Annotated in this window: 204 protein-coding genes, 8 tRNA genes, 3 rRNA genes, 1 pseudogene and 1 riboswitch (2 of these 217 running past the window's edge); of the genes and pseudogenes, 131 read left to right on the forward strand and 85 right to left on the reverse strand. The window is 43.3% G+C overall.

The genetic code is table 11. The features are described from left to right. The 5 genes from O4M77_RS01610 to dmpG form a co-directional block, all read left to right on the forward strand. Positions 1-20 carry the final stretch of an RluA family pseudouridine synthase gene (locus tag O4M77_RS01610; RefSeq protein ID WP_004781807.1) on the forward strand. 949 nt of this gene lie to the left of the window's left edge, so only the last 20 of its 969 coding nucleotides appear in the window; its start codon lies off the left edge, out of view; the stop codon is at positions 18-20. Between the two features lie 320 nt (positions 21-340). Then, complete coding sequence (locus O4M77_RS01615) at positions 341-1,009, forward strand: HAD-IA family hydrolase (RefSeq protein ID WP_323713728.1); 669 nt, start codon at positions 341-343, stop codon at positions 1,007-1,009. A 408-nt stretch (positions 1,010-1,417) separates the two neighbouring features. Continuing rightward, the gene (locus O4M77_RS01620) at positions 1,418-2,215 is read left to right on the forward strand and encodes a 2-keto-4-pentenoate hydratase (RefSeq protein ID WP_323713729.1); all 798 of its coding nucleotides are present in this window, start codon (positions 1,418-1,420) and stop codon (positions 2,213-2,215) included. A 22-nt stretch (positions 2,216-2,237) separates the two neighbouring features. Then, positions 2,238-3,134, forward strand: coding sequence for an acetaldehyde dehydrogenase (acetylating) (locus O4M77_RS01625; RefSeq protein ID WP_034706478.1), 897 nt, complete (start codon positions 2,238-2,240; stop codon positions 3,132-3,134). An 11-nt stretch (positions 3,135-3,145) separates the two neighbouring features. Further along, positions 3,146-4,165: a 4-hydroxy-2-oxovalerate aldolase gene (dmpG, locus tag O4M77_RS01630; RefSeq protein ID WP_312156414.1), complete on the forward strand. Its 1,020-nt coding sequence runs from the start codon at positions 3,146-3,148 to the stop codon at positions 4,163-4,165. 52 nt (positions 4,166-4,217) lie between these two features. Here the strand turns inward: dmpG and O4M77_RS01635 are convergent, their stop codons facing one another. Further along, positions 4,218-5,522, reverse strand: a complete 1,305-nt coding sequence (locus O4M77_RS01635; RefSeq protein WP_159124594.1) for an IS4 family transposase — start codon at positions 5,520-5,522, stop codon at positions 4,218-4,220. Positions 5,523-5,982: 460 nt separating this feature from the next. Here O4M77_RS01635 and O4M77_RS01640 point away from each other — a divergent pair, with 460 nt between their 5' ends. After that, positions 5,983-7,257, forward strand: coding sequence for an OprD family outer membrane porin (locus O4M77_RS01640; RefSeq protein ID WP_180167886.1), 1,275 nt, complete (start codon positions 5,983-5,985; stop codon positions 7,255-7,257). A 283-nt stretch (positions 7,258-7,540) separates the two neighbouring features. Next, the gene (locus O4M77_RS01645; RefSeq protein ID WP_159123908.1) at positions 7,541-8,401 is read left to right on the forward strand and encodes an alpha/beta fold hydrolase; all 861 of its coding nucleotides are present in this window, start codon (positions 7,541-7,543) and stop codon (positions 8,399-8,401) included. Between the two features lie 377 nt (positions 8,402-8,778). On the opposite strand, the gene hcaR is transcribed toward O4M77_RS01645, so the two are convergent. After that, positions 8,779-9,687 (reverse strand): DNA-binding transcriptional regulator HcaR, encoded by a 909-nt coding sequence (hcaR, locus tag O4M77_RS01650; protein ID WP_159123907.1) that lies wholly within the window; start codon positions 9,685-9,687, stop codon positions 8,779-8,781. A gap of 280 nt (positions 9,688-9,967) precedes the next feature. Between hcaR and hcaE the strand changes: the two genes are divergently transcribed. From hcaE to O4M77_RS01685, 7 genes are all read left to right on the forward strand, one after another. After that, positions 9,968-11,335, forward strand: a complete 1,368-nt coding sequence (gene hcaE, locus O4M77_RS01655; RefSeq protein ID WP_004781815.1) for a 3-phenylpropionate/cinnamic acid dioxygenase subunit alpha — start codon at positions 9,968-9,970, stop codon at positions 11,333-11,335. Then, entirely contained in the window at positions 11,332-11,850 is a 519-nt protein-coding gene (gene hcaF / locus O4M77_RS01660) for a 3-phenylpropionate/cinnamic acid dioxygenase subunit beta (RefSeq protein ID WP_004781816.1), read from the forward strand. Before hcaE ends, hcaF begins: the two co-directional genes overlap by 4 nt. Further along, positions 11,850-12,176: a 3-phenylpropionate/cinnamic acid dioxygenase ferredoxin subunit gene (gene hcaC / locus O4M77_RS01665; protein ID WP_004781817.1), complete on the forward strand. Its 327-nt coding sequence runs from the start codon at positions 11,850-11,852 to the stop codon at positions 12,174-12,176. The genes hcaF and hcaC overlap by 1 nt, the downstream gene beginning before the upstream one ends. 2 nt (positions 12,177-12,178) lie before the next feature. Then, entirely contained in the window at positions 12,179-12,994 is an 816-nt protein-coding gene (gene hcaB, locus O4M77_RS01670) for a 3-phenylpropionate-dihydrodiol/cinnamic acid-dihydrodiol dehydrogenase (RefSeq protein ID WP_004781818.1), read from the forward strand. 66 nt (positions 12,995-13,060) lie between these two features. After that, positions 13,061-14,026, forward strand: a complete 966-nt coding sequence (locus O4M77_RS01675) for a 3-carboxyethylcatechol 2,3-dioxygenase (RefSeq protein WP_004781819.1) — start codon at positions 13,061-13,063, stop codon at positions 14,024-14,026. A 4-nt stretch (positions 14,027-14,030) separates the two neighbouring features. Beyond that, the gene (gene hcaD / locus O4M77_RS01680) at positions 14,031-15,260 is read left to right on the forward strand and encodes a 3-phenylpropionate/cinnamic acid dioxygenase ferredoxin--NAD(+) reductase subunit (RefSeq protein ID WP_302700064.1); all 1,230 of its coding nucleotides are present in this window, start codon (positions 14,031-14,033) and stop codon (positions 15,258-15,260) included. A gap of 297 nt (positions 15,261-15,557) precedes the next feature. After that, a complete protein-coding gene (locus O4M77_RS01685) occupies positions 15,558-16,466 on the forward strand; it encodes a DMT family transporter (protein ID WP_125279397.1) in 909 nt (302 codons plus the stop codon). A gap of 54 nt (positions 16,467-16,520) precedes the next feature. Here the strand turns inward: O4M77_RS01685 and O4M77_RS01690 are convergent, their stop codons facing one another. Further along, positions 16,521-16,958, reverse strand: a complete 438-nt coding sequence (locus O4M77_RS01690) for a GNAT family N-acetyltransferase (protein ID WP_323713730.1) — start codon at positions 16,956-16,958, stop codon at positions 16,521-16,523. A gap of 132 nt (positions 16,959-17,090) precedes the next feature. Between O4M77_RS01690 and O4M77_RS01695 the strand changes: the two genes are divergently transcribed. The 3 genes and pseudogenes from O4M77_RS01695 to O4M77_RS01705 all read left to right on the forward strand — a co-directional run. After that, positions 17,091-18,029 carry a cation diffusion facilitator family transporter gene (locus O4M77_RS01695; RefSeq protein WP_323713731.1) on the forward strand — a complete coding sequence of 313 codons (939 nt, stop codon included), beginning with the start codon at positions 17,091-17,093 and terminating at the stop codon, positions 18,027-18,029. A gap of 411 nt (positions 18,030-18,440) precedes the next feature. After that, a complete protein-coding gene (locus O4M77_RS01700) occupies positions 18,441-19,496 on the forward strand; it encodes an MBL fold metallo-hydrolase (protein ID WP_323713732.1) in 1,056 nt (351 codons plus the stop codon). A gap of 84 nt (positions 19,497-19,580) precedes the next feature. Then, a pseudogene (locus tag O4M77_RS01705) lies at positions 19,581-19,700 on the forward strand (catalase-peroxidase 2); the annotation flags it as partial. A 143-nt stretch (positions 19,701-19,843) separates the two neighbouring features. Here the strand turns inward: O4M77_RS01705 and O4M77_RS01710 are convergent. After that, a complete protein-coding gene (locus O4M77_RS01710; RefSeq protein WP_323713733.1) occupies positions 19,844-21,364 on the reverse strand; it encodes a catalase in 1,521 nt (506 codons plus the stop codon). Positions 21,365-21,984: 620 nt separating this feature from the next. On the opposite strand from O4M77_RS01710, the gene O4M77_RS01715 reads away from it, so the two are divergent. Next, positions 21,985-22,164, forward strand: coding sequence for a hypothetical protein (locus tag O4M77_RS01715; RefSeq protein WP_005232372.1), 180 nt, complete (start codon positions 21,985-21,987; stop codon positions 22,162-22,164). Here O4M77_RS01715 and O4M77_RS01720 read toward each other — a convergent pair. The 3 genes from O4M77_RS01720 to O4M77_RS01730 all read right to left on the reverse strand — a co-directional run bounded on the left by O4M77_RS01720 (position 22,161) and on the right by O4M77_RS01730 (position 25,575). After that, positions 22,161-22,661 carry a hypothetical protein gene (locus O4M77_RS01720; protein WP_323713734.1) on the reverse strand — a complete coding sequence of 167 codons (501 nt, stop codon included), beginning with the start codon at positions 22,659-22,661 and terminating at the stop codon, positions 22,161-22,163. The genes O4M77_RS01715 and O4M77_RS01720 overlap by 4 nt on opposite strands. 42 nt (positions 22,662-22,703) lie before the next feature. Beyond that, complete coding sequence (gene ptsP / locus O4M77_RS01725; protein ID WP_323713735.1) at positions 22,704-25,001, reverse strand: phosphoenolpyruvate--protein phosphotransferase; 2,298 nt, start codon at positions 24,999-25,001, stop codon at positions 22,704-22,706. 91 nt (positions 25,002-25,092) lie between these two features. Further along, positions 25,093-25,575, reverse strand: a complete 483-nt coding sequence (locus O4M77_RS01730) for an RNA pyrophosphohydrolase (protein WP_004781838.1) — start codon at positions 25,573-25,575, stop codon at positions 25,093-25,095. A gap of 182 nt (positions 25,576-25,757) precedes the next feature. On the opposite strand from O4M77_RS01730, the gene O4M77_RS01735 reads away from it, so the two are divergent. Further along, on the forward strand, positions 25,758-26,408 hold the full coding sequence (locus tag O4M77_RS01735) for an HAD family hydrolase (RefSeq protein WP_180053344.1): 651 nt from the start codon (positions 25,758-25,760) through the stop codon (positions 26,406-26,408). 156 nt (positions 26,409-26,564) lie between these two features. Further along, on the forward strand, positions 26,565-26,816 hold the full coding sequence (locus O4M77_RS01740) for a DUF2789 domain-containing protein (protein WP_004781841.1): 252 nt from the start codon (positions 26,565-26,567) through the stop codon (positions 26,814-26,816). 44 nt (positions 26,817-26,860) lie between these two features. Here O4M77_RS01740 and ovoA read toward each other — a convergent pair whose 3' ends face one another. From ovoA to O4M77_RS01755, 3 genes are all read right to left on the reverse strand, one after another. Then, positions 26,861-28,984, reverse strand: a complete 2,124-nt coding sequence (gene ovoA, locus O4M77_RS01745; RefSeq protein WP_323714079.1) for a 5-histidylcysteine sulfoxide synthase — start codon at positions 28,982-28,984, stop codon at positions 26,861-26,863. A 217-nt stretch (positions 28,985-29,201) separates the two neighbouring features. Further along, on the reverse strand, positions 29,202-30,071 hold the full coding sequence (locus O4M77_RS01750) for a LysR family transcriptional regulator (RefSeq protein WP_004781845.1): 870 nt from the start codon (positions 30,069-30,071) through the stop codon (positions 29,202-29,204). 185 nt (positions 30,072-30,256) lie between these two features. Continuing rightward, entirely contained in the window at positions 30,257-30,493 is a 237-nt protein-coding gene (locus tag O4M77_RS01755) for a DUF2061 domain-containing protein (protein ID WP_159123642.1), read from the reverse strand. Between the two features lie 262 nt (positions 30,494-30,755). Here O4M77_RS01755 and leuC point away from each other — a divergent pair, with 262 nt between their 5' ends. The 4 genes from leuC to leuB all read left to right on the forward strand — a co-directional run bounded on the left by leuC (position 30,756) and on the right by leuB (position 34,633). Further along, positions 30,756-32,189 carry a 3-isopropylmalate dehydratase large subunit gene (gene leuC / locus O4M77_RS01760; RefSeq protein ID WP_004781848.1) on the forward strand — a complete coding sequence of 478 codons (1,434 nt, stop codon included), beginning with the start codon at positions 30,756-30,758 and terminating at the stop codon, positions 32,187-32,189. Positions 32,190-32,210: 21 nt separating this feature from the next. Beyond that, on the forward strand, positions 32,211-32,861 hold the full coding sequence (gene leuD, locus O4M77_RS01765) for a 3-isopropylmalate dehydratase small subunit (RefSeq protein ID WP_005232352.1): 651 nt from the start codon (positions 32,211-32,213) through the stop codon (positions 32,859-32,861). A gap of 87 nt (positions 32,862-32,948) precedes the next feature. Then, positions 32,949-33,512, forward strand: a complete 564-nt coding sequence (locus O4M77_RS01770; protein ID WP_200229641.1) for a hypothetical protein — start codon at positions 32,949-32,951, stop codon at positions 33,510-33,512. A 41-nt stretch (positions 33,513-33,553) separates the two neighbouring features. Then, positions 33,554-34,633 (forward strand): 3-isopropylmalate dehydrogenase, encoded by a 1,080-nt coding sequence (gene leuB, locus O4M77_RS01775; protein WP_004781852.1) that lies wholly within the window; start codon positions 33,554-33,556, stop codon positions 34,631-34,633. A 63-nt stretch (positions 34,634-34,696) separates the two neighbouring features. On the opposite strand, the gene O4M77_RS01780 is transcribed toward leuB, so the two are convergent. From O4M77_RS01780 to infA, 3 genes are all read right to left on the reverse strand, one after another. Then, complete coding sequence (locus tag O4M77_RS01780) at positions 34,697-35,110, reverse strand: hypothetical protein (protein ID WP_166136213.1); 414 nt, start codon at positions 35,108-35,110, stop codon at positions 34,697-34,699. A 206-nt stretch (positions 35,111-35,316) separates the two neighbouring features. Next, a complete protein-coding gene (locus tag O4M77_RS01785; protein WP_323713736.1) occupies positions 35,317-35,712 on the reverse strand; it encodes a hypothetical protein in 396 nt (131 codons plus the stop codon). Positions 35,713-35,846: 134 nt separating this feature from the next. Further along, positions 35,847-36,068, reverse strand: coding sequence for a translation initiation factor IF-1 (gene infA / locus O4M77_RS01790; protein ID WP_001284370.1), 222 nt, complete (start codon positions 36,066-36,068; stop codon positions 35,847-35,849). A 231-nt stretch (positions 36,069-36,299) separates the two neighbouring features. Between infA and O4M77_RS01795 the strand changes: the two genes are divergently transcribed. Continuing rightward, a complete protein-coding gene (locus O4M77_RS01795) occupies positions 36,300-37,307 on the forward strand; it encodes an AraC family transcriptional regulator (protein ID WP_004781856.1) in 1,008 nt (335 codons plus the stop codon). Positions 37,308-37,434: 127 nt separating this feature from the next. Here the strand turns inward: O4M77_RS01795 and truA are convergent, their stop codons facing one another. The 5 genes from truA to asd all read right to left on the reverse strand — a co-directional run bounded on the left by truA (position 37,435) and on the right by asd (position 43,504). Continuing rightward, a complete protein-coding gene (gene truA, locus O4M77_RS01800) occupies positions 37,435-38,232 on the reverse strand; it encodes a tRNA pseudouridine(38-40) synthase TruA (RefSeq protein ID WP_323713737.1) in 798 nt (265 codons plus the stop codon). Positions 38,233-38,250: 18 nt separating this feature from the next. Then, positions 38,251-39,222, reverse strand: coding sequence for an asparaginase domain-containing protein (locus tag O4M77_RS01805; RefSeq protein WP_180053346.1), 972 nt, complete (start codon positions 39,220-39,222; stop codon positions 38,251-38,253). Between the two features lie 47 nt (positions 39,223-39,269). Further along, complete coding sequence (locus O4M77_RS01810; RefSeq protein ID WP_323713738.1) at positions 39,270-40,577, reverse strand: fimbrial protein FimV; 1,308 nt, start codon at positions 40,575-40,577, stop codon at positions 39,270-39,272. 65 nt (positions 40,578-40,642) lie between these two features. Beyond that, positions 40,643-42,247, reverse strand: a complete 1,605-nt coding sequence (locus tag O4M77_RS01815) for a hypothetical protein (protein WP_323713739.1) — start codon at positions 42,245-42,247, stop codon at positions 40,643-40,645. Between the two features lie 138 nt (positions 42,248-42,385). Next, positions 42,386-43,504, reverse strand: coding sequence for an aspartate-semialdehyde dehydrogenase (asd, locus tag O4M77_RS01820; RefSeq protein WP_323713740.1), 1,119 nt, complete (start codon positions 43,502-43,504; stop codon positions 42,386-42,388). Positions 43,505-43,692: 188 nt separating this feature from the next. Here asd and O4M77_RS01825 point away from each other — a divergent pair, with 188 nt between their 5' ends. Both O4M77_RS01825 and O4M77_RS01830 read left to right on the forward strand, forming a co-directional pair. Beyond that, positions 43,693-44,823 carry an endonuclease/exonuclease/phosphatase family protein gene (locus O4M77_RS01825; protein WP_323713741.1) on the forward strand — a complete coding sequence of 377 codons (1,131 nt, stop codon included), beginning with the start codon at positions 43,693-43,695 and terminating at the stop codon, positions 44,821-44,823. A gap of 336 nt (positions 44,824-45,159) precedes the next feature. After that, complete coding sequence (locus O4M77_RS01830) at positions 45,160-45,567, forward strand: GNAT family N-acetyltransferase (protein ID WP_159123632.1); 408 nt, start codon at positions 45,160-45,162, stop codon at positions 45,565-45,567. 40 nt (positions 45,568-45,607) lie between these two features. On the opposite strand, the gene O4M77_RS01835 is transcribed toward O4M77_RS01830, so the two are convergent. Both O4M77_RS01835 and O4M77_RS01840 read right to left on the reverse strand, forming a co-directional pair. Then, on the reverse strand, positions 45,608-46,543 hold the full coding sequence (locus O4M77_RS01835; RefSeq protein WP_323713742.1) for a lauroyl acyltransferase: 936 nt from the start codon (positions 46,541-46,543) through the stop codon (positions 45,608-45,610). 123 nt (positions 46,544-46,666) lie between these two features. Beyond that, positions 46,667-48,574, reverse strand: coding sequence for an ATP-binding cassette domain-containing protein (locus O4M77_RS01840; RefSeq protein WP_180137817.1), 1,908 nt, complete (start codon positions 48,572-48,574; stop codon positions 46,667-46,669). A gap of 39 nt (positions 48,575-48,613) precedes the next feature. On the opposite strand from O4M77_RS01840, the gene O4M77_RS01845 reads away from it, so the two are divergent. From O4M77_RS01845 to O4M77_RS01905, 13 genes are all read left to right on the forward strand, one after another. Then, a complete protein-coding gene (locus tag O4M77_RS01845) occupies positions 48,614-48,859 on the forward strand; it encodes a SlyX family protein (RefSeq protein WP_004781873.1) in 246 nt (81 codons plus the stop codon). Positions 48,860-49,084: 225 nt separating this feature from the next. Beyond that, positions 49,085-50,086, forward strand: a complete 1,002-nt coding sequence (locus O4M77_RS01850; RefSeq protein ID WP_323713743.1) for a hypothetical protein — start codon at positions 49,085-49,087, stop codon at positions 50,084-50,086. A 19-nt stretch (positions 50,087-50,105) separates the two neighbouring features. Beyond that, positions 50,106-51,116: a PIN domain-containing protein gene (locus tag O4M77_RS01855; protein ID WP_323713744.1), complete on the forward strand. Its 1,011-nt coding sequence runs from the start codon at positions 50,106-50,108 to the stop codon at positions 51,114-51,116. A gap of 71 nt (positions 51,117-51,187) precedes the next feature. Then, on the forward strand, positions 51,188-51,637 hold the full coding sequence (locus O4M77_RS01860; RefSeq protein WP_179993121.1) for an ammonium transporter: 450 nt from the start codon (positions 51,188-51,190) through the stop codon (positions 51,635-51,637). Positions 51,638-51,668: 31 nt separating this feature from the next. Continuing rightward, positions 51,669-54,311: a type I DNA topoisomerase gene (gene topA / locus O4M77_RS01865; protein WP_005232311.1), complete on the forward strand. Its 2,643-nt coding sequence runs from the start codon at positions 51,669-51,671 to the stop codon at positions 54,309-54,311. A gap of 124 nt (positions 54,312-54,435) precedes the next feature. Continuing rightward, a complete protein-coding gene (locus O4M77_RS01870) occupies positions 54,436-54,633 on the forward strand; it encodes a hypothetical protein (protein ID WP_159123625.1) in 198 nt (65 codons plus the stop codon). Positions 54,634-54,665: 32 nt separating this feature from the next. After that, positions 54,666-55,424, forward strand: coding sequence for a hypothetical protein (locus O4M77_RS01875; RefSeq protein WP_159123624.1), 759 nt, complete (start codon positions 54,666-54,668; stop codon positions 55,422-55,424). 125 nt (positions 55,425-55,549) lie between these two features. Further along, the gene (locus tag O4M77_RS01880; RefSeq protein WP_323713745.1) at positions 55,550-56,122 is read left to right on the forward strand and encodes an HdeD family acid-resistance protein; all 573 of its coding nucleotides are present in this window, start codon (positions 55,550-55,552) and stop codon (positions 56,120-56,122) included. A gap of 123 nt (positions 56,123-56,245) precedes the next feature. Further along, a complete protein-coding gene (locus O4M77_RS01885; protein ID WP_323713746.1) occupies positions 56,246-57,391 on the forward strand; it encodes a glycerate kinase in 1,146 nt (381 codons plus the stop codon). Between the two features lie 274 nt (positions 57,392-57,665). Beyond that, on the forward strand, positions 57,666-59,654 hold the full coding sequence (locus tag O4M77_RS01890; RefSeq protein WP_323713747.1) for an ATP-dependent helicase: 1,989 nt from the start codon (positions 57,666-57,668) through the stop codon (positions 59,652-59,654). Positions 59,655-59,737: 83 nt separating this feature from the next. Then, a complete protein-coding gene (locus O4M77_RS01895; protein WP_004781890.1) occupies positions 59,738-59,989 on the forward strand; it encodes an RNA recognition motif domain-containing protein in 252 nt (83 codons plus the stop codon). 209 nt (positions 59,990-60,198) lie between these two features. Then, positions 60,199-60,702, forward strand: coding sequence for a DUF6586 family protein (locus O4M77_RS01900; RefSeq protein ID WP_159123620.1), 504 nt, complete (start codon positions 60,199-60,201; stop codon positions 60,700-60,702). 104 nt (positions 60,703-60,806) lie between these two features. After that, positions 60,807-61,085 (forward strand): hypothetical protein, encoded by a 279-nt coding sequence (locus O4M77_RS01905; protein ID WP_004781893.1) that lies wholly within the window; start codon positions 60,807-60,809, stop codon positions 61,083-61,085. Between the two features lie 202 nt (positions 61,086-61,287). Here the strand turns inward: O4M77_RS01905 and O4M77_RS01910 are convergent, their stop codons facing one another. From O4M77_RS01910 to O4M77_RS01925, 4 genes are all read right to left on the reverse strand, one after another. Next, positions 61,288-63,015, reverse strand: a complete 1,728-nt coding sequence (locus tag O4M77_RS01910) for a cation:proton antiporter (RefSeq protein ID WP_323713748.1) — start codon at positions 63,013-63,015, stop codon at positions 61,288-61,290. Between the two features lie 153 nt (positions 63,016-63,168). Further along, positions 63,169-63,324, reverse strand: a complete 156-nt coding sequence (gene rpmG / locus O4M77_RS01915; protein WP_001205031.1) for a 50S ribosomal protein L33 — start codon at positions 63,322-63,324, stop codon at positions 63,169-63,171. Between the two features lie 16 nt (positions 63,325-63,340). Further along, on the reverse strand, positions 63,341-63,577 hold the full coding sequence (rpmB, locus tag O4M77_RS01920; protein ID WP_000048256.1) for a 50S ribosomal protein L28: 237 nt from the start codon (positions 63,575-63,577) through the stop codon (positions 63,341-63,343). Between the two features lie 165 nt (positions 63,578-63,742). Next, entirely contained in the window at positions 63,743-65,191 is a 1,449-nt protein-coding gene (locus O4M77_RS01925) for a coniferyl aldehyde dehydrogenase (RefSeq protein ID WP_159123618.1), read from the reverse strand. 114 nt (positions 65,192-65,305) lie between these two features. Here O4M77_RS01925 and O4M77_RS01930 point away from each other — a divergent pair, with 114 nt between their 5' ends. The 5 genes from O4M77_RS01930 (at position 65,306) to O4M77_RS01950 (ending at position 68,976) form a co-directional block, all read left to right on the forward strand. Further along, positions 65,306-66,025, forward strand: a complete 720-nt coding sequence (locus O4M77_RS01930) for a TetR/AcrR family transcriptional regulator (RefSeq protein ID WP_034580311.1) — start codon at positions 65,306-65,308, stop codon at positions 66,023-66,025. A 61-nt stretch (positions 66,026-66,086) separates the two neighbouring features. Then, positions 66,087-66,953 carry a formyltetrahydrofolate deformylase gene (gene purU / locus O4M77_RS01935; protein ID WP_004781900.1) on the forward strand — a complete coding sequence of 289 codons (867 nt, stop codon included), beginning with the start codon at positions 66,087-66,089 and terminating at the stop codon, positions 66,951-66,953. Between the two features lie 193 nt (positions 66,954-67,146). Next, positions 67,147-67,923, forward strand: coding sequence for a hypothetical protein (locus O4M77_RS01940; RefSeq protein WP_004781901.1), 777 nt, complete (start codon positions 67,147-67,149; stop codon positions 67,921-67,923). Positions 67,924-67,948: 25 nt separating this feature from the next. Continuing rightward, positions 67,949-68,572 carry a MotA/TolQ/ExbB proton channel family protein gene (locus O4M77_RS01945; RefSeq protein WP_034702346.1) on the forward strand — a complete coding sequence of 208 codons (624 nt, stop codon included), beginning with the start codon at positions 67,949-67,951 and terminating at the stop codon, positions 68,570-68,572. Further along, positions 68,572-68,976: an ExbD/TolR family protein gene (locus O4M77_RS01950; protein ID WP_004781905.1), complete on the forward strand. Its 405-nt coding sequence runs from the start codon at positions 68,572-68,574 to the stop codon at positions 68,974-68,976. The genes O4M77_RS01945 and O4M77_RS01950 overlap by 1 nt, the downstream gene beginning before the upstream one ends. Before the next feature lie 89 nt (positions 68,977-69,065). Here O4M77_RS01950 and msrA read toward each other — a convergent pair whose 3' ends face one another. The 6 genes from msrA to O4M77_RS01980 all read right to left on the reverse strand — a co-directional run bounded on the left by msrA (position 69,066) and on the right by O4M77_RS01980 (position 73,443). Further along, positions 69,066-69,590, reverse strand: a complete 525-nt coding sequence (gene msrA, locus O4M77_RS01955; protein ID WP_004781907.1) for a peptide-methionine (S)-S-oxide reductase MsrA — start codon at positions 69,588-69,590, stop codon at positions 69,066-69,068. A gap of 98 nt (positions 69,591-69,688) precedes the next feature. Beyond that, the gene (locus O4M77_RS01960; protein ID WP_180057617.1) at positions 69,689-70,150 is read right to left on the reverse strand and encodes an META domain-containing protein; all 462 of its coding nucleotides are present in this window, start codon (positions 70,148-70,150) and stop codon (positions 69,689-69,691) included. Between the two features lie 103 nt (positions 70,151-70,253). After that, positions 70,254-71,300, reverse strand: a complete 1,047-nt coding sequence (locus O4M77_RS01965; RefSeq protein ID WP_180057614.1) for a DUF4105 domain-containing protein — start codon at positions 71,298-71,300, stop codon at positions 70,254-70,256. Positions 71,301-71,326: 26 nt separating this feature from the next. After that, positions 71,327-71,839, reverse strand: coding sequence for a trimethoprim-resistant dihydrofolate reductase DfrA40 (gene dfrA40 / locus O4M77_RS01970; protein WP_180057611.1), 513 nt, complete (start codon positions 71,837-71,839; stop codon positions 71,327-71,329). A gap of 98 nt (positions 71,840-71,937) precedes the next feature. Beyond that, entirely contained in the window at positions 71,938-72,780 is an 843-nt protein-coding gene (gene thyA, locus O4M77_RS01975; protein ID WP_180010908.1) for a thymidylate synthase, read from the reverse strand. A gap of 171 nt (positions 72,781-72,951) precedes the next feature. Further along, a complete protein-coding gene (locus tag O4M77_RS01980) occupies positions 72,952-73,443 on the reverse strand; it encodes a lipocalin family protein (RefSeq protein ID WP_179992413.1) in 492 nt (163 codons plus the stop codon). A gap of 388 nt (positions 73,444-73,831) precedes the next feature. On the opposite strand from O4M77_RS01980, the gene O4M77_RS01985 reads away from it, so the two are divergent. After that, complete coding sequence (locus O4M77_RS01985) at positions 73,832-74,377, forward strand: CHAP domain-containing protein (RefSeq protein ID WP_166136276.1); 546 nt, start codon at positions 73,832-73,834, stop codon at positions 74,375-74,377. Between the two features lie 49 nt (positions 74,378-74,426). On the opposite strand, the gene O4M77_RS01990 is transcribed toward O4M77_RS01985, so the two are convergent. The 3 genes from O4M77_RS01990 to lgt form a co-directional block, all read right to left on the reverse strand. Then, entirely contained in the window at positions 74,427-74,813 is a 387-nt protein-coding gene (locus tag O4M77_RS01990; RefSeq protein WP_312208840.1) for a hypothetical protein, read from the reverse strand. Beyond that, the gene (locus tag O4M77_RS01995; protein ID WP_034169880.1) at positions 74,806-75,198 is read right to left on the reverse strand and encodes a hypothetical protein; all 393 of its coding nucleotides are present in this window, start codon (positions 75,196-75,198) and stop codon (positions 74,806-74,808) included. Before O4M77_RS01995 ends, O4M77_RS01990 begins: the two co-directional genes overlap by 8 nt. Before the next feature lie 89 nt (positions 75,199-75,287). After that, positions 75,288-76,100 carry a prolipoprotein diacylglyceryl transferase gene (gene lgt / locus O4M77_RS02000; RefSeq protein ID WP_180033533.1) on the reverse strand — a complete coding sequence of 271 codons (813 nt, stop codon included), beginning with the start codon at positions 76,098-76,100 and terminating at the stop codon, positions 75,288-75,290. 93 nt (positions 76,101-76,193) lie between these two features. Between lgt and O4M77_RS02005 the strand changes: the two genes are divergently transcribed. Then, positions 76,194-76,976 carry an NRDE family protein gene (locus tag O4M77_RS02005; RefSeq protein WP_180032210.1) on the forward strand — a complete coding sequence of 261 codons (783 nt, stop codon included), beginning with the start codon at positions 76,194-76,196 and terminating at the stop codon, positions 76,974-76,976. Between the two features lie 113 nt (positions 76,977-77,089). Then, entirely contained in the window at positions 77,090-77,971 is an 882-nt protein-coding gene (locus tag O4M77_RS02010) for a permease (protein ID WP_180032208.1), read from the forward strand. A 166-nt stretch (positions 77,972-78,137) separates the two neighbouring features. Here O4M77_RS02010 and rdgB read toward each other — a convergent pair whose 3' ends face one another. From rdgB to O4M77_RS02060, 10 genes are all read right to left on the reverse strand, one after another. Next, positions 78,138-78,764, reverse strand: a complete 627-nt coding sequence (gene rdgB, locus O4M77_RS02015) for an RdgB/HAM1 family non-canonical purine NTP pyrophosphatase (protein ID WP_180138092.1) — start codon at positions 78,762-78,764, stop codon at positions 78,138-78,140. 104 nt (positions 78,765-78,868) lie between these two features. Continuing rightward, positions 78,869-79,459 (reverse strand): tetratricopeptide repeat protein, encoded by a 591-nt coding sequence (locus O4M77_RS02020; protein WP_166136288.1) that lies wholly within the window; start codon positions 79,457-79,459, stop codon positions 78,869-78,871. Continuing rightward, positions 79,456-80,049 carry a methionine biosynthesis protein MetW gene (gene metW / locus O4M77_RS02025; RefSeq protein WP_004781976.1) on the reverse strand — a complete coding sequence of 198 codons (594 nt, stop codon included), beginning with the start codon at positions 80,047-80,049 and terminating at the stop codon, positions 79,456-79,458. Before metW ends, O4M77_RS02020 begins: the two co-directional genes overlap by 4 nt. Next, complete coding sequence (gene metX / locus O4M77_RS02030; RefSeq protein ID WP_034704397.1) at positions 80,049-81,209, reverse strand: homoserine O-succinyltransferase MetX; 1,161 nt, start codon at positions 81,207-81,209, stop codon at positions 80,049-80,051. Before metX ends, metW begins: the two co-directional genes overlap by 1 nt. 112 nt (positions 81,210-81,321) lie before the next feature. Then, a complete protein-coding gene (leuA, locus tag O4M77_RS02035) occupies positions 81,322-83,019 on the reverse strand; it encodes a 2-isopropylmalate synthase (RefSeq protein WP_034704399.1) in 1,698 nt (565 codons plus the stop codon). Positions 83,020-83,483: 464 nt separating this feature from the next. Further along, positions 83,484-85,802, reverse strand: a complete 2,319-nt coding sequence (locus O4M77_RS02040; protein WP_323713749.1) for a TonB-dependent siderophore receptor — start codon at positions 85,800-85,802, stop codon at positions 83,484-83,486. A gap of 316 nt (positions 85,803-86,118) precedes the next feature. Then, positions 86,119-87,225 (reverse strand): alpha-hydroxy acid oxidase, encoded by a 1,107-nt coding sequence (locus tag O4M77_RS02045; RefSeq protein ID WP_323713750.1) that lies wholly within the window; start codon positions 87,223-87,225, stop codon positions 86,119-86,121. Beyond that, positions 87,225-87,908, reverse strand: coding sequence for a Fe2+-dependent dioxygenase (locus O4M77_RS02050; RefSeq protein WP_034704407.1), 684 nt, complete (start codon positions 87,906-87,908; stop codon positions 87,225-87,227). Before O4M77_RS02050 ends, O4M77_RS02045 begins: the two co-directional genes overlap by 1 nt. A 79-nt stretch (positions 87,909-87,987) precedes the next feature. After that, positions 87,988-90,243, reverse strand: a complete 2,256-nt coding sequence (locus O4M77_RS02055) for a catecholate siderophore receptor Fiu (protein WP_179992401.1) — start codon at positions 90,241-90,243, stop codon at positions 87,988-87,990. A gap of 412 nt (positions 90,244-90,655) precedes the next feature. Beyond that, positions 90,656-92,893, reverse strand: a complete 2,238-nt coding sequence (locus O4M77_RS02060; RefSeq protein ID WP_180104543.1) for a TonB-dependent receptor — start codon at positions 92,891-92,893, stop codon at positions 90,656-90,658. 503 nt (positions 92,894-93,396) lie between these two features. Here O4M77_RS02060 and tig point away from each other — a divergent pair. The 4 genes from tig (at position 93,397) to O4M77_RS02080 (ending at position 97,748) form a co-directional block, all read left to right on the forward strand. Continuing rightward, positions 93,397-94,728: a trigger factor gene (gene tig, locus O4M77_RS02065; protein WP_004781984.1), complete on the forward strand. Its 1,332-nt coding sequence runs from the start codon at positions 93,397-93,399 to the stop codon at positions 94,726-94,728. Positions 94,729-94,918: 190 nt separating this feature from the next. Then, positions 94,919-95,524 carry an ATP-dependent Clp endopeptidase proteolytic subunit ClpP gene (gene clpP / locus O4M77_RS02070; protein WP_004781985.1) on the forward strand — a complete coding sequence of 202 codons (606 nt, stop codon included), beginning with the start codon at positions 94,919-94,921 and terminating at the stop codon, positions 95,522-95,524. Positions 95,525-95,553: 29 nt separating this feature from the next. Further along, positions 95,554-96,864, forward strand: coding sequence for an ATP-dependent protease ATP-binding subunit ClpX (gene clpX / locus O4M77_RS02075; protein ID WP_004781987.1), 1,311 nt, complete (start codon positions 95,554-95,556; stop codon positions 96,862-96,864). Between the two features lie 167 nt (positions 96,865-97,031). Continuing rightward, positions 97,032-97,748: a DUF2846 domain-containing protein gene (locus tag O4M77_RS02080; protein WP_004781989.1), complete on the forward strand. Its 717-nt coding sequence runs from the start codon at positions 97,032-97,034 to the stop codon at positions 97,746-97,748. A 59-nt stretch (positions 97,749-97,807) separates the two neighbouring features. On the opposite strand, the gene O4M77_RS02085 is transcribed toward O4M77_RS02080, so the two are convergent. Together O4M77_RS02085 and O4M77_RS02090 are read right to left on the reverse strand one after the other, a co-directional pair. Beyond that, the gene (locus O4M77_RS02085; RefSeq protein WP_323713751.1) at positions 97,808-98,959 is read right to left on the reverse strand and encodes an IS4-like element ISAbe18 family transposase; all 1,152 of its coding nucleotides are present in this window, start codon (positions 98,957-98,959) and stop codon (positions 97,808-97,810) included. 128 nt (positions 98,960-99,087) lie between these two features. Further along, a complete protein-coding gene (locus tag O4M77_RS02090) occupies positions 99,088-100,614 on the reverse strand; it encodes a fumarate hydratase (RefSeq protein ID WP_005232211.1) in 1,527 nt (508 codons plus the stop codon). Between the two features lie 809 nt (positions 100,615-101,423). Between O4M77_RS02090 and O4M77_RS02095 the strand changes: the two genes are divergently transcribed. After that, the gene (locus tag O4M77_RS02095) at positions 101,424-101,663 is read left to right on the forward strand and encodes a DUF2171 domain-containing protein (protein ID WP_166136309.1); all 240 of its coding nucleotides are present in this window, start codon (positions 101,424-101,426) and stop codon (positions 101,661-101,663) included. A gap of 307 nt (positions 101,664-101,970) precedes the next feature. On the opposite strand, the gene pta is transcribed toward O4M77_RS02095, so the two are convergent. The 3 genes from pta to O4M77_RS02110 form a co-directional block, all read right to left on the reverse strand. After that, positions 101,971-104,109, reverse strand: a complete 2,139-nt coding sequence (pta, locus tag O4M77_RS02100; RefSeq protein WP_323713752.1) for a phosphate acetyltransferase — start codon at positions 104,107-104,109, stop codon at positions 101,971-101,973. 53 nt (positions 104,110-104,162) lie between these two features. Then, the gene (locus O4M77_RS02105; RefSeq protein WP_166136315.1) at positions 104,163-105,386 is read right to left on the reverse strand and encodes an acetate/propionate family kinase; all 1,224 of its coding nucleotides are present in this window, start codon (positions 105,384-105,386) and stop codon (positions 104,163-104,165) included. 406 nt (positions 105,387-105,792) lie between these two features. Then, positions 105,793-107,058 (reverse strand): glutamate-5-semialdehyde dehydrogenase, encoded by a 1,266-nt coding sequence (locus tag O4M77_RS02110; protein WP_180010888.1) that lies wholly within the window; start codon positions 107,056-107,058, stop codon positions 105,793-105,795. A 324-nt stretch (positions 107,059-107,382) separates the two neighbouring features. On the opposite strand from O4M77_RS02110, the gene O4M77_RS02115 reads away from it, so the two are divergent. After that, positions 107,383-108,720 (forward strand): alpha/beta fold hydrolase, encoded by a 1,338-nt coding sequence (locus tag O4M77_RS02115; protein WP_166136318.1) that lies wholly within the window; start codon positions 107,383-107,385, stop codon positions 108,718-108,720. Between the two features lie 30 nt (positions 108,721-108,750). On the opposite strand, the gene O4M77_RS02120 is transcribed toward O4M77_RS02115, so the two are convergent. Together O4M77_RS02120 and nagZ are read right to left on the reverse strand one after the other, a co-directional pair. Beyond that, complete coding sequence (locus O4M77_RS02120) at positions 108,751-109,614, reverse strand: class I SAM-dependent methyltransferase (RefSeq protein WP_180010887.1); 864 nt, start codon at positions 109,612-109,614, stop codon at positions 108,751-108,753. 123 nt (positions 109,615-109,737) lie between these two features. After that, positions 109,738-110,760 (reverse strand): beta-N-acetylhexosaminidase, encoded by a 1,023-nt coding sequence (gene nagZ, locus O4M77_RS02125; RefSeq protein WP_323713753.1) that lies wholly within the window; start codon positions 110,758-110,760, stop codon positions 109,738-109,740. Positions 110,761-110,959: 199 nt separating this feature from the next. On the opposite strand from nagZ, the gene O4M77_RS02130 reads away from it, so the two are divergent. The 8 genes from O4M77_RS02130 to O4M77_RS02165 all read left to right on the forward strand — a co-directional run bounded on the left by O4M77_RS02130 (position 110,960) and on the right by O4M77_RS02165 (position 121,789). After that, a complete protein-coding gene (locus O4M77_RS02130) occupies positions 110,960-113,149 on the forward strand; it encodes a carboxy terminal-processing peptidase (protein ID WP_166136328.1) in 2,190 nt (729 codons plus the stop codon). 426 nt (positions 113,150-113,575) lie between these two features. After that, entirely contained in the window at positions 113,576-115,633 is a 2,058-nt protein-coding gene (locus tag O4M77_RS02135) for an EAL domain-containing protein (RefSeq protein WP_180010881.1), read from the forward strand. Between the two features lie 287 nt (positions 115,634-115,920). Further along, positions 115,921-117,513 carry a peptide chain release factor 3 gene (locus tag O4M77_RS02140; protein ID WP_034703223.1) on the forward strand — a complete coding sequence of 531 codons (1,593 nt, stop codon included), beginning with the start codon at positions 115,921-115,923 and terminating at the stop codon, positions 117,511-117,513. Between the two features lie 95 nt (positions 117,514-117,608). Then, a complete protein-coding gene (locus O4M77_RS02145) occupies positions 117,609-118,436 on the forward strand; it encodes a hypothetical protein (RefSeq protein ID WP_180031500.1) in 828 nt (275 codons plus the stop codon). Between the two features lie 49 nt (positions 118,437-118,485). Beyond that, a complete protein-coding gene (locus O4M77_RS02150; protein ID WP_180017199.1) occupies positions 118,486-119,448 on the forward strand; it encodes an RsiV family protein in 963 nt (320 codons plus the stop codon). After that, positions 119,445-120,266, forward strand: a complete 822-nt coding sequence (locus O4M77_RS02155) for a TatD family hydrolase (RefSeq protein ID WP_180017238.1) — start codon at positions 119,445-119,447, stop codon at positions 120,264-120,266. Before O4M77_RS02150 ends, O4M77_RS02155 begins: the two co-directional genes overlap by 4 nt. A gap of 128 nt (positions 120,267-120,394) precedes the next feature. Further along, positions 120,395-121,201 carry an enoyl-ACP reductase FabI gene (locus O4M77_RS02160; RefSeq protein WP_180068656.1) on the forward strand — a complete coding sequence of 269 codons (807 nt, stop codon included), beginning with the start codon at positions 120,395-120,397 and terminating at the stop codon, positions 121,199-121,201. A gap of 189 nt (positions 121,202-121,390) precedes the next feature. Further along, positions 121,391-121,789: a cytochrome b562 gene (locus O4M77_RS02165; RefSeq protein ID WP_180010873.1), complete on the forward strand. Its 399-nt coding sequence runs from the start codon at positions 121,391-121,393 to the stop codon at positions 121,787-121,789. A gap of 51 nt (positions 121,790-121,840) precedes the next feature. Here the strand turns inward: O4M77_RS02165 and secB are convergent, their stop codons facing one another. The 4 genes from secB to rsgA all read right to left on the reverse strand — a co-directional run bounded on the left by secB (position 121,841) and on the right by rsgA (position 124,170). Continuing rightward, positions 121,841-122,299 (reverse strand): protein-export chaperone SecB, encoded by a 459-nt coding sequence (secB, locus tag O4M77_RS02170; protein WP_004782070.1) that lies wholly within the window; start codon positions 122,297-122,299, stop codon positions 121,841-121,843. Positions 122,300-122,334: 35 nt separating this feature from the next. Beyond that, positions 122,335-122,589, reverse strand: a complete 255-nt coding sequence (gene grxC / locus O4M77_RS02175) for a glutaredoxin 3 (protein ID WP_004782071.1) — start codon at positions 122,587-122,589, stop codon at positions 122,335-122,337. Between the two features lie 21 nt (positions 122,590-122,610). Next, positions 122,611-123,018 (reverse strand): rhodanese-like domain-containing protein, encoded by a 408-nt coding sequence (locus O4M77_RS02180; RefSeq protein ID WP_005232169.1) that lies wholly within the window; start codon positions 123,016-123,018, stop codon positions 122,611-122,613. Positions 123,019-123,111: 93 nt separating this feature from the next. Next, positions 123,112-124,170, reverse strand: coding sequence for a ribosome small subunit-dependent GTPase A (rsgA, locus tag O4M77_RS02185; RefSeq protein ID WP_179992385.1), 1,059 nt, complete (start codon positions 124,168-124,170; stop codon positions 123,112-123,114). 125 nt (positions 124,171-124,295) lie between these two features. Here rsgA and orn point away from each other — a divergent pair, with 125 nt between their 5' ends. After that, positions 124,296-124,850: an oligoribonuclease gene (gene orn / locus O4M77_RS02190; RefSeq protein WP_004782074.1), complete on the forward strand. Its 555-nt coding sequence runs from the start codon at positions 124,296-124,298 to the stop codon at positions 124,848-124,850. 35 nt (positions 124,851-124,885) lie between these two features. Here the strand turns inward: orn and O4M77_RS02195 are convergent, their stop codons facing one another. Continuing rightward, a complete protein-coding gene (locus tag O4M77_RS02195) occupies positions 124,886-125,134 on the reverse strand; it encodes a hypothetical protein (protein WP_159124233.1) in 249 nt (82 codons plus the stop codon). 198 nt (positions 125,135-125,332) lie between these two features. On the opposite strand from O4M77_RS02195, the gene O4M77_RS02200 reads away from it, so the two are divergent. Together O4M77_RS02200 and O4M77_RS02205 are read left to right on the forward strand one after the other, a co-directional pair. Then, entirely contained in the window at positions 125,333-126,103 is a 771-nt protein-coding gene (locus O4M77_RS02200) for a ThiF family adenylyltransferase (RefSeq protein ID WP_180010872.1), read from the forward strand. Positions 126,104-126,206: 103 nt separating this feature from the next. After that, positions 126,207-128,021 carry a tetratricopeptide repeat protein gene (locus O4M77_RS02205; RefSeq protein ID WP_200229714.1) on the forward strand — a complete coding sequence of 605 codons (1,815 nt, stop codon included), beginning with the start codon at positions 126,207-126,209 and terminating at the stop codon, positions 128,019-128,021. Positions 128,022-128,077: 56 nt separating this feature from the next. On the opposite strand, the gene O4M77_RS02210 is transcribed toward O4M77_RS02205, so the two are convergent. From O4M77_RS02210 to O4M77_RS02220, 3 genes are read right to left on the reverse strand one after another with little or no spacing between them, the layout of a single operon-like run. Beyond that, positions 128,078-129,490: an efflux transporter outer membrane subunit gene (locus O4M77_RS02210; protein WP_180010868.1), complete on the reverse strand. Its 1,413-nt coding sequence runs from the start codon at positions 129,488-129,490 to the stop codon at positions 128,078-128,080. Between the two features lie 10 nt (positions 129,491-129,500). After that, positions 129,501-131,477, reverse strand: coding sequence for a MacB family efflux pump subunit (locus O4M77_RS02215; RefSeq protein WP_200229715.1), 1,977 nt, complete (start codon positions 131,475-131,477; stop codon positions 129,501-129,503). Between the two features lie 2 nt (positions 131,478-131,479). Continuing rightward, positions 131,480-132,853, reverse strand: coding sequence for a MacA family efflux pump subunit (locus tag O4M77_RS02220; RefSeq protein WP_180052454.1), 1,374 nt, complete (start codon positions 132,851-132,853; stop codon positions 131,480-131,482). A gap of 600 nt (positions 132,854-133,453) precedes the next feature. Between O4M77_RS02220 and O4M77_RS02225 the strand changes: the two genes are divergently transcribed. Continuing rightward, positions 133,454-133,903, forward strand: coding sequence for a bacteriohemerythrin (locus O4M77_RS02225; RefSeq protein WP_180017185.1), 450 nt, complete (start codon positions 133,454-133,456; stop codon positions 133,901-133,903). Here O4M77_RS02225 and holA read toward each other — a convergent pair. From holA to O4M77_RS02245, 4 genes are all read right to left on the reverse strand, one after another. Further along, entirely contained in the window at positions 133,900-134,898 is a 999-nt protein-coding gene (gene holA, locus O4M77_RS02230) for a DNA polymerase III subunit delta (RefSeq protein WP_179992379.1), read from the reverse strand. The genes O4M77_RS02225 and holA overlap by 4 nt on opposite strands. Before the next feature lie 9 nt (positions 134,899-134,907). Further along, entirely contained in the window at positions 134,908-135,441 is a 534-nt protein-coding gene (locus O4M77_RS02235; RefSeq protein WP_180033794.1) for a hypothetical protein, read from the reverse strand. A 277-nt stretch (positions 135,442-135,718) separates the two neighbouring features. Next, positions 135,719-138,340: a leucine--tRNA ligase gene (gene leuS / locus O4M77_RS02240; protein WP_200229723.1), complete on the reverse strand. Its 2,622-nt coding sequence runs from the start codon at positions 138,338-138,340 to the stop codon at positions 135,719-135,721. 122 nt (positions 138,341-138,462) lie between these two features. After that, on the reverse strand, positions 138,463-138,813 hold the full coding sequence (locus O4M77_RS02245; RefSeq protein ID WP_159124240.1) for a DUF4124 domain-containing protein: 351 nt from the start codon (positions 138,811-138,813) through the stop codon (positions 138,463-138,465). A 681-nt stretch (positions 138,814-139,494) separates the two neighbouring features. On the opposite strand from O4M77_RS02245, the gene O4M77_RS02250 reads away from it, so the two are divergent. From O4M77_RS02250 to der, 14 genes are all read left to right on the forward strand, one after another. Continuing rightward, complete coding sequence (locus tag O4M77_RS02250) at positions 139,495-141,222, forward strand: acetolactate synthase 3 large subunit (RefSeq protein ID WP_004782089.1); 1,728 nt, start codon at positions 139,495-139,497, stop codon at positions 141,220-141,222. Then, positions 141,219-141,710, forward strand: coding sequence for an acetolactate synthase small subunit (ilvN, locus tag O4M77_RS02255; RefSeq protein ID WP_004782091.1), 492 nt, complete (start codon positions 141,219-141,221; stop codon positions 141,708-141,710). Before O4M77_RS02250 ends, ilvN begins: the two co-directional genes overlap by 4 nt. 107 nt (positions 141,711-141,817) lie before the next feature. Continuing rightward, positions 141,818-142,834: a ketol-acid reductoisomerase gene (gene ilvC, locus O4M77_RS02260; protein WP_005232140.1), complete on the forward strand. Its 1,017-nt coding sequence runs from the start codon at positions 141,818-141,820 to the stop codon at positions 142,832-142,834. 1,140 nt (positions 142,835-143,974) lie between these two features. Beyond that, on the forward strand, positions 143,975-144,526 hold the full coding sequence (locus tag O4M77_RS02265) for a phosphatase PAP2 family protein (RefSeq protein WP_004782094.1): 552 nt from the start codon (positions 143,975-143,977) through the stop codon (positions 144,524-144,526). Positions 144,527-144,614: 88 nt separating this feature from the next. Further along, a complete protein-coding gene (gene iscX, locus O4M77_RS02270; protein ID WP_005232138.1) occupies positions 144,615-144,815 on the forward strand; it encodes a Fe-S cluster assembly protein IscX in 201 nt (66 codons plus the stop codon). A 110-nt stretch (positions 144,816-144,925) separates the two neighbouring features. Then, entirely contained in the window at positions 144,926-145,357 is a 432-nt protein-coding gene (gene ndk / locus O4M77_RS02275; protein ID WP_004782097.1) for a nucleoside-diphosphate kinase, read from the forward strand. A gap of 121 nt (positions 145,358-145,478) precedes the next feature. Further along, positions 145,479-146,714, forward strand: a complete 1,236-nt coding sequence (gene rlmN / locus O4M77_RS02280; RefSeq protein WP_005232136.1) for a 23S rRNA (adenine(2503)-C(2))-methyltransferase RlmN — start codon at positions 145,479-145,481, stop codon at positions 146,712-146,714. Positions 146,715-146,728: 14 nt separating this feature from the next. Next, entirely contained in the window at positions 146,729-147,529 is an 801-nt protein-coding gene (gene pilW, locus O4M77_RS02285) for a type IV pilus biogenesis/stability protein PilW (protein WP_004782101.1), read from the forward strand. Further along, positions 147,520-148,305 carry a RodZ domain-containing protein gene (locus O4M77_RS02290; protein WP_323713754.1) on the forward strand — a complete coding sequence of 262 codons (786 nt, stop codon included), beginning with the start codon at positions 147,520-147,522 and terminating at the stop codon, positions 148,303-148,305. Before pilW ends, O4M77_RS02290 begins: the two co-directional genes overlap by 10 nt. A 23-nt stretch (positions 148,306-148,328) precedes the next feature. Then, complete coding sequence (gene ispG, locus O4M77_RS02295) at positions 148,329-149,450, forward strand: flavodoxin-dependent (E)-4-hydroxy-3-methylbut-2-enyl-diphosphate synthase (RefSeq protein ID WP_004782104.1); 1,122 nt, start codon at positions 148,329-148,331, stop codon at positions 149,448-149,450. Between the two features lie 3 nt (positions 149,451-149,453). Further along, positions 149,454-150,749 (forward strand): histidine--tRNA ligase, encoded by a 1,296-nt coding sequence (hisS, locus tag O4M77_RS02300; protein WP_125279599.1) that lies wholly within the window; start codon positions 149,454-149,456, stop codon positions 150,747-150,749. A gap of 30 nt (positions 150,750-150,779) precedes the next feature. After that, positions 150,780-151,478 (forward strand): YfgM family protein, encoded by a 699-nt coding sequence (locus O4M77_RS02305; RefSeq protein WP_323713755.1) that lies wholly within the window; start codon positions 150,780-150,782, stop codon positions 151,476-151,478. Further along, positions 151,475-152,623 carry an outer membrane protein assembly factor BamB gene (bamB, locus tag O4M77_RS02310; RefSeq protein WP_179992372.1) on the forward strand — a complete coding sequence of 383 codons (1,149 nt, stop codon included), beginning with the start codon at positions 151,475-151,477 and terminating at the stop codon, positions 152,621-152,623. The genes O4M77_RS02305 and bamB overlap by 4 nt, the downstream gene beginning before the upstream one ends. Positions 152,624-152,799: 176 nt before the next feature. After that, complete coding sequence (gene der / locus O4M77_RS02315) at positions 152,800-154,212, forward strand: ribosome biogenesis GTPase Der (protein WP_004782108.1); 1,413 nt, start codon at positions 152,800-152,802, stop codon at positions 154,210-154,212. Positions 154,213-154,268: 56 nt separating this feature from the next. Here the strand turns inward: der and O4M77_RS02320 are convergent, their stop codons facing one another. After that, positions 154,269-154,838, reverse strand: a complete 570-nt coding sequence (locus tag O4M77_RS02320; protein WP_159124108.1) for a hypothetical protein — start codon at positions 154,836-154,838, stop codon at positions 154,269-154,271. A 262-nt stretch (positions 154,839-155,100) separates the two neighbouring features. Here O4M77_RS02320 and O4M77_RS02325 point away from each other — a divergent pair, with 262 nt between their 5' ends. After that, positions 155,101-155,721 carry a 4'-phosphopantetheinyl transferase family protein gene (locus tag O4M77_RS02325; RefSeq protein ID WP_180011836.1) on the forward strand — a complete coding sequence of 207 codons (621 nt, stop codon included), beginning with the start codon at positions 155,101-155,103 and terminating at the stop codon, positions 155,719-155,721. Between the two features lie 25 nt (positions 155,722-155,746). On the opposite strand, the gene O4M77_RS02330 is transcribed toward O4M77_RS02325, so the two are convergent. Further along, complete coding sequence (locus tag O4M77_RS02330) at positions 155,747-156,517, reverse strand: SDR family oxidoreductase (protein WP_159124107.1); 771 nt, start codon at positions 156,515-156,517, stop codon at positions 155,747-155,749. An 89-nt stretch (positions 156,518-156,606) separates the two neighbouring features. Between O4M77_RS02330 and mazG the strand changes: the two genes are divergently transcribed. From mazG to O4M77_RS02415, 17 genes are all read left to right on the forward strand, one after another. After that, complete coding sequence (mazG, locus tag O4M77_RS02335) at positions 156,607-157,419, forward strand: nucleoside triphosphate pyrophosphohydrolase (RefSeq protein ID WP_323713756.1); 813 nt, start codon at positions 156,607-156,609, stop codon at positions 157,417-157,419. Beyond that, on the forward strand, positions 157,379-157,807 hold the full coding sequence (locus O4M77_RS02340) for a ComEA family DNA-binding protein (RefSeq protein WP_291358557.1): 429 nt from the start codon (positions 157,379-157,381) through the stop codon (positions 157,805-157,807). The genes mazG and O4M77_RS02340 overlap by 41 nt, the downstream gene beginning before the upstream one ends. A gap of 136 nt (positions 157,808-157,943) precedes the next feature. Next, a complete protein-coding gene (gene pcnB, locus O4M77_RS02345) occupies positions 157,944-159,419 on the forward strand; it encodes a polynucleotide adenylyltransferase PcnB (RefSeq protein ID WP_323713757.1) in 1,476 nt (491 codons plus the stop codon). Further along, positions 159,416-159,901 carry a 2-amino-4-hydroxy-6-hydroxymethyldihydropteridine diphosphokinase gene (gene folK / locus O4M77_RS02350; protein ID WP_180017164.1) on the forward strand — a complete coding sequence of 162 codons (486 nt, stop codon included), beginning with the start codon at positions 159,416-159,418 and terminating at the stop codon, positions 159,899-159,901. Before pcnB ends, folK begins: the two co-directional genes overlap by 4 nt. Before the next feature lie 50 nt (positions 159,902-159,951). Beyond that, positions 159,952-160,761 carry a 3-methyl-2-oxobutanoate hydroxymethyltransferase gene (gene panB, locus O4M77_RS02355; RefSeq protein WP_004782128.1) on the forward strand — a complete coding sequence of 270 codons (810 nt, stop codon included), beginning with the start codon at positions 159,952-159,954 and terminating at the stop codon, positions 160,759-160,761. 1 nt (position 160,762) lies between these two features. After that, the gene (gene panC / locus O4M77_RS02360) at positions 160,763-161,611 is read left to right on the forward strand and encodes a pantoate--beta-alanine ligase (protein WP_159124101.1); all 849 of its coding nucleotides are present in this window, start codon (positions 160,763-160,765) and stop codon (positions 161,609-161,611) included. Between the two features lie 18 nt (positions 161,612-161,629). Next, positions 161,630-162,481, forward strand: a complete 852-nt coding sequence (rapZ, locus tag O4M77_RS02365) for an RNase adapter RapZ (protein WP_004782131.1) — start codon at positions 161,630-161,632, stop codon at positions 162,479-162,481. Beyond that, complete coding sequence (locus O4M77_RS02370) at positions 162,478-162,747, forward strand: HPr family phosphocarrier protein (protein ID WP_034169914.1); 270 nt, start codon at positions 162,478-162,480, stop codon at positions 162,745-162,747. Before rapZ ends, O4M77_RS02370 begins: the two co-directional genes overlap by 4 nt. A 2-nt stretch (positions 162,748-162,749) precedes the next feature. Beyond that, positions 162,750-163,283 (forward strand): ribosome biogenesis factor YjgA, encoded by a 534-nt coding sequence (gene yjgA, locus O4M77_RS02375; RefSeq protein ID WP_005232100.1) that lies wholly within the window; start codon positions 162,750-162,752, stop codon positions 163,281-163,283. 654 nt (positions 163,284-163,937) lie between these two features. Next, positions 163,938-165,206, forward strand: coding sequence for a sensor histidine kinase (locus tag O4M77_RS02380; protein ID WP_159124100.1), 1,269 nt, complete (start codon positions 163,938-163,940; stop codon positions 165,204-165,206). Between the two features lie 86 nt (positions 165,207-165,292). Then, positions 165,293-168,043, forward strand: a complete 2,751-nt coding sequence (glnE, locus tag O4M77_RS02385; protein ID WP_180159462.1) for a bifunctional [glutamate--ammonia ligase]-adenylyl-L-tyrosine phosphorylase/[glutamate--ammonia-ligase] adenylyltransferase — start codon at positions 165,293-165,295, stop codon at positions 168,041-168,043. A 24-nt stretch (positions 168,044-168,067) separates the two neighbouring features. Continuing rightward, the gene (locus tag O4M77_RS02390; RefSeq protein ID WP_005232095.1) at positions 168,068-168,994 is read left to right on the forward strand and encodes a branched-chain amino acid transaminase; all 927 of its coding nucleotides are present in this window, start codon (positions 168,068-168,070) and stop codon (positions 168,992-168,994) included. 394 nt (positions 168,995-169,388) lie between these two features. After that, entirely contained in the window at positions 169,389-170,159 is a 771-nt protein-coding gene (locus tag O4M77_RS02395; protein ID WP_323713758.1) for a glycosyltransferase, read from the forward strand. Positions 170,160-170,180: 21 nt separating this feature from the next. Then, positions 170,181-170,924 (forward strand): hypothetical protein, encoded by a 744-nt coding sequence (locus O4M77_RS02400; RefSeq protein WP_159124097.1) that lies wholly within the window; start codon positions 170,181-170,183, stop codon positions 170,922-170,924. Between the two features lie 2 nt (positions 170,925-170,926). Further along, positions 170,927-171,733 carry a glycosyltransferase family 25 protein gene (locus O4M77_RS02405; protein ID WP_323713759.1) on the forward strand — a complete coding sequence of 269 codons (807 nt, stop codon included), beginning with the start codon at positions 170,927-170,929 and terminating at the stop codon, positions 171,731-171,733. 11 nt (positions 171,734-171,744) lie between these two features. Next, positions 171,745-172,794, forward strand: coding sequence for a glycosyltransferase (locus O4M77_RS02410; RefSeq protein ID WP_323713760.1), 1,050 nt, complete (start codon positions 171,745-171,747; stop codon positions 172,792-172,794). 32 nt (positions 172,795-172,826) lie between these two features. Then, a complete protein-coding gene (locus tag O4M77_RS02415) occupies positions 172,827-173,804 on the forward strand; it encodes a glycosyltransferase family 2 protein (RefSeq protein ID WP_323713761.1) in 978 nt (325 codons plus the stop codon). Here O4M77_RS02415 and O4M77_RS02420 read toward each other — a convergent pair. From O4M77_RS02420 to O4M77_RS02440, 5 genes are all read right to left on the reverse strand, one after another. Beyond that, positions 173,801-174,697, reverse strand: coding sequence for a glycosyltransferase family 32 protein (locus tag O4M77_RS02420; RefSeq protein WP_323713762.1), 897 nt, complete (start codon positions 174,695-174,697; stop codon positions 173,801-173,803). The two genes, O4M77_RS02415 and O4M77_RS02420, sit on opposite strands and share 4 nt — an antisense overlap. Positions 174,698-174,782: 85 nt before the next feature. After that, positions 174,783-175,646 carry a lysophospholipid acyltransferase family protein gene (locus tag O4M77_RS02425; RefSeq protein ID WP_323713763.1) on the reverse strand — a complete coding sequence of 288 codons (864 nt, stop codon included), beginning with the start codon at positions 175,644-175,646 and terminating at the stop codon, positions 174,783-174,785. Positions 175,647-175,664: 18 nt separating this feature from the next. Then, entirely contained in the window at positions 175,665-175,886 is a 222-nt protein-coding gene (locus O4M77_RS02430; protein WP_005232078.1) for a hypothetical protein, read from the reverse strand. Between the two features lie 115 nt (positions 175,887-176,001). Further along, positions 176,002-177,786 carry an aspartate--tRNA ligase gene (gene aspS, locus O4M77_RS02435; RefSeq protein WP_034704264.1) on the reverse strand — a complete coding sequence of 595 codons (1,785 nt, stop codon included), beginning with the start codon at positions 177,784-177,786 and terminating at the stop codon, positions 176,002-176,004. 158 nt (positions 177,787-177,944) lie between these two features. Then, positions 177,945-178,718: a DUF4184 family protein gene (locus O4M77_RS02440; RefSeq protein WP_180031535.1), complete on the reverse strand. Its 774-nt coding sequence runs from the start codon at positions 178,716-178,718 to the stop codon at positions 177,945-177,947. 150 nt (positions 178,719-178,868) lie between these two features. Between O4M77_RS02440 and znuD the strand changes: the two genes are divergently transcribed. Both znuD and O4M77_RS02450 read left to right on the forward strand, forming a co-directional pair. After that, complete coding sequence (gene znuD / locus O4M77_RS02445) at positions 178,869-180,995, forward strand: zinc piracy TonB-dependent receptor ZnuD (RefSeq protein ID WP_180168051.1); 2,127 nt, start codon at positions 178,869-178,871, stop codon at positions 180,993-180,995. A 105-nt stretch (positions 180,996-181,100) separates the two neighbouring features. Then, complete coding sequence (locus O4M77_RS02450; RefSeq protein WP_180033782.1) at positions 181,101-182,564, forward strand: phospholipase D family protein; 1,464 nt, start codon at positions 181,101-181,103, stop codon at positions 182,562-182,564. Positions 182,565-182,646: 82 nt separating this feature from the next. Here O4M77_RS02450 and O4M77_RS02455 read toward each other — a convergent pair whose 3' ends face one another. Continuing rightward, positions 182,647-183,105, reverse strand: a complete 459-nt coding sequence (locus O4M77_RS02455) for a hypothetical protein (protein WP_004782151.1) — start codon at positions 183,103-183,105, stop codon at positions 182,647-182,649. A gap of 178 nt (positions 183,106-183,283) precedes the next feature. Here O4M77_RS02455 and O4M77_RS02460 point away from each other — a divergent pair, with 178 nt between their 5' ends. Beyond that, entirely contained in the window at positions 183,284-183,724 is a 441-nt protein-coding gene (locus O4M77_RS02460) for an RcnB family protein (RefSeq protein WP_159124086.1), read from the forward strand. Between the two features lie 91 nt (positions 183,725-183,815). Here O4M77_RS02460 and O4M77_RS02465 read toward each other — a convergent pair whose 3' ends face one another. After that, entirely contained in the window at positions 183,816-184,313 is a 498-nt protein-coding gene (locus O4M77_RS02465) for a phosphate-starvation-inducible protein PsiE (protein WP_159124143.1), read from the reverse strand. A gap of 173 nt (positions 184,314-184,486) precedes the next feature. Between O4M77_RS02465 and O4M77_RS02470 the strand changes: the two genes are divergently transcribed. Beyond that, the gene (locus tag O4M77_RS02470) at positions 184,487-184,693 is read left to right on the forward strand and encodes a hypothetical protein (RefSeq protein WP_125279369.1); all 207 of its coding nucleotides are present in this window, start codon (positions 184,487-184,489) and stop codon (positions 184,691-184,693) included. 52 nt (positions 184,694-184,745) lie between these two features. On the opposite strand, the gene O4M77_RS02475 is transcribed toward O4M77_RS02470, so the two are convergent. The 3 genes from O4M77_RS02475 to O4M77_RS02485 form a co-directional block, all read right to left on the reverse strand. Further along, on the reverse strand, positions 184,746-186,527 hold the full coding sequence (locus tag O4M77_RS02475) for an acyl-CoA dehydrogenase C-terminal domain-containing protein (RefSeq protein WP_159124144.1): 1,782 nt from the start codon (positions 186,525-186,527) through the stop codon (positions 184,746-184,748). Positions 186,528-186,698: 171 nt separating this feature from the next. Beyond that, positions 186,699-188,501, reverse strand: coding sequence for an acyl-CoA dehydrogenase C-terminal domain-containing protein (locus O4M77_RS02480; RefSeq protein ID WP_323713764.1), 1,803 nt, complete (start codon positions 188,499-188,501; stop codon positions 186,699-186,701). 310 nt (positions 188,502-188,811) lie between these two features. Further along, entirely contained in the window at positions 188,812-189,441 is a 630-nt protein-coding gene (locus tag O4M77_RS02485) for a hypothetical protein (RefSeq protein ID WP_159124146.1), read from the reverse strand. Between the two features lie 137 nt (positions 189,442-189,578). Between O4M77_RS02485 and baeS the strand changes: the two genes are divergently transcribed. From baeS to O4M77_RS02505, 4 genes are all read left to right on the forward strand, one after another. After that, positions 189,579-191,243 (forward strand): sensor histidine kinase efflux regulator BaeS, encoded by a 1,665-nt coding sequence (baeS, locus tag O4M77_RS02490; RefSeq protein ID WP_179993261.1) that lies wholly within the window; start codon positions 189,579-189,581, stop codon positions 191,241-191,243. A 14-nt stretch (positions 191,244-191,257) separates the two neighbouring features. Next, entirely contained in the window at positions 191,258-191,944 is a 687-nt protein-coding gene (locus O4M77_RS02495) for a response regulator (RefSeq protein ID WP_034704234.1), read from the forward strand. Between the two features lie 90 nt (positions 191,945-192,034). Beyond that, positions 192,035-192,541 carry an N-acetyltransferase gene (locus tag O4M77_RS02500; RefSeq protein ID WP_323713765.1) on the forward strand — a complete coding sequence of 169 codons (507 nt, stop codon included), beginning with the start codon at positions 192,035-192,037 and terminating at the stop codon, positions 192,539-192,541. Positions 192,542-192,760: 219 nt separating this feature from the next. After that, positions 192,761-194,116 carry an amino acid permease gene (locus O4M77_RS02505; RefSeq protein ID WP_323713766.1) on the forward strand — a complete coding sequence of 452 codons (1,356 nt, stop codon included), beginning with the start codon at positions 192,761-192,763 and terminating at the stop codon, positions 194,114-194,116. 93 nt (positions 194,117-194,209) lie between these two features. Here the strand turns inward: O4M77_RS02505 and O4M77_RS02510 are convergent, their stop codons facing one another. The 7 genes from O4M77_RS02510 to O4M77_RS02540 form a co-directional block, all read right to left on the reverse strand. Next, the gene (locus tag O4M77_RS02510) at positions 194,210-194,764 is read right to left on the reverse strand and encodes a GNAT family N-acetyltransferase (protein ID WP_323713767.1); all 555 of its coding nucleotides are present in this window, start codon (positions 194,762-194,764) and stop codon (positions 194,210-194,212) included. A gap of 15 nt (positions 194,765-194,779) precedes the next feature. Then, complete coding sequence (locus O4M77_RS02515) at positions 194,780-195,154, reverse strand: MmcQ/YjbR family DNA-binding protein (protein ID WP_323713768.1); 375 nt, start codon at positions 195,152-195,154, stop codon at positions 194,780-194,782. A gap of 76 nt (positions 195,155-195,230) precedes the next feature. After that, the gene (locus O4M77_RS02520; RefSeq protein WP_323713769.1) at positions 195,231-196,676 is read right to left on the reverse strand and encodes a protein adenylyltransferase SelO; all 1,446 of its coding nucleotides are present in this window, start codon (positions 196,674-196,676) and stop codon (positions 195,231-195,233) included. 138 nt (positions 196,677-196,814) lie between these two features. After that, the gene (locus O4M77_RS02525; protein ID WP_104495369.1) at positions 196,815-197,981 is read right to left on the reverse strand and encodes an acyl-CoA desaturase; all 1,167 of its coding nucleotides are present in this window, start codon (positions 197,979-197,981) and stop codon (positions 196,815-196,817) included. A 424-nt stretch (positions 197,982-198,405) separates the two neighbouring features. After that, positions 198,406-199,119: a glycerophosphodiester phosphodiesterase gene (locus O4M77_RS02530; RefSeq protein WP_104495371.1), complete on the reverse strand. Its 714-nt coding sequence runs from the start codon at positions 199,117-199,119 to the stop codon at positions 198,406-198,408. Between the two features lie 145 nt (positions 199,120-199,264). Continuing rightward, positions 199,265-199,849, reverse strand: coding sequence for a cob(I)yrinic acid a,c-diamide adenosyltransferase (locus O4M77_RS02535; protein ID WP_159124153.1), 585 nt, complete (start codon positions 199,847-199,849; stop codon positions 199,265-199,267). A 92-nt stretch (positions 199,850-199,941) separates the two neighbouring features. Beyond that, positions 199,942-201,825: a TonB-dependent receptor plug domain-containing protein gene (locus O4M77_RS02540; RefSeq protein WP_323713770.1), complete on the reverse strand. Its 1,884-nt coding sequence runs from the start codon at positions 201,823-201,825 to the stop codon at positions 199,942-199,944. A gap of 37 nt (positions 201,826-201,862) precedes the next feature. Next, positions 201,863-202,073: riboswitch (cobalamin riboswitch) on the reverse strand. A gap of 143 nt (positions 202,074-202,216) precedes the next feature. Here O4M77_RS02540 and O4M77_RS02545 point away from each other — a divergent pair. The 3 genes from O4M77_RS02545 (at position 202,217) to O4M77_RS02555 (ending at position 205,440) form a co-directional block, all read left to right on the forward strand. After that, the gene (locus O4M77_RS02545) at positions 202,217-202,861 is read left to right on the forward strand and encodes a phosphoribosylanthranilate isomerase (protein ID WP_323713771.1); all 645 of its coding nucleotides are present in this window, start codon (positions 202,217-202,219) and stop codon (positions 202,859-202,861) included. Next, positions 202,842-204,086 (forward strand): tryptophan synthase subunit beta, encoded by a 1,245-nt coding sequence (trpB, locus tag O4M77_RS02550; RefSeq protein WP_004782182.1) that lies wholly within the window; start codon positions 202,842-202,844, stop codon positions 204,084-204,086. The genes O4M77_RS02545 and trpB overlap by 20 nt, the downstream gene beginning before the upstream one ends. 361 nt (positions 204,087-204,447) lie before the next feature. Beyond that, on the forward strand, positions 204,448-205,440 hold the full coding sequence (locus O4M77_RS02555; protein ID WP_180048146.1) for a DUF2804 domain-containing protein: 993 nt from the start codon (positions 204,448-204,450) through the stop codon (positions 205,438-205,440). A gap of 66 nt (positions 205,441-205,506) precedes the next feature. On the opposite strand, the gene O4M77_RS02560 is transcribed toward O4M77_RS02555, so the two are convergent. After that, positions 205,507-206,385, reverse strand: coding sequence for a metal-dependent hydrolase (locus tag O4M77_RS02560; protein ID WP_180011772.1), 879 nt, complete (start codon positions 206,383-206,385; stop codon positions 205,507-205,509). A gap of 140 nt (positions 206,386-206,525) precedes the next feature. On the opposite strand from O4M77_RS02560, the gene O4M77_RS02565 reads away from it, so the two are divergent. Further along, on the forward strand, positions 206,526-207,563 hold the full coding sequence (locus O4M77_RS02565; protein ID WP_323713772.1) for a helix-turn-helix transcriptional regulator: 1,038 nt from the start codon (positions 206,526-206,528) through the stop codon (positions 207,561-207,563). Positions 207,564-207,603: 40 nt separating this feature from the next. Here the strand turns inward: O4M77_RS02565 and O4M77_RS02570 are convergent, their stop codons facing one another. Beyond that, positions 207,604-208,935, reverse strand: a complete 1,332-nt coding sequence (locus O4M77_RS02570) for a Na+/H+ antiporter NhaC family protein (protein WP_323713773.1) — start codon at positions 208,933-208,935, stop codon at positions 207,604-207,606. A 365-nt stretch (positions 208,936-209,300) separates the two neighbouring features. Here O4M77_RS02570 and trpA point away from each other — a divergent pair, with 365 nt between their 5' ends. The 4 genes from trpA to O4M77_RS02590 are packed head-to-tail and all read left to right on the forward strand — an operon-like array spanning position 209,301 to position 213,298. Then, the gene (trpA, locus tag O4M77_RS02575; protein WP_004782187.1) at positions 209,301-210,101 is read left to right on the forward strand and encodes a tryptophan synthase subunit alpha; all 801 of its coding nucleotides are present in this window, start codon (positions 209,301-209,303) and stop codon (positions 210,099-210,101) included. A gap of 1 nt (position 210,102) precedes the next feature. Next, positions 210,103-210,999 (forward strand): acetyl-CoA carboxylase, carboxyltransferase subunit beta, encoded by an 897-nt coding sequence (gene accD / locus O4M77_RS02580; protein ID WP_034169942.1) that lies wholly within the window; start codon positions 210,103-210,105, stop codon positions 210,997-210,999. Further along, positions 210,996-212,279, forward strand: a complete 1,284-nt coding sequence (folC, locus tag O4M77_RS02585) for a bifunctional tetrahydrofolate synthase/dihydrofolate synthase (RefSeq protein WP_179993249.1) — start codon at positions 210,996-210,998, stop codon at positions 212,277-212,279. The genes accD and folC overlap by 4 nt, the downstream gene beginning before the upstream one ends. Continuing rightward, positions 212,270-213,298, forward strand: a complete 1,029-nt coding sequence (locus tag O4M77_RS02590; RefSeq protein ID WP_411580945.1) for an SPOR domain-containing protein — start codon at positions 212,270-212,272, stop codon at positions 213,296-213,298. The genes folC and O4M77_RS02590 overlap by 10 nt, the downstream gene beginning before the upstream one ends. A 5-nt stretch (positions 213,299-213,303) precedes the next feature. Here O4M77_RS02590 and O4M77_RS02595 read toward each other — a convergent pair whose 3' ends face one another. Then, complete coding sequence (locus O4M77_RS02595) at positions 213,304-213,894, reverse strand: dual specificity protein phosphatase family protein (protein ID WP_180138164.1); 591 nt, start codon at positions 213,892-213,894, stop codon at positions 213,304-213,306. Positions 213,895-214,541: 647 nt separating this feature from the next. Beyond that, positions 214,542-215,183 carry a peroxiredoxin gene (locus tag O4M77_RS02600; protein WP_104426585.1) on the reverse strand — a complete coding sequence of 214 codons (642 nt, stop codon included), beginning with the start codon at positions 215,181-215,183 and terminating at the stop codon, positions 214,542-214,544. 331 nt (positions 215,184-215,514) lie between these two features. Here O4M77_RS02600 and secA point away from each other — a divergent pair, with 331 nt between their 5' ends. The 17 genes from secA to hpf all read left to right on the forward strand — a co-directional run. Next, positions 215,515-218,241: a preprotein translocase subunit SecA gene (gene secA, locus O4M77_RS02605; protein WP_323713774.1), complete on the forward strand. Its 2,727-nt coding sequence runs from the start codon at positions 215,515-215,517 to the stop codon at positions 218,239-218,241. Positions 218,242-218,394: 153 nt separating this feature from the next. Next, a complete protein-coding gene (locus tag O4M77_RS02610) occupies positions 218,395-218,748 on the forward strand; it encodes a hypothetical protein (protein WP_323713775.1) in 354 nt (117 codons plus the stop codon). Between the two features lie 154 nt (positions 218,749-218,902). Then, on the forward strand, positions 218,903-220,123 hold the full coding sequence (gene argJ, locus O4M77_RS02615; protein ID WP_179993244.1) for a bifunctional glutamate N-acetyltransferase/amino-acid acetyltransferase ArgJ: 1,221 nt from the start codon (positions 218,903-218,905) through the stop codon (positions 220,121-220,123). 152 nt (positions 220,124-220,275) lie between these two features. Beyond that, on the forward strand, positions 220,276-221,343 hold the full coding sequence (nadA, locus tag O4M77_RS02620; RefSeq protein ID WP_179993243.1) for a quinolinate synthase NadA: 1,068 nt from the start codon (positions 220,276-220,278) through the stop codon (positions 221,341-221,343). Positions 221,344-221,497: 154 nt separating this feature from the next. Next, a tRNA-Pro gene (locus O4M77_RS02625) sits at positions 221,498-221,574 on the forward strand. Positions 221,575-221,609: 35 nt separating this feature from the next. Then, positions 221,610-221,686 (forward strand) — tRNA-Arg (locus tag O4M77_RS02630). Between the two features lie 36 nt (positions 221,687-221,722). Next, positions 221,723-221,798 (forward strand) — tRNA-His (locus O4M77_RS02635). Between the two features lie 18 nt (positions 221,799-221,816). After that, positions 221,817-221,893: transfer RNA gene (locus O4M77_RS02640), tRNA-Pro, on the forward strand. A gap of 78 nt (positions 221,894-221,971) precedes the next feature. Then, positions 221,972-222,047 (forward strand) — tRNA-His (locus O4M77_RS02645). Positions 222,048-222,065: 18 nt separating this feature from the next. Continuing rightward, positions 222,066-222,142 (forward strand) — tRNA-Pro (locus O4M77_RS02650). Between the two features lie 912 nt (positions 222,143-223,054). After that, positions 223,055-224,592 (forward strand): 16S ribosomal RNA (locus tag O4M77_RS02655). A 61-nt stretch (positions 224,593-224,653) separates the two neighbouring features. After that, a tRNA-Ile gene (locus O4M77_RS02660) sits at positions 224,654-224,730 on the forward strand. Positions 224,731-224,800: 70 nt separating this feature from the next. Then, positions 224,801-224,876: transfer RNA gene (locus O4M77_RS02665), tRNA-Ala, on the forward strand. A gap of 474 nt (positions 224,877-225,350) precedes the next feature. Continuing rightward, positions 225,351-228,242: ribosomal RNA gene (locus O4M77_RS02670) — 23S ribosomal RNA — on the forward strand. A 234-nt stretch (positions 228,243-228,476) separates the two neighbouring features. Then, a 5S ribosomal RNA gene (gene rrf / locus O4M77_RS02675) occupies positions 228,477-228,591 on the forward strand. The 16S, 23S and 5S rRNA genes sit together here with 2 tRNA genes alongside, the layout of an rRNA operon. Before the next feature lie 267 nt (positions 228,592-228,858). Further along, positions 228,859-230,304, forward strand: coding sequence for an RNA polymerase factor sigma-54 (locus tag O4M77_RS02680; RefSeq protein ID WP_125279334.1), 1,446 nt, complete (start codon positions 228,859-228,861; stop codon positions 230,302-230,304). A 185-nt stretch (positions 230,305-230,489) separates the two neighbouring features. Next, positions 230,490-230,686: the 5' portion of a ribosome hibernation-promoting factor, HPF/YfiA family gene (gene hpf, locus O4M77_RS02685; protein ID WP_004783414.1), read on the forward strand. 136 nt of this gene lie beyond the right edge of the window; only the first 197 of its 333 coding nucleotides appear in the window; the start codon lies at positions 230,490-230,492; its stop codon lies beyond the right edge, outside the window.

The raw sequence follows: 230,686 nt of genomic DNA on the forward strand, positions 1-230,686 counted from the left end.
CTACGGAAGATGACGAGTAATTTTTAGCTTTTTAATGAGTCTTATCTTGCTTTACTTGAGTGGGAGAAATTTCCCTCTTTATTAGAGATGATTCAAGACAATTTCTAAATCAATGAAGGGCGACATGGATGTCGCTGTTACTCTGTGGTACAGGGACGTGCCATCAGAGTAACAAAGGATTTTTGCTACTTTTCATCCTTGAAAAGTAGATAATACCTATACGAAAACAGCTGCTCACTGATGTTAATTGTGGTGGGGAATTAATTTAACTCACCTCTCCCAAACCCTCTCCTAGAAGGAGAGGGCTTAAAGACACTGAATCAAATACTAGGAACCTTATATGAATTCACCTGTAAAACTGGTCATTTTTGATTGGGATGGCACTTTATTTGATTCAGTGGGTCAGATCGTGTCGAGTTTACAGTTTGCTGCGCAACAGTTTCAGCAACCTTTAACTGATGCAGATGCGAAAAGTATTATCGGATTAGGTTTGCCAGAAGTCGCACAACGGCTATTCCCAAGTGTGCCAGAATTACATGCGGATATTTTGCAGGCCTATTCAGATCATTATGTGGCGAATTCAGTGAATGATGCTTGGTTTGAGGGTGTTTCTGAAATGCTGTATAGCTTAAAAGACGAAGGCATCAAACTGGCAGTGGCGACAGGTAAAAGCCGGAAAGGATTGGATCGTGTATTAAAGCAGACCAAAAGTATGGACCTGTTTCATGCCACCCGTGCTGCGAGTGAAACCCGTTCCAAACCTGATCCTTTAATGCTGGCTGAAATTTTAGCTGAAACAGGTACACATGCTCATGAAGCGATTATGGTCGGTGACACTTCTTATGATCTGGAAATGGCGATGAACATTGCCATGCCAAGTGTAGGTGTGACTTATGGCGTACATACACCGGAAACTTTGGCACAGTTTAATCCACTGTCGATTGTAAAGGATGTCAGCAGTTTGCATGACTTTTTATTGGCTAAAGTCCAATGGAAGGAAGCGATTTAATTCAGTATCTTAGTCATTCTTCAAGATCCGGCATTTTCTGAAATAGAAGATGCGGATCAATGCGGTAGATTTGAACAACTGGTCTTATCTTTTAGTCTAAAGTTGTGATTACAGTGGTTTTGTTCTGTCATGATTGTTGAGTTATTTAGTTGGATATAACTTAATTCATAATTATAAGATTATGTTTTTAATTGATTTTTATAAATTTAATTTATAGATAATAGCTATTGCAAAAAATAAAATAACTATTGGCATTCACGTCGTATTTTTCCCATCCTAAAACTGTTTATTCATATGCCCGTACTAGGCGCAATTGTTTATTGGAATGATCGAAATGATCAGGTCAGAACATTTTGCCTGTCTTAGTTCTCGGCATAAGCCTCATTTTTGCAGTTTAAGGAAACATTGATGTCGAATTCTGCTGTTGTTGAATCAGTTGCACAAGCATTACGTACTGCTGAACTCTCAAAAACTGCGATCGCACCGATTCGCCCGGAACTTGGTGGTGAAAGTGCTGACGTAGATATTGCCTATGCCGTTCAGGAAGTAAATACCGAGCGTGCTCTGGCGGAAGGTCGCCGTCTGGTAGGTCGTAAAATTGGTTTGACATCGAAAGTGGTTCAAGCACAGCTTGGCGTAGATCAGCCTGACTTCGGTATGTTGTTTGCCGACATGGCCTATGGCGATGGTGAAGCAATCCCTGCAGGTTTGCTGATTCAACCGAAAGTTGAAGCTGAAATCGCATTGGTCATCAAAGAAGATCTGACTAAAGCAAAACACACTTATGCAGACATCATTAGTGCAACTGACTATGCACTTCCTGCTGTAGAAGTGGTCGATAGCCGCATCGAAAACTGGAAAATCAGCCTGATTGATACCGTAGCTGATAACGCATCTTCTGCTGCATTCGTTCTGGGCTCTAAACCGGTCAAACTGGAAAACCTTGATCTTGTGAACTGCAAGATGGTTATGACACGTGGCGACGAAGTCGTTTCTCAAGGCGTAGGTAAAGCATGTCTTTCAAACCCATTAAATGCTGCTGTATGGCTGGCTGATGAAATGGTACGTCGTGGTCGCCCATTATTAAAAGGCGACATCATTTTGACTGGTGCTTTAGGTCCAATGGTTGTGGCTCAGCCGGGCGATGAATTCAAAGTTGAAATTGAAGGCTTTGGTTCAGTAACAGCTGCTTTTGCTGCTGAATAAGGGAATACAAGAGAGTACATTCATGAAAAAGATTAAATGTGCATTGATCGGTCCAGGTAATATTGGTACTGATTTGCTTTATAAACTGCAACGCAGCGAATGGTTAGAACCAGTATGGATGGTGGGGATTGACCCAACTTCTGAAGGTCTAGCACGTGCAGCAAAAATGGGTTTAAAAACCACTGCTGAAGGCGTAGACGGTTTGCTGCCTCACGTAGTTGAAGATGACATCAAAATCGCCTTCGATGCAACTTCTGCTTATGTACATGCTGAAAACAGCCGTAAGCTGAACGAACTTGGCGTGTTAATGATTGACTTAACACCAGCTGCAATTGGTCCTTACTGCGTACCACCTGTCAACCTTGAAGCATTGCTTGAACAAGGTGAAGTGCCAAACGTCAATATGGTAACTTGTGGCGGTCAGGCAACGATTCCTATGGTTGCAGCGATTTCTCGCGTTCAGCCTGTGAACTATGGCGAAATTATCGCAACTGTATCGACTAAATCAGTCGGTCCTGGTACGCGTAAAAACATCGACGAATTCACCCGTACTACTGCTGGTGCGATTGAGAAAGTGGGTGGCGCGAAACAAGGTAAAGCGATCATCATTATTAACCCTGCTGAGCCACCACTGATGATGCGTGACACTGTTCACTGTCTAGTAGAAGGTGAGCCAGATCAGGCAGCGATCACTGAATCTGTACATGCAATGATTAAAGAAGTTCAAAAATACGTACCAGGTTACAAACTGGTGAATGGTCCAGTATTTGATGGCAACCGCGTATCGATCTTCCTTGAAGTTGAAGGTCTGGGTGACTTCCTGCCGAAATATGCAGGTAACCTCGACATTATGACTGCAGCAGCTGCACGTACCGCAGAAATGTTCGCAGAACGTGTTTTAAATGCAGTTGAAGCTTAAGGAGCACCTTCATGTCTAAGATTATTATTAATGATATGACTTTACGTGATGGTATGCATCCCATGCGCCATCAAACTACACCTGAGCAAATGGTTGCGATTGCAACTGCTCTGGATGATGCAGGTGTACCGCTGATTGAAGTAACACACGGTGACGGCCTTGGCGGTAACTCTGTGAACTACGGTTTCGCAGCTGCAACTGATGAAGAATACCTGAAAGCGGTGATTCCAAACCTGAAACAAGCGAAAGTATCTGCACTTTTACTTCCTGGTATCGGTACGGTTGATCACCTGAAAATGGCGTATGATGTAGGTGTAGCAACCATCCGTGTTGCAACTCACTCTACTGAAGCAGACGTTTCTGAACAGCACATTACTGCTGCTCGTAAACTGGGTATGGATACTGTGGGCTTCCTGATGATGGCACACATGGCTTCTCCAGAAAAACTGCTTGAAGAAGCGCAAAAAATGGTGTCTTACGGCGCCAACTGTATCTATGTAACTGACTCTGCAGGTTATATGCTGCCGCAAGACGTGACTGACCGTGTTGGTATTTTACGTGCTAACTTAGGTTCAGACATCGAAATCGGTTTCCATGGTCACCATAACCTAGGTATGGGTGTTGCGAACTCTGTTTCAGCAGTGCAAGCAGGTGCAACACGTGTTGACTTGGCATCAGCTGGTCTGGGTGCTGGTGCAGGTAATACGCCACTTGAACTGTTTGTTGCGGTTGCCAATCGTATGCAAATGGAAACTGGTGTTGACCTGTTTAAAGTACAAGACGTTGCAGAAGATCTGATCATTCCAATGATGACTCATCAGATCCGTGCGGACCGTGATGCTGCAACTTTAGGTTATGCGGGTGTTTACTCTTCATTCCTGCTGTTCGCTAAACGTGCTGAAGCAAAATATGGCGTATCTGCTCGTGAAATTCTGCTTGAGCTTGGTCGTCGTGGCACCGTTGGTGGTCAGGAAGATATGATTGAAGATTTGGCATTGACTATGTCTAAAGCGAAAGAGCTTCAAGCTTAATAGTTAAAAGCTAAATTTTAAAAAAAGCGTCCGAAAGGGTAATGCCAGTCAGTTAAGAGATTGACTGGCTTTTTCTTGGGTATTTTTGAGGTTTTCCTTTTACAACCCTTGGATAACTCCTCACTCTTCTCTCAGGTATAACATACCGATTAGATTTCTCCATTAAACTTTCCAGATGTTTGGGGAGATTACCTGCAGAAGCCAAAGAGTCGAATCTGAGTAAATTAAGAAGGGCAATAGATGCAATATGAAAACTGATTCTCAAAGGACTTACTTTAGCTCGTTGAGCCATATGTTTCATTTGTCGTCTCAGAACATTATAGGCAATCAAGACACCCCATAATTCTTGATAAATTAAGTCTGGTTGCTTGCTTCTTAAGAGCTTACCTTTCTGCAAATTGCTTTTAATTTCTCGGTAACACATTTCAATTTCCCAACGCTGAGCATATAACTTTGCCAAGGCTATAAGTGGGTATGTCTTTGAATCTAATAATGAAGTAATGTAACGTCTGATTTTTCCTGCCTGCTCAACTTCAATCAAACGTGCCTCCCAATAATCCCCTAACGTTGGGTTAAGCTTCTTGGCTCTAGGTGATATTGGCATCCTGATATGAAAATCATGTGGGGAATTCCGTTTAATAATTTCATAACGTAAATTATCTTTTGCTCGCATCAGCCAATGACTTGATTCTGCACGTGTTTGCCACCCTATTAGAAAATCAGCAGAGAAATAAGCTCGATCAAATAATGTAATACTTTGTGCTGGAGGAGATAATTGATTTGCTAATGTGAGTTCACCCTGATCCATACTGCCTATTTGGGCATCTATGATTTCATGGGTATTGGTATTGACTAGGCACGTGGCTCTCACTTGTGGGTAAGGTGCTACAGCAGTTTTACCTTTAGATGAGCCAAAATGATTAAAGTTCTCTTCGGTCAGCGGCATAGACCAAACCACCCCATCAACAGCACATATGCTAAGTCCTTGAAAGTTTGAATATTGTTGCTGTGTTTCATCAAACCATGCTTGGCTGAGCAGAGAGAATAAGGTACTTAAAGGCTCTTGTCCTAAACGTTGTCGTGCTTGGACTGCTGCACTAGGAACACAATATTCTGTTGTACCAAACACGAGGTTTAATTGCTCTACAACATAGCTGATGGGTTGATTTCGAAACAAGGCAAGCCCAATAACAAGCCAAACCACATGCTCAGCAGGTAATTTTCTCCTTCTGATTGATGCCTTACCTGTTTGATGCAGGCTTGTTTCAATCCAATTTAAATCAATAAGTTCACAAAAATGGTTGAGTGATGGGAGAGAATGTTCAAGAGTGGATTCTAAATGTTCAGATAAAGACATAAAAAAATGAGCGTATTTACATACACTCATTTTTACTACATTTTACTAAAATTTGCTTAACTGACTGGCATTAGTCCGAAAGGGCGCTTTTTTATTTATTTGAATAAAATGAATAAGATATTAAAACGATAGAATAAGATATTTTAATTATTACTATTTATTTTAAGAAAATAATCAAACACATTTCCTTAAACATAAAAACGATAAATAAAAAGTTATTTTTAAATTATAAAAAAATAATGGCTGTTTATATAAGAGAAAACATGGATTTATATTGATTATCTGGTTAATTTTTTATTTTAGTTAATTGTTTATAAATATAAGTCTTTTTCAAATTTCAGCATACTTATTCTATCTATAGAGATTAATAGAAAAATTTTAATACTGTAGTCGGATTTTTAAAAAAAATAGAGTTGAGCATGATAGCGGCATAGCTTAATTTGATTACTAGGAATAAGCCATGCGTCGTCAAAACTTATGGATAGCAATGCTTGCTGCAACAGCAAGTTTAGGAACAACTGCAGCGAATGCAGATTTTATTGACGATAGTAATGTCCAGCTTAAATTTAAAAACTTTTATCTAGATCGTCAGTATCAAGATGATTTTTCTTCACGTAATTGGGGTTCTTGGTCACAAGGCGTGACTTTGGATGCGAAATCAGGCTATCACGATATCGGTGGTGGGGTACAGGTTGGTGCAGATGTTCTGGTTCAACATGCAGTTAAACTCAAAGGCCGTGATCAAAATCCGGATTGGGTGTTGCCTCATGATGGTAAAGAATCTAAAGATCATTTTGGTAAAGTTGGCGCAACCTTAAAAGCTAAAGTTTCTGAGACTGAGCTGAAAGTGGGTGAGTTATTGCCTGTATCTCCAGTGCTAGTATTTGATCCATCTCGTCAGCTCATCACTACTTATAGCGGTGCATGGTTAGAATCTAAAGAGATTAAAGATACCAAACTGACTTTGGCTTATATTGATAAAATTAATAATCGTTACGACAATCAGTTCCGTGATTTAGCTTTATTTTCTCCAGGTAGAACTTTACCTGATGGTAGACAAGGTCATTATGACTTAGGTCCTGAATCTGATGGTATGTGGATTGCCGGTGTAGATCACCAGTTCACGCCTGAAATTGGTGGTAGCTACTGGTATGCAGATGTTCAAGACATCTACCAACAGCATTACTTGGGTGTGAATTACAAAACTGCGCTAGGCGAAAAAACCAAATTAGATAGCCATGTGCGTTATTTTGATAACTCAGATTCAGGTGACAAACTGTATGGTGATATTGATAATCAGGCATTGTCAGTAGGGGCAAAAGTTAATCATGGTGCGCATACCGTAGGTCTGGGTTATCAGCAAATGTTTGGTGATACTGCATTTCCAACACTCGGTGGCTGGGTGCCGCAGCCTTATCTGGTGAACTGGGGCGTTGCAACCTTTACTGCACTAGAAGAAAAGTCATGGAATGTTTCTTATGGCTATGACTTCTCTGAAATGGGTGCCAAAGGATTAAACGCAACTGCGGTTTATTTCAAAGGTTATGATGCTCAATCAGGTGATCAAAACTTTAATACTGATGAGTTAAATCTGATTGCGAATTACACTGTTCCAGAGGGTAAGTTAAAAGGATTAGGCATTCAAGCGATGTATATCGATGTGAATTTTGCTAATCCTACTAAACCAGATCTTCAAGAATACCGCGTAGCGACGACTTATACCCATAAATTCTAAGTTAAGCGCATTTTAAGGGCAGTCAGTATTCTGACTGCTTTTTTTTGAGTTAAGAACTTAATCAAAGCCTTAAATTAAACAGGGTTTTAAATTTAAAATAATTAATTAAAACAAATACTTAAATAATATATTTTTTGTAGTATGCAATCGTAATTTTATATCAGTTGAAGACAGTAGAGCGGTTAATATAAGACGGTAAAAAGATCATTTTTAATGAGTCAACTTGACGTCGAGTTCTCGTCATCGAGGAACACGCAAGCAAGAAACTGTAAGAGGAATCATGATGAGCACTGTTCAAATCCCTGATTATAAAACAGATCCTTTCTTCGGCTTAGAAGACAAATGGATTGAAACTGCAGAAGGTGAGTTGACTCACTACCATGAAATTGGTGAAGGTACGCCTATTCTGTTCCTGCACGGTTCAGGTACGGGTGTGTCTGCTGCTGCAAACTGGTGGTTAAACCTACCTTCAATTGGTGAACAAGCACGTTGTATCGCAATCGATACCATTGGTTATGGTCAAACTGTGGTTGCACCAGGTACTGCTTATGGTATCCGTGCATGGGTCGATCACGCTGTACGTACTTTAGACGCTTTAGGTATCGAAAAAACCTGGTTAGTGGGTAACTCGTTGGGTGGCTGGTTGGCATTCCAGTTGGCACTTGATTATCCTGAACGTGTTCTAGGTATCGTGTCTATGGGTACTGGCGGTGCAAAACAGACTGCTGCACTAAAAGCACATGCAAACCCTGTATTAACTGAAGAAGGCATCAAGAAAACACTTTCTATGTTTGTCGTGAACAAAGACCTGATCACTGACGAACTGGTGAAAGTACGTTTTGCTTCTGCTGCAAATGACTATGCATCAAATCGTTTGATGGATGTAGTGGGCGCACGTGACCGTGACCGTTTCGAATTCCCGTTAGACTTCGAAAAAATGAAAGACATCACTGTACCTGTATTATTGATTCATGGTACTCAAGACGTGGTCATTCCGGTTTCTCGTACTTGGGACATCCTGAACATCGTGCCAAATGCTGATGCACACATCTTCAGTCAATGTGGTCACTGGTCTCAAGTTGAAAAATCAGATGAGTTCAACACTGTGATCAAAAATTACCTGGCTGTACACGGCGTAAAATAAGTCGTACTCAGTTTAAAAAAGGATGGCTTCGGTCATCCTTTTTTTCTTTCTAAAATATTAGATTTACAGCTGCCAAATGAACACCATTTCATTCAGTGAGTTTTTTAAACATTTTTAATGCTTTTTAGCTATTAATCAGAATTTCAAAAATTAAAAATGGGCCCTAGACTTCTTATTAGACTTAAGTTGTAAAAGAAGCCTAATTTGAGCAAAAATTAAACCTAATAAGCCATGGTCGGAGATGTTGGAAGCCAAGCTAGATGTGGTCTGTCATAGGAAAAATGAATATAAAATGAAATTTTGATCAGAAAAAATAAAAACAAAAAAGCACACGTATTCTCAGAGGAAATTACGTGTGCTGCTATAAAAATAGAAAATTAATGTGGTTCGTCGCGGTTAATGTCTAGGTAGAATACGCGAGTCAGGAGTTCCAGGAACTTCTTCACTGCGACTGAATTACTATCCTTGCGATAGCTAACATAAAGATCTAAAAAGGGAAGTTCTACATCTAGCGGGCGGATTACAGTATTGTTCATGGTCAATGGTGCGATATAGCCTGGCAGAATGGCACAGCCCAAGCCCATTCCAATCGAGTTGATATTGAACAGGATATTATCCGCCTTTTGCACAATATTAAGCTCAATGCCATTGGTCTTGGCAAATTCCATAATCGTATTGTGCAGGGTGAGTGACTGTTCTGCAGATGGAATAATAAAATCTATACCATTCAGTAATTTAACTGGAATACGGTCGTATTTCGCTAAAGGATGATCCTTCGGCAAAATGAAGATCAATGGCTCACGAATCACAAACTGGCTTTCAATTTCATCACTATGGAAATTGTGACGGGTAAAGGTCAGATCCAGTTCGCCTTTCTTCAATAATCGCATTTGCTCATTATTGTTCAGACTGAGCAATTCAATTTTTAAATCAGGGTTTTGCACGCGCAGATTCGGCAGGATATACGGGAAGATTTTCATTTCCGCGACAGGGACGAAACCGATGCGTAGCATCTGCTGCTTGGCTTGTGAGACCTGACGGGCCATGGCAATCGCCTTATCAGCTTGTGCCAGCGTCAGGCGGGCCTGTTCTAGGAATACAGCACCTTCTTCGGTCAGTTCGACTTTACGCTTGGTACGGTGTAGCAGTTTGACACCGACATCTTCTTCCAAATCTTTGATTTGCTGACTAAGTGATGGCTGAGCCGTGTAAAGTTTGAGTGCTGCCTTACTGAAGTTGAGTTCTTCAGCCACAGTAATGAAGTAGCGGAGGTGTCGTAATTCCATATCATCAGCCCGTCGAGTAATCCAAAAAATGTCTTACTATAATTTCAGAAGAGTATAATCTATAAACAACTATGTCGTGAAGATTATTTTGTCATTTAGAAAGTAAATGCTTTGGAGGGATTGATTAGTGTTTTAATATAAAAATACACGCCTAGAATAATTGCTTAAAACTATTAATTGAAACAAAAAAAATATTTCCCCAAAACCGCCCTAAAATCCATCATCGTTGAAAAGTTGAGTCTATTACTTTGTGCCATAACTGGTCACAGGAGAGCTTTTCATGAGTGGAAAAATTGATGTGCGCGAAATCGACGCTTTAGTCGATGCACAAAATGGACGTATCACGCCATCTATCTATACAGATCCTGACATTTACGAATTAGAACTTGAACGTGTCTTCGGTCGTACATGGTTATTCCTTTGCCATGAAAGCCAAATTCCTAAGGCTGGCGATTTCTTCAATACCTACATGGGTGAAGATCCAATCATCGTGGCACGCCAAAAAGATGGCTCAATCAAAGCATTCTTAAACCAATGCCGTCACCGTTCTATGCGCGTAAGCTTCGCAGACTGTGGTAACACACGTGCGTTCACTTGCCCATACCACGGCTGGTCATACGGTATTGACGGTTCTCTAAAAGACATCCCGCTTGAAGATCGTGCTTACCCACATGGTGCATGTAAAGAACAATGGGGTCTGGTAGAAGTTAACCGTGTTAAATCATACAAAGGCCTGATTTTCGGATGCTGGGATGAAACTACGCCAGATCTAGAAGAATACATGGGCGATATCGCTTGGTACCTGGACGGTGTTGTCGATCGTCGTGAAGGCGGTACTGTGATCGTGGGTGGTGTACACAAATGGGAAATCGAGTGTAACTGGAAATTTGCAGCTGAACAGTTCGCATCTGACCAATACCACGCGTTGTTCTCTCACGCATCTGCAATTCAGGTACTTGGTGCAAAACCAGACGACGAATCTTCTAAGAAATTAGGTGCTGCACAAACTGCTCGTCCAGTTTGGGAAACTGCGAAAGACGCGATCCAATACGGTTCACGTGGTCACGGTTCAGGCTTCTTCTTCACAGAGAAACCAGATGCAAACGTATGGGTTGACGGTGAAGTAGCGAACTACTTCCGTGAAACTTACGAAGAAGTGAAAGAACGCCTAGGTGAAACTCGTGCGCTTCGTTTAGCGGGTCACAACACCATGTTCCCTACATTGTCTTGGTTGAACGGTACTGCGACTCTTCGTGTATGGCACCCACGTGGTCCAAACAAAACTGAAGTTTGGGCATTCTGTATCTGTGATGCGGACGCACCAGAAGATGTACAAGCAGCATTTGAACGTTCTGCAACTCGTGCCTTCGGTCCTGCAGGCTTCCTGGAGCAAGATGACTCTGAAAACTGGATCGAAATCCAAAAAGTTTTACGTGGTTACAAAGCGCGTCAAAACAAACTCATTATGGAAATGGGTAAAGGTAACGAGAAAGTACGTGAAGATGGTATCCCGGGTATCACTAACTATATTTTCTCTGAAACTGCAGCACGTGGTATGTACCGCCGTTGGGCAGATTTATTGATTCATGAAAAATGGGAAGACGTTGAAGCTGCGGCTGACGAATATGAGAAGGAGCTTATGAAATGAGTCAAATCAGTTTAGAACTTCATCACCAAATTAGTCAGTTCCTGTATCAAGAAGCCAAGCTTCTTGATGACTGGAAATTCCGCGAGTGGTTAGACACGCTAGCTGAAGATATTTCTTACACGCTACGTACTACACCAAACGCTCAAACGCGTGACCGTCGTCGTTCAGTTGAACCACCTACTACCTGGGTATTCAACGATACGAAAGATCTTCTGGAACGTCGTGTTGCACGTCTGGAAACTGGTATGGCTTGGGCTGAAGAGCCTCCATCACGTACTACTCACATGGTGAGCAACGTGATTGTTGAGCCGACTGAAGTTGAAGGCGAATACGATGTATACGTGACATACCTACTGTACCGTACTCAGAAAGAGAAAGACGTTACGATTTACTGTGGTAAACGTCATGACAAGATCCGCAAAGTTGAAGGCGGCCTGGGCTTCCAGATCTTCAACCGTAAGATCACGCTTGACCAAGTTACCTATAACTCACATAACCTGAGTGTGTTCTTCTAATGAATAAGATTTTTGTTTGCCAAGTTGACGAATTAGACGAAGGCGAAGCGTTAAAAGTGGATTGCGGCGTAAACGGTATCGAAGCGCTTGCAGTATTCAACAACGGTGGCGAATTCTTCGCAATGAACGACCGCTGTTCACACGGTAATGCTTCTATGTCTGAAGGCTACCTTGAAGACGACGGTACAGTGGAATGTCCACTTCATGCAGCTCGTTTCTGTTTGAAAACAGGTCAGGCACTTTGCTTACCAGCAACTGACCCAATTCAAACATTCCCAGTTGTACTTGAAGATGGTGCGTTATACGTAGAGATGGCAGGAGAGTAATCATGGGTTGGCTACAAGGCGAAGTTGCACTGATCACTGGTGGTGGTTCAGGTCTCGGTTGGGCACTGGTAGAACGTTTCCTGGAAGAGGGTGCACAAGTGGCCGTTCTTCAACGTTCACAGTCTAAAGTCGATGCACTGAATGCACATTTTGGTGATCGCGTGCTGGCAATCGCAGGTGATGTGGCCAGCTATGAAGACAACGTCCGCGCTGTTAAAGCGACTGTAGAGCGTTACGGTAAACTCGACTGTTTCGTGGGTAATGCCGGTATCTGGGATCACTATGCCGATATCGTCAATACTTCAGGTGAGCAGCTGGAAAAAGCCTTTGATGAGATTATGGGGATTAATACCAAATCTCTGATCTTGGGTGCCAAAGCTGCACTTGATGAGCTCGTGAAATCTGAAGGTTCGATCATTTTCACACTGTCAAATTCTGCACTTTATTCTGCAGGTGGCGGTCCGGTTTACACTGCATCAAAACATGCCGGTGTAGGCATTATGAAAGAACTGGCTTATGAACTTGCACCTAAAGTCCGAGTCAATGCCGTTGCGCCATCAGGTATGAATGTGAATATCAAAGGTGCTGCATCTTTGGGTCAGGAAAATCTTGGCCTGCTCGATGCACGTGATCCTGAGAAAATCGCCCGTGGCATGCCACTGAATTTCTTACCTGAGCCGGAAGATATGACAGGTTCATATGTGCTCTTGGCATCTCGTCAAAATAACCGTCCTTTGACTGGCGTTCTGATCAATGCAGAATGCGGTCTGGGTATTCGCGGCTTACGTCAGCCACGTGCCGGTTTCTTTGACGAATAAAAATCTAGTCTGAAATGGACTTTTCGGCAGCCTGTTCTTGGCTGCCTTCCTTTTAAGGAGTCTCTCATGGCCGTTAAACTTATTTGTGCGTCGCACAGTCCTTTAATGGAATTTGCTTCACCGCAGGAAAAACGCAAAGAACAGGCTGTTCGTGAAGCGTTTGAAAAACTGTCTGCTGAAGTAAAAGCTTACGACCCAACCCTGATCATTACCTTTGGTCCTGACCATTTCAATGGTTTCTTCTATGACCTGATGCCAAGCTTCTGTGTGGGCATTCGCGCGACTGCTGCAGGTGACTGGGACTATGGTAAAGACAATGCACACATTGATGTACCAGAAGACAAAGCACTGGGCTTAGTGCGTCGTGTACTCGATGAGGGCGTGGACGTTGCGTATTCTTACCGTATGCAAGCTGACCATGGTGTGACTCAGCCATTGCACTTCCTGTGCGACGGCAAACTTGATCGTTATCCAACGATTCCAATTTTCATTAATGGCGCTGCAGCACCGATGCCAACTACGAAGCGTACCATCGCTTTAGGCCGTGCTGTAGGTCAGTTCATCAAATCTCTGAACCTTGAAAATGAGCGTGTACTTGTCCTAGGTACAGGTGGTCTGTCACACGATCCACCAACTCCGCAAATGGGTTCTGTACCACCAGAAGTGGAAGAGTTCCTGATTGCAGGTCGTAACCCGACACCTGAAGCACGTAACGCGCGTCAGTCAAAAATCATTGCAGTGGGCCAGAAACTGGCAGCGGGCGATACCTCTGTTGCAGTTCCTCTGAATGCTGAATGGGATATCGCATTGCTTGAAAAATTCAAGAATGCCGACTTCGCTGCACTAGAAGCCATGACTGAAGCTGAAATCCGCCGTGATGGTGGCCGTGGTGGTCAGGAAGTCCGTTCGTGGATGGCGGCATTTGCTGCTTTAAGCGAAATGGGCGAGTACGAAATGACAACGCACTGTTATGAAGAAATCAGTGAATGGATTGCGGGCTTCGGCATCGTATCTGCAGAGTTAAAAGGTTAAAGACATGAGCAACATCGAAACCATCGTAATTGTAGGTGCTGGCCAGGCAGGTGCAAGCGCGATTTTAGAACTTCGTGGCAACAAATACGAAGGTAAAATCATTCTGATCGGTGATGAAACGCATCTTCCTTATGAGCGTCCACCACTGTCTAAAGACGTGATTCTAAAACCTGAAGAGACCAAGATTGAAATCCTGTCAGAAGAAAAACTGGCGGAACTTGGTGTAGAAACCATTCGTGGCAATGGCGTGAAAAAAATCAACGCTGAAGCGAAAACGGTTGAACTTCAAAATGGTGACGTTGTTGCTTATGACAAACTGTTGCTTGCTACAGGCGGCGCAGCTCGTCGTCTGCCGAACTTCGATGCGCTGGGTAAACATGTTTATACGCTACGTAACCTAGAAGATTCACAAGCACTGGTTCCAGTATTGCAATCAGGCCGTCGTATTGTCCTGATTGGTGGTGGCGTGATCGGTCTGGAACTGGCTTCTTCAGCACGTTTCAAAGAGTGTCAGGTAACTGTGATCGAAATGGGTCCTATGGTGATGGGCCGTTGTTCACCTCGTATCCTGAGCGAATTCCTGCTTGAACAACAACGTTTGGCAGGGATCGACGTTCGTCTGGAAACCAAAATTGCAGATTGCAAACTGGATGGTGAAGAAGTGGTGATTACCCTTGAGGGTGGTGAAGAGCTTCGTGCTGATGCTGTAGTTTATGGTATTGGTATCGTGCCAAATGCACAATTGGCTGTAGAAGCTGGCCTGGATGTTGATTTCGCGATTAAAGTGAATGAAAACTGCCAGACTTCAAATTCAGACATTTATGCAGCGGGTGATGTGGCAACTCAACTTCGTAACTGCGGTAACCACCGTCGTGTAGAAACCTGGGAAAATGCCAACCTTCAAGCAGGCATCTTTGCGCGCCATGTGATGGGCGTTGAGCATCCGACACCTAACCCGGCATGGTTCTGGACAGATCAGTTGGACATCAATTATCAGTTCGTAGGTGACATGGCGGCTGCTGAATGGCAAGTTCGTGGTGAAATCAATCCAGAGCTTCGCGCTGAATCATCATTCGTGATGTTTGGTGTGACTGATGGCGTTATTGTCGGCGGTATTACGGTAAATGCGGCAAAAGAAATGCGTCACCTGAAAAAGCTGATCAGCAAGAATGCAGCGTTTGAAGCAGATAAATATTTAGATCTCAGCCAGGATCTTCGTAAACTTGTGAAATAACTTTGTTTTATTGATAAGTTTACAAAAGGGCAGACCTTGGGCAACTTGGGTCTGCTTTTTTATGTCTGTCAGATTGTGCTGTCATGACCTCACATTCTATTGTGATTTGAAATGGCTTTGTGTAGGTTTGGCTTACTTTTCAAAGATGAAAAGTAATAAAAATCTTTTGCTAAACTGAGGATATATCCCTATATCCCAGTTTAGCGGCGGCATCCCTGCCGCCATCAGTATTGTCGATTGTGGATTTGAACGAGAAGTTAGTTCAATTCTTTCTAAAAAAATTTAATTGAGTCTTTTATGAATTCAAATTCATCTCCCATGCTGGTGACGGCAAGTATTTATGCCTTGCTGGTGCTGATCTGGGCAGCAACGCCACTGGCGATTGTCTGGAGCGTGCAGGAAGTGCACCCGATGTGGGTGCTGATCATCCGTTATTTCGGCGCTTCTCTGCTGGCGCTGGCGATCTTGGCTGCCATGCGTAATCCATTGCCATTTGATCGAACCTCCATGATGAGCTATGTAGCAGGTAGCCTGAACTTGATCGGCGCGCAGTTATTTATCTACCTGGCTGCGAATTATTTGACCTCTGGCTTAATGGCCTTAATTTTCGGTTTCTCACCACTGGTTGCAGGTCTGATCGGGCATGTCATCCTGAAAACCAACCGTCTGATCTGGCTGCAATGGCTCGGTATGGCAGTTGCCGTCGGTGGTTTAAGTTTTGTCTTTGCGGAGTCAGCAGATAGTAAAGTGAATCCGTGGGGTGTGGTGCTAATGCTGATTAGCATGGTGTCTTATATCAGCTCGATTTTCTGGGTGAAGCAGATCAATGCACCGTTAAAACCGATGTCCCAAGCCACCGGTTCTTTGATTGTTTCCTCATTGGGATCATTGCTAATCATTCCATTTATCTGGCAATCTTTCCCAACACAAATGCCAAGTATGCAGGCGCTGTTCGGCTTTGGTTTTACCATGATCCTGTCTTCGATTGTGGCGATGCTGTGTTACTTCTGGCTGATTCGCCGTCTGGCTGCATCCACCGTATCCCTCAGCAATGTGATGACGCCAATCATTGCCCTGATTCTCGGTGCAACCCTGAATAACGAAGTGATCAGCAGTCATGCCTTTGCTGGTATTGCGGTAGTGATGTTCGGGATCGTGATGTACTTCTGGAAAGAATGGCGCGAGCAGTATTTTTCTAAATCTTAAAATAGATTGTTCAAGTTAAATTCAGACCTAAAAGGAAGCTTTGGCTTCCTTTTTTTATTTTTGCAGTTTTAGATGCAGTATTGGGTAGGGATTACCTTCAGCATCGGTTTCTGAGCGGCTGATGATCTTGAAACCATGTTTTAAATAGAAAGCAATCGCATTAGGGTTGTGCTCATTCACATCAACTTCAGTCACACCCAGAGCAAGAGCATGTTGCAATAACTGGCTGCCAATACCTTGCCGGAAGGCCAAAGGGGAAATAAACAGCATTTCCAGTTTGTTGCCTGCAATGCCCATAAAACCCAGAATCTGCTGCTGATGTTCCACATGGAACAATTGCACGTGGGTGAAATAATTATGATCAATAATCTGCTGACGGATCTTTAGGATCTGCGCGTCATTTAGGAAATGATGCGTAGCACGGACGGATTGTTCCCACAATTCTAGGAGCTGAGGATGCCGATCGGCAGAAGTATGGACAATTACAGGCATGAAGATTCCGATTAAAAATGAGAACAACAAAACAATAAACAATTTATCGCAGCAGTTTATTAAGATGCAAAGAGATAAAATGAAAAATCAAATAGATCCATCTGTTTGAGAAAAAAATTAGGACAAATTTGAATGTCGTCTGAATCGAATAAAATTGTGGTATATGCAGCGCTGTTTGGTAATCTGGCAATCGCGCTGGTGAAATTTGTCGCAGCCTATATCACCAACAGTTCTGCCATGCTGAGTGAGGCGATTCACTCGGTTGTTGATACACTGAATGAAATTCTGCTGCTGTATGGTATGAAAAAGGCTGAGCAGCGCCCTGATGCCTTGCATCCTTTCGGCTATGGACGTGAACTGTACTTCTGGGCCTTTATCGTGGCCTTGATGGTCTTTGCTCTAGGTGCCATTGTGTCGATCTATCAGGGCATCCAGCACATTATTCATCCTGAAGAAATGCAGGATCCGATGATCAACTATATCGTGCTGGGTATTGCGATTCTGTGTGAAGGATTCTCCTGGACCGTAGCTTTAAGAACCTTCCGTAAAATGAAAGGGAAGATGGGCTATTTTGAAGCTTTTAGGCGCAGTAAAGATCCGACCACCTTTACTGTGTTATTTGAAGATACTGCTGCGCTAGTGGGTCTTTTTATTGCCCTGACCGGGATTTTCCTGGCTCATCAACTCAATATCCCTGAGCTGGATGGTGCTGCCTCTATTCTGATTGGTGTGGTACTGGCAGTATCAGCCTGGTTGCTGGCACGTGAAACCAAAGGCTTATTGCTGGGTGAAACAGCAGATCCTAGACTGCGTGAAAATGTACTTAACATTGCCCAGCAGGATGCTGCGGTCTATAGCGCCAATGGGGTGCTGACTGAGCAAATGGGCGCGCATCAGGTGATTGCCTCCTTAAGTCTGGAATTTAAAGATGATCTTACTTCTGATGAAATCGAAGCTTGCGTCAACCGGATTGAAGCGCAGATCAAACAGCTACACCCTGAAATTATTACTCTGTTTGTGAAACCTCAAACCAAAGCGGTATGGCTGGAACGGACCCAAGGTCGTATTTGAGGAAGTGAAGATTTCAGCAGATAACTTTCGTCGGATAGTCAGGAGGGCATCAAGCGTGATTACATGAATACGGGATAAAAATTTAGGTCATGAAATCATGTACAGTCAGGTATGGAGTGAGAATTATCGGATGAATATCGATCATTCTCCTGTCTTTTTAGAAAGAAGAATGGACACAAACTTGATCTCGAGTATTCATTTTTTTAGAAGCTTTTCATCGGTTTTAGTCTTTCCATGGGCTCGATGTTTTGCTAAAAATAACAAAAACATAAATGAATCTTAGGCACGTATTTCATACTATGCTGAAATACCGAAGTATATAAGTTTGTATGCGATTTAAAGAGATGCTCCGTTTGAAAATTCCAGGTGGATGCTGTCTTGCATATAACAAATAATAAATAGTGGATATTTATGCAAGATCTTTTCAAGACTAAAAAATTTCAGCTTGAGACTGAGTCCAGTTGGAAACATCTCTGGTCCAAGCCGGTATTTGATTATCTACATTCCGATCATTTTGATGGTGAGCGGTTTAAGAATCTGGAGCATCATTCGCTCGAGCAGAGTCGCTTTGACTTGTATAAATGGTTATTCACCAGAAAATCCAGAACTTGGGAAGTAAATCTGGAACAGGAACGTACCGAGTTTTTTTCACGTCCGCGTGCTTTACCACAAAATCGGCCGGAAGCCACTTTAGATGACTGGCAAATCTGGTTTATTGGGCATGCTACCGCTCTGATCCAGATCGGGCCGTATAATTTTCTGACTGATCCGGTCTGGTGTGAATATGCCAGTCCTTCTGCATCCCGAGGGCCACAGCGCGTCATTCCTGCTGGCATTGCCCTGGATGAGCTGCCGCATATTGATGCCGTATTGCTCAGCCATAACCATTATGATCATATGGATCTGGCGACCTTGGCCTGGCTGCATCAGACCTATCAAATGCCGATCTATACCGGCCTTGGTAATGGCTGGTACCTGCCTAAAGACTATAATGTCATTGAAATGGACTGGTGGGAAAATGCATTTTTTGAAGATATCCAGATTGTCTATTCGCCAGCACAGCACGCTTCAGGACGTGGAATGCGTGACCAGAACTGCGCATTATGGGGCGGTTTTTCCTTATTGAATGGCAAGGATCATTGCTATTTTGCTGGGGATAGCGGCTATGCGCCGCATTTCAAGGAAATTCGCAAACGCCTTGGACCACCACGAATTGCGCTGTTGCCGATCGGTGCCTATGAACCGCGTGAACTGATGCGCAATATTCATATGAATCCGGAAGATGCTTTTCATGCCCATCAGGACTTAATGGCACGTTGTTCTATGGCCATTCATTATCGGACCTTCCAGCTCACCGATGAAGCACGTGACCAGCCTGAAAATGAATTGCAGCATATTATCCAGCATTCCTCCAAGCTGATTAACCCGTTTTACTGTATTCGTGAGGGCAAACGGATTATTGTCTAAGGGCTTAAGATCACTCCTGTATAACGATTGAGTCGTTAGCTAGCATATAGAGTAGCTCTCATTTGTATAGGATTAAATCCTATGCTGAAGGGTACAGGTGCCAATCGTGGTGGAAACAAGCATGGCATACTGACTGATCGGGTGGGTATGTTGAGCAATGATTTCTTCGTGAATCTGATGGATATGAAAAAGATCTGGGTACCGGTAGAAGAACCTTTTTGAAATCCGTGACCGTCAAACACATGACCTGAAATGAACTGCAACTCATATTCCTAATGCTTTAATTTAACACCAATAAAAAACCACCCTCGGGTGGTTTTTTATTCGCTCAGTTCAAGCTAAAAAACTTAGAGAAAGCTTGGTAGGCCTTTAGCTGGATCAGTTGCTCGAGCCATCTGGGCATCAGCTACGCTCATCCCAAGAGCTTGAGCAATACCTTCACCATAGGCGGGATCACAGGCATAACAGTTACGGATATGACGGTACTTGATGAAATCAAGCGCATCACCCATTGCGGCTGCGGTATTATTAAATAGAGCCTGTTTCTGCTCATCATTCATCAGGTTGAACAGGGCACGTGGCTGGCTGAAGTAGTCATTATCATCTTTGCGATAATCCCAGAAATCTGCATCACCCGTGATTTTGAGGGGGGGCTCTCTGAATTCTGGCTGTTCCTGCCACTGGCTGAAACTGTTCGGCTCATAATGCGGCAATGAACCATAGTTGCCATCCATACGGCCCAAACCATCACGGTGATTTGAATGTACCGGGCAACGTGCGGCATTGACCGGAATCTGGGCATGATTCACACCTACACGGTAACGCGCTGCATCAGCATAATTGACCAAACGTGCCTGTAGCATGCGATCCGGTGAGTAACTAATGCCTGGTACCAGATTGCTTGGCGCAAAAGCGGCTTGTTCTACGTCCTGGAAATAGTTTTCCGGATTACGGTTCAGCTCAAATTCACCTACTTCAATCAGTGGATAATCGCCTTTCGGCCAGACTTTGGTCAGGTCAAACGGATGATAAGGCACTTTCTCGGCATCTGTTTCAGGCATGATCTGAACGTACATTTTCCATTTCGGATAATCGCCACGTTCAATCGCATCAAACAGGTCGGTTTGACTGCTTTCACGGTCTTTAGCAATCAACTCTGCTGCCTCAGCATCAGTCAGATTCTTGATACCTTGCTGGGTACGCATATGGAATTTTACCCAAAAGCGTTCATTTTGGGCATTGATAAAACTGTAGGTATGACTGCCGAAACCGTGCATATGACGGTAACCAGCCGGAATCCCACGATCGGACATTACGATGGTAACTTGATGTAGTGCTTCCGGCAATAAAGTCCAGAAATCCCAGTTATTGGTGGCGCTACGTTTATTGGTTTTCGGATCACGTTTTACTGCTTTGTTTAAGTCAGGAAATTTACGTGGATCACGCAGGAAGAATACCGGTGTATTGTTACCGACTAGGTCCCAGTTCCCTTCTTCGGTATAGAATTTCAGGGCAAAACCACGAATGTCACGTTCTGCATCAGCTGCACCGCGTTCACCGGCGACGGTCGAAAAACGGGCAAAGAGTTCGGTTTTTTTACCGACTTCCGAGAAAATTTTTGCACAGGTATATTCAGTAATGTCATTGGTCACAGTAAAAGTACCAAATGCACCTGAACCTTTTGCGTGCATACGGCGCTCAGGAATCACTTCACGAACAAAGTTAGCCAGTTTTTCATTCAGCCATAAATCCTGAGCAAGTAAAGGTCCACGCGCACCTGCCGTCATACTATTCTGGTTATCGACCACAGGCGCACCAGCTTCAGTGGTCAGGTGGGTGACAGGGCATTTTTTAAAATCTTGGCTCATCTTTCCTCTCCAAGTTTTGAATATCTTGTGTCGTTTATCTAGTATTCATAAAATATTGAAATATATGCTAATCAGATCAGGTTTCACTATATTTACAATATCTTTAAATAAAGGGTGTCACAGCACAAAATGGAATTCAGGATATAATTGAGTGAGCTCACTCAAAAAATATTTTTAAAGTTAATAAAGTTTAAAATATTGAAAATTAAATGGTTACTCTTAAAAAATTAACGGGTTTTCCACTCTCTGACAATATCAAATTCTATATATTTTGAATAACTCGAATAATGAATGGGATTAAACGAAAATAACAATATCTAAGTCCATAATATGTTTTTATCAAAGGATAAAAAGAATAAGTGAAAAGTAGTATTTAAAATGAATTTTATAACTGGTTTATTTTAAATGGTTTTTTAATTGAGTTTTGTTTGGCTGAAGAAACCCATAACAATAATGAATGGAATAAGGGTATTTTCTGGTTATAGCTCGCATTTTTGCATACAGAAAATCCTAGCTAAATGGGCTTTATTTTTAAAAAAGCATTGGCAAATATGCTTGAAAATTAGTCAGTCAGCCCTATAATTATCTCACTCCTTCCTCCAAGTCACATAGAGAGCAAAATGGCCAAGAAAAAAACAGCCAAGCAGGTGGTGATCCACAATTTTGTGGCCAAACATATGCATGAAGTCAATAAAAGCCAGGTTTTTGTAGATCGGAAGAAAAATGCAAAACGTGGTTATACCAAGCACAAACAAGGGCGATATCAACAAGATGATCGCCCTTTTTTATGGGCAGCTTAGGGCGGCCAGGAAGAAGTGGATCTGTTCTGGACGGGAGCTGATTTTAAGGGATTCTGTGGGGTATAGTGAAAAGATGAATTTCTTTTCGAAGAATGCGGTGAAGTCCGCCGGGTGGTTGAAGAAGCTTCTTCGGGAAACATATTTTGAAAAAAACGGGGCAGGGTCGCAGAACTCGAAGATCTATTTGGATCAGCATCAGCCATAGGCCGGGTCTGTTGAAAACTGGCAAATTTTCCTAGCTGTTGCCGATACAGTTTTGCCGCAATGACCGATGGATCATTCTTGCCTAAACGCCGTTGCTGGGTACGAGAAATTTCAATTCCCCATAAGGGACAGGCTTTAGGACGTTCAGTTTCACGGATATACTGGTGACTCGAGCTGGCATTATTACGATCACGAGAAGATGTATCTCTGGATTTTTGCGAACGTAAGGCCGGTGCAACAATAATAAAATAAAACGCTGCAGCCAGCATAAGCAGGATAAGCACAAATTCCATAAGTACCTCGACTAATGCAGAGGAACCTGGAAAAGTTCCTCCTTAAGCGCTGACCATACGGGTGGTGGATTTCACCATGTCTCCTAAACCATGTGTTCTAAAATAATGCTCCATCCAGCTTTTTACCATGAGTGGATTGTCCAGTTTTAGTACATGTTTGAGTAATTCCTGTGCATCCGGCATCGGTACATGACAGATCGTTTTTCGGACTCTCAAAATATTACTGGAACTCATGGACAGGGTATTAAATCCCATGGCCATTAATAGTACGGCGGAGAGAGGATCACCGGCCATTTCACCACAGATACTGATCGGTTTGTTATTACGGTGACAGTCTTCTACCAGGCGGGTCAGGGCGCGCAGAATGGCTGGATGCAAATGCGAATAGACATTGGCCACACGTGGGTTATTCCGGTCTACGGCAAGTAAATACTGGGTTAAATCGTTAGAACCGACCGAAAAGAAATCAACCAGTTCAGAAAACTCATCAATCTGATGCAGTACGCTCGGTACTTCCACCATAATCCCGATTTGTGGTTTGGTAATCTTCACCTGTTCTTCTTCCTGAACGGCATGATGATCACGCTCTAATAGATACAGCGCTTCTTCAACCTCACTGACACTGGTCACCATCGGCAACAGGATGTGCAGATTATTCAGGCCGATACTGGCTTTCAGCATGGCGCGAATCTGGGAAGAGAAGATTTCAGGATGATCCAGTGTGAAACGGATACCACGCCAGCCCAGTGCTGAATTCTCTTCTTCAATCGAGAAATACGGCAGGTCTTTGTCTGCACCAATATCCAGTGTTCGCATCACCACTGGTTTATTGGCAAAGTGACTGAGCTGTTGCCGGTAAATGGCACGTTGTTCCTCTTCACCCGGGAATCGGTCACGTAGCATGAACGGGATTTCAGAGCGGTACAGGCCAACACCTTTGGCACCACGCTGTACACCACGAACCACGTCAATCATCAAGCCGGTATTTACAAACAGACGTACAGCAGTCCCATCCGGTGTAATTGCATCTTTGGTCTCGTATTGACGTAGATCTTTGGCAATCTGTTCCTCTTCTTTCTGAATTTCTTTATAACGGGTACGCAAACGGCGTGGTGGATTAATAAAGATGCGGCCCTGATGCGCATCGACAATCATCTCTACGTCATCCAGGGTATTGATGGGCAGTTCGGTCACACCCACGACAGTCGGAATACCCAGCGCGCGTGCCACAATCACCATGTGTGAATTCATGGCACCTTCAGTGGTGACAATTGCTGCAATCTTATCGACAGGTAATTCCACCAGCGCAGCTGTTGAAATTTCTTCACCAATCAGGATGCTTTCATCCGTCAGTTCGCGATGGCTTTCATCAGCTTCCTGTAATTTGGCCAGAATACGGCGCCCTAGATCTTTCAGATCAGCGACACGTTCACGCAGGTAATCATCTTCCATCTGCGCAAACTGCGCGACATGGTTATCAATCACGATGCGAACTGCACCTTGCGCCCAGTGACCATCACGAATCAAGGCTTTAATTTCCGATGGCAAAGCATTTTCATCCAGCATACGCAGGAACACACTGAACAAGGCGCGTTCTTCGGCCATCAGCGCATCCTGCATTTTGTCATCCAGGAACTGAATTTCTTCACGTACCGAATTTAAGGCATTATCCAGTAAAGCCAGTTCTTCGCTAATATCATCTGCTTCACGATCCGGAACGGCACCCAGATCTGCAGGTGGATAAAGCACAATGGCGCGGCCGAGTGCGATACCGCCAGAACCGGATACACCCTGGAAGGTTTTATATGCCGGTAAATTATTTGGCTTGCGGAATACATCAATATTGCCGACTGCATGGGCGTGAGCGATTACGCCCGAAAGCTGGGCACATAGCGTAACCAGGAACGATTCAGCCGCTTCACTAAAATCTTGGGATTCTTTATTTTGGACAACCAGTACGCCCATGACCTTACGGCGATACATGACCGGAACGCCCAGAAAGGAATTATAAATTTCTTCGCCCGTTTCCGGTAAATACAGGAAACGATCATGCTTAGGGGCATTGTCGAGGTTAACGATTTCCTCACGCTGACCGACCAGACCGACCAGACCTTCACCGGTATGTAGAGACACATGACCGACAGCTTCAGGCTTCAGGCCTTTAGATGCCATTAACAGATAGCGCTGGTTGCGTTCATCGAGCAGATAAATGGAGCAAACATCCACATGCATGGCCTCAGCGACCTGATTGACCATAATATCGAGTGATTCATGCAAACTGGTAGACGCATTAATCTCTTGGACAATGCGTCTCAGGGTATCCAGTTGCATATTCGACATAGGAGCTGCTCCGTATTTTTTTAGAAGTCCGGTAATTTAGTTTATTTATAACAATAGCCGAGCAAAAAATCTGCACATGCACGCGATTTTTTTAAGGTTTTTGTTGTGGTAATTGCTGACAGAGTTCAATCATGGCCTTGCGATAAACATCGCGTTTAAAATTCACCACTTGGCCTAATGGATACCAGTAACTGACCCATTGCCATTGATCAAATTCGGGCGGATCGGACAGATCAAGTTGAATGTTCTGTACGGGCGCCGTCAGTTTGAGTAAAAACCACTTCTGTTTTTGACCGATACATACCGGATCTGAATCCGTGCGAATGTATCGATACGGCAAACGATAACGCAACCATCCTTTGGTCTGCGCGATAATCTGGACGTGTTCAGGCAGTAAGCCAACTTCTTCTCTCAGCTCACGATAAAGTGCCTGCTCAGGGGTTTCTCCATATTGGATACCTCCTTGTGGAAATTGCCATGCATTATGACCAATGCGTTTTGCCCATAAAACCTGTCCAGCATCGTTTGCCAAAATGATCCCGACATTCGGTCGGAAACCTTCTGAGTCGATCATTTGGCTACCTAAAATTGTTTAATTTATGCCTTTGCTTTCGGGGAATATTATTTCTTTATCCAACTCGAAAAAAAGCAAAGTTTAAAAATGTTAAAATTGCTATGATCTTAACGAATTTCTATCGACTAGCGGAGATAGATTTACAATTTTTTTCTTAAATTTCAGTTTTTACGAGTATTTTCATGAAATTGGCGCTATTTGATCTCGATCACACCCTGTTAAACACCGATTCGGATCATTCCTGGGGGGAATTCCTGGTCAATGAAGGCTTGGTGGATCCCGTTCATCACCGCGCCATGAATGACAAGTTTTATGAGGACTATAAAAAGGGTCAACTGGATCCCTATGCCTATAATGAATTTGTGTTCCAGTTTTTAACTCAACATGACCATGATTATCTGACCGAATTACATCAACTGTTCATGCAAAAAGTCATTCGCCCACAGATGCGTCCGGAAGGTTTTAAGGCCATTCAGTGCCATAAAGATGCGGGACATGAAATTGTTGGTATTACTGCAACCTCGGACTTTATTACCGCACCGATCTTCCGTGAGTTTGGGATTACTGAAATTATTGCCACCAATGCTGAAGTCATTGACGGTAAATATACCGGTAAGGTGACCAATATCGCCTGCTATCAGCAAGGCAAATTGACCCGTCTGAATCAATGGTTGGCTGGTCGTGGCGTGACTGAGTCTTGGGCCTATTCAGATTCAATCAATGACCGTTTTCTGCTGGAATATGCCGATCATGCCATTGCCGTAAATCCGGATGAGCGTCTGGAAGCACTGGCCAAAGAACAGGGCTGGGAAATTCAGGACTGGTCGATTTAAGCAATTCTTTTGATTTAATCAGGCACAACTTCGGTTGTGCTTTTTTATAAGCAGAATAGGGTACTTTTTGACATGCCCGTTGCTGAATAAACATGCTATGCTCAGAATAAATAAAGCAAGTCGACAATAACGATAGCAAGCGCTGAGGTAATGAAAATGACCCAAGTTAGACCGCGTATGACTCATCTATTTGCACAGTTAGGTCTGGATTCGAGTGCAGAAGGGATTGCCCAATTTATTCATGAGCATCAATTACCCAAAGATGTAAACCTGATGGAGGCGCCGTATTGGTCAGATGCACAGCGCCAGTTCCTGGCTGAAAAAATTGCTTCAGATGGAGAATGGGCCATTGTGGTAGATCAGCTTAATGAATCTCTGCATGAAGATGCTACCAGTGGGATGGAATAGCGAACAAAAAGCCAATCAACTGATTGGCTTTTTCATTTGGGGCATTACTGTGTCCGTTTCCATAAAGTTACTTGGGACAGGGTATGTTGATATTTACGCGCTGTTTCTCGGATCACAAAAGGCACATCCACAGGTTCGTCCAGCATTTCAAAATGTGGACTTAGCAAAGCTTTGATACCCTCTAAGGTACTCAGGTTTTCTCCCGCCTGCTTAAATCCGCCGATCCATTCACTGCGTGCTGTATGTTCTTCCAGCCAGGTATAAGGCGAGGCTAGCATCAGGATTCCGCCCATATTCAGCCGATTATGAATCTCACTTAGAAAAGCTTTAGGATGATGCAGGCGATCAATCAGGTTGGCTGCCAGAATAAAATCATAATCTTTAAACTGCGGTTTCAGGTTGCAGGCATCGGCCTGATAAAACTCGACCTTATTGGCAACCTGTTTAAGTTCAAGTTCTGCCAGTGAGCAGGATTTATATTCCACCAGTTCACCCTCAACAGGAATGCTATAGCGCAGGGTCTCTCCTTGCGCCAGCACCACACCTTGCTGAATAAAACGGGCTGAAAAGTCTAAACCGGTGACCTGATCAAAATCTTGGGCCAGTTCAAAGCTGGCGCGTCCGGTGGCACAACCGATATCCAGCGCTTTATGACACGGAATGTTTTGAAAATAAGGACGGGCCAGTTGAATGAGGCTTTGGGCAAAGTTTGGAACAGCAAAATATTCCGCCCCATACTGGAATTCCAGATATTGGGAAATCAGCTGATCACTTTCATATTGAGAGTGAAACTGCGGTGATGTCTCTTCCGCGGCAACATAGCGAAAACCGGCATGCTGGAAAAAATGTCGCCGGAACGCATAGCGTGAACTGTGCAGGGCTTCATTACCGGCTGAAATCCAGGAACCGCCTTTAATCAGATGATGTTGGCCATCGAAGGTTGGGGTACTAAAATCATCATAGAAAGGATGGACTTGAAAGCCTTCGAAAGGATAAATCGGGGTCTCGGTCCATTGCCAGACATTGCCCTGAACATCATAAAAATCGCCATGCTGAAAATGATCCACCGGAAAAGAGTTAGGGCCATATTTTAATTCAATATTGGCTTTCTCAGGACTTGGTAATTTTGGATCCAGTCCTGAAACTGCATACAATCGATACCATTCATCCTCAGTGGGCAGACGAATGGATTCTCCGGTCTGTGTTGATTTCCAGTTACAGAAAGCTTTGGCTTCATGATAATTCACTTCGACTGGCCAGTCCCAAGGCATTGGAACTTCTTCCAGCATCAGTCTTAAGGACCAACCCAGTTCCGTTTTGACCCAGAAGGTAGGATGTGTGGCTTGAGAAAATGCTAACCATTGCTGGCCCTCTTCAGTCCAGTAGTCAGCTGTCTGATAACCTTCTGCTTCAACAAAGGCTAAAAACTCCTGATTGGACACCAGATATTTAGAGGCTTCGAATTCTGCAATTTCGGCATGATGGTGGCCGTATTCATTGTCCCAGCCATAAAAAGCATGTTCGAAATTTTTATGTAAATTGACCTGACCTGCGGGTACCTTTATCAGACTATTTTCAGGCGCAATGCCGGTAATGACATTGGCACGCCACTGCGGATGATTTTGTACATAACGTAACTGATGCTGGCGGATTAAAACCGAAGACGTTTCCAGATGAATCCGTTCATGCTCAATACCCATGATGATGGTCCACCAGGGATTGTGCCAGTTCAATGGAAGTTGTAGCGGCGCATGTTCTATCACTTTCAAGACCAGGGCACGCACCTGATGCCGGTAATCACGTACCGCCTGAATGCTAGGCCAGTGATAGTTCTGTTCATCCAGATCATCCCAGCTCATTTCATCTACACCAATCGCGAAGATACTTTCCAGATGCGGATTTAAACGTTCCGGGATCAGTTGAGCCAGCAATAGCTTATTGATAAAAAAAGTGGCAGTATGACCAAAATAAAAGATCAGTGGATGACGTAAGGCAATCGGTTTGTCATAAAAGGCTTCTTCATTTTTCAGACAGTCAAACAGTTGCTCATAGGTGTCAAAGGTATTTAGAAAATAATCACGTAATACGGCACGCGCTGTCGGTTCATCTTCAAAATCAAGGTTGGGAGTCGGGTGTAGCGTTGGTTTAAGCGGTTTCCATAAACCCATTTCTTCGAGCTGGTCATGAGAAGAAGATAATAAAGTTTTGGAATCAGAAGATTTGATCTGCATTCTGTGCTTCCTTGAATACGTTTTAATTTTTCATCTTCAGGAAAATGAATTTGATACTTTTAAAAGTACTTGAAAGGAAGCAACTGATGCGATGTATTTAGGTAACAAAATGCTGCATCGATATCGATGCAGCAGAGAAATGTGAAAATTAATTTTAAATTGACGGGCCTTGCATCAGTTGAACCAATGCTTCAGCCGCCTTCGATTGAGTACGACCCGGATGCCAGACCATACCGAGCTGACGGTTCATTTCCAGATTCAGATCCAGTTCTTGCAGGTCATGATTGACCAGGGTTTTGGGCAAAACAGACCAGCCTAAACCAATCGAAACCAGCATCCGGATGGATTCAAGCGGGTTATTGCTCATGGTCGTTTTCGGCTTGATACCCTGTTTTTCAAACTCGGCCATCGTAATCTGCGTGGTATAGGTCTGCGCAGAAGGCAGCAGGCTTGGGTAATTCACCAGATCTTCAAGAGACAGGTTTTTTTGCTGAGCCAGTGGATGGAATGGTGCGACCACAAAAACCAGAGGATCATTCCAGATAGTGACATATTTTAGGCGTTCATCACCATGCGGTGGCAAGGTCAGGAAAGCCAGTTCCAGATCACCAGCAATGACCTGTTCATGCGCCTGTTCAGAATCTACAAAATGTACATCTAGCGTCACATTTGGATATTGCTGTACATATTCACGCAGATGGCTCGGTAAATGATGCAGGCCAATATGATGGCTGGTGCCAATTTTCAGTTTGCCTTGGACCTGACCTTGTTCATGACTCAGGGTGTAGTGAATATCACCCAACTCGTTCAGCCAGTTTTTTACCTTAGGCAGCAGGGAATGTGCCGCATGAGTGGCCTGAACACCACGGCCCGCAGATTCAAATAATTTCACCCCAAAATATTCTTCCAGACTGTGAATACGTTTGGTCACAGCCGGTTGGGTAATAAAAAGCTGATCTGCAGCCAAAGAAATCGAACCTGTTTCCATGACTTTTACAAAGGCTTCAAAAGCTGCGAGATTCATCTTGATCACCTATAAAGTTTTTTTATGCTTAAGTTTATTATTGTAATAATTTAAGAATAAATCAAAGTAAAAATATAGAACTATTGGTTTAATGTTGAATTAATACACATTTTTAAATGTTTTATTTTATGTCATAAAAAAAGCCACCGAGGGTAGGTGGCTCAAAAAGGAAGATCGACAAAAAATTATGCGGTGATTTCCTCATCCTGTTGCTGGCTTTTTGCTTCCCAGATTTTCTCGTGGAAGAAGAAAGCAACTGCCTGTACAGTCGGTTCTAATAAACTCAAGGCAATCGCCATGGTTAAACTGCCTGTGACAAAATAGCCCACTAACATCGCGACAGTGATGTGCATGATGTAATAGCTAAATGTCTTTTTGAACATGCGCTGATTGTTGTCTACGAAACGTTGAATATGTGCCATGTGGATCTTCCTCAAAACAAATGATCTGTGCCGATGAGGAAATAATAATAATTCTCATTTAATTTGTAAAAACGAATATTTTTAATAAAACGATCGGAAAATTAGATTTATAAAAAGAGAGCTAAACCATGATTTAATTTAAGTTTTAAAAGATTCCAAAAAGTTTTTTAACTAATAAAAATGATAAATTAGATTTATGTGAATGCAGCGATATAATCAAAATTAGCGAAAGAATTTACCCAGTCCAGTGGAGCACATCGACATGGCAGGCGAGACCCAAACAGCAAAAACATTATACGATAAGTTATGGGATGACCATTTAGTAAAACAACGAGATGATGGTTCAGCTCTACTTTATATCGACCGTCATTTATTGCATGAAGTGACTTCGCCACAAGCCTTTGAAGGCTTGCAACTTGCTGGCCGTAAGCCATGGCGTTTAAGTGCCAATATTGCGACACCTGACCATAACGTACCGACCTCTAAAAAAGAGCGTGAGCAGGGCGTGGCTGGGATTGAAGATGATACTTCACGTATCCAAGTACAAACCTTGGATGATAACTGTAAGACGTTCGATATTGTTGAATTTGATATTAACGATATTCGTCAAGGCATCGCGCACGTTGTTGGTCCTGAGCAAGGCTTAACCTTGCCAGGTATGACCGTTGTATGTGGTGACTCACATACTGCAACACATGGTGCATTTGGCTGCTTGGCACACGGGATTGGAACATCAGAAGTTGAACATGTATTGGCAACCCAATGCCTGGTTCAGAAGAAAATGAAAAATATGTTGGTACGCGTTGACGGTAAATTGGGTCAAGGCGTAACACCGAAAGATGTGGTTTTAGCCATTATCGGTAAAATCGGAACTGCAGGCGGTACAGGTCACGCGATTGAATTTGGTGGTCAGGTGTTCCGTGACATGTCGATTGAAGGCCGTATGACCGTGTGTAACATGGCAATCGAAGCGGGTGCACGTGTCGGTATGGTCGCAGTCGATGAAAAAACCATTGAGTATGTTAAAGACCGTCCATATGCACCGAAAGGCGAGCAATGGGATCAGGCGGTTGCGTACTGGAATACTTTGCACTCCGACGAAGGTGCTCACTTCGATACAGTTGTAGTGTTACAAGGTGAAGAGATTGAACCGCAAGTGTCTTGGGGGACTTCTCCTGAGATGGTGATTCCGGTGTCTCAAGCGGTTCCAACTTTGGAACAGGCCAAAGATGATGTACAGCGCAATGACTGGAACCGTGCTTATCAATATATGGGCTTAACTGCAGGTCAGCCTTTAGCAGATATTCAGTTAGACCGTGTATTCATCGGTTCTTGCACCAACTCACGTATCGAAGATATTCGTGCTGCGGCTGAAGTAATCAAAGGCCGTAAAGTGGCTTCTAGCATTAAGCAGGCCATGGTCGTTCCGGGTTCGGGTTTAGTGAAACAGCAGGCAGAATCTGAAGGTTTGGACAAAGTCTTTATCGAAGCTGGTTTTGAATGGCGTGAACCAGGCTGTTCTATGTGCTTGGCAATGAATGCTGACAAGTTGCAGCCAGGCGAACATTGTGCCTCAACTTCAAACCGTAACTTTGAAGGTCGTCAGGGTAATGGCGGTCGTACCCACTTGGTGAGTCCAGCCATGGCGGCGGCGGCAGCGATTGCCGGTCACTTTGTTGATGTCCGTTCATTTTAATTGGTACGCAGGAGCAGAAATATGAAAGCTTATACCGTTGAACAAGGTATTGTTGCACCCTTAGACCGTGCCAATGTCGATACAGATTTAATTATTCCAAAACAGTTTTTGAAATCGATCAAACGTACCGGTTTCGGTGAAAACCTGTTTGATGAATTGCGTTATTTGGATGAAGGTTATCCGGGTCAGGATAACTCGGTTCGTCCGATTAACCCGGACTTCGTGTTAAACCAGCCACGTTATCAAGGTGCATCCATCTTAATTTCTCGTGCTAACTTCGGTTGCGGTTCAAGCCGTGAGCATGCGCCGTGGGCATTGAATGAATACGGTTTCCGTACTGTGATTGCACCAAGCTTTGCTGATATTTTCTTTAATAACTGTTTTAAAAATGGCATGTTGCCGGTAATTTTGCCGGAAGAAACGGTTGATCAGTTATTTAAAGAATGTGCAGCAGCTGAAGGTTATCAGCTAACGATTGATCTGGAAGCGCAGGAAGTTCGTACACCAAATGGCGAAAGCTTCAAGTTTGAAGTGGACCCATTCCGTAAGCATTGTTTGTTAAATGGTTTGGATGATATTGGCTTAACTTTGCAGGCGGCAGATGATATTCGGGCCTATGAAGAAAAAACCAAACAATCACGCCCATGGGTATTTGCTGAAATTCATTCATAAAACAGCAAAAATTGTCATGGCATGACTGCGAAGGCCTTGCTAATATCAGAAGATTATTAATTTTTTTGATAGGTTAATACAGACATCATGGCAACGTATTGGAAACAGTGGCTTGCTCTAAGTGCAGTATCAGTGCTGATGACCGCGTGTCAGAGCATTGATACCATCAAACTTAAACACGCCAAAGAAGATGCAGAAAGCAAATCCAATGCCTTGATTTATTGTGCAGGCACACCGGATTGTCAGTTTGAACGTTTAGATCGGACCATGATTGTGGATGAGTCCACCAAACGAATCAGCCCAGAAGCGCTGGATCAGCGTCTGGTTCGTTTGCAGGCCAAAAACCTGAAACAGGATAATCCGATTTATTTATCTGTGCCGGAAGGGCAGCATGAACTGGTGGTGCGTTTCTATCCGATTAGCAAGGATAAGGCTGAGACCTTGCATCTGTTCCAGCAGTTTAAGGCGAATAAACGCTATACCCTGAAAATGTTCCGTGACCGAAATGCACGTAGCACCAGTTTATTAAATGCCTCTGCACCTGATCCATTGTGTGTGGACCTGTTGCAAGAGCAGAAAGTGATTCGTCGTTTTTGCAAACCTTATAATGTCATCAATGGCATTGCAGAGTTTGTAGAAAAAAAAATTTAACCTAGTCAGGTGGATGCCTGACCTTATAAATGGAAAAGCTCATGTCTAAACAAATTTTGATTTTAGCTGGTGACGGTATTGGCCCTGAGATTGTAAAAGCCGCAGAACAGGTGCTTACACGAGTTAATGAAAAATTCAATCTGGGTTTAACATGGGAACAAGGTCTGTTGGGCGGTGCTGCGATTGATGCACACGGTTCACCTTATCCAGACGTAACGTCTGAACAGGCGAAAAAAGCAGACGCGATTCTGCTTGGTGCTGTAGGCGGTCCAAAGTGGGATACGATTGAGCGTTCAATCCGTCCAGAACGTGGCCTGTTAAAACTACGTAGTGAATTGAATCTGTTTGCGAACTTGCGTCCAGCAATTCTTTATCCGCAATTGGCTGATGCCTCTAGCTTGAAACCGGAAATCGTCTCTGGTCTGGATATCCTGATCGTACGTGAATTGACTGGTGGTATTTACTTCGGTCAGCCACGCGGGATCCGTGAACTGGAAAATGGCGAAAAACAAGGTTTCAACACTGACGTTTATGCAGAATCTGAAATCAAACGTATTGCCAAGGTTGCGTTCGAACTTGCTGGTCTGCGTGGCGGTAAAGTATGTTCAGTTGATAAAGCCAACGTGCTTGAAGTGACTGAGCTTTGGAAACAAACCGTGACTGCACTGAAAGAAGAGCAATATCCGGACATTAACCTGTCTCATATGTATGTAGACAATGCTGCGATGCAGTTAGTACGTGCGCCTAAACAGTTTGACGTGATCGTAACGTCTAACCTGTTCGGTGACATCCTGTCTGATGAAGCTGCAATGCTGACTGGTTCAATCGGTATGTTGCCATCAGCTTCATTGGATGAAAATGGTAAAGGGATGTACGAACCTTGCCATGGTTCTGCACCAGACATCGCAGGTCAAAACCTGGCAAACCCATTGGCAACCATTCTGTCTGTAGCCATGATGCTGCGTTATACCTTCCGTGAAGAAGCAGCCGCTAAAGCGATTGAAGATGCAGTAGGGAATGTTTTAGACCAAGGTCTGCGTACTGCTGACATCATGTCTGAAGGCATGACTAAAGTGGGTACAGTGGAAATGGGTCAGGCAGTGGTAACTGCATTGAACTGAGTTACTCATTAGTTCCACGTAAAAAACGCAGCCTTGAGCTGCGTTTTTTACGACTGATTTTGATTAACAGGTTCGACCCGAAAGGCTGACAGAAGTTGCAATATTGTCTTTGAGCAAAAAGGTAATCTTGCATTGCAAATTCACATCATAACCTGATGCAGGACTCACAGTGACTGGAACCGGAACTGTGCCAGTACCTGCTGCCGGAAACTGGGCAATCGGTAAGGGAACGGTCACAGGACGTTCCACGACATAGCTGAGCTGTTGGGAGCTGAGCTCAGGTTCACTGATTTGCTGATAACCCAAACGTTTCAGATCTAAATTGCGATCAATATACTGGCTACTCTGCCCAATAAATTGCTGTAAATAAGTTTCACGGTCAGTCTGGCTGATCTTAGGTGTTTGTGCACACCCTGACAGACCGAGCAACAGGATGCTCAAGCCCAATACCAGAGAAGTACCTTTGCTTAACAACATCACATCACTCCTACTCAAGGAACGCTTAAAAACAGTGTAGTAGCAAAGTGTGAGAGGAACTGTTGTAATTTATTATTAGGCAAGACAGGATCAATCAGGCAGTTAGATGTTAGCTGTAGCTGTCAAATTCAAGACAACTTAGAACGCTCTTATATCCACCTCAAAATGAATAAAAAGCAAAAATGAATAAAAAGCAAAAATGAATCTTAACAGGCACGTCCGCTATATTGCACGGATTGGGCAATCCCTTGTTCTAGCTGAAAATGAATCTGACAGGACATTTCAACCTGATAACCCGGGCCGGGTGCAGTTGCGAGTCGTACAGGAGCACCTATACTGACACTTTGCTGAATGGCCGGTGTTCCCAGTGGCAGTTCAATGGTGCGAAGTACGGTATAACTCAGACGTTTTTCCGTTTGTAGAGGTACTTTTGAGGTTTTAAAACCGAGTGCAGTTAGATCCAGATCCTTGCGAATTGACTTTGCAGATTGACCGATATATTGCTGTAGTTGCTGATCTAGTTGTCGTGATTTTGTCGAATTTATAGTGGCGCAGGCAGTCAGGCTGATTCCTAGGATCAGAGAAAGCAAGATTTTTTGCATGAATGATTCACTGTTTTTATTAGAGGAAAAATAGAAATTATTATCTTCGAATGCAGTATAGGGAATGTGCAAGGGAATTAATATAAAAGAAATAAAAAAGCCACTGGATGAGTGGCTTTTGCTTCCGCTAAAACTTAGCGCGCACGGTATGTGATACGACCCTTAGTCAAATCATAAGGTGTCATTTCGACCTTCACGCTATCGCCAGTCAAAATACGAATATAGTGTTTACGCATTTTACCAGAAATATGGGCAATTACTTCGTGACCGTTTTCTAAACGTACACGGAACATAGTATTAGGAAGCGTCTCGGTGACAACGCCTTCGAACTCGATGAGTTCCTCTTTATTGGCCATAGCCTACCTGAATGAATAAATTGGAAAGGCGCAAATTATAGTCAATTTTTTCGCAAAACACAAGGTGTAACGGGCGTTAGACTGATCATCTGTCAGTAAAATAAGCGAAGTATGAGTTTAAACTTTTTAACTAAAAAGCGTATGGTATCTGTTGTCAGTTTGGTCAATCACAGTTAATCTAATTTCAATCTTTTTAAGTATAAATGAAGTACATACAAGGAAGGTTTTTGAGTGAGTCAGCTAACGGATGCATCAGTCGTATTGCGTTTAGGCTATCAGGCGATTCGTCGTGCAGGTTTGCCAACAGAAGAACTTCTGACGAAAGCAGGAGTCGCTTTAAATCAGGTGGAGACCAATGACCGTACTCCGCTTAGTGCTCAGTATGCCTTCTGGGTTGCCGCAGAAGAGGTCAGTAAGGACCCGGATATCGGATTGCATCTGGGTGAACATTTGCCACTCTATCGCGGACAGGTGATTGAGCATCTGTTTATTTCATCAGAGAATTTTGGTGAAGGCTTGAAACGTGCACTGGCTTATCAGCGTCTGATCAGTGATGCCTTTCATGCCAAGCTGGTGGTCGAAGATGATCGCTGCTATCTGACCAATGGTGAACAGCCTTTTGCTGAAAGTCTGGTCAATCGTCACTTTACCGAATGTGCGATGTCAGGTGTGTTGCGTTTCTTTAAATTTATTACTGAAGGCCGTTTTGAACCGATCTATATCGATTTTAATTTTTCCAAAGGCGCGGCAGATGAAGAATATTTCCGGGTTTATGAATGTCCGGTAAGTTTGGGGCAGAAAGAAACCCGTTTGTATTTTGATCCCAGCATTCTGGATTTTCCACTTTGGCAGGCAGAACCGGAACTGTTGCAGCTACATGAACAGCTGGCGATTGAAAAATTACAGGAACTGGCTCGTTACGATTTAGTCGGAGAAGTGCGTCGCGCAATCGGTTCTACTTTAGAAAGTGGTGAAACGACTTTGGAAACTGTAGCCGCTCAACTGAATATTACTCCACGTCGTTTACGTACCCAGCTCAGCGAAGCGAATACCAGTTTCCAGCAGATTCTGTCTGATTATCGCTGTCGTCTGGCTAAACGTTTATTGGCGAGTACAAATGAAAGTGTAGAACGTATTGTTTATCTGACTGGATTCTCGGAACCAAGTACCTTCTACCGTGCTTTTAAACGCTGGACCAATGAAACGCCGGTGGAATATCGGAAGCGCAAGCAGCGTTAATTACCATCCTAAGTCCCTCCTTTCTTGCGCTTCAGCTTAAAGCAGTGCTTAAGCTTTGCTCAGGAGGAGAGTTCCTCCCTTTTTCAAAGGGAGGTTAGGAGGGATTTAAAAATTAAAAATAATTAGCTTATTCCGGCATATTTAACCAGTATGGACCCAAAGGTACTTTGGGTAGGTCAAAATACTCTGGATATTCAGCCTGGATAAAATACAGACCGTCCGGTGGTGCGGTAACACCGGCTGCTTTACGATCTTCTGCTGCAAAAATATGGTCAATATGGTCAACCTCATACATGCCTTGGCCGATTTCCAGCAAACAGCCCATGATATTTCGCACCATATGATGCAGGAAGCCATCAGCCTGAATATCTAGAATCAGATAAGGCCCATGCTGGATCAGGCGGCAATGACGGACATGACGTACCGGCTGATTGGACTGGCAGGCTGCTGCACGGAAACTCTCAAAGTTATGCGTGCCTTCAAATTTTGCAGCTGCCTCAATCATTTTCTCGACATCAAGTGGATAGTAAATATGCGTGACCTGTTTATGCAGCAAGGCAGGGCGTACCGGATGGTTATAGACAATATAACGATAACGGCGTGCCTGTGCTTTAAAGCGTGCATGGAAGCCATCATCCATCTCCTTGATCCATTGGATCGAGATATCCTTAGGTAACTGGCTATTTGAGCCCATTAACCAGCCTCGCTCAGAGCGCAAGGCATGGGTATCAAAATGTGCGACCATATTAGTCGCATGCACGCCGGCATCGGTTCGGCCTGCACCATGCAGAATAATCGGTTCATCGGCAATTTTACTGAGAACCTTCTCGATGGTTTCCTGAACACTGATTACGCCCGGTTGTTGAGTCTGCCAACCTCGATAATTCGTTCCACAAAACTCAATTCCCACCGCAAAACGCTGCATAATGACCTCAAAACCTGACTAATCGTACCAATGGGCATGCCATTGTTCTACCGTGTCATATTGTAAATACATTTTTAGGGCTTTTGCATAAAGATCAGCATGGCCATAACTTTCATTGAGTAGAATTTTGCAATCATGCACCCATTCAGCAATGGCATAACGCTGATCGGTGGCACCGAAAGGCACTTGAGTAGTTAAGACCGAGATACAGCCTTTGGCATAGAGCTGATTGATAAAATCTACGATCTCTGGATTGACGGCTAGATTGCCGGTTCCAAAGCCTTGCAGGAATAGAAAATGCGGAGGATAGGCCAAAATATTTTTCAGATTATTGAACTGTTGAACTAAATCGATCGGCTGCATCATCAAGCTCATACAGTTAAAATCCAGAGCTTTGGCAATATCGTCTGCTGTAACCTGATGACTTTGCTGGTTGGCCTGAATAGCGATATGCGCATCCAGACCAGTAAAGGCATTCAGCTCAGTGGTATGTTGCTTTAAGGCAGTTTGAGCATGAATCAGTTGCTGATGAAAAGCCAGATAAACACCTGCATTACACTGAGTTACTGAAGAGAGCGCAAAGCTCAGATTGTCCATGGCATCGCTAAATTCGCGTTGCGCATCGCCTTCAGCATTCAGGAGGGGATACTGGCTGCCAGTCAGCACAATATGAGCCGAATTCCCCATAAAATGTGCCAATACTGCGCTGGCATAGCTCAGGGTATCTGTCCCGTGAATAATCACAAAATGTTGTATCTGCTGTTCAGATTGCAGATTTTGGATAAATTGCACCAGTTCTAACCAGTCTGTAGCAGTACAGGCACTGCTGTCCTTAATCACAGGAGCGCAGTAATACTGAATCAACGGTTGATCCGTAGCAAGCAGCTGTTCCAGTTTTGGAATAAATAAATCGGCAGACATAGGGGCGAGCGGGTCACCGACACAGCCAAAGGTGCCGCCCATATAAATCAGTGCAATATCTTTCATCATAAAAAAAGCAGCCAAATGTTGACTGCTTTAGTGTAAAGGGAAATTGATTAAGATGCGATTTGATTCAGCAACTGATCAGCTTGCTGACGTTGTGCTGCTGTATATTCAGCTTCACGTTCAGCTATGACTTCACGGGCAGCTGCATAAGCGCCTAACTGGATATATTGTTGTGCCAGCTCCAGGTTAAGGTCCGCTTCATTAACTTCCATCAGCTCAGGGAAAGACTGCACCAATGGATCATGTTGATCGATTGCTGTAGTTACTGGCGCTGTCGGAATCTCAAAATTCACTCCTGTAGAAACAGGAGCTTCTTTTACAGCTTCGACATTATCAAGTTTGAAATCTAGTCCAGGTGTTTCAGTTGCAGGCGTTGCAATATCGAGGCTAGACAGATCAAACTCAGTCGCAGGTTCGGCTGTTTTTTCCACTGCAGGTGTTGGAGTGTCTAGAGAGAAAGAAAAATCTAAAGGCTGGATTTCTTCTGTAGTTGCAGGCGCTGATTCTGTTTCTAAAGATACAGATGGTTCAAGCTCAAGTTTAAAATCTTGAACAGGCGTTGATTCTGTTGTTGTTGAGGTAAGCTGATTTTCGGTTATTTTATTTTGAAAATCAAATTCTAAAGCGTTATCTAGAGTTGAAGATATATCTTCTGACTTAACTGGTTGAGCTACTGGATTTACCGGCTCAAAATTAAACTCTAGAGGCTCAACATTTGTTGCAGATTCGGCTGCAGAAATTGGTTTACTTGGTTGAATTTCCTGCTGCATTTGTTCAAATGCAAGTTCATTTGAGGGGGAAGAGGTAGTTAAATCTGCAAATGCATCTATAGATACTGAATTTTCATCCTTAGAAAAACCTTCTACTGCTGAGTTTGAAAAATTGTTTGTATCTTGAGCTATTGTAGTAGCACTTTCAAATTCACGTTTTTTGACTTCAGCCTGAGCCAGAATATCTTCCAGTCCTAGAGAACGGACATGATTAATCAGCTGTGAAATCGCAAATTCATCTTTTTGCAGGATATGAATGTCGAGCAGTAGTAAATACAATTCATGTTGAGAATTATCGCGATTCAGTGCCTGATTGATTTGCGCTTCAGCAGCAAAGAAATTACGTTCCTGAACCAGACCTTCAATTTTTTTGCGTGTCTCTGCTGATAGAGGCGTTGCTGATTTTTTAACGACTCCGGCTGGCTCCACCACTTTGGTTCTTTGGGAGGTGGATTTTGACGCAGCGCCAAGTTTTTTCGCTTTTACAGTTTTAGTTTTTGCTTTATCTGATTCTTGAGCATCTTGTCGTTTTTTTACAACAATTAATACGATGATCAATATCACTAATGGAATCACATAAATCAGCATGTTTTACCCCTTGGGGATAGAGTCCTTAAGTTCGCCTATCCCAATAAATCGTCATGTGTAACTTTTTAATTAATTGGCTTTTTATCTGCCTGTTGTGCTTTAAGCTGTTGTTGCAGCTGGGCAAGACGAGCATTTAATAATTGAATTCTGTGATCCTTCTGATTGAGTGCCAATTCTAGTTCAGTTACGTTTCTCTGTAATTTAACGGTTTTTTCACGGGCTGTCATAACTTTTAATGACAACTCTTTCGAAGTTCGATTTTCTTTTGTGTTTGAGTTGGCAGAAACCTGGCCGGAATCACGCTGACTCTCGGCAACCAGGCTCATTTCAGCCTCATTCAGGCGATATTTGGTTTTTGCAGCAGGTTTAGAGGGTGCTTGAGCAGACTTAATTGCTGAGGCCTGTATCGGAGTTTTCGCAGTATGAACGGTCGCTAAATTAAGTGCTGCGCCTTTACGCAAGCGGTTAGCATCACCCCCAATAAAAGCATGTTCATTCTCACGCTTGATCTGCTGCATGACCTCACTTACTGGACGCTGCTGTTCATTGGCAATCCTGGAAGCAATGCCCCAAAGCGACTCATTTGACTGTACCACATACGTCGGCTTGATCTGGGTTGAGGTGCTTTGTTTGATGGCTGCCGGCTGTGCCTGAGTTTTAGTCGCTAAATTTGGTTTGTCCTGTGCAGTGCTGGATGCCGCCTGCTTGCGAGCCTGTTGTTCTGCATATTTTTTGACAAGTGGATCACTGGACACCATCTGGTTTTCAGTGCTTGTCGGTGCAGAAACTTGCGCTGAGGCTGCATTTTTATTTGTTGGATCTATTGTAATTTCAGCTGGTTTTGTTTCAGCCTGAATTTTTGTAGCTGCAGCCTGTAAGTTTGACGTTGCATCTGCTTGAGCCGCAGTCGCGTGAGCTGCTTTGGATGAAGTATTCACTGGCGCAGTGTTTACATTGCCAGCTTGCTGTGAACTATGACTTGTCGCTGCTACCGCAGTTTCAGTATTAAGTTTTGTTGGGCTTGTGACTTGAGCTGCAATACTCGATGTCGGCTCATGGGTCACAGCAGCTAACGCTGTTTTAGGGATAGAGCTGGCTGATAATGCAGGAGGTACTGTGTTTTGTAAGGCTAACGGTTTTTCTGCCACAAACGGGGTGGTTGGTTTGGATTGTGCATTGGTATAACGCGTACTCACCGGTAAGTTCAGGGCAATATCTTTTTCACTCACGACTACGACAGGCGCGAGGGGCTGTTCAGTCTGTTTCAGGCTGGCCTGTAACAAATCAGTTTTAGGTCTTAATGCAGTACGGATATGCTGTAGGCGTGCTGCATTGCCTTCTTTGATTTTAACAATGATATTTAATTCACGATCAGTAACCGGGCGCGAGGAGGTAATGGTAATAACCCCAGTTCCATTACTGTTGCGACGGGTGAAAAAATTCAAATGACCCGGTGGCTGATGCGATGCGCCCATAGAAATCAGGTCTTCTGGCGAGGCTAAACTTACTTCAATGGGCAAGTTAATATCTGATTGATGGAAATTCATTTCCGCATAAAGCAATTCCCCAGGTGCAGACTGGATTTGTACCGAATCTACATTAATCGCATAGATATTTTGTGAAGCAACAATGGCTAAAATGGCAAGCTTTAATTTGTTATATACAGTCATCTGTGAGCTCAGTCATTATCGCATAGCGAAAATTATAGATTAACGGGATGTTTGTTTTTTGTAAAATACTTACGCAATAGTTACACAAAAAAGCCGATCAATAAAGATCGGCTTCATGCTTTATTTCCTGACGGAAACTTAAGAGTTTTTATAGTCAATCAAGATGCGCAGCATACGACGTAAAGGTTCTGCAGCACCCCAAAGTAACTGGTCACCTACTGTGAATGCACCTAGGTATTCTTTACCCATGTTCAGTTTACGCAGACGACCAACAGGTACAGTTAATGTACCAGTGACTGCAACAGGAGTTAGGTCAGTCATTGATGCTTCACGAGTGTTTGGCACAACTTTAGACCAGTCATTTGCATTTGCAATGATATCTTCGATCTCATCCAGTGGAACGTCTTTGCGAAGTTTCAGCGTTAATGCCTGAGAGTGACAACGCATTGCGCCGATACGTACACAGTGACCATCAATTGGCACGATCTGCTGGTTGCCCAGAATCTTGTTGGTTTCAACCTGACCTTTCCATTCTTCTTTCGACTGGCCGCTTTCCAGTTGCTTGTCGATATAAGGAATGAGTGAACCAGCCAAAGGAACGCCAAAGTTTGCAGACGGGAAGCCTTCACCACGTTGTAATTCAGCAATTCTAGAGTCGATATCCAGAATTGGAGAACGCGGATCATTTAGCAACTCTTTGGTATTGTTATATAAATAACCCATACCATTGATCAGTTCACGCATGTTTTGCGCGCCTGCACCTGAAGCGGCCTGATAGGTCATTGACGTTGCCCATTCCACCAGATTGTTCTGGAATAGACCACCTAAGCCCATCAACATCAGGGAAACAGTACAGTTACCGCCCACGAAAGTTTTGGTGCCTTTGACCAGACCGTCTTTGATCACATGCATGTTCACCGGATCAAGTACGATGATTGCTTCATCATCCATACGCAGGGTAGATGCTGCATCAATCCAGTAGCCATCCCAGCCTTCAGCTTTGATTTTTGGGAAAACTTCAGTGGTGTAATCGCCACCTTGACAGGTAATAATGACATCCATTTGCTTCAGACTGTTAATGTCTGTTGCATCCATAAGTGCTGGGGCAGTCTTACCACCAAATGCCGGAGCTTCACCACCCGCATTACTGGTAGAAAAATAGAATGGCTCAAAATGAGCAAAATCATTCTCTTCAACCATACGTTGCATAAGGACGGAACCCACCATCCCGCGCCAACCGACCAGACCTACTTTCATGTCACTTTGCCTCGGTGCGTTAAAAAATCAAAAGGGATTCGAGTGTATCAAAAAGGGACGTGACTGCAAGAGCTACACAATCAAAACATCAATATTCTTGAGCGAAATATCTGCTTTATGATACATACAAAATTGATAAAGCAATTTTTCTTTTAGAAAAAATAATAACTTAGTAAAGAGTGTATCTTATGGTAGGGTTTATCCAGATCATGGCAATCGTGGTCATCTGGTTAAGTTTCTGGTCGCTGATTCCCCGAGATGAATGGTGGATTCGTGGTGCAGATTTTCCACGTTTACAGATTCTGGTTTTGGGCTTCATTGCCTTTGTTCTTTTTCTCCTGGTCGATTACCCATGGACGGCCTTCAATCAGCTGCTTTTTGTCGGCCTGATCGCTGCTTTGGCGTATCAGCTGAAAATGGTCTTGCCTTATACCTTTGTTTGGAAAAAACAGGTCAAGCAGGTCAAGCAGGATCAGCTGGATCCGGATCGTCAGATTTCCCTGATTGTTTCAAATGTTCTGACCACCAATACTAAATATCATTTACTGATTGAACAGATCCAGACCCATCAGCCAGACTTGGTCTTAACGCTGGAAACCGATCATGCATGGCAGGATGCGCTGGCCGTCATTGAGCCAGATTACCCCTATCGGGTACCTGTACCTTTGGATAATCTGTATGGCATGCATCTGTACAGCAAACTTGAGCTGAGTGAAACCGAGGTTAAATTTATTCTGAGTGATGAAATTCCCTCGATTCATACCAAGGTCTTGTTACGTTCCGGACAGCCGGTACAGCTTTATTGTCTGCATCCGAAACCACCAAGCCCAACTGAAGCCAAAGATTCAACCTTACGTGATGCGGAATTGCTGATTGTAGGGGACCAGATTAAGGATCTGGATGAAAGCTGCATTGTGATGGGAGATCTGAATGATGTGGCCTGGTCACGCACGACACGTTTATTTCAGCGTATTAGTGGTTTGCTGGATCCGCGTGTTGGCCGACGCTATGTAAATACCTTTCATGCCGATTATCCCTTATTGCGCTGGTCACTTGACCATGTGTTTCACAGCACCGATTTTGCCCTGGTGCATATGGAGCGTTTAAAACACGTCGGATCAGATCATTTTCCGGTTTATCTGGTTTTACAAACTGGGCGGGTATTTGAGCATCATCAGGAAGAACTGGAAGAAACGGATCAGGATGATCAGGAAGCCAAAGAAGCCATTCAGGAAGGAATTGAAAAGGCAGAGAAAGAAGAGAAGAAAGTCACTGATAAGATTACGATGGCTTATAAGAATGAGGAGAAATTCTTATAGTTTTAGCTGAAAAGTGTACGATATTGCTTACAGCAGTTTCCGCTTCTTGCGAATGGGCAGTACAGAGGAATCCACGTATTCTAAGCTCATCAGCACAGGGAGTCGAGAAAGGATATTCTCATAAGGAAGACGAAGCTGAATGAAAACATCATGGAAATGATGCTGAAAGGGAAATCGCAACAACGAAGAAGCAATTATAACATATGAAAGCACAACCTCATTAACCCGGGTTTTACAGGATGTAGAACCCGGGTTAAATTATTTTTGGCTCATTTTTTTATTATAATTAATTGATTATTAAAATAAAATTTAAATTAAAAAATGGATATTACCTGAATGGAAGTTATGATTTCCGATCATGATTCAGTCAATGAATTCGAAGTGCTGCAGCTCTATCTTGTCAATCAATGGTCAGCTGCAGAAAAACCTCAATTGCTTTTAAAGGCTTTGCAGCATTCTCATAGTCTGGTGACGGCACGTATCAACGGTCGGCTGGTCGGCTTGGGAAATGCGATTTCAGATGGTTATCTGGTGGTGTATTTCCCACATTTATTGGTTCACCCGGAGGTGCAGCGACAGGCTATTGGTCGTCTGATCATGCAAGAAATGCTGCAACGTTATTCAGGATTTCATCAGAAAATTCTGGTGGCTGATCAGCATGCCACTGAATTTTATAAAGCTCTAGGTTTTGAGCGTGCAGGACATACAGAAGCGATGTGGATTTATCAAGGAACGGATCATTGAGTTGTCTTGCCAATAATACCGTCCATATTTTTTCTAGTTTTTAATAGATTTTATCATAGCCTTCAGGACGGGTCTTAAAGCGACGGTGGAACCACATATATTGCGTCGGTGCAATGCGCAACTGGCGTTCAATAATCAGATTTACCCGGGTTGCATCATCGACTTCATCCGCACTTGGCAGGTTCTCTACCGCAGGCTCGATCAACACACAGTAGCATGGATCTTTAATATCACCAGTTCGATAAAAATAGAGTGGAATGGCAGCGGCTTTGGTCATTTTGAGTAAGCGACGATGTGCAGTGACTGTGGCTGCAGGTACTCCAAAAAAGGGTGCCATCACACCCTGTTTTAAACCAAAATCCTGATCCGGACTGTACCAGATAGCATGGCCATTTTTCAGGTTACGCACCAGACCGCGCATATCATCATGGTCAATCTGGTTGGCATAAATGGTGGCACGGCAGCGGTAAATCAGCATATCGAGCAAGGGATTATTTTGTGGTCGATACACCACATCCGGCTCAAAATACTGTGCACATAAATAACCACCAGCATCCAGCAAAGTCGAGTGGGTACCGAGCAATAAAGCCCCTTTACCTTCTGCCTGAGCCTGCTGGATATGTTCCAGCCCTTCAATCTGTACCCGGCCTTTAAACCATTTTGGACAGTACCAGGCATTCAAGGTCTCAAATACACCGAGCATCTGGTCAATAAAGACCATACGAGCATTGTCCTGAACTTCTTGAGCTGACCATTCAGGGAAACAAACTTCCAGATTGCGAAGCGTGGTTTCACGGCGAGATTTCAAATATTTAAATGCCATCTGGCCGAGTAGACGTGCCAGACGATGCTGAATTGCCCAAGGTAAGATAGCCAGAATCATCACAAATACAATACCCACCCAGATGCCCCAGTATTGCGGCAACAGGAATGACCATTGAAATTCACCGGGTTTGTATTCTGGCGTTCGACTCATAAATTCAATATTTGAAATCAAAGATGTCAGCAGTGTAGCAGAAGAGCTTTTTGAAATAAAAAACTGTAAAATAAAAAAGCACCTGTACGAATACAGATGCTTAGTGACTAGGCGATTTAAAGATTAGCCTTTGGTCATATTTTCCAGTTGGTCCCAACGTTCCATTTTTTCCAGCAAAATCTCATCAATTTCGCCTAAACGTTCAGATGCTTTGGTCGCTGCTGCGGCATCTGTGACAAACCACGAGCCATCCGCCAGTTTATCGGAAAGTTCAGCTTGTTCTTTTTCCAGTGCTTCAATTTCAGCCGGTAACATTTCCAGTTCACGCTGATCTTTGTAGCTGAGTTTTTTCTTTGGCGCAGGTGCTACAGGTGTAGCCGCTGCTTCGGCTTTGGCCTGAGCTTTTTTGACTGCCATTTTCTGGTCAACCACAGTCTGATCTGGACGTTGCTCCAGATAATCTTGATAACCACCGACATATTCATCAATATTGCCTTTGCCATCAAAGACCCAGGTCGATGTGACGACGTTGTCCATAAAGGCACGGTCATGCGAGATCAGTAGCAGAGTGCCTTTGTATTCAGCTAGCATTTCTTCCAGTAGTTCCAATGTCACCATATCCAGATCGTTGGTCGGTTCGTCCATCACGATCAGGTTTGATGGTTTCAGTAACAGCTTAGCCAGCAGAATACGGTTACGTTCACCGCCAGATAGAGCTTTAACTGGCGTACGTGCACGTTCTGGCGAGAACAGGAAGTCTTGCAGATAGCTATAGATATGACGACGTTGGCCATTCACATCGACATGATCTGAACCTTCCGAAACGTTATCTTTAACTGATTTTTCCAGATCCAGCACATTACGTAGCTGGTCAAAATACGCAATTTCCAGCTGGGTCCCGGTTTTGACTGTACCGCCATGCTCGATTTCTCCCAGAATGGCTTTGATCAGTGTGGTTTTACCGACACCATTATCACCCACCAGACCAATACGGTCACCACGCATTACCAGCGCCGAGAAGTCATTGATGATCGGTGCATTGTCACTAAACTTCACGCTCAGATGTTCAATCTCGAACACCACTTTACCTGAACGCTGTGCTTCCTGAGTCGACATGTTGACTTTGCCTTGCTGGAAGCGGCGTGCTTTAGACTCTTCACGCAATTCTTTCAGAGCACGAACACGACCTTCGTTACGGGTACGGCGCGCTTTAATACCTTGACGAATCCAGGCTTCTTCTTCAGCCAGTTTTTTCTCGAACAGGGCATTCTGTTTTTCTTCTGCTTCCAGCTGCTGAGCTTTCAGGTCGAGGTAACGTGAATAGTTGCCTTCATAGCTACGCAAAATACCACGGTCCAGCTCGACAATACGGGTCGCAATACTGTCCACAAAGGCACGGTCATGCGAAATAAACAGTAAGGTCAGGTTGTTCTGCTCGAGCAGGAATTTTTCCAGCCACTCGATACTTTCGACATCCAGATGGTTGGTCGGTTCGTCGAGTAACAGCACATCAGGTTGGGTGAGCAGGGCACGTGCCAACAGGACACGGCGTTTACGACCACCGGATAAATCGGCCAGATCCGCTTCAGGATCCAGTCCCATTTTACTCAGGATTGAGTTGACCTTAGTTTCCAAAGCCCAGCCATCCAGCTGATCCATCTGATGCTGCAAATGTCCCATGCGATCACAGGCTTCCATATCGCCCAGCACACAGGCTTCACTGGCTTCATGATAGGCACGCAACACTTCTGAAGCTTCACCAGCGCCGTCGGCAACAATATCTGCAACCTTGCCGGAATCCATTGGCACGTCTTGGGCCAGCATGGAAATGGTGATGCCATTTTGTAACGAAACTTCACCACTATCCGGGAGTAAACTTCCTTCAATCAGTTTAAGTAAGGTAGACTTACCCTCACCATTACGGCCAATCAAACATACTCGTTCACCGCGTTCCAAATTAAAGTTGGCGCCGTCGAGCAAGGCAGGTCCGCCAAATGCCAGTTGGACATCCCTTAAAGTAATATAGGCCATAATGTTAATGTTTCCTGAAATCCCAAATGAGGACTTAAAATGACTAAACAACAAAATCTAAATGATCAGGCGTCATTTTCCGCACCCATTGAAGATTTGCAAGTGCGAATTGCATTTTTAGATGATTTAGTTGAACAGCTGAATCAGCAGGTCACTCGCCAGAATCTGGAAATTGCCGATTTAAAAAAACAAATGCAGTTGTTATATCAACGTGTTGAGTCTGCAGATTTGTCCGAAGGGATTGATGCTTTTGATCCGGTCACCAACCGTCCACCGCATTATTAATTTACAAATAATTTTTAAAAAGAAAACAAAAAGAAAGCCCTCCAGTCGTGAGGGTTTTCTTTTAAGTAGGTGAAGCTCGATAAACCTAAACCAAGTCGCCACTTTTACTTCGTCCAAGATGATCTTTAAAATCTAAATATCGTCATGGAAGGAGGAAACTATTTGACCTTTCACACACTTCCTACTCTAATAGTATTTTTCTAGCTCAGTTTTTAATCTTGCCTTATGCGCCAAAAAGTTGTCCTTCTTGATCTCGAAAATAACTTTCCTACAGCCAAACTGTTACGTGACATTGTTGAACATTATCCGACCTTGTATTTGTTTAACTGTGCCGGAAAATTCGAGTTTGCTCTAGAAGAACTGACTGAGTTGGCGAGCTGGATCAGCAGTGGACAAATTATCATTCTGGATGTCCCGGAAGCAGAGCATAAGGAATATGAATATGCCGTGATTGTGGGCCAGTTGATGGCTTTGCTGGAAGCAGATACTCAGGTCGAGCTGATCTCTGCGATGGATAGCAGTGAAATGCTAATGCAGATGCTACAGGCTTCAGATATTGATTGCAGCCTGATTCAGGTGTTGCCAGAGGATGCATCAACAGAGACTCAAGATAAACCCAAAATCCAGTTGCCAAGTATTGAAGCCATTAAAGCTAAACCGGCTTTGCAGCTGGTGAAAAAATATTGTGATGCGCTCGGCAAGATGAGTGGTAAACCGACCACGCTCGAAACCTTAAAAAATTCTGTCACCAATATTCTGCAAGTTTTACCAGGCAAAGCCCAGCATGTAGTTGGCATGCTGATTAATCTGAAAATAGTCAAACGTTATGACGAGCAAATCAGTTTCCGTAAAAAAGTGCTGAAACAGTGGGTGCAGCTGGATCTCAATGAACATGTACCCATTGAAAAACCAGCTTTGAATCAGGTGATCTCGAAGCTTAATCCTGAAGAGCCTGTTGTTGAACCTGCTCAATCTCTAATCCAGTCTGCCCAGCAAGGCCTGTTCAAAAACTTTAATAAAATTGATCCGGTACAGCTCGAAGTTGCACGCAAGCTGCGCGAATTACAGGGAAATAAGCCTAAAGATATTTATGAATTACGTGATTTGCTCGAGCAGTTATTTCCAAAATCCGATGTCCGTCTTTTACTTAAAGAGTTGATTGAAAAAGGATATATTTATTGGAATGGTCACGAAATGTTATATAGTCATGAGATGTTTCTAAATTAGAATAATCTCATGAGGGCATATGAAAAAAATACTGTTATTGGATATTGAAAACTTACCTAAAACTGAAACAGAGCTCCTTCAATATCTTGCCCAATATCAATATGTTTATCTGGTCTATGCCAAAACGCCCATGGGGTTTAGTCTGGATGGTGTCGTCAGGCTTGCACCTGCAATCAGTGCAGGAAAACTAAAAGTCCTGAAGATGCCTAAAATAGGTAAAGACGCTGCTGATTTTGGCCTATGTTTTATTGCTGGACAGCTTTCTACCCAATATAAAAGCTCTGAAGTTTGCTTCGAGATTATGTCGAATGACTTTTCTATGGAATATGTGGCGGACTTACTTAAAATTGCGAAATTTCAGGCTAAAGTTATTTCAGCTAAACCATTAGTCAATCCAAATATTGCTCAGCAAATAAAAGCAGAAATAGACATTCAAAAACTGATTTTTCAATACTGCTCCAATTTAGTGAGAAGTAACTTTTCTAAGCCTGCAAAAGTAGAAACTTTAATCAACTCGCTTAAAGCCAATTTAAAAGTGGAAGAAAAATATGCTCAGCTTTTAGTAGATGAATTAATTAGAATAAAAATTATTAAAAATCAGTCTGGTAAGCTTCAATATCAGACTGCAGCAATTGAAAAATTTTATAAACAGCATTTAGCTACCGTCGAAACCGTCGAAACCGTCGAAACCGTCGAAACCGTCGAAACCGTCGAAACCGTCGAAACCGTCGAAACCGTCGAAACCGTCGAAACCGTCGAAACCGTCGAAACCGTCGAAACCGTCGAAACCGTCGAAACTCAAGATGAAGTGACTGAAAGAAAATTAAGTCATTTACGTCTGCGCCTGATGCCTTATCTCAATGTTTTTGCAGAACGTCGGCCTAAATTTATTGCCAGTTTCGAGGCGTTACTAGAGCGATGCGTGCCTAAGGAAGAGGTACGAGAATCACTCGATTTACTCATCAAACATCAGCTAATACAGTTAAATAAACGGGAAATTATTTATAGTCCGCAGCTGCTGGGAAATTAAATTTATCCAGCGGTGCTTGCCTTTTATAGCGGGCTTATGCAAATCTAATATAAGAACATAAAGGTTGAACTATGGAAAATACCGGAATCTGGGTGGCAGTTGTCATCATCGTTTTCGTACTGGGGTCTATTTTTGGTCTGCGTGTGAGTCCTAGAGAAAAGGCATTAGGACTTATGCGTGATAAAGCCCGCAAGATGGGCTTACATCCACGTCTGGTGGTTGCACCGGACTGGACCAACATTCCCAAGGCGACTGAAAGTCGTGCCAGTATGGTGGCCTATTATAGTGTGCTGCTTCCAGATGCCCGTTTACCGCTGATGCGTGCCCGCGTGGTTGATAACAAACTTGAACTGGTGTATGGGGATGACAAATTTAAAGATTTTCCCATTGCATTAAAGGGCATTTATGCTATTGATATGCAGGCAAACTGTGTAGGACTCTATTGGGATGAAGAATCTGATCTTAGAGCCACACAACTTGATGACATCAAGGCACTATTACATTCTTTGGCTGAACTTTAATTTTAGAAATAAACAGGATTAAACGGTTAATATGGCGAACGCTCCTCGGTCCACATCAAAAAGCAGCACGGCGAAGTCTTCCGACGCTGGAAGTAAACGTGCCTTGGTGATTGTGGAGTCGCCTGCAAAAGCGAAAACAATCAACAAGTATCTCGGTTCAAACTACATCGTGAAATCCTCGGTGGGTCATGTGCGTGACTTGCCAACGGGCGGCTCTGCGAAAACTGCAGAGAAAAAACCGGTGACCCGAACCAAGCTGACTGAAGCAGAAAAAGCGGAAAAATCACAGCAGGCGTTGATTAACCGGATGGGTGTCGATCCAGAACATGACTGGAAAGCCAAATATGAAGTCCTTCCGGGCAAGGAAGGCGTAGTCGCTGAACTGAAAAAACTGGCATCGCAAGTCGATGAAGTGTATCTCGCAACGGATTTGGACCGTGAAGGGGAAGCGATTGCCTGGCATTTAAAAGAAGTGATCGGCGGCGATGATTCACGCTATCAACGTGTGGTCTTTAACGAAATTACCAAAAATGCCATTCAGGAAGCGTTTAAACAGCCCTCACGTCTAGATACCAATAAGGTCAATGCCCAGCAGGCACGCCGTTTCCTGGATCGTGTCGTCGGCTTCATGATTTCGCCACTGCTATGGGAAAAAATTGCCCGTGGTCTGTCTGCGGGGCGTGTACAGTCTGTCGCTGTAAAGCTGGTCGTGGAACGCGAACGTGAAATTCGTAAGTTCATTCCTGAAGAATACTGGCAGGTTTTTGCAGATACCAAATCCAAGAAAGATGATATTCGTCTGGAAGCGGTCAAGCAAAATGGCAAGACTTTAAAGCTGCATAATAAAGCTGAAACAGATGCTTTACTGAATCTGATTAAAGACGCTGAATATAAAGTTATTAGCCGTGAAGATAAGCCGACCAAGGTGAATCCAAGTGCGCCGTATATCACGTCTACCTTGCAACAGGCCGCAAGTACCCGTCTAGGTTTCTCGGTAAAGAAAACCATGATGCTGGCACAGCGCCTGTATGAAGCTGGTTTCATTACCTATATGCGTACTGACTCCACCTTCCTGAGTGATGATGCAGTCAATATGGTGCGTGGTCATATCGAGTCTGAATATGGCGAGAAATATCTGCCAGCCAAGCCGAACCGTTATGGTAATAAAGCTGGTGCGCAGGAAGCCCATGAGGCCATTCGTCCATCCAATGTGGCATTGAAAGGCGATAGTCTGGCTGGAGTGGAACGTGATGCACAGCGTCTGTATGACCTGATCTGGCGTCAATTTGTAGCTTGTCAGATGACACCAGCAGAATATTTATCATCGACTATTTTAGTGGATGCGAATGGTGTTGAACTGAAAGCCAAAGGTCGTACTCTGGTATTTGATGGTTTCACCAAAGTTCGTGGCCAGAACAAATCTGATGATGATGTACTGTTGCCTGCTGTGAAAGTTGGTGAAGTGCTGAAGCTGGAAAAACTAGATCCATCTCAACATTTTACCAAACCACCGGCACGTTTTACTGAAGCATCATTGGTAAAAGAGCTTGAGAAAAAAGGTATTGGTCGTCCTTCGACTTATGCTGCCATTATCTCGACCATTCAGGATCGTGGTTACGTAAAACTGGAGAACCGTCGTCTCTTTGCTGAGAAGATGGGTGAGATCGTCACCGATCGTCTGGATGAAAGCTTCAATAACCTGATGAATTATGACTTTACTGCAGACCTTGAAGGTCAGCTGGATAAAGTGGCAGATGGTGAGCGTAACTGGAAAGATCTGTTAGATAGCTTCTATGGTGACTTCAAAAAACGTCTGACCAATGCTCAGGGTGAAAACGGCATGCGCCGCAATCAGCCTGTAGAAGTTGAAGCTGTACACTGTAAAGAATGTGACCGTCCGATGCAGATCCGTACCGGAACAACGGGTGTATTCCTGGGCTGTTCGGGTTATAACTTGCCACCGAAAGAACGTTGTAAAGGTACATTGAACCTGACTCCGGTTGAATCTCTGGCAGCACTGTCTGATGATGATGCAGCAGAAACTGCTGACCTGATGTCGAAAAAACGTTGTCCAGTCTGTGGCACTGCAATGGACAGCTATGTGATTGATGGCGGCCGTAAACTGCATATCTGTGGTAATAACCCGGACTGTACAGGTTATGAGCTGGAAGAAGGCGAATTCAAGATTAAGGGTTATGATGGCCCAACCATTCCATGTGATAAATGTGATGGTGAAATGCAGCTGAAAACTGGCCGTTTTGGTCCATATTTTGCCTGTACCAGCTGTGAGAATACCCGTAAAGTCTTGAAGAATGGTCAACCTGCGCCTCCGCGTGTTGATCCGATCAAGATGGAACACTTACGTTCAACCAAGCATGATGACTTCTTTGTTCTGCGTGATGGTGCCGCCGGTCTGTTCCTGGCCGCGAGCAAGTTCCCGAAAGTCCGTGAAACTCGCGCACCGAAGGTTGCAGAACTGCGTACTGTAGCGGATCAGCTAGATCCAAAATATCAGTTTATTTTGCAGGCACCAGATGTGGATCCTGAAGGAAATCCAACCTTGGTGAAATTCAGCCGTAAGAACCAGTCTCAATATATTGGTTCGGAAACCCCTGAAGGCAAGCAAACCAAATGGTCGCTGGTCTATCAGGATGGCAAATGGGTTGAGGCCTAAGCTATAAGACATCAAGAAAATGCTGACGAAAGTCGGCATTTTTTTATGACTAAGTATTTTTGATCAACACAGTTCTAGGATATTCTAGGCGTTAAATAATAAAAGATTAAAATAGGAATCATGCATGACTTGGCTAGATAAATTCCTGTTCTTAAGTATTGGATTAGGATCTATCCTCTATTTCATGCTTGGAAAGATTAATGAAATGGGTATTCCTATGGATCGGGGAATGCTGATGATTCTGGTGATTATTATGTCACTGGTTAGTTTGAGCTGTGTTTTATATCTGCGCTCTGAAGATCAAAAAACGAAACAAAAATAACATTTAAATTAACTCTCTATTGGCATGTTCATATGTGGAAAAAAATCCGAATCCTGATTTTATTGATGATTTTGTTTGTGGTGGCAGTAAATGCTTATCGAGATCAGAATCAGGACTGGAACAAACCAATCTTTGTTCTGTTGCATCCGATCAATGCAGATGGATTGGCGACCACACAGCAATATATCCAGCAATTGTCTGCTCAGGATCTAAAAGGAACACAAGAATATCTGGAAAAAGCGGCCCAGCAGTACCGTGGACAGCCCACTTATTTTTATTTTAATCTGGGGCGTGAACTTAAAGAATTGCCGCCTAAAGTGCCGGAGCAGGCCTCCTTACTTGGCAATATTTTATGGAGTCTGAAATTCCGTTTCTATGCCTGGCAACAGCAGCAAGGTTCAGATCCTTCATCGAATGTTACTCTCTTTTTAAATTATTATGATCCTGCACACACCCAGCAATTAAAACATTCAACGGCTCTGCAAAAAGGCCGAATCGGTTCAGTCAATCTATTTGCTTCAAGCAGACAGTCTGACCAGAATAAGATTGTCCTAGTGCATGAATTACTGCATGCCTTTGGCGCTTCAGATAAATATGATCTCGCCACAGGCCAGCCGATATACCCAGTGGGTTATGCCAATCCCAATCAGCAGCCTTTATTTCCCCAAACCAAAGCTGAGCTGATGGCAGGGCACATTCCGGTATCGCAAAGTACCAGTAAAATGCCGGAATCTTTAAATCAGACCCTGATTAATGAAATCACGGCGATTGAACTTGGCTGGAAAAAATAATTAACAAAGTGCTGAATAAACCGGCATAACTTACTATTTTTATAGATAAACTCAGTAAATTTCTAACAAATTTCTCCATGATTTAAGAGCATAATCAAAGTCATAGCTAATAATTTGAGAAGAATATGAAGACTGTTGGAAATGATCTGGTTCGGCATCAATTGCATGAAAACCGTAAATGGTATTTAGGCCTAGGTACCTTATTAGTGTTATTTGGAATCGTACTGTTAACGTCGCTGCCTTTTGCCACCTTATCCATCGTATTCCTGTTTGGGGTCCTGATGATGATAGGTGGGGTGGTTCATCTGATCGCCGGGATTAAAATCTTCGATGGGGCATTTCGCTGGCTCTGGCTGCTATTCGGTATTATCTATTTTATTGCGGGCTATTATGCCTTTAGCACGCCAGCGAAAACTGCGATTGTACTGACCAATCTGCTTGCGATTGCTTTGCTTGCGGCGGGAATAATTCGCATCTTCAATGCTTTTATCTTTAAAGCATTCCGTGGCTGGGGCTGGACTTTATTTTCCGGGATTTTAACTTTAGCTACAGGTATCCTGATTCTATTGTCACCGAATGCACCGTTCTGGGTTCTAGGTGCTTTTCTGGCAATCGATATTTTGTTTCAGGGGATTAACTATCTGACTTTGGCTTCCTATATCAAGCATCGTGTGCCAAAAAGCTCCGCAGATCTTTAAGTAAGACCAGTATAAAAAAGAGCGCGAATCAGCGCTCTTTTTTATTGGCATGTTCAGCTTTGCCTGTAAGATGGGTATGCATTTCAAATTAGTATAAAACCTATAACGCGGCCGATCATATTCATGAAAACCTTTGTTCTAGCTCCAGATTCTTTTAAGGAAAGTATGACTGCCGAGCAGGCTTGTCAGGCGATGCAGCGTGGTATTTTGCAGGTCTTTCCGGATGCAAATTGTATTACTTTACCCATGGCAGATGGTGGTGAGGGAACTGTGGATGCATTAATCTCAAGCCTAAAGGGTGAACGAGTAACGTGCCAAGTCACTGGGCCATTAGCCAGTCAGTCGATCGAAACTTACTTTGGCCTGGTTGATGCTGGTCAGACCGCAGTGATTGAAATGGCGAAAGCCAATGGGATTCATCTGCTCGAACCTGCTCGGCGTAATCCCATGCTCACCTCGACTTATGGCACAGGGGAAATGATCAAACAGGCACTGGAGCTTGGCGTAAAGAAAATCATTATCGGGCTTGGTGGTAGTGTTACCAATGACGGTGGTGCTGGAATGGCTCAGGCTTTAGGAGCTCGATTCTTAAATACTGCGGGAGAATCAATTCAGGTCTGTGGTGGTAATCTGGATCAGATTGATCAAATTGATTTTTCCCAACTCGATACTCGTTTAAAAAATACAGAAATCCTGATTGCTTCAGATGTGAATAATCCATTGTGTGGACCGAATGGTGCTTCAGTGATCTTTGGGCCGCAGAAAGGTGCAACATCGGAAATGGTACAGCAGCTGGATCGAAATCTAAGACATTTTGCTGATCTGGTTGAAACAAGCTTAGATATTTCTTCTAAAAACCTTCCCGGCGCAGGGGCAGCCGGTGGGTTAGGTTTTGGGTTAATGGCGTTTGCAGGAGCAAAGCTGCAATCCGGTGTAGCGTTAATTATGGAACAGAATAAACTGGCACAAAAAATTGCGAATGTAGATTATGTTTTCACTGGCGAGGGCAAGATTGATCATCAGACTGCTTTAGGAAAAACACCATTTGGTGTGGCTCAGGTCGCCCAGCAATTGAATAAACCGGTAATTGCTTTTGCAGGTTTGGTCGGTGAGGGGATTGAGTCGCTGTATGAGGCTGGATTTAGTCAGATTGTCGGGATTAATCCACCAGGTTGTTTATTGGAAGAAGCATTAAAAAATGCTGAGCAAAACCTAGAGCAAGCGTGTGCTCGTGTTATGAAAGAAATTAAAACAAAGTTTGAACAATAAGATAGATAAATTTTTATGAGCTAACTTAGCTTAATGCACGACCTCATTTACGGTTTAGTAAACTTATGCGTGCGGGTTACGTAGGTACATTGTTACTTTGACGGAGCAAAGTAACCAAACTCCAGTGTTATTCAGATGATGCATCCCTGCATCACTGAATAACGGCGGCATCCATGCCGCCTGGCCGGAATCAAATGCTTTCTAGAATATTGAGGATACGTTTTCTAGGAACAGCTCTGTTAAACTACACCTATCCACAAATTGATGAGTGACCATGAGTTTAGCCTCCCTGATTGATGAACTGAATCCGCAACAAAAGCAAGCTGCGACAACAGAAGCAAAGCACAGTTTGGTTTTGGCTGGGGCAGGCTGTGGCAAGACCAAAACTATCGTGGCGCGTGCAGCTTATCTGATTGATCAGGGCGTACCAGCGAATCAGATTCAGATTCTGACCTTTACTCGTCGTGCGGCGAGTGAAATCGTGGCACGGGTGGAACTGGCACTCGGTGAACAGGCCAAAGGCTTACGTGCATCTACGTTTCATACCTTCTGTATGTATCTGCTGCGCCGGATTCCAAAGGCTTTTGGTCTTGAACAGTTTTCAATTATTGACCGTGATGATCAGCTGATGATGTTCCGCCTGATTCGCGGGCGTGATGACAAGAAAAATCCGAATTACCTGCCGAAGCCACAGGAACTCTGTGACCTATATTCCTTTGCGCGGAATACCCGGCAAAAACTGAGTCTGGCTTTGGAGAAACAGATGCCGGAATATCTGGCGCTGAAAGACCAGATTGCCGACATCATGAAAGAATATGAAGCGCGTAAGCGTGCGCGTAGTTTTCTGGATTATGATGATATCCTCGCTGTGGTAGCGACTGCTTTGGCACAGTCCGAAGGTCTGGTGGACTATGTGGCTTCGATCTGTCGGCATATGCTGGTGGATGAAATGCAGGATACCAATCCATTGCAATGGGCATTACTCGAACCGCTGAAAGATCAGATTAGCCTGTTCTGTGTTGGGGATGATGCCCAGTCGATTTATGGTTTCCGTGGTGCCGATTTTGAAAATATTCATCATTTCAAAGAGCGTGTTCCTGATGCCCAGATTTTTAAACTAGAAAAGAATTACCGTTCTACGCAGGAAATTCTGGATCTATCCAACTGGCTATTAGATCAGTCCGAAATTAAATATGACAAGCGGCTGGATGCGCATCGCGGTGAAGGCATCAAGCCAAAGATGCATATTTTCCCGAACGAGTTTGATGAAGCTAAATGGATCGCGATTGATATAAAAGAGCGGCATTACTTGCAAGGCAGCAAATGGTCCGATCACATGGTGCTGGTACGTTCCAGTTATGCAGCGCGACATATTGAAGCAGCCTGTATCGCGGCCAATGTTCCGTATCGATTCATCGGCGGGATGAAACTCTTAGAAACTGCACATGTAAAAGATCTGCTCAGCCTGTTGCGTGTGGTGGCGAATCCTCTGGATGATATTGCCTGGATGCGCTTTTTGACCTTATGGAATGGTGTGGGTGATGTCGGGGCGAGTAAGCTGTCTCAGCAGCTTTTAGCTGAGCCAGAGATCGATATCATTGCCGACAAGCTAAAAAAATTTGGCAAGATTCCACTGGAAACCATTCTGATTATGAAGCAAATGGCGGTACTCAAAACCGAAGTACAGGCCTGTGTTGGTCTGGCAGTCCAAGCCATTGAAGCACAACTGGCCGAGAACTATAAAAAAGACTGGAATCGCCGTCAGGGAGATTTTGAATTGGTAAAACAGCTGGCTTCCAAGCATGCTCAAGTGAGTGAGTTTCTGGAAGAGTATGTGCTCGATCCGGTCTCTATTTCCGAAATTGAACGCCAGTCGGATACGGATGTGGTGACCCTCATTACCATTCACTCGGCCAAGGGTACGGAACAGAAAGTCTGTTATGTGGCTAATGTTACGCCGGGACAATATCCGCATGCACGGGCACAAGGGGATTTTGATGATGTCGAGGAAGAGCGGCGTGTATTGTATGTGGCGCTGACTCGTGCACAGAATGAACTGATTCTGACCAAGCAAAACCTGAATCACTGGGCGCGTGAAACGGTAGATGAGCAGGGGCGTAAAATTGAAAGCTATTTTCTCAATGATTTGACCCGCAATTTATGTGTCACAGAAACTCATTACAAAACCCGTCAACAGACTGTGAAAAGTGCTTTAATTGAGCGCCAGTCGATTAATTTAGATTTTGGGATTGATCTCGATTAAACTATCCCTTCTGGGTTTGACGCAAAAAGTAGAGTAGGCACGTGCTTTTTGATTATTTTTGCCTATCTTCTTAAGGTTATCCGATGAAAATTTTAGTTCGTAACTTGGCGCGCACTGTAACAGAAGCTGAATTGCTGACCCTGTTTCAGCAATATGGTACTGTTGAGTCTTGTACGCTGGTCATGGATGCAGAAACAGGCAAGTCTAAAGGTTTTGCCTTTGTAGAAATGCCACATGGCCGTGAAGCTGTTAAAGCGATTAAAGGTTTAAATACACTGCGCCTGCATGGTCAGGGGATTCGTGTGAAGCAAGCTGAAGAAAAGCCACAGGCTTAAATAACAGCTGATAAAAAAGAGCATGTATGATGCTCTTTTTTTTGCCTTTAAAAAGGCCTAGATTTTTACTGAAGGGTTAATATCAGCAGTCTGAAGTATCAAGATCATGCAGAATAGATCGACAGCGTAGACAATCTTGCATTGCGTAATGCGAGCGGACGTTTTACTTTATAAGAGCCAAAATTTGTTTTAATGCTTAGGAAATCTCGATGACACGAGTTGCTCGCTATCATGCGGACCGTACCAATCAAAAACTTTATTTCGCCCGTATGGCCTGTCAGCAGGCTGAACAGACTGATCATGTGCAGCAGGCACAAGCTCATCGTGAAGCTGCCGTATTCCATCTGCATGGGGCGCTGCTGGCCTTTTTGCAGGAACTGGTACGCTATTACCGTCTGAATGACCTGAGCCCGACGCTGAAATCGATTGAAGAGCTTATGGCGGCTAAGGGGCAGGTATCACCTGAAGTGACCGTATTACAGCATTTATCCAAAGATGGTTTTCTTGCTGAACTGAAACGTGCTTACCGTCTCTGCCAATATGCGCCAGAGCCAAGTTCGCCACAACCCGAAGACGAAACTTCTTCAAATCTCATCATTAAAGTCACACAGACACCACAAGCCTGGTTACCTGATACTGCTATATTACGAGAATGGCATCGTGACCTGACGCAGCTTATTGATGGTTTTCGTAATGAGATGGTTGAATTTTAATCTGATCAGCTGTACTTGAAATTGCGATTATTAACCCTATATCAATTACTCTAATGATGCAAAGTGCAATCGCTCTTTGCCACCATGTTGAACATGGAGGATATATGTCTATAGAACAGTTGAAAGATTTATTTGGTAATCAAGACGCGATTTTGGAACTCGTTCAACTTGAAGGTGGCGCGTTGGCATTACGAAATGCAGGCTCAAAAAAACAGCCATTAGTCATGATTCAGTTTAATGACGAGGTCAAAGCCCTGTTGGGTGATCAAACGCCTGTGATTGCACAACACATGATTCAGGCCGCTTTATATGGTTTGCTGGAACAGCAGGTCAATGAATGGCAAGCTGAAGTTGTGGATGAAGAGCCCAAATATATGAGTTAAATTGCCTACCCTGGCGAGCAGGAAAGCACACTTGAAGTGTGCTTTTTTTGTGTTTATAAAATGAGAAAAATAGAGAATAAGAGAAAAATTAAGTCGGTTAGATTAGAGAAGTAATTTTAAATTTTATTAACTTAAGATCTGATAAATTTCAGCTAAATCAATAAAAAAAGAAGTTGCCAATTTTGACAACTTCTTTAAGAAATCAGCCTGAATAATGCGTAGGTGGATGGTTATGCGCAATCTCGATCTGGTTCAAAATATGATTGCTCATATTTCTCGCCATTTCCTCTTTGGCATAGTACACCTCGCCAATATTGTCACGGCGAATCACTTCGGCTTCTTCCTTGCTTTCCGCACATAGCAGAATCTGAATAGCAGGGTTTAGGGTCTTGGCAATATCCACGATTTTATGGATATCAATAATATCCATCGGTGAGATCACCAATAGACGTGCATGCTGAATGTGAGCCTGAATCAACACACCGGGTTCAGTTGCGACACCAGAAACTGCCGCAATGCCTTTTTTACGCAAGTTCTCTACGATCTCACGGTTTTCTTCGGCAATGACTACCTTAATATCTTGCTCCATTAGAGATAAGGTAATTCGACGACCGACTTCACCATGACCCACAATCACCACCTGATCACGCAGATAGTCCTGCGAGACCTCATCCGGTAGCATGGCAAGCGGATCACCACTACGCTCCAATAAGCGCGCCAGAGACGAACGTTCGCGGATCCATTTTTGTACCGGTTCTACTGCTGAGAAAATAAACGAGTTCAGGGTAATCGAAATCAGGGCACCCGCCAGAATCAGGTTTTGTCCATCGAGTGACAATAGATTTAGCGATACACCAAGTGCGGCCAGAATAAAAGAGAATTCACCGATTTGTGCCAGAGATGCACCGACGGTGAGTGCCGTATTGATTGGGTAGCGGAAGAACAGCACCAGTGCCATCGCTGCGATGGTTTTACCAATCATGATAATACCGAGCACCGCCAACACATGAAGTGGCTGATCCATCAGGATACGCGGATCAAACAGCATACCGACGGACACAAAGAACAGAATCGAGAAGATTTCACGCAGCGGTAAGGTTTCTTCTTCGGCACGGTGGCTGAAGTCAGACTCTTTCACTACCATCCCGGCAAAGAACGCACCGAGTGCCATGGATACGCCAAAGACCTTATAAGCCCCAAAGGCAATCGATACGGCTGCAGCTACGACGGTTAAGGTAAATAGCTCACGTGAGCCTAAACGTGCCACCACCTGCATGATCATTGGCACTAAACGTTTACCAATAATCAGCATGAAAGCAATAAAGCCGGCTACTTTGAGCAAGGTAATGCCTAAGGTGATCCAGACATTCTGATCGCTACTACTGCCTTCCAGAGCCTGACCACCGAGCAGTACTACAGTTGCGGGTAATAATACCAGTGCCAGCACCATAACCAGATCTTCAACTAGAAGCCAGCCGACTGCAATTTTCCCGTTAATGGATTCGAGCAGCCCACGATCTCCTAGGGCTTTGAGAAGCACGACGGTACTGGCACAAGACAGGCTTAAACCAAAGATCAGGGCAGAGCCAAAATTCCAGCCCCAGAGCATGGAGACCCCGACTCCGAGGAGTGTTGCGACTGCAATCTGCAATACCGCACCCGGCAAGGCAATACGCCTGACCTGCATCAGGTCATTCAGAGAAAAGTGCATCCCGACACCAAACATCAGGAACATGACGCCAAGTTCGGCCAGCTGGTTCGCCAGATGCACATCTCCGACCACGCCTGGGGTGTTCGGGCTAATCAGAATCCCGGCAACCAGATAACCAATCAGTGGGGGAAGGCGTAGACGTGCAGCGATATAGCCAAAAACCAGGGCCAAGCCAAAACCGACAGCTAACAGGATAATGAGCTCTACGTCATGTGGCACTAAACACTCCTTTAAAATAAATTTTATGAAATTTCAGTTTTTTATGGGAAATAAGCACAGAAAATGCCAGAAGAAACAGAAAGTTTATCAAGCCGCATAAAAAAAATGCAAAAAAAAACGACCGGGAAGGTCGCTTTTTTCAAAAAACTAAAATTATTTGATTTTAGCTTCTTTGAAGATTACGTGTTGACGGATTTTTGGATCAAATTTTTTGATTTCCATTTTTTCCGGCATAGTACGTTTGTTCTTAGTAGTGGTATAGAAATAACCTGTACCAGCTGAAGAAACTAAGCGAATCTTATCACGCATTGTCCTGACTCCTTACTTAGATCTTTTGACCTTGAGCACGAAGGTCAGCAACAACCTTTTCAATGCCCAATTTGTCGATAATACGCATACCTTTAGTGGTTAAACGAAGACGTACAAAACGTTTTTCGCTTTCTAACCAGAAACGGTGGTGGTGCAGGTTCGGCTCGAACCGGCGCTTAGTTTTGTTGTTGGCGTGTGAGACGTTGTTACCAACGACTGGACGCTTGCCGGTAACTTGGCAAACCTTAGACATGGTGTAACTCCATTGATTTAGCCAACAGCAAATCTGTATGGCCAGTCAAAAATAAACGGATTGAATTCATTCAAGGGGCGTTTTATATCAAAAATGCGCTTAAAAGACAAGCGATTTTGTCTAAAACGAAGCATGAGCCCGTGTGATAGCTCATGCCTTGATCATTTATCGAAGAAGTGTCTTCGAAATCAGCTTATGGATCGGCTTATTAAACGGAGGCAGAATGTATTTCAAGCTATACAGCTTAGGATTCGACATTACAGACCGTTCATGCGACAAACTGAAGAAGCCTTCTGGCCCATGATATTTACCCATACCGGAAGCACCGACACCACCAAATGGCAGGTCATCCTGTGCGACATGGGTTAATACAGTGTTTTGCCCGAAATGCCCTGAATGGGTACGCTGTGCGACATAATCAGCACGCGCCTGATCAAAGTCGAAATAGTATAATGCAAGTGGACGCGGACGGCTATTAATAAAGTCGATAACGTCGTCAATTTGATCATATTCCATGATCGGCAGGAGCGGCCCAAAGATTTCATGCTGCATGATCTGCATGCTTGGCATAACATTGGTCACGATGGTCGGTGCAATTTTACGCAGGTCTGCTGGCGATTCATTACGTGGATTGATTTCAATAATCTGCGCGCCTTGCTCACGGGCATCATCCAGATAACCTTGCAAACGATTGTACTGCTTGTCATTGATAATCGAGGTGTAATCCTGATTATGGCTGATGTCCGGATACATGCTTTCGACACAGGCTTTAAAATGATCGATAAACTCGGCAGTTTTGCCACGCGGCAGGAACATATAATCCGGTGCCACGCAGGTTTGGCCCGCATTCCAGAGCTTGCCCACGGCAATACGCTGAGCTACATCACGCAGGTCAATGGATGGATGCACTAGTACAGGGGATTTGCCACCCAGTTCCAGAATCACAGGTACCAGATTTTCCGCAGCTGCTGCCATCACGGTTTTACCCACAGCCGTTGAGCCGGTAAAAATCATCTTGTCAAAAGCCAGTCGGCAGAAGGCATCAGATACCGTACCGCCACCATTCACCACGGCAACCAGTTCTTTAGGAAAGGCTTCAGCTAAGGCTTTTTCCAGTACCTTGCCAAAAGCAGCCGATGAACTGGAAATTTTGATCATGGCATGGTTGCCCGCAGCTAACGCACAGATCAGAGGACCAATGGATAATAATAAAGGGTAGTTCCACGGTGCGATGATGCCGATCACGCCTAGAGGTTGATACTGTACCCAGGCTTTTGCCGGCTGGTGAATAATACCGACATGACGCTTGGACGGTTTCATCCAGCCGGTCAGGTTTTTGCTGTAATATTTAATATGTTCAAGACAAGTCAGTAACTCGCCAATTTTGGTTTCCCCGATAGAGCGGTTACCATAGTCTTGATTAATTGCATCGGCAAATTGATCTTGATACTTAACTAAGATACGCTTAAGCCGAGCTAAACGATCGATACGTTCCTTTGCAGTCGGCAGTGGGTAGCGTAAGTAGGCGTGTTTTTGTTGAGCCAGAATTTCATTGAGGTGCTGGCTATCAAGAAAATGTGGTGTCATTGAAGTTGTTTTTGTGTGACTGTTCATGCCGCACTACCATTATTCAAAATCGATTAATTAATTTTTAGAGCAAATACTCTAATTAGTCAAGTTACTTTGTGTGTTAGTCTACTAATGCATGAACTGAATGGTTATTTTAGGATGTCCCAAACCAAAACGTTAAAAACCAAAGAGCGTATCTTACAGCTCAGCTTGCAGTTGTTTAATGAACGTGGCGAACGATCTGTAACCACCAACCATATTGCTGCTGAACTCGGCATGAGTCCGGGTAATCTGTATTACCATTTCCGTAATAAAAATGAAATTATCAAGGAACTGATGGAGCAGTATCAGCATCAGACGCTGGAAATGCTGGCACTTCCGGAAGACCGTGCTCTGGATGCCAATGACAAGATTCATTATTTTCAGGTACTGAGCAGTCAGCTTTGGGCTTATCGTTTTCTGCACCGTGATGTATACCATCTGGTCGAAAATAACGAAGATTTCCGCAAGCTTTATCCGCGTTTTGCCGGACAGGTGATGCAGCAGGGACAAAAAATTTATAAAGCCTTCGTAAATGCCGGCCTGATGGAAATGACCGATTCAGAAATTGAAGCGCTGATCATTAACCTCTGGATCGTGCTGACCAACTGGACCAACTTCCTGTATATGTCGGGTCATATTACCGATTCCAACACTCTGGAAGAAAAATGGGTCTGGCAGGCACTGCGTCAGATGGTGTTCCTGGAAGGTGCTTATCTGCGTGGTGAAAGCCGTCAGACGTATGAAAGCTTACTTAACTCGTTCGGTTCTTCAGAGCTGTTTGCCAGTCTGTCGTCGCCTAAACCGCCTGAATCTGAACAAACTATTCAGAATATCTAAGAAACGCGTTAGAATACTCGGCTTATTTTTTTAATTTAACTAATTAGTGACCTTAACCAACATGAATATGACGACTGCTAATACCGCACGTTTATTGATTACTTGTGAAGACAAGCCAGGCATCGTGCAGGCTGTTTCAAGCTTCTTGTATCATCAGGGTGCCAACATTACGGCGCTTGATCAATACGCGACAGCAGCGCAGGGCGGACGTTACTTCATGCGTGTTGAGTTTGAACTGGACAATCTGCAAAGCCGTAAAGAAAGCCTGTTGCAGACTTTTGCTGGCAATGTTGCAGAGCGCTATGGCATGCACTGGCGTCTGGCACTGGTCAGTGATGTGAAGAAGGTCGGTATTCTGGTTTCTAAAGTCGACCATGCATTGCTTGAACTGCTATGGCGTCATGCACGCGGCGGTCTGCCATGTGAAATCACTAAAGTGGTATCTAACCACGAAACTCTACGTGAATCAGTAGAAAACTTTGGTATTCCGTTTGAAGTGGTTCCTGTGACCAAAGAGAACAAACGTGAAGCCTATGCACAGATTGATGAACTGATGCAGGGCAACGATCTGCTGGTATTAGCCCGTTATATGCAGATTCTCGATGAAGAGTTCGTAAGTAAATGGGAAATGAAAGTGATCAATATTCACCATTCATTCCTGCCAGCGTTTGTGGGTGCTAATCCTTACAAACAGGCTTATGACAAAGGTGTAAAACTGATCGGTGCAACTGCACACTATGTGACAGCTGATCTGGATCAGGGTCCAATCATCGAGCAGGATGTAGAGCGTGTGAACCATGACTTTACTGTTGAACAGCTGCGTGAATTGGGTCAGGATGTTGAACGTAATGTGCTGGCACGTGCAGTGAGATGGCATCTGGAAGACCGTGTGATTGTCGACGGCAATAAAACTGTCGTGTTCCAATAAGCGCTTGCATCTCGGTTTAAAAAAGGCATACTTTAAGTATGCCTTTTTTGTTTGAAACAAAAATAATGGAGAAAAGTGGGATTAGTAGTTGCAAATGAAAACACTTCTCATTTATTATTGGCGTACTTTAATTGTGCTAACCGATGAGCTTGATAGTTTGTTTCGCATCATCTCTTCGAGGTAAATAGATTTAATGAGTCAAGTTGCTGCTCCCATGACACCACCACCGTCAAATCAGATGAAAAAGAAAGTCGTTTCTATTCTGGCGGCGGTTCTGGTTGGACACGTGGGTCTCTTATGGGCAGTCAGCCAGATGGAAGCACCTGAACTGAAACAGGTCGATAAAGAACCTTTAAAGGTTCGTTTCGTCAAACTTCAGGAAGCCCCAAAACCTTTACCACCGAAGCCAAAGCCGCCAGAGCCTAAACAAGAGCCACCAAAGCCGAAAGAAGTTAAAATTGTAGAAAAACCGCTGCCACCGCCACCCAAAAAAGTAGAAAAAATTGAGCAGGTGAAAAAAGCAGAAACGCCTAAACCTGTTACTGCACCGCCAGTTGAAGCCAAACCGGCACCAAGTCCAGTGGTTCCTGCGGTCGTGACTGAAACTAAAAAAATGGCACCTGCACCTGTGCCGGTTGCGCCACCCGCACCTGTCGCACCGCCGACTCCACCTGCACCGCCAGCACCGAAAAGTGTTGCAATTGGCGGCGGCGTATCTTGGCAGCGTGCACCAAAAGTGTCGCTCTCGGCAGGAGAGTTAAAATCAGCCTGTTCGCTAGTGGTGGATGTATCTGCAAATGAGCAGGGGAAAGTGGTCTCTGCGACCGCACGAAATTCGAGTTGTAGCCCGGCCGTTACGCGCAAAGTTGAATCAGCGGTACGTCGTGCACAACTGACCAAATATGTTGAAAATGGTGTGGCTTATCCAACCCGTGTGGAACAGCCTTTCGATTTTCAGATTACCAAATAACGGCTAACCCATTAGGAGTTCGAATATGAACTTTTCAGTTTATTGGCAACACGCTGATGCAGTCAGTAAAACACTGTATTTCGTGTTATTGGCAATGTCGATTGCGACATGGACCATTTTTGTGCTGCGTTTGATGGGCACTCGCCAACTTAAACAGATTGCCTATGCTCAATTATCTAAAGCATTAGGACAATTGAAAAATAAAATGACTCCTTTGGCATTTGAACAACGTAAAGCTGTAGCTGAGCAGGCTTTATTGCGTCAGATCGCATTAGAAAAAGGTAATGCGGAAAAAGGTGTATCTGTCTTGGGTACCATCGCTTCAATTTCACCCTTTGTCGGTCTGTTCGGTACAGTATGGGGGATCTTCCACGCACTGGTTGCCGTGGGTAAGAGCGGTCAGGCAGGTCTGGCACAAGTAGCCACTCCCGTGGGTGAAGCGCTGATCATGACCGGTCTGGGTCTGGCTGTGGCGATTCCTGCAGTACTTGCATATAACATCTGTGTACGTGTCAACCGTACTTTAAGCAATGAACTGCAAGACCATGCGCATAGCTTATTGATTGATACCATGTTGCAGCAGGACTCTTCTGCAAAGAAGGCTGATGCGAAAGTAACACAAGACAGTTTAGTTGGAGGTCAAGCTTAATGGCTTTTCAATTGGGTGAAGACAACGATACAGGCATGAATGAGATGAATCTCATTCCCCTGATCGACATTATGTTGGTATTGATGATCATCTTTCTGGTGACAGCGACCGTTGCGAACCCATCAATTCCATTAACCTTGCCGCAAACCACTGCAGAAATTATTGACCTGCCACCTGAAAATGTCACCATCAGCATCAATGCCAAAGGTGATGTAGCGTGGAATGGTGATGTACTGACCCTGGATCAACTTGAAACCCGTTTCAATGAGGCGAGCCAGGCACAGCGTCAACCGACCATCGTATTGAAAGCAGATAAAGAATCACGTTATGACACCGTTGCTCAAGTGATGTCACGCGCGAGTGGAGCCGGACTCAGCGATATTGCCTTTGCAACTGATAACTAATTTTTTACTCTCAATGAAAAAAGCGACTGATCTCAGTCGCTTTTTTATTACCTTAATTTAAGAGGGCATTTGATCAAGCCGCATCCAGATTAATGAGTTTTGAGCAGCGTCATAAACTTATGTTGTAATTTGTTCAGCTTGGGCGGAATCGCGAAATTACAGTAGCCCTGATTCGGATTCTTGGCAAAGAAATTCTGGTGATATTCTTCGGCAGGGTAGAAAGTCGGTGCAGGGCTAAGTTCAGTCACAATATTCAATCCTTCAGCTTTCAATGAGTCTATTGTGAGCTGTGCAGTTTCTTTCTGCTCATCATTAAAATAATAAATTACAGAACGATATTGCGTGCCGACATCATTGCCCTGACGGTTTAATGTCGTTGGATCATGGGTTGCGAAAAAGACTTCGAGCAACTGACTATACGTAATCTGATTTTCATCGAAATCGATCAGGATCACTTCGGCATGATTGGTATCACCGCCGCAGACTTGCTCATAGGTCGGATTAGGATTTTGTCCACCCGCATAGCCGCTGACGACCTTCTGTACGCCCTGAAGCTGTAAAAATACTGCTTCGGTACACCAAAAGCATCCACCACCAAATAGTGCTTGTTGCATGGTTAAGTCCTCATCATTGTAGAGTGCTGATTATTGAATGTTCATATGAGTATGAAAGATATAAAGCCTGCACGACACAGGTTTTTTGTAGTCAAAACTTAGCGAGGCTGTACTGCACTTTCTAACTGAATGAGTAAATTGCCATGACGGTCCATTAATTTCAGGGTTTTACCATAGACCTGATAATGAGTCACTTTGCTCAGTGTCTCCTTAAATTTCTGATCCAGACCTGCATTATCCAGACAAGCCATTTCGGTACTCGCCATCTGGCTTAAGTTAAGGGTGTCTTTGCCGGCAGTGTAGCTGCCCATGATACGGTTACAGCCATCTGCGCCAGACACGCGTTGAGTCGCTGCATCGAATTGCAGACTTGGAATATTGCGTGTTGTCGGTGTTGTAGTAATTTCGGTATTACCAATCTGGTTCACAATCCAGGTACGATTTTGCAGGAGCTGTAAATTATTTTCAGTTTTGACTGATGAGGTACTAGGTACGGTTTCACAACCTGATATAGCAAAGACTGAACCTAAAATCATGATTGCTGTTAATTTTTTTAGCATGAGAGAGACTCTAATTCTGAGTTAGCTATTTGTATATAAACAAAAAAATGCAATATATGCCAGTTGATTTTGTATCTTTCTTTAAGTTGGATAGCTTAGAAAATTATCTGGAACTCGGCTCAGGTAGGCCTTGACGCAGGCGTTGTGAATACTCCTGACTGGAGATCTGACCGATATCTTTAACCCGTGGATTAACGTGTGCACGCTGATACCAGGTTTGTATATCCCAGCGCTGATCTAGCGCTTTTAAATCATATAGATAATCGGGTAAATATCCAGAAGCCAGCAGACGGTAATCTGAAGGAAGCTGTTGTTGAGATACTGCCTGAGCCATATCAAAGACCAGCGTCGTGCAGTTACTGCTCAAGGTGTTATACCATTTAGGTTCTTTGGCCAGTTCATCAGCCTTACGCAGATATTCTTTAAATAGGGCCTGAGCTTCTGCTTGCGGCATTTTGACCGGAAAAAAGTAAACCTGCTCACCACGAATATTGCTACGCGTATATACAATATCTTTCTCATCTGAGGCGACCAAACTCAGTTCATATTTTCGGAAGAAGCCACCAATAGCAGAAAATTTCTCATCCTTTTCTTTGCGAATTTCGATCGAGAAGGCGAGCGGTTTCTGATTGGCAAAATCAAAACTGACCAGCGTATGGGCAATTTTAGGTCCCATCCAGTAAGAGGTAATAATGTTTACCCCGGTAATGTCGTTTAGATCAAAACTCCGGCTTTCCCAGCGTTCAGTATATTGACCCTCTGCTTGCCAGTCAAAATTACGGATATTGTGCAAGGTGACTTGATTGCCTTGCTGCTCATAGGAGAGCAGTCGGGAAACTTCAGGATTCCAGTCACGATCCTGACGAGGTTCTATGCTTAAATAAGCCAGTAAGCTGACCAGAAAGGCTAGCAGATAAAGCACTGTATCCACCTGGCGGGAAATCAGATGCTTGGTGAAATAAATGCCCAAGACCACACAGGCAAATAGAAGCCAGAGACCGATCAGAATGATGCTGCCAATTTTACCCAAGGGTTGTTGCACCCAGAGCATCAGGCTCAGCCAAAGACTTGAACACAGGACAAATACACTAAACAGACTCCCTAATAACCACAGGCTCCAATGCTTTTCTGAATTTTCTTGTCCTTGCATGTTCAATCTTTTATAGAAAATAGGCTTTATTTTCTGTATGTTGCGAACTCAAATGCAATACCGGTTTTGTCATCGATATGTTGTTCTGATGCAACTTTTTTGAACTCGGCTGGAATTTCCGGATAGTAGGCGTGACCCTGTACATCCAGTTCAACATGGGTCAGTTCCAGACGATCAGCGATCTCCAGAGTCTGTTTAAAGATTTCCCCACCGCCAATGATAAAAATAGCATTCGGTTTTTCTGAAGTCTGCACATCGGCCACGGCTTGAGTCAAGGCATCTTCAATCGTATGCGCGACTTTGACGCCTTCAAAAGACCAGTCAGGATCGCGGGTAATCACCCAGTTCACACGTTTAGGCAGCGCACGGCCCATCGACTCAAGCGTTTTACGGCCCATGACAATCACGCCACCCTGGGTAATTTCCTTAAAGTGCTTGAGATCTGCTGAGATATGCCAAGGCAGATCATTGTCTTTACCAATACAGCGCTGCTGATCCATTGCCACGACATGAACGACTTCTAAATCCTGAAATGCCATACCCATACTCAAAAACAGATAAAAATTATTGCTATTAAAATGCAAAATCCCACTTTAAGCAAAGTGGGATTTGAATATTTTCCGGGGCTTAACCAGAATTAAACTGCAACTGGTGCTTTAATTCCTGGATGTGATTCATAACCCACAATTTCAATATCTTCAAATTTGAAATCAAACAAGTCTTTAACTTCAGGATTCAGTTTTAACTGGCACAGGCCTAAAGGCTCACGACTGAGTTGAAGTTTGGCCTGTTCAAAATGATTGGCATATAAATGCGTATCACCACCCGTCCAGACAAAATCACCGACATCCAGATCACACACCTGTGCAATCATATGAGTCAATAGAGCATAGCTAGCAATATTAAACGGAACGCCAAGGAAAACGTCAGCACTACGTTGATAAAGCTGGCAAGACAATTTGCCATTATGTACAAAGAACTGGAACAGGGTATGGCAAGGCGGTAAAGCCACCTGACTCGCTTCATTTGGATTCCAGCCAGACACAATCAGACGGCGTGAATTAGGATTAGTCTTGATTTCATTGATCAGCCATTTGATCTGGTCAAAACCATCCTGATTGTAGCTGCCATCCGTATTTTGAGTAGCACCAAAATTACGCCACTGATGGCCGTAGACTGGACCGAGTTCACCTTCTGGACGACCAAAACGCGCGGTCTGTTCCGCAGTTGCCCATTCATCCCAGATGGTCACTTTATTATCCTGAAGATACTTTACATGGGTATCGCCTTTCAGGAACCACAGCAGTTCAATCACGATCGAACGGAAATGAACTTTTTTAGTGGTGAGTAAAGGGAAGCCCTTGGAAAGATCAAAGCGCATCTGATGACCAAATACCGAGCGTGTACCTGTGCCGGTACGGTCGCCTTTATCGCCGCCGTTGTCGAGGATATGTTGTAAAAGGTCAAGATATTGGCGCATAGGTCTCTCTTAAAATCTGTTGCAAATTGCTTTTCTTTGAATTGGGCAATTTAAAATTGCGCTCATCATAACATTTTTTTTGAGCACTTCCGCATAGCAGTGAAAATGATTAAACATAAGAGAAAAGGGCATAAAAAAGCATCCATGATGGATGCTTTTTTATCATCTTTTTTAAGCTGTTGGCTTACCGGTATGTACCGTATGGATCAGATCAGACAGGTCATAACCCAGAGATTTAGCATAGGCCAGATATTCCTGTTTGGTTGCTTCATCCAGTGTCGGCTTACGATGCAGGAGCCATAGATATTTCATGTTTGGCTCACCAACCAATGCAGTTTCATAATTGTCATCCAGTTTGAGAATCCAGTAATCCCCTTTGGTAAAAGGTACCCAGCGCAAACCTTCAGGCAAGAAACTGACTTCCAGTTTCCCATGCTCAGCATCCACAATGGTGGCTTCCCCAATAGATTCATCCAGTTTGCCCGCACCATCTAGACAACGGTTCTGGACGCGGACTGTGCCATTTTCATTCAGGCTGTAGGCTGCGGAAATATCAGTACTGTCTTCAGGTTGGTGTTTCATAGGCAGACGGGCAATTTCGTACCAGATCCCTAAATATTGTTCTAAATTGAAATTTGAAATAGTCTTTACATCATGACTCATATTTTTCTTCCTCATCATCTCAATTTAAATTTACTAAATCAGTCTAATACGAGAGTTGTTAGCCGGAATGATGTAATCCTGTAGTGAAATGTTGACTTTATTATCGTGAGTAAAATTACAGATTTAGTCATAAAGGCACTCAAATATTGATTTAGAAATAGTCTGAGCAGGATCGGTAATAAATTTGAAAAGTGGTGAATTTATAACTTTTTTGTGAAAATTGTAAATTTTATAAATATAAAAGAAATAACAAGTTAAGTAAAATTAAATAAATATGGAAAAATATATTTACATTTTTAACGTGAAAAGTAACATTTAAGCGTCTAGTATTCACCGCGTGTTGAAGATTTGAAAGCCAAACTTACAGGCGAGGAGTACTTGGTCCAATATGATTTATGATCATCAAGTGAATATGAGCGAAGTGCATGCTCCTGTTCAAGCGAACGTCATAATTCGTTCCCAATCGGGACAAAATTCCAAACGTCAGCCTCAGCGCTATACCTCTGTGTCAGCTCGTAACAAAAGCTCTGAATCTCGCAAGACTTTTAGTGCAATGAACGGCCAGCGTTTCGATATTGAAAAATTCACCAGCTACCTGCAAGGCATTACCCGCAGTACCAGTACACAGAAATGTGCACGCAGTATTCGCGTCGGTTTGCAGTCTTCAGGCGCAAAAATTGTGAATCATCCTGTTGCCGCAGCTGACTGGGGCAATACCCTCCAGCAATTAGGCTATCGAAAAATCAACCTGTCTTTTGACCGTCCGAAAAAAGGTGATATCTACATTATCGACCGGACTTCACAGCATCAGTATGGTCATATTGCAGCATATTCTGGTTCGGCCTGGGTTTCTGATTTTAAACAGAATGGCTATGCGGTCTATCGTAATTCCGATGTGAAATATACGTATTACCGTCTAGATTCATATCTTTAAATCAGACGCTGAAAATTTCAGAACTTAAAAATGAAAGTCGCGAAATGGTTCAATCTTCGAAGCGTTTCGCACGTTTATTATAAATCGACAAGATAAACAGTCCAATCGCCACAAAACCCAAGCATTGTAGACCTAGCGCTATAGTTTCCCAGATCTCACCCGTTTTAGGTAAATAACCGATCAGGCTAATTACTGCCACAATCGGAATCGCCATCGTTAAAGCACGAAAACCTTCGGCATAAGGATTTTCAGGAGCAAGCTTTAATCTGAATTCACGCAAGACGTGCATCAGCATTCCAATCGCCAGACTGATTCCAACAAATATCGAACCCAGTTTCGTTACAGTCGATGCTATGTAAATTACGATACATACCGCAATAATAATGATGAGCTTGAGCTGACGGTTGCAGCGTTCGGAGTACCAGAACTCAAGCATGTGGGGAACCTGAATCCGACTTGTTCTGATTAAGCAAAGACAGAGGCGAAAACAGGCAGATTGTCAAAGCCATAAAGGCAATTCCCTGAGCGCCTGGCAGCAAGATTTCACCCTGTTTCATGTTCATAAAAATCAGGCTGATTAATAAGGCAATCGGAATCCAGGTCAGGACACGATAGAACAGGCCAGTCGGATTTTTTGCTGCGAAATGAATTTTGCAGTAACGACAAATCAGAAAAATAATTCCGGTACCGGCAAACATCAGGATGGCATCTAAAGGCAAAGGTTCCATCCAGTACAGACCTACGGCAATTGCAGCAATCACAACAAAGAACAGCAGTTTTTTCAGGAGCGACACCTGCGGATTGAACCAGAACTCAAGCATGATGATGTATGAACAGAAAAGATAAAAAGCACTTTAGCATATTTTAAATATAAAAAAGCGAGGCAGATGCCTCGCAATATTTAGGAAAATTATCCGTTATTTTTCTGTGGACCCCAGTCATAAACTTTCTTCTGATAGGCATACCAAAGCATCCACAGACCAACCAGGATCATTGGCAGGCTCAGGAATTGTCCTTTACTCATCCAACCAATAAATAGCTGACCATTATCCGGTTCACGGAAGAACTCGACGATAAAACGGGCTAGACCATAGCCGGTCAGGAATACCGCAGAAACTGCCATACGTGGACGTGGCTTGCTACTAAACCACCACAGTACGATAAACAGAATCAAGCCTTCACAGAGCGCCTGATACAGTTGTGAGGGATGACGTACCAGCTGCAGCGGATCGGTTGGGAAAATCATGCCCAAGGCAAAATTTGGATCAGTGACTTGACGACCATAGAGTTCACCACCAATAAAGTTACCAATTCGGCCAAACATCAGGCCTGTCGGAACGCAGGGCGCAATAAAGTCCAGTGTCTGGAACCAGGCCATCTTATATTTCTTGCACCACCACAACATGGCCAGGATTACGCCGAGGAAGCCGCCGTGGAAACTCATCCCACCGGTCCAGATCTGGAACAGCCAGAGTGGATTTTCCAAAAACTGAGAAAAACCGTAGAATAAAACATAACCGACCCGGCCGCCGATGATCACACCCAAAGCCCCAAAGAAAATCAGATCCGAGACCATATCTGGTGTCCAGCCGCGTTGTTTAGCGCGATAAGTCGCCAGTCCCCAGGCAAATAAAAAAGCCAAGAGATACATCAGTCCATACCAGTGGACTTGCAAAGGCCCGAGCGAAATTGCAACGGGATCTATGTTTGGATAGGTGAGCATTCCTGTTCCTTGTGATTCTGTTTTGCACAGATTTTAGCTGAAAGCGAAGAAAATTGTTGTACATTCAATGTGTAAAGATCGAGAGCATCAATTATGTGTATTGTGGCACTGGCTTGGCGAGTTCTGGATGAAACGCCTTTATGTCTGATTTCAAATCGTGATGAGTTCTATCAACGTCCAACACAGGCATTATATGAATGGGAGAACAGTCCGATTATTGCCGGGCAGGATCTGCAGTCTGGTGGTACTTGGATGGGTATAACTGCTTCAGGACGATGGGCAGTGATTACCAATTTCAGGGATGGTAATGACAAGAATAACTACCCAACTTCACGTGGACATATCATTCAGCATTTTCTGGAATCTGAATTGAAACCTATCCGGTTTGCTCAAGAGTTGGAAAAACGTCAATGTGATTATGCGGGCTTTAACCTGTTTGTCGGTGATCGTGATCAAGCCGTCTATATGAGTAATCGTGGTGAGGCGCCACAAGTACTGGCACATGGGGTATATGTAGTCTCAAATGGCCTAATGAGCGAAGACTGGCAAAAGACCAGGCATTTGCGCAAGCGCTTTACTCAGGAGCTTCTGCCGATGCTTCAACAGAACAACATTCCACAAGCAGACATTTATCATGCTGCCTGGGATATTCTGGAAGATGAGCGTAAAGTGATTCCGGCACTATTGCCCAAAACCGGAATTAACGAGGAGATGGAAGAACTCCTATCATCTACATTTATTCAGAGTCCGGTCTACGGCACACGTTGTTCCAATTTTCTAAGATTGCATCAGCAGCATTGGCAATGGCTGGAAAAATCCCAGCAGGGAGAGAGTGCAGGGCAGATCGTAGAAAAAGTCATTCAGATCATTGTATAAATAATAGTATTCATGATGATCTTGATAAAAAGCTTAGTTTAAACAGTGAACTCTGAGAGTAGATAGGTGTGCTAGGATAAAGCCCATCTATCTATGCAATTTTCAGCTCTCCTATGGCACTGCTCCTTCCGCTTATTTCATTTCTGATTGGATTCTGGGGCGTTCATTATTTAAAGTCGATCCGTCCATTCATGGCGGCCTTGCTGGCACGTCTTTTGATTCCCTTGATTGTCATTTACAACATGGTGTTTTATAAGCCGGGCAGTCTGTGGCTGATCGGTTTTAGTATCTTTAGCTCACTGTTTCTGTTTAGCCTGTTCTTTCTTTTCTCCAAAGATAAGTTGCGGGCATTATGTTTTAGTTATTTAAACGGGGTCTGGCTCGGCTTTCCTTTTGCCTTAGCTGTATTTGGTCCGGATGCCTTAAATACCATTGTGGCTCTTTATATTGGCGGTTCTTTATTTGGCAATGTCAGTGCTGTAGTCGCTGTTAGTCCTGATAAACAGGATCCCCAATTCATTATTAAAAATATGCTGAAATCCCCGCCAGTGATTGCGCTTTCTATTGCAGCGATTTTGTCCTTCTGGGATTTTACTACCTATGAAGCGCATCCGCTGATTCAATGGGGCTATGCCACGAACAAGTTTCTAGTGACTTTTGCCGGTATGTGTATTCTGGGAATGTGGTTGAGTAAAGTCAGGATTCAACTGAGTGATTTAAAACGTAGTTTGATCTTGATCAGCGGTCGTTTTGTGCTAGCTCTAGGTCTGGCAGCAGGGGCTTATTTCTTATTACCGATTCCACATCAAGCCCTGATCTATGCTGTGATGATGATGTATTTCCTGCTTCCACCCGCCGCGAATATTGTGGCACTGGAAACCCATTATCAGGGCACAGGTTATTCAGCGAAATATATTGCCTCAGGAACGATTGCGAGTGCAATTTTGATTGGGGTGTATGGGATGGTGGTACATGCGGTGGTGCCAACGTTATGAAAGTTCCCTCTCCTTGTAGGAGAGGGTTAGGGAGAGGTAATTTACTATTTAAATCCCTCCCAACCTCCCTTTGAAAAAGGGAGGGGCTCCTTCTCCCCAAGGGTGAGGAAATGGCCTCCCTCTAACTCCCTCCTAAAAGGAGGGAGGACTCCTTTAGGAATTAGATTTATTTTTCCAAACTCGCCTTAAACAGTTTCATCGCCTGACCACGATGGCTGATTTTATTTTTCTCTTCCTTGCTCATTTCTGCGCTGGAAATTCCTAGTTCTGGTAACCAGAACAATGGATCATAACCAAAGCCATTTTCACCGCGTGCTGCTTCCAGAATTTCACCTTTCCAGATGCCCTGGAAGATTTGTGGTAATGGGTCTTCGGCATGTTGAACTAAGGCCAGTACACACACAAACATGCCTTCAATCGGTTCACCGTCTTTACGCAGTGGTTTCAGGTCAGCCAGTAATTTTTCGTTGTTCGCTGCATCATCACCATGTTCACCCGCATAACGTGCAGAGTAAATTCCAGGTGCACCGCCCAGAACTGGTACACAAATCCCTGAATCATCAGCAATCGCAGGTTTGCCAGAAATACGTGAGGCATGACGTGCCTTGATAATGGCATTTTCAACAAAGCTCAAACCATCTTCAATTGCGTCTTCAATATTCAGCTGACCTTGAGGAATCACTTCAACCGGAAGTTTAAGCTCAGCAAACATCTTTTCGAATTCTGCAATCTTGCCCTTATTATTACTTGCCAATACCAGTGTGCCTTGGGAGAGCCAGTCAGTTGAAGTCATATTAATTACTCATCTTTCAAATTACATATATGTAGTGTAGCAACTTGCTGCAGTTTTTAGGCCATAAAAAAAAGCACCCGAAGGCGCTCTTTTGCAGATCCAGCTTATTGTGCCTGAATCCAACGGTCTGCACGATCACGTGCTTGACGGATCTGTTCCTGGGTCAAGTTGGCTGCCAATGCAGTTTTTTTGCCTTCAGATAAAGTAATCACTTTATTGTCCAGCATGCCGTCACGGGTAGAGAGTTCATACCACTGATAAGCACCCATATAGTTTTTCTTTTTCTCTTCCATCATCGCCAGGTTAAAGCTGGCACGATTATCACCGCGGCTGGCTGCTTTTTCAAAGTACTGGCGAGCCAGTGTTTCATCTTTCTTGGTGCCAATACCATCTGCCAGCATACGGCCAACATTCAGTTGAGCCACTGCCAGACCTTGATCTGCTGCTGCTTTATACCAGGCAAAAGCCTGACGTTCATCTTTCTGAATGTCTTTACCATACTGGTATTTTGTTGCTAAATAAAATTGTGCACCAGGCTGACCTGCTTTAGCCGCTTTAGTCAGACTATGAATGTCCATTACTGAATATTGCGCTGCTTGGCTGGCCACAGAAGGCGTTGGTGCAACGTAATCGGCATGGGCCTGCATGCCAAAAAGTCCAGCCAGTAGCGTCGTACTTAATAATAATTTTTTCATAGAGCGCTCACTCGATAAATTGCGACTTCACCAAACAGATTTGGGAGATGTTTGCTAAGCAAACTATCTTCTTGATTCCCATTCACAGCGAGTCGATTAATAATTTTGATGTTGTTTTCCGCGCATAATGCTTCAAAGTCACGGAAGGTACATAGGTGAATATTCGGGGTGTTATACCACATATAGGGTAAGGCTTCCGAAACCGGCATTTTCCCTTTTAATGCCAAGAAAGAACGAGTCTTCCAGTGCGCAAAGTTTGGAAAGGTAATAATGGCCTGTTTCCCTACACGCACCATGTCACGCAATAATACGTCTGGTGCATCTACAGCTTGCAAAGCTTGTGCCATCACCACATAGTCAAAAGACTGGTCAGCAAAACGGCTTAAACCGAGGTTTAAGTCCTGCTGGATGATATTTAACCCGCGACTGATCGCAATTGCAATCTTTTCTTGATCAATTTCTAATCCATATGCACGAATATTGTGCTTTTTGCTCATATGGGCCAGCAGTTCGCCATCACCACAACCGAGGTCGAGGATACGTGAACCGGGCTTGATCCATTTCTCAGCAAGTTGTTGGTCAATACGCATTACACAGCCTCCTTCGGTGTTGATCGCAGATGTTCTTCACCGCCTAGAAAGGCGCGCAAGGATTTTACATACAGGGGAATCGGGAACAGGAAGGAGTCATGGCCTTGTTCAGCATCAATATCGACATAGCTGACCGGCTTATGATTGGTAATGAGGGCATCCACGATTTCAACAGAACGTGAAGGCGAGAAACGCCAATCGGTCGTGAAAGAAACTACTAGGAACTTACATTTGGTTTGTGCCATCGCTTTGACCAGTGACTGCTGATATTCACGTGAAGGATCAAAGTAGTCCAGTGCCTTGGTCATGATCAGGTAAGTGTTGGCATCAAAGTTACGGCTAAACTGTTCACCCTGGTAACGCAGATAGCTTTCGACCTGGAATTCTACATCGAAGCCATACATGAATTTGCCAGATTTTAAATCACGGCCAAATTTCTGCTTCATGGCTTCTTCAGACAGATAGGTAATATGACCGACCATACGTGCCAGAATCAGGCCACGTTTTGGATAGCTGTCATTTTCTAGATAACGGCCATGATGGAAGTCCGGATCTGACAGAATCGACTGACGCGCGACTTCGTTAAAGGCAATATTTTGTGCAGACAGTTTTGGTGCGCTGGCAATAATCACACATTTTTGCAGACGGTCCGGATAATCTACCGACCATTGCAAGGCCTGCATGCCCCCGAGTGAGCCGCCAATGATGGAATACCACACATCAATCCCCAGACGGTCAGACAGCATCGCCTGTGTTTTTACCCAGTCACGCACAGTGACTAGCGGAAAGTCTGGACCATATGGACGGTTATCATTTTCGGGATTAGGAGAGGTAGGACCAGTAGAACCATTACAACCGCCGATATTATTCAGCGCCACCACAAAGAATTTATTGGTATCGATTGCCTTGCCCGGGCCAATACAGGCATCCCACCAGCCTGGTTTTTTGTCATCTTCATGATGATAACCGGCAGCATGGTGATGGCCAGACAGGGCATGGCAGATCAAAATGGCATTGGACTTATCGGCATTCAGTTCGCCATAAGTTTCTACCATCAGTTCAAAACGTGGGAGGATGCGACCGCATTCAAGCTCTAACGGCTGTTCGAATTGGAACTTTTGTGGGACAACAAGGCCCACTGAGTCAGCTGGAAAAGACACGGGAATGATTCGCCTTAAATCTTTAGTATGAATAAATAAAAGGATACCATTTGCAGGTATCCTTCTAAAGTCTTTTTAATGCTATGAATTATTGCTAATTCAAATACCGGATTTAGACGGCAGCAGCAATCACCTGTTCAGTGCTTAACACATCCTGATCGATCAGACGGTTGGTACATGCAATAATTGCTTCAATCGAAGAGGTCACGATGTTGTCATGCACGCCCGCACCAAAGGCAGATTTACCTGTGCCTTTTACTTGAAGTTCAACCAATGCCAAGGCTTTGGCATGTGCACCTGAGCTGATGCTACGTTCTTCATAGTTCAAGACATCGATTGGCAATTGTAAAGCATCCAAGATTGCAGAGATCGGACCGTTACCTTCACCACGTAAGTGCTGGGTTTCACCATTGACTTCAATATCCAGCTCAATGACCTGATTGCCATTTTCATCTGACAATTTGTAGTTTTTGGCAGAGTAATGAGCATCTTTCGCGGCAACATACGTCTCTTTGAACAAGCTCCAGATCGCTTGTGCTGAAATCTCAGTACCATCTTCATCAGTTTTTTGCTGCACGATTTGCGAGAATTCGATCTGTAAACGACGTGGCAAGGTCACGTTGTAGTTCGATTCTAACAAGTAAGCGATACCGCCTTTACCAGACTGTGAGTTCACGCGAATGACAGCGTCATAGTCACGGCCCAAGTCTTTCGGATCGATCGGCAAGTATGGCATATCCCAGATTTCTTCGTTTTTCTGGAATTCGAAACCTTTTTTGATTGCATCCTGGTGTGAACCAGAGAATGCTGTGAACACCAAGTCACCCGCATATGGATGACGTGGGTGGACTGGCAAGCCCGTACATTCTTCAACAGTCGCAATGATTTCGTTGATGTTCGAGAAATCCAAGTTTGGCGCAACACCCTGGGTATACATGTTCAAGGCAATTGCCGCTACGTCCACGTTACCGGTACGCTCACCATTACCGAATACACAACCTTCAACACGGTCAGCACCGGCCATAATTGCTAATTCAGACGCTGCAATCCCACAGCCACGGTCATTATGGCAGTGAACTGAAATGATCACGCCGTCACGACGCTCGATGTTACGGTGCATCCATTCCACCTGATCGGCATATACGTTTGGTGTAGAGACTTCGACAGTGGCTGGCAAGTTCAAGATCACTTTGTTTTCTGGAGATGCTTCCCAGATTTCAGTCACAGCGTCGCAGACATCTTTGGCAACTTCTAATTCAGTTGCAGAGAAACATTCAGGACTGTACTGGAAGACAAATTCAGTTTCAGGCTGTTTTGCTGCGTATTCTTTCACTTTTTGCGCTGCATTTATCGCTAACTGTTTTGCACCTTCAACGTCTACGTTCAACACTTTTTGACGGAAGGTTGGAGAGTTAGAGTTGTAGATATGCACGATTGCGCGTTTCGCACCTTGTAAAGATTCAAAAGTACGTGCAATTAAATGGTCACGTGCCTGAACCAATACTTCGATGTAGACGTCATCCGGAATATGACCTTCTTCAATCAATTTACGAGTGAAGTCGAAATCAATTTGAGAGGCAGACGGGAAGCCGATTTCAATATGTTTGAAACCGATTTTTACCAACATCTGGAACATTTTGAACTTCTGCTCAATGTTCATTGGCTCGAAGATCGCCTGGTTACCATCACGCAGGTCAGTACTCATCCAGATTGGCGCTTTAGTAATTTCATTATTCGGCCATTGACGGTCTGGTAAGTCCACACGTTGATACATGCGACGGTATTTTTTACTTGGATCAGCCAACATCATGAGAGAGCTCCTTAGGTAGCCTGGCATACTTGCTTGGTGTAGCAGTTGCTCGGTCTACAGCATAGATTTTGTCTATATATTCGTTTACAGGCAGGTGAGGGTAAATTAGATCAATCCTGTCTTTTTTAAGTTTTGATCATCAGGATCAACCAGACACCTGCATGGTGAACCTATAATTAAATTTTAGTCCAGAAAACGTGAAAAGTTTTTGCTTTTTCTATGGATTTTAGTCGTATCTTAAAAAAGATTTTCTTATAAAGTTATTAATTGGAAAAATATTTCTATAATCTATTTTAATTTTGTTGGATTTTCCTGTAATTAAGCGATAAGGCTAAAATATTTCTTTATATAATAGCTTTGTTGGAAGTTCTTAAGCAATGCATACATGAAATCTTTCATATCAAAAAATAAAGGCTAGTTTGATGAATCCAGACTAGCCCTTAATATCATGAAGATTGCTCAGATCAGTATTTAAAATGCAGGCCTAAAACGGCACTGATGCCTTCTGCTTCAGTGGCATAGTGGGAAGAATAGGCTTTGGTAAAATAACGCGTATCGGACAGGTTATTGATATTCAGCTGTAAATCTACATTGGAGTTCACCTGATAACGTGCCATGGCATCGTAACGCACATAACCGGGAACAAATTTGGTATTGGCGGCATTGCCATAAATTTTATCCATTGCCACAGCACCGGCACCCAATGTCAGTTGAGGCATGACCTGATAGGTCGTCCATAGGGTTGCACTGTTTTCTGCTACGTTCTGAACCCGATTGCCATTGTTCGAGCTTGGTACATAGATGGGATCTGCTGTAGTTCCAATATTTTCAAAGCCACCATCAATCAGTTCACTATCCAAATAGGTATAGCCTGCGGAAATTGCCCATTTCTCGGTGACATTTCCATTGATACCCAGCTCAATCCCATCGACACGGGTCTCACCAATATTACGGGTGGTGCCATCAGCATCGGTGGCGCGGGTATTGGTCTTTTCAGTACGGAAAATGGCAGCCGTCAGATTCAGTTCATCTTCCAGAAGATCCCATTTAGTTCCCAGTTCCATGGTGCGAACTTTTTCAGCTTTTAAATTTTCAATAGCTGCGCTAATACTTTCAGAGCCATCACCGCCATCGATACCGACCGGATTTGAGGAAGTGGCATAGCTGACATAAATACTGCCATTTTCTCTTGGCTTAAAGACTAGACCTGCCTGATAATTAAAAAAGTCTTCTTCATTTTCGAGGGTCAGCTGATCACCTGGAACGGCGGTAATCGGCGTATTGTTTGCACCTGTCACCGCATTATTGAATCGTCCATAGGTCAAGGTTTGCTGGGTTTTATAATCATCCCAACGTACACCCAGATCCAGAATCCATTGTGGATGCAATTCGATACTGTCCAGTAAGTAGATCGACTTTGATTTGGTCTCGATACCATAACGGTCCGCACCATCTGTGCTAATTGTCCCCGTCCAGGCGCCCCGGTCTGGATTGTCTACAGAAGTACACCAACCTAAGGCCACATTGGCAGAAGTACCACAGGCCGCAAAAGAGCTTCCAGTAGCATTCAGACCATTAATAATATATTGGGTACGTTCGGTATCCTGATTTGAATATTCTGCACCTAGGTTAAAGCTGTGTTGAATAGCACCAGTATCAAATTTGCCTGTTAAAGCCAGTAGGTCAGTAAAGGTATCGGTATCTGCGATACGTGAATTGGCCCGCGCCCAGACATTGCCATTCAAAATGAAGTTCCCACGTGAATCATCGGGGTTGGTCCAGAGATAATCATTTTTAGAGCGGTTAAATACCGCCGTATTACTCAGAGTTAGATTGTCATTCAGGTTATGTTCCAATTTAAGGGTACCAATCTGGTTTTCCTGTTTCTGGAAATCACGATCTTTCCAGCCATAGTATTGGCCAGCTTTCACATCAATTGGTTTCCCATTGCCATTTAAAGCGACATTGGCATTGGTCGCTGCAAATGGATTGTTATAGGGAATGCCAGAGTCTGGAATATCATCAGTTCTTAGATAGTAATAACTGAAAGTACCACGCGTTGCGCTGTCCAGGCCGAAACTGAAGCTGGGTGCAATACCAGCACGTTTATATTCAGCACCGTCATGTTGACCCGCTTTTTCATTCTGGTGGCCCATGACCGCGATACGAGTCGCCATGCCATTGCCGAAGTCCTTGTTAGCATCCAGAGTGATACGTGCATACATATCTGTACCACCCGCAACAGAGCCTTCCAGCGCATCTCCCTTTTTCGCCACTTTGGAGATCATATTAATACTGCCACCCGTAGTGCCCGCACCGCCCATGGCAGAAGCAGAACCTTTGGTAACTTCGACCTGCTCAATGGCAAACATTTCTCGGTTTTGTGAAGTCGAATTTCGTACGCCATCGACGTACATCGAACTTTCCGAGTTATAGCCTCGAATAAAAGGCCGGTCCCCATTCGGATTGCCGCCTTCACCTGCGCCTAAAGTAATACCTGGTACGGTACGCAAAGCATCAGCCAGCGTAGTGACCTGCGTATCTTCAATCAGTTGTTGGGGAATCACGACCACAGATTTTGGCGTATCCAGGAGTGGCGCAACAAACTTGCTATTGGCTGACTGATCGACTTTTAGACCCGGCACGGGTTCAGCTTGTACTTCCTGATGAATGGTCTCAAGCTGCACCACATTTTCTTGTGCAATCGTGTGTGCAGATGCAAAAGAAAGGGAAGAAACGATGGCTGAAGAAACTATTTTTTTACGAGATTTTATATAACTCATAATCATTCTTTTTTATTTTTAAGTTTGGATTCGCAAATAATAATTATTATTGTTATCGTTGCTATCCTTCTTGCATTGATATTGGCAATGAACAAAATTTAATCAATTTAAAAAATAGATAGACTAGAGTGCGAACTGAGAATTAAAACCATGTTTTTAATATAGATTGATTAAATATGGATCTTATTTGGTTTTTATTGATAATAGCTATTGATAGATAAAGCTATGTTGAATTGCCTTTAAAGACGCTTCAAGGAGTTAAGGGTAAGATATTTAACTAATTTATTTTTCATTTTTATTTTCAATTAAATCCTAATTAATCAATTCCCCTAAATAGACAGCTCGGTTGAATATCTGCCACGGTCGCTGTTCCCATTAAGGCCATGATAATCTCAAATTCTTCTTTCAGGATTTTGATCACATGCGCTACGCCCAAAGCTCCGGCAGTCGCCAGACCATAAATATAAGGACGGCCAATCAGGACAGCAGAAGCACCTAGGGCAATTGCCTTGAATACATCCGATCCACGACGGATGCCGCCATCATAGAGCAGAGGAAAATCTGCTGGCACCACCTTTTTAATCAGCTGTAAGGCAATGAGAGGAGAAATGCAGGTATCCAGCACGCGACCGCCATGATTGGAAATGATCAGGCCTTTTACCCCATGCTGAATCGCCAGCTGGGCATCCTGAGGATGCACAATGCCTTTCAGAATCACAGGTAAGTGAGTCTGCTGTACCATCCAGGCAATATCTTCCCAAGTTGGGGCAATTTTCATTAGTCCGTTAAAGACAGGATGATCACCTTCCTTTAATTCTGGTAGGGGAATATGGGTAGGTGTATGCGGATGTTGCATGCCTTCCGGTAAATGGAAAAAAGCACGACGTTCACGATCGCGGATGCCAGTATGCGGTGAATCTACCGTAATCACTAGCGCCGTATAATTATGCGCTTCAGCCATTTTGATCAAAGCTAAAGATTTTTCCCGATCCCCTTGCCAATACAGCTGAAACCATTTGCGTGGATTGTCCTGTTTCAATGCGCGCATATCGGTATTGGTAAACGTACTGAGAATCATATTGCTGCCCATCACTTCTGCCGCAAGTGCAGAAGCGGCTTCGGCTTCAGGATGAAACTGCTGCTGATGTCCAATCGGTGCCAAAAAAATCGGATGCGGAAATTTCTGTCCGAACATTTCAAGTTCAGTACTGCCTTGGGTCAGATCTTTCAGCATACGTGGCAGAAGCTGAATATCCTGAAACTGCTGTAAATTATCCTGGACACTGATTTCATCCATGGAGCCACCTTGCAGATAGTTCCAGACCATACTGGAGAGATGTTTTTCTGCTTCGACCTCATAATCGGCGATGGTTTGTAGGTAGGCCGGGATCTGGGTTAATGGCGCCATTGGTTCACGTGACATTATAAATCACCCCATTGACGAATCAGGTTGTGATAATGATGGGTCAGTTGTAGGACTTCTTCAGTATCGCCAATCTGCTGGCGTAGTTTGATAATGGTCATGTCCAGATCAAACAACATACTGCGTTTAGCATCTTCACGGATCATACTTTGAATCCAGGTTACGGCAGCAATACGTTTGCCTTGAGTTACTGGTTCAACCCGATGCAGGCTGGTCGATGGATAAACAATCACATCACCCGCATCCAGCTTGACTTCATGGCAGCCATACTGGTCTTCAACGACCAGCTCACCACCTTCATATTCATCGATTTCAGATAAGAATAAAGTTAGTGACACATCGGTACGAATGGCCTGTCCGAGTAGAGGAGAGTAATGAATGGCATTATCGACATGATTGCCATAGGTACCAGAATCCTGATAGCAGTTAAACAGGGGCGGCAGGATATGTTTCGGTAGGGCAGCAGAGGTAATTAAATGATGACTTTTAAGCGCTTGTAAAATGATAGGGCTAATCTGCTGATACAGGACAGAAGAAGAATCCAGCTGCAGGTTCTTTTTGATTTTCTGTGCCTGACTCCCGGCGCTGAGTTGCCCATTCATCCAGTGTTCTGAACGATCTAGTTGTTGTCTCAGTTCGGCAACTTGTGCTTTGCTTAATACTGCCGGGATATGTAACATCATTTTAAAAGCATTCCTGCAATTGAAAATATCGTGCATTCAAGAGAATACACGATATTGATAGATAGAGATAAAAGCTGAATTAAAATTTATAGTTCAGGGTTAAAGCTGCTGAACGTGGTTGGCCTAAGATCACACGGCCACCTCCATTATTCAGCGTGCTGATGTACTCTTTATCTGCCAGATTATAAACATTCAGGTTTAAGGAAGTTTGGTCATTAAAGGTATAACCGGCCATAGCATCAAATACCACATAGCTTGGAATACTTGGCATATTCGCTGCTGCAGTACTATCGGTAATCACACGTTTTTGCTCATCTACATAACGTGCGCCCAAGCCCAGTTTTAAACCGGCAATGTTATAGGTCGTCCATAAAGAAGCGGTCCATTCAGGTGACCAACGTACACTATTGGTCTGGGTCACTACGCCCGTGTTGGAATTGACACTGAACTGGTCTTTTTGCTCGGTTTTCATATGGGCAACACCTGCTGAAATATTCCAGGCATCAGTAATTTTACCGACAGCACCCAATTCGATTCCTTTAACTGTAGTTTTACCTTCCTGAACAGACTCGCGGGTAATTGGATCTTGGGTAAACTGGTTTTCATTTTCGGTGTAGTATGCCGCAGCATTTAAAGCCAGATCACCCTCTAGCAGATCCCATTTGGTGCCAATTTCATAATGATGAGTTTCTTGAGGGTCTGCGGCTGAGCTGTTTATTCCTGTGGATGAAAGGCTAAAGTTACTGCTACCCGGTGGTGTCAGGGATTTGGCATAAGATGCATAGACACTGCTGTAGGCGGTTGGCTTATATAAACCACCGAGCTTCCAGCTGAATAAAGTGTCATGGGCTTTTAAATCTGTTTTGGTTTCAGTCACTGCTAGTGTCGTACTGTCGGTTGAGTAACCCAGCGCATCGTAATTAGTATCGTAATAATCGACACGGACGCCACCATTAAGTTGAAAACGTTCGCCAAACTTGAGCGTATCGAAAAGATAAGCAGCCGCCGTTTGGGTTTCACCATCCGAATAAGCGCCCGTATACACAGGATCAGGCAGATTCTGGTGACGGTCAGGATGATATAGATTCGCGGGTGGTGTGGTGTTGCTTGGCTGTCCCGGCATTTGTGTGGCCAGTGTTCTGGAATGTTGCTGCTCTTTTAATAGTTCTACACCAGCGACCAGATCATGCTCCACTGAACCGGTTTTGACATTCCAGTTCACCGTGCTCTGATTAGCCAGAATTTTATTTTCCTGATCGACACCCTGGCGTGAACGGCTTACTGTCCAGTCTTGAGGATTGGTAGAGTCATTTCTTGAAAGGCTATTAATCCCCGTCAAAGTACGCTGCATATGGGTATTACCCAGACGGGTAATATTGGTAAATTTCAGATTTTCAGCCCAGTCACTTTCGATTTTTGCTGTATACATGTCAGCATCAACATCTTCATGGTCATCGGTATGGCCATAATAATTTTCACGGTCTACTTTAGGTGCACTGGCAATCAGTGGGTCAGCATTCCAGAAACCTTTCATGCCAATCGTTGGAATACCGCCATCCGGAATGTTACGTTGGCGGATATGCTGGGAATAAAGATACAGGCGAGTATCACTATCCAGACCAAAGGCGATAGAAGGGGCAACAGCCCAGCCTTGATTCTGGATAAAGTCGCGGCCTTCTACACCGCCATCTTGACCCATTGCATTTAAACGGACAGCAACGCTGTCATTGATCGCCTGATTAATGTCAGTGGCAAGACGCGTATGTTCAGCCGTATTGTAGGTGGCAGAGACTTCACGACTGTTTTCCAAATGAGGCAATTTGCTGACCAGATTCACATAACCAGACGCCGTACCACGCCCACCTTCGGCACCCGCAGGGCCTTTTACGACTTCCACCTGTTCCAGGTTAAACACATCACGACTTACAGCGCCGAGGTCACGAATGCCATCCAGATAGGTGGAGCTTTGAGTTGAAAAGCCGCGCATCTGGAAGGCATCGCCAGCACTGGTATTCCCATTCTCACCGAGTTGTAGGGTAATTCCTGGCGTATTACGTAAGGCTTCAACCAGGGTGGTTGCACCTTGTTCTTTTAATAAGTTTTTGTTGATAATCGAAACAGTCTGAGGCGTATCTACTAAAGCTTGGCTAGATTTAGCAGAACTCAATTGATCTACTTTATATTCATTTGCAGTTTTATTCTTAACTGTAATTTCTGGAAGCTGAATAACGCCTTCATTGGTGATGTTATCTGCATGAGTGATCAGTGGCAAAGTTGCAGCAAGTGCGACCAATGAAGTCTTGTAATGATGTTTTCGGCTTTTGATATGCGCCATGTGACAGAATTCCTGAATTGAATAATATTTCCCTTACCACCTTGATATGCTCGAGTTCATCAAATAGCAGCAATTATGGAGTTATTGTTATGGCCTTTAACAATTTTGCGAATTGTAGTGATAATAATTATCATTAACAATATTTAATTAAATCATTCTTATGAATTTATGGATGAAATTACTGTTTAATATTCAAACTTTAATCTGGGATTTCTATTAAGAAAAATTTCAAAATAAACTTATTTTTCAGTTTTTTACCTAAGATTAAAAAATGTAATTATTTTCTATTTAAAGCTTTTTATCAAAAGGTTTATAAATACAACTAAATCTAGATTTAAAGTTTTATATCTTTCAGAAAATAAAAATAGCCTCACGAATGAGGCTATTTTTTGATGAGGGAAGAAGCTAAAACTTAGTATTTAAAGTTCAGAGAAAGAACTGCGTTACGGCCTTCTGCTTCAGTTGCATAGTGAGATGCATAAGCTTTAGTGAAATAACGTTCATCAGATAAGTTATTTACATTTAACTGCAGGTCAACATTTTGATTTACGTTATAACGTGCCATGGCATCATAGCGTACATAACCTGGAACATATTTAGTATTCGCTAGGTCACCATACACTTTGTCCATCGCAACTGCACCAGCACCGATTGTTAACGCAGGGGTTAGATCATAAGTCGTCCAAAGTGTGGCTGAGTTTTTCGCAACGTTAGGCATTTTATTTCCATTGTATGGACTATCTTCATTTGTACATACAGTTGGTCGACCGCTACATTTTTTTCCATTATCAACAGCTTCACTGTCTAGGTATGTATAGCCCGCAGAGACTGCCCATTTATCAGTAAGATTACCGTTTAAACCAAGCTCAAAGCCATCTACCTTACTTTCACCAACGTTAGCATAAGTAGTCGGTGTTAACTGAACTCGAGCATTCTGTTTTTCAGTACGGAAAATTGCAGCAGTCAAATTCAATTTGTCATTAAATAGATCCCATTTCGTACCAATTTCAAATGTGCGGCTTTCTTCAGGATCGAGATTGCTATAATTTTCTGCAATACCTTCTGAACCATCACCTGAGTCAACACCTACAGGGTTGGCTGAAGTAGCGAAGCTTGTGTAAATAGATCCATTTTCACGCGGTTTAAAAGTAAGACCTGCCTGGTAAGTGAAGAAATCAGCGTCACTTGAAATGGTTTCACCTGAAGCATTGGTTTTTTGCTTGGTATCAAAGTCATCCCAACGCAATCCTAAGTCCAATAACCATTGCGGATTGAGTTCAATGTTATCCAGTAAATAAATAGAAGCTGTTTCTGTGGTAGTGGTCGTGGTAGCTCTGTTGGCTGTACGAGCACCTAACCATTGATCACGTGAGTTTGGATTGGTTAAAGAAGTACACCATGCATCATTATTTGCACAATCACTGTTAAATCCACCTGTCGTGCTATCAGGGTAGCCAGGGTAGGTGGTTGAATAGTTACCTTTATCAGATTCTTGTTTAGAGTATTCAACACCTGTATTAAAGCTATGCTTTAGAGCACCGGTATTAAACTTACCTGCTAAAGAAAGTTGATCGCTAAAGGTTTCTGTATCTGTAATCCGTGAGTTAATACGACGCCATACTTTATCATTGAGTACGTTACCTTTTGAGTCATCAGGCTGCGTCCATAGATAATCATTTTTTGACTTGCTATAAATAGCAGTATTACTCAAAGTCAAATCATCAGTCAGATCATGTTCTAATTTAAGTGTACCAATCTGATTTTCTTGTTTCTGGAAATCACGATTTAATAAACCATAGTAGATGCCTTGTTTAACATCGATAGGTTTACCGACAGTCGCTTTTTTATCTTTGTCATAATTATATGGAACACCAGCATCAGGCGTATCATCAGATTTTAAGTAGTAATAGCTTAAAGTCCCACGAGTAGGAGTATCCAGGCCAAAACTGATACTTGGTGCAATACCTACACGTTTATATTCAGCGCCGTCTTTCTGACCTGCTTTTTCATTTTGATGACCCATCATAGCAATACGCGCTGCAATGCCATTACCGAAATCTTTGTTGCCATCTAAAGTGATGCGCTGGTAATTATCGGTACCTTGTGCAATGGAACCTTCTAAAGAATCACCAGCTTTAGCAACCTTAGAGATCATGTTGATGCTACCGCCAGTCGTACCGGCACCGCCCATTGCAGAAGAAGAGCCTTTGGTCACTTCAACCTGTTCGACCGCAAACATTTCACGGTTTTGTGAAGTCGCGCTACGAACTCCATCTACATACATTGAGCTTTCAGAGTTATAACCACGAATAAATGGACGATCGCCATTCGGGTTGCCACCTTCACCCGCACCCAAAGTAATACCAGGTACAGTACGTAAAGCATCAGAAAGTGTAGTGACTTGAGTGTCTTCAATCAGTTGCTTAGAAATGACTGATACAGATTTAGGTGTATCCAGTAAAGGTGCAACAAATTTCTTATTTGCGGAATTATCTACTTTTAAACTTGGTGTCTGTTCAGCTTTAACTTCTTGATGAATAGTTTCGAGCTTGACCACATTTTCATCAGCCACAGCATTTACGGTTACAATCGAGAGGGAAGAGGCAATCGCCGATGAAACGAGTTTTTTACGTGATTTGATAAACGACATGTGGGAACCCGAAAAAAAGCTTAAAATTTATGTATGCGAATAATAATAATTCTTATTTAAATTAAGAATTACTTGCCGATAGGAAATGACGATTTTAAGGATTGTATTAATTGGTTTGATCAATGTGATAGTGTATCAAAATGTTTCTAAGTTAATGTATTTAAAATAGATCTGATTAATAGATTATTATCGTTACTTTTATTGAGATTATTAGAGTTTAAAAATTTTGAAGAAAAGATAAAGAAAAGTTTACTAAAAGTCCTATAAAAATCCATAAATGCCGATGAATGAGATGATCTGTCCAGTTTGAGTAATCAATATATCTACTCTTATTTGAGGGAAGGGATATTTAATCAAAGAAAAATGAATTTGACTGAATAAATTTGATTATTACAGCATCAATAAAGACGATTCAAGTATTGTGTTTTGTATATCTGCAAATGTTGTCATATAATGTGGCACATTTTTATAAACCTGTTATTACCAAATATATAGAGGAAGCCATGCAAGTAACTTCTGAAGCGGTTTCGGGCGTTGCCCGTCGTTTAAATGTTTCTGTACCGACGAGCCGTATTAATGAGCAATTTGAAGCTCGTTTAAAACGCACTGCTAAAACTGCGAAGATCAACGGCTTCCGTCCAGGTAAAGTACCTGTAAACGTAGTTCGTCGTGAATACGGCGCTGGTATCTACCAAGAAGTTGTCAACGACATCATTCGCGACACAGTTTTCGAAGCAATCCAACAAGAAAAAATCAACGCTGTTGGTATGCCAAACATCGAAAAAACTGAAATGAAAGATGATGCTTTAGTTTATGAAGCGACTGTTGAAGTTTATCCAGAAGTTGAAGTGAAATTCGAAGGTCTGGAAGTTGAACGTAAAGCGTCTGAAGTAAATGATAAAGACGTTGAGAAGATGATTGAAAATCTTCAAAAACAACGCGCTTCTTGGGCTGAAACTAAAGGCATGGCTAAAAAAGACATGCAAGTAACTTTCGACTTCGAAGGTACTGTTGATGGCGAAAAATTTGAAGGCGGCGCTGCGCAAGACTTTAAACTTGTTTTAGGTTCTGGTCGTATGATCCCTGGCTTCGAAGATGGCATCATCGGTATGAAGAAAGGCGAAGAGAAAGTGATCGATGTTACTTTCCCTGAAGATTACCAAGCTGAAAACCTTGCTGGTAAACAAGCTCAATTCAAAATCAATGTGAAACTTGTTGAAAAACAAAAACTTCCAGAAATTGATGCTGAATTCCTGAAAATCTTCGGTATTTCTGAAGAAGATGGCGTTGAAAAACTGAAAGCCGACGTTCGTAAAAACATGGAACGTGAAGTGAAAAACGGCCTGCGTAACCAGGTTAAAGGCGCAACTTTCGATGCACTTGTAGCTGCAAACGAAGTTGAACTTCCATCTGCAATGGTTGCTCAAGAAATTGACCGTCAACGTCAACAAATGATCCAGCAGTTCACTCAACAGTTCGGTGCTCAAGGCGCGAAAGCATTTGATTCAAGCATGCTTCCAGATGACCTGTTTAAAGAACAAGCTGAGAAATCAGTTAAACTTGGCGTATTGGTAAGCCGTATTCTTGCTGATGCGAAAATCGAAGTAGATCAAGCGCGCGTTGAAGCTTATATCGAAGACATGGCTTCTTCTTACGAAGATCCAAACGAAGTGATTGAATACTTCAAAAATGACAAGCAACAACGTGCTCAAATCGAAGCAGTTGTACTTGAAGATCAAGTTGTTGATCACATTCTGTCATCTGCTAAAGTGACTGATGCGACTGTAAGCTATGAAGACTTATTGAAAGAGCAACAAGCTCGTCAACAAGGCTAATTCAAGCTTTCCATAAAAAGGCGCTTCGTGCGCCTTTTTTCATATTAGTAATTTCTTGACATATCTGATTTTCACAAAACTAATGCAAAAAATATGATGGAATTATTCGCGATTATTTTGCAATTTCATTGATTATCCCTCATATTGTGATTATGGATTAAGTCACAAAAATTTAGGAATAAATAAACCTATGTATGTTCCAACGATTGAAAACGCTTTAGTGCCAATGGTGGTAGAACAATCCTCTCGTGGTGAGCGTTCTTTTGATATTTATTCACGCCTTTTACGTGAGCGGGTAATTTTTCTGACAGGTGAAGTTGAAGACAATATGGCCAACCTGATCGTTGCGCAAATGTTGTTTTTAGAAGCTGAGAACCCAGATAAAGATATTCATTTATATATCAACTCACCGGGTGGTTCGGTGACTGCTGGCATGGCGATCTACGATACCATGCAGTTTATTAAACCGGATGTTGTGACTTACTGTATGGGTCAGGCAGCATCAATGGGTGCATTCCTGCTCAATGCAGGAACTAAAGGCAAACGTTACTGCCTTGAAAATGCACGTGTCATGATTCACCAGCCTTTGGGTGGTTTCAAAGGCCAGGCATCAGATATTGAAATTCACGCACGTGAAATTCTGTTCATTAAAGAACGTTTAAACCGTTTAATGGCTGAACATAGCGGTCAGGACTATGAAAAAGTGGCACGCGATACAGACCGTGACAACTTCATGACTGCTCAGCAAGCGAAAGAATACGGTCTTGTGGATGAAGTTCTAACGAAACGTCCATAAGTTTTAGAGATTGAGATATTGGAGTAAATATGTCCGAACATCCTCAAGGACAAAAGCATTGTTCATTTTGCGGTAAAACGCAGTCTGAAGTCGGAAAGCTGATTGCAGGCGAGGACGCATACATTTGTAATGAATGTGTGGACGTATGCTTAGATTTGGTTCAAACCAGTCAACAGGTCGAAACCAATGACTGGGCGAACCGTCCTTTACCGAAACCGCATGAAATCCGTGCGGCGCTCGATCAATATGTGATTGGTCAGGACGTAGCGAAAAAGACATTATCTGTGGCCGTATACAACCATTACAAACGTCTGAAAGTACAGACCAATGGTAAGAAAGCAGATGATTCCGTTGAAATTGCCAAAAGTAATATCCTGCTGGTCGGTCCGACCGGTTCAGGTAAAACCTTGCTGGCACAAACCCTTGCCCGTCTTCTGGACGTTCCATTTGCCATGGCAGATGCAACAACCCTAACTGAAGCGGGTTATGTGGGTGAAGATGTTGAAAACATTGTACAAAAGCTTTTGCAAAAAGCTGATTACGATGTCGAAAAAGCGCAAAAGGGCATTATCTATATCGATGAAATCGACAAGATTACCCGTAAATCTGAAAACCCATCCATTACTCGTGATGTATCAGGTGAAGGCGTACAGCAAGCCTTGCTGAAAATGATCGAAGGTACGGTTGCTTCAATTCCACCACAAGGTGGTCGTAAGCACCCGCAGCAGGAATTCATTCAGATTGATACCTCGAATATCCTGTTCATCTGTGGCGGTGCATTCTCAGGTCTTGAGAAAATCGTACAGCAGCGTCAGGAGAAAGGTGGTATTGGCTTTACTGCAGAAGTCCGTAATAAAGACGAAAGCAAAAAGTTGTCTGAATTGTTCCGTCAGGTCGAAGCGACTGACTTAGTGAAATTTGGTCTGATTCCAGAATTCATTGGTCGTTTACCCGTGATTGCGACTTTGGATGAGCTCGATGAAGAAGCTTTAATGCAGATTCTGACTGAGCCGAAGAATGCATTAACTCGTCAATATAAACATTTGTTTGAGATGGAAAATGTGGACTTGGTCTTTGAAGATTCAGCACTACGTGCCGTTGCGAAAAAAGCACTGGAACGTAATACTGGTGCGCGTGGCCTGCGTTCAATTCTGGAAAATTCATTGCTAGAAACCATGTATGACCTGCCGAGTCGTAGCGATGTAGGCACCGTGGTGGTGAATGAAGCTGTCATTAATGGTGAAGCTGCACCAGAATTTCGTGCTGAACGTCAACCACATGACGAGCCAGAAACAGCGGCAAAAGTTGATTTAAAGGTGGTGAATAGCAAATCTGCTTGATTGCTATTCGTCAGAAACGTGCGAAAACCCCGTGTTTTCGCACGTTTTTTATTTCCAAAAGATAAAAGCAGATGCTAATCTCAACATCTAGGCGTGGACGCCGAAAGCTATAAAAATATATCGCAAAGCACTTGCATACAAGAATAAAGACGCAGTGAGGGATAAGCATGCGTGGAGTCGCAATGGTGCTCATCGGCAGTTTGGCGCTGATGGGTTGTCACGGTAAAAAAGCCGTAGTTGAGCCTACACAGCCACTCAGCACTTTAAAAAATATTGATCTTGAAAAAAAACCAGGCTTCGTCGAACAGCATCGGGTGGGGATGTTTACAATTGGCGGCTGGGTCAACCAGAAACAGGGCAATCATTTTCAGGCAGTTAAACCTCAGCATGAGGATGCAGCAATTGTTTATTTATACCGCCCGGATTCCAAATGGAACCGTCAGGAAATTGTCGCTGCCAGCCTATTTATCAATCAGCATCGTATTCCGAGTTTATTGCATAATCATCATTACTGGATTGAGTTACCTGCAGGCACTTATCGCTTGAGTACCAGCCGTCCTTTAGGTGCTTTGCACTTCCAGAAACCTAAATATCTGGACTTTACCGTAGAAGCGGGTCAATCCTATTTTATTAAGTATGATGAAGAAAATCTAAGCACCCGTCGTAGTGTTCCGGGACCTCTGATGCTGATGCCGAGCAGTGTGGGCCTCAATGAAATTGCTTTTACCCAGTTAAAATCGGACAGTTTTAACTTTTTTGCACAGGATCAGGAAACTGGGAAAATCCGCAAGAAAGCTCAGAAAATTAAGGCAACTGAATATGATCCATCTACAGATGTACAGTTAACCACACCGTTTAAACTCTGGGATCCAAGAACCTGGTAATTAATTTTAAAATTCCAATAAAAAAGCACCCATTAAGGGCATTGCTGTCCCACAATTTTTCACAAGAGGAAGCTCATTTGAGCTTCCTCTTGTTTTATGGGTATTTTATCGGGTGAAAATAAAGCTTTTAAAGTTCTTCTTTCAAACAAATTCACTTGAATTATTCTGAGTAAACGTTGAACTGTCCAACCTGTTTTTCCTAAATGTTGAGCGAAACTCACCAATAAATAGGCGATCATCGCAATCCAGATTTGTGTCTGAATTGCGTTCCTGCTGCGACCTAGAAACGCTTTTAATTTGAGATTCTGCTTAATCGCCTTAAAGAACAGCTCAACTTTCCAACGATCTTTATAAATCGCCGCAATGGTGGAGGCGGCTAAATGAAAGTTATTGCTGAGAAAGCTAAAGTGCTTGCCACTTTGCTGATCTCTATATTCAATTCTTCTTAACACTGGGGCTTTTCTTTTTAGGGCATGTGCGCTATTCAGCTGAATGGTTTCATCTTTTAGAATACCTTTGGATTCAAGCACTGGATGTTGCTGGATCACCTGATACACAGATTTAGGCCTAAAACGTGTGACAAATCCAATGTTTTGAGCAGTCAGATTTGCATACCATTGGTAATCGACATAGCCTTTATCAAAAACTACAATGCTGCCAGCAGGAAACTGGAATTTGCGGCCTTGTACCATGTCATTTTCTTTGCCATTTTCAACTGCAACAAACTCAGGAATATCATTGCTGTGATTCAATCCTATACTGAGTTTCATGCTGGCTTTTGAGTCGTGAACTTTGGCCCATTCACATAAGGAAAGCGACAGGTCAATATGACTGGCATCCAAGGAATACAAGGGATTCTTAAAGCGAAATTTATGAGCGACTTTTGAGTGGTCATAGTATTTAAGCAACTTGTAAAATAGCTGTTGATACAAGGCAGCAGGCTGCTGCTCATTGATTCGTGCCAGCGTGCTTCGGGGAATAGACTTTGCTCCGAGATGACTTAGCTTTTCCTGTTGGCACTCCAAATTGGATTGAATATCTCTCAGACTTTGCCTACAAGAGAATTGAGACATCAATATGGCAATAAACTGATCCCACCGGGAAGCCGCTCTAAATTTCTGTCCAACATGGTGTACTTTAGCAAGTTGTTCAAAATCCTGTCGCACAACAGGTTTAATTAGCTCATGAAATACGGTATTCTGATGTAACAAAACCTGAATCCTGGTCGTTAAAGTGTTTGTTTGCACTCATATTTTAACTGTTAGGACTCAGGTTTTTTTATTTAAAGCAAACTATGGGACAGCAGTGCCATTAAGGGTGCTTTTTTATATAGCTTAAATTAACCCGCAGCAGCGTCAACTACTGGAATTTTGCCAATTTTTGCTTGCCAGATTTTTGGAGCAGTCGCGTGTACAGATGTACCATTTACGTCAACTGCTACAGATACAGGCATATCTTTCACTACAAACTTGTAGATCGCTTCCATGCCCAAATCAGCAAATGCAACCACTTCAGCTTCACGGATTGCTTTAGATACGAGGTATGCAGCACCACCAACCGCCATGAGGTAAGTCGCTTTGTTGTCTTTAATTGCTTCAACAGCAGCAGGACCACGGTCCGCTTTACCGATCATGCCATAAAGACCAGTTGCTTCTAATACCTGACGAGTGAATTTATCCATACGAGTTGCAGTTGTTGGACCTGCAGGACCTACAACTTCGTCACCCACTGGATCAACAGGACCTACGTAGTAGATGAATTTGCCTTTTAGATCAACAGGGAGTTCTTCACCGTTGTTCAGCATGTCTACCATACGTTTGTGTGCAGCATCACGGCCAGTATAGATTGTACCGTTTAGAAGCAGCGTATCACCTGGTTTCCAAGAGTTCATTTCTTCTTGAGTGATGTTGTCTAGGTCAACACGTTTAGAAGATGAAGAATCCCAAGTGACTGATGGGTAGTCTTCAAGGCTTGGTGCTTGAATATGCGCAACGCCTGAACCATCAAGTGTGAAGTGTGCGTGACGGGTTGCAGCACAGTTCGGGATCATGCCGACTGGTTTGCCCGCAGCGTGACAAGGGTAATCTTTGATCTTGATGTCTAGAACAGTGGTTAAACCACCAAGACCTTGAGCACCAATGCCCAATGCGTTTACTTTCTCGAAGATTTCGATACGAAGTTCTTCAAGTTTGTTTTGTGGGCCACGACGAAGCAATTCGTCCATGTTGATCTCTTCCATCAATGCTTCTTTTGCAAGCATCATGGCTTTTTCAGCAGTACCACCAATACCGATACCCAGCATACCAGGAGGACACCAGCCTGCACCCATAGTTGGAACAGTTTTTAATACCCAGTCCACGATTGAGTCAGACGGGTTCAACATTGCCAGTTTAGATTTGTTTTCTGAACCGCCACCCTTAGCAGCAACAGTGATGTCTACTTTGTTACCTGGAACAAGTTTGTGATAGATCACAGCAGGCGTGTTGTCTTTGGTGTTCTTACGGCCAAAAGCAGGGTCAGCCAGTACAGATGCACGAAGTACGTTAGAGTTTTCAAGATAACCTTGACGTACACCTTCGTTGATCGCATCGTCCAGGCTCATGGTTAAATCAAATTTAACGTCCATGCCCACTTCAACAAATACGTTGACGATACCAGTATCCTGGCAGATAGGGCGGTGGCCTTCTGCACACATGCGTGAGTTAATTAAGATTTGCGCGATCGCATCTTTCGCAGCTTTGTTCTCTTCACGGTCGTACGCACGGCTCATCGCTTGGATGAAGTCTTGTGGATGATAGTAAGAAATGAACTGAAGCGCATCTTTAACCGATGTGATCAAGTCATCTTGCTTGATAATAGTTGTCATACAAATATCTCTTGAGCGGGCTGTTAGCTAGCGGGCTAAATTATAAGACAAATGAATCCGGTTGTGGGCGTTTTGCAGGGACATTGGCCAAAAGTTTATAGTTTAAGCAATAAGGAAAATTACTTTGGCTGAAAGATTGGTTAAAAATGACAGGTATTTGTCATATTTACTGTCATATTTCAGCTTAAAATTTATTGGAATATAATTAAATATATTCTAAATATATGATTTTTATTAATTAATTAAAATTATGAAAATTTCATCATTGTCATATAACTGTCATAAAACTTTTACATAATGCGCTTATCAAATGAATGATGAGTTTTCTTTATGACCCTGACTAGTGTATTGATGGTAATTGCTTTTAGTCTTTATATCGCTGCTACTTGGTTCTACGGCCAGAAAGAAGATCAAGCTTAAGCTTTATCTTCTTTTTTACATTTTAAGAGCTAAAAAATTAGCCTATCTTCAAATCTTCAAATCTTCAAATCTTCAAATCTTCAAATCTTCAAATCTTCAAATCTTCAAATCTTCAAATCTTCAAATCTTCAAATCTTCAAATCTTCAAATCTTCAAATCTTCAAATCTTCAAATCTTCAAATCTTCAAATCTTCAAATCTTCAAATTACCTTAATAAAAAAACAATATTTCAATCATCTTGGCCTTGCCACAACACGCCTGTGACACAGTTATTTTTCTTCATTACATTATTAACCCAGAAAAACCCAAAGCCTGAAAACCCTTACACACAGCCAATTTTTTAGGGCTTAGACTGAGGTCTCTCAACTTCTATAAATAGGGCAATTGGAATGAGTAACTTTAATACAAATGACATCAAAGAACATGCTTCAGTAATTGCTTCAGATGGTACTCAAGTTGGTAAAGTGGATCATTTAGAAGGTCAGGACAAGATTAAATTGACAAGAAGTGATGACGAGAATAATGAGCATCATCTGATTCCGGTCAGCTGGGTAAGCGAAGTGAAAGATGACAGCGTGATCTTGAATAAAACAGCAGAAGATGTGCACAAAGAATGGACCACGGTATAAGCATGATCGTTGCCTGACTTGTTCTGGTTTGGCTTAAATAGTCAAACTGGATGCAAGCTTAAATAGGCACTCTGATCTGTTAAAGTGGTAAATGCCAGCCTGTTCGGCTGGCATTTATTTTGTATCATCAATCTTTTTATTTTAGTTTTATTTACTCATAGCGCGGATTACGAAGCTGCATAATTTTTTGAGCTAGACGATCTGTAGATGATAGAACGCCTAATGATTACTGAGAAAACTTATAAATAGATCAATAAAAAAACCACCCGATCTTTTGACCGGATGGTTGTAGAGTAAGTAAAGAAAATTAACTAGCTTGCTGATCTGCCTGAATCGCAGTTAAGGCTATAGTAAATACAATGTCATCGACCAGCGCACCACGTGACAGGTCATTCACCGGCTTGTTCAAGCCTTGCAGCATCGGACCGACACTCACGACATTTGCCGCACGTTGTACCGCTTTATAAGTGGTGTTACCAGTATTTAGATCAGGGAAGATAAACACATTGGCACGACCAGCGACTTGTGAATCTGGTGCTTTCTGACGCCCTACACTTTCAACTGAAGCGGCATCGTATTGCAGTGGACCATCAATCAACAGATCAGGACGACGCTGTTTCGCAATCTCAGTCGCTTTCGCCACTTTTTCTACGTCTGCACCTGTGCCTGAAGTCCCGGTAGAGTAAGAAATCATGGCAATACGTGGATCAATGCCAAAGGCTTTTGCAGAGTCAGCAGACTGAATTGCAATTTCAGCCAGTTGTTCAGCATCCGGATCTGGATTAATCGCACAGTCACCATAAACATAGACCTCATCTGGCAGCAGCATAAAGAACACAGAAGAAACCAGTGAATATTCAGGTGCTGTCTTGATCAACTGGAAAGCAGGACGAACGGTATTGGCAGTCGTATGTACTGCACCAGAAACCAGACCATCCACTTGATCAAGTGCCAGCATCATGGTGCCGAGTACCACAGTATCCTGTAGCTGTTCACGCGCCTGCAATTCATTGATTTTGCCTTTACGCAGTTCAACCATTTTTTCCACATAATTCTCGCGAATCAGGTCTGGATCAATAATTTCAAGATCGTGCGGTAATTCAATATTGCGTGCTTTAGCAACTTCCACCACTTCTTCCGGTTTTGCCAGCAAGATACAGTGCGCAATCCCACGAGATTGACAGATCGCAGCCGCCTGAATGGTACGTGGCTCATCACCTTCCGGAAGCACAATACGTTTTTTCGCAGTAATCGATTTTTGTACCAGTTCATGACGGAATGCAGAAGGAGACAGACGTGGCTTGTAAGAACCATTGATTAGCTGTGCAATCCATTCTTCATTTAAATGACTGGACACAAAACGAGTGACCTGTTCAGCACGTTCAGTATCATCACATGGAATTTCATTGCTTAAATTGGCCAGACTTTGGGCAGTTTCAAAAGTGCTAAGTGGCGTATGCAGAATAGGCAGACCATGTTTAATCGCTGTCTGGCAGAACTCCAGTACAGCCGAATTTGGCTCATAATGTTCAGTCAGTACCAGACCTGCCAATGGAATGCCATTGCTGCTCGCCAAGCTACTTGCCAGCAAGACATCAATACGGTCTGATGCACTAATAATCAGTTCGCCAGCTACAAATTTATGCAATTCATGTTCAATGTTGGACGCAATTAAACTGCTGTGTAAGACACGGCGCTGTTTTGCTTCACCCAAGTTCACCCAGTCTGCTGAAATATGCGCTGCCAGGTCAGAAATACGTGGCACACTTAAAGTATTACTGAATGGAACCAGACCAATGACTGGAAGCTTTTCAGACCCAATATGGGCATGAGTTTTCTGAATAGCTGCTATAAATTTGTTGGTATCACTAATCAGGCGTAAACCAGGATCAATAGTCACCGGGATCTGTGCAGAATCTTCCGGTAGGCCTTTGGTGCGCATAAACAATACGCCAGCCATACGGGTAGAAGAGGATCCACCCAGATAACGTAATTGGCTTTCAACTTTTTCAGCTGCCACTTCAGGCTGGTTGATATCAGCATTGCTGACAATGATGACTTTGGCATCGAGTGCCTGCGCCAATGCCGCATTAAAGCTTGGCGCAAAGGTATCGCGGCTATTTGGTACCAAACCTTCAACAATAATCATGTCGTGATTTTTGGCAATCTCACGATGCAGGCGTACTGCATCTTCAAGCAATTCATCTGTTTCACCCAGATTAAAGCGCTGAATCAGACTTTCATAAGCAATCGGTTCAACGGTTTCACTTTGGGATAAATGACGATAGAGTGCTGTAGTGCGATCTGTTTCCTGACTTTTTTCCTGTGAAAAAGGTTTCACAAAACCTGCTTTTACCCCTTGGCATTCTAAAGCATATACCAAACCTAAACAGGCTGAAGTTAAGCCGACGCCTTCCCCGGTCGGCACCAATAAAATCGTTTTCATAGTAATATCAGTCGCGCAATAATAGAAATTAGGTAAAAGGGAACCGGGCTTGCTTATGCAAGCGCAGCTTCAGGTTCAGACTTTTTTGCAGTGGCTTGCTCCACTTCATTCTCTACCACAGAATGAGTTTCTTTCGCGATTCGGCCTTCTTCATCAGTCGGAACTACCCAGATTTGTGGGCCTGTACCGTTATCGATCCGACCTTCTGTACCGCGTTTCAAACTGCTATTAGCGTCTTTATCCAGGTTGAAACCGAAATGTGGTAAATAAGCCATGGTTTTTTCACGGATATACGCCGAGTTTTCACCAATACCACCGGTAAAGAACAGACCATCAATACGTGGCAGACCACAGCTTAAAGCAGCTAAAGATTTCGCCAGACGGTAGCAGAATACTTCAATCGCAAGAGTCGCATCTTCACTACCTTGTTCTGAGGCTTCAATCAGGGTACGCATGTCATTAGACAGGTTGTCAGACAAACCAAGCAAGCCACTTTCTTTGTTGAGCATCTTGTCAATTTTATATACATCCCAGCCTAGGTTTGCAGCCAGGAAGCTATGCAAACTTGGATCGACATCACCACTACGGGTCCCCATCACCACACCTTCAAGTGGCGTCAGACCCATTGAGGTATCTACACTTTGGCCATTCCATACCGCACAGGTCGAACTACCATTACCGAGATGTGCTGTTAACCAGCCACCTTGCTTAAAGCTACCAGCCAGTTCAGAACCGCGATCGGACACATAAGCATGGCTGGTACCATGGAAACCATAACGACGTACGCCATATTCAGTATAAAGGAATTTAGGCAGCGCATAACGGTAAGCATGTGCCGGCATGGTTTGATGGAAAGCAGTATCAAATACTGCGACTTGTGGCAAGTCTGGGAATAAACGTTTAGTCGCTTCGATCCCGATCAGGTGAGCCGGGTTGTGTAAAGGCGCAAGTGGAGTTGCTTCGCGAATTTTTTCAATAATCTCGTCAGTAATCAGTTCAGCTTTGGTCAGACTGCCACCATGTACCACACGGTGACCGATCGCATCCGGCTTATAGTTTGCCAGACGCTCTAAACCTACTTCTAACGCTTTTTTATGATCTGCAAAAGGAATATGAATATCGACGGGTTCATTACCGACAGTCACACCTTTAATACGGGCATTTTCTGTGCCTAAGTTTTCAGCTAAGCCGTGAATACGGAAATTCTGTTCTTCAAGCAATAGGGCAAACTTGATTGAAGAAGAGCCACAATTAATAACTAATACTGATTTAGACACGATTGTTTACCCGATTCTAATTAAAATTCTCATCCATTTCGTTGACCTGTCTGCTGGCAAAAGCGACACAAGATAGGTCTGTGATCATGTTTTAACATGGGTTTTTTTACTGTCCTAGATAGACTTTAGCCGATTAGACTTAAGCATTATCGACCATAGCGACAATAATAATTAAAATTTATCAGTTCATAGTTTTCATTTATAAATAAAATACTGCTAAAAAATGATCTATTAAACTGTAACTTATATTTCTTAAAAATAATGTTTATTTATTCTACCTTTTAGGTATGGATATGAAGAAATTATATGCAATTTTATAAAGGCTGCATATTTACTTGAACATATCTTTTATTCATCTAATGCATAAAAAATCAGCCTTGCGAACAAGGCTGATTTTATTATCTATTTACTGGCGAATCTGACCATCACCGAAGACTACCCATTTCTGAGAAGTCAGGCCTTCTAGGCCAACCGGGCCGCGGGCATGAATCTTATCCGTCGAAATACCGATTTCCGCCCCTAAGCCATATTCAAAACCATCGGCAAAGCGGGTAGAGGCATTGATCATTACTGAACTCGAATCTACACCAGCTAAAAATTCACGAGCGATGCTGTAATTCTCAGTAATAATTGAATCAGTATGATGCGAGCCATATTTATTGATATGTTCAATGGCTTCCTCAACACCCGATACGATTTTAACTGCCAGAATCGGACCCAGATATTCGGTGTACCAGTCTTCTTCTGTCGCTGCGACTACCTGATTGCCCAAGATACGCTGGGTTTCACGACAACCACGAAGTTCCACCTGTTTTTCCTGATACAGCTCAGCAATTCGAGGCAGGAAATCTTCAGCCACTTTCTCATCAACCAGCAAAGTTTCCATGGCATTACATACGCCATAACGATGGGTTTTGGCATTTAAAGCAATTGGCAGGGCTTTGAGCAGATCAGCCTGTGCTTCGACATAGACATGGCAATTCCCGTCCAGATGTTTAATCACAGGCACACGTGCCTCTTCAGTAATGCGTTCAATTAAGCCTTTACCACCACGCGGTACGATCACATCGACATATTCAGTCAGAGTAATCAGCTGGCCAACTGCAGCACGGTCAGTCGTATTAATCACCTGAACTGATGCTTCAGGTAAACTTGCCACTTTTAAGCCATGCTGGATGGCAGTTGCAATGGCCTGGTTAGATTCCAGAGCTTCTGAACCGCCACGCAGAATAATCGCATTTCCAGATTTTAATGCCAGTGAAGCAGCTTCCAGAGTTACATTCGGACGTGATTCATAAATCATGCCCACTACGCCCAAAGGCACACGCATCTTGCCAAGCTGAATCCCTGTAGGACGGTAAGCCATATCAGTGATTTCACCAATTGGATCTTTCAGGCTGATCACATCTTTCAGGCCCTGTAACATACCTTTAAAGCGTGCGGGGTTGAGTTCTAAGCGATCAAGCAGGGCACTATCCAGATTGTTCTGGTGAGCTTTATTCATATCAATCTGGTTAGCAGCCAGAATAGCAGCTTGACTGTTTTCTAAAGCGGTATAAATTGCTGACAATGCGCTGTTTTTAGTTTGGGTAGACGCACGAGCCAAAATGCGAGAAGCCTGGCGTGCCTGCTGTCCTACCGTTTGCATATATTGTTCAATAGACTCTTGCATAGCGGTTCAATCACTTAGAAATTTCACTTTGATATTAACAGTCTGATGCCGGACAATGAAGCCCATCACTTAAAAATCATAAGCTTTTCACTGTTTCTAAACATTTTGAAATTGTTTTATCTTTAAAAGCAGATAAGTGGTTGTCGAATCAGTTGCTTGTGAAAAGCCGCTCTGTATAGAATGAAATGTAGCGACATAGATGTCATTGATATAATTACTACAGCGCAGGATGCGTGTTCAGGATAATCGGAATAATCCTGAAGCATAAGATCTGTAAATAATGACTTGCACAATAAAAATAAGGCAAGGACGGAGGAAAGGAATATGAATTCCATTATCCAGATGGATGCCCAGGCATTGGACCAACATAGCCATTACGGTTTTTTTGATCTTTATGATAAGCACAGTTTCAAGCAACCAGCACGTACGACATGGATCGATGGCTGGAAAATCGAGTATATGGCCATTGCGCGTCCTGATACTTTGCATATGCGCCCAATGGTGATTATTGGGGGAGCTTTTCAGAACTTTAATTCTTACAAATATTGTGTAGAACAGTTATTTGATGCGGGACCTATTATTTTAATTGATTTACCTTCCATGGGGGCCAACCAGCAAATTACTAACGTTGATACCGGCTTATCTGCAGGAACACTTGAACTGGAAGATCTGGCAGCGATGCTAGGCCAATGGCTGGAGCAGATGCAACTGCCTAAGGTGGCTATTCTGGGAATGTCTTTAGGTTCAGTGGTGGCTTCCTGCCTGGCAGATCAGCGTCCTGAACTGGTAGACCGTATGATTTTGATGGGTGTAATGCAGAAAACCCGCAAAAGCTGGCGCATGCTGCTGGAAGAATCTCTACATTTAATGAAAGAACAGCGCATGGACGAATTTGGCCAAGCGGTGATTCTGTATCTGGTCAATCATGCACGTTTAAAGGAAACCCGCATGTCACCAACAGCAAAACGGCTGTTCTTTAAGCAGATGTCCGAGTTTACAGCGACAGAACAGGACCGCTATGACATCAACTGTAACCGTCTTTTAAGACTGACCAATGTACCGATTCCTCAATGCAAAGTTTTGGTGGCTTGCGGGCAGTATGACAGCTTTACCTTGCCGCATGAAAATGCCAATTTTGCCCTGCAATGTCCAAATATGCAGTATGTGCAGATTGCTTCTGCAGATCATGTGCCTCAGTTACAGCGCCGTAAAGAAACCATGCATCTATTTGCAACTTTCCTGCGTGATGAGCCGGTTGATCAACTCGAAGGTATTATCCCGTTCACCCGTGAACAGATGCAGCAGATCGAACGACGTGGGGAAGAGCGGATTACGGTTCAGGATCCACAGCGTTATTTAAGTCATCGTCATTCTGATCTGGTATTCAAGGCAGAAATTATCGATATGAATTTCTTTGGGGTGTTGCTGGAATTGGAACCTGGATTAACCGATCAGGCAGCCGCATATCCACGTGATCTGGCTTTACATTTGGAAGATGAAGAAGGGGAGTTTAAGATCGAATGTTTAATCTTCGAGCATGATGGCACTCAGTTACGTGCTTTGTTCAAGCATGGCAGTTTTGATGTAGCAGAGCGTTTATTACGTTTTGTCCAGAAAGAGAAAGCAATTCAACAGGCTGAAGTATTCGATGCAGTCATCTAAAACAATAGAATTCATAAAAAAACAGCGTAATTAAACGCTGTTTTTTTTCACCGCATGAATCATCCAGACTAAATCGCCCAAATGTTCATCCTGTTCATAATGAGGACTCTGCTGTCGAGGTTCTGCAAAATAACGTTGTGGCTGTTCGACCTCCACCCGCATAAACCCAGCTTGCTGAAAAAACTGCTGTAGTTCTTGGGGCGATTTAAAATGAAAGGTGAATGCACTGCGTGAGATAAATTTTAGCAGACGACTACAGGCCCAGATAAAGCTTGCCAGTCTGTTTTTGACCGGTTCAGGGTAAATATCACTGAGATAATGCACTTCACTGAAACCTTGACCATATTCGTTAATACCTTTGAGCAAGGTAAACAGCATTTTTTGATCAAAGTAATTGATCAGGCCTTCATTAATAATGACTAAAGGCTGCTGCGGGTCAAAGACTTTAAAAATATTCGCCAGTTCTGCACTAAAAATATCGCCGCTCAATACTTCCGGGGCATCCTGATCAATCTGCTGCAAAGCATTAGTTTTGATCTTGGCCATATCGGGCAGATCCAATTCCCGATAATTAATCCCGGGAAATTTCTGTCTAAAATTCCAGCTGCGTGGGGATAAGCCACTGGCAATTTCCAGTACCTGTAATTGAGGATATTCACTAATTAACTGACCTAAGTGTTCGTCAATCATTTGATGACGCTGTTTCAGGGTGGTGCGCATACTGCCACCTACATGACGCTCAGCCCATGACTCCAATGGATGAACCAGTTTGGCAAGGAATTTACCTTTAGAGGTGGCAAATACCGGATGTGAAATCCCCATTTTGTACCAGATATAGCCAGTATAATGTGCAGTAAAAGAAATATGGCGGTGTTGTGAAAGAGATTCTGTCATGTCGTCCTGACCTTATTGTTGTTTTAATTCAATGCTGCTCATCAATATAGCAGTCTTTTCAACATGATAATAAAAAAGGAACACCTTGTCGTGTTCCTTTGTCGTATTCAGATCATTTAAAAATTACAGAACCTGATCTCTAAACTGGCTGATTTCATCACAGATCTGGCGCCATTCATCTCCAAGATCCAGCTCAGTGCCGATCTGAATCTCTGGAATTTTTCCGCGCATACGTTCCAGACGCTGCTGATTGGGCAGTGGCAGCTCCTGAATGCCCTCAAGCGCAATACATTGTGCTGCGCGATCATTGCAGACCAATCCCATATCACAACCTGCTTTCAATGCTGCCTGAATGCGGGCATCGGCACCGCCAGCCACACAGGCAGCCTGCATGCTTAAATCATCCGAGAACAGTACGCCGTCGAATCCAAGTTCTTGGCGTAACACTTTCTGAATCCAGAATTCTGAGAAACCCGCTGGATTTGGATCTACCTGACTATAGATGACATGGGCAGGCATAAGCGCATCCAGTTGGGATTGTAACTGGATAAAAGTCTGCATATCCTTTTGCTGGATTTCTTCATAGCTGCGCATATCAATGGCAGCGGCCACATGCGAATCGGCCTTAACCGAACCATGTCCCGGGAAATGCTTACCGGTCGAAGCCATGCCAGCACGTTTCATACCTTTCAGAAAAGCACTAGCTAGTGGAATAATATCCTGAATATTTCTGGCAAAGCTACGGTCGCCAATCACATCACTAATATCATTCAGATCCAGTACAGGCGCAAAACTGAAGTCAATTCCGACAGCCAGTACTTCAGTCGCCATCAACCAGCCACATTTCTCGGCCAGTTCCAGCGCTTTTTCACGATCCGTCTGATAAAGCTCACCAAATTTGCCCATGGCAGGCAGCAGGGTAAAGCCCTGTTTCAGGCGCTGTACCCGGCCACCTTCCTGATCCACCGCAATCAGAATATCTGGACGGACCTGACGCATATGATCAGTCAAAGCGCGGACTTGGGCAGGAGATTCAATATTGCGACCGAATAAAATCACACCACCGACTTGTGGTGCACCCAAGAGTTCAATATCTTCTTGAGTAAGGGTAGTGCCTGCGATGTCGAGCATCAATGCGCCAATCATATGTGGAATCCATTTTAGAATTTTCGGGGAAAACAATACCTGAATTCTGCAATGATTTGCTACACTTTGTCAGCACAGAATATGATAAAACTACACGACATAAACATATTAAGTTGTTTAAGATGCTGAATACTTTAAGTTCTGCTCGAAAAGCAACACGGTCAAATTGGTCTTGAGGCCAAGGAAGTACGAATTATTTATGAAATTTCAAACAATAGCTTGTGCAGTTGCGATTGCGACAGGCGGATTATTTTTTACCCATGTGGTGAATGATGCAATTGCAGCTGATGGTAAAGAAGTAGTCAGCAAAGCAGTGCTTCAACCTTCTCAAGAACAGGCATTGGTATCCCGACAACTGGCAACTCTCGTTGATCGCCAACATTATTTGAATATGCGTCTGGATGCTCAGACTTCACAGCGTATCTTTGATTTTTATATTGATAGTCTGGATGCAGATCACAGTCTTTTTCTGGCATCTGAAATAGAAGATTATAAAAAACGCTATGGCGCTACTTTCGGTGCCAATCTGAAAGCCGGCAATTTGTCTGGCCCTTATGAAATTCATGCGCAGTATCGTGAGCGTTTAGCCCAGTTCTATACCTTTATGCTGGAAGAACTGAAAAAACCGCAAAACCTGAATCAGAAGAATGTATATATTGAAACGGATCGCGAAAAAGCGCCATTCTTTAAAACTCAGGCTGAACAACGTGCTCACTGGTCAAAAATGCTGGTTTCTCAGCTGATTAACCTGACGATCAGTAAGGAAGAAGAGCAAGCTAAGCAGAATGCACTCAAAGCCAATCCAGAACTGGCAAATGGCCAGGATCTGACTGGGCCGGAAGATTTAACGCCTGCTCAAACTCTGACTAAGCGTTATACCCGTCAGTTAGAGCGTCTCAGCCGGATCAAGAGTGATGATGTGCTGGACAAAACCCTGAATGCGATGATGCTGACTTATGATCCGCACAGTAATTATTTCCCGCCTGTAGATGCGATGGAGCTGAACCGTCAGACTACATTGCAGCTGGAAGGGATTGGGGTGTCGATTCGTCCGGAACGTGGTAATGAAGATTACACCAAGATTGAAACCATTGTAGAAGGTGGGCCTGCCAGCAAATCAGGACAGGTAAAATCAGGTGACCGTATTGTTGGCGTTGCTCAAGACGGCGAACAGATGGTTGATGTAATCGGCTGGCCGAGCAATGAAATTGTTGGCCTGATTCGTGGTAAGCGCGGCACCAAAGTAACGCTGAAGTTATTAGGCCCGGGTGCGACCATGGGACAGGCGCGTAATGTTAGTCTTGTACGTGATGTGATTCAGGAAGAAGATGCCGGGGTTAGAACCCGTACCGTTGAAATCCAGCGTGATGGTAAAAAATATCAATATGGTGTGATTGAAATTCCATCTTTCTATCTGAACTATCGTGCCCGTCGTGCGGGTACCGACTACCGTTCCGTATCAGAAGATACCAATAAGGCCCTGAAAGAGCTGGCTGCGAAGAATGTTGCCGGTATTATTGTAGACTTGCGCAATAACCCGGGTGGTTCACTTGAAGAAGTGGCACGTATGCTGGGACAGGTGATCAAGTCAGGTCCTGTGGTTCAGATTCGTGATGGTAACGGTAATGTCAGCGTCTTTGAAGATGATGATGGTGGTGCACAAACTTATGCCGGTCCATTGGCAGTAATGGTGAACCTGGCTTCTGCATCTGCAAGTGAAATTTATTCAGCAGCAATTCAGGATTATGAACGTGGCATCGTGATTGGTAGTACCACAACAGGTAAAGGAACTGCGCAGGTTCAGCTGGATAGCTTGGCACATGGTCAGGCAACACTGACTCAGCGTAAGTTCTACCGTGTGACGGGGGGTAGTACCCAAAACAAGGGCGTGATTCCGGATATCAAGCTGGTCGATATCTATAACGAAGAGTTTGGTGAACGTAAGGCTAAAAATGCCCTAGAGTGGGATACGATTCCAACTGCACCATTTAAACGTGAAGGTGTGGTACAAAAATATGTACCGGAACTGGCCAAGTTATCTCAACAGCGTGTCGCTCAGAATCCTCAATTCAAGTATCTGGAACAGCGTACAGCGGCTATGAAAAAAGTCGAAGACCAAAAACGTGTAGTTCTGGATCTGGAACAGCGTAAAGCTGAGTTGCTGGATATCGAGCGTAAAGCTTTAGAAGCTGAAAATGCCCGCCGTGCTGCAACCGGCCTGAAACCTTATCCAAACTGGGAAAGTTATCAGGCATCTCTGGATGCCATGGTTGAAGCCCGGGCGAAAATGAAAGCCAAAGAGCGTCCGGCATTACCGGAAGAAGAAGCTTTTGTGCTGGAAGCCGCACATGTCTTGGCTGACTATGCTCAAGTACAGTCAAAACAGTAACTTTAACATAAAGTAATATAAGTTCTAAAAACAGCCTATTTCGATAGGCTGTTTTTTTGTGCAAATAAAATGCAATATCAATTAAATATAAAGTGCTATGTAACTAAATAAAAAAGAAAAATTTGTGATTTATGTCGAATAAAAAAGCTGGAATATTAAATTTAATCAATTGATAAAATCTCAAAGACTTCTAATATATAAGCTGAATTTTTATTTTATCGATTCAGGGCAATTTTAAACTTCACTCCAGCTACTGAAGAGATAAAAATATTGCAATAAATTTTGTATATAGCTTCAAGTTTGAAGCAGTCGGGATGAACTCTGAAAAGAGTATTTTATTTTTTATAGGGCGTAAATTTAGCGGGGAATCGTGCGAATACAGCTGCGCAATAAAATAAAAATGATCGCCCAGATGGAACATTTTATATGATTCATGCTCATCATGATGTCAGTCTGCTCATTGGATCGATGGCTGTGGCATTTATTGCCTGCTATTTGACGCTTACGCTTGAGCAGATGCTATTTCGTAATGTATCGCTAAGGTTGAAAACCCTTATTTTACTGTTCAGCGGTGGCTTGCTGGGGCTAGCAATCTGGGGAATGCATTATGTCGGCATGACGGCAGCTCATTTTCCTGATGCTTATGATATCGATACTGCACTCACCTTAAGTTCTTATGTGATTGGCTTTGTGGGAGCAACCTTTGCCATCTGGCTCACCACCCGTAAAACTTTGCCTTGTGCCCGTCTGATTCTAGGGGCTGTCCTGATGGGGCTGGGTATGTCAGGAATGCACTATGTGGGCATGCTGGGCCTGAATGTTAAAAATCATGTGACTGCCTATCACCCTTTATTAATGATCTGTTCGATTCTGATTGCGACAAGTGGGGCTGGACTCAGTTTCTGGGTGGCATTCAAATATCGACAGGCAGTGCAAAGTACGATCCGGATGAAGCTCGTGGTCGCAAGTATGCTCACGTTGACCATTGTCGGGATGCATTATACGGGAATGGCGGCACTCAGTTTTTATGAAAATGCCCATCCATTGAGCCAGATCAGTCATTCCCACTATGACTTGCTATTTTCAGTCATCCTGATTAGTTGTCTGGTACTGGTGACTGCATTTGGCGTAGCCATGCTGGAGTTACGCTTTGAATCACGTAACCGTCAGCTGATGCTGGCCAATAAAGAGCTGGCGAATCAGGCGATTCAGGATAATCTCACCAAACTGCCAAACCGTTTATATCTGGTCAAATATGCACAATTGCTGTTTTCTGGCCGGCAGCAAGATGCTCAGCATGAAATCGCTTTTTTATATATTGATTTGGATCGCTTTAAAGCCGTGAATGATGTGTTTGGCCATCATGTTGGGGATCAGCTACTGATTCAGCTGGCTTATCGTATTCATCAAATTCTGGGAGATGATTCCAAACTGCTGCGTATCGGTGGCGATGAATTTCTGCTGGTGCTGGAAAATACTACAGTAGAGCAGGCCTCGAAAATATCAGAAAAGATTCTGGAACTGATTCAGGAAAGTTTCCAGATCAGTGGCAAGACCATCAATATCTCGGGCAGTATCGGGATCGCCATGTATCCGAAGCATGGCCAGAATCTGCAGGATCTGCTGATCAATGCAGATGCCGCCATGTTGACTTCCAAGTATCAGGGACGGAATACCTATTCTGTTTTTAATTTCTCGACCGATCAGCATGAAAGCAAAAGCCAGAGTAAACTGATCAATGATCTGTATAAGGCAGTAGAAGAACAGCAATTTATCTTGGTTTATCAGCCAAAATTTACCCATGATGAGCAGATCTGTGGTGTAGAAGCGCTAATCCGCTGGAAGCACCCATTGCATGGTTTGCTGGGTCCGAATATGTTTATTCCCGGAGCAGAAAAAACCGGTTTGATTATTCCGATGGGCTACTGGGCTCTAGAGCAGGCCTGCAAACAGATTCAGCTCTGGGAAGCTGATCATGCTGATTTTTTCCCAATCGGCGTCAATTTATCTGCGGTTCAGTTTGAGCATAAGCATCTGATCAGCACACTGGAACAACTTCTGAATCAATATGAAATTGATCCTCAACATTTGATGATCGAGATTACCGAATCGACTGCCATGCATCATATTGATTCGAGTATCCGGACTTTGCAGCAGTTGCGTCAAATGGGCATCCAGTTGGCGATTGACGATTTTGGTACCGGGCATTCTAGCTTCCTGTATTTAAAAAACCTGCCTGTCGATGAGCTGAAAATTGACAAGGAATTTATTCAGGGTCTGAGTGCAGGTTCCAAGGAAGAAATGATTCTTGAAAGTATTATTCAGCTGGCCATTAAACTCGGTTTAAAAGTGACAGCTGAAGGAATTGAAACTGTGCAGCAGGCAGAAATTTTAACCCGTTTGGGCTGTCAGCAGATGCAGGGCTATCTGCTGGGTAAACCGATGGATGTCGAGCAACTTGAAGCTAGGGCCTTTGTTTCTTGAACCCGGTAAATCACTATTTAGAATTTTTTATTATTAAACTAATCAATTGTAAATTATAAAATTTATGTGGTTATCGATTTATAATTTCTAGATTGGGTAGTGAATTAAATCCGTTAAATCGACGAGCCAAAAAAATATCAGTTCAACCAGAAAAGAGAATGGGAAACTGCGATTTCTCCAGTTTATAGGGCTGCTTATTGGCTCTAGAAATCTGCTACAATATCGTCAATTTTTCATATTGATCGTATTTGATCTTGAGCACTGCGGTTCTGCAGTAGGTATTTTCCATGAGTTTTAAAGATGAGTTAGCGGCACAGGTCGCTCAGCGACGTACATTCGCCATTATTTCCCACCCCGATGCCGGTAAAACCACCATGACAGAAAAACTGCTGTTATGGGGTCAGGCCATTCAGGTTGCAGGTATGGTGAAAAGCCGTAAATCGGATCGTGCAGCCACTTCTGACTGGATGGAAATGGAAAAAGAGCGTGGGATTTCGATCACCACGTCCGTCATGCAGTTCCCGTTCAAGGACAAGATGATTAACCTGCTCGATACCCCGGGACATGAAGATTTCTCGGAAGATACTTACCGTACCCTCACTGCGGTAGACTCAGCGCTGATGGTGATTGACGGTGCAAAAGGTGTCGAGGAACGTACCATTAAATTGATGGAAGTGTGTCGTATGCGTGACACCCCCATCATTTCTTTCGTCAACAAAATGGACCGTGAAATCCGTGAGCCTTTAGAGCTGCTGGATGAAATTGAAAATGTCCTGAAAATTAAATGTGTGCCGATTACCTGGCCACTCGGTACAGGACGTGACTTTGCAGGTGTCTATAACCTGCTCGAAGAAAAGTTCTATGTCTATAAAGCCGGTTTTGGTTCAGTGATTACTGATATCGAAGTTCGTGATGGCTATGATCATGCAGACTTACGTGAAAAAGTCGGAGAGCTGGCTTGGGCTGCGTTTGAAGAATCGTTGGAACTGGTACAAATGGCGAATGAGCCATTAGATCGTGAAGAATTCCTGGCAGGCCGTCAAACTCCAGTGCTGTTCGGTACTGCTTTGGGGAACTTCGGTGTCGACCATGTTCTGGATACATTTAGCGAATATGCACCGCCTCCAAAAGCGCATCCAACTCAAGACCGTAAAGTAGAGGCGGATGAAGAAGGTTTCACAGGCTTTATCTTCAAGATTCAGGCCAATATGGACCCGAAGCACCGTGACCGTATTGCTTTCATGCGAATCTGTTCAGGTAAGTATGAAAAAGGCATGAAAATGAAGCATGTGCGTATCGATAAAGATATCCGCATTAGTGATGCCTTGACCTTCCTGGCCGGTGACCGTCAGCATCTGGAAGAAGCATGGCCGGGCGATATTATTGGTCTGCATAACCACGGTACCATCCAGATCGGTGATACCTTCACTTCAGGTGAAAAACTGCAATTTACTGGTATTCCGCACTTTGCACCGGAAATGTTCCGCCGTGTCCGTCTGAAAGATCCATTGAAGTCAAAACAGCTGCAAAAAGGTCTGAAAGAGCTGTCTGAAGAAGGTGCAACTCAGGTCTTTATGCCACAAAACAGCAATGACCTGATTGTCGGTGCTGTGGGTGTGTTGCAGTTCGAGGTGGTAGCGTATCGTCTGAAAGAAGAGTACAAGGTGGACTGTATTTATGAGCCAGTGAGCATCAATACAGTACGTTGGGTATCTTGTGAAGATGAGAAAAAATTTAACGAATTCAAGAAAAAAGCCCATGACCAGTTATCTGTAGATGGTGGTGGTCACTTGACTTATCTTGCACCAAGCCGGGTGAATTTACAGCTGATGCAAGAACGTTATCCAGATATCGTATTCCGTAATACACGCGAACACTAAGCCTTCAGGCTTGGAAAATGTTAAACAGCTTCTCCGGAAGCTGTTTTATTTTGTGCTACATTTAAACCACTCATTACTTATATCTCTAAAAAATCATGAAGTTTAGTAAGGAAATCCTGCTCGGTTCAGTCATTGGCTGTAGTTTGTTACTTGGAGCATGTGATAAAAATGAAAAAAAACAGCCAGCGACAGAACAAAAAAAATCTGCAGCAGTCACCCCTGAAGAAAAAGCCAAATTTTTGCCTTACCTGAATATTCAGGAGAAATCGGCCGATATTGCCTTGCCATTTTGTGAGACCAAAAACTGTATTAATCTGGATATTCAGACCTTAAAGACAGCCGATTCCTGGCTAAACCAGTCTATTGAAAAGCAGCAGGCGAAAGTGATTCAGGATCAAATTGGCCTAAAGCAGGATATGAGCCTGCAGCAGGCGGTTAATGCCTATGTAAAAAAATCAGATGCCTGGCAAGCCCAGCTCAAACTGAACAAGGCCTATGAGTTATCGCTGTATACCCGCATTCCTTATCAGCGTAATCAATTTGTGTTAATGCAAATTGGGGTAGACAGCACACAGGAAAATATCCGTGTCAATGAACGCTATTATTTTTTTGTGGCTGACCGGCTGCAGCAAAAAATACTCAGTCCTCTGGATATTATCAATCCTGAACAGCAGTTGCAGATGGACCAAATTGTGCAGCAGGCTTACCAAAAATGGTTAAAGGACAATAATGCGGAAGTCCAGCAGAAAGCTCCAAAAAAACTGTATTGGGGGCAGGCGGACTGGTTCTTTGATCAGGAAGGAATTGGTCTACATTATCGGAGTCAGGAAATTAGCAAAGATGCCAAACAACTGGACATCTATTTAACCAAAGAACAAACACAACAAGTCTTGAAAGTGGATATTTATCAGAATATGTTCTAACAGGTAGGTCCTGCAAGGATAAATGATGATGTTGAATAAAGGTTAATGCATGTCAAATTATAAGAATGTTTTATGTCTGTCAGTATTGGCATCAGCAGTTTTGCTGAGTGCCTGCCAGCCTAAGGAAAGAGAGCCGAAAGAACCTGCTGCACCTGAAGTGGTACAGGCTCAGCCTGAAGTGCTGAAGCTGAGCGGTGATACTGAGAAGCTGAAACTGGCCTTGCCTGAATGTGAAGGAAAAAACTGTCCTGAGATTTCTATTGAGCGATTGAAAAGCAATCAGTCATTTATTGATGAATGGATAGATCAGCAGATTCTGCAGCAGCTACAGGGTATTTTGTCTATTGATGCGATCGAACCGGCGAAAGCATCGGCTGCCAGTGAAGCTGAAGCCGCTGCTTCCGAACCGCAAACTGCATTAGCCAATGTCCAAACTCCGAAACAGCAGCTTGAACAGCAGATTCAGCCGCATATGCAGACTTTCCTGAATCTGGATAAGGAGTTGAAAGCACTCAGTGCCAGCCATAGTATCAGCCTGATGATCAAACCGAGAATTCTGCAGTCTGGTGATCCACTCGCGACTGTGGTCTTAAACAGTACCCATTATCTGGGTGGTGCGCATGGCGCTTCTGCTCAAACCTACTACAATTTTGATCTTGAGCAGAAAAAGCTGATTAAGCTGGACGATATCATTCTGCCTAAACAAAAGGCTCAGCTCGAAGCCAAAGCTTATGAGGCTTTTAAAACCTGGGTGATGGAATCTAAACTGGCCAATGATGTAGCCGAATATGAACAGGCCTGGAAATTCAAACTGACGGATAATTTCTATCTGTCTAAACAGGGACTGGCGCTGCAATATGCTGAATATGAGATTGGTCCTTATGTGGTCGGTTTGCCACGTCTGGTCATTCCTTATGAACAGTTGAATGGCATTTTGAAACCTGAATATCTGCCTCAAACAGAGAACGCTGCTTCAGAAGCCGAGCCTGCAACTCCTGCCAAAGCACGCTGATGGTTTCGTTATTTGATACCCATACCCATTTTGATGTTCCCGATTTTGATCATGATCGGGAACAGCTGGCTTATGCATCCAAAGCAGCAGGGGTGGAGCATCTGGTCTTAATTGGTTTTTTACAGAGCCGGTTTAAGGATTTATTGCAGACGCATCATTTTATTAATGAGTTGGCCAATGCACCACAAAGCCATCTGGCACCCGGCCTGCATCCATTCTATATTGAGCAGCATCAACTAGAGCATTTACAGGATCTGGAGCAGTTATTAAACACAGAGCCTTGTATTGCGATTGGTGAAATTGGCTTGGATACTTTTGATAAGCGGCATAAACAGCCGGAACTTTTTCAGAAACAGAAGGATTTTTTTGCTGCACAGCTGGAACTGGCGCAGCAGTTTGATAAACCTGTGTTACTGCATATCCGTAAATCCCATGCCGATGTTTTACAGATTCTAAAACAGCATCGGTTTAAGCAAGGTGGTATTGCCCATGCCTTTGGTGGCGGGATTGAAGAGGCGAAAGCCTTTATTAAACTGGGCTTTAAGCTTGGAATAACAGGGCAAATTACCAATCCGAATGCCAAAAAACTGCATCAGGTGGTACAGCAGGTAGGACCGGAACATCTGGTACTTGAAACCGATTGTCCGGACATGACGCCCTTATGTTGCCAGCATTCGACAGAACAGCGGACTCGCAATACGCCTGCCAATCTGCCTTATGTTTTGCAAGGCTTGGCCAAGAGTCTGCATATGGATCAGGATGAACTGGCACAGCAGCTCTGGAAAAACACCCATCAGGCTTTACATCTGGCGATCTAAGATAAAACCCTACATCGGTCGGAAAGCGTATTTCAATGTATGATCCAGTGAAAAAAGGTGCATTATGCAATTTCTAAAATGCTTTAGACTTGGCATCATGCATATAAATTATTTTGAGTGAGATTCACATGGCACAAGGACTATTGGCGGGTAAGCGCTTCTTGATCGCAGGTATTGCAAGTAAATTATCAATTGCTTTTGGTATTGCTCAGGCATTACATCGTGAAGGTGCAGAACTCGCTTTTACTTATCCAAATGAAAAGCTGAAAAAACGTGTAGATGATTTTGCTGCACAATTCGGTTCGGAATTGGTTTTTCCTTGTGATGTGGCCGTAGATGCTGAAATTGACAATGCATTTGCAGAACTGGCAAAACACTGGGATGGTCTGGATGGTGTCGTACATTCAATCGGTTTTGCACCAGCACATACCCTAGATGGTGATTTTACTGATGTGACTGACCGTGAAGGTTTCAAGATTGCCCATGATATCAGTGCTTACAGCTTTATCGCGATGGCACGCGCTGCGAAGCCATTACTGACTGCACGCCAAGGCTGCCTGTTAACGCTGACTTACCAAGGTTCTGAACGCGTGATGCCAAACTACAACGTGATGGGTCTGGCGAAAGCCTCTTTAGAAGCAGGTGTACGTTACCTGGCATCTAGCCTGGGTGCAGAAGGTATCCGTGTGAATGCCATCTCAGCTGGTCCAATCCGTACATTGGCAGCATCTGGCATTAAATCATTCCGTAAAATGCTGGATCTGAATGAAAAAGTGGCTCCACTAAAACGCAATGTGACCATTGAAGATGTCGGTAATGCAGCATTGTTCCTGTGCTCACCATGGGCGAACGGGATTACTGGTGAAATCATGTATGTCGATGCTGGTTATAATACAGTGGGCATGAGTGCTGAACTGATGCTGGATGCAGAATAAGTCTCTTTAAGAGATTAATTCTCAGCAGAGAAAAACCCTCAAGTTTTTGAGGGTTTTTTATTTTTAACTCTAATTGTTAATGATGTAAGTCTGATGACAAGTGATACAAGAATTTGGATCAAAATAATTTATCTTTCAGGACTTTCCCACTAAGATGCTTAATATAAAAACAATACAGGACAATTAAGGATGTTTAAAAATTTTTTAATCAGCATGATTTTTGTGATGGGAACTGTGGGGATCACCACGTCGGGCATGGCAGCAGACAATCACTATCATGACAATATGCATGAACTTGACCATCATTTAAAAAATTTCAAATCTGCCAAGGATAGCAAAGAAGCGCGGGCAGCATTGCAAGGCATGCAAAAATCTGTGGAAGTCTGCCAGAAAAATTTACCCTCAGGTCTACAAAAGCTAAAATCCAAAGATGCAAAAATTACGGCTTATCAGGGATTGTTAACTGACTTATTGAAAGAGATTAAACAAGCTGAGCAACTTGTTGCAGCCAATCAGCTAGCCAAAGCACAAACATTGACAGGGAAAATGGATCAGATTAAAAAGCAGGGGCATCAAGCCTTTAAATAAGCCATAAAAAAGACCGCAATTGCGGTCTTTTTTAACTTCAAGATCAAGTGATTAAGCTTGACCTTCAACAGCAGCAGCTTGCGCACGTTGCATGTTCGCTTCAAATTCAGCATCGAAGTTGATTGGAGTAAGCAGCAATTGCGGGAAGCTACCTTTAGTGACCATATCATTCACCGCTTCACGAAGGAACGGGAACAGAATGTTCGGGCAGTAAGCACCAAGAATGTATGGCAGACGCTCTTCTTCAACGCCATCAATCAGGAAAATCCCTGCTTGAGTCACGTCAACGATAAACGCTGTATCACCTTCATTGGTTGCTTGAACCACAACTTTTAAAGCCACTTCAAAATGAGTCGGATCAATTTTTTCTGCAGAAGAAGAAAGGTTGATGTTTAACTCAGGTTGCCATTGCTTGGTAAAAACTTGTGCCCCAGGAACTTCAAAAGAAATATCTTTAGTGTAAATACGCTCTAATGCCAATTGTGGTTGAGCTTGTTGTTCTTCACTCATTCTTTAATCCTTGATATGAGGTAGGTTTTAGTAAATTAAGCCAATAATTCGTCTAGTTTGCCTTCACGCTCTAGGGCATAAAGTTGATCAAAACCGCCGATAAATTGTTCATTAATAAAAATCTGTGGCACGGTACGATGATTGGTGCGTTGCATCAATTCAAGACGCACTTCAGGGGCTTCATTCGATAAATTAATTTCTTTGAATGCAACACCTTTGCGCTCAAGGAGCTGTTTTGCACGGATACAATACGGACATACTGTCGTCGAATAGATAGTAACTTCAGCCATGATCAATCTCCTGTTCGCAGATTATTTGCTTTTCACCAAAGGTAAACCTTGAGCTTTCCAGTTTGTAATGCCGCCATCCAGACGGTAGGCATCTGCATGACCTACCTGTTGAAGCGCAGAACCTGCAACTTGCCCAAGATTACAAATGAACACCAACGGGCGATCAGATGCTTTTAACTCATCAACGTGTTTTGTAATTTGGCTGTATGGAATGTTACGGCTACCACTGATGTGACCTTCACGGAAGTCTTTGGCATCACGTAAATCAATCAGCATGGCATTTTTTGCTTTAACTAAAATTCCCAGCGATTGCGGAGAGATTTTGCGACCATTACGTTGACCTTCGATGATGAAGAAGACAACCACGAGTACCGCGAGTGTTCCAAACAAGAAGGGGTGATTCCCCATAAACTCGAACCAACGTTCCACAATTCACCTAATTACAATTTTAAAATTGCCAAGAGTATAGCTCATAAATATGGTGATCAAAATCACCGCTTCAAGGGCTAAGCCTTAAGAAAATTAATTTTTTTGCTGCGCTTCGTTAATTTCGCCGATTAAACGTAAATAGCTTTCCAGCCGGCGCGGCAAAATTTCCCCTGTTGATGCTGCCTGACGTAAGGCACACTGCTTTTCATGCTTATGTGTGCAGTTACGGAACTGGCAGTGACCGAGCAAGTTTTCAATTTCCGGAAAACCACTTTGGACTTTATCCAAGGTCAGATGCCAGAGACCAAATTCACGAATCCCTGGTGAGTCGATGAGAGCAGCGCCATCGCCAAAGGAAATCAGACGTGTGGAGGTCGTCGTATGCTGACCCAGTGCCGAGTTTTCAGAAATGACATTAGTTTTCTGTGCAGCATCCGGGACGATCGCATTAATCAGCGTGCTTTTACCTACACCAGACTGACCGACAAACGCTACAGTTTCCTCATTCAGACGAGCGGATAGTTCTGTCAGATCGCCATCGGACTGGGTTTGCATCACTTCATAACCCAAATCTTTATATTCTTTAAGCAGATCCAGAATTGGATCATTTTCCTTAAGCAAATCTGATTTATTCAGAACTAAAAGTGCTGGAATCTCTGCATCTGCGCAAGCCACCAGATAACGGTCAATCAAACCCGGTGCTGGTTCAGGCAATGGCGCGAACACAATCACAATCAGGGAAATATTGGCGGCAACCGGTTTAACCTTGTGGTAACGGTCAGGACGGGTCAGCAAAGAAGTGCGCGGATGAATCGCTGTAATAATGCCGAGTCCGGTATTGGGATCAGCCTGCCATTTGACCCGGTCACCTGTTACCAGCAATTCCAGGTTAGTTCGGGTATGGCAGCGCCAGACACTCCCTAGTTCAATCGGCTTCCAGAATGGCTCAGGTTCACCTTCAGCCACGACCGGTTTTTCAGGATGCTGTTCAGGTACAGACAAGGCCTGGACTTCAAGCTGGCGGCCATAATGCTGCACGACCAGTCCTTCCAGGTCTTGAGAGGTATCGATCTCTTCCTGACGCGTTTTGTGCTGTTTTTGAATACGACGTTGTTGTTGTTCAGTTAAACGACGTTTACGTATTAAAGCCATTCAAATCCTAAAAAAACCATGGGAGCGAGATGGCAAAAATAGCATGAAGCGGGGTGTCAGTTACAGCATCGACGTAATAAATTTGCTACTATAAATGTTTTATAGCCTAATAAGATTGCACATTTATGAGCAGCACCCCGGATAGCCGCCTGATTTGGATTGACCTGGAAATGACAGGTCTGGATACAGATAATGACCAGATTATTGAAGTTGCCACGATTGTAACGGACGATAACCTAAATATTCTTGCCGAAGGGCCCGTGCTAGCTGTGCATCAATCTGACCGTATCCTGAATGCGATGGACGAGTGGAATACTCGCCAGCATGGTCAGTCTGGCCTGATTGAGCGTGTACGCCGCAGTAAATTGACTGCTCAGGATGCAGAACGTGAAACGATTGAATTCCTGAAAAAATGGGTCAATCCAAAAGTATCGCCGATGTGTGGTAACTCGATCTGTCAGGACCGTCGCTTTCTGCACCGTTTAATGCCTGAACTGGAACAGTATTTCCATTACCGTAATCTAGACGTATCTTCAGTAAAAGAGCTGGCAAAACGCTGGCGCCCTGAAATCATGAGTGGTCTGAAGAAAAATGCTTCGCATCTAGCGATGGATGATATCCGTGATTCGATTGCTGAACTGAAATATTATCGTGAATATTTCTTCATTATGAATAAATAATCCGAGCAAATAAAAAAGAGGCGAAAGCTTCTTTTTTATTGCTTGGCAGAAAGTTTCTTGTGATAAAAGTTTTCACTGCTTTCAAACAGTACCCAGGTCAGAAGCACCAGAGCAAGATGGGTTTGGGTTTCATATTGATCCAAGATAATCAAAGCAAATAATCCCAAAGTCAGGATACGGATCATGATACTGAGATAATAATTTTTCTGCTTTTTAAAGGTTAAACCGTAAAGATAGAGCAGGAACAGGAAAACCATCAGGGCAAAAAGGGCGTTAAATAGCATGCTGATCTGGCTCCCTTTAGGACAATAATAATTGAAATATTGTGAAGTTTATGATGGTTGTAATTTGATCGATTTTACGTGTGTTAACGATGGCACAAGAAAGCTTTTTTGACTGATTTTGTATCTGAATTTTAGTGGCAGTAAAGTGTCCATGATTTTGCTAAAATGCTCTGGTGTTTTTCTTGCTATTGATGACCTATGACTGATCTGCTTCAAGATGATGAGTATGACCGCCGTTTTGCGGGTGTAGCCAAAATTTATGGTAACGATAGCTTTCATCATTATGAAAACAGTCACGTGATGGTGATCGGAATTGGCGGTGTTGGTTCATGGGCAGTCGAAGCATTGGCACGTACCGGGATTGGTGAGCTCACACTGGTCGATATGGATGTGGTCGCAGCATCGAATATTAACCGTCAGTTACCAGCTATGACGGCGACACTAGGATGTGAAAAAATCGAAATCATGGCAGAACGCTGCCGTTCGATTAATCCACGCATCAAGATCAATCTGATTGACGATTATCTGACGCCAGAAAATGTGAAAGAAATTCTGTCAGGAAATCCTGACATCATTCTGGACTGTATCGATGACGTCAAAGCGAAATTTGCCTTGATGCTGCATTGCCGTTTTAACAAGGTTCCATTGATTGTATCCGGTGGAGCAGGCGGTAAACTGGATCCCTTAAAAATCCGTGTTGCCGATTTATCCAGAACCGAACAGGATCCAATGCTGGCAAAATTACGTGCGCAATTACGTGCTAAAGGCATCTGTAAAAAGCCAAAAGAAAAATTTGGCATCACTTGTGTCTACTCTATCGATAACCCATTCTCGAGTGCAGATGTTTGTGCAAGCGCAGGCTTACGCTGTGGTGGTTATGGGTCTGCAGTGGTAGTGACATCTAGCTTCGCCATGGTTGCGGTATCGGAAGTATTGAAAAAGCTCGATAGTAAAAGACTTAAAGCCTGATTGAGTCAAAAAAAAGCACACGATCTGTGCTTTTTTTTTATGCTAAGTTTAAAATGAATTTTTATACATATAACAAAAACAATCTTTTGGTTTTGGAGCAGCTATGTGGTTTTTGCTAGTGCTGGTTTTGGGGATTGGGGCTTTAGCAATCTGGATGTGGAAACGTCCTGATCCGGTGAAACGTGATCAGGCCAAAGCCGTGCATCATGATCTATGGATTGAACAGATTGATGCTCAATTGAAGTATGCAACCCGTCTAAGTACGGATCCGCATCACCCGGACTATGGACGTGCCTATCAAATTTATCAGGGGCTGGCCCAGCAGCAGGAATTGCCGCAGGCTTATGTGGGCATGGCCCTAATGCACTTAAACGGACAGGGCTGTGAGCAGAGCACAGAAAAAGCGATTAGTTTTCTTGAAAAAGCTTATAGTTTAGGTGGTGAGGATGCGGCCTATCATTTAGGCCAGATCTATGATGGTCATCAATACCAATTAAATGATCCTGAAAAAGCCTTGTACTGGTATCGGCATGCGGTCGCGCGCGGTCATCTGGATGCGCAGTATCGCATCACTGAGCTGGCTGAATCTGATCATGACACTGCAGAACAGCAACGTCTGCAACTGTTAATTCAAAATGCCGAGCAGGGGCATGCCAATTCACAGTATCAGCTAGCCCAATATTATTTGGCGGATGGTGCAGCGCAAGATTTAAGTTTGGGTATCCATTATCTGTTTCTGGCAGCACAGCAGGATCACTTGGCTGCCAATCAGGATATTGCCGAAGCCTATGCAAATGGCAAAATCTTGCCCAAAGATCAACAGCAGGCTTTGAGTTTCATTAAACGCTGTATTCATCTCGGTGATCAGAGTGGTTTATATGATTACTATGCCGGCGTGTTACTCGGTACTATTGATCCTGATCAACGTCAACGGGTGTTTAAGCATCTATTACAGCAGTCCAAAGAACATAAAGATGCACAGGCCAAAACCCTGATCGGTCTGGCTTATTTTCATGGCTGGTATGTACAAAAAAATGAAACCATGGCATTTCGCTACTGGTCTGAAGCAGCACAAACCCGGCATCCACAGGCCTTGAGTCTGATTGCCGCACTATATTTTGAATCCTATCTGGTCGCACATGAACTGGAGAAAGCGTTTGAACTCTATCAACATGCATTGCAAAGCGATCCTGATCATGGTTTTAGCCAGATGGGCGTGGCGCTCTGCTATTTAAACGGAGTGGGGGTAGCCAAGGATACGACTAAAGCTACCCAAATGATTCAGGCAATCGCACAGCAAGAGCAACTTGCAGCACAGTCTGAAGCTGATCTGATTTATATAGTGGGACGTTTTTATGGCTTGCCTGAATATCCGCTGCCGACCCGAGAAAAGGCAATTCAATATTTGAATCAGGCGGTGGCGAAAGGATCAAGTAAGGCTGCCTGGTATCTGTATCAAGCATATTCTGGTTTTTATCCAGTCTTTGAAGTGAATGAGGAACAGGCCAAACGTTATCTGCATCAGGCAGCTCAATTGGGCAATGCACAAGCCCAGACCGAATTAGGCTTAATGTATTTAAAGGGCAAAAAGGTGGAGCAGGATACGGCTTTAGGACTGAAATATCTGGAACAGGCTGCGAGCCAGCATAATGGTCTCGCACTAAATGCTTTAGGTGAGGCTTTGGAACAAGGAATTGGCATTGAAGCCAATTTGGATCAGGCAATCCAGTGCTATCGTAAAGCGGCTGCGCAGGTGAATGCTGATGCTTATAGTCATCTGGGGCGCTTATATACCAAAGGCATTGGTGTAGAACGTGATATTGCAATTGCCCGTCAATGGCTGGAAAAAGGCAGTCTGTTAGGACATGAGCCTTCTATTGAACAGCTTAACAATGTAAATGCTTATCTGCATATGTAAACTTCAATAAAAAAACCGCTGACTAACAGCGGTCTTTTTTGAGTCAAATATATTGCTTAAGGTAGTTGTTTGATCGGGCTACCACCCAAAGCTTGCATCAGGGTCACATAAGCATTGTATTGGCTTTGTCGGGTTTGCACCAAAGACAGACGGGCATTCCGCGTAGTTTCCTGTGCATCCAGCAGGTTTTTCAATGCTACTGCACCATTACGATAACGCACTTCGGTCAAACGTTCAGTACGTTCAGCCAGTTCAACGTTACGCTGTTGTAACGCAACCTGTTTGGTGAGTTCAGTACGATTAGACAAGGCATTCTCTACATCGGCAAAAGCTTCATACATGGTCTGACGATACTGGATAATCGCTTTTTCATATTCCAGTTCATTCACCTGCAAATCACGCTTCATATCATTCCATTGTAGGAATGGCAGGCTGAGTCCAGCACCTAAGGTCGCCACCGGATTTTTAAGTGCATCTGACAATGATGAACTGGTGCCCACGCCGGTACTTAGGCTGCCAGTCAGGCTGATCGAAGGGTAATAACTGGCTTTATTGGCATCCTTGTTGGCCAAGGCTTTACGCAAACGCAGTTCAGTGGCTCTCAAGTCAGGACGACGGGAGAGAAGGCTAGCAGGTAAGCCGGCTTCAATCGACGGTAAAGTAATATTCGGTAAACGTTTCGGTTCCTGAATCGAAAGCTGTTGCACAGGCATATTCATGAGTACTGCCAGCGCCGTACGCGTTTCCACACGTTGCTGTTCAATCTGACTTAAGGTCGCTTGCTGGCTTTGGATCGCCTGTTCAGCTTGAGTCAGATCGAGACCAGATACTGCCCCGGCGCGATACTGGACATTGACCAGATCATACGTACGCTGTGCAGTCGCCAGGTTTTGTTGAACTACGCTATAACGTTCATTTAGATAACCCAGTTGCCAGTACAGTTGAGCAGTCGTACCAATCAGACTTTGTGCAGTCGCCTGCAAGTCCTCTTCAGATGCCAGGGCTTCCCAGCGTGCTGCTTCAGTCTGATTGGCCAATTTACCGAACAGATCCAGTTCATAGCTTAAGCCAGGGAAATTAACCCCAAAACCGGATGAACTACTGCCATCTTCCAGATCAAAGCTTCTACGCGTGGTTAGTCCTGCATCACTGATGCGTACACCTTGCTGACTTTGTGTCTGTCTGGCCTGAATACGGGCTTGCTGCAAATTAATCCCGGCTACGGCCAGATCACTATTGGCTGCCAGTACGTCATTCACCAGACTATTCAATTGGGGATCTTTAAATAGAGTCCACCATTGGTCTGCCAGAATATCAGCATGGATTTGCTGGCTTACAGCTTTACTGTTTTGAAAGTTGTTAGGTACCTGTACAGCAGGTTGTTCATACGGCGTTTTCACCACGGCCGCACAGCCGACCAGTGAACTCCCTAGAATCAGGGCACTGGCAAGTTTGGTAAGAGTATGCATATCAGATTCCTTATTCTCGAGAAAGTGCATCGACCGGATTCAAACGGGCTGCATTACGTGCCGGGATAAAGCCAAACACAATACCGATTAGACTTGAGCAGACAAAGGCCGCGACAATCGATGTGGTCGAGTATGCCATCTGGAAGGTTCCTCCAGCAAAATGGGTAATCAGCTGACCGATACCGAGTGACAGCAATACGCCTAAAATACCGCCCAGAATACAAACCAGAACAGCTTCAATCAGGAACTGTTGCAGAATGTCACTTTGGCGCGCACCGACCGCCATCCGTACCCCGATTTCCTGAGTACGTTCAGTCACGGAAACCAGCATAATATTCATTACACCAATACCACCGACGACCAGTGAAATCACCGCAATTGCCGAGATCAGCAAGGTCATGGTTTGGGTCGTTTGCTGAATCGTTTCACGGATACTGTCTGCATTTTGCGTAAACACATCCTGCGCACCGTGGCGTTGTACCAGTAAATTTAAAATGGCATTTTCAGCGGCTGCACTTGGATATTCATCCTTAATACGGACAATGATCTGACGCACATTCGGTTGACCCAGCATACGGCTCATGACGGTAGAATAGGGCAGATAGACATTCAGGCTATCATTGTTTCCCATCATGCCTTTTTGCGCATCAATGACGCCAATCACCCGGCTTGGTACACTGCCTAAAAGCAGTACCTGACCGACAGGATTGGTGCCATCTGTAAAGAAAGTATTTTGGGTGTTGGTATCAATCACCACATCCTGCGCCTGCTCAGTAATACTTTCTTTATCAAATGGCTGACCTGATTTAAAGGTCATACCTTTGACATAGAAGAAGTCTTCACTGACGCCGTTGACGGTAGTTGATGCTTCAATCTCTTTGAAGCGTCCAGTGACACTGCTGTTGACCGATGGGCTGACCCCATCCACATAAGGCTGTTCTGCCAGTGCATCGGCATCAGCGGGAATTAGCGTCTTGGATTGGGAGGAACGTGAATTATCCCCGAAGCCTCGGCCCTGAAATACGGTAATAGTATTGGTCCCGAGACTGCTGATATTTTCCAGAATCTGCTTTTGTGAACCATTTCCGAGCGCCACCACCGAAACCACAGAGGCGATCCCGATAATAATCCCGAGCATGGTCAGGAAGGTCCGCATCCGGTGCGCATTCATGGCCAATAAGGCCATACGGAAAGCTTCACCGAGACGGTCTACTGCAGAACGCCAGCTCGAGATTTTCTTCTGTTCATTTCGGACCAGATTTTTTTTCTCGAAACCATCATCAACTTCAGGCACATTCGGTTTATCTGAAATGATATTCCCGTCTGAAATCTCGATAATACGCGTCGCATTTTTTGCCACGTTATGATCATGTGTGACCAGAATAATGGTATGACCTTTGGCATTCAGCTCACGCAGAATCCGCATCACTTCAATACCGCTATTCTTATCCAGTGCACCGGTTGGTTCGTCGGCAAGAATCACGTCACCGCCATTCATCAGGGCACGGGCAATCGAAACACGCTGCTGCTGACCACCAGACAATTGACTCGGACGGTTCTGGGTTTTTTCACCCAAGCCCAAATCAGTCAGTAATTTGACAGCACGTTCGTGACGGGTATCTGAATCTGCACCGGCATAAATTGCAGGAACTTCGACGTTACCTGCCGCACTTAAATCACCGAGCAGATGATAACGCTGGAAAATAAAGCCGAAATATTCACGACGTAACTGTGCCAGTTCATCGGCTTCAAGTTCGCGGGTTTCACGGCCTTTAACTTTATAGCTGCCCTTGGTTGGCTTATCCAGACAGCCGAGAATATTCATCAGGGTGGATTTACCCGAACCGGACTGACCGACAATGGCGACCAGTTCGCCCGGATAAATCTCCAGATTGACCCCTTTTAAAATCTGGACCGTGCTTTCACCCGCAGGGAATTCACGAACCAGATTCTTGACCTCGAGTAGAGGTTGCTGTTGTTGATTCATGCTTACATTCTCATTGGGCCGGCGCCACCAGGACCACGGCCACTGCCGCCACGTTTAGCACCGTCATTAGAAGTATCAGAGCCATCTGCAATCACAACCTGATCACCACGTTTCAAGCCTTTGATCACTTGTGCGGTTACACGGTTATTCAGACCAATCAGGACAGGGGTTGGTTTTGCTGTTCCGTCTGCCTGCAATACACGAACCATGGCACGCTGAGCTTTACCTTGTTCAACCAGGGCACGTTCAGCATCAGAAAGTTCTAAGCGAGGAGGGCGGTCACCTGCCGGACGTTTACTATCACCACGGGCTTGATCCTGACCTTCACCACGTGCAGATGGGTCAACGGCACCGCGAGAGCCTTCACCACGATTTGGACGTTGTGGACGGTTTGAACCTTGAATGGCAGCCGCCGGAACAGTCAGTACATTTCGTGCTTCATCAAGAACGATATAGACTTGCGCCGTCATATCAATACGCAGCTTGCCATCTTCATTCGGTACATCAAACAGGGCGTTGTAATACACTGCAGAGCCTGAAGTTGAGCTTGAAGTATTGGTTTCGGTATTAATTGAATTTGGTGCAGGTTCAACCTGACGAAGTTTGGCGTAAATTTTCTTATCAGTATTACCCAAAGTAGTGAAGTACACTGTTTGGCCTTCCTGAACTTTCATGACATCGGCTTCGGAAATCTCAGCCTTAATCGTCATGGTATCCAGTTGTGCCAGTTTCACAATCGTTGGTGCGCTTTGATTGGCGTTTACAGTCTGACCTTCTTCAGTCACGATCGCTACGATAGTTCCATCCATGGGTGCCACGATTTGGGTATAACCGAGATCTTCTTTCGCGGTTGCCAAGGTTAAACGTGACTGCTCAATCTGTGCATTAATCGCAGTGATATCTGCCTGAGCGGTTTTGTAGCTGGCTAATGCAGATTCCAGTTCTGAACGCGAGGTTGCATCTTGGGCATACATGGCTTGCTGACGCTTATACTCGGCTTCCACCTTGGCAAGGTTGGCCTGTTTCACGGCAAGCTGTGCCATCTGGTTTTTAATGCTGGCTTCAGCAGTCTTTAAATCATTTTCCTGACGAACAGAGTCAATTCGGGCAATCAGTTGGCCTTGTTTGACCTGATCGCCGAGTTGCACATACATTTTTTTAACCTGACCCGAAACCTGGGCACCGACACTGACCATTTTGGTGGCTTCAAGTACACCAGTTGCCAGTACCGAATTTTCAATATCCCCTTGGGTCACTTCAGCTGTAATGTATTGTGGCTGCTGCTCTTTTGGTTTCAGAAAATACCAGGCAGTGACTGCCATCAGGATGGCAATTACAATCGCCATAATGAGTTTCGCAGGTTTTATTTTTGGCATATGGATTCAGATTCGGGTCGTAGGATAACAGTTGATTATAAAAGCGAAATTAGGATAAAACGTGAATTTTTTTTATTTAAAATGAGAACTATTTTCCACTGCCTGGTTTAAAAAAGCATATAAGATAAAACCTGATTTTATATAAAGGATTCATTGACCTACTCATATTGGAATCATCTTTTTTAGGTGAAATTTTATACGATTTAGCTATCCAAAAAATATTGATCATATGATGAATTAATTAAAACTTCATGGGAGTATAAAGTACTTCTCAGACATACTGCATGCAAAAAGCTGGTCACTAAACTGCTGGTAAAAATACGCCATAATGCTGCTCAATATCATGGAAGTTTTTAATGATATTTGTTGTAAAAATAATTCTGCGCTAAAGCCAACCTCTTTCATTTTTAATCTAATTTTTCGAACGATGTGTTCTACTAAAATTTAAAAAATCTATGTTTTACATATAGATTTAAGCAAATAAAGTTTGTAATATCTAATTCCATAAAAAAAATATGGGTTTATTCATTAAGAGAATATGCTCATTTAATGAGCGGAAAAATAATACGACTTTACTAAGAAAATTAATGAGGTTCATAGATGGAATGGAATGAAAGTTACAATATTGGGATTGAGGTGATTGATCATCAACATCGCCAGATTCTGGACTATATAAATGCCTTAGAGCAGGTCAAAAGTACCGGAGATCGCGATAAAATCCGGGAGGTTTTAGACGATTTAATTGACTATACCCAGTCACATTTCAGCTTTGAAGAAAACCTGCTGGAACAGGTGAGTTATCAATATTTGACTTCACATCGCGGCATACATGAATTATTTGTCAAAAAATTAAATGATTATCGTCTGAAGTTTGAGCAAGGTCAGTCCATTGAAAAAGATTTATATCGTCTTCTGTCCAAATGGCTCATCAACCATATTCAGCACGATGATCAGGATTATGTAGAAGCAGTACGGGACAATATGCTGAGCTACCTGCGAACGCAGGAGAAGAAAAAAGGCAAAGGCTGGTTTGCGCGTTTCTTTAGTTAGGCACTCGGAGATGCAAACAAGCTTTGACCGCACATTTCAGCAATGGCCTGCAAGATCAGATGTTCAGGGTTCTCTCTGGACATCCCTTTGATTGCAGCATCGATCCGGATCAAAAGCTGAGGCCAGCTTAAAAAGCGCTGTGGACTTAAACGACGCAAGGCTTGCTGATATAAGCTCACTTTAGTCTTCCAGATACCGATTTGTAAGGCATTTTGTGGCTGTTCAAATAATTGCATCAATAGACGCATTTCTTTGCTGATACTCCACAAAATCAGGCTCATCGGTTCACCTGAGGCAATCAGATACTGAAAGATCTTAATTGATTGTGCCAAATTCCCATTCAGCAAGGCATCACTCAGATCATAGGTGCTGTAACGGGACTGATCCTGCAAGCAGGCATATAGATGGTCAATCTGGATAATATCTACTTCAGCAAAGGTATCTGCTACGCGCATCAGGCTATTTTTGGCTGCCAGCAAATTGTGCTCATGATGCTGCTCTAGCCATTGCCAGGCGTCATTGGCCAGCTTAATTCCCAGTTTTTCCGCTTCAATTCCGAGGATCTGTTGACGATCTTTTGGGTAGTTCGCTACCAGTGATACATTTACGCCATTGGCATCAATGGTCTGGAAAAAACTGGATTTCAGGCTGCTGGCATCCTGTTTCGGCATGACCACCAACAGCAGGTTATCACTGTCCTGCTGCAGATAGCTTTTTAACAGTTTGAGACCGCTGGCATCCGGTTTGATATTTCCATGCACTTCAATTGCCAGTTGGCTAGAAAATAATGACAGGCTGTTTAAAGCATTGAAGACATTTTTCCAGTCAGAGGCAGAGCTAATATCATAACGCTGGCGTTCAACTTCACGGCTTTGCCAGCTGCTACGAAAGGCATCTACCAGATTCTGTTCCAGCAAAGGCTCCTGACCATGTAACACCCAGGCACCGCGAGCTTCATTGACACGTTTTAATGCCTGGAGGTAGTCAAGTTTCATTGGGTCATCTTATTGGGCTGGTTGAGTCGAAGTTTCTGATCTTGCCAATGGCAAACGATTCGATGAAATTTGACGGGCAATCTGCTGGGCCACATCATCAATCAGGACCTGATTTAAGAATTTCTGTTCCTGGTCATCTGTATTCACGGTTTCAATATCATATTGATAGGTACGGGTCGCAATTACCGTACGGGGTTCAGTCACCGGATTGCCTTGCGCATCTTCAATTCGGAAAGTTACATTCAGACGCAATAAGGTTTCTACAAGTTTGCCATTCAATTCTAAACGGCGAGGGGTGTAATCTAGGACACGTAAGACATAAGCATCAGGTGCATTACTCAGCTGTACTCCAGCAGCACCCAGGTAAACAGCCAGTTTTTCCTGAAGATCTTCAGTATTGTCAGGCAGGGCCAGACTCATGACTGAGTAAGCTACAGGTGCGGAACTCGGATTGGTTCCTTTTAAATGAAAGCCACAGCCGACGAGGCCTGCACTTAGACCACAAGTTAAAACAATTGCTGCTAAACGTTTGCCTAAATGCATGAGTATCCTCTTTTCCCTTGGGGAAATATTTGAAATCCTGAACCGGATTGTAAAGTCAAAGCCCGTTGGCTGGCAACGGGCTTTGTTTGGAATTGTTTTTTAATCCCTCCCTACCTCCCTTTAAAAAAGGGAGGAGAACCCATTTTTTATATATGGACGGGAATTCCCCTCTTTATTAAAGAGGGGTTAGGGGAGATTAAATCCCTCCAAACCTCCCTTTCTTGCGCTTCAATATAAAGCAGTGCTTTATATCTTGCTCAGGGAGGCTTCAAGGAAATTAAACCACCAAATTCACTAACTTATTCGGCACCACAATTTCTTTCTTGGTTGGACCCGTCAAGAATTGCTGAACTTCAGGCAAGGCTTTGGCTTGCGCCAAAATATCATCTTTTGATGCATCCACAGACACTTCAAGTTTGCCACGAAGTTTACCGTTCACCTGAACCACGATGGTTTGTGTATTACGAGTCAATGCAGATTCATCCACTTGTGGGAACTGCGCTTGAGTTAACTCAATCCCAAACTGAGCCAATAAAGTCTGGCTTAAGTGCGGTGCAAATGGTGCCAATAAAGTAAGAAGCGTAGTGATTGATTCACGTGCTACAGCAACGTCATTATCACCTTTCGCTTCAAACTTGTTGTTCGCATTTAACAGTTCCATCATTGCTGCAATCGCAGTGTTGAATGCGTGACGACGTTCGATGTCATCACCCACTTTCTGGATGGTTTCGTGAGTCTTACGACGTAAATCTTGCGCAGCTGTAGAAAGAGCGGCTTTATCGAATTCAGTCGCAGCATTGCCTTTTTCAAGGAAACCGGTTGCCAAACGCCATACACGTTTCAGGAAGCGGTTTGCACCTTCAACGCCGGCATCAGACCATTCAAGTGATTGATCAGGTGGGGCTGCGAACATCATGAACACACGTGCAGTGTCTGCGCCGTATTGGTCAATAATCGCTTGCGGGTCGATACCGTTGTTTTTCGATTTCGACATTTTTTCCTGACCGCCAACAATGACGTCCTGACCATCACCTTTGTATTTCGCAGAAGTGATGCGACCTTTCTCATCACGCTCAAGTTCGATGTCGGCAGGGTTGAACCAGGTTTTCTTGCCAGACTCAGACTCACGGTAATAAGTATCCGCAAGCACCATACCTTGAGTGAGCAAGTTAGTGAACGGCTCATTACCTTGTACCACGCCTTCGTCACGCATCAATTTGTGGAAGAAACGTGCATATAACAAGTGCAGAATCGCGTGTTCAACACCACCGATATATTGGTTTACAGGAAGCCAGGTTTGACCTGCTTCAGGTTTTACCATGCCATCTGTAAAGTCTGGAGATGCATAACGTGCATAGTACCAAGATGATTCTACAAAAGTATCCAGGGTATCTGTTTCACGACGTGCGTCGCCACCACAGCATGGACATTTGGTCTCAAAAAATTCAGGCATTTTGTTCAGCGGGTTGCCTGAACCATCTGGAACGACATCAGTTGGAAGAACAACAGGAAGTTGATCTTCAGGCACTGGCACTTGACCACAGGTGTCACAGTTGATCATTGGAATTGGACAACCCCAGTAACGCTGACGGGAAACACCCCAGTCACGTAAACGGAATTGAACTTTAGAATTTGCTAAACCTTGTGGTTCTAATTTTGCCAATAACGCATCATAAGCCGCTTGGAAATCTAAACCGTCAAATTCGCCTGAATTAACCAGTTTACCTTCTTTAGAACCGTACCATTCCTGCCAAGTGTTTGCATCAAAGTCAGCATCGTCTGCACCTTTGGCATCAATGACTTGCTTGATGGTTAAGCCATATTTGTTGGCAAATTCGAAGTCACGTTCATCGTGTGAAGGCACTGCCATCACCGCACCTGAACCGTAAGACATCAGTACGTAGTTTGCGATCCAGACTGGAACTTCTTCACCTGTTACAGGGTGTTTCACAGAAAGACCTGTTGCCATGCCTTTCTTCTCAGCAGTCGCAAGATCCGCTTCTGCCACAGAACCCATACGGCATTCTTCGATGAATGCTTGAAGCTCAGGATTATTTTCCGCAGCTTTTAACGCCATTGGGTGTTCTGCTGCCACTGCAACATAAGTTACACCCATCAATGTGTCGGCACGCGTGGTAAATACCGTTAAACCGTCTGCATACACGTCTGGATTCGCTGAAGGGAAGGTGATTTCCATACCTTGTGAGCGACCAATCCAGTTGCGTTGCATGGTCAGGACTTGTTGTGGCCAGCCGTCTTTTAATGTTTCAAGATCGTCCAGTAATTCTTGCGCATAATCAGTGATGCGGAAGTAGTACATTGGAATATCACGTTTCTCAACCAATGCACCTGAACGCCAGCCGCGACCATTTTCAACCTGTTCATTGGCAAGAACGGTCTGGTCGACTGGATCCCAGTTTACGGTTGAAAGTTTACGGTAGATCAGGCCTTTTTTATAAAGCTGAACGAATAGCCATTGTTCCCAGCGATAGTATTCTGGTGTGCAGGTTGCGAATTCACGATCCCAATCTACAGACAGGCCAAGTTTCTTCAACTGATTACGCATGTAATCAATATTTTCGAAAGTCCATTTTGCAGGAGCGACCTGGTGTGCAATGGCAGCGTTTTCCGCAGGAAGACCGAAAGCATCCCAACCCATGGGTTGTAATACAGTTTCGCCTTTTAAACGGTGAAAGCGGCTGATCACGTCACCAATGGTATAGTTACGCACATGACCCATATGCAGTTTGCCACTTGGGTAAGGGAACATCGAGAGGATATAACGACGTGGACCTTCTACAGTGTCGGCAACTTTAAAGGCTTTGCGAGATTCCCAGTCCTGCTGGACTTGAGGTTCAATCGCACTGGCTTGATATTCTGAGTCAATGTGAGTAGTCATATACGTAATACAAGAGAACGGTTAAAAAAAATATAAGGCACAGCATAGCGCAAAACGCACCTAAAAGTGAATTTTGCGTACGGGATTCTGCAGGAAAAATCTAAATTGGCAGACGAGTATGATTAGAAGGCTACACGCTCAGACTGACCACGTTGTAAAGCTTCATTGGCTTCACGCTGTTGCTGCTCATTTTCAGAAACGACAGGCACAGGTGCAGATGAGTTTGAGTTACCCGTTTCGGTCCGGTTCTCATTTTCGGTTGTTCTTGCTGGAGTAGGCGCGGAATTGGTCCAGCCATAGGTTTCTACTTTGCTTTTATGCTTGGCATTTTTAGGAGGCGGGGTTTTGGTATAGTGAGTCACGCCTTTGGCATCGACCCATTTATAATATTCAATCGCTAAAGCAGAGCTGCTTGCTACACCTAAAACAAGCGTAGTGGCAAAACTTAATGCGGTCAGGAAAGATCTTTTCATGAGTAAAAGTCCTGAAAATTTCAAGCGGTTAAATAGGGTTGTTATTGTAGAGAATTTTTTGCCATAAGATGATTTTTAATTCAATTAATTTTGTGATCAGTAGTGATCTTAATGTTTTGAGCTGATACCTAAAAAGAGTAATTTTATATAAAAAAAATTTATTTATAAACAGTTGCATTGAATTTCTTAAAAATTCATTCAATTTTTTTATATAAGACATATTAAAAATTTATAAAATTAAAGTTTTAAGTATATGAAATTTATTAATTTAAATTAGAATTTTAAAGCTAAAAACCAGAGTTAAAGTCGAAATTGCCTGTAAAAGCAGCAAATTTTAGACGTATAAACAATAATAGCCTGTTTTTTAAACTTGACTTTAAAGGCTGAAAACACAAGAATGCAGCAATAGTTTTATATGCCTTAGATCGATCACCCTTCGAATAAGTGTCATGTCATGCAATGGGCAATTTTTCTAGCCGAAAAATTGAACAAAGCGAACAAAATATGTTTACCCCAACATGTTTTAGATCTTGTATTGCTCGAACAGCAGGTAGATCGGATTTTTTATTCCTATTGCTTTGAAAACTATGAAATTTGTGTGCTATAACAGTGCAGACAGTTAATGAATGAACACTGCAAATGCCTCCCATTTGTGCAGTGAATAATATAGGGTGAATCACGTTGGAACTTCTATCTGGTGGTGAAATGCTCGTTCGCGCATTAGCGGATGAAGGCGTTGAACATGTTTTTGGATATCCAGGCGGCGCAGTACTGCATATTTATGATGCGCTATTTCAACAAGACAAAATTAATCATTACCTCGTACGTCACGAACAAGCTGCCGGTCACATGGCGGATGCTTACTCACGCGTAACAGGTAAAACTGGTGTTGTGCTGGTCACTTCTGGCCCAGGCGCGACTAATACCGTTACTCCAATTGCAACGGCTTATATGGACTCCATTCCAATGGTGATCCTGTCTGGTCAGGTTGCAAGCCATTTGATCGGTGAGGATGCGTTCCAAGAAACTGATATGGTCGGTATTTCTCGCCCAATCGTGAAGCACAGCTTCCAGGTTCGCCATGCCAGCGAAATTCCTTCAATTATCAAAAAAGCATTCTATATCGCGTCATCTGGCCGTCCAGGTCCAGTCGTAGTTGATATTCCTAAAGATGCAACCAACCCGGCAGAGAAATTTGCTTACGAATATCCTGAAAAAGTGAAGATGCGTTCGTATCAACCACCATATCGTGGTCACTCAGGTCAAATCCGTAAAGCGATTGATGAACTGATTCATGCGAAACGCCCAGTCATTTACTCAGGCGGTGGTGTGGTTCAGGGCAATGCTTCAGCACAATTAACTGAGCTTGCACATCTATTGGGTTACCCAGTTACGAATACCCTGATGGGTCTTGGCGCATTCCCGGGCGATGATCCACAGTTCATCGGCATGTTGGGTATGCACGGAACTTACGAAGCAAACATGACCATGCACAATGCAGACGTAATTCTGTGTGTAGGCGCGCGTTTTGATGACCGTGTAACCAATAACCCGGCGAAATTCTGTCCGAATGCCAAAGTCATTCACATTGACATCGATCCGGCGACCATTTCTAAAACCATCATGGCGCACATTCCAATCGTGGGTGCAGTAGAACCTGTGCTGAACGAAATGCTGAACCAGTTGAAGCAAATGAATGTGTCCAAGCCAAATCCTGAAGCGATTGCGGCATGGTGGAAACAGATTGATGAATGGCGTCAGGTTCATGGCTTGAAGTTTGATGTACCAACTGATGGTTCTATGAAGCCACAGCAAGTGGTTCGTGCTCTAGACAAAGTCACCAATGGTGAAGCGATCATCACGTCTGACGTTGGTCAGCACCAGATGTTCGGCGCATTGCACTATCGCTACAAGCGTCCTCGTCAATGGATCAACTCTGGTGGTCTAGGTACGATGGGTGTAGGTCTGCCATATGCGATGGCGGCTAAGCTTGCATTCCCGGATCAGCAAGTAGTTTGTATTACTGGTGAAGCGTCTATTCAGATGTGTATTCAGGAACTTTCTACCTGTAAGCAATATGGCTTGAACGTGAAAATCCTGTGCCTGAACAACCGTGCCTTAGGTATGGTGAAACAGTGGCAGGACATGAACTACGAAGGTCGTCACTCTAGCTCTTATGTAGAGTCTTTACCTGACTTTGCAAAATTGATGGAAGCTTATGGTCATGTAGGTATTCAGATTGACCATGCGGACGAGCTTGAGTCTAAGCTTGAAGAAGCGATGGCAATCAATGATAAGTGCGTATTTATTAACGTAATGGTTGACCGTACAGAACACGTATATCCAATGCTGGTTGCGGGTCAATCGATGCAGGATATGTGGTTAGCAAAAGGGGAGCGCACGAAATGAGACATATTATCTCTGTACTCGTAGAAAACGAAGCAGGCGCGCTTTCTCGCTTGGTAGGTTTGTTCTCACAACGCGGCTACAACATTGAAACATTGAACGTTGCGCCAACTGAAGACCCAACACTTTCACGTCTGACTTTGACCACGTATGGTGATGATCACAAGATCGAACAGATCACCAAACAGCTGAACAAGCTGGTAGAAGTGGTTAAAGTGGTGGATCTGTCTGAAGGTGCACACATTGAACGTGAATTGATGCTGATCAAAGTGAAAGCTTTAGGCGCAACCCGTGATGAAATCAAACGTACGACCGATATTTTCCGTGGCCAGGTGGTTGACGTAACGCCAACAACTTACACGATTCAAATCGCAGGTACGACTGAAAAAATCGACGGTTTTATTGACGCATTAGCAGAAAACACGATTTTGGAAGTGGTGCGTTCAGGCGTGTCGGGTATTGCACGCGGCGAAAAAGTACTAACCATCTAAATTTTTTAAATTATTTCCTCATTCTAATAAGAAGGGGGCTTCAGGCAATGTGATCAAGGATCATTGCCTGATGAAACGGACACACAAGCATTTAAGCGGAGACAGCAATGCAAATTTTTTACGATAAAGACTGCGACTTATCTATTATCCAATCTAAGAAAGTAGCAATCATTGGTTATGGTTCACAAGGTCACGCACACGCGCTTAACCTTAAAGATTCTGGCGTTGACGTAACTGTTGGTCTACGCGCGAATTCTACTTCTTGGAAAAAAGCTGAAAACGCTGGTCTTAAAGTTGCTGAAGTTCCTGCTGCTGTAGCTCAAGCTGACGTAGTAATGATCTTGACTCCAGATGAGTTCCAAGCTCAACTTTACCGCGACGTGATCGAGCCAAACATCAAAGAAGGCGCGACTCTAGCATTTGCTCACGGTTTCTCTGTTCTTTACAACCAAGTTGTTCCACGTAAAGACCTAGACGTAATCATGGTTGCGCCTAAAGCTCCTGGTCACACTGTACGTTCTGAATACCAACGTGGTTCAGGTGTTCCTGACTTAATCGCGATCCACCAAGATGCTTCTGGTAATGCACGTAATGTAGCTCTTTCTTACGCTTCAGGTGTAGGTGGCGGCCGTACAGGTATCATCGAAACTTCTTTCCGTGAAGAAACTGAAACTGACCTGTTCGGTGAGCAAGCGGTTCTTTGTGGTGGTGCTGTTGAACTGGTTAAAATGGGCTTCGAAACTCTGGTTGAAGCTGGTTATGCACCTGAAATGGCTTACTTCGAATGTTTACACGAACTTAAACTGATCGTTGACTTGATGTTCGAAGGCGGTATCGCTGACATGAACTACTCAGTATCTAATAATGCTGAATACGGCGAATACGTAACTGGCGTTGAAGTAATTAACGAACAGTCTCGTGAAGCAATGCGTAATGCGCTTAAACGTATCCAATCTGGTGAATATGCGAAGATGTTCATCCAAGAAGGTGCATTGAACTATCCATCTATGACTGCTCGTCGTCGTCAAAACGCTGCACACGGTATCGAACAAACTGGTGCTAAATTGCGTGCAATGATGCCTTGGATCCAAGCAAACAAAATCGTTGATAAAGAGAAAAACTAATTTCTTGGATCATTTGATTTGAATGCGAAAACCCACTCACTAGAGTGGGTTTTTTTATATAGTCGAATAATAATTTAAATAAATATAAAAAGATAAGATGAAAGATTGAACTGAATTTTTAATATAGAAAATCATATCTATGCTTGGACTGAAGTAGGAGCAGGTGATCAAGAGTTTGAGCAATATGCATTCGAATTAAAAAATACCAAAACTTCATGGCAGCAAATCCAAACAATTATTTATCGTGATGTATTGTGGGGTAGTTGGCTTTCATTAAGTTTGTGGTTAGCTGTCTTAATTTTAATTTTAATTTTAATTTTAATTTTATTGCTTAGAGCAGCTTTGTTGGTTGACTGGGGATTTGAAGATAAAAGGTTATCTCAAAAAATAAATCATATTCAAAAATGGCAACTATTTTACAAGTTGAATTCATTGGCATGGATCAGGTATTTAATCGGTTATTGGTTGAGCATAAGTATAGTAAAGAAATTGAAAAGGTAGATGGAACAGACATAAAGCATCAGCAAGTTTGATAATGTAAGAAATGCTAAGCTCCCATAAATCAATTCATAAAACAGTCACACCTGAACCCCATACTTAATCAAAAGTATGGATAGTTATATATCATTAACTTTTAAATGCTTTGAAATAACCAAATTTTGAGTAAGAGCAAGGCAAGAAGCGGCTTCCAGATACATTTTCACCAAAGTCTTGGGCGCTATAACTGCACTATACTCGAAGTACATTCGATCCTTCTCAGGTTTTGTTCAGACTTATTTCAATAAATACCAGTACAAATAAATCATCTATTAACAGTTCAAGGATAGGTCGGATTGAAAGGTTAAAAATATAGTGCAGGAGGCGATGGCCAGCGGTGGAGCAGTGATCGCTAATGATCATGGACGTACTGATTTACAGGTGCAACATGATTGGACAGGTTGGCTGAGTAGGTTGAGACAGTGGCAAGAATTCATCTGTTAGATGTCTGAATTAAGCGATTTATAACGATTACAGAAGGATGTAGGCATTAAGAAACTAAAAAGGTGAATAGCGATTATCTCATGTGTCAATTTGAACAAGCTCTATTTTTCAGTCGTGCAAAACCTGAAATACAGGGCATAAAACAATAAGAGCTCTACAATGAAATTTCAGAATGCAAAACTAAAATTTTTAGAAATTGATTTAAAAGGCTGTATTTATCTTAATCATTTTTCACATTCAGAACGCATTGCAGCTTTTTTCAAAATCATTAGCCGGTTGGGCAATGGCGTATTCTGGTATTTGATGCTCATTGCCGTCTGGCTGATTCAGGGCCTGATGTATACCTTGCAGATTGTTTATCTGGTGTTTGGCAGTATGGTCGGAACCCTGATTTATAAACTTCTAAAAACCAAAACAGTACGTCCACGTCCTTATCAGGTGCATCAGGTGATTCGGCTCTGTGAGCATCCGCTGGATCATTTTAGTTTTCCTTCGGGACATACCTTGCATGCAGTGATGGTGACCATTGTGCTGGGCTATATCGTACCTTTTTTGCTGTTTTTAATGTTGCCATTTGCCATTCTGGTCGCGATCTCCCGAATGGTTTTAGGCTTGCATTATCCAAGTGATGTGGCGGTAGGAGCCATATTGGGCGCGCTGGTGGCCACCATGATTGTATTTACGGCACCTTTTTTTAATATCATGTTGTAAAAAATCACGAGATGATCTGGCAAAGGCTCGCAGAATTTTGCAGATTTGCTAAAGTACTACATCACAGTAAATAGGCTTAGGAATAGACATGGGTTTACGTTGGACAGATACCCTCGATATCGCGATTGAATTGTATGAAGCGCATCCAGACGTGGATCCGCAATGGGTTCGCTTTACCGACCTGCATGCCTGGGTATGTGCACTTCCTGATTTTGAAGACGATCCAACCAAATCAACCGAAGGGCTTCTGGAAGCCATTCAAATGGCATGGATTGACGAAGCACGTTAATTGCCAGTTTGAAAAAAGCAATTTTTTTACAGTTTAAGGGCGGAAAAAAGTCCATTATTCGGTATAATGCGGCAAATTTTCATGTCAACAATTGACTTAAGGAGCCAATCATGGCTATTGAACGTACATTATCTATCGTAAAACCAGACGCAGTTGCTAAAAACCACATCGGTGACATCTTTGCTCGTTTCGAAAAAGCAGGTCTTAAAATCGTTGCGACTAAAATGAAACACCTGACTCAAGCTGAAGCTGAAGGCTTCTACGCTGAGCACAAAGAACGTGGTTTCTTCGGTGACCTAGTTGCATTCATGACTTCTGGTCCAGTTGTTGTTTCAGTTCTTGAAGGCGAAAACGCTGTTCTTGCTCACCGTGACATCCTTGGCGCGACTAACCCTAAAGAAGCTGCTCCTGGTACAATCCGTGCAGACTTCGCTGTAAGCATCGACGAAAACGCTGCTCACGGTTCTGACTCTGTAGCATCTGCTGACCGCGAAATTAACTACTTCTTCGCGCAAACTGAGATTGCTCCACGTACTCGTTAATACGCAGTATTCAAACCAGATAAGTGTTATTATACTTATCTGGTTTTTTTATTCTCTGAATAATTCTTTGCTCAGATATTGAGCTTCTCCTTTCATCTTTAGACATGGTTTAGGTATACACATGAGTACTGAAGTGGTCGCTACATCAGCAGTTTCTGATGCACAGCAACAATCTCCGTCCACTCCTGCACAGCAAAATTCTGTGGAAAAAGTGAACTTACTAGGCATGTCACGTCCGCAAATGGAAAAATTCTTCGAAGATATGGGCGAGAAGAAGTTCCGTGCCGGTCAGGTGATGAAATGGATTCATCAGTATTTCGTGACTGATTTTGCTGAGATGACCAATATCTCGGGCAAGCTGCGTGAAAAACTGGAAAAGATTTGTGAAATTAAAGCGCCAGAAGTGGTGCATAAAAACTATTCCAAAGACGGTACCCGTAAATGGGTGTTCCGTGTCGGTGATGGTGATGGCTCTCTGGTTGAAACTGTCCTGATTCCGGCAGAAGACAAAACCGGCTCACGTAAGACCCTGTGTATTTCTTCACAAGTAGGCTGTGCCCTGGATTGTTCATTCTGTTCAACCGGTAAGCAAGGTTTCCAGCGTGACCTGACTCAAGCTGAAATCATCGGTCAGCTGTGGATGGCTAACTATTCCTATATGGAAGAAGTGCCTGTGGCTGAGCGTGAGCGTTCAGTGACCAACGTGGTGATGATGGGCATGGGCGAGCCATTGCTGAACTATGATGCTGTATTAAACTCTATGCGCATTATGCTGGACGATTTTGCTTATGGCATGTCTAAACGCCGCGTGACGCTTTCAACGTCTGGTGTCGTGCCGAAAATTGACCAGTTGGCACAAGATATTGATGTGGCTTTGGCGATCTCATTACACGCAACCAATGATGAACTGCGTAATGAACTGGTGCCAATCAATAAAAAATATCCGCTAGAGCAGCTTATTGCCGCTTGTCAGCGTTATATCACTAAAGATGGTAATGAAAGTGCGCGTAAGCACGTAACCATCGAATACGTAATGCTGGATGGCGTAAATGACAAGCCTGAACATGCCCAGCAGATGATCAAGCTGCTCAAAGATCTGCCAAGCAAGATTAACCTGATTCCATTTAACCCGTTCCCGCATGCGCCATATGGCCGTTCAAGCCGTAACCGGATTATTTCTTTCCAAAAAACTTTGTCTGATGCCGGTTTTGTGTGTACGATTCGTCAGACACGTGGTGATGATATCGACGCTGCGTGTGGACAACTGGTAGGACAAGTCGCTGACCGTACCCGTCGTGCGGAACAGTGGAAAAAGAAAATTGCGCAGTCCAACGAGATTATGCGCTCACAAGGATAACAAGAGGTCGCCAATTGAGTAATCTGACATCTAAACTTGCTTTGGTTTCAGTAGTATGTGGGTCTTTGGTTTTAACTGCGTGTCAAACGCCAGATCTGGGTCAGAAGGACCCGGAAAAAGCCACCAAGGTTCGTACTCAGTTGGCGGTTGAATATCTTAAAAACGGTGATCTGGATTCAGCTAAACGTGCGCTGGATCAGGCACTGGAAACTAATCCGCGTGATTCGCAAGCCAATATGATGATGGGCGTGCTGCTTCAGCAGGAAGGCAGCAAACCTAATCTTGAAAAGGCCGAAGGTTATTTCAAGCGTGCAATTTCGGCAGATCCAAAAAATGCCCAGGCACGAAATAACTACGGCACCTATTTATATCAGCTTGAGCGCTATAAAGATGCGATCGAGCAGTTCGAAATTGCCGGCGCAACTTTAGGTTATGACCAGCGATTTCGTGCCCTTGAAAATATGGGACGGATTTACCTGAAACAGGGTGATTTGGCGAATGCTGAAAAATCATTCAAACAGGCACTACAGGCTAATCGCGCTTCGTATATATCAATGTTAGAGTTGGCAGAAATTTTTTATCTGAACCAGCAGTTCCCGGCCGCGACTCAAATGTATGAACAGTTTGTACGTGGCGTGGGGCAGAAAAACCAGAGTGCCCGTGCGCTCTGGATTGGCATTCGCACTGCGCGTGCCAGTGGCGATCAGTTAGGCATGCAGGTTTTGGTCAATCAATTACGTGCATTGTTCCCTGAAAGCCCGGAATACCAACGTTATTTGCAATTACAGTACAGTACTGAGGCCGTATGGAAGTAAATCCTAATTCAGATTCGAATAATTCGAGCGTAGCTCCAAACGCGTTAGGAAATGTTCAGCGTCCAGGCGAGTACTTACGCAAGATTCGTATTAATCAGCAACGTGAGCTTGAAGACGTTGCCAAAGAACTCAATATTCCGGTAAAAACCCTGAATGCCTTGGAAAAGGATGATTATAAATCCTTGCCTGAAGCGACTTTTATTAAGGGTTATTACCGCACCTATGCCAAATATCTCGGTGTCGATGCTTCTAGCCTGATTCAGCGTTTTGATGAAATTTATGCCAATGATACCGGTATGGTTGCAACGCACGCCCTGAAAGATTCTCCAATCAAGATCATGGGTAAATTGCCAGGTTCAAAGCGTGATCGTAACCGCAAATGGTTAAAGCGTGGCCTGATTGCACTGGTTGTGGTAGTGATCTTGGGTGCACTGGTCGCCATGATCCAGAACTGGTCAGAGAGCAGCGAGAATAGTGCCGAAGTTGCGGACACCTCTTCTGATGTTGAGATTTTAAATCTGGATGCCGGTGCTGCCATGTCCGGTGATCAGCTTAAGCTTGATTTTAGCCGTCCGACTTCTGTGCATATTGTAGATGCAGGCGGTAACGTGCTGGCTACTGGCCGTCAGGCATCTACTTTAGAGCTGAACGGTGAAGCGCCATTCCAGATCCGACTGGATGATGCGACAGCAGTATCACTCAGTTTAAATAATGAAAGTATTGCATTGTCACCTTATACGGTTAACGGAAAAGCAGATTTCCGTTTATCACGTTAATGGTGAGCAGATAGGGCGAAATCATGATCGTAAATCCAATTCAGCGCCGTCCAACACGTAAAATCCGTGTCGGTTCTGTCTATGTCGGTGGTGATGCACCGATCACTGTTCAGTCAATGACCAATACTGAAACCTGCGATGTCGCAGCAACTGTTGCACAAATTCAGCGTTGTGTGGATGCAGGCGCAGACATCATGCGTGTCTCTGTTCCAAGTATGGAAGCAGCGGCCGCATTTGGTGAAATTCGTAAGCAAGTTGACGTACCACTGGTCGCAGATATTCACTTCGACTATAAAATTGCGCTGGCTGTTGCTGATCTGGGTGCAGACTGTCTGCGTATTAACCCGGGGAATATCGGCTCAGAAGCCAAGATTCGTGAAGTAGTGGCAGCGGCACGTCATAACGACATTTCCATGCGTATTGGCGTGAATGCCGGTTCACTGGAAAAAGATATCCAGAAAAAATATGGCGAGCCAACAGGTGAAGCATTGCTGGAATCTGCGATGCGTCATATCGACATTCTGGATCGTCTGAATTTCCATGAATTTAAAGTATCGGTCAAGGCATCAAACGTGTTTTTGACTATGGATGCTTATCGTCTGCTGTCTAAACAGATTGATAATCCATTGCACTTGGGTGTGACGGAAGCGGGTGTATATCGTACCGGTTCAGTGAAATCAGCGATTGCTTTAGGTGGTCTGCTGATGGAAGGTATTGGCGATACCATGCGTATTTCTCTGGCAGCTGAGCCTGAAGAAGAAATCAAGATTGGTTTTGATATCCTGAAATCGCTGGGCCTTCGTTCTAACGGAATTAACTTTATTGCCTGCCCAAGCTGTTCACGTCAGGAATTTAACGTGATTAAAGTAATGCAGACCCTTGAAGAACGTTTGGAAGATGTCCGTGTTCCGATGGATGTGTCTGTAATTGGCTGTAAAGTGAATGGTCCGGGCGAAGCCAAAGAAGCCGATATCGGTGTAGTAGGTGCAAGTCCGCGCTCACTGGTGTATCGTAATGGTGAAAAGAGCCATTTAATCGATACCAATCAACTGGTTGATGAAATCGAATCAATGGTTCGTCAACGTGTTTCCGAGCTTGAAGAAGCCAAATCAAAAGAAATTATTCGCACAAGTTTTTCTGAGTAGATCATGAGTTCAATCGTCGCAATCAAAGGTTTTAATGACATTCTCCCAACGCAAACCCCAGCTTGGAGACGTCTTGAACAGCATCTGTCAGGTCTGATGGATGCCTATGGCTATCAACAGATCCGTTTGCCGATGGTTGAACAGACCAATCTGTTTAAACGTTCAATCGGTGACGCCACAGATATCGTTGAAAAAGAAATGTATACCTTCCTGGACAAAGGTAATCCGCCTGAATCTTTAACGCTACGTCCTGAAGGAACAGCGGGTTGTGTACGTGCGATGCTGGAACATAACCTGCTTCGTGGTGCGACCCCGAAAGTCTGGTATATCGGACCGATGTTCCGTTATGAAAAACCGCAAAAAGGCCGTTACCGCCAGTTTCACCAGTTTGGTGTAGAAACCTTTGGTGTGGCAACACCTGATCAAGATGCAGAATTGATCCTGATGACAGCACGTCTATGGAAACGTATGGGCGTGGCTGACAAGGTGCAACTCGAACTAAATACTTTGGGCGAGTCTGATGAACGTGCGGCGTATCGTGCGGCACTGGTAGAGTTCCTGCAAGCGCATAAAGCGGATCTGGATGAAGATTCTCAGCGCCGTCTGACGACTAATCCACTGCGTATTTTGGATTCGAAAGATGCCAAAACTCAAAGTATCCTAGAAAATGCGCCAAAACTTCATGACTTTATGGGTGAAGAAACACTGGCACACTTTAACCAGTTGCAACAGTATTTATCAGATGCCGGTATCAGCTTTGTCATCAATCAAAAACTGGTACGTGGTCTGGACTACTACAACAAAACCGTATTTGAATGGACAACGACTCATTTAGGTTCACAAGGTACTGTGTGTGCCGGTGGTCGTTATGATGGCTTGGTCGGTCAATTGAAAGGCAAAGCGGATCAATCTGTGCCTGCAGTTGGTTTCGCGATGGGGATGGAGCGATTATTGCTTCTGCTGGAACAGGTGGAAGACAATACACCAGTACGTGATTGCGAAGTATTCCTGGTTGCCGATCCTGCTTCTCAGGGTAAAGCACTGGTATTGGCCGAACAGATTCGTGATCAATTGGAAGCTGCAGGCAGTAATATTCGTCTGAAAGTCGGCTCTCAAGGTTCAATGAAATCGCAAATGAAAAAAGCCGATCAGGCCGGTGCTTTATATGCAGCCATTATCGGTGAGCGTGAACTTGAAGCACAAAGCTTTACGGTGAAAGAGCTGGCGACTGCAGAGCAATCTACTGTGCCATTTGCTGACTTTGTCGCATTTTTCAGTACTAAAATTTCTTCAAAATAATCGATAAAACATTAGGAAAAAGGTAATCGCATGAGCGCAATGACTGATGATGAACAACTTGAAAGTTTAAAATCCTTCACGAAGAAGTATGGTTCTTCGATCATTATCGGGATTCTGGTTGCGCTGATTGCCTTTTTCGGATGGGAATATTGGCAGAAGAAAAACCTGGCAGAATCGCAAATGCAGACCGCCAAGGTTCAGCAACTGATGGATGAAGCGCAGGCCACTGACGGTGATGATTTTGCCAAGCTGTCTGAAACTGCAGACAAGATTGTCAAAGAAGCGCCAGATTCAGCTCAAGCGATTCAAACCCAGTTGGTCATGGCGAAACTGGCTTATGACAAGCAGGATTACGCTGCTGCTGAGAAAGCATTACAAAAAGTTGAAAACTCTAAAGTTGATGATAAAGGCCTGGTTCAGGTCGTTAAATTGCGTCTGGCTTATGCACAATTAGCACAGAAAAAATATGATGCAGCCCTGAAAACTTTGGATGCAGTGACTGAACCTGCATTTAAAGCAACCGCCGATGAAGCACGTGGCGATATCTATGTTGCCAAAAATGATATTGAAAATGCCAAAAAAGTATATCAAAGTGCATGGGATGCTTTGATTGAACGTAAAGAAGAACGTCAAATTTTACAAATTAAGCTCGAAAGCGTAGGCGTGTTGGTCGATGACCCGGAAATCGAACGCCCAATTATAGAAACACAAGTGGAAGAAGCTGAATGAACAGAACATATAAAATCACCTGTGCTTTAACTGTTTTAACTCTTGCACTCGCTGGCTGTGCGGGTAAGACCAATAAAGTACCAGAAGTAAAACCGAATCCACTTCCAAAAATCAGTCAGACTAAAACACTTGTTCCTGTATTTTCGACCAGTGTTTCTTCAACAGAGAAGGCTGATCCGCTACGTTTACGTCTGGATGCGGATAACGGAGTCGTATTTGCGATCGACCCTAAGGGTGAAGTCACTGCTTTTAGTGGCAAGCAGCGCCTGTGGCAGAAAAAAGTCAGCAAAGATACTTTAAGCTCTGGCGTTGAAGCCGCTGATGGGATCGTGGTGGTTGGCAGTAACAAAGGCCAATTGATTGCACTGGATCAGCAGACTGGCGAACAACGCTGGACTGCACAATTGACTGGTGCCATCTTGGCGCCTTCACTGATTCATGCAGGTCGCGTAATTACTGTTACCAATGACGGTACTGTATATGCCCACGAAGTAGCTTCAGGCGCTCAGGTCTGGACCTATGATTTACCGAATGTCCAGTTTAGCCTGCGTGGCATGGCGGCTCCGGTGCCTTTAGATGTGCGTAATGTATTGATTGCGACTTCAAATGCTTATATTTATGCAATCGATGCCCTAAGTGGTGTGCCTAAATTACAGCGCCGTGTTGCGATCTCGGATGGCCGTTCGGACATTCAGCGTTTGATTGATATTGACGGTGATCCTGTCGTAGCAGGTCAGTTTATTGTGACCACCAGCTATCAAGGTCAGGTGACTGTATTTGATCTGGCTTCACAACAGGTGATCTGGAGTGAAGATGCCAGCAGTATCCAGCGGCCGGAAGTGGTGGGCAATGGCGTCTTCGTTGCCCAAACTGATGGTAAAATCAGCGCGTATGAAATTACTACTGGCCAGCCTTTATGGGAAAATGATCAGTTGTTGAATCGTCAGCTGAGCAATCCGGTAATGCTGGGAACTGAGCTTGTCGTAGGTGATCTAGACGGAGTATTGCACCTGCTGGATCCATCAACAGGGCAGATTATTGGCCGTGCTAAAACTTCTGGTGAAGTGCGTCATTTACGTGTAATTGACAACCAGCTCTATGTTTCGACTCGCAAGGGTGCATTAAGCATCTGGCAGAATCGTTAATTTTTGTTTGGCTTATGCTAAAATAAGCCAACCGTATTTTTTACGCGGGGTGATTGAATGTTCAATGCCCCGTGTTTTTATTTATTTTAGGCTTTAATCCTATTCCCTTTTTCTTCCAAAACTTTCTGATGTTCAGGCCATTTTTAGACAGCCTGATATTGAATAAAGGTTAATCTATGAAACCCGTAATTGCGCTCATTGGTCGTCCGAACGTCGGAAAATCAACTCTGTTTAACCAGATAACCAAGAGCCGTGACGCATTGGTAGCAGACTTTGCAGGTCTGACACGCGACCGTAAATATGGTGATGCGATCTATCAAAACAAATCTTTCATTGTCGTGGATACTGGTGGTATCGGTGAAAATGAAGGCGGTATTGACTCCTACATGGCTGAGCAGTCTAAAACTGCGATCCATGAAGCCGACATGATCATTTTTGTGGTCGATGCACGTGCCGGACTACTGGCATCTGATGAACAGATCGCTCGTGAACTGCGTACTTTGGGCAAGAAAGTTTTCCTTGTAGCTAACAAAGTTGATGGCGTACATGCTGAAGCTGCTCTGGTCGAGTTTTATAAACTCGGTATGGGCGAGCCTATGCAAGTGGCTGCTAGCCACGGCCGTGGCGTACAGCAAATGCTGGAAGAAGTACTTGAAGATGTGCCTGAAGATGAAAGCCCAGAAGAACATGACAAGAATACTGGCCTGCGTCTTGCAATTATTGGTCGTCCAAACGTAGGTAAATCAACACTGGTAAACCGTCTATTGGGTGAAGAGCGTGTTGTGGCGTTTGACCAGCCAGGTACAACGCGTGACTCGATCTATATTCCTTTTGAGCGTGATGGTCGTCAATACACCCTGATTGATACCGCTGGGGTACGCCGTAAAGGTAAGGTTGATGAAATGATTGAGAAATTCTCAATTGTGAAAACTTTACAGGCGATGAAAGATGCACATGTAGTTGTGATCGTGGTAGATGCCCGTGAAGGGATTGTAGAGCAGGACTTACACCTGATCGGTTATGCACTGGAAGCTGGCCGTGCCATGGTGATTGCGATCAATAAATGGGACAACATGTCCGAATATGATCGTAAACAATGTAAGCTCGATGTAGAGCGTCGTTTTGACTTTATTCCTTGGGCGAAAATCCACCTGATTTCTGCGCTACATGGTACAGGTGTCGGTGAGATGTATCCATCGATTCACCGTGCTTATGATTCTTCACATCTGAAAGTATCACCAGCGAAGCTGACTCAGATCCTGAATGATGCCACTGAAGCGCACCAACCGCCTACTGTACAAGGTCGTCGTATTAAGATGCGTTATGCGCATATGGGCGGACAGAATCCACCTACTATCGTGGTTCATGGTAATAAGGTAGATAAGACACCTGCAGATTATCGCCGTTACTTGGAAAATGTATTCCGTAAAGTGTACAAGCTTGAAGGTACACCAGTAAAAATTGAATTTAAAACCTCAGAAAACCCATTTGAAGGTCGCAAGTCACAGCTGGATGAACGTACTGCTGCGCGTCGCCGTCGTTATGTACAGAAATTTAAGAAAGCCGAGAAAAAATTTAAACGTGGTTAATTGTCATATTTAAATAAAAAAGCCTGCAAAAGCAGGCTTTTTTATTTATTCATATTTTAGATTGAGCATTTTTTTGCTTTTTGATAAATACGGATATTTTCAAGATTAGCTAAAGCTACGTCAGCATCGGCTTGAGAAGCAGCAATATTATTTTGATTGTTATTGCCAGTAAAAGCATTGGTAATTTCAGTTGCGCGCGCAACTGTTTGTGATTGACCTGCAAAAGCAGATAATGCACCACTTGCAATACCTGCCAATTTAGAAACAGGATTATTGGCTTGAGCATTCGCCTGGTTAAGTGCATTTTGACTTGCTTCTAAGGTACGTTCAAAACTGCGCGCTTCTACTGCCAAATCTGTACAATCTAAACCTTTTAAGTATGTTGTTGAGTAGACACCGTTATTTTGATTTGAAGCATTATTATAATTAGAAGCATAGGCACGGTCTGCACGTGCAACAGCAGCATTCGCCTGTGCACGGCTGCGCTCCATATTTGCTTCAGCCTGATCCATGATGGCGCCGTTTCTAGCTCCCATAACTGCAGTAGCAGCTTCTAGCCAGGAGCCAGCTTGTGTTGAAAATGATAGTGCAGCAATTGTCGTACTGAATATGATTCGCTTAAACATATGACCCTCTGTTTTTCTATGTATAAAATTGTAGCTGGATTGTAACTATTTTTTATTCGATTAAAAATAGCTTGAAAGCTCAATTATTTATTTTGATTTACAGTATATTTTATTGTTTTAATTAAGTTTTATTAAAATATATTTTAAGATATTACCTATAGTTTGTCAGAGAGGCAATCAGGTTGATTTATACTGAAGGCCTTAAAAGTAACATTTTTTATAAGGGCGACTATTTTTGAAGTCTATTATTCATATTGATTGGATCGCGCTGGCACCACGACTTAGACATTTACAAGACTTAGATCGGAAAACCTATATTCAGCAGCGTAAACAATTAATTTATAACTATCGTAATCAGTTGCTAGCTGCACATTTAGGTTGTGTTATTGACCAGCAGGACTTTACTACAACCGAATACGGCAAACCCTATCTTTCAGCCCATCCAGACTATGGCTTTAATCATACGCATAGCCAAAACTTTTATGGATTAGCAACAAGCAAACATATTCAGAATTTGGGGATCGATATCGAAGAACTTAATCGAAATGTACGTTTTGAAGCCCTAGCCCAACACGCTTTTCATCCTGAAGAGCTGAAACAGTGGCAGGCATTAGATTACGATCCTGAATACTGGTTTAAAGTCTGGACCACCAAAGAGGCGGTCCTAAAAGCCTCAGGACTCGGAATCCGGATAAACCTCAATGAGCTGAATACCCAAATCCATCCACATCAGGATGGTGGACGTTGTGAACATCCAGAAATTGGAATTTATGCCTATCAAAATTATATTTTAGCGGGTTGCATGCTCACTGTGGCCTGGCAAAGCGAGCATTCCTGTAAAGGCCTAAGATTTCCAACGATTCAGATTCATCAAGCTGTTTAAAAGTAGAGTAAGCCCAAAATATTTCTTATTGTTTGGCAATCATTAAATTACTCAGCCGGTTAACGAACTGTGGACTCATTCGAGATAAGTGAAATAAAAACTTACTCTTGAATCCGACTGGATGATGGGTCACTTGCCAAATTGAATCTTTTAGCTGTGCCAGTTTGAAAATATCCTGCGCTACATCCTCAGCTTTTAGATGCACGCCCATTTTTTTGATATTTTCGGCCTGCATATCTTCCACCATTGCAGTGCTAACAAAAAGCGGCATCACATCAAATACCCGAATGCCATATTTTTGCCATTCGATATCTAGTCCTTCAGTCAAACCACGAACCGCAAATTTGCTGGTTGCATAGGAAGCCAGATCCGCTTGGCCATAAATCGCCGATGCTGAAGACAGGTTAATGACCCGGGCAAAGGAAGCCTGCTTTAAGTAGGGTAAAGCAGCATGACAGCCATTCAGGACGCCTTTAATATTCACGTCAAGGGTGCGATGGTGATTAGTAATATTCGTTTCTTCAAAAGGACCAGAATATAAAATCCCGGCATTATTTACCAGAATATTGATTTCACCTGACCAGGATGCGAATTCAGATAGAGTAGTTTCCCATGATGCATAATCGGTTACATCCAGAAAGCCAGCTTTGGCATGTTCACCGAGTTGCTGGGCCAATTGTTCTGCCTGTTCAAGATTAATATCATAAATTCCGACTTTATAACCTTGCTGGTAAAATAGCCTGGCTGTCGCGGCACCAATTCCTTGTGCTGCACCACTAATCAATATACTGTGCATGTGCTTGATCTCCTTATTGTCTTTTTTTCTTGAGCATAGCAAGAAACAGGCAAAATAATGCGGCTATTTGGTAAAGAAGAGGTTTTACGGTGGAACAATTACTCCAAGTCATGCGTGAGTTACGTGAAAAATGTCCATGGGATCAGCAACAGACTCCCGAATCTTTAACCAAATATGCGATTGAGGAAGCCTATGAAGTTGAAGCAGCAGTGCGCTCTGGCCAAGCTGATGAGGTGCGGGATGAACTGGGTGATTTGCTGTTACAGGTCGTATTTCAGTCACAAATGTATAGCGAGCAGGGCGCTTTTGATTTTCATGATGTAGTTCAGGCGATTACGGATAAGCTGATTCGTCGTCATCCGCATGTATTTCAGGCTGAACAGTTTGCACAGCTGAGTCCTGAAGATGTCTCGGTACTCTGGAAAGAAATCAAGCAGAAAGAAAAACAGGGTAAGCCACGTTCACGTTTGGATGAGATCAAGCATGCACCTGCACTGCAACAGGCGGATGAGATCCAGAAAAATGTCGCCAAAATCGGCTTTGACTTTCCAGATGTCGCGGGTGCCTATGGCAAGCTGAAAGAAGAACTGGCTGAACTCAAAGAAGCCGTTGCTGGACAAAATTCCGATGAAATACTCGAAGAATTTGGAGACTGCTTATTTTCACTGGTGAATGTTGGTCGTAAACTTGGTGTCTCAAGCGAGATGGCATTATTGGGCACGATCCATAAATTCCGGACTCGCTTTGCCCTGATGGAAGATCGGGCAGAACAACAGCACCTCAATCTGGAAAGCCTGTCATTGGCTGAATTGGATCAGCTCTGGGAACAGGCCAAATTAGAATTAAAACAAAGAGCCGCTCATGAAAAAAGTACAACATCGCATAGGTCCAGCATGGATTAATACTGTCCTGCTAGGTATTTGGCTGGCCTATACTTCAATTGGAACAGTACACGCAACTGCAACCGATTATGCAGAATGGAAAGTACGTCAGCAGCAACATGATGCACGCCTGAAGAAGAAAATCGCTGCTGCTATCCCCGTATCTGAAAACAATCATTATCTGGCTAAACCTGCATTATCCGCCTCTTCAGCTGCTGATAAAATCAGTCTGAACCAGGCCAGTATTGAACAGTTACAGCAGTTAAATGGCATCGGGCAGAAGAAAGCGGAAGCGATCATTGAATACCGGCAGAAAAACGGTAAATTTAAAACAATTGAAGATATTCAACAGGTCAAAGGAATCGGACCGGCCTTATTTGCCAAAAACAAGGATAAGCTGGCTTTGTAACCCTGCTGAATTTATTGTAAATAAGCCATCCATCTGAACCATGAGAATGACATAATCAAATTGCCCTTTAGCGGTGTAAGCGATATGATTAGCGTCATCTTAGAATTTTACGTTCAGACGTAGGAGACAGCGTCTTTTGCAAACTTTGCGCGCGTCAAAATGTGGTTTATCAACCGCTCAATTACCTTCTTATATTCTCGATGTGATTGATGCCTTAACCAAGGCAGGCTATGAAGCTTATATCGTAGGTGGTGGTGTCCGGGATCTGATGCTGGGTTTAAATCCCAAAGATTTCGATGCAGTGACCAATGCTACACCAGCTCAGGTTAAAGAAGTGTTCGGACGGCGTTGTCGGATTATCGGACGACGTTTCGAGCTGGCGCATGTCTATTCGGGCCGTGAACTGGTTGAAGTGGCAACTTTCCGTGCGCCTCCTAAAAAAGCGGTGACCTCTGCAGCAGGGATGATCCTGCGCGATAATAACTGGGGCACCATTGAGCAGGATTTTGCTCGTCGAGATTTTTCGATCAATGCCATGTATTACCAGCCACGCAAAGGTATCGTGCTGGATTTTTGCAATGCAGTAGATGATATTAAACACAAAACGCTGCGTTTACTGGGTGATCCGACTCTAAGATTTGAGGAAGATCCGGTCCGGATGCTGCGAACTTTACGTTTTGCAGCCAAACTCAATTTCAGTATTGATAAAGCCATTCTGGATATTTTCACTCCAGAAATGACCCAGCTTCTACGTGATGTGTCTCCACACCGTCTCTATGATGAATCGCAAAAGCTATTCACTATGGGACATCTGAATCGTGTGATGCCAATGCTGATCGATTTTGGCATCTGGCGTCAGCTGTTTGCCGATATCAAGCCAAACATTACTGCATTTATTGAACTGGCAGCGAAAAATACCGATCAGCGTATTTCGATTGGCAAGACCATCAATCCGGCTTTCTTCTATGCGGTATTGTTGTGGCAACCGTTCCTGGAGCGCTGTGATTTTTATCTGTCTAAAGGGGTAGTGCCTGCGGAAGCACGTGCGCAAGCAGGACTGGATGTACTGAAACGTCAGGCTACCCGTACTGTGATTCCACGCTTTGCGGAAACTTTCATTCGTGAAGTCTGGGAAATGCAAACCCGCTTGCTCAATCCAAAACCGCAACAGATTGAAGCATTATCAGGTCATGCACGTTTCCGTGCCGGCTTTGACTTTTTGTTGCTGCGTGAAAAATCAGGCGATGAAACTGCACAAGGTATGGGAAGCTGGTGGGAAGCCTATCAGCAAATGGGTAGCGATGAAAAAGAGCGTGCCATTGCCCAATATAACCGTCAGCGTGCCAAGAGCCGTCGTAAGGCTTCTCAGGAAGAACACTTGGAACAGCGCCTGGCTGCACAAGATGTAGCAACCGAGATTGAACCTCTGGTGAATGAGCCGGAACCACGTAGCCGTCGTGCGCGTAAAGCCAAATTTGAGAATGAGCGTAGCAAACCGGTTTCTCATGTGGCGGCCAGTGCCGGCGGCGACATTGGTGCAGACCATCCAATTACCAAGCGTAAACGGGTGCAGCGTGATTTAAGCCAGGTTATTTTTGGGCCTACACAATGACAGTGACCTATATCGGTTTAGGAAGTAACCTGGGCGATTCACGCCAGATTCTGGCTGAAGCCGTGCAAAAGCTAGCAAGTTTGGGGCAGGTAAAAACCTCACACTTGTACCAAAGCCCACCCATGGGGCCACAAGATCAGCCGAATTATTTTAATGCTGTCGTACAGTTAATTACGGATCTGGCACCGCTGGATCTGTTGGATCGTTTGCAAGCCTTCGAACAAGAGGCTGGGCGTGTACGTCTACGTCATTGGGGTGAACGTACCTTGGATCTGGATCTGCTCATTTACGGTGATGAACAGATTCAAAATGAACGGTTAACCGTACCGCATGTGGGCGTGCTGGAACGTGATTTTGTATTGGTGCCATTACTGGATATTGATGCCAACTTGCAGCTGGATGGAAATACATTAAAAGACCTGGACATCGTCAAGCAATCAACCTTAACGGTTTTTGACCGCACGAATTGGGCAAATATTTAATTTTTATATTGGCATGTTCGAGAGAACTTCAATAATAGAGGAACATCTTCATGATCAGTCTCAGTGATTTAAGACGATATAAAGCGGAAGGACGCAAATTTTCTTGCCTGACTTGCTATGACGCCAGTATGGCCAAAGCCATGGAAATTGCTGAAGTTGACAGTATTCTGATTGGCGACTCTTTGGGTATGTCGATTCAAGGTCGTGATTCAACCTTGCCTGTGACTGTAGAAGATATGGCTTACCATACCGCAGCGGTACGCCGTGGCAATCAGCATGCACTGATTATGACTGATCTGCCATTTATGAGTTATGCCACTCTGAATGATGCATTACAAAGCTCAAAAACGGTGATGCAGGCCGGTGCACAAATGGTCAAGATGGAAGGTGGTGCCTGGTTGGCGGAAACCGTTCAGGTTCTAACCCGTAACGGGATCCCAGTCTGTGTTCACTTGGGTCTCACACCGCAGTCGGTGCATGTCTTTGGTGGCTATAAGCTACAGGCCCGTACCCGTGAAGCGGCCGATCAACTGATTGCTGACTGTAAGGCAGTGGTTGAAGCCGGTGCAGCAGTGCTGTTGCTGGAATGCGTGCCTGCACAATTGGGTCAGGAAATTACTGAACTTTTCCCACATATTCCAGTGATTGGTATTGGAGCAGGGGCAGCCACTGATGGCCAGGTATTGGTCGTTCAAGACATGCTTGGTCTAACCTTTGGCCATACCGCGAAATTTGTACGTAACTTTATGAAAGAACAGTCTGGTGCGACTGCAATTCTGGATGCATTTAAAGCCTATCATGCGGCTGTTTTAGATGGTTCATTCCCAGCACCTGAACAAACATTCCAAGTCGAGTTGTAACATGAAAACAGAAACAACCATCCAAGGATTATCTGCTTCGCTCAATCCTGCACGTTCTGCGCGTAAAATTATTGGTTTTGTCCCGACCATGGGCAACCTGCATCAGGGGCATCTGAATCTGGTGCGTGAGGCGCGTAAACTGTGTGATGTCGTTGTTGTGAGTATTTTCGTTAATCCGATCCAGTTCGGACCTAATGAGGATTTTGATAATTATCCACGTACTTTAGAGCAGGATCAGCAGTTACTGGCAGATGTGGGTTGTGACATTGTCTTTGCCCCAACTGTAGAGCAGATGTATGGTAACAAGCCACGTCTAACCAATATCAGTGTGTCTGGTATCACCAATGACCTATGTGGCTTACAGCGTCCGGGTCATTTTGATGGTGTAGCGGTCGTGGTGACCAAATTATTTAATATTGTTCAGCCCAACTATGCCTTCTTTGGTCAGAAAGACTATCAGCAACTGGCTGTGATCCGTCAGTTTGTTCAAGACCTCAATATTCCGCTGGAAGTGATTGGTGTACCGATTGCTCGTGCTGAAGATGGTCTGGCACTTAGTTCGCGTAATGGCTATCTAAGCGAGCAGGAACGTGCAACAGCACCAGTCATTTTCCAGAGTCTGAAAACTGCTGAGCAGCAGTTACATGCAGGTAAAACTTTGGAGGAGGCACGGGCAGGTATCCGTCAAACTTTGACAGATGCAGGTCTGGTAGTGGACTATGTAGAAGCCCGTACACCGGAATTGCAAAAAATTGATGAGTTTAATCAGGATGTCGTGATTTTAATCGCGGCAAAATTAGGAAAAACTCGTCTGATTGATAATCTGCAGATCAAATACGCAGCTGGATAAGTAAAAGGATCGTAAGGCATGAAGCGCATTTTAATTGTGACAGGACAATCTGGCTCAGGTAAATCTTCTGCATTGCAGGTACTTGAAGACTTGGGTTATTACTGTATTGATAATCTGCCTTTGGCCTTACTTCCTGAAATTGTGGCGAAGCTGGACTGTGAAAATAATCTGGAACAGTTGGCGCTTGGGGTGGATGTACGTAGTACCCGTGCAGATTTGCAGGAATTCGACCATGTGTTTGAACAGCTGCAACAGCATGGTACGGTGGATGTCATCTATCTGACCACGCAGGATCAGGAGCTGATTGCCCGTTTTAGTGCATCACGCCGTCCGCATCCTTTGGCTGCCCGTTTCAAGAGTCTGCATCAATGTATTCAGGAAGAAAAAGTCCTGCTGATGCCAATCCAGCTCCGCTCTACAGTGCATATCGATACCACCGATAAAAGCGTACATGATCTGAAACATACCTTGCTGTACAAGCTGGGGCAGACCGATAACCTGATTGTGATTCTGCAATCTTTTGGCTATAAGCATGGCATTCCTTTAGATGCTGACTATGTTTTTGATGTCCGTCATTTGCCGAATCCGCATTGGGAACTGGAACTGCGTAAATATTCAGGCCTTGATCAGCCGGTACAGGAATTCCTGGAAAAAAGTGATCAGGTCGAAGACATGTTCCAGGATATTTATCACTTTTTAGACAAATGGCTGCCGACCTTTGCTGAGGGTCATCGTCATTATATGACCATCTCAATTGGTTGTACTGGCGGCCAGCATCGTTCTGTTTATATTGTGGATAGACTAAAAAAAGCGCTTGAGGCAAAATGGTCTATTCAAGTCCTCCACCGAGAAATGAAGCACTGGTCATGATTGATACGACTGTTGACGTAATTAATAAACTAGGTTTACATGCGCGTGCATCAGGTAAACTCATTGAAGTTACCACCAAATTTCGTTCCAGTATCCAGATTGGCAAGTCGGACAAATTGGTTGATGCCAAAAATATTATGTCCTTGCTGATGCTTGGTGCGGGCAAAGGAACAACTTTACGCTTAGTGATTGAAGGTGCAGATGAGGAAAAGGCCTTATCTGAAATTCAGGCACTGTTTGCGGCAAAATTTTATGAGGCAGATTAATCGTGGCACGTCGACCGAGCAGTTTAACTGAAGAAGACTTTGAATCTTTAGAGGGACGCGCAAGTAAAACCGAACAGAAAAAAGCAGTTCAGCGTATGGCTGCTTTAGGCGCACAGTTGGCAGAACTGAGTGCAAAACAAATTAAAAATTTACCCGTTGAAGAACGTCTTATTGAAGCTTTGCTGGATGTCCAGCAAATCAGTTCACATGAAGCACGCCGTCGTCAATTTTCACGTATTGGTAAATTACTTCGTAATGAAAATGAAACCGTGATTCTGTCTTATCTGACTCCGAAACAGGGTTTGAAAAAGACAGCACAATTGCAGCGTTGGGTTGACCGTATCGTGAAAGATGGTGATCCTGCAATTAATGAATTTACCAAAACCTATAATGCGACAGAGCGTCATACCTTACGTCAGCATTATTTACGTGTGCATCGTGATCTAAAAAATCAGGCACCGGAAGAAGAAGTGGCAGCCTCAAAGCAAAAGCTGTTTAACTATGTGCAGCAAGTTGCCCTGATTTCAGATAACTGATTGTAAACTGAATTAAAGAAAAGCGACATTTTGTCGCTTTTTTATTCACTCTAATTAATTTTTATTTTCCATGGAAATTCAAGAATGTTCCTATAAGTCATTGTTAACTGTAAAAAAATGTAAACTTTTAATATTTTTGATTACGTAAAAAATTGGTTTTAGTGCATAAATAAACTATTTAAATCACTCAATATTTTATGATTATTAAGAATATTTAAAAAATAGAAATAAATTTAGGTCAAAGTTAATATGATTGGCGATCTATTTTTTCAGAAGGTGACAATAAGTATTTTCTATATATTTGAAAATTCAAAAGCTTTTATTTACCTAAAGATCAGAAGAAAAATGAGCTGTTTTTATCTTCCTCAGATTTCAGAACTCAGATGATATTGAAACAATTTGAAATGAATTCAGGAATTTCAAATAATTATATGTAATTTTTTATAAGAGGAATATTTTCTCAAGTAATTCTTAATATTTAAATATCAAGGTATTGAAGCTATCAATGTATCTTTAGAGAAATAAGTTAACAAATCCTTTGGTCGATAAATGAGATTTTAACGTTGATTAAATATAGAATCTTTGTTATTGATTGTATTAATTTAGTCGGTTGTAATTTTTATTCTATATTCCATAACATCCAGAGAGGCAGACATGGAACTAAAACTGCTAGAGATCGGTCAGAATACGGAGCAGTTAAGCTCGTGCCGTATATCTCTCATTTTAGGTGTCTATACCTCTGACAATTTATTAGACACCTTCTGTAAGGTCGCCCGTAAAGTACTCGGCGTTAAGACCTGTATCATCGGATTCCATATGGAACCCTATATCTGGTACAGCTGTCCGCTCGGTTTTCGCGGTTTGCACGTACCACAGAATGTGGACATCCCTAAATATCTACAAGAAATGGATGTGATCGATCAAAATCATCCTGCATATGTAGAACTATCAGATCATGTGAACAGCCTTGGCGTAGTCCATCAGCGGCTCGTAGCATTCAATTTGAAATCAGCCCAAGGACAGTCTTTGGGGCAGGTGGTTTTCTTTGACGATCAGACTGAAGTATTTGATCAGGAAGCTATTATTATCGTCCAGCAATTTGCTGAATCTTTAGTAAAACGAGTTAAACTGAATGAGGAACATACACAGCTGAAAGAGTTATACGAACAGCAATGTGCACAAAACTTCAGTAAAACCAAATTCTTCCAAATTATTGCTCATGACCTGCGTGCACCTTTCCATGGTCTGTTAGGCTTCTCGGAAGTGCTGGCACAGGAACGTGACACTCTGGATGAATCCAGTATCCAGAGTATTTCTGATTATTTATATGATACGGCTCAATCGACGTATAACTTGTTAGAAAGTCTGTTGACCTGGGCGATGGCCGAGGGTGGACGTTTCGTTTATCATCCGATTAACTATGAATTAAAACAGTCTACTAAAATTGTCTGTGATGTACTGAAAAGTCTGGCGTTGAAAAAGAATATTGAGCTGATTGACCAGGTTCCTGAAGATATTAAGGTGCATGCTGATATCAATATGATTACTTCGGTCTTGCAGAACCTGGTATCGAATGCGCTGAAATTTACTCCAGTTGATCAGGGTGGCCAGGTGATTCTGGCTGCTGAAATGGAAGGTGAGCAAGTCAAGATTACTGTTCAGGATACTGGTCTCGGTATGACTGAAGAGCAAATGGAAAATCTGTTTAGACCTAATCTCACAGTGAGCTTAAAAGGCACAGACAATGAGAAAGGCGCAGGTCTGGGTCTGGTACTGTGTAAGCGTTTTGTAGACCTGAACCATGGACAGATTGTCGTAGATTCTAAAGAAGGCGCTGGAACCACCTTTACTGTGCATTTACCTAAAGTGACCAATGATCATCAGGCATTGGTACTTGAAGACCTGCATACTGAAAAGTCCTGAAAATCATAAATTTCTATTAAAACCGTTCCCACTCGGCCTGAACTCCTGCTATAACTAAATAAAAGTTTTGAGGGAATCACCGAGTGATGGATGCGGTACAATTGCAGAAAACCTTAAGAGCCAGTCAGTATGCAGAACAGGTATTGGCCAATCATCAAGATCTATTGAATCAGGATTATGCAATTGATCAGTTTCAGGGATCACTCGGCACTGAACAGATTCAAGACTTAATCTATTCCAATCTATTAAATATCAGCGATGAAACCATGTGGATGCGTAGTTTACGTATTCTGCGTGCTCGCCTGATGTTCCGCTGGATCTGGCAGGATGCCAATCAACTCACCGATGTCATCACACTGACCCGCGAGCTGTCTGATTTCGCTGATGCCTGTATCTGTGCTGCCAAAGAGTTTGCCCGTATTCCTCTAGTCGCCAAATATGGCCAGCCAATTGGCTATAACGGTAAAGTTCAGGATCTCATTATTATTGCAATGGGCAAGCTGGGCGCTCAGGAACTCAACCTTTCCAGTGATATTGACCTGATTTTTGCCTTTGATGAACAGGGTGAAACGGATGGGCGCAAATGCATTGATGTTCAGCAGTTCTGCATTCTATGGGGGCAAAAGTTAATCTATCTGCTAGACCATATCACTGCTGAAGGTTTTGTATTCCGTGTTGATATGCGTCTGCGACCTTGGGGTGATGGTTCTGCTCTGGCCATCAGTCATGCCGCACTAGAAAAATATCTTAGCCAGCATGGGCGTGAATGGGAACGCTATGCTTGGATCAAAGCCCGCATCGTCAATCCGAGTCCAGAAGGTGATGAACTGCTGGATATGACCCGTCCTTTTGTATTCCGTAAATATGTCGATTACAGCGCTTTTGAAGCCATGCGCGAAATGAAGGCGATGATTGAGCGTGAAGTACAGCGCCGTAATATTGAAGATGATATCAAGCTTGGCGCAGGCGGGATTCGTGAAGTTGAATTTATAGTGCAGGTTTTTCAGCTGATTTATGGCGGAGCCAAGTTAGAGCTGCAAGACCGGCAATGTCTGGTTAGTCTGAATCATCTGGATGAGGCTGAACTGCTGGATGAGCAGGCAGTGACTGACCTCGAAGATGCCTATTTATTCCTGCGCCGGGTAGAGCATGCTATTCAAGCGCTGCATGATCAACAGACCCAGTGTTTGCCGACTGAGCCAGATTTACGTCAACGTATTGTGGATACTTTGGGCTTTTCAGACTGGTCCGCCTTTATGGAAGTGCTGGATCAAAAACGCGCTAAAGTGATTTACCAGTTTGAGCACTTGATCAAGGAAAATGGACCAGAGCCTCAAGGCAAAAGTTTTTCTCAACTCGAACAACAGCTGAATGAAGTTTTAGATGATCATGCGAAAAATCTGGTACATGAATTCTGGCATGGACATGCCTTAAAAAAACTGCCAGCCAAAGCTATTCAACGTTTAAAAACATTTTGGCCTTATCTGATAGAGGCGATTCTGGAATCAGATAAACCACAAGTTGCACTGGTTCGCCTGATGCCATTGGTTGAATCAGTCATGCGTCGTACGGTGTATCTGGTGATGCTGATTGAAAGTAAAGGTGCTTTACAGCGTTTGGTGAAAATGGCGACTGTCAGCCCCTGGATATGTGAGGAACTTACCCATTATCCGGTGTTACTGGATGAGTTCTTGTCGATGGATTTTGAATTGCCTAAGCGTCAGGATCTGGAAGATAGCCTGCGTCAGCAATTGCTCAGAATCGAAATTGATCAGGTTGAAGACCAGATGCGGGTGCTGCGCCTATTTAAAAAATCCAATGTACTTGCGGTAGCGGCCAGTGATGTGTTGGCAGAAAGTCCTTTAATGAAAGTCTCGGATGCCTTAACGGATATTGCAGAAGTCTCAGTGAATGCTGCGCTACATCTGGCTTATCAGATTGTGGCCAAACGACATGGTTTTCCGCTGGATGCAGAAGGGCAGCGCTGCTCGATAGAACATACGGCTTTTGCCGTCATTGGCTATGGCAAAGTCGGTGGCATTGAGTTGGGCTATGGTTCGGATCTGGATCTGGTCTTCATTCATTATATGGGCGAGCAGGCTGATACGGACGGTCTCAAGCCGATTAGCGGTTTTGAGTTTGCCATGCGTGTGGCACAGAAGTTTATGTCGCTCATGACCACACAAACACTGGATGGACGTGTCTATGAAGTCGATACTCGTCTACGTCCTTCTGGAGAAGCAGGGCTGCTGGTCACTAGCCTGAAAGCATTTGAGCAATATCAGTTGAAAAATGCATGGCTATGGGAGCATCAAGCCTTGGTACGCGCACGTTCCATTGCCGGAGAAGATAGCCTGAGAGAGACATTTGAAGCACTACGCTGTAAAATTCTTACCCAGAAACGCGATATCTGTCATGTACGTAGTGAAGTTCTGAAAATGCGTCAGAAAATGAAAGATCATCTGGGTTCTTCCAAAGAGCAAAAAAAAGATGGGATTTTTCATTTAAAACAAGATGCAGGTGGTATCGTTGATATCGAATTTATGGCACAGTATGCGGTGTTAGCTTGGAGTGGGACGAATAAAGATCTCGCCCATTACTCCGACAATGTAAGAATCCTTGAGGATGCCGCAAAATCAGGTTGCTTATCCAGCGACGATGCGACTGCTCTGATTCAAGCTTATCTCCGTGAACGCGCCGAGAGCCATCGCTTAGCCCTTGCAAATCAATCCATGCAAGTGTCTGCAAGCGACTGGCACGATACCCGAAAGACCGTTTGCAAGTTATGGCAAAGACTGATTGATCCAAGTGCAGTATTTGCACTGGATAGTGAATAATTGTGAAAAATTGGAGTTTGTGGCATGAATTTGGCTGATCGTGATGGTTTCATTTGGCAAGATGGACAACTAGTAGACTGGCGTGAGGCGAAAACTCACGTATTAACACATACTTTGCATTACAGCATGGGTGTGTTTGAAGGTGTCCGTGCTTATGAAACCCCGAATGGAACGGCTATTTTCCGTCTGAAAGAACACACCAAACGTTTGCTCAATTCTGCAAAAATCTATCAAATGAAAGTTCCATTTGATCACGCAGCTTTAGAACAAGCTCAAATTGATGTGGTTCGTGAAAATAAATTGGCATCTTGCTATTTACGTCCAATTATTTTTATTGGCTCTGAAAAATTAGGTATTGCTGCTACTGACAATACTATTCATGCTGTAGTTGCAGCGTGGAGCTGGGGTGCTTATCTTGGTGATGATGCGATGGCGAAAGGTATTCGTGTAAAAACTTCATCATTCACACACCATCATCCAAACGTGACGATGTGTAAAGCCAAAGCATCTGGTAACTACACATTATCGATTCTTGCTCACCAAGAAGTGGCACATTCTGGTTATGACGAAGCAATGCTGCTTGATCCGCAAGGCTATGTATGCCAAGGTTCAGGCGAAAACGTATTCCTGGTACGTGATGGCGTAATTCATACTCCAGACATCGCTGGTGGCGCATTAGACGGTATTACACGTCAATCGATTATTACCATTGCTAAAGATCTTGGTTATGAAGTGGTAGAACGCCGTATTACCCGTGACGAGTTCTATATTGCAGATGAAGCATTCTTTACTGGTACTGCAGCTGAAGTCACACCAATCCGTGAATATGATGACCGTCAAATTGGTGAAGGGGTACGTGGTCCAATTACGACTCAAATCCAGAAAGCCTACTTTGATGCGGTTCAGGGTAAAGACCCTAAATATGCACACTGGTTAACTTATGTAAAATAAGTTAAATCTATGAAAAAGGGACTCATTTGAGTCCTTTTTTTATTTTAGTGACTCTTTCTCAAAATATTAAACTATTAGGTTGTTAGGTAGAGAAGCCAATAAATTGCAGAAAAAATGACGACTCTCATATTTTGGAAAGTTATATATTCACTATAAAAATAAACGAATAAGCGTAACGAACAACTAAAATTAGTGTTGCTCTATACTTATCATTCAAATATGAACTTTATTTCGATCTAGTTTGCTGGAAAAATATTCAATTCTGGTGATGAAAAAATGAAGATTATATTTCTTTATGAGATTTGCGGTAAACTGTGCGGAAATGAAAAGCAATAGGCTCAGTCAGTACCAGTAATGGTATGATACTGATATTGCATAGGTGGATGATGGGTGCATGAACGCAAAGCAAAATGACCTTAAGACTCAGGGTGAACAATCACCTGAGCAAAATATTGTGATCTGTATGAAATGGGGCACAAAATATGGGTCTGAATATGTCAATCGCCTTTACAATATGGTGAAGCGACACACAACTGTTGATTTTCAAATGGTGTGTTTAACTGACCGTACTGAAGGGATTGATCCAAATGTGCAATGCTTTTCTATTCCACCGTTGGATTTGCCAGAAGGGGCGCCAGAACGTGGCTGGAATAAGCTGTCTACCTTTGAACCTGATCTCTATGGTTTAAAAGGAAATGCTTTATTTTTAGATCTGGATGTGGTGATTGTCGATAATATTGATGAATTCTTTACACATCCGGGTGAGTTTCTGATTATCCATGACTGGAAACGACCATGGCGTATTACGGGTAATAGTTCAGTTTATCGCTTTAAGCTCGGAGCTTTTCCTGGTCTTTTGCCATATTTCCGCGAACACTTTGATGAAATCCGTCAAAAATTCCGTAATGAGCAGGCTTATCTTTCTTGGTATGTAGACCAGGAGAAGAAACTTGGTTATTGGCCGGATAGCTGGTGCAAAAGTTATAAATACCATTGCCTACAAAAAATTCCGATGGCTTATTTCAAACCGCCAGTAAAGCCTGAGGGCGTAAAAATTATTATTTTCCATGGGGAGATTAACCCACCTGATGCCATTAATGGTGGTGGTGGTAAATGGTATCGCTATGTGTTGCCATCCCAATGGATCAAGGATGCTTGGCAGTAATTCAAATTAAATGGTTTAAACATGCCTGTAAGAAAGAAAAGTAAGTTTGAACAATGGTTTTCATTTAGCCGACATCAGCGTCGCTTTGGTGCCGACAAGGTTTATGCCCAATTCGATGATATTGATATTGCGCAATTAAAAACTGAAATGATCGCGGGCGATACTCCGAATTACACGCATGGTTCGGCCAAAGATCTCAACGAACATATCGAACAGCTGCAATCAGAATTTATTGGGCAGCCTAAATTAAATTATTACCATGCCAGTCTGATTGTCTTGATTCGCCGTGAGGTCGATACTCAAAATAATTATGCGAAATTTAAGGCATTATGGATGACTGAATGTGATTTTCTTATACAGTCATTAAATATCCGCTGGCTAATTTCGGCATGTGATACTTTTATTGATTTTGATGAAGATATTACTTTAAAAGCGATTCTTATGAATGCTGTGGTCCTTATTAATACTTTAAAACTACAGGAAACTGAGCGTTTTTTATGTGATCAGTCTTTAGCAGTAAATCAGAAACATCAGCATTTATTACAAAACCAGCGTTATGCACTATTTGACGGTACATCTGCATTTGCGGTAGGTACAGATGATACTTTGCGAAATATGCGCTGGCGTTTGGAACAGATCTGCGATATTCATCCACTTGGGCAAATTGTACTGGAAATTTTTGATCGGCTTCAGCTTGAGCAAAATAATAATGTCTATTCCCGTTTTAAGCAGCGTCATACGCGTGAAAAAACCAGGTGGTGGTAAATATGGATATTTTAATTATTCATTTAAATACTGCGACAGAGCGTTTAGATTTTCAAAACAGACAATTTAAACAGCTAAATTTAGCTTTTGAAATTGTAGAGGCACGTTCAGTAAGTGACATAAGTGAGGAAAGCTATCAGTCTTTAGGTTTTGGTTGGCAACGTCCTTTGCGTAAAGTTGAAGTTGCTTGTTTTTTAAGTCATCAAAAAACGTGGGAGACTGTTTTAAAAAAGCAAAAACCCTGTTTAATTTTAGAAGATGATGCTGTTTTAGCAAAACATGTACCTGAGTTACTTAGAAATATTGAGAATGCTGATTTTCAGGATATTGATCTAATTAATCTAGAAATTCGTAGTCGTAAGAAGATTATTTCCAAAGCAGTATTTCATGATTTTCAGGATAGCAAAACCAAGTTATTTAAACTCTATCAAGATCGTACAGGAGCAGCTGGCTATATTCTTTATCCATCAGGTGCACAGAAACTTTTAGATCGGCTCGCTGTGTCGGCACCTGCAATTGCGGATGGATTTATCTTTAGTCATTATGGATTAAAAAGCTTACAAGCAGAACCAGCAGCGATTATTCAGGAAGATCAAATGGTGCCATATGGTTTGGTCCCTGCAGCTCAATTTGATTCTATCATCGGTCGCTCTGAGCATTTTAAACCTGAATACGCATCCTTTAATGAAAAGTTTAAATTTAAGCAGCGACGTTTAGCTGGGCAAATTGCAATGGCATTTAGATATATCCAAGTAATAGCTAAAGCTGAAAAGCGATTTATTAAGTTAGATAAAAAAGATTTTATATAAGATTGTAAGAAATGAAGAAGAAAGTTGTTTTAGCTATTTTTACTTTACAAGGGAATGGTGCTGAACGTTTTGCTTTAACCTTGGCAAAAGGTTTAATAGATGCTGGGCATGAAGCTCATATCGTACACTTTAAAAATATAATTGATTTACCTATACCTGAAGGGGTTAATCTGCATTTTTTTGACTATCAGAAATATCGCCTAATTCCAAAAAGTTTACGTCCAAAATGGGCAGCTAAAGCATTTGATCGATTTGTCTTAAAAAAGATTGGTACACCAGATCTTGTGCTTTCAAATTTATTTCCTGTCGATTTTATATTGTCAAAAAGTCGACTACCGAATATTCATTTAGTGATTCATAATACTACTAGTCTCGAATATGGGGAGAAACTGAATAAGTTAAAGAATCAACTTGCCCAAGTTTATCTATCGAAACCTTGTGTAGCTGTTAGTCAGGGGGTTGAGAAAGATTTTCGGGAAGTTTTTGGTTCTGAAAGTCGAATAACTACTATTTATAATCCGATTGATATTGAGCAAGTAGTTTCAACAGCTAATGAATATCTGCCAGATATTGATGAACCATATATTGTGAATGTAGGAAAGTTTAAGCAGCAAAAACGACATGATATTTTAATTAAAGCTTATGCCCAAGCAAATATTAAAGAAAAGCTAGTTTTAGTCGGTACGGGCGAGTTGTTAGAATCCTCTAAGCAATTAGTCAAAGATTTAAAAATTGAAGATAAAGTAATTTTTACAGGTTTTAAAAAGAATCCATATCCATATATTAAACATGCCAAATTTATGGTAGTTTCTTCAGATTTTGAAGGGTTTAGCATTGCAATTTTAGAGGCCTTAGCTTTAGGGACACCAGTAATAAGTACAGATTGCCCTTCTGGTCCAAGAGAAATTCTTCAACTCAAAAATTTAGCAGAGCCTGGAAATATTAACTCTATTGCCGAAAAGATAAATGAAGTATCTGCAAGTGTTTCTGTATTTCGGTTAAGTATAAATAAGCAATTTAAACTTGAATATGTAACAGATAAATACTTAAATTTGTTGTGAAATACTATTCATTAATTAGTAGGTAAAATGCAGTGACCAATAAAAAATTAAGTATATTAATTCCAGTATATAATGTAGCTAATTATTTGTCGGAATGCTTAGACTCTATAATGGAGCAAGTAGACAATAGTTGTGAAGTTATAATTTATGATGACTGTTCTACTGATTCAAGTCGTGAAATATTATTAGATTATAAAAATCAATTTCCACAAATTCAATTAATTTTAGGTGAGAAAAATAAAGGAGTTTCTTTAGCTAGAAATATATTATTTGATAAATCACAGGGAGATTATATTTGGTTTATTGATTCCGATGATTTTCTTAATAAGGATAGTATAAATAAGGTCTTAGATAGTTTAAAAGAGAAAACTTATTATGATGTTATTATTTTTGATTTTATATTTTTTGATAAAAGTAAGGATCAATATAATATTGAAAAATGCTATCTTAATAATGGTAAAAACTATTTAAATATTTTGACGCATCTTAGAAAAAATTATATATGGAATCAAGTATTTAATAGAAGGAGTTTAGAGGGAATTAGATTTGCAAGTAAAAAAAGATTTGAAGATATTATTTTTGTAACTGATATCTCAGATAGAATTCAAAGTATTAAATATATTGAAGCTCCACTAATTAATTATAGATATAGAACGGGTTCCAGTGTAAACAGCTTTAAGTCTATTGAATATGTAGATGATTATTTGTTTGCCTTAAATTATAGATGTAATTTTATTAAAAATTCTCTAAAGATAGAAAAAAAAGGATATCTAAAGTATAAGATCTTTAATTCATATGTATCATTAATAAGAAATCTTAATAGTGATTATAAAAAACATCAAGATATTAATGAAACAAAAAAAGTATTAAGATATATAAAAGAAAATTATTATGATTGTTTTTTAAGTTTTGCAAATATGAATATTTTAGAAATAGATATTTTTAGATATATTAATCTAAGGATAAAGTTATACAAAATAAATAAAATTTTTAGTAAGTATGACTGCTAGCAGTCATACTTGAAGTTTAGAAGAGAGTCTTGAAAAAATATTTTTTTTTCATATATTTTTTCAAGAGAACCTCTATCAGTTCCAATAATTTTAATTAATTTTGGAAATGTTTTAGGAGGTTGATTTATACCCATATTTATACATAACTTAAGCGTATTCCAATTATTTGTAGCTTGAAATAGAAGAGCATTCTTATCACAATTAATTAAAGTAAAGGAAGCCTCTGCTTTTCGCATTGCTACTTGACATGCAACATAAATAATTAAATATTCTAGGTCTCCAATTTTTTGAAAATAATTCTCAGGATTTTGATAATTATTTTTAATATTATTAATATAATTTAATTTACCAATTTTTATAGCATCAATTAGTTCTTTTTTCCAAACTAAAAAAAACTCATTAAATTTAGAGGTTGCAAGCAACCAGCTCTCTATAACTGGAAAATTAGAGTCGGTTGTATTTCCACTACGATAATAGCCAAAAGCATCTGTAGAATTGTTTTCTATAATTTTATATACCCAATCTAAGCTTTCATAAAGAATGACACTTGCATCAATCCATATGCCACCATAATTATATAATAGGTCTAATCTTAATATATCGGTTTTTAATTGAGGAGTTATCTCTCCGAAATCCTCATAAGATATTTTACTAAAACTCTTAATATTAGTTTCATTGAGTATATTAACTTCATACTCAGGATGTAACTTCCTAATTTTTTCTAGGCAGGTTTTTAAGAATTCGGAAAGTGGACCTTGCCAATATACCCATATTATTTTTTCGATCTGTGGTGCTTTAGTTAGTGGATTTAAAACTATTACATCAGCATTATTATCTGAATCCATATTTTTTTTTCTGATTCTTAAAAAGAAACGGATCAGATAATTAAGCATGTGCTTTCTTTTCATTTTAATCAAATAACATTAATTCAATAGTGATCATATTATAAAATATATTTTTATAAACCTTAATTAAAATTTATTTGTATACATTTTTTAATTGTTCTAATTTCCTAAACCTTTTATATCCCCACAAATACTGCTCTGGAGCAATGTTAATCATTCGCTCCATTTCCTTGTTTAAGGTATCTACAGAAAGCTGTAAGTCTTTAGAGAGAATATCTGTTGATAACTCAGTTACATGAATATCAAAGCCGTTTAGATCATCATGACGTAAACAGCTTAAGCCAATCACAGAGCATTGGGTTTTTGCAGCTAACTTAGACAGTAGGGTAGAAGATAGAGCATTCTGTCCATAAAAAGATGAGTAAATACCACCACTTTCTTTGGGTACATGGTCAGGAAGAATGGCAGCGAATCCCCCTTGTTTTAGATGCTTGAATAAAGCCCGTACTCCCGTTTCATCAGTTGGGACAAGGGTAGCATTTAAACGCTGCCGTGCTTCGAGCATAAACCGATCGACATCAGGACTTTTACTTGGCTTATACATGATGACCGGGCTAGTGTGTTGATTCACCCAGGCGTTAAGTAACTCCCAAGTACCAAAATGAGGAACGACTGCTAAAGTTCCATTCGGATTTTTTAGTGCATCAGTGAAAATCTCTGGATGATGAATATTCCGGATTTGTTTTAATGCGAACTCAGGTTCAGAGCCCCAAATTTTGACTGACTCGGCATAGGTCATGCATTGGCTTTGAACACTTCGTTTTGCCAGTCGTGTGCGTTCCGTTGCTGACAGTTCAGGATAGGCAATTCTTAAATTAATTTCTGTAGTACGGCGAATCGATGAATTCGTGATATAGAGAAGTGATCCAACACTTTTCGCCAAATTTTGAATGAATCTTAACGGGAGTTTGGAGAGGTTCTTGAGTAATGCGTACATGGTGGGCAGCTTGCCTGATTAAGATTCTTGATCAGGATTGCCTTTAAGCACCATATAAATCAAACCTACAAAAATGACAAGTGCACCTAAAATACTGCTCAGGCAGAAGTACACAATACGGTCATTGGTGTCCAAGTTAAACAGGTTGTTTGCAAGGATATAGCGCATGAACAGCCATTGTACGACTGAAAACACAATCAGCATGATGCCACGGTTACGAACAGCAGGACGCATCGCCATTGCCAAATTACCTAAAAATAGAAACTGAAGCTATTATGCCACTGTCGTGCAGGCTTCTCAATGCAATAAAAAAGCCCTGCTAGAACAGGGCTTTTTTACTTAAATCATCAAGAAATTATTCTTGAGATTCAGCTTTTGGTTTTTCACGTAGGCGAATACCCAAATCACGTAGTTGAGTTGATTCAACTGGTGCAGGTGCTTGAGTCAATGGACATTCAGCAGTTTTGGTTTTCGGGAAGGCAATCACGTCACGGATTGAAGATGCACCAGTCATCAACATCACCAGACGATCCAGACCGAATGCCAGACCACCATGCGGAGGCGCACCGAATTTCAATGCATTTAATAAGAAGCTGAATTTTTCTTCTGCTTCTTCTTCAGAAATACCCAGCGCTTCAAAGATCGCTTTTTGCATTTCTAAAGTATAAATACGCAGTGAACCACCACCGATTTCAGTACCATTCAATACCATGTCATAAGCAACAGACAATGCTTCGCCTGGATTATTCTTCACATCTTCAACGCTTGATTTAGGAAGCGTGAACGGATGGTGAACAGAAGTCCATTTGCCATCATCAGTTTCTTCGAACATTGGGAAGTCAACTACCCAAAGCGGAGCCCATTCGCAAGTTGCAAGGTTCATATCATGACCAATTTTCACACGAAGTGCGCCCATTGCATCATTCACAACTTTGGCTTTGTCTGCACCGAAGAATACGATGTCGCCATTTTCAGCACCAACACGTTTCAACAGATCCAGCACGATTGGCTCGATGAATTTAACGATAGGTGATTGAAGACCTTCAATACCTTTCTCAAGTTCATTGACCTTGATGTAAGCCAGACCTTTCGCACCGTAAATACCAACGAATTTAGTATATTCATCGATTGCGCTACGTGGCAGTGAGCCCGCACCTGGAACGCGAAGCGCAACGATACGGCCTTTAGGATCTTTAGCAGGACCTGCGAATACTTTGAACTCGACGTCTTGCATCAAGTCTGCAACATCGACAAGTTTCAAAGGAATACGTAAGTCTGGTTTGTCAGAAGCGTAGTCACGCATTGCTTCTGAATAAGGCATACGTTGGAATTTGTCGAATTTGATGCCAAGAAGTTCGTCGAACATCTTAACAGTCATGCCTTCCATCAAATCCATAATATCGTCATCGCTCATGAACGATGTTTCGATGTCGATTTGAGTGAATTCAGGCTGACGATCCGCACGTAAATCTTCGTCACGGAAACATTTAGCGATCTGGTAGTAACGATCTACACCACCTACCATCAACAACTGTTTGAACAGCTGTGGTGATTGTGGAAGCGCATAGAAGCTACCATTAGATACACGGCTTGGAACTAAGTAGTCACGCGCACCTTCAGGGGTCGCACGAGTCAAGATCGGAGTTTCAACGTCTAGGAAACCGTGATCGTCTAAATAGTTACGGATCAGGTTGGTCACTTTAGAACGGAAACGTAAACGATCGATCATTTCAGGACGACGGATGTCCAGGAAACGATATTTCAAACGGATTTCTTCAGAAATGCTTGTGTTTTCGTCATTTAATGGGAATGGAGGAGTTTCAGACTGAGCAAGAACTTCAATTTCTTTACCCAATACTTCGATTTGACCACTCACCATGTTGGCATTTTCAGTACCCGCATAACGGCGACGTACACGGCCTGTAATTTTTAATACGTATTCAGAACGTGCTTTGTCTGCTGTTGCAAACGCTTCAGGTGTATCTGGGTCGATAACCACTTGAACAAGACCGTCACGGTCACGCATGTCAAGGAAAATGACACCACCGTGGTCACGGCGACGGTGTACCCAACCGCATAATGTTACGGTCTGGTCAATTTGAGCTTCGGTTAAAGAACCGCAGTAATGAGTTCGCATCATAGCGTAAAAAATCCAACTATATGGGTTAAGGAAGCGTATACGTAAACAGCGTACCGCCTTTGAAAAAGCGATTATGCCTCTTTGGGCATGTTGTCACAAGAACTTGCGTGAAAAACAATACGATTTTGCCGGGAAATCTATTGACCTGATGGGTCTCTCTAGCCCAGACGGTAATCACGATCCAGAAATAAAAAGAGCACACATCCTAAGGTAAAGACGATGAGGGCAGTTTGGGTAAACTCATTAAATGAAATCCCAATGATGTGATAAAGATCGGATGAAATTATATGCCAGGGAAAATAGCGCAGATAATCTGCGACTGAAATAAAACCAGACAAGATCGATAGCGCCGTTAATCCCCATCCCCACAGAAGTACTTTTTTACTGATTTTGAAATACTGCTGATAGTGTCGGTAATAGCGATGCAGCATCCAGGCTAAAATGGGAAGGACTACAATGGAGGTTCCGATTTGCAGGGTACGATGTAGCGGGTAAATGTGCCCAAATAGGGAAATATCTTTTGCTAAAAATGACTTGAATACCACGGTACGGAAATCGGCATGGGTCAGACCATCCCAGAGAATATGGGTACAGACGCCAATGAGCACTGCACACACAGTGCCAAGAATAAATCTAAAAGCACTGCAAAAACCCTCAATATTTAAAGGATGCTGGATACCACAAAAACGATAAATAACCGGTCGATACAGGACATACCAGAAAAAGCTGAAACCAAGCCCAAGCATTAAATCCGGATAGAGCAATGAACTCCAGTAATGTGCTAAATAAGGATCATCATGCCCATGTCTGACAAACAGCCGATACAAATCCGGCACCATACAGCCAATCGCCAAAGCTGCCACAGGTAAGCGATTACCTGTTAATTTGGAAAGTGGGGGAGCAAGTACGGCATGAGATAAGGTAAAGGGCATATAAGTAATGTAATCGTGTATTTAGCAGTAATCAGTATAGAAATAAAAATCAGACCTAAAGTATAGCTTACCATCAGAATAAGAGATTGCAAAAGTAATGAAATGTTATATTATAACATTATTCTGTTTTGGTCATTTTGAGCTTGGGTCATGTCTTTTAGTAAGAATTTAATAACACTCTCCATTTTTGCGGTGATTACGCCAGCAGCATGGGCACAACAAGAACAATCTACCGTGCAGGTACAAACTCTGGAAACCATCCAGATTCAGGCCCATCCTTTGGTGCAGACGGCTGCAGACTTTGCTGTGGCTGATCAGGTGATTGATCAGAAAGCTTTATCTGAACGTGCGACAACTATTGGTGATGCGCTGGCAGATGAACTTGGGGTGTATTCAAATCAGTATGGGACCGGAGCGAGCCGTCCTGTAATTCGAGGACAAGATGGTCCACGTGTCAAAGTTTTGCAGCATGCTTCCGAAACGGCTGATGTATCGACCTTATCTCCTGACCATGCGGTGACGGTTGATCCGATTCTGGCCAAACAGGTCGAAGTGATTCGCGGCCCATCAACTTTGCTTTATAGCGCGGGAACCGTCGGTGGTCTGGTCAATGTCACTGACCAGAAAATCCCTACCCAAATGCCGGAAGATGGTCTGGAAGGGACTGTTGGACTACGTTACAACTCGGGCAGTGATGAAAAACTGGCAAGTGCAGGCGTGACTGCTGCAGTCGGTGAAAATTTTGCCCTGCGTGTCGAAGGTACTAAACACAAAGCCAATGACTATATTGCGCCTGATTATGTAGTAGAAGAACCTCATGGCGATCATTCACATTTTCACAAAGAACGTCGTGTAGGTAATACCTTTGCTGAAGGCCAGACCGTGAATATTGGTGGATCATGGATTCATGATCGTGGTTTCGTTGGCCTGTCTTATAGCAACCGTCAGGATGAATATGGCTTGCCGGGGCATAGTCATGAATATCATGGCTGTGTATTGCATGGTGATCATTTCCATGGCTGTCCAGAGCTGGGTGCTACCGCAGAGCATGAAGAAGAGCATGGCGGACCATGGGTAGATCTGAAATCTGAACGTTATGAAGTACGTACTGAACTGGAACAGCCTTTTGCCGGTTTTGACAAGTTACGTGCCCATGCCAGCTTTACCGATTATGAGCATGATGAGCTGGAAGAAAATGAAGTGATTAGTAATTTCAAAAGCAAAGGCTACGATGGCCGTTTAGAGCTGGTGCATGTTCCGGTTGCTGGTTGGGAAGGGGTAATTGGCACCCAATATAGCCAGCAGAAAATCAATCTGGCTGCTACAGAACATGATCATCATGAAGATGGTGACGAGGATGATGAAGAACATCATGTTCATGGTTCAAGCGTAGTCATGCCAGATACCAAAACTGAAAAATACAGTCTGTTTGCTTTAGAGCATAAACAACTCGGTGATGTGCATGTCGAACTGGGTGCACGTGTTGATCATCAAAAAGTACAGGTTGAATCTGAACAGAAAAATTATTCAGGCACAGGTATCTCTGCTTCTGCCGCTGCGAATTGGGAATTTGCCCCGAACTATAAGTTATCCATTGTAGGTTCACATCAGCAACGTTTACCACTGGCGCAAGAGTTGTATGCCAATGGTCTGCATTTTGCCACCAATACCTATGAAGTCGGTAATCCTGATCTGGAAAAAGAAAGCTCGAATAACCTAGAGCTGGGTTTCGAATATGAAGGTGATAAGCTGGATTATCATGCGCATATTTACCATAACTGGTTTGATGACTATATCTACGGTGCGACTACGGCCAGAAATGGAAATTTGCGTGGGGTAGAATATACTCAAGATAAAGCTCGTTTCTATGGGGCTGAAGCGGAAGCTACTTATGCATTAAATGACACATACAAGTTTGGTGTGTTCGGTGATTATGTACGCGGCAAAATTGAGGGTGAAAATGCACCCCGTATTCCAGCAGGCCGCTTAGGAACCAAGGTTGAAGCAGACTTTGCCGATGGCTGGTCAGGAATGGCAGAGTATTATCATGTCTTTAATCAGGACAAAACGGCCAGTTATGAAGATGAAACCCAAGGCTATAACATGGTCAATGTCGGTCTAAGCTACGCTAATAGCATTGCTGATAAAAATGCCTATCGGGTTTATTTTAAAGCCAATAACCTGCTCGATGATCAGGTCTATTCACATAGCTCATTCCTGTCGAATATTCCGCAAGTCGGACGTAATTTCACAGTCGGTGTACAATATGATTTCTAGGATTCAGATGAAATAACTGACCGAATCCAAGTACTGTCACTGAAATAGACTTGAAAAATCATCAGATTAAACCTAGCCTGAGTATATTGGGTTAGGTTTTTTCTTATGCGTATCTTTCAACGAATTCACAATAAACTGAACTGGTCAAACCGCCGTTATGCGGCCTTGATCATTGGTGTGCTGATGGCCAGTTATCTGGCTTCAGCAATTTATCATACTTATAAACCCTTACCTGAAGGGCTGAATTACACGGGTAAGCTGCGCCATGCACAGGTGAAATTTCTGGTCGATCAGACTTATCTGAATGCACAGGGCAAGCAGCAACTGGATCATCAGATTTTTAATGAAATGCTGAAAATGGTTGAGGAAGCAAAATCCCTGATCGTGCTGGATATGTTTCTGTTTAATCAGCAGACCGGTGCCTCTAAACAGGAACATCAGGCACTCAGCAAACAGCTCACAGAGGCCTTACTTAACAAGCGATTAATGCAGCCTGAAGTGGAAATCAAATTTATTACCGATCCGATTAATTCTGTCTACGGTGGAATTACAGCACAGCATTATCGTGAACTGCGTCAGGCGGGAGTAGATGTAATCGAAACCAATCTGACACCGCTGCGTGCTTCTAATCCAAGCTGGTCAGGTTTCTGGTATCTGTGCTGTCAGGGGATTGGCAATAATCCGGAAAAAGGCTGGTTGCCGAATCCATTTGGTCCAGAAAAAGTGACCTTACGCAGTTATTTCGACCTGTTTAATTTCAAAGCCAATCATCGTAAAACACTGGTCGTGGATACAGATCAGGGCTGGAAAGCACTGGTTACCTCAATGAACCCACATGATGGCAGTTCACGGCACTCCAATATTGGTCTACTGGTCTGGGGCAGAACAGCGATTGATATTCTTGCGACAGAACAGGCGGTCGGGATCATGTCTCAAGCCAATATGCCGGCTGTGATTGCAGGTGAGTTTGAAGCAGAAAAAAAACAGCCTCAAGTTCAGGTGCTAACTGAAAAAGCCATTTATGAGGGAGTTCTAAAGCTGCTTGAAACGGCGAAAGCAGATGAGCAGATTGATCTGGCCATGTTCTATCTGTCAGAACGTAAGATTGTGAAAGGGTTAATTGCAGCGCATGAGCGCGGAGTGAAACTTCGGGTTTTACTTGATCCAAACAAAGATGCATTTGGTCGTGAAAAAAATGGCATTCCTAACCGGCAGGTGGCTTCAGAACTGCATAAAGCTGGTATTCCGGTACGCTGGTGTAATACTCAAGGCGAGCAATGTCATAACAAAATTCTGATGAAATATGGTGCCCAGCAAGCTGAAATGATTTTGGGTTCAGCAAATTTCACGGCACGTAATCTGAAAAATTATAATCTGGAAACCAATTTGCGTGTGGTGGGACAGCCTCAGGCGGAAGTCTTTAGCGATGCGCAGCAGTATTTCAATACGGCCTGGTCTAATTTGAATGGCCGTTCCATGAGCGTGGACTATGCTCAATATGCTGAAGAGTCATTCTGGAAATACTGGTTATACCGTTTTATGGAATGGAGTGGTTGGTCGACGTTTTGATTTTAAATCCCTCCTAACCTCCCTTTAAAAAAGAGAGGAAAGTCCCTCTTTATCAAAGAGGGATTTAGGGAGATTTCTAGTATTAGCTTTTCGATTCTGGATTCGGCGGAACCAGTTGATCCAGTTCTTTATCTGTCAGCTCATCCAGTTCAGAAATATCAGTTTTGATTTTCCATTGTGCTTCATCATCCACCGGATTTGGTAAACGCGCCTCTAGCCAGTCGCACACTACATCTGGTGGGAAGTCGGCATGATTACACTGAATGACCCAAGACAGGAAATCTTTAGCGACACCATTCATATAAGGCGGTGGAGAAACTGGAAGAAACTGAGTCGGCAGGCGCTCATTTTTAGAAATATAGTTCAGGACATGACCCAGTTCCTGCACAGTTTGCCATGCTAAAGGATGATCGACATTGATCTGAAATTTAAACCACCAGGCCTGTTTTCCATCCGAGCCATAGCTATCAATCAGTCCTTTTTGAACACTGGGTACCTTGCAAAAATATTCATATAAACGATCGAAATTTAAATCAGACACAGTATGCAACTCAAAGCATTAAAAAGGTGATATTAGCATACGCACTTCAGCGCTCATCACGCAAGCTGATTAAAGTCATGGAATCAATTACAAAACTTTGCAGCGGCAGGGGATTTATCCATATTTTCTGCATGGATTTTGGTTAAAATATGGGCACAAACTTTTGGAGGACGCACTTATGAAAAAATTAGCTTCAGGTGCATTGCTGGCTTCATTCCTGTTTGGTATTGCGGTGCCCGCTTGGGCGGATAATGCCTGGGTAGGCTATACTGGTGTTGATCGTTCTAAACCTCAACATCGTCCTCCATCGCGTCCTCATTATGCACCGCAACCTCCTCATTCGCAGCGGCCTTACTATCCGCAACGTCCATCCCATGGCGGCTATTATCCTCCTGCACAGAGCCAAAGCGGGTTCAATATCCAGTATCAGGCACCGACCACGATTTACCAGAATTCCAATAGCTATAGTTGGGTTAATGGTGATCCAAATGTGGCTTACATTGAAAGTTCGAGATATACAGTGATTACTGACTGGCAGCGTTTGGGATTGCCGGCACCACCACGCGGAAGTTACTGGATTTATGAAAATGGACGTTATGTGTTGATGAATAACCGTTAAAAGAAATTCCCTCTCTTGTTAGGAGGGGTGATTAATTACCCTCTTGCGAAGCAGTGCTTCTCACCTTTTGCAAAGGGGGACTTTTCTATGACTATGCCAACTCATCATCTTCAGGACGTGGAGTTTTACCTTCTGGTAATGGCTTTTCGCTATGCTTGTCACGAATGACAGATGGATAGGTCCAGGACGCATAACGGACCACCAGAATGGCAAAAGCCAGAATCAGAATCGAACCGGTAATAATAACCTGATCCATGCTGGCTTTGTGCGTATGTTGAATATCAGAAATCAGTAAACGGGTCAGGGCAGTAATCGCAATATAAATCAGGAACCGAACCGGCATATGATTGGTCTTGAAATAGATGCCGACCATGGCACCAAGTTCCAGATAGATAAATAGCAAAAGAATATCATCAATGGTGGCAAACTGTTTGACGGCCAAGATGTCAAATACGGTATGACCTGCGGACCAGATCACCATACAGCCAATAATGAACAGCGCAAGATAATGGAAACTTTCTACGGCAAGATTACCAAAACGGTCGAGGAGAGTTTCTATTCTTTTCACTTTAGACTCTGATTTACTCATGTTCTCCTCCTGATTTTTCATGTGAACTAACATATGAACAGGAAAGAACTAGCAAAGATCATGCACAAAAAGAGAAAAATAAAATAAAAGTGAAATTATTCGAACTTTTGCACTTTTTTTGCACTAACTTGTTATATTGTATGAGAACTACATTGAATAAATAGGAGAAAAAAATGTTGGACAAAATTCAAACAAAAATTAGTCAATTAGAAGCAGGAAAAAAATTAATCCTGGGCACGGGGATCAAGGCTGAAGAGATGCAGAAGGTACTTGAACTGTGTGAATCTTTAGAGTCGCAAGGGGGAATTAAAATAGTGAATAAGCATTTCAATCCTAAAATAACGACGCAACCAGATACGATCTTGATTGAAAAAGTATAGTGCATAAAAAGCCCTGCAGATGCAGGGCTTTTTATATGGATTCACGTCAAGATTAAGCTTGAGTCGTGAAGTAATCTTCAGAGAAATTCATCACTACTTCGCAACCAGCTTTCACTTTAGTGATACGCAGTGCAAGTTCAGGCAAGATGCGTTGCGTGAAATAACGCGCCAGTGCCAGTTTGTTTTGGTAGAACTCGCCATCTTTGTCTTTTGCAGCATTGGCAATGCGCGCAAACATATAAGAGAAGCTCAATAGGCCTACTGCATGTAGGTAATCAACCGCTGCAGCATTCGGGAATTCTGCATTTTCGCCAGCAGCTTCAAGCACAAACTGAGTCAATGATTCTACTTCAGTAGCTGCATCTAAAGTTGCATCTTTAATGAAGTTCAGGTCTGCATCTAACTGGTTCGCAAAGTCGCGGATTTCTTCGATGTATTCACCGATGTACGCACCGCCACATTTAATGGTTTTACGGCCGATTAAATCTTGTGACTGAACGCCATTGGTTCCTTCATAAATCTGTGAGATACGCAGGTCACGGATACACTGTTCCATACCCCATTCACGGATATAACCATGTCCACCAAAGACCATTTGTGCATCTAGGGTTGCTTGGAATGCAGTATCAGTCAGGTAAGCTTTCGCGATTGGTGTCAACAGTGCCACACGGTCATTGGCTTTTTTTACGGCTTCAGGATCAGTCGAGAACTTGGTGATGTCCAGTTGCTGACCTACATAAACTGCAAATGCACGCGATGCTTCGTTGTTCGCACGGGCATTCAGCAACATACGACGTACATCACCATGTACTAAAATGCTGTCTGCCGGTTTAGCTGGTGATTGGGCACCAAGAGCACTACGACCCTGTAAACGGTCTGTCGCATATTGCGCAGCATTTTGATAAGCAAATTCTGATGCGCCTAGACCTTGGATGCCCATAGACAGACGTTCGTAGTTCATCATTACGAACATGGCTGCCAGACCTTCATTTTCTTTACCCACCAGGTAACCTTTGGCACCGTCAAAGTTCATTACGCAAGTTGCAGATGCCTTGATCCCCATTTTGTGTTCGATTGAACCTGGGCCAACCGGGTTACGTTCGCCAATTGAACCGTCTTCATTGACCAGGAACTTCGGTACGATGAACAGGGAAATACCGCGAGAGCCGGCAGGCGCATCAGGCGTTTTTGCCAGCACCAGGTGAATGATGTTTTCAGCAAGATCGTGGTCACCACCGGTGATAAAGATTTTGGTACCGGTAATGCTATAGGTACCATCTTCATTACGTTCAGCTTTGGTTTTGATAATGCCCAGATCAGTACCGGCATGCGGTTCAGTTAAGCACATGGTGCCTGACCATTCGCCAGAGTAGATTTTAGGAAGATAGGTTTCTTTTTGCTCTTGAGATGCATAGCTGTTTAAAGCCATACCTGCACCTACAGATAGAAGCGGGTAGAGCATGAAAGAGGGGTTGGTTGCAAACAGCATTTCATCAGAAAGTACGGTGAGCATTTTCGGCATTTCCTGGCCGCCCCATTCTGCATCGGCACCCAGACCGATCCAGCCACCTTCAGCATATTGTTTAAATGCTTCTTTAAAGCCAGCAGGTGTGGTGACATTGCCATTTTCATATTTTGCGCCTTCTTCATCACCAGTACGGTTTAGAGGAAGCATGACGTTTTGCGCAAACTTTGCCATTTCTTCAAGAATGGCTTCTGCTGTGGCAGTATCCAAGTGGGCAAGATTTTCATTCGCCTGCCAGAACTGTTCTGCATTGAAAACATCATTCAGGATGAATTTCATGTCAGCAAGTGGCGCGTTATAAATTGGCATAGTATGTCACCTGTTTTATTGTTTAATTGGATTGTTTTGGCTCAGTCTAAAGCATTAAAAATCTGAATGTTAGACGACTAAAGGTTAATTCTGTAACTCTTTATAAAGAAAAAGGACTGCCTGAAGATGGCCGTCCTTTTTCTTATTATGCATTTAAAACTGCATCAGAGCTTAGAATGCGAAATGTTCAGCATCTAAAGACATAAGCGGTTCTACACCAGTTGCAATCACGTCAACGTGTGAACGAACACGTGGCAGGATTTTCTTGAAGTAGAAGCGTGCAGTCGTCAATTTAGCATTGTAGAAGTCTGCATCAATGGTACCTGCAGCAAGAGTCTCTTGAGCAACCAGTGCCATACGAGCCCACAGGTAAGCCAGTGTTACATAACCAGAGAAGTACAGGTAATCTACTGCAGCTGCACCCACTTCTTCAGGGTTTTGCATCGCACGCATACCAATCTGCATGGTCAGGTCACCCCATTCTTTGTTCAATGCCGCAAGCGGTTCAACAAATTCTTTCATTGCAGAATTGTCTTTGTTCGCTTCCGCAAATTTGTGGATGATCTTAGTGAAGTCTTTCAACATCGCACCTTGAGTACCCAGTACTTTACGGCCTAACAGATCCAGTGCTTGAATCTCAGTCGTACCTTCGTACAGGCAGGCAATACGTGTATCACGTACGATTTGTTCCATGCCATGCTCAGAGATAAAGCCGTGACCACCGAAGACTTGAACACCATGTTTCGCAGCTTCTGAACCAGTTTCAGTCAGGAATGCTTTTGCGATTGGAGTTAATAGCGACAGGATATTGTCAGCGAACTTGCGCTCTTCTTCAGAAGTACCTTGTTCAACCACATCAGCATATTGAGCCAACAGGTAAACCAGTGCACGACCACCTTCAGCAAATGCTTTTTGAGTTAAAAGCATGTTACGTACAGCTGGATGAACAATAATTGGATCAGCTTCTTTTTCAGGTGCCTTAGGACCCGAAAGAGAACGCATTGCCAGACGGTCTTTGGCATAAGTTAAAGCGCCTTGGAACGCCGCTTCAGATGCAGACAGACCTTGTACAGCAGTACCGATACGTGCAGTGTTCATGAAGGTGAACATGCAGTTCAGACCACGGTTTTCAGGACCAATCAGGAAGCCTTTTGCGTTATCGAAGTTGATGACACAAGTTGCGTTGCCATGGATCCCCATTTTGTGTTCGATTGAACCACAACGTACGCCGTTACGCTCACCGATTGAACCGTCAGCATTCAGATTGAATTTTGGTACGATGAACAGAGAAATACCTTTAGTACCTTTAGGCGCGCCAGGCAGACGAGCAAGTACGATGTGGATGATGTTCTCTGCCATGTCGTGTTCACCAGCAGAGATAAAGATTTTCTCGCCAGAGATTGCATAGCTACCATCAGCTTGTGGTTCAGCTTTAGTGCGGATGATGCCGAGGTCAGAACCTGCATGAGATTCAGTTAGACACATGGTACCTGTCCATTCACCTGAAACCAGTTTAGGCAGGTAAGCGTCTTTTTGTTCTTGAGAACCGTGGTGTTCTAAAGTACGAACTGCACCATGAGATAGACCAGGGTACATACCCCATGCCCAGTTCGCAGTACCCACCATTTCAGAAAGAGTGATACCTAAAGAATTTGGTAAGCCTTGACCGCCGTATTGCTCTTCAGCAGAAAGAGAAGGGAAGCCTAGCTCGATGTATTTTTGGTACGCTTCTTTAAAGCCAGTCGGTGTTGTTACAACGCCGTCATTCCAGGTACAACCTTCACGGTCGCCGACCTGATTTAGAGGAGATAATTCATTTTCACAGAAGTCAGCTGCAGCTTCTAGGTACTGATCAACCAACTCACGGCTTACGTTTTCTTGAAACGCAGGAAGTTTTGCGTAATGTTCTTCAGCATTTAATAATTCGTGTAGAACGAATTGCATGTCACGTAAGGGCGCTTTGTATTGTGGCATATCGGTTTCCTCAATACTGGTTTAGACCAGCGTTATCATCCTAAATTAATTGAAACGTGCCTTCAGTGACACGTATTGCTATGAATCTAATCGTGCAACATCTTGCCCGGCCATACAAGCTTTCAGGCGGCTTTCTTGGTGACTATAAAGTCAAAGATTAATCTGCACGGAACAGTAAACATGTTGACTGCAAAGACTTTTGTAGAAATTAGCAGAACATGAATGGTCAAAAGAGGACTGAGGAGTCAGCTATAAAAAAAAGGCACCCGAAGGTGCCTGAATTTGAAGGAATAAGAAACGTAGAAGAAGATTAAGATGCAGCTTTAGTCATCTTAATGGGTGCATTCGGCTGGAAGTGCACGATACATTGACCATCAATAGTTTGAGTACCCGCTTTCACTTGAACGGCCTTGCCGTGGGTTTGACCTTTACAAGCGTTGGCAAACGCAGTTTGTAAAGCCTGACGTTCTGATAAACGCTGATCATACTGTTTAACCATTTCTGCACGTTGACTATCCGTTAATGCTTCTCCACGGTTCATACCACCTCGGAATTCACCACGCATTGGACGATGTTCACCGCGCATACTACGGAATTCACCACGTTGACCTGTGATGCCTTTATGGTCAGGTTTGAAAGAAATCTTGCATTGCCCATCAATGGTTTTATCACCCGCCTTGATTTGGACTGCACTACCTACAGCTTTACCGTCACAGGCCTGTTGAATCTGTTTATGCAATTGCATGCGTTCTGCACGAGCGGCTTTGAATTGTTCGCGTTGCTCTGGAGTGAGACGATGCTGTTTTTGACCTTCATGATGTTTCATCATACGAGAATGATCTTTCTGCTCATTCACGTTGCTCGTAGATTGACAGGCAGTCAATGCACCCATCGATAAAACACTGGCACTGATTAAGGCAATTTTTGTCATTGCTTTCATGTTTTTACCCCATTCAAGAGCTGATTCTTTTTGATGAGTAAAGATTAAATAATAAAGATGAAGAAACAATGGAGAGTTTTTTAAGTCTGTGTTCGCTACAATAATGAATATAGAGAAGAAAAACTGAGATTTTTACTTTGAAGATTCGCCGTATTCCGATTGCATTACGTCTGTTTTTGACTGTTTTATTGACCACCCTGGTAATTACCACGGTGAGTCTGGGCGTATTGCATCTGAATATGCAGCGCAACTTTACCCGCTATGTGGCGGATGTAGAAATGCAGAAGCTGGATCATGTGATCGAGAATCTGGCTGATGTCTATACAGTATATGAAGACTGGGGTAACGCCATTCAGGCGCAGATTCTGCAAATTGAAGGTGAAGCTGCACCGGATGATTATGACCGTTTATCGCGCTGGTGGTTGCGCCGTCAGTATGATATTGCCTTACAGCAGCGTTACTTTCAGGAGCAGACCTTAGCCACTGTAGCGCCTTCAAGTATGGTTGAACCAAATCTGACATCGCGTTCAGTCAATGAAGAAGAATTACGTATTCTGGCATCTAACCTGCCTTCACAATTCCAGCCCTTTGAAGGTTTAAGATTTCCACTTAGCTCCAATCAGAACCTGTTTAGAACCGACCGTAAAGACAATAATGGCGGTCAACAGTCAGTTCAGCCGCCTACCGGCAAGAAGCAGTTCATCCAGATGCCAGACCGTCTGGGTCTAAGTTCACGCCTGTCGCTCTATGATGCCAAACGTCGTTTTGTAGTAGGTGAGGCGTCAGATGAGCAGATTTCTTATCGTCCGATTATGGTCGAAAACCAGGTAGTCGGTTATTTGGGTTTGAAACCGGTTTTAGACCAAGATGATGCTTTAAGTATTAATTTCTTTAGTAATCAGAAACGTTACCTATTTTTAGTTTATGGTTTAAGTATTCTAGCCAGTCTGATTGCTGCATTATTACTGGCAACTTATTTTAAAAAACCGATTCAGCGTTTGTTGAATGGTACGCGTGAATTGACTCGTGGTAATTATCAGCATCAGGTGAAAGTGAAACGTAATGATGAGCTGGGTGATCTGTCTAATGAGCTGAATCAACTGGCCGTGATTTTGGATCAGCATGAAACTTCACGCCGCCAGTGGGTAGCAGATACCTCACATGAATTGAAAACTCCGCTGGCAGTCTTGCAGGCACAGATTGAAGCGATGCAGGATGGAATCCGTAAACCGACACCAGAGCATTTTGCGTCGATGTTGGCACAGGTAACCAGCCTGAAAAAACTGACTCAGGATCTGGCAGCTCTAGCGCAGGCTGATGCACAGCAATTACAGTTTTACTATGCAACTGTAAATCCATGGGAGGTGGTGCAGCAGGAATTAATGAACTTCCAGCCTAAATTTGAACAGGCTGATCTGAAAGTGACTATTGAAGGTGACGGTGCTGAAGTCGAGCTGGATCTGGACCGTTTCAAGCAGATTGTAGCTAACCTGCTTAGCAACAGTATCCGTTATACAGAAGCCGGTGGTCAGGTACATATCCATACCGAACAGAATGAGAAAGAATGGACTTTATATGTCGATGACAGTCCATTCGGTTTGACTGATGAGCAGCTGGCCCGCATTGGTGAGCGTTTCTATCGTGTTGATGATTCGCGTACCCGTGCCACCGGTGGGACAGGCTTGGGTCTGGCCTTATCTTGTAAAATTACTCAGGCTATGGGTGGTAGCTTAAGCTTTGCACATTCACCATTAGGTGGTTTACGATGCAAACTGAGCTTTCCTAAACAAATGAAACCATAAAGGAAAATATATTCATGAAACATATTATGCTGGTTGAAGACGAAGTCGAACTTGCCCTGTTGGTGCGAGATTATCTAGAGGCTGCTGGTTTTGAAGTCAGCGTGTTTCATGATGGGCAAGAAGCATATAACAGTTTTACCCAGCGTAAACCGAGCCTGATGATCCTGGACTTGATGGTGCCGCGTATGGATGGTCTGACCATTTGCCGTAAAGTACGTGAGCAATCAGACTTGCCGATCATTATGGTGACTGCGCGTACTGAAGAAATTGACCGTGTACTGGGCTTGAATATGGGCGCGGATGACTATATCTGCAAGCCATTTAGTCCAAAAGAACTGGTTGCCCGTGTGCAAGCCGTATTACGCCGTTTAGACCGTAAAGCTGAGCCGGAAAGCAATGATCTATTCCGTATGGATAAATCACAACAGCGTATCTGGTACCAGCAAAAAGCCTTGAACCTGACACCGACTGAATTCCGTTTGCTGGAGCTGTTCCTAGAACATGTCGGCCAGGTGTATTCACGAGCACAATTACTAGATCATATCAATCCAGACAGTTTTGATGTGGCAGACCGTGTGATTGATAGTCATATCAAAAATTTGCGCCGTAAAATTTCAGATGCTGCGGAAACCGGAAACCGTCATGAGTGGATTCAGGCCGTTTATGGGGTAGGTTACCGTTTTGAATATCCTGAAGACTGATATTCGAATTCGTTAAAGAAAAGCGGATAGACTTCTTGGTTTGTTCGCTTTTTTATTTCTGAAAATGATCAATATAAGAGAGCCAAAATAATGAAAATCATCATTCGGGATGAACGGCTAGAAGATATTCTAGCCATTGCTAAATTGACTCGAGCGGCTTTTCAAAATGCTGACCATTCAAGTCATACTGAACAATTCATTGTAAATAGTTTGCGTAAGCATGGGCAGTTAACGATCTCTCTAGTTGCACTTGAAAATAATCACCTGGTTGGCCATGTGGCTATTTCACCTGTCACTATCTCTTCAGGTGAAACTGGCTGGTACGGTCTTGGCTCAATTTCAGTATTACCTGCAAAACAAGGACAGGGAATCGGCACTTTACTTATGCAGGCAGCTTTAGATCGCCTGCAACAGTTGAGGGCTGAAGGATGTGTAGTTCTTGGTGAACCTCAATATTATGGTCGTTTCGGGTTTAAGGCTTTTCCAGAACTTTACCTCAAGGATGTTCCACCAGAATATTTTCAAGTCATTGCATTTAATAGATCTATTCCTCATGGGGAAGTGGTATACCATGAGGCGTTTAATGCGACACAATAATTCATCAGAAAAGAGCTATCTCTATTTAGAAATTATGGAGTTTTAAAATATAAATACCTTTTTACTAGCATCCATTATGAAATCAATTATTTATATTTCTTTTATCTTAGTAGATACAAAAAAATAAAAGTTTAATAATTAATAACTTAAATTTATGTATTAGTTGATTAGTTGGATACCCGCTACAATTCGGTTTTCTATTCATCATGAGAGCGTGTCTTGGAGAGTGAAACACCGCAACTACAGCGCCGTTTAAAGAACCGTCATATCCAGCTGATTGCTATGGGCGGGGCCATTGGAACCGGATTATTCTTAGGGTCCGCACAGATTATTCAGTCCGCAGGACCTTCCATTATTCTGGGCTATCTGATTGGTGGTTTGATTGCATTTCTGATTATGCGCCAGTTGGGTGAGATGATTGTGCATGAGCCTGTGACTGGTTCATTCAGTTATTTTGCATTTAAATACTGGGGTAAATTTCCAGGTTTTTTAACCGGCTGGAATTACTGGATTTTATATATTCTGGTCGCAATGACAGAGCTGACCGCCATTGGCAAATATATCAATTACTGGTGGCCACATATCCCAGCTTGGGTGTCTGTACTTATTTTCTTTTTGGCGGTAACACTTGCCAACCTGGCCAATGTCAAAATTTATGGTGAGTCCGAATTCTGGCTATCGATGATTAAAGTCTTTGCTATCATTGCAATGATTATCTTTGGCATATATTTACTCCTCACTGCCGATGCAACTTCAACCGCTTCGATCAGCAATTTATGGATTCATGGTGGATTTTTTCCGAATGGCTTTGATGGGCTGTTTTATATGCTCGCCTTTATGATGTTTGCTTTTGGTGGTATTGAGCTGATTAGTATGGCAGCGGCAGAAACCGAAAATCCTGACAAGAACATTCCACGTGCTGTGAATCAAACTGTGATTCGGGTATTTTTATTTTATATCTGCTCGCTTGCCGTATTACTTTCACTTGTACCATGGAATCAGCTGAATTTAGGCGATTTAGATCATAGTCCATTTGTAATGATTTTCAGCCAGATGGGGATTGAATGGGCTGCACATTTACTGAATTTCATTATTTTAACTGCTTCACTTTCAGTCTGTAATAGTGGCATGTATGCCAATAGCCGTATGTTGATGGGGCTGGCTCAACAAGGGAATGCACCGCAATTATTTAAGAGCGTGAATAAACATGGTGTGCCTGTGGCTGCGGTATTGTTCTCAGCATTTTTGATCTTTGGCTGTGTGATTCTGAATTACTTTGTGCCTGAAAAAGCGTTGAGTTACCTGATTTATATTGTAGTAGCAGCTGCGGTATTGAACTGGATGATGATCAGTTTGATTCATTTGAAATTTAGACAAGCCATCAAACGAAAGGGGATTCAAACCGGATTCCCAGCGATCTTTGCGCCGTTTAGCAACTATTTTGTTTTAGCTTTTATGCTGATGATTCTATACATCATGTGGACGCAAGGCTTTATGTTGTCAGTGTTGATGTTGCCGGTGTGGATTGCGGTGTTGTTTGGCGTGTTTAAGTTTCTGAATAAAAGGAATGCTTAAGCCTAAAATCTCCAATCAGAAGAAGCCCGACCAGAAATGATTGGGCTTTTTTCATATTGTCGCAATATCTAAAGCTTTTAGATGAGTTAAGGTTTATTTTGATCTTAGTGGCAGAATATACTGAATACAGTCTTTAAGGTCATTTCCCAATAAAGGAAAGATGGTCCAAGCACGAAGCAGTTGCTGTTTATGAAAACCAGTTTTTTCTAATACTTGTCTTGACGCTAAATGTTCAGTAGCACAAAAGGTTTCAATTTTATTGAGTTTTTTAGTCTGTTTTAGAAATTGGATTACCGAAGTCATCGCTTCACACATCAAACCTTGTCTCTGATAAGAAGTTCCAAGCCCGAAGTGAATTTCCCCAATGTCATGCCTTTGTATAAAGATCAAAATACCTATGGGTTGCTGAGTTAAATGATCTGCAATAATCCACATAAACTCAGGATCTGAGTTTTCCCACTTTTGCCTTGCCCAGTTTTCTATAGTTTGTCGAGTTTGAGTTTGGTTCTGATGTGGATGTCTTTGCAAATATTTTGAAGCTGCTAGATCGCTGAAATAGTTTTGAAATAAATTGATTTCATCACCACAGTGGTAGGAGCGGAGAATTAAACGCTTTGTCTTTAATGTTATTGGCTTGATCTTAGTCATCGGTGGTATCTGCACTTATTTTTCTAATGTTCGTAATAATTCAATTCGTACTTTTTCTGCTTTCTTTAATTTCGATACTACCAGCTCATAAGAATTCTGTACTAGGTCCTCAACCAGAGATTCATCCAGTTGATTATCTTCATACACTGAAATCCAGTGTTGTTTATTCATATGCCAGCCAGCATGGATATAAGAATAAATATCTCGCAGCATAGCACCATGATCAGGCGCTACTTTTAAATTAATGACAGCTTTGCCTTGAAGATAAAACTGAAGCATAAAGACTTTATCTAGCACTTTGAATACATCACAACCTTCACCGAAAGGCTGAGTCACAGTGACTTCAGGTAAACTTAGCGCTATCTGTGCTGAGATTTGATGTAAGGTCATAAGTTATGAATAAACCGAAATAAAACTGTGGATAATGCTTAAATTATCCACAGTTTTTAGTCGTCTTGTGAATAAATTAAGATGAACAACTTACCATGACTTCAGGTACATCACTCGGCAATGGCACTAGATCTTCAGGGTGTTCCAGATCCGGCTGTTTTAAATAAGGCTGACTCAATAATTTAAACAGGCGATCGACTTCGGAAAAGTCATCCCGCTCAGCCAGTTCAATGGCTTTCTGTGCCATGTGATTGCGCAGGATATAGTGTGGATTGACGAGTTGCATGGCGGCATCTAATTCTTCAATATCCTGATGTTCGCGGATCGCTTCATATTGAGTCAGGAATGCTTCAAACTGACGGCGATCCAAACAATCATCCTTGATTGCTTCATATTCATGATTCTGCAGGCGAATAAAGCTTTGCGTATAGTCGAGTTGCTCGCTTTGTAAGATTCTGAGAAAAGCCATGGCGCAGTCAAAGCTGTCTTTGTGAAAACTCGGTAAGCCCATTTTCTGGTTTAGGCCATGCTTATAATGTTCCAGGAAGGTCGGTTCATAATGTTCCAGACATTGGGCCAGATCCTGTTTCCATTGTTCTTCATCATAGTTTTCAGGACATAATGGAATCAGGTTATTCAGCCACATCCACAAGTTCCAGTGGCCGATGCTTGGTTGCTGCTGATAAGTATAGCGACCCTGATAATCCGAGTGGTTATTAATCCAGTTGGGACGGAAACGCTCCATAAACCCATACGGGCCAAAGTCTAGCGTTGAACCGGTAATATTCAGGTTGTCGGTGTTCATGACACCATGTGCAAATCCAACCAGTTGCCATTTGGCAATCATCACTGCTGTGCGCTGAATGACTTGGGTAGCAAATGCCAGAATAGGCTGTTCTGCTTGCAGACATTGCGGATAATGCCATTCCATACATTTTTGTGTGAATACAGGCAATAGGTCTGGCTGATACTGATTGATCCATTCAAAATGTCCAAACCGGATATGACAGTCAGACGTCCGTAATAGCATTGCACCCGGTTCCAGTTTTTCACGCTGTACACCTTGAGCGGAAGAGGTAAAACCAACCGCATTACTGGACTCTACACCTAGTGCATTTAAGGCGTGTCCGGCTAGGTATTCCCGAATCACCGAGCGTAACACTGCACGACCATCTCCCATACGCGAATACGGCGTTGCACCAGCACCTTTCAAATGCAGGTCAATGGTCTGGTTATCTTTATCTAGAATCTGGGCGATTAATAAACCACGTCCATCACCCAGTTGTCCTGCCCATTGTCCAAACTGATGGCCAGCATAAACCATGGCCAAAGGTTCAAACTCGGCAAAGGTTTTTTGACCACTACAGATTTCGACCCATTGTGCTTTATCTTCCTCAGACCATTGCAGTTGATCCGCAAGCGCAGCATTAAAATGTCCCGCTTTAGTACCTTTTAAAGGTAGCGGGGGCTGATGATGATAAAGGCGAGAAGGGAGAGTTTGATATCGAGAATTAAAATACATGGCAGTTAAAATACTTAGGCAATAGAAGCAATATAACAAAGATCTCTGTTTAAAACTGTTGTAAAAGGAAAGTATAAGTAAGACGAGTAGAAATAAAAAAAGCCCCTGATTTCAGGAGCTTTTTTGAGAATCTAAATCTTATTGAGAGACAGGCGCTTTTTTCAAATTACGTACTAACAGATTCAGTGTTTCACGATGATGGGAAAGACGTTGTTCAACCAGCTGGAATTCAACTTTAAGTTTGTCATCCATCTGGTGAATCTTTTCTGCTACAGCCGCCTTTTTCACCTGTATTTCCTGTTCTTTCAGTTTGGCCCAGTCATTCAATGTTTGAGTAAAGGCTTCATACTCCTGAGCAATTTTACTTTTCACATTGATAATGTCTTCATTGACATTATGGCCGTATACCGCCAGATCCTGCTCGGCATATTTAAACTTCATTGCCAGTTCAGCTTTTTTGATATTAAAGCTTGGAATACGGCGCAGATTTTTAGCCAGACCCAGTTTAGAGCAAGTCCAGATTAACCATTTAGTTGGGTCATATTGCCACCATTTTACGCCATTACGGTAATCGTACTGGAAGATGTGATGGTAGTTATGATAACCCTCACCCCAAGTTGCAATTGCTAACCAGAAGTTGTCACGTGCAGTGTTTTCATCCGTATAAGGACGTGAACCCCACATATGGCACAGTGAGTTAATGAAGAAGGTCACGTGATGGCTCAGGATTAAACGAACCAGACCACCCAATAATAATACACCCCAGACATCGCCTACAGCCCAGCCGATTGGCAAGAGAATCGCAGCGTGTACTGCAATTACTAAAGGCACATAGTATTTGTGCTGGAACATAACGACTTTGTCGTTTTGCAGGTCTGGTGCATTCTTGTAGTTGGGTTCTGCAGCAGGATAGTCACGCAGCATCCAGCCCAGGTGTGCATACCAGAAGCCGTTATTAATTGAATATGGGTCTTTTTCCACGTCATCGACATGACGGTGATGGGTACGGTGACCTGAACCCCAGTACAGAATACTGTTCTGCACCGCAAAGGTACCCATGATCATTAAAATGATTTTTAAAGGTAAAGTCGCTTCATAAGCACGATGTGCCCAAAGACGATGATAGCCCGCTGTAATCCCCAGGCTGCTAACGCCGAGCAAAACAAACATACTGATCCAAGCGGCAAGGCTAAAATCATGGTGATACGCATATAACGGAATCGCGATAACAGCTACAATGGGTAAAACTACCAGAGCAAACACGGCGACCCAGTTAATTGGGGCTTGAGGTAGGGGAGCATTCATCTCCAACAGCACTCCTGGAACCTGGGAAGGTATAACAAAAAGCAGAGGCCGCTATTGTTTATTTTAACAGCGGTTAAGTCATTCATATTAGCATGCTCCCTAGGGCATCACTAGCATTATTGTACGGTTGTATTGTACTTGTCGGTAACAGAATAAGCAGGGTGAAAACTACCATTTTCGCGGGCTAGACAGGCTCTGATTTCCGAGTAAATCACTGAGATTTTTGAAGCTTTTAATCAAATTTATTTTCTGAAAATGAGACAAATGAATGTTCATTTTTTCTACTAGATTGCAGAGAAATAAATTTGTAAGCAAACCCGTAACCCAAAGTTAAACAAGATTACAGACAGGCATTCTTCTTTAAATTATTTTTCAAGGCTTAAAGAAAAATAATCTATATATAGAATCTTGCATTTTGGGTCATTTAAAGATGTTGCATCATTAACTTCGGATAATCGGTAATGAGACCCTGAATACCCCAGTCGCGTAATTCTTTGGCACGATTAACATCATTTACGGTCCAGACGCTGATGGTGAGTTCGGCAGCTTGTGTGGCCTGAATAATATCTTTGCTGGCCAGTTCATTCATCCAGCCAATCTGACAACAGCCAAGTTCTAAAGCTTGATCAATCGCCTGATATTTCACATCTGTTTCAATCAGAAGGCCGCGTTTTAAACTGGAATTTTGCTGTTGCAAAGCCTGATGGATTTTAGGATCAAAACTGGTAATCACGACTGACTGCTCATAACCCTGTAACTGCTGTTCAAGCTCAAGCGTGATTTTTTCAGCATCGGCTTGGCTCGCTACACTTTTGACTTCAACTTCAATATGGTCAAAGTTATGAATCACGGTTAAGGTCTGATCCAGCATAGGAGTGGCTTCGACCTTGTTCCATTCTGACCATTTTACTGCGTGATTATATTGACTGAGATCCTGACGGCTACATTCGTAGAGGGGCTTTTGCAAACCGGTAGTGCGTACAAAATTATCATCATGCATGATGATCAGGGCATTGTCTTTAAGCTGGCGTACGTCAAATTCGACTGCGCGAATCCCGATATCCTGAATATATTGAAAACCGCCTAGTGTATTTTCAGGTGCTTCCCCACGCGCACCGCGATGTCCAATTATGCGCATGCTGCGATAACCTGAAGAAGTGAAGATGAAAACATAATGATGAAGAGTTGTGACAGGAGTATTGCAATATTCTGCGCCTGAAACACTTTGTTGCAAATACTGTTGGCGCAGAATTTTCCGTGCAATTTAATACATTTTAGCGGATTTATTGATCAATGGTTTCGTTGATATTTTTTTGCCATAACACCTCAGAACCACCTTCAACACGTTGCAAGGTGCGTGAAGCCACAAACAGCCAGTCAGATAGGCGATTTAATAGCTGCAGGGAAGTCGCTTGAATATTCTGGTCACGTGAGTGAACTGACATCACGCTGCGCTCTGCACGACGGCACACGGCACGGGCTTGATGAGCAAAACTGCAAACTAAAGTACCCGCAGGCAAAATAAAATCTTTCAGCATCGGCAAAGCTTCATTCATACGATCGATGTCATTTTCCAGAAAATCAATCGAGACTGGTTGAACCAGGTTAAAGCCAGGGATACACACTTCACCACCCAGATCAAACAACCAGTGCTGGATCAGGCTTAAAGATTTATCCCAAGTCGCTTTATCCTGAATGCTGCTTGCCGCGATTTGTGCGCGTAAAACCCCAATGATGGCATTTAGCTCGTCCACATCACCGAGCGCGGCAATACGCAAGTCATCTTTGGCAACGCGTGAACCATCACCCAGACCTGTGGTGCCTGAATCGCCTGTGCGGGTGTAAATTTTACTTAAACGGTGGCCCATTTGAATTCCTTAATTTTTTAAATGCTGAATATAAAAAGAATCATGCCATAGGCATGACATGATTCTCAAAAGTATTTCTAAAAAGGTTGAACTTAGTATTTAAAGGTCACACCGGCAGAAGCAAGACGACCACCATTTAAGTAGTAGTTTCCATAATCTTGATATGAAGTTTTGAATTTAGTGTCGCCCATATTCTGAATATTTGTGAAAAGCTTAACAGATGGATTTAGATTCCAATGAGCATTGAAATCTGCTGTCATATAACCTGGATTATCATGTTTGTAGTCCCAATCTTTGGAACTAGATTTTGCATTTAAAGACAAGCCCAAGCCATAGTTTTCATTCGTCATACCTACAGTTACAGTAGCATGGTGACGTGGGCGACGAACGAGATCACGATTATCTGAGTCATCTTTAGGTTGAACATAGCTATATGATAGACGTGTATAGAATTGATCAGCTTGCCATTTCAATGCTGATTCAAATCCTGTCAGAATCGCTTTTTTAATGTTTTGATTTTCGCCTGCTTTATAGGTGATCAAGTTTTCAATTTCATTACGATATAAGCTAAATTCAGAGCTAAAACCATGTGAATAATTTTGATTTAAACCAATTTCATATGAAATGCTTTCCTCTGGTTCTAAATTTGGATTACCTGATGAGCTGTATAAATCATTTGCACTTGGTGCTCTAAAAGCAGTACCGATATTGGTATATACACTTGTATCTGATGTAAGTTTATAACGAAGTGCAGCTTGACCTACAGTATGTTCGCCAAACTGCTTATTATCTTCTAAGCGAATACCCAATTGAGTATTCAATTTATCATTATTAAATTGATGTTGAACATAATATCCATTTGAATCTAATGACGTATTATATTCAGTTCCATAACTTAGACTATTAACATCTGATTTGTTAATCGTTCCACCAATTAATATATTTTGATGCGGTGTTAGCTTCCATCGAGCATTCAGGTCATATTCTTGACGTTCATTTAAAGTGTAGTCAATTTCTGAGCCAACATAGGTAGAATTCCAATCACCTGTAATTTCATCTTGTACCCAATTATATATATCAGTTAAATCATTTTGGACAAGGTTGTCTTCAAATTTAGAGTAGCGCGCATTAAGCTCCCACTGATCATTTAATTTGAGTGCACTCTTTGCAGTGAATAATTTATTTTCAAAGTTATGAGAGCGTTGTGCACCATAATCATCGTATTGGCTTGAGCCTTGATTTTCACTGTATTCGATACTTGCGTTGTATTGGGCTTTATCAATGCCTAATTTGGTGGTAAAACCTTTTTGATCAAAACTTGCTTTGGGGGTGTTGGGAATATCTGTGACAATCGTACCATCAGTTTCAAGGCGTTGACCGCGGATTTGAGTATAGATCCCATTTTCTGCTAAATCAGCCCCAACTACAGATTTATACGTTTTATTTTCACCGATTTCGCCTGTAACAAATCCACCCGACTTTTTAGGGGCTTGGGTAATGATTTGAACAACACCGCCAATCGCATCTGAGCCATAAAGTACAGAGGCAGGACCTTTTAATACTTCAACTTGTTTAATATCAGTGGTATCAATAAAAGCCAAAGATGCTGCGTTAGATGTTGCTGTGTTAAGTCGAACACCATCACGTAATACGAGGGTATGATCTGATTCAGTACCACGTAAAAAGATCGATGATTGTTGACCAATACCTCCTGCTTGAACCATGTTGATAGATGCATCATTCTTTAATAGTTCTGGAAGTGATGTAATCGATGATTGCTCAAGAATTGCAGGCTCAATAATCGAGATGCGTGCAGGGACATTTTCAATGTTTTCTGCAGAACGAGTTGCTGTAACCACAATCGTATCTAAAGAAGCTTGAGCAATTTTTTGCTCGTTAGCAAAAACAGATGAAGTAAAACCCAACGCAAGTGCGATCGCACCTACCAAGGCAGTAGGTTGAAATGGAATAGACATGAGATGTGCTCCATACATTCACTCCCCGTGAATGATTGAGTTAAAGAACACAACAAGCAGGTATCCGGACTTAAATGCAGTATTGAAACATACTTACTTATCCACCTTCCCACATATTGATGCAGTGGTGTAAATCCTGAAGATTTATAAAGACAAGCTTTTCATTTTTTACCGTTGCGGGGGCAGCGTTGGATTTGCACCAACTTCCCTAAAGCCTTAAGGCCTTGACTCGTTGCAAATTGTGGCAAGTATAAAGTCTGCTTATGACTTAAACAATCAAGATCAAGAATAATCCGTATGAACTTTACGCAAGATCGATGATTTGCATTACAATGATTCACCCCAATCTCATAGATTACTTGATATCTTGGTAAATCAGAGCCAACACTATATGCGAACCCGTGCCAAAATCTGTGGAATCACCCGAGTTGAAGACGTCCAAGCTGTTGCGAATGCCGGCTGTGATGCCATTGGATTCGTGTTCTATCCACCGAGCCCACGTAGCGTGACTCAGGCACAAGCTGAAGTGCTGGTCAAAGCAGTGCCAGCTTATATTCAAGTGGTTGGCTTATTTGTTAATAGTACGGCAGATGACATCCAGGACATTTTAAAAACTGTTCCGCTAGATATTCTGCAGTTCCATGGTGATGAAAGCCCTGAACAATGTCAGGTTATCGCAAAGCAGGTTGGGCGTCGCTGGTATAAAGCGATTCAGGTCAAACCTGATCTGGACGTAGTCGCTGAGATTCAACGTTATCAGACAGCAGGGGCCAGCGCAGTACTGTTAGACGCATGGCATCCTGATTTAAAAGGTGGTACCGGCCACAGCTTTGACTGGAGCACCTTTCCTCAATTAGATATTCCCTTGATCCTGGCTGGGGGCTTAAACCCGGACAATATCGAGCAAGCAATTCACACCACACAGGCTTATGCTGTTGATGTTAGTGGTGGTGTCGAATCCGCAAAAGGTATAAAAGACCAACAACTCATAGAACGCTTTATGCAAGGAGTCCATCGTGGATCAGCAAAGTACTAATCACAACAAGCCCGTGATTGACTATACCCAATTCCCGGATGAGCGTGGACATTTCGGTATCCATGGCGGGCGTTTTGTGTCAGAAACTCTGATGGCGGCTTTACAAGATCTGGAAAAGCTTTATTTCCGCATGAAAGATGATGAACAGTTTCTGGCAGAATTCGACCGTGATCTAGCCTACTACGTAGGTCGTCCTAGTCCTTTATATCATGCTGAGCGATGGTCTAAAGAGTTGGGTGGTGCGCAAATTTACTTAAAGCGTGAAGATCTGAACCATACTGGCTCGCATAAAGTAAACAACACGATTGGTCAGGCTTTACTGGCTAAGCTTTCAGGTAAAAAACGCATTATTGCAGAAACTGGTGCCGGTCAGCACGGCGTGGCGACTGCAACGATCGCAGCACGTTTAGGCCTAGAATGTGTGGTATTCATGGGTGCTGAAGACGTGAAACGTCAGGCGATGAACGTTTACCGTATGCGTCTGCTGGGTGCAACAGTTGTCCCTGTAGAAAGTGGCTCTAAAACATTAAAAGATGCCATGAACGAGGCAATGCGTGACTGGGTCACCAATGTTGACTCAACTTATTATGTGATTGGTACCGTGGCAGGTCCACATCCATATCCACAATTGGTTCGTGACTTCCAGTCCATCATTGGCCGTGAAGCACGCCGTCAGATTCAGGAACAGGCAGGTCGTCTTCCAGATGCATTGGTTGCTTGTGTCGGTGGTGGTTCAAATGCAATGGGCTTGTTCTATCCATTCCTGAACGATCAGGATGTGAAAATGTATGGTGTTGAAGCCGCAGGTTTAGGGATTGAAACTGGCAAGCACTCTGCACCACTGAATGCGGGTCACGTCGGTGTACTGCATGGTAACCGTACTTATCTGATGTCTGATAAAGAAGGCCAGATCATTGAAACGCATTCAATTTCTGCCGGTCTGGATTATCCGGGTGTAGGTCCGGAGCACAGCTTCCTGAAAGATATGGAACGCGTGAACTATGTACCGATCAATGATCAGGAAGCGTTACAAGGTTTCCGTGATCTAACCAAGATCGAAGGGATCATTCCTGCGCTTGAAAGCTCACATGCGATGGCTTATGTCACTAAACTTGCCCCAACCATGGACAAGGATCAAATCATTATTGCGACCGTTTCTGGTCGTGGTGATAAAGACTTGATGACTGTTGCCCGTATTGATGGCGTAGAAATGGTTGAGATGTAAAATTTTCTCCGATCCCTCTTTTTCAAAGAGGGGTGAAAACCCTCCTATCTAAAAGGAGAGTAAGGTGGATTAAAAAAATCGTATTGAAGCTATTCAGTACGATTTTTTTATTTTTATAGATAAGAAAATTTTTAAAGATGAAGAGGAAGGATCAATCTGGCTGGAAGTGGTATAAAAATTATACAAGTTCTGGATAAAACAGCAAAAAATCAGTTTCTCATTCAGAAAATTAAAATGGTTATTTTAAGCAGAATTGGCCGGAAGAGCTGACGAACGGTTTTAAAAAATTCTTTATCAAATCTCAATAATCGGCATAATAGCTTCAAGCAAAAATAGTTTTTGATTGAGATGGAATGTCTTAATGGATTTAATTCAGGAAAATGGACAACCACGTTACGGACGTTTCAAAGAAATTCCAAAAAGTATTGATTACAATGCGTACCAGTACAAAAATCCCTATGGTGATGTACTCAAGGGATGGCGTAAACAACTAAAATATAAAAAATTTAAATTCTGTAGTATTCAACACGAACATTATACAATTGGCCTTGCGATTGCGGATATCGCTTGGGCTGGGCACAGTTTTTTCTACATCTATAACCATAGTACCAACGAAGTGCAGGAATGGAATGCGATCAATTTCTTCTCGCGCAATACGGTGCTAGACGAACAGCCATTATTTAATCATAGTTATTTTCACAAATCTCCCTTTCAGATTGATATCCAGCATGCCAATGGGGTGCGTTATATCCATGTGACCAAATATGGTGAAATCAAGCTTAGTGCCCGAATTTTCTGTGCAGGTACAGACCCGCTGAGTATGTGCAGTCCGACCGGAATCAATGGCTGGACCTATACCCAGAAATTGACCACTTTGGGTTGTGAAGGTTATTTCGTAAATAAGCAGGGTGAAACCATCCAGTTTAATGAGCGCACCTTCGCTTCTCTGGATGATACCTGCGGCTTTTTGCGTCCTGAAACTGCCTGGTTCTGGCTATCTTGTAATTTCTGGGATGCCAATCATAATCGTATCGGGATCAATCTCGCTTCCGGTGTTAATGAAAGCTTTGGTAATGAAAACTGTTTGTGGGTAAATGGTAAAATTTATCCTGTGGCGGATGTGTTGTTTCAGCAGGAATCTGACGAACGCTGGAACATCCAGTCATTAGATGGCTGCTTGAACCTGAATGTACATACGGGCTGGCGCCGTTATGAAAATCTGAATCTGCGTCTGGTCGGCAGTCAGTTTAGCCAGTGGCAGGCAAAAGTATCAGGCACCATCCGGCAAGATGGTCAGGAGATTGTACTGGTCAATGAATATGGACTTTTAGAACAGCACTATGCCAAGTGGTAACTTATTTCTTGTAGGTTTTGGATTCATAAAAAAGCCTTCAATCTCGAAGGCTTTTGATTTCTAGGTTTAATCTTCTGCAGCTTGCCAGAAGGCTTCTCCTGCCTGAATCGGGTCACCGGTTTCTGCCAGCGTTTTTACCCAGACATCATATTGAGCAATCACTGGGTGCTGGGATGGATGGAAATCCTTTTTAAACCAGTCACGATACTGTTTACCCATACGAGTCAGAGTCCCTTTTTTGCCAAAGAACCAAGGTAAGCCCCTGATATTCATTTGCAAGCGTTGCAGCGGACTAAAGCCATCATGTTTAAGCATGACATTGGCACGGTAAATGGTAAAACCAAACATCAGCAAAGTCGTAATGAGCAAAGTATATTGACGCAGCCATTCTGGCGTTTTTGCCACATCTTTCATCACATCAAAAGCCACATCACGATGTTCCATTTCCTCAATCGCATGCCAGGCAAACATGGCACGGACAAAAGGATGGGCATTTCTTAAAGTATCTTTTTGTCCATAAAAAGTTTCAGCCATCAGCGCGGTCAGATGTTCTGCGGCTGCAGTGACTGCAATATTGTACTCAGGTGAACGGTTCTTCAGGTCATAGTTCATCATGTAGTTCAGACGCTGAATAAACTGATCAACCGGCATGCCTTGTTCCCGCATCAGGTTATTCATCTTGTCATGGGCAATACCATGCTGTGCTTCCTGACGGATAAAATCAGCTACCCGTTTTTGCAGATCTGGATCTTTGATCTGGTCACGGAACAGACGCACACTCTGAATGAAATAACGTTCACCGTCTGGAAAGGTCAGACTCAGTGCATCAAACATACGGGTCAGGAATGGATCGCCACCAAACCAGTAACGCGGAATTTCACTCAGCTTAAAATCAAGATTACTGCGTACCACAGGCTGTACAGAAGATTTTAAAGGTGCGTTCATCTGCTTTCATTCTTTTTCTGGAGATGCTGACAGTATGTTCAGAATTGCACAAATTGTTTTGACAGATATGGCCAATTTTTATACATTTTACGCCATAGAAAAATAAAATATACATTCGCAGTGGAGACAGGGACGCGCTCATGCAGGACATCAAAATCTCCAATGGTTATATCCAACTATGGGCCACCTATTTGCGTAGCTTAAATATAGAACCTTTAACCGCAGAGTTTCTTGCAGATCTACGACCTCAGCTCATTGGACTGATTGATCAGCCTTTTGATGCACAAGTTCCGCTGGATTTTCTCAATAGCATCCTGTTAAGAACCCAAAAACAGCTAGCGTGTCCACAGTTAATTTTTGAAATTGTGCAGTGCATTCGGCCAGAACATTTTGGTGTGCTGGGCTATATGGTATCTAAAAGCAGCAGTATTCCTGAGATCATCGGCTATATCATGCGTTTTCAGCGACTGGTCATTGATGGGAGTGAATTTGTCCCATTGCAACTAAGACAGCATGCACAGAGTATTGAATTGTATTGGATCTATCAGAATGAGCGTTATAACCTGCTGAATGAGCTGACCATCGCAGCTATGGTGCAATTGGGACGTTTTATTTTGCAGGATCATCCTTTACTCTTGCGTCGGGTGCGTTTTGCCCATGCGCCAGAAATTGCCCGAATTCACTATCAAAAATTCTATGCTGCGGAAGTGCAGTTTTCACAGCAGGATTATGGCTTTGAACTGGATATACAGGGACTGAGCCTGAAATCGGAACAGGCCGATCCAATGCTATTACAGTTATTGATTCGTCAGGCTGAAGAAGCGATTGCGGCCAAACCGCCTGTAGAAAGTATTTTAACTCAGGCCCAAAAGGTGGTCGCAGAGCATCTGAGAAGCAGACAGCAGGCCATTAAAATTGAACAGCTGGCCGAGCAACTGTTTGTATCGACCCGAACCTTGCAGCGTCAACTAAGTGAGCAGGGTATTTCTTTTAAAAAACTATTGGAGCAGGAAAGGATCAAACGCTGTGAAAGCTTATTGCATCAGCCCCTAAGCCTGACCGAGATTGCCCAGCAACTAGACTATTCTGACCAGTCGGCTTTGGCCCGTGCTTATAAAGCGGCAACAGGCCGGACTTTATTGCAATATAGAAAACAATTAAAACAGGATCAGGCATAAAAAAACGGCCATCATTGGCCGCTTTATCTCATGACTTAATTTAAGCTGTTTTTAATTTAGGGTATCGGAAAGCAATCGCGATCACTGCAAAGATTGCCAGAATCCAGCAATAATACACGCCCCCGATTAGCTCGACTGGAGAAAGTTTGGCAATCGAACAGGCCAGTAATAATTGTGCGCCATAAGGGATCAGCCCCTGTACCACACAGGAGAAAATATCCATCAGGGCGGCGGCACGTTTCGGATCAACCCCATATTCTTTCGCCACTTCACGGGCCATATCACCAGCCAGAATAATCGCGACAGTGTTATTTGCTACAAACAGATTCGAAAATACGACCAAGAAACTGATCCCGATTTCACCGGCCCGCTGACGGCCCACTTTAAATAAGCGGGTCAGCGCGTAGATGCGTTCGATCAGCCAGCGTAAACCACCTTCACGTTGCATGATCGCAGACAGGCCACCTAAAAACATGGATAACAACGCCACTTCAAACATGCCGACAAAGCCATCATAAATGGAAGTGTTCAGCTTGAGGATATTGAAATCTGGCGTAGCAAATAGCCCAAATAAACCCGATAACACGACACCGATGGTTAAAACCGCCAGAACATGCAGACGGCTAAAAGCCAGTAAAAAGACCGCAATATAAGGCAGGACCAGGATCCAGTTAAAGTCCTTGTATTCCACTGGACTAGAACTACCAGTATTGAAGATATAGATCAAAATCGTGACGATAGAAGCCGGCACAGCAATCCAGACATTGACTCTGAATTTGTCACGTAACTGCACTTTCTGGCTGCTGGTTGCAGCGATGGTAGTATCTGAAATCATGGACAGGTTATCACCGAACATTGCTCCACCGACCACGGCGCCAATCGCATAAACCACCGGAATCCCGGTTACTTGTGCAAAGCCAAAGGCAATCGGTGCACAGGCGGCAATAGTTCCCATTGAGGTACCCATCGCCGTCGCAATAAATGCCGAAATCACAAAAAGCATCGGTAAGACAAAACTCGGAGGAATAACAGACAGGCCCATTTGTACAGTGGCATCAACACTGCCAATCGCACTGCTGACACTGGCAAAAGCACCGGCCAGCATAAACACCATGAACATCAGAATCAGGTTAGGATGGCTGGCACCTTTAAGAAATTCTTCAATACCCTGATTGAGTTTGCCACGATACACTAATGCAGCCAAGATAATCGCGGGCAGGGCAGCAACAGGCGCTTTAATCTGATAAAACGCAAATTCAGTTCCGATCAGAGAATGATAGATCCCGCTACCTAAAAAGATGGTTAAAAATACAATAAGCGGCAACAGTGCAATGGCGCGTGCCTGCACTGTACCTTCAGAGTCAGTCTGCATAGGAGATAAAAAAATAAGAGAATGGGGCTAGTATAAAACAGGTTTTGCAATTTCAGAAAACTTTAAATGAATGCGCTAACATCTGCATTTTTATTAATTTTTCCATGATAAAAATAAGTTTATCTAAATATTCAACATTTTAGGGAATGCCAAAATTAGGCATCTTTGATCATTGAGAAAAAAATCAAAATAATCGTAAATAGATCCCTTCGGGTTGTTCTGAAATCCTCGCACAGGAAATGAAATGCCAGAGGTCGATGTTGCACACTGTTCAATGTACAAAAAATAGCGTTACAATGCGATGTCTTGTATTTCTACATAGTCAATGTCTCAAGTTTGAAACACCTTAAGGAAAGCTCAGCCCTATGTCACGTTTAGCCACACGATTTGGACAACTTAAATCTCAACAGCGTAAAGCTTTAGTTTCTTATGTTATGGCTGGTGACCCGCATCCAGAGGTAACCGTACCTTTGCTGCACCAGATGGTGGACGCTGGCGTCGACGTGATTGAACTGGGTCTTCCTTTCTCAGATCCAATGGCAGATGGTCCGGTGATTGCTCTGGCCGCTGAACGCGCGCTGGCCGGTGGCACTAATACCTTGGATGCCCTGCACATGGTGAAAGAATTTCGCTTGAAAGACCGCGAAACACCAGTGGTACTCATGGGTTATCTCAATCCGGTTGAAGTCATTGGCTATGAAAAGTTTGTGGCTTATGCCTATGAATGCGGTGTCGACGGCGTGCTTCTGGTCGATCTTCCTCCTGAAGAAGCTCAAGATTTGGGGCAGGTGCTGGAAAAATATGAAATGGATCAGATTTTCCTGTTGGCTCCGACCTCAACTGATGAGCGTATTCAGCATGTAGTGAAACAGGCCAGTGGCTTTATTTACTATGTGTCGTTGAAAGGTGTGACGGGTGCTGCAACATTAGATGTATCTGAAGCAGCTGCACGTATTCAGAAAATTAAGGCAGAGACAGATGTTCCTGTAGGCGTGGGTTTTGGTATCAGTGATGCTGCATCTGCGAAAGCGATGGGTGTTGCTGCCGATGCAGTTATTGTGGGAAGTGCGTTTGTAAAACAGTTTGCAACCCTCGCGCCAGAACAAGCCGTTATTGCGACGGTGAATAAAGTCAAGGAGCTTCGAGCAGCGCTCGATGAGTTATAGTATGAGTCAACAAGTGAAATCAGGCAAAATTCTGAGCCCATCGACCCCATGGACGGAGCGTATTGTTCCGGGCATTCATGTACCTGATGAGCAAACTACCCTAAAAGCGACATTCACAGAGCCAACCATTGAGTGCCCTGAATGTCATGCTTTGGTGACACGTACTGCAATGTCATTTAATGCTTATGTTTGTCCACAATGCGATGAACATCTGAAAATGAAAGCACGTGACCGTCTGAACTGGTTCTTTGATCAGGTACAGACTGAAATGGGTCAGGAATTTACGGCCAAAGATCCACTGAAATTTGTCGACAGCAAAGCTTATCCTGAGCGTATGTCGGAAGCACAAAAGAAAACGGGTGAAACTGAAGCACTGATCGTGATGCAAGGTCTGCTGAAAGGTGTACCAATGATTGCAACCGCATTTGAATTCGACTTCATGGGCGGCTCTATGGGTACCGTAGTGGGTGACCGTTTTGTGCAGGCAGCCGAGCGTGCGATTGAAACACATCAGCCTTTGATCTGTTTTGCAGCTTCTGGTGGCGCGCGTATGCAGGAAGGCATGCTGTCTTTGATGCAAATGGCACGTACTTCAGCAGCGATTCAGCGTTTGAAAGAAGCAGGTCTGCCTTATGTGGTGGTATTGACCCATCCAGTCTACGGCGGTGTAACTGCATCTTTAGCCATGCTGGGTGATGTGCATCTGGCTGAACCGAAAGCGATGATTGGTTTTGCGGGTAAACGTGTGATCGAGCAGACCGTGCGTGAAAAACTGGACGAACCGTTCCAGCGCGCTGAATATTTGCTTGATCATGGTGTAATCGATCAGATTGTTCACCGTCATGCATTACGTGATACAGTTTATCGTATTATCACGAAATTGATGAACCTGCCTTGAACACAGCACCATTAGCAACTGATTCACTTGATACATGGCTCGATTATTGGAGCCATGTTCACGTTACGGGGATTGATTTAGGTCTAGAACGTGTTATTCCTGTGGCTGAAAAGCTGGGGGTGATCAATCCGGAGGCTAAAGTCCTGACGGTTGCCGGAACCAATGGTAAAGGTTCAACGACCACGACTCTGGCTGCCATTCTCAATGCTCAAGGTTTTAAGGTCGGACTGTATCAGTCTCCTCATGTATATCGTTTTAATGAACGGGTGAAATTACGTGGGGTTGAAGTCGAAGACCAGTTGCTGATTGATGCTTTTGTTGAAGTCGATCGGGCACGTCGCGAATGCGATTTAAGCCTGTCATTCTTTGAAGCAACCACACTTGCTGCATTTGTGATTTTTAAACATGAACTGTGTAATGTGTGGGTGCTGGAAGTCGGATTGGGCGGTCGTCTGGATGTGGTCAACGTGGTCAATCCGGATGTTGCAGTCATCACCAATATTGGGCTAGATCATACCGATTGGCTCGGTGACACCATTGAAAAAATTGCTTTTGAAAAAGCTGGCATTATCCGTCCGAATATTCCTGTGATATTTGGTGGTCAGCAAGATATTCCGCAAGCCATTCTGGATAAAGCTGCTGAATGCAATGCGCCGTTATATGCAGTTAACCGTGATTATTTCTATGAAGCCTTTGAAGATGGCAAAACCTGGGCCTTTGCATCGTCAGGTACGACTTTAAAATTGCCGACAGGTTCACTGGCGCTGGATAATATTTCGACAGCAGTTGCAGCGATCTTGCTAAGTGGTCTGGAAGTCAACCAGACAGCGATTGCGGAAGGAGTTCAGGCAGCTAAATTGCCGGGGCGTTTTGAAGTCCGAGAAATTCAGAATAAGACTGTAATTTTTGATGCCGGACATAACCCGCATGGGGTAGAGTTCCTGTTAAAACAATTACGCAATTATTTAAATTACAACAAGAAATATAAAGAAGTCATTTGTGTATTTTCCATGCTGGCAGATAAAGATATAAATTCTGTCGTCAAGTTGTTGAAAGACACTGTTCATTTGTGGAAAATTGCACCATTATCTGTACCACGTGCGGCAGAGGTCACACTTTTGACTGATGCATTGCAAGGTGAATTGATAGAACAATTTGACAATGTAAAATTAGCTTTTAAATCAGCGCTGGATGAAACAGAGAATAATCAGCTGATTTTGGTATGTGGTTCATTTCATACCTTAGAGGCGGTATGGGAGTATTTGGAAGAATGTCAATGAATAACAAACAACGCTGGATGGGTGGCGTTGTTTTACTAGGTGGTGGTGTTTTATTGGCAGCATTACTCCTGAAAGGCCAAAATGAAATTCATCAGGATCGTCAGCAAAACCCGGCACTGGCTGCAGAAGTAGAATCAAAAGATACAGTCAACAATTCATTAGGTTCTTTAACAGTCGATGTGGAAACAGAAAAACGTCTGCTGGAACAGCAGCGTCGTGACCGCGAAAAAGCAGTGGCTGAACAGGAAGCCCGTGCAGCTGAATTTTTAGCCATGCAACAGCAGGCTGAGGCAGATGCAGCACGTCGTGCGGCTGAAGAATATGCTGCTTTGAATGCCCATCGTATGGGACAGCAAAGTTCAGACAATATTCCACCTGAGCTGGCAGAAGATGAACAGACGAAGCAAAAACGTCTGGCTGAAGACAAGGCTGCTGCACAAAAAAAGTTAGAACAGCAGAAACTTGAGCAGCAAAAAGCCCAAACTTCAGCTGATACTGCCAAGAAACAGGCAGAGCAGAAGGCTGCAGAAGAAAAACGTAAGCTAGAAGAGAAACGTAAAGCTGAAGAAGCGCATAAGGCAGCTGAAGCAAAACGTAAGGCCGAGGAAGAGCACAAAGCGGCTGAAAAGAAAAAAGAAGCTGAGCATAAAGCTGCTGAAGAAAAACGTAAGGCAGAAGAAAAGCGCAAAGCTGAAGAGAAACATAAAGCTGAAGAAGCCAAGAAAAAGGCTGAAGCTGAAAAAGCCCGTAAACTTCTTGAAGGTGAAAGTGATAAACAGTGGATGGTGCAGGTGGCATTGGCTGCCAATGAAGCCAATGCTGATGCCATTGCGGCCAAACTGCGAGCCAAAGGCTACAAGGTCACCAAGAGCCAGACATCTAAAGGTGTGCGTATCATGGTCGGTCCATCTAAAGACCGTGAAACAGCAGATGCACTGCGTAAGAAAATCGCGTCTGATGCCAGCCTGAACATGAAATCAGCCTGGGTGAATGACTGGGTGCCGCTAGATAAGCGTTAACTCTCTTACTTAACTGAAGTTTCTGTAGATGGATTCGCGAGTTGCTCGCGAATCCATTTTACATTTTCAGGAGTAAATAATTTTTCAATATTGCGCCAAATTGAATGAAAGCCATAACCGCCATGCTTCATTTCCTGTACTGCATCTTCAATGCGCCAGTTCTGAAAAATAATCCGGTACATGGCCACACTGGCACCGGTACGGTCTGAACCGTGATAACAGTGTAAAAGTATTTTTTCATTATTTTGTCGTGCCTGCTGGATTAACTGCATCACATTCAGTAAATCCTCGCGATTCATAGCCCAGGTATGAATGGGAACATGTTTAAGCTTGAGGTCTTCATTTGACAAAATATCCGTATCTTTATCGCGTGAACGCAGGTTGATCACCACATTAATGGCATATTGTTTTAATAAGGGCGTCAGTTCATCGCTTGGCTGTTCACTTCGGTAAAGTTCATTGCTAATCTGATAAAAATTATGTTCTTCATGCAGTTCCTGTCCCCAATGCATTGGGCGTTCCTGTTCAGGCAGCGCTGGAGTACAGCCAGATAAAACAAGTGTAGAAACCAGAAGAAGTACATAATTATTTTTCATTGCAACCTAACTCACCTTTTTAATCATTCTCTTCAACAGCATATCGGCTTTTTCAAAAAAAAGCCTGTCCGAAGACAGGCTTGATGGGAAAAGTTCGAAAACCCGGCTCGTCGGTGGGTATCAAACTAAACATGAAAATGAGGGTTGATGCATGATGATCTTCATTTTCATGGTGGAGAGTTTTTTCTAAATTTTCGGTGTCATGGTTAAAGAGCAGTAACTTTGCTTATCCGTATAACTTTAGCATAGCTGAGGTTCTTGAGCGAAAAAGTACCACCTTTTAGAGACTACGCGTTTCGCTTGTCTTACGAATAACTAAAGCAGTGCTTTCAAATTATCACTCGAAGCATAGCTTCTCGTCTTGCATTCAAGCAAAGCGGTGTTTTGGAAGCTACGCGCTGCGCTTGTCTTGTCACAAATTAAAGCAGTGCTTCAAATACTGCGCACTTCGTTTGCTTTGCGCAAAACTGAAAAGCAGTGCTTTCAGTTTTGTCACTCGAAGCATAGCTTCTCGTCTTGCGCAAGGGCAGTACAATGGAAACTGCGCGCTACGCTTGCCTTGCGCAAAATTAAAAAGGAGTCCTTTTAATTCCTTACCAGCCATAGCATAGCTATGGCTCTTGCGCTCGGGCGAAGCAGTGCTTCGCTTATCCTCGCTCAGGCTGTGGTGTCAGACGTAGGTATGGAGTTACTGCCTTATAACCTTTAGGGAAGCGTTGTTTAATTTCTTCCTCATCTTTCAGTGAAGGTACAATCACTACATCATCGCCATGTTGCCAGTTAGCCGGGGTTGCGACTTTATGGTTGTCGGTTAATTGCAGAGAGTCGACTACACGTAATACTTCATGGAAATTACGACCTGTTGATGCAGGGTAGGTAATAATCAGACGCACTTTCTTGTTTGGATCAATGATTACCAGAGAACGTACAGTTAGGGTTTCGCTGGCATTTGGGTGAATGAAACCATACAGCTCAGACACTTTTCGGTCCTGATCAGCAATGATCGGGAAGTTAACGGTGGTACCTTGAGTTTCATTGATATCTTTGATCCAGCCATGATGCGATTCAACATCATCAACAGAAAGCGCAATCGCTTTCACGCCACGTTTTGTAAACTCGTCTTTCAGTTTCGCGGTAAAGCCCAGTTCAGTGGTACATACAGGTGTGTAGTCTGCTGGATGTGAAAATAAAATGCCCCAACTATCGCCTAGAAAGTCATAAAAGTTAATTAAGCCTTCGCTAGATTGCTGTTCAAAATTCGGTGCGGTATCGCCTAAACGTAAACTCATTTTCTTGCCTCAATTGATCTTGTAATGTGTCGATGAGAATAAATATGAACCAATTTTTTTATGATTAAAAATAGTGTTTTTAGAATTTCTTATGAATAAACCGAATAAAGAAGTAGGCTGTCGATTCAGAATCAGACAAATCAGTCGTCTAATTAACTATATTGCATGGGTAAAATTTGCTACATTACTTTGCCTTAGGTCTCAGGGCTAGAACTAAGGATGAGATTTTTTCTGGGGTTTTTCAGCAAAACCCTTGTAGTTCAAATTTCTAGCACCATAATAACGACTAAGAACATATTTAATCGACAAGCAAGATTTAGAGAGTCTATACATGTTGGCAAGTCTGATCGGAGGAATCTTCGGTACTAAAAATGAGCGCGAACTCAAACGCATGCGTAAAATCGTAGATAAGATTAATGCGCTCGAGCCGACGATATCAGCCCTAAGCGATGCAGACTTATCTGCAAAAACTGAAGAATTTAAACAACGATATAATAAAGGCGAAAGTCTAGATAAGTTACTTCCTGAAGCATTCGCAGTCTGTCGTGAAGCTGCAAAACGTGTCATGGGAATGCGTCACTATGACGTACAGTTGATTGGTGGTATTACCCTGCATGAAGGCAAGATTGCCGAGATGCGTACCGGTGAAGGTAAAACCCTGATGGGGACGCTGGCCTGTTATCTTAATGCATTGAGCGGGCAGGGTGTCCATGTCATCACGGTGAACGACTATCTGGCACAACGTGATGCCGAGTTAAACCGTCCATTGTTCGAATTCTTGGGTTTAAGCATTGGGATTATCTATTCCATGCAGAATCCGATAGAAAAATCTGAAGCCTATAAAGCAGACATCACTTACGGTACCAATAATGAATTCGGTTTCGACTATCTTCGTGACAACATGGTGTTCTCGCTGGCTGAGAAAAAACAGCGTGGTCTGACCTATGCTATTATCGATGAGGTCGATTCGATCCTGATCGATGAAGCACGTACACCACTGATTATCTCTGGTCAAAGTGAAGATTCTTCCCAGCTTTATGCAGCAATCAATAACATTCCGCCGAAATTAAAAGCACAGAAAGAAGAAAAAGTCCCGGATGGCGGTCATTTCTGGATTGATGAAAAACAGCGTTCAGTAGAAATTACAGAAACCGGTTTTGAAACCATTGAAAGTGAATTGATTGCAATGGGCTTGCTGGCTGAAGGTGAAAGCCTGTATTCAGCTTCTAATCTGAATTTGCTGCATCATGTGACTGCTGCGATTCGTGCGCACTATCTGTATCAACGTAATGTGCATTACATCATCCATGAAGGTGAAGTGATCATCGTCGATGAAAATACCGGTCGTACCATGCCGGGCCGTCGCTGGTCTGAAGGTCTGCACCAGGCAGTTGAAGCAAAAGAAGGTCTGGAAATCCAGCCGGAAAACCAAACCCTTGCAACCACCACATTCCAGAACTATTTCCGTCTGTATAAAAAATTATCCGGTATGACCGGTACTGCAGATACTGAAGCTGCGGAAATGAAAGAAATTTACGGTCTGGATGTGGTAATCATTCCAACCCACCGTCCAATGATTCGTAATGACCAGAACGATTTGATCTACCTGAATCGTGAAGGTAAGTACAACGCGATTATTCAGGAAATTCAACGTGTTCACGAAGCTGGTGTTGCGCCAATCCTAATTGGTACGGCCACTATTGAAGCGTCGGAAATTCTTTCTGACAAGCTTAAAGAAGCTGGTATTGAACATGAAGTCCTGAATGCCAAACAGCATGAGCGTGAAGCAGATATTATTGCCCAAGCGGGTGCACCGCGTGCTGTAACGATTGCAACTAACATGGCCGGTCGTGGTACCGATATTTTGCTGGGTGGTAACTGGAAAGCGCTACTGGCCAAAATTGAAAACCCAACCCCTGAAGATGAAGCACGCCTGAAAGCAGAATGGGAAGCGAATCATGAAGCAGTTCTTGCTTCTGGTGGTTTGCATATTATCGGTTCTGAGCGTCATGAATCTCGCCGTATCGATAACCAGTTGCGTGGTCGTGCGGGCCGTCAGGGTGACCCGGGTGTATCGCGTTTCTACCTGTCTCTTGAAGATGACTTGATGCGTATCTTTGCGGGTGACCGTGTGGTTGCCATGATGCGTGCGATGGGCTTAAAAGAAGATGAAGCGATTGAACACAAAATGGTGTCACGCTCAATCGAAAATGCACAGCGTAAAGTAGAAGCACGTAACTTCGACATTCGTAAGAACCTGTTGAAATACGATGACGTGAATAACGAGCAGCGTAAAATTATCTATAGTCAGCGTGATGAGATTCTGGCTGAAAGTTCATTGCAAGATTATATCGAAGAGATGATCCGTGAAGTGATGCAGGGCATGATCGCCAACTATATTCCGCCTGAATCAATTCATGATCAGTGGGATATTGAAGGTCTGGAACTTGCACTACGTGAAGACTTATCGATTGATCTGCCAGTCGCACAATGGTTAGAGCAGGATCGTCGTTTAGATGAAGAAGCACTGGTTGAACGAATTACTGAAGAAGTGGTAAACCGTTACCGTTCACGTCGTGAACAAATGGGTGCTGAATCTGCAGCATCACTCGAACGTCATTTCATGTTGAACTCTCTGGACCGTCACTGGAAAGAGCATCTGGCTGCGATGGATTACCTGCGTCAAGGGATTCATTTACGCGGTTATGCACAGAAAAACCCAGAGCAGGAATACAAAAAAGAAGCCTATAACCTGTTTGTAAACATGCTGGGCGTGATTAAATCTGACGTCATTACTGATCTGTCACGTATCCATGTGCCAACACCTGAAGAGCTGGCTGAAATGGAAGCACAGCAGCAGGCACAGGCTGAAGCGATGCGTTTGCAGTTATCTCATCAGGAATTTGATGGATTACTGGCTGAAGAAGATGAAATCACCATTGAACAGAATGCGCAGGCTAATCCGGTTGCACCAGTCTTTGAAGCACCGGCAAGCCGTAATGCACCTTGTCCATGTGGTTCAGGTCTGAAATACAAACAGTGTCATGGCAAGATCTAATTTCTGCTAAGTTTCTAAACTATAAAAAGATCAGGACCAAATGGTCCTGATCTTTTTATGTATATGGACTTTTCAGCTGATGAATACTGTTTGCACTGTACCGGATTAAATGGTATTTAATGGCAGATTGAACACCGCAAAGTGGAAGAAACAATGACAAAAGTATTAAAAACGATGATGGTTGCTGCTTTGGTAATCCCGACTTTAAGTTTTGCTGAAACAGCAACAACGACACCTGCTAAAGTTCAGCAGGCCATTGGTCCAACTACGGCTCAGCTTCAGACGGGTACAGATGGTCAGGTGACCATTGCAAGTCCGCGTACTGGCATTCGCTATACCTTTAATAATTCAAACCGTCCAATCGTTTTGCAGACTGCAGCGATTGCAGCAGCCAATGCAGCGAATGCTGACCGTATTGTTGCTTCTAACCCAGCGCTTTCTGCGGCAAGTCAGCAACAGGCGAAACAAGCTTTATTGAGTGAATCAACCCAGCTGGCTAAAAACTAAGTTTGATCCAGTTTAATAAAACCAGTCACCATGACTGGTTTTTTATTGTGAAAAACCATAAGAAAAGTGAGTGTTCATCTGGCTTTGGCTCGATTTTTTAATGAAGATCAACTAAGCTGTATTTTTCTGAAACTTCAATATTGGACATTTAAAAATGGCAGTTGGTGACGTATCTATGCCACAGATGCATGTGGTAAAAGGGGTGAGAATTGGTTCGGCAGAAGCGTATGTACGCTATCAGAACCGACGTGACCTGGTGATATTTGAACTGGCTGAAGGCTCCAATGTTGCAGGTGTATTTACCCAGAATGCTTTTTGTGCTGCTCCTGTACATGTTTCTAAAGCACATCTGGCGGTAGGTAACCCACATTATTTAGTGATTAATACCGGAAATGCCAATGCGGGTACAGGTGCTACAGGTATGGCAAATGCTGAAGCCACTTGTGCCAAACTGGCTGAACTTGCAGGCGTGAAAGCTGAAGAAGTATTGCCATTTTCAACAGGGGTGATTGGCGAACAATTACCAATGGAACGTCTTCTGAATGGTTTGCAGCCTGCATTAGAGTCATTGCGTGATGATGCCTGGATCGATGCGGCAACCGGCATCATGACCACAGACACTACACCAAAAGGTGCATCTGAACAGTTCGAACTGGACGGTATTACTTATACCATGACCGGGATTTCCAAAGGTGCCGGCATGATTCGCCCAAATATGGCCACTATGCTAGGTTATGTGGCGACTGATGTGCCAATCAGCCGTGAACTGGTTCAACAGCTTTTATCTGAGACAGTGAATCAGTCATTCAACCGCATTACCATTGATGGGGATACCTCAACCAATGACTCTTGCATTTTTATTGCTACAGGTCAGGCCGGTGGAACAGAAATTTCATCAGTTGAAGATCCGCGTTATGCAGCTGTGCTTGAGGTATTAATGCGTACCATGAAACGCCTTGCGCAATTGATTGTGCGTGATGGTGAAGGCGCAACCAAGTTTATTACTGTGGCCGTAGAAGGTGGTGCCAATACTCAGGAATGCTGTGACGTGGCCTATAGCATCGCGCATTCTCCATTGGTGAAAACTGCGATCTTTGCTTCTGATCCAAACTGGGGACGTATTCTGGCTGCAATCGGTTATGCAGGTGTGGCGAATTTAGACGTTGCAAAAATTCAGGTTTGGTTAGATGATGTACAAATCTGCAAGGATGGTGGTGCTGCAGCAGACTATACCGAAGAGGCAGGTGCACGTGTGATGGCACAAGCTGAAATGACGATTCGTGTTGATCTTGGACGTGGTGAAGCAAAAGATACAGTCTATACCTGTGACCTGTCCTATGATTATGTGAAGATCAATGCTGATTATCGTTCATAATTCAGATTGTTTCTAAAGCCTCCGTTGTGGGGCTTTTTTTATATCTTATGATTTTTAATGACTGGTCAAAAAAGTATTTTGCTAGAGATGACCGGGATGTAGGGTGAAAGGTTCGTTGAATAATGAACCATGAGGGTAGAGTAAGAGTTGTTATGAATGATGCGACCAAATTAATAGCCAATGAAGCCAAATCGATTGTGCAGGCGCATTTAGATCGTTTAGGAGAACCCAAAGAGCATCAGATCAGTGCACAGGCCAAACAGGAAAAATTTGCACAGATTCAAGCCGAATTGGAAAAGCAGAATGCAGTACTAGTTGCACATTATTATTGTGATCCTGAAATACAGGAACTGGCAGAACTGACTGGTGGCTGTGTGTCCGATTCATTGGAAATGGCGCGTTTTGGACGTGACCATCCCGCATCGACCTTGGTGGTAGCTGGGGTTAAGTTCATGGGGGAAACTTCAAAAATACTTTCACCAGAAAAAACCGTCCTGATGCCAACTCTTGAAGCGACCTGTTCACTGGATTTGGGTTGTCCGGTAGAAGAATTTACCAAATTCTGTGATGCGCATCCTGATCATACTGTAGTGGTGTATGCTAATACTTCGGCTGCGGTTAAAGCCCGCGCTGACTGGGTCGTGACTTCAAGTTGTGCAGTTGAGATTATTGAACACCTCGATAGTTTAGGTGAAAAAATTATCTGGGCACCGGATCAGCATCTAGGGCGTTATATCCAGAATAAAACCGGTGCTGACATGCTGCTTTGGGATGGCGCGTGTATCGTCCACGAAGAATTTCGTTCGCGCGGAATTGCTAATATGAAAGCCTTATATCCAGATGCGGCAGTGCTGGTCCATCCAGAATCACCGATGTCTGTGGTAGAAATTGCTGATGCAGTCGGAAGTACTTCTCAGTTAATCAAGGCAGCTCAAACCTTGCCACATCAGCGTTTGATCGTGGCAACAGATCGCGGTATTTTCTATAAAATGCAGCAGGCTGTGCCAGATAAGATTCTGATTGAAGCTCCAACCGCTGGAGAAGGAGCAACCTGTCGTTCATGTGCACACTGTCCTTGGATGGCCATGAACGAGCTAGATGGAATCTTGCATGTTCTACAACATCGTGATCAGGAGATTCATGTTGACCCCGCATTAGCTCAACGAGCCAAACTGCCTTTAGATCGTATGCTGGATTTTAGTGCCAGCTTGAAACGCTAAGATTTTGTATAAAAAATGTCTGAAATGCTTGATAAATAAACGCTTGAAGTGTTTTTTTGATTTTTTTTAAATATAGGTGTTGACGTCTTATGGCGTCACGCCTAGAATGCACACCGTACCAAGCGATAAGCTTGATACGAAAGCTGAGATGAATCGGAGCATAGCACAGCCTGGTAGTGCACCTGGTTTGGGACCAGGGGGTCGTAGGTTCGAATCCTACTGCTCCGACCAATTCTTCAAGGCGGATGGTGAAAATCATCAGTAAAGCGCTTGTAGCTCAGTTGGATAGAGCATCCGCCTTCTAAGCGGATGGTCACAGGTTCGAATCCTGTCAGGCGCGCCATTTTTGGTGGCTTGATATTTAAGAACCAAGGCAATGGTGGATGTAGCTCAGTTGGTAGAGCCCCGGATTGTGATTCCGGTTGTCGTGGGTTCGAATCCCATCATTCACCCCAACTCTTTGAGTTGAACATCGGAGCATAGCACAGCCTGGTAGTGCACCTGGTTTGGGACCAGGGGGTCGTAGGTTCGAATCCTACTGCTCCGACCATCTTCTTCATGGTGGTTAAGATAAATGATACCGCGTCAAGCGGTTTTTTTATGTCTAAATAATGAAGACACCGTAATGGTGGATGTAGCTCAGTTGGTAGAGCCCCGGATTGTGATTCCGGTTGTCGTGGGTTCGAATCCCATCATTCACCCCAACTCTTTGAGTTGAACATCGGAGCATAGCACAGCCTGGTAGTGCACCTGGTTTGGGACCAGGGGGTCGTAGGTTCGAATCCTACTGCTCCGACCATCGATAAAAATGATTAATTATATAGATACCGCATCAGGCGGTTTTTTTATGTCTGAAATTTAACTACGAATTAAATTTAGCAATCAAAATAAAAATAGATTAAAAACTGGTTATTTATTAAGTTCATTCTTCATTCTTCATTCTTCATTCTTCATTCTTCATTCTTCATTCTTCATTCTTCATTCTTCATTCTTCATTCTTCATTCCAGAATTATGTTTTTAATAAGTCGAGCTAAATGTACCTAGATCTTTTTATGGGTGAGTCGCATTAATTGGGAGGTCCATAGGGATTGTGAAAATAAGAAAAATATTTATTCGAGTGAGTTGGAAGAATATTTTAAGCAAGAGTAGTTATAGGAATAAAAAACTAAATTGCACTTTATTAAGCTGAAACGAAATAGTCCCTGTTTTTTAAATTAAAAAATGGAAATAGTAAAAAGATATCTAAAAAATAGGGTTTTTAGATTAAAGAATATGCATATATGACATTTTTGTAGAAATAATAATCAACTGAAGTATTTTCTTAAAAATAGGGGTTGCGCTTGTTTGGGATTGGTCTATAATGCACATCCATCGGCGGTGATGAAGATTAAAACTTCTGATAAAACAGTAACTTAGCATGAAATGGTTGAGTTGAGTTTTAGAAAGAAAGTTTAAAAATAATTTTCATTACTGGTTGACTTTCTAGAGATAGAGAGTAATATAGCCGACCTAGCTTGCTACTGACGAAGTAGTGAGAAGATCATTAAGAGATTATGAAGAACAACTTGTGTGGATTTTTACTGGTTGATTGATCGAAATTATTTTCATTGATTGAATGGTAGAAATTACTCGAAGTTTATTTGAGAAATATTTGTCAGAAAATTGATGAGCCAAGTTTAAGAACTTTACTTATAAAGTTCGAAATGATTTTAACTGAAGAGTTTGATCATGGCTCAGATTGAACGCTGGCGGCAGGCTTAACACATGCAAGTCGAGCGGGGATAGGGTGCTTGCACCTGATTCCTAGCGGCGGACGGGTGAGTAATGCTTAGGAATCTGCCTATTAGTGGGGGACAACGTTCCGAAAGGGACGCTAATACCGCATACGTCCTACGGGAGAAAGCAGGGGATCTTCGGACCTTGCGCTAATAGATGAGCCTAAGTCGGATTAGCTAGTTGGTGGGGTAAAGGCCTACCAAGGCGACGATCTGTAGCGGGTCTGAGAGGATGATCCGCCACACTGGGACTGAGACACGGCCCAGACTCCTACGGGAGGCAGCAGTGGGGAATATTGGACAATGGAGGCAACTCTGATCCAGCCATGCCGCGTGTGTGAAGAAGGCCTTTTGGTTGTAAAGCACTTTAAGCGAGGAGGAGGCTTACCTGGTTAATACCCGGGATAAGTGGACGTTACTCGCAGAATAAGCACCGGCTAACTCTGTGCCAGCAGCCGCGGTAATACAGAGGGTGCAAGCGTTAATCGGATTTACTGGGCGTAAAGCGCGCGTAGGTGGCTAATTAAGTCAAATGTGAAATCCCCGAGCTTAACTTGGGAATTGCATTCGATACTGGTTAGCTAGAGTATGGGAGAGGATGGTAGAATTCCAGGTGTAGCGGTGAAATGCGTAGAGATCTGGAGGAATACCGATGGCGAAGGCAGCCATCTGGCCTAATACTGACACTGAGGTGCGAAAGCATGGGGAGCAAACAGGATTAGATACCCTGGTAGTCCATGCCGTAAACGATGTCTACTAGCCGTTGGGGCCCTTGAGGCTTTAGTGGCGCAGCTAACGCGATAAGTAGACCGCCTGGGGAGTACGGTCGCAAGACTAAAACTCAAATGAATTGACGGGGGCCCGCACAAGCGGTGGAGCATGTGGTTTAATTCGATGCAACGCGAAGAACCTTACCTGGCCTTGACATACAGAGAACTTTCCAGAGATGGATTGGTGCCTTCGGGAACTCTGATACAGGTGCTGCATGGCTGTCGTCAGCTCGTGTCGTGAGATGTTGGGTTAAGTCCCGCAACGAGCGCAACCCTTTTCCTTATTTGCCAGCACTTCGGGTGGGAACTTTAAGGATACTGCCAGTGACAAACTGGAGGAAGGCGGGGACGACGTCAAGTCATCATGGCCCTTACGGCCAGGGCTACACACGTGCTACAATGGTCGGTACAAAGGGTTGCTACTGCGCGAGCAGATGCTAATCTCAAAAAGCCGATCGTAGTCCGGATCGCAGTCTGCAACTCGACTGCGTGAAGTCGGAATCGCTAGTAATCGCGGATCAGAATGCCGCGGTGAATACGTTCCCGGGCCTTGTACACACCGCCCGTCACACCATGGGAGTTTGTTGCACCAGAAGTAGGTAGTCTAACCTTAGGGAGGACGCTTACCACGGTGTGGCCGATGACTGGGGTGAAGTCGTAACAAGGTAGCCGTAGGGGAACCTGCGGCTGGATCACCTCCTTAACGAAAGATTGACGATTGGTAAGAATCCACAACAAGTTGTTCTTCATGACGATGTATCTGAGGGTCTGTAGCTCAGTTGGTTAGAGCACACGCTTGATAAGCGTGGGGTCACAAGTTCAAGTCTTGTCAGACCCACCATTCTGACTAACAAAGCATTGAATAAATGCTGAATACAGAAAAACAGAAACATTGACTTAATTGATAAGCTGGGGACTTAGCTTAGTTGGTAGAGCGCCTGCTTTGCACGCAGGAGGTCAGGAGTTCGACTCTCCTAGTCTCCACCAAATTTCAAGACAAGAAAAGCATGCTTTTCCTTGAAATTTAAGCAAGAAGCTACGCTTCGCGCAGTATGTAATCATACAGTAGCGTGAATGTTTAGTTCCTAAGCGATCAAGTACGTAGATCCTAGAGATTAGCAAGTACAAGCGTTAAGATACGTCCCACTTGATAATCTCTGTGATTTATCACAGTTTCTCGATCTGACGAAGACGAGAAAAATCATTAACAGAATATATTTGAGTTGAAATAATTTGTTCATACTCATGAAAGAGCGGAAACAAGAGATCGCAAGATTGATTGTTGAAGTGATTGAATGAGAACTAGCGAAATTAACTGAATCAAGCGTTTTGGTATATGAATCTAATTGAAGCTGTACAGTGATTAAGTTCACAAACGCCAACTGTATGAGAGTGATGAGTAATCATCATAATCTGTTGCTCATCCTACTTGTAGGGATGAACGACTGTTTGGGGTTGTATAGTCAAGTAATTAAGTGCATGTGGTGGATGCCTTGGCAGTCAGAGGCGAAGAAAGACGTGATAGCCTGCGAAAAGCTCCGGGGAGGCGGCAAATATCCTGTGATCCGGAGATGTCTGAATGGGGAAACCCACCGGCTATAAGGTCGGTATCATAAACTGAATACATAGGTTTATGAGGCGAACGCGGAGAAGTGAAACATCTCAGTATCCGTAGGAAAAGAAATCAATTGAGATTCCCTCAGTAGCGGCGAGCGAAAGGGGAACAGCCCATTAAGTCATATCAGTTTTAGTGGAATGCTCTGGGAAGTGCAACCATAGTGGGTGATAGTCCTGTACACGAAAGGGCTGATATGATGATGTCGAGTAGGGCGAGGCACGTGAAACCTTGTCTGAATATAGGGGGACCATCCTCTAAGGCTAAATACTCCTGACTGACCGATAGTGAACCAGTACCGTGAGGGAAAGGCGAAAAGAACCCCTGTGAGGGGAGTGAAATAGATCCTGAAACCGCATGCATACAAGCAGTGGGAGCCACTTTGTGTGGTGACTGCGTACCTTTTGTATAATGGGTCAGCGACTTATATTCAGTAGCGAGGTTAACCGAATAGGGGAGCCGTAGAGAAATCGAGTCTTAATAGGGCGTTTAGTTGCTGGGTATAGACCCGAAACCGGGTGATCTATCCATGAGCAGGTTGAAGGTTGGGTAACACTAACTGGAGGACCGAACCCACTGTCGTTGAAAAGCCAGGGGATGACTTGTGGATAGGGGTGAAAGGCTAATCAAACTCGGTGATAGCTGGTTCTCCCCGAAAGCTATTTAGGTAGCGCCTCGGACGAATACCATTGGGGGTAGAGCACTGTTTCGGCTAGGGGGTCATCCCGACTTACCAAACCGATGCAAACTCCGAATACCAATGAGTACTATCCGGGAGACAGACTGCGGGTGCTAACGTCCGTAGTCAAGAGGAAAACAATCCAGACCGCCAGCTAAGGTCCCTAAATCATAGTTAAGTGGGAAACGATGTGGGAAGGCATAGACAGCTAGGAGGTTGGCTTAGAAGCAGCCACCCTTTAAAGAAAGCGTAATAGCTCACTAGTCGAGTCGGCCTGCGCGGAAGATGTAACGGGGCTAAAACTATGTACCGAAGCTGCGGATTTGCAATTTATTGCAAGTGGTAGGGGAGCGTTCTGTAAGCCGATGAAGGTGTGTTGAGAAGCATGCTGGAGGTATCAGAAGTGCGAATGCTGACGTGAGTAACGACAAAACGGGTGAAAAACCCGTTCGCTGAAAGACCAAGGGTTCCAGTCCAACGTTAATCGGGGCTGGGTGAGTCGACCCCTAAGGCGAGGCCGAGAGGCGTAGTCGATGGGAAATTGGTTAATATTCCAATACTTCAGTGTAATGCGATGAGAGGACGGAGAAGGTTAAGTCAGCCTGGCGTTGGTTGTCCAGGTGGAAGACTGTAGGCATGTATCTTAGGCAAATCCGGGGTACTCTATGCTGAGAGTTGATAGCAAGCCAGTTTACTGGTGAAGTGGCTGATACCATACTTCCAGGAAAAGTCTCTAAGCTTCAGTTACACTGGAATCGTACCCGAAACCGACACAGGTGGTCAGGTCGAGTAGACCAAAGCGCTTGAGAGAACTCTGCTGAAGGAACTAGGCAAAATGGTACCGTAACTTCGGGAGAAGGTACGCTGCCGGCGGTGATAGGACTTGCTCCTTGAGCTGTTGGCAGCCTCAGAAACCAGGCCGCTGCAACTGTTTATTAAAAACATAGCACTCTGCAAACACGAAAGTGGACGTATAGGGTGTGATGCCTGCCCGGTGCTGGAAGGTTAATTGATGGGGTTAGCGTAAGCGAAGCTCTTGATCGAAGCCCCAGTAAACGGCGGCCGTAACTATAACGGTCCTAAGGTAGCGAAATTCCTTGTCGGGTAAGTTCCGACCTGCACGAATGGCATAATGATGGCGGCGCTGTCTCCAGCAGAGGCTCAGTGAAATCGAATTCGCCGTGAAGATGCGGTGTACCCGCGGCTAGACGGAAAGACCCCGTGAACCTTTACTGCAGCTTGACATTGAACTTTGATCTTACTTGTGTAGGATAGGTGGGAGGCTTTGAAGTGGTGACGCTAGTTGCCATGGAGCCGTCCTTGAAATACCACCCTGGTAATATTGAGGTTCTAACTCTGCTCCCTGATCGGGAGCGAGGACCATGTCTGGTGGGTAGTTTGACTGGGGCGGTCTCCTCCTAAAGAGTAACGGAGGAGTACGAAGGTGCGCTCAGCGTGGTCGGAAATCACGCGTAGAGTATAAAGGCAAAAGCGCGCTTAACTGCGAGACCCACAAGTCGAGCAGGTACGAAAGTAGGTCTTAGTGATCCGGTGGTTCTGTATGGAAGGGCCATCGCTCAACGGATAAAAGGTACTCTGGGGATAACAGGCTGATACCGCCCAAGAGTTCATATCGACGGCGGTGTTTGGCACCTCGATGTCGGCTCATCTCATCCTGGGGCTGAAGCAGGTCCCAAGGGTATGGCTGTTCGCCATTTAAAGAGGTACGCGAGCTGGGTTTAGAACGTCGTGAGACAGTTCGGTCCCTATCTACCGTGGGCGCTGGAAATTTGAGAGGATCTGCTCCTAGTACGAGAGGACCAGAGTGGACGAACCTCTGGTGTACCGGTTGTGACGCCAGTCGCATCGCCGGGTAGCTATGTTCGGAAGGGATAACCGCTGAAAGCATCTAAGCGGGAAGCCTACCTCAAGATAAGATTTCCCCGAGACTTTATGTCTCCTAAAGAGCCGTTGAAGACTACGACGTTGATAGGTTGGATGTGGAAGCATAGCGATATGTGAAGCTGACCAATACTAATTGCTCGTGAGGCTTGACTATACAACACCCAAGCAGTTGTATATAAAGCGTCAATTGATTTCATATTGATCTAACGATCAGACGAAAACTTGATTTAGTTAAGCTAATCGAACAAATGAGAGTATAATTAAGCACTGCTTAGTTCTACTCGCAAGAACTCAGATACATCTGTTAATGCATTCTATTTGAAGAAAGCTAGGCAAACGAAGCGCAAGCAACGTAGATAAGACCATAGCGAGTAAGCATACCAGTTGTGCTGGCGACCATAGCAAGAGTGAACCACCTGATCCCTTCCCGAACTCAGAAGTGAAACCTCTTAGCGCTGATGGTAGTGTGGGGTCTCCCATGTGAGAGTAAGTCATCGCCAGCTCATTATTCCAAAAGCCCTCTGCTCACGCAGGGGGCTTTTTTTATGCGTGGGGTTTAAAAAAATTAAGTCAAATTATATTAATTTACAAATTGGTTGAATACTGTTTAATAAAAATAAGTAATTAATAATGCTTAAAAAATTATATAAAAATGACGTTGAAGTTTATGAAATAATTATAGTTTTGTGTGTTTTTTTATCAAACTATGTTATAAAAGTTAAAACGGCATGAAAATTGCTTATAAAACGAGATTTTTATTAGGGGGTCATATGAAATTATCAGTGGGATTACGAATTGCCAACTCGCTGTCATTAACTCCACAGTTACAACAAGCAATCCGCTTATTACAATTATCCAGTCTGGAACTAGAGCAAGAAATCCAGCTACAACTTGATAGTAATCCTTTGTTAGAAAAAGTTGAAGAGCAAATCAGTGTTGAAAGTCTTTCTACTGTTGATGCGAGTCAAAAAGATTTAACTAATGAACTTAATGCAGACCATCTTCCGGACGATCTACCTGTAGATACCGACTGGGATGATGTCTATACCCATCAACCGACAAGTCTGGGTGCAGCAGAGTTCGAAGAGCGGGAAGACAATCGTCAAAGCCAGCAAAGCTTACAAGAATATATGCTCGAGCAGATTAATCTGCTGCACTTTTCTCGCATTGATCAGCTGATTGCCTACTGCATTATTGATTCTCTAGATGAAAAGGGTTTTCTGGATGCAGAAATTTCTGAGATTACTGCATCAGTACAGCATCTTTTATCTTCCATGGATTATGAGGAAGAAATCGAAGAGGATGAAGTACTCGTTGTTCTTAAGCATATTCAGCGTCTTGATCCGATTGGAGTAGGTTCCAGAAATCTAGCTGAGTGTTTATTGATTCAGTTGGATAGCCTGCCAGTTAATACCCCTTGTCGTAATGATGCGGTTAAATTGCTGCAACATTATGAGCTGCTGATCACCAATGAATTACCAAAACTCATTAAGCAAACTGGCTTAAATCAGGAACAATTACGCTGTGCAGTTGATTTGCTGAAAACTCTTAAACCATATCCGGGACTGGAGTTTGAAAGTAAGGAATCTGATTATCAGATCCCGGATGTTGTGGTAATGAAAAAGAATGACTGCTGGCAGGTGACGTTGAATCCTGATGTGATGCCAAAGTTAAGACTAAATTCTTTTTATACCAATATGATTCGTCGTGCTGATCAAAGCGAAGATAATCAATATCTTCGTAATCAGATGCTGGAAGCAAAAAACTTTATTAAAAGCATTGATGAACGTCATAAAACTTTATTGAAAGTAGCGACCTGTATTGTTGAACATCAGAAAAGTTTTTTAGAAATTGGCCCTGAAGGTATGAAGCCTCTGGTTTTACGTGATATTGCTGAAGAAGTGGAACTACATGAATCAACTGTATCTCGTGTAACGACTAACAAATATATGCTGACCCCACGTGGTTTATTTGAACTGAAATACTTCTTCTCGAGTCATGTGGGAACGACTTCAGGTGGTGAGGCTTCATCTACTGCGATCCGTGCCAAAATTAAGAAAATGATTGCTGAAGAAAATGCACGTAAGCCTTTATCTGACAATGCAATTGCCAATCTTTTGAAAGAAGAGGGGATTGATGTGGCACGACGTACGGTCGCGAAATATCGTGAATCGTTACATATTCCTTCCTCTTCTGAGCGAAAAGTCTTGATCTAGTTTTTGAAATTTGATTATTCTAGAGATTCATTATGACATCGTAATGAATCTTTTTTTCTTTTGAGGCATGGTAAAAATGATCTGAATAAATGCTTTAAATCACGATTTTGCTTGAGCAAGTTATTGTATTCTTTTCATTTTTAACTATGACTCTTCTGATCCTAACGAAGGTGAGGGATAGAACTATGCAAATAACAATTCGTGGACATCATTTATCAATTACGCCAGCGATTGAAGAAACTATAAAAACGAAATTTTCACAGATGACCAAACATCTGGATCAAGTGAACAGCATGCAGGTTAAGCTTTCCAAAGATCATCAGATTGATAAGCGCTCAAAAAGAGGCAGCAGTAACCATATCGCAGAAGCGATTGTCCGTTT

The sequence above is a fragment of the Acinetobacter sp. YWS30-1 genome (assembly GCF_033558715.1).
Lineage (GTDB): Bacteria > Pseudomonadota > Gammaproteobacteria > Pseudomonadales > Moraxellaceae > Acinetobacter.

Bases quoted from the DNA above. Each gene is read 5' to 3' on its own strand.
- O4M77_RS01615 (WP_323713728.1), top strand. From the start codon at position 341: ATGAATTCACCTGTAAAACTGGTCATTTTTGATTGGGATGGCACTTTA.
- O4M77_RS01620 (WP_323713729.1), top strand. From the start codon at position 1,418: ATGTCGAATTCTGCTGTTGTTGAATCAGTTGCACAAGCATTACGTACT.
- O4M77_RS01625 (WP_034706478.1), top strand. From the start codon at position 2,238: ATGAAAAAGATTAAATGTGCATTGATCGGTCCAGGTAATATTGGTACT.
- dmpG (WP_312156414.1), top strand. From the start codon at position 3,146: ATGTCTAAGATTATTATTAATGATATGACTTTACGTGATGGTATGCAT.
- O4M77_RS01635 (WP_159124594.1), bottom strand. From the start codon at position 5,522: ATGTCTTTATCTGAACATTTAGAATCCACTCTTGAACATTCTCTCCCA.
- O4M77_RS01640 (WP_180167886.1), top strand. From the start codon at position 5,983: ATGCGTCGTCAAAACTTATGGATAGCAATGCTTGCTGCAACAGCAAGT.
- O4M77_RS01645 (WP_159123908.1), top strand. From the start codon at position 7,541: ATGAGCACTGTTCAAATCCCTGATTATAAAACAGATCCTTTCTTCGGC.
- hcaR (WP_159123907.1), bottom strand. From the start codon at position 9,687: ATGGAATTACGACACCTCCGCTACTTCATTACTGTGGCTGAAGAACTC.
- hcaE (WP_004781815.1), top strand. From the start codon at position 9,968: ATGAGTGGAAAAATTGATGTGCGCGAAATCGACGCTTTAGTCGATGCA.
- hcaF (WP_004781816.1), top strand. From the start codon at position 11,332: ATGAGTCAAATCAGTTTAGAACTTCATCACCAAATTAGTCAGTTCCTG.
- hcaC (WP_004781817.1), top strand. From the start codon at position 11,850: ATGAATAAGATTTTTGTTTGCCAAGTTGACGAATTAGACGAAGGCGAA.
- hcaB (WP_004781818.1), top strand. From the start codon at position 12,179: ATGGGTTGGCTACAAGGCGAAGTTGCACTGATCACTGGTGGTGGTTCA.
- O4M77_RS01675 (WP_004781819.1), top strand. From the start codon at position 13,061: ATGGCCGTTAAACTTATTTGTGCGTCGCACAGTCCTTTAATGGAATTT.
- hcaD (WP_302700064.1), top strand. From the start codon at position 14,031: ATGAGCAACATCGAAACCATCGTAATTGTAGGTGCTGGCCAGGCAGGT.
- O4M77_RS01685 (WP_125279397.1), top strand. From the start codon at position 15,558: ATGAATTCAAATTCATCTCCCATGCTGGTGACGGCAAGTATTTATGCC.
- O4M77_RS01690 (WP_323713730.1), bottom strand. From the start codon at position 16,958: ATGCCTGTAATTGTCCATACTTCTGCCGATCGGCATCCTCAGCTCCTA.
- O4M77_RS01695 (WP_323713731.1), top strand. From the start codon at position 17,091: ATGTCGTCTGAATCGAATAAAATTGTGGTATATGCAGCGCTGTTTGGT.
- O4M77_RS01700 (WP_323713732.1), top strand. From the start codon at position 18,441: ATGCAAGATCTTTTCAAGACTAAAAAATTTCAGCTTGAGACTGAGTCC.
- O4M77_RS01710 (WP_323713733.1), bottom strand. From the start codon at position 21,364: ATGAGCCAAGATTTTAAAAAATGCCCTGTCACCCACCTGACCACTGAA.
- O4M77_RS01715 (WP_005232372.1), top strand. From the start codon at position 21,985: ATGGCCAAGAAAAAAACAGCCAAGCAGGTGGTGATCCACAATTTTGTG.
- O4M77_RS01720 (WP_323713734.1), bottom strand. From the start codon at position 22,661: ATGGAATTTGTGCTTATCCTGCTTATGCTGGCTGCAGCGTTTTATTTT.
- ptsP (WP_323713735.1), bottom strand. From the start codon at position 25,001: ATGTCGAATATGCAACTGGATACCCTGAGACGCATTGTCCAAGAGATT.
- O4M77_RS01730 (WP_004781838.1), bottom strand. From the start codon at position 25,575: ATGATCGACTCAGAAGGTTTCCGACCGAATGTCGGGATCATTTTGGCA.
- O4M77_RS01735 (WP_180053344.1), top strand. From the start codon at position 25,758: ATGAAATTGGCGCTATTTGATCTCGATCACACCCTGTTAAACACCGAT.
- O4M77_RS01740 (WP_004781841.1), top strand. From the start codon at position 26,565: ATGACCCAAGTTAGACCGCGTATGACTCATCTATTTGCACAGTTAGGT.
- ovoA (WP_323714079.1), bottom strand. From the start codon at position 28,984: ATGGGTTTATGGAAACCGCTTAAACCAACGCTACACCCGACTCCCAAC.
- O4M77_RS01750 (WP_004781845.1), bottom strand. From the start codon at position 30,071: ATGAATCTCGCAGCTTTTGAAGCCTTTGTAAAAGTCATGGAAACAGGT.
- O4M77_RS01755 (WP_159123642.1), bottom strand. From the start codon at position 30,493: ATGGCACATATTCAACGTTTCGTAGACAACAATCAGCGCATGTTCAAA.
- leuC (WP_004781848.1), top strand. From the start codon at position 30,756: ATGGCAGGCGAGACCCAAACAGCAAAAACATTATACGATAAGTTATGG.
- leuD (WP_005232352.1), top strand. From the start codon at position 32,211: ATGAAAGCTTATACCGTTGAACAAGGTATTGTTGCACCCTTAGACCGT.
- O4M77_RS01770 (WP_200229641.1), top strand. From the start codon at position 32,949: ATGGCAACGTATTGGAAACAGTGGCTTGCTCTAAGTGCAGTATCAGTG.
- leuB (WP_004781852.1), top strand. From the start codon at position 33,554: ATGTCTAAACAAATTTTGATTTTAGCTGGTGACGGTATTGGCCCTGAG.
- O4M77_RS01780 (WP_166136213.1), bottom strand. From the start codon at position 35,110: ATGTTGTTAAGCAAAGGTACTTCTCTGGTATTGGGCTTGAGCATCCTG.
- O4M77_RS01785 (WP_323713736.1), bottom strand. From the start codon at position 35,712: ATGCAAAAAATCTTGCTTTCTCTGATCCTAGGAATCAGCCTGACTGCC.
- infA (WP_001284370.1), bottom strand. From the start codon at position 36,068: ATGGCCAATAAAGAGGAACTCATCGAGTTCGAAGGCGTTGTCACCGAG.
- truA (WP_323713737.1), bottom strand. From the start codon at position 38,232: ATGCAGCGTTTTGCGGTGGGAATTGAGTTTTGTGGAACGAATTATCGA.
- O4M77_RS01805 (WP_180053346.1), bottom strand. From the start codon at position 39,222: ATGATGAAAGATATTGCACTGATTTATATGGGCGGCACCTTTGGCTGT.
- O4M77_RS01810 (WP_323713738.1), bottom strand. From the start codon at position 40,577: ATGCTGATTTATGTGATTCCATTAGTGATATTGATCATCGTATTAATT.
- O4M77_RS01815 (WP_323713739.1), bottom strand. From the start codon at position 42,247: ATGACTGTATATAACAAATTAAAGCTTGCCATTTTAGCCATTGTTGCT.
- asd (WP_323713740.1), bottom strand. From the start codon at position 43,504: ATGAAAGTAGGTCTGGTCGGTTGGCGCGGGATGGTGGGTTCCGTCCTT.
- O4M77_RS01825 (WP_323713741.1), top strand. From the start codon at position 43,693: ATGGTAGGGTTTATCCAGATCATGGCAATCGTGGTCATCTGGTTAAGT.
- O4M77_RS01830 (WP_159123632.1), top strand. From the start codon at position 45,160: ATGGAAGTTATGATTTCCGATCATGATTCAGTCAATGAATTCGAAGTG.
- O4M77_RS01835 (WP_323713742.1), bottom strand. From the start codon at position 46,543: ATGAGTCGAACGCCAGAATACAAACCCGGTGAATTTCAATGGTCATTC.
- O4M77_RS01840 (WP_180137817.1), bottom strand. From the start codon at position 48,574: ATGGCCTATATTACTTTAAGGGATGTCCAACTGGCATTTGGCGGACCT.
- O4M77_RS01845 (WP_004781873.1), top strand. From the start codon at position 48,614: ATGACTAAACAACAAAATCTAAATGATCAGGCGTCATTTTCCGCACCC.
- O4M77_RS01850 (WP_323713743.1), top strand. From the start codon at position 49,085: ATGCGCCAAAAAGTTGTCCTTCTTGATCTCGAAAATAACTTTCCTACA.
- O4M77_RS01855 (WP_323713744.1), top strand. From the start codon at position 50,106: ATGAAAAAAATACTGTTATTGGATATTGAAAACTTACCTAAAACTGAA.
- O4M77_RS01860 (WP_179993121.1), top strand. From the start codon at position 51,188: ATGGAAAATACCGGAATCTGGGTGGCAGTTGTCATCATCGTTTTCGTA.
- topA (WP_005232311.1), top strand. From the start codon at position 51,669: ATGGCGAACGCTCCTCGGTCCACATCAAAAAGCAGCACGGCGAAGTCT.
- O4M77_RS01870 (WP_159123625.1), top strand. From the start codon at position 54,436: ATGACTTGGCTAGATAAATTCCTGTTCTTAAGTATTGGATTAGGATCT.
- O4M77_RS01875 (WP_159123624.1), top strand. From the start codon at position 54,666: ATGTGGAAAAAAATCCGAATCCTGATTTTATTGATGATTTTGTTTGTG.
- O4M77_RS01880 (WP_323713745.1), top strand. From the start codon at position 55,550: ATGAAGACTGTTGGAAATGATCTGGTTCGGCATCAATTGCATGAAAAC.
- O4M77_RS01885 (WP_323713746.1), top strand. From the start codon at position 56,246: ATGAAAACCTTTGTTCTAGCTCCAGATTCTTTTAAGGAAAGTATGACT.
- O4M77_RS01890 (WP_323713747.1), top strand. From the start codon at position 57,666: ATGAGTTTAGCCTCCCTGATTGATGAACTGAATCCGCAACAAAAGCAA.
- O4M77_RS01895 (WP_004781890.1), top strand. From the start codon at position 59,738: ATGAAAATTTTAGTTCGTAACTTGGCGCGCACTGTAACAGAAGCTGAA.
- O4M77_RS01900 (WP_159123620.1), top strand. From the start codon at position 60,199: ATGACACGAGTTGCTCGCTATCATGCGGACCGTACCAATCAAAAACTT.
- O4M77_RS01905 (WP_004781893.1), top strand. From the start codon at position 60,807: ATGTCTATAGAACAGTTGAAAGATTTATTTGGTAATCAAGACGCGATT.
- rpmG (WP_001205031.1), bottom strand. From the start codon at position 63,324: ATGCGTGATAAGATTCGCTTAGTTTCTTCAGCTGGTACAGGTTATTTC.
- rpmB (WP_000048256.1), bottom strand. From the start codon at position 63,577: ATGTCTAAGGTTTGCCAAGTTACCGGCAAGCGTCCAGTCGTTGGTAAC.
- O4M77_RS01925 (WP_159123618.1), bottom strand. From the start codon at position 65,191: ATGAACAGTCACACAAAAACAACTTCAATGACACCACATTTTCTTGAT.
- O4M77_RS01930 (WP_034580311.1), top strand. From the start codon at position 65,306: ATGTCCCAAACCAAAACGTTAAAAACCAAAGAGCGTATCTTACAGCTC.
- purU (WP_004781900.1), top strand. From the start codon at position 66,087: ATGAATATGACGACTGCTAATACCGCACGTTTATTGATTACTTGTGAA.
- O4M77_RS01940 (WP_004781901.1), top strand. From the start codon at position 67,147: ATGAGTCAAGTTGCTGCTCCCATGACACCACCACCGTCAAATCAGATG.
- O4M77_RS01945 (WP_034702346.1), top strand. From the start codon at position 67,949: ATGAACTTTTCAGTTTATTGGCAACACGCTGATGCAGTCAGTAAAACA.
- O4M77_RS01950 (WP_004781905.1), top strand. From the start codon at position 68,572: ATGGCTTTTCAATTGGGTGAAGACAACGATACAGGCATGAATGAGATG.
- msrA (WP_004781907.1), bottom strand. From the start codon at position 69,590: ATGCAACAAGCACTATTTGGTGGTGGATGCTTTTGGTGTACCGAAGCA.
- O4M77_RS01960 (WP_180057617.1), bottom strand. From the start codon at position 70,150: ATGCTAAAAAAATTAACAGCAATCATGATTTTAGGTTCAGTCTTTGCT.
- O4M77_RS01965 (WP_180057614.1), bottom strand. From the start codon at position 71,300: ATGCAAGGACAAGAAAATTCAGAAAAGCATTGGAGCCTGTGGTTATTA.
- dfrA40 (WP_180057611.1), bottom strand. From the start codon at position 71,839: ATGGCATTTCAGGATTTAGAAGTCGTTCATGTCGTGGCAATGGATCAG.
- thyA (WP_180010908.1), bottom strand. From the start codon at position 72,780: ATGCGCCAATATCTTGACCTTTTACAACATATCCTCGACAACGGCGGC.
- O4M77_RS01980 (WP_179992413.1), bottom strand. From the start codon at position 73,443: ATGAGTCATGATGTAAAGACTATTTCAAATTTCAATTTAGAACAATAT.
- O4M77_RS01985 (WP_166136276.1), top strand. From the start codon at position 73,832: ATGATTTATGATCATCAAGTGAATATGAGCGAAGTGCATGCTCCTGTT.
- O4M77_RS01990 (WP_312208840.1), bottom strand. From the start codon at position 74,813: ATGCTTGAGTTCTGGTACTCCGAACGCTGCAACCGTCAGCTCAAGCTC.
- O4M77_RS01995 (WP_034169880.1), bottom strand. From the start codon at position 75,198: ATGCTTGAGTTCTGGTTCAATCCGCAGGTGTCGCTCCTGAAAAAACTG.
- lgt (WP_180033533.1), bottom strand. From the start codon at position 76,100: ATGCTCACCTATCCAAACATAGATCCCGTTGCAATTTCGCTCGGGCCT.
- O4M77_RS02005 (WP_180032210.1), top strand. From the start codon at position 76,194: ATGTGTATTGTGGCACTGGCTTGGCGAGTTCTGGATGAAACGCCTTTA.
- O4M77_RS02010 (WP_180032208.1), top strand. From the start codon at position 77,090: ATGGCACTGCTCCTTCCGCTTATTTCATTTCTGATTGGATTCTGGGGC.
- rdgB (WP_180138092.1), bottom strand. From the start codon at position 78,764: ATGACTTCAACTGACTGGCTCTCCCAAGGCACACTGGTATTGGCAAGT.
- O4M77_RS02020 (WP_166136288.1), bottom strand. From the start codon at position 79,459: ATGAAAAAATTATTATTAAGTACGACGCTACTGGCTGGACTTTTTGGC.
- metW (WP_004781976.1), bottom strand. From the start codon at position 80,049: ATGCGTATTGACCAACAACTTGCTGAGAAATGGATCAAGCCCGGTTCA.
- leuA (WP_034704399.1), bottom strand. From the start codon at position 83,019: ATGATGTTGGCTGATCCAAGTAAAAAATACCGTCGCATGTATCAACGT.
- O4M77_RS02040 (WP_323713749.1), bottom strand. From the start codon at position 85,802: ATGAGTTATATAAAATCTCGTAAAAAAATAGTTTCTTCAGCCATCGTT.
- O4M77_RS02045 (WP_323713750.1), bottom strand. From the start codon at position 87,225: ATGTCACGTGAACCAATGGCGCCATTAACCCAGATCCCGGCCTACCTA.
- O4M77_RS02050 (WP_034704407.1), bottom strand. From the start codon at position 87,908: ATGATGTTACATATCCCGGCAGTATTAAGCAAAGCACAAGTTGCCGAA.
- O4M77_RS02055 (WP_179992401.1), bottom strand. From the start codon at position 90,243: ATGGCGCATATCAAAAGCCGAAAACATCATTACAAGACTTCATTGGTC.
- O4M77_RS02060 (WP_180104543.1), bottom strand. From the start codon at position 92,893: ATGTCGTTTATCAAATCACGTAAAAAACTCGTTTCATCGGCGATTGCC.
- tig (WP_004781984.1), top strand. From the start codon at position 93,397: ATGCAAGTAACTTCTGAAGCGGTTTCGGGCGTTGCCCGTCGTTTAAAT.
- clpP (WP_004781985.1), top strand. From the start codon at position 94,919: ATGTATGTTCCAACGATTGAAAACGCTTTAGTGCCAATGGTGGTAGAA.
- clpX (WP_004781987.1), top strand. From the start codon at position 95,554: ATGTCCGAACATCCTCAAGGACAAAAGCATTGTTCATTTTGCGGTAAA.
- O4M77_RS02080 (WP_004781989.1), top strand. From the start codon at position 97,032: ATGCGTGGAGTCGCAATGGTGCTCATCGGCAGTTTGGCGCTGATGGGT.
- O4M77_RS02090 (WP_005232211.1), bottom strand. From the start codon at position 100,614: ATGACAACTATTATCAAGCAAGATGACTTGATCACATCGGTTAAAGAT.
- O4M77_RS02095 (WP_166136309.1), top strand. From the start codon at position 101,424: ATGAGTAACTTTAATACAAATGACATCAAAGAACATGCTTCAGTAATT.
- pta (WP_323713752.1), bottom strand. From the start codon at position 104,109: ATGAAAACGATTTTATTGGTGCCGACCGGGGAAGGCGTCGGCTTAACT.
- O4M77_RS02110 (WP_180010888.1), bottom strand. From the start codon at position 107,058: ATGCAAGAGTCTATTGAACAATATATGCAAACGGTAGGACAGCAGGCA.
- O4M77_RS02115 (WP_166136318.1), top strand. From the start codon at position 107,383: ATGAATTCCATTATCCAGATGGATGCCCAGGCATTGGACCAACATAGC.
- O4M77_RS02120 (WP_180010887.1), bottom strand. From the start codon at position 109,614: ATGACAGAATCTCTTTCACAACACCGCCATATTTCTTTTACTGCACAT.
- nagZ (WP_323713753.1), bottom strand. From the start codon at position 110,760: ATGATTGGCGCATTGATGCTCGACATCGCAGGCACTACCCTTACTCAA.
- O4M77_RS02130 (WP_166136328.1), top strand. From the start codon at position 110,960: ATGAAATTTCAAACAATAGCTTGTGCAGTTGCGATTGCGACAGGCGGA.
- O4M77_RS02135 (WP_180010881.1), top strand. From the start codon at position 113,576: ATGATTCATGCTCATCATGATGTCAGTCTGCTCATTGGATCGATGGCT.
- O4M77_RS02140 (WP_034703223.1), top strand. From the start codon at position 115,921: ATGAGTTTTAAAGATGAGTTAGCGGCACAGGTCGCTCAGCGACGTACA.
- O4M77_RS02145 (WP_180031500.1), top strand. From the start codon at position 117,609: ATGAAGTTTAGTAAGGAAATCCTGCTCGGTTCAGTCATTGGCTGTAGT.
- O4M77_RS02150 (WP_180017199.1), top strand. From the start codon at position 118,486: ATGTCAAATTATAAGAATGTTTTATGTCTGTCAGTATTGGCATCAGCA.
- O4M77_RS02160 (WP_180068656.1), top strand. From the start codon at position 120,395: ATGGCACAAGGACTATTGGCGGGTAAGCGCTTCTTGATCGCAGGTATT.
- O4M77_RS02165 (WP_180010873.1), top strand. From the start codon at position 121,391: ATGTTTAAAAATTTTTTAATCAGCATGATTTTTGTGATGGGAACTGTG.
- secB (WP_004782070.1), bottom strand. From the start codon at position 122,299: ATGAGTGAAGAACAACAAGCTCAACCACAATTGGCATTAGAGCGTATT.
- grxC (WP_004782071.1), bottom strand. From the start codon at position 122,589: ATGGCTGAAGTTACTATCTATTCGACGACAGTATGTCCGTATTGTATC.
- rsgA (WP_179992385.1), bottom strand. From the start codon at position 124,170: ATGGCTTTAATACGTAAACGTCGTTTAACTGAACAACAACAACGTCGT.
- orn (WP_004782074.1), top strand. From the start codon at position 124,296: ATGAGCAGCACCCCGGATAGCCGCCTGATTTGGATTGACCTGGAAATG.
- O4M77_RS02195 (WP_159124233.1), bottom strand. From the start codon at position 125,134: ATGCTATTTAACGCCCTTTTTGCCCTGATGGTTTTCCTGTTCCTGCTC.
- O4M77_RS02200 (WP_180010872.1), top strand. From the start codon at position 125,333: ATGACTGATCTGCTTCAAGATGATGAGTATGACCGCCGTTTTGCGGGT.
- O4M77_RS02205 (WP_200229714.1), top strand. From the start codon at position 126,207: ATGTGGTTTTTGCTAGTGCTGGTTTTGGGGATTGGGGCTTTAGCAATC.
- O4M77_RS02210 (WP_180010868.1), bottom strand. From the start codon at position 129,490: ATGCATACTCTTACCAAACTTGCCAGTGCCCTGATTCTAGGGAGTTCA.
- O4M77_RS02215 (WP_200229715.1), bottom strand. From the start codon at position 131,477: ATGAATCAACAACAGCAACCTCTACTCGAGGTCAAGAATCTGGTTCGT.
- O4M77_RS02220 (WP_180052454.1), bottom strand. From the start codon at position 132,853: ATGCCAAAAATAAAACCTGCGAAACTCATTATGGCGATTGTAATTGCC.
- O4M77_RS02225 (WP_180017185.1), top strand. From the start codon at position 133,454: ATGGAATGGAATGAAAGTTACAATATTGGGATTGAGGTGATTGATCAT.
- holA (WP_179992379.1), bottom strand. From the start codon at position 134,898: ATGAAACTTGACTACCTCCAGGCATTAAAACGTGTCAATGAAGCTCGC.
- O4M77_RS02235 (WP_180033794.1), bottom strand. From the start codon at position 135,441: ATGCATTTAGGCAAACGTTTAGCAGCAATTGTTTTAACTTGTGGTCTA.
- leuS (WP_200229723.1), bottom strand. From the start codon at position 138,340: ATGACTACTCACATTGACTCAGAATATCAAGCCAGTGCGATTGAACCT.
- O4M77_RS02245 (WP_159124240.1), bottom strand. From the start codon at position 138,813: ATGAAAAGATCTTTCCTGACCGCATTAAGTTTTGCCACTACGCTTGTT.
- ilvN (WP_004782091.1), top strand. From the start codon at position 141,219: ATGAGACATATTATCTCTGTACTCGTAGAAAACGAAGCAGGCGCGCTT.
- ilvC (WP_005232140.1), top strand. From the start codon at position 141,818: ATGCAAATTTTTTACGATAAAGACTGCGACTTATCTATTATCCAATCT.
- O4M77_RS02265 (WP_004782094.1), top strand. From the start codon at position 143,975: ATGAAATTTCAGAATGCAAAACTAAAATTTTTAGAAATTGATTTAAAA.
- iscX (WP_005232138.1), top strand. From the start codon at position 144,615: ATGGGTTTACGTTGGACAGATACCCTCGATATCGCGATTGAATTGTAT.
- ndk (WP_004782097.1), top strand. From the start codon at position 144,926: ATGGCTATTGAACGTACATTATCTATCGTAAAACCAGACGCAGTTGCT.
- rlmN (WP_005232136.1), top strand. From the start codon at position 145,479: ATGAGTACTGAAGTGGTCGCTACATCAGCAGTTTCTGATGCACAGCAA.
- O4M77_RS02290 (WP_323713754.1), top strand. From the start codon at position 147,520: ATGGAAGTAAATCCTAATTCAGATTCGAATAATTCGAGCGTAGCTCCA.
- ispG (WP_004782104.1), top strand. From the start codon at position 148,329: ATGATCGTAAATCCAATTCAGCGCCGTCCAACACGTAAAATCCGTGTC.
- hisS (WP_125279599.1), top strand. From the start codon at position 149,454: ATGAGTTCAATCGTCGCAATCAAAGGTTTTAATGACATTCTCCCAACG.
- O4M77_RS02305 (WP_323713755.1), top strand. From the start codon at position 150,780: ATGAGCGCAATGACTGATGATGAACAACTTGAAAGTTTAAAATCCTTC.
- bamB (WP_179992372.1), top strand. From the start codon at position 151,475: ATGAACAGAACATATAAAATCACCTGTGCTTTAACTGTTTTAACTCTT.
- der (WP_004782108.1), top strand. From the start codon at position 152,800: ATGAAACCCGTAATTGCGCTCATTGGTCGTCCGAACGTCGGAAAATCA.
- O4M77_RS02320 (WP_159124108.1), bottom strand. From the start codon at position 154,838: ATGTTTAAGCGAATCATATTCAGTACGACAATTGCTGCACTATCATTT.
- O4M77_RS02330 (WP_159124107.1), bottom strand. From the start codon at position 156,517: ATGCACAGTATATTGATTAGTGGTGCAGCACAAGGAATTGGTGCCGCG.
- O4M77_RS02340 (WP_291358557.1), top strand. From the start codon at position 157,379: ATGAAAAAAGTACAACATCGCATAGGTCCAGCATGGATTAATACTGTC.
- folK (WP_180017164.1), top strand. From the start codon at position 159,416: ATGACAGTGACCTATATCGGTTTAGGAAGTAACCTGGGCGATTCACGC.
- panB (WP_004782128.1), top strand. From the start codon at position 159,952: ATGATCAGTCTCAGTGATTTAAGACGATATAAAGCGGAAGGACGCAAA.
- panC (WP_159124101.1), top strand. From the start codon at position 160,763: ATGAAAACAGAAACAACCATCCAAGGATTATCTGCTTCGCTCAATCCT.
- rapZ (WP_004782131.1), top strand. From the start codon at position 161,630: ATGAAGCGCATTTTAATTGTGACAGGACAATCTGGCTCAGGTAAATCT.
- O4M77_RS02370 (WP_034169914.1), top strand. From the start codon at position 162,478: ATGATTGATACGACTGTTGACGTAATTAATAAACTAGGTTTACATGCG.
- O4M77_RS02380 (WP_159124100.1), top strand. From the start codon at position 163,938: ATGGAACTAAAACTGCTAGAGATCGGTCAGAATACGGAGCAGTTAAGC.
- glnE (WP_180159462.1), top strand. From the start codon at position 165,293: ATGGATGCGGTACAATTGCAGAAAACCTTAAGAGCCAGTCAGTATGCA.
- O4M77_RS02390 (WP_005232095.1), top strand. From the start codon at position 168,068: ATGAATTTGGCTGATCGTGATGGTTTCATTTGGCAAGATGGACAACTA.
- O4M77_RS02395 (WP_323713758.1), top strand. From the start codon at position 169,389: ATGAACGCAAAGCAAAATGACCTTAAGACTCAGGGTGAACAATCACCT.
- O4M77_RS02400 (WP_159124097.1), top strand. From the start codon at position 170,181: ATGCCTGTAAGAAAGAAAAGTAAGTTTGAACAATGGTTTTCATTTAGC.
- O4M77_RS02405 (WP_323713759.1), top strand. From the start codon at position 170,927: ATGGATATTTTAATTATTCATTTAAATACTGCGACAGAGCGTTTAGAT.
- O4M77_RS02410 (WP_323713760.1), top strand. From the start codon at position 171,745: ATGAAGAAGAAAGTTGTTTTAGCTATTTTTACTTTACAAGGGAATGGT.
- O4M77_RS02420 (WP_323713762.1), bottom strand. From the start codon at position 174,697: ATGCTTAATTATCTGATCCGTTTCTTTTTAAGAATCAGAAAAAAAAAT.
- O4M77_RS02425 (WP_323713763.1), bottom strand. From the start codon at position 175,646: ATGTACGCATTACTCAAGAACCTCTCCAAACTCCCGTTAAGATTCATT.
- O4M77_RS02430 (WP_005232078.1), bottom strand. From the start codon at position 175,886: ATGGCGATGCGTCCTGCTGTTCGTAACCGTGGCATCATGCTGATTGTG.
- aspS (WP_034704264.1), bottom strand. From the start codon at position 177,786: ATGATGCGAACTCATTACTGCGGTTCTTTAACCGAAGCTCAAATTGAC.
- O4M77_RS02440 (WP_180031535.1), bottom strand. From the start codon at position 178,718: ATGCCCTTTACCTTATCTCATGCCGTACTTGCTCCCCCACTTTCCAAA.
- znuD (WP_180168051.1), top strand. From the start codon at position 178,869: ATGTCTTTTAGTAAGAATTTAATAACACTCTCCATTTTTGCGGTGATT.
- O4M77_RS02450 (WP_180033782.1), top strand. From the start codon at position 181,101: ATGCGTATCTTTCAACGAATTCACAATAAACTGAACTGGTCAAACCGC.
- O4M77_RS02460 (WP_159124086.1), top strand. From the start codon at position 183,284: ATGAAAAAATTAGCTTCAGGTGCATTGCTGGCTTCATTCCTGTTTGGT.
- O4M77_RS02465 (WP_159124143.1), bottom strand. From the start codon at position 184,313: ATGAGTAAATCAGAGTCTAAAGTGAAAAGAATAGAAACTCTCCTCGAC.
- O4M77_RS02470 (WP_125279369.1), top strand. From the start codon at position 184,487: ATGTTGGACAAAATTCAAACAAAAATTAGTCAATTAGAAGCAGGAAAA.
- O4M77_RS02475 (WP_159124144.1), bottom strand. From the start codon at position 186,527: ATGCCAATTTATAACGCGCCACTTGCTGACATGAAATTCATCCTGAAT.
- O4M77_RS02480 (WP_323713764.1), bottom strand. From the start codon at position 188,501: ATGCCACAATACAAAGCGCCCTTACGTGACATGCAATTCGTTCTACAC.
- O4M77_RS02485 (WP_159124146.1), bottom strand. From the start codon at position 189,441: ATGAAAGCAATGACAAAAATTGCCTTAATCAGTGCCAGTGTTTTATCG.
- O4M77_RS02495 (WP_034704234.1), top strand. From the start codon at position 191,258: ATGAAACATATTATGCTGGTTGAAGACGAAGTCGAACTTGCCCTGTTG.
- O4M77_RS02500 (WP_323713765.1), top strand. From the start codon at position 192,035: ATGAAAATCATCATTCGGGATGAACGGCTAGAAGATATTCTAGCCATT.
- O4M77_RS02510 (WP_323713767.1), bottom strand. From the start codon at position 194,764: ATGACTAAGATCAAGCCAATAACATTAAAGACAAAGCGTTTAATTCTC.
- O4M77_RS02515 (WP_323713768.1), bottom strand. From the start codon at position 195,154: ATGACCTTACATCAAATCTCAGCACAGATAGCGCTAAGTTTACCTGAA.
- O4M77_RS02520 (WP_323713769.1), bottom strand. From the start codon at position 196,676: ATGTATTTTAATTCTCGATATCAAACTCTCCCTTCTCGCCTTTATCAT.
- O4M77_RS02525 (WP_104495369.1), bottom strand. From the start codon at position 197,981: ATGAATGCTCCCCTACCTCAAGCCCCAATTAACTGGGTCGCCGTGTTT.
- O4M77_RS02530 (WP_104495371.1), bottom strand. From the start codon at position 199,119: ATGCGCATAATTGGACATCGCGGTGCGCGTGGGGAAGCACCTGAAAAT.
- O4M77_RS02535 (WP_159124153.1), bottom strand. From the start codon at position 199,849: ATGGGCCACCGTTTAAGTAAAATTTACACCCGCACAGGCGATTCAGGC.
- O4M77_RS02540 (WP_323713770.1), bottom strand. From the start codon at position 201,825: ATGTCTATTCCATTTCAACCTACTGCCTTGGTAGGTGCGATCGCACTT.
- O4M77_RS02545 (WP_323713771.1), top strand. From the start codon at position 202,217: ATGCGAACCCGTGCCAAAATCTGTGGAATCACCCGAGTTGAAGACGTC.
- O4M77_RS02555 (WP_180048146.1), top strand. From the start codon at position 204,448: ATGGATTTAATTCAGGAAAATGGACAACCACGTTACGGACGTTTCAAA.
- O4M77_RS02560 (WP_180011772.1), bottom strand. From the start codon at position 206,385: ATGAACGCACCTTTAAAATCTTCTGTACAGCCTGTGGTACGCAGTAAT.
- O4M77_RS02565 (WP_323713772.1), top strand. From the start codon at position 206,526: ATGCAGGACATCAAAATCTCCAATGGTTATATCCAACTATGGGCCACC.
- O4M77_RS02570 (WP_323713773.1), bottom strand. From the start codon at position 208,935: ATGCAGACTGACTCTGAAGGTACAGTGCAGGCACGCGCCATTGCACTG.
- trpA (WP_004782187.1), top strand. From the start codon at position 209,301: ATGTCACGTTTAGCCACACGATTTGGACAACTTAAATCTCAACAGCGT.
- accD (WP_034169942.1), top strand. From the start codon at position 210,103: ATGAGTCAACAAGTGAAATCAGGCAAAATTCTGAGCCCATCGACCCCA.
- O4M77_RS02590 (WP_411580945.1), top strand. From the start codon at position 212,270: ATGTCAATGAATAACAAACAACGCTGGATGGGTGGCGTTGTTTTACTA.
- O4M77_RS02595 (WP_180138164.1), bottom strand. From the start codon at position 213,894: ATGAAAAATAATTATGTACTTCTTCTGGTTTCTACACTTGTTTTATCT.
- O4M77_RS02600 (WP_104426585.1), bottom strand. From the start codon at position 215,183: ATGAGTTTACGTTTAGGCGATACCGCACCGAATTTTGAACAGCAATCT.
- secA (WP_323713774.1), top strand. From the start codon at position 215,515: ATGTTGGCAAGTCTGATCGGAGGAATCTTCGGTACTAAAAATGAGCGC.
- O4M77_RS02610 (WP_323713775.1), top strand. From the start codon at position 218,395: ATGACAAAAGTATTAAAAACGATGATGGTTGCTGCTTTGGTAATCCCG.
- argJ (WP_179993244.1), top strand. From the start codon at position 218,903: ATGGCAGTTGGTGACGTATCTATGCCACAGATGCATGTGGTAAAAGGG.
- nadA (WP_179993243.1), top strand. From the start codon at position 220,276: ATGAATGATGCGACCAAATTAATAGCCAATGAAGCCAAATCGATTGTG.
- O4M77_RS02680 (WP_125279334.1), top strand. From the start codon at position 228,859: ATGAAATTATCAGTGGGATTACGAATTGCCAACTCGCTGTCATTAACT.